The sequence below is a fragment of the Variovorax sp. V93 genome (assembly GCF_041154485.1).
Lineage (GTDB): Bacteria > Pseudomonadota > Gammaproteobacteria > Burkholderiales > Burkholderiaceae_C > Variovorax > Variovorax beijingensis_A.
In genome coordinates, this window is sequence record NZ_AP028669.1 from 1,837,731 (window position 1) to 2,055,048 (window position 217,318).

The following is a 217,318-nucleotide window of genomic DNA, read 5'->3' on the forward strand; positions in this document are numbered from 1 at the left end:
TGAAAGGGGTTTTCCCGGTGTCGACAGGCATCGTGGTGTCTGCCCTGGCCCGTCCGGAATGGCTGGTGGAAATCGATGCCACTGCCATGATTCCCGACTGAGCCCCATGACGTTCTCCATCATCGCGCGCTGCCCGGCCACCGGGCAGTTCGGTGCCGCGGTTGCCTCGTCCTCCCCCGCGGTCGCTTCGCGTTGCATCCGCGGCCGCACGCACGTGGGCGCCGCCGCCAGCCAGAACATCACCGATCCGGACCTGGGACCGCTCGCCCTGGACCTGCTCGCCAGCGGATTGACGCCGGCGCAAGCCGTGGCCGAGTTGCAAAAGCGTCCCTTCATCGACTACCGCCAGGTGATGGCTATCGATGCGTCGAACCCGCCGGTGGTTTTCACCGGGGCCAAGGCGCTCGGAACCCTGGCCAGCGTGGTCGGCACGCATGCTGCCTGCGCCGGCAACATGCTGCTCACACACGAGGTGCCCCAGGCGATGCTCTTCGCATTCGAGAGCGCAGAAGGCCCACTGGCCGAACGCCTGATGCAGGCCATGCTCGCCGGCCAGGCGGCTGGTGGCGAGGAAGGCCCTGTGCATTCGGCCGGCCTGCTGGTCTACGGGGAGCAGAATTGGCCGATCGTGGATCTGCGGCTGGACTGGGTGGAAATCGATCCGGTGCAGGCCCTCTACGCCACCTGGAAGGTGTACGAACCGCAGCTGCAGGCCTACATCACGCGGGCGCTCGACCCGCGCGCAGCCCCCAGCTTCGGGGTGCCTGGAAACCTCTGAAAGGCCGCCGGTACACTGGACTGTCAACGTCCCGCGCTGTTCCCCAGCCTCTTCTCTACTCGACATGCTCAACCGCGTTTCCTTGCGTCAGATGGAGTACTTTGTCGCCACCGCGACGCACGGCAGCATCGCCGCTGCGTCGGCGCAGATCCACATCTCCTCGCCCTCGATCTCCGCGGCCATTGCGCATCTGGAGTCCGAGCTGAACGTGCAGTTGTTCGTCCGCCATCCTTCCAAGGGACTGGGACTGACCGCCATCGGCACCCTGGTGCTGCGGCAGTGCGAAGATGTGCTCGACCAGTCCTCCCGCCTGTATGAGATCGCCTCGGATTCGAGCGATGTCATGCAAGGCGTTTTGCGGGTGGGCAGCTTCCAGTCGCTCACCGCCATGATTGCACCCGAGGTCATCTTCGGATTTTCCCGGGCGTTCGAGGCGGTGGACGTGGAGATGGTCGAAGGCGACCAGGTGGTCTTGATGAACAAGATACGTGCGCTCGAGATCGATCTGGCGATCACCTACGACCTGCACCTGGGCGACGACATCGAGTTCGAAACCCTGGCGACGCTGCCGCCTTATGTGCTGGTGAGCGAACTGCATCCGTTGGCGCAGGAGAAGGCCGTCACGCTCGAGGAGCTGGCTGCCCAGCCCTACGTGCTGCTCGATCTGCCGATGAGCCGGGAGTATTTCACCTCGCTTTTCGCCAAGGCCGGCGTCACGCCGAACATCGTGGCGCGCTCGCGGTCCGAGGAAGTGGTGCGGTCCATGGTGGCCAACGGCATCGGGTATGCGCTGTTCAACGTGCGGCCCAAATCGAACCAGGCGCTCGATGGCAAACGCATGGTGCGTGTGCGTCTGGCCGGCACCAATCGCCCGATGCAGCTTGGCCTGGCAACGTACAAGCCGATGAAGCAGTCGCGGTTGACCCGCGTCTTCATGGAGCGCTGCCGTGCCTATATCTCCGACCAGTACATCCCCGGCATGAGCGCGGCGAGATTCTTCGACCCCCACATCGCAGCGCCCTGAAGCGCCCAACGCATCGCCATGGATCAAGAAAGTGCCGCAAGCATGTCCAGCATCTCGCTGCTGGAAACCCTGATTGCCTTTCCCTCGGTTTCCCTGAGGCCGAACATCGGGCTCATCCACAAGGTGCAGGAGATCCTGGCGGAAGCCGGCATCGAATCGACCCTTGCACCGGACCCGCAGGACGCCAGCAGGACCAATCTGTTCGCCACGGTGGGCCCGCAAGGCGTTCCGGGTGTCCTGCTCTCCGGGCACACCGACGTGGTGCCCGTGGACGGTCAGCCCTGGACTTCGCCACCCTTCGAGGCGACGCACAAGGACGGCCGCATCTACGGACGCGGCTCGGCCGACATGAAGGGCTTCGTCGCCTGCGCCGTCATCGCTATGGTGGCTGCGGCCCGCAGACCGCTGAAGCGACCCCTGCAACTGGCCCTGTCCTTCGACGAGGAGATCGGCTGCGTCGGCGTGCGCCACCTGCTGCGCCGGCTAGAGAACGGCCTTCCCGCACCTAATCTTTGCATCGTCGGCGAGCCCACCCTGATGCGCATCGGCACGGGTCACAAGGGCAAGTCCGCCTATCGGGCAGTCTGCTGCGGCCAGGCCGGCCATTCGGGCCTGGCGCCCAGATTCATCAACGCCGTCCACATGGCGAGCGACCTCGTCGCGTCGGTGCGCGAGGTGCAGCGTGAACTGTCGGAGACCGGCCCTCGCGAGGAGGGCTATGGCGTGCCTTACTCCACGGTCCATGTCGGCGTGATCCACGGCGGCCGGGCCCTGAACATCGTGCCCAGCGAATGCGAGCTCAGTTTCGAGATCCGCCATGTCTCCGGCGACCAGCCCGAGGAAATCCTGGCCCGCGTGCTGCAACGCCTGGTCGAACGCGTGGCGGCCGATGCGGTGCATCCCGAGGCCCCTTTGCCGGACATCCAGCTGACCAACAGCTACCCCAGCCTGAGCACGCCCGAGGATTCGCCGGCCGTCGGCTTGCTCAGTTCCCTGCTGCCCCCCGGCACCCGCCGCACCAAGGTCGATTTCGGATCTGAAGGCGGCCTGTTCAAGCAGAGCTGGCGCGAAACCCCGGTGCTGATCTGCGGCCCCGGCAGCATCGAAGTGGCGCACAAGGCCGATGAGTACGTGGAACTGTCGCAGATCGAAGCCTGCGACCGGATGATGGCCGCGCTCGTCGACTTCCTTTGCCGGTAGGCCTCAGCGCATGCGCAGGATTTCGCGGTCGATGCCGCGGACATCCGTCTTGCCACAGAAGGCCATGGAGAGATCGAGTTCGTTCTGAATGAGGTGCAGGGCCGTGGCAACGCCTTTCTCTCCCAGGGCGCCCAGGCCGTACATCATGGCGCGGCCGATGTAGGTGCCGCGCGCCCCGAGCGCGATCGCCTTCAGCACGTCCTGCCCCGAGCGGATGCCGCCATCCATGTGCACCTCCACCCGGCGTCCGACGGCCTCCACGATGCGTGGCAGGGTGGAGATCGACGACGAGGCGCCGTCGAGCTGCCGCCCGCCATGGTTGGACACCACGATGGCATCGGCCCCGCTTTCAACCGCCCGCCGTGCATCCTCGGGATCCTGGATGCCCTTGACGATCAGCTTGCCGTTCCAGCGCTTCCTGATCCATTCGATGTCTTGCCACGACAGGCGCGGATCGAACTGTTCCCGGGTCCACTCCACCAGCGAGCCGATGTTGTCCACGCCCTTCGCGTGCCCGACGATGTTGCCGAAATGGCGATGCCGGGTGCCCATCATGTTCCAGCACCAGCGCGGCTTGCTCGCCAGGTTCACGAGGTTGCGCAGGGTAGGGCGAGGGGGCGTGGACAGGCCGTTCTTCTTGTCCTTGTGCCGCTGTCCGAATACCTGCAGGTCCATGGTGACCACGAGTGCGGAACAGTTGGCGTTCCGGGCCCTCTCGATCAGGCCTTCCACGAACGTCCGGTCGCGCAGCACATAGAGCTGGAACCAGAACGGATGGCGGCCAGTCGCTTCGGCCACCGCCTCGATCGGGCAGATGCTCATGGTCGACAAGGTGAACGGTATGCCGAACTTCTGCGCCGCGCGCGCCGCCAGGATCTCGCCATCGGCATGCTGCATGCCGGCGAGACCCGTGGGCGCGATCGCCACCGGCATGCTGACCGCCTGGCCCACCATGGTGCTGGCCGTGCTGCGCTCGGCGATGTCCACCGCCACGCGCTGGCGAAACTCGATCTTGCCGAAATCCTCTTCGTTGGCACGGTAGGTGTATTCGGTCCACGAGCCGCCATCCACGTAGTCGTAGAACATCCGGGGCACGCGTTTCCTCGCCAGCCGGCGCAGGTCTTCGATGCAACTGATCTCGGCCATGCAGGCTCAGGTCTTGCCGTACGACATGTACGCGTCCTGGATCGCGATATGGTCGGCGATGTACTTCGCGTCGTGCCACACGCCGTAGATGAAGGACGAAGCGCGGTTGACCAGGTTCGGCAATCCCAGGAAGTAGATGCCGCTCTCGGCGGAGATGCCCCGCTTGTGAAACGGTGCGCCCTTTTCATCGAAGGCATTGACCTTCAGCCAGCTGTAGTCGAAGGTGAATCCGGTGGCCCAGAGAATCGTCGTGACGCCGGCCTTGGCGAGATCCAGGCTCAGGATCGGCTCCTTGAGGCAGTCCGGGTCCGGCAGCAGCTCCCAGGCTTCGGGCTCCGGCGCAAAGGGCAAGCCGTTCTGCTCGATGTAGGCATCCGCTTCGCGCAGCACGTCGAAGTACGCCCGGTCGCCTTCCGCGACATTCCTGGCCAGGCCTTCTTCGAATTCGATGACGCCATCCTTGTAGGTCCTGGTCAGACCGACCAGCGTCACGCCCATGTGCGCAAGGCGGCGGAAATCGACCGTCCTGCCACCCTCGTAGCCACTGACGGCGAATGCGACGTGCTGCTTCTTGGGTTTGATCTTGACCTCGTCCCACAGGCCCAGGGCACCCAGCCACCAGCAATAGTCGCGGCCGCGGTAGGAACGCGGCGGGCGGTAGTGCTCACCCACCGAGAGATAGACCGTCTTGCCCGCCTTGCGCAACTCCTCGGCAATCTGCGAGCCGGAGGCTCCCGCCCCCACGACCAGCACGGCACCTTCGTGCAACTGGCCCGGGTTCTTGTACGCAGAGGAATGCAGCTGCTGGATGCCGTGGGTCTCGGGAACGATCTTCGGATAGGCCGGAATCTGGAAAGGACCGGTGGCCGCAACGACGTTGGTCGCTTCGATGACCCCCTCGGAGGTCGTGACCGTGAAGCCCGGGCGACCCACGTTGCGCTCCACCTGCTTGACGTCGACGCCGGTGCGCACGGGCGCCTTCAGCATGGCGGCGTAGTCCTCGAAATACTGCGCCATGCGCTCTTTCGGTGGAAATGCCTCCGGCGAAACTCCTTCGAAGTTCAACCCCGGAAAACGGTCATGCCAGGCGGGGCCATTCGCGACCAGGGAATCCCAACGCTCCGAGCGCCAACGTTCCGCGATCCGCTTGCGCTCCAGCACCACATGCGGCACACCCACGAGCGAAAGATGTTCGCTCATGGCGATGCCCGCCTGACCAGCGCCGACCACCACGGTATTGATTTTTTCCACTGACATTTGTGTTTCCTAAAGAAGATCGCCACTGATGCACGTCGCCAGGCAGCCTGGAGACACCAGCCATCGATGCAGGCGAGTCTGAAGAAGCACACCGCATTTGAAAATCACGTTTTTCGGATTCAGGGCTTAGGAAAAAGCAAAGCGCTGCCCGCAAGGTCTTCGCCGGGGCTCGTGCCCAAGGCCATCGAGACCTTTCGTTTTTCCGAGGGGTTGCATCAATTTCGGCAAAGACCCGGACACGGACTCCTGGCTTATCGTTCGCGCATGAAAGTAGTTCACTCCGACCCTGCAGCGCAACCCAGCCTTTCGCATCCGCAGGCCGACACAGCCGTCAGCCTCGAAGGCGTGGTCAAGAAGTACCACGACCAGACCGTGCTGCACGAGGTCTCGCTGAAGATCAAGCGTGGCGAGTTCCTTACCCTGCTGGGTCCGTCGGGCTGCGGCAAGACGACGCTGCTCAACCTGATCGCGGGCTTTGCCGAGGCCGACAGCGGCGAGATCTTCATCGAGGGCCAGCCGGTGACCAGCGATCCGCCGCACAAGCGGCAGATCGGCATCGTCTTCCAGAACTACGCGCTCTTTCCGCACATGACCGTGGAGCGCAACATCGGCTATGGCCTGCGGATGCGGGGCGTACCCAAGGACGAGGTGGCCCAGCGCGTCAAGGAAGCGATGGCCATGGTCAAGCTCACGGGCCTGGGGCACCGCAAGCCGCGCGAACTCTCCGGCGGCCAGCAGCAGCGCGTGGCGCTGGCGCGCGCACTGATCATCCAACCCAAGGTGCTGCTGCTCGACGAGCCCTTCTCGGCCCTGGACAAGAGCTTGCGCGGCTCGATGCAGGTCGAGATTCGCGAGATCCAGCGCCGCCTGGGACTGACGACGGTCTTCGTCACCCACGACCAGGGCGAGGCGCTTGCGATGTCGGACCGCATCGCCGTGATGTCGGCCGGCGTCATCCGCCAGATCGCATCGCCGGCCGACCTGTACCGCAGTCCGCAGGATCCGTTCGTGGCGTCCTTTCTTGGCGACGTGAACATCCTGCCGGCCCACTACCACGGCAAGACCGCCCACGAGATCCAGCTGCGCCTGGGCTCCGGCCATCTCAGCCTTCCGCAGGCTCGGCTGATCGATGCATCGCACGAAGGCGAAAGGCTGGACGTCTACGTCCGGCCGGAACACATCCTGCTGGAGAGCCTGCATGCCGGCTCGGTCCTGAGCGGCACCGTGATCCACCATGTCTTCCAGGGCGACCACATCAACACCTACGTGGATGTGGATGTTCCGAGGACGGCCCGGCAGGTGGTCACCGTGCGCAGTGCAGGCCTGGGCGCCATGCAGCATTGGCCCGTCGGCTCGGTCGTCGGGCTGGCGCTGCTCGATGAGGGCATCAGCGTCTTCACCAGCCCCCGGCAAACCCCATGACCGACATCAGAACCTCCCTTCCAAGTTCAATGCAAGCCATCGTCGCCCGGGAGCCCGGCGATGCCAGCGTGCTGGTGCTGGCCGAGCGCCCCATGCCCGTCCCGGGCGCCGGTGAAGTCCTGCTGCGCGTGCTCGCCGCCGGCATCAACCGGCCCGATGTCATGCAGCGCCAGGGCATCGCCAAGCCCGCGCCCGGCATCACCGACGTCCTCGGACTGGAGGTGTGTGGCGAGGTGGTCGCCTGCGGCCCGGGTGCCGACAGCGCGCTGGTGGGCCAGCGGCTCATGAGCCTGGTGCCCGGCGGGGGCTATGCGCCGTGGTGCACGGCGTCGGTCGATCATTCCTTCGTGGTGCCGGCCCCTCTGTCCGACATCGAGGCGGCGGCCTTGCCCGAAGGACTCTTCACCGTCTGGCACAACCTGTTCGAACTCGGGCGTCTGGCGATGGGCGAGACGGTGCTCGTCCACGGCGCCGCGGGCGGCATCGGCACCCTGGCGATCCAGATGGCCCGTGCGGCCGGCTGCATGGTCATCGTGACCGACAACGATGAAGCGCGGTTCCCCGAACTGAAGGCGCTCGGCGCCGATCTGGCGATCTGCTGGCCCACCACCGACTTCACCCAGGCCTGCCTGGACTACACCGCGGGGCGCGGCGTGGACGTCGTGCTCGACATCGTTGGCGGCGACTATGTGCGCCGCAATCTTCAAGCCATGGCTTTCGGCGGACGGCATGTCAGCCTGTCCTTCATGCAGGGCTCGGCAGTCAGCATCGAACTGCTGACGCTGATGCAGCGCCAGCTGAGCCTGCACTCTTCCACCATGCGTCCGCAAAGTCACGCCGAAAAGGCCCGCATGGCCAAGCGCCTGGCCCACCATGTGGTGCCGCTGCTGAAGCGCCGGCGGATTGCGCCGCGCATCCACGCCACTTTTCCGGTCGGCGAGGCCGCGGCATCGCATGCCATGCTGGAAAGCGGCAAGGTGTTCGGCAAGCTGGTGCTGGTGCCCTGATGATGAAACTCCTCTTCGCTCCGACATCGCCCTTCGTGCGAAAGGTCATGGTGTGTGCGCATCTGACCGGACAGGCCGACAAGATCCAGTGCCTGGACAGCGCCGCTCATCCGGTTCGACGCGACCCGCGCATCGCGGCTCACAACCCGCTCGCCAAGGTGCCGACCCTGATCCTGCAAGACGGCCAGGTCCTCTACGACAGCCGGGTGATCTGCGAGTACCTGGCCAGCCAGGCGGACGCAGAGACGATATTTCCCGCGTCCGGCGCCGATCGATGGACGGCGCTCAGCCGCCAGGCGCTGGGCGATGGCCTGCTCGACGCCGCGCTGCTGGCGCGCTACGAGCTGACGGCGCGTCCCCCCGAATTCCAGTGGCCCACCTGGCGCGAGGCCCTGTTGACCAAAGTTACGGCCTGCCTCGCCTCGATCGAAACCATCGCATCCGAACTGACGCACGACAAACCCACCATCGGCGAGATCACCATCGGCTGCGCATTGGGCTATCTGGACTTCCGATTTCCCGAGCTGAACTGGCGCGCGGAATGCGGCATCGCCGCCCATTGGAACGAAGCTTTCCAGCGCCTGCCCGCGATGCGGGCCACCCAACCTTGCGAAGCTTGAAAAATGATGACCGAAACCTCGAATCCCTCCATCTCCGTCTGGTTCCTGAATGGCCCCAACGCCAACCTCTATGGCCTGGATTCCAATAGGAACTACGGCACGGACAGCTTCCCCGTCCTGCAGTCGCGCTGTGAACAAAAGGCTGCCTCGCTGGAGGTCCGCCTGCGCTTTCTGCAGTCGAACCATGAAGGACAGCTGATCGACTGGATTCAGGAAGCCCGTGGCGTCGCGGACGGCATCGTCATCAATGCGGCCGGTTTGACCTACACGTCCATTCCCATCCTGGATGCCCTGCTGTCTTTTCCCGGGAAGATCATCGAAGCCCATATGAGCAACATCTGGAAGCGCGAGCCCTTCCGCCATCACTCCTACATATCCAAGGCGGCGGATGGTGTCATTGCCGGACTCGGCGCAGACGGCTACGAACTCGCCATCGAGGCCGTTGCACGCCTGGTGCGAAAGAACAAGCAGGTTTCCTGAGGATGACGTTTCCTGAAGCAGCGGCTGTCGGCACTCTGGCCTTCTATAGCGACTTCGACGATTTCCAGACTTGGAAGAAGGCGCTTCAGACCCAGCTTCCGGCACTCCAGGTGATTCACGCAAGCCAGACCGAGCGGCCGGAAGAGATCGACTACGCCATGGTCTGGAAACCCCCGCAGGGCATTTTCGAACGCATGACGAATCTGCGGCTGATCATCAACTTGGGCGCCGGAGTCGACTCGCTGGTGGGGCGCGACGACCTCCCAAGGCACATCCCCATCACCCGGATTACCGATCCGCAGATGTCGCGGATGATGGCCGGGTATGTCCTGTTCGCGGTGCTCCGGCACGCCCGGGATATTCCGGTCTTCGAGCAGGCCCAGCGCTCAGGCCGGTGGGCTTATCGCCACCCGCGTTCGCCGGAGGACATAACCGTTGCGGTGCTGGGCCTGGGGCATCTGGGAGCCAAGGCAGCGCATGAAATTCAGCGCCAGGGGTTCAGAACGCTGGGTTGGTCGCGCAGCCTTGCGCAGATCGATGGCGTGGAGTGTTCAGCCGGCATGGAGACGCTCGATTCCGTGATTGGCCAAGCGGACATCGTCGTCCTGATGCTGCCGCTCACGCCGCAGACAAAGCAGCTCTTCGATCGCGCCCGCCTCGAAAAATTGCAGCCCGGTGCTGCACTCATCAACGTCGCCAGGGGCGCCCTCGTGGATCAGGCCGCGTTGACGGAACTCCTCCAGAGTGGACACATCGGCGCGGCAACGCTGGATGTCTTCGAGCGCGAACCCCTACCGGCCGGAGATGCGCTGTGGAGCATGCCCAACGTGCTCATCACCCCGCACCTCGCGTCAGTGGCCATTCCGTCATCCTCGGCCAAGCAGATCGCAGCCAACATCCTGCGCGTCTCGGCCGGCGGATTGCCGGACAACATCATCGAGCCATCCCGCGGATATTGACGGACTGTGCGGCCTCTGATTCGTGCCGCTCGAAGACGCGGATACCGCAGCCTAGAAATCAGCGACCTTGCCCCATGCCGAGTTGCTGAAGCGCTCCGGCCGGTAGGGCATGGGATCCACGATCGGTTCGGCGCCGCTGGCGAGGTCCGCGATCAGGTGGCCGGCGCCAGGGCCGATGCCGAAGCCGTGTCCGGAAAAGCCCGCGGCCAGGATGAAGCCCGGCATACCGGGCACCTCGCCGATGCCGGGAACACCGTCCGGCGTGCTGTCGATGTAGCCGGCCCAGGCATGCGTGATCCTGGCGTCGCGAAGCTGGGGCAGCAGTTCGACGGCGCGGCGGTGGGTCTCCCTGACCGTGGGCAGATCGGGCTTCGGATCGAGGATGCGCACGCGCTCCATCGGCGTCGGCGCGTCGAGCCGCCAGCGTGCCAGCGTTTCATGGCCACTCCGAATGGCTTCCAGGCCGCCCGGGCGAAGGTTGCGCCAGCGCTTGGCGAACATGGGCACGAATTGCGGCGCGAAGCGCATGAACTGTCCTGTCGGGTCCACGCGCGCACGGCCGCTGATGGCCAGTGCATAGCGTCCGTCGTTGCGGCGCGTGGCGGACACGCCCGCGCTCACCACGGCATCCGGCAGGCGCTGCTCCACCGGGGATACGCTCAGTATGGATTGGCGGATCGAGGCCTGCGGAAAGCGGATGTCCAGCTGCCGGCAGAACGAAGACGCCCAGGCGCCCCCGGCCAGCACGGCCGTCCGGGTCTTGATGACCCCGGCTTCCGTGATCACGCCGCTGACCCGTCCGCCTTCCGTCTCGATGCCACGGGCCGCGCAGTTCTGGTGGACGCTGCCGCCGAGCTTGATGAGCGCAGCAGCCACGGCCGGCGCGGCCTTGCCGGGATCGGCGGTGCCGTCGCTGGGCGAGAAGACGCCGCCCTTCCAGGCGCGGCCGGTCGCATGGCCGCGCTCGGCGGCCTCGCGGGCACTCAGCATGAGGGTCGTCACGCCTGCGGTCTTCGCAAAATCGCGCCAGTTGGCCCAGCGGGAAATCTCGGCCTCGTCATTGCTGAGATACAGCAGCCCGCAGCGATGAAAACCGGTGTCTTCGCCGCTCTCGGCGGCGAATCGTTCCCAGAGATCGAGGCTCTTTGTCGCCAGAGGCAGTTCGCGGGCATCGCGGTTCTGCTGCCGGCACCAGCCCCAGTTGCGGCTCGACTGCTCGGCGCCGATCCGGCCCTTCTCCACCAAGGCGACCGACAGGCCGCGCCTGGCCAGGTAGTAGGCGCTAAAGACACCGATGATGCCGCCGCCGATCACGACGACATCGGCCGAAGCCGGCAGCGTGGGCGAAGTCTGGATGTGTTGCAGCGGGGGTGACATCTCGCTCCCCGATTCAAGCCGGGACGCTTTGGCACACGTAGAACTTCGCCACGCGATCGCTGCTTTCCCAGCCGATCGGTGCGCCCTGGGGCACGAACAGCGCGTCGCCCTTAGCCGTGGAAAGCACGCTGCCGTCAGGCGCTGCGAAGCGCACGCTGCCGGCCAGCAGATGCATGAACTCGTTCATGCGGTGCGGCCGAACGATGCGGTGGTAGGGGGTCGAGTCCCAGGCGCCGGCGCTGTATTGCGCGCCGTCATCGATGAAGACCTTGTCGCTGCGGCACGCCGGCGCGGGGCCCAGCAGCACTTCCGCGGGCAGCGTCGCGGCGGGCTTGAAGTCGGCGGCGGCGTGCAGCGGGAAGACGCCACGCCTCGTCGGTCTTTCGCAAGCGGCCGCGCAGAACACGAATCGCACGCGGGATTCGGCCTGGACATGAAGCGAGGTGCCGCATCCGATGACGGCACCCGCCTGGGGACCGACCACCAGCGGGGCTGCCCCGGCCGCTGTCAGGGTCAGCTCGCCCTCGACCACGACGATGGTTTCGATATGGGGATAGCTCGCGATTTCGAGCTCGCCGATGAAGCTGGTGCGGCCCGCGCTCATCGCGCCGGGTCCTTCCCACGCGATCTCGCGATGCCGCGCAAAGGGGTCGTCGTTGCCGAACGGCGCCCTGCGGAAAGCGGTGGAAAGAGGCGCACCATCGGCGCGGTGCAGTAGGAGGGCCACGGTCATGATTGCTCCAGCGCGATGCGCAATGTCTTCTTTGAAATCTGTCATTCGGTCGCGGGTGCCGAGGCATCCTGGAAGCCGAGAATGGCCTTGGTTTCCAGGTACTCCTCGAGACCTTCGATACCGTATTCGCGGCCGTTTCCGGAGCGCTTGTAGCCACCGAAGGGGGCATGCGGATTCCAGGCTGGATAGTTGATGTGCACCTGCCCGGACCGGATCCGCGCCGCGACGGCACGCGCCGCGGCCAGGTCCTTTCCTTGCACGTGGGCGCCCAGTCCATAGACGGTGTCGTTGGCAATTTCCACGGCCTCGTCCACGCTGTCATAGGGAATCAACACGAGCACCGGCCCGAAGATCTCCTCCTGCGCGATCTGCATCCGGGAATGCACCGCGGTGAAGATGGTCGGTCGGCAATAGAAGCCGCGGCTCAAGCCCTCCGGCCGGCCGAGGCCGCCGCAGACAAGCCGCGCGCCTTCGGCGATGCCGACACCGATCATTTCCTGCACGCGATTGAACTGCGCGCGGTTCGCCACCGGGCCGTGCGTGGTCTGCTGCGAACGCGGGTCGCCCACGACCATGCCGGATGCCGCCTCGAGCGCGATCCGCTCGACCTCCTGCAGGCGCGCACGGGGCACGATCATGCGGGTCGGAGCACTGCAGGACTGGCCGACGTTGCGGAAGCCGGCGGCCACGCCTCCTGGTACGGCGCTCGCCAGGTCCGCATCCGGCAGGATGAGGTTGGGAGATTTTCCGCCGAGTTCCTGGGCCACGCGCTTCACGGTCGGGGCCGCCGCCTGGGCCACCAGGACGCCGGCCCTTGTCGAACCGGTGAACGAGACCATGTCCACCTCCGGATGCTGCGCCAAGGCCGCGCCGACCTCCGGTCCGCTGCCGTTCACGAGGTTGAACACACCGGGCGGGATGCCGGCGTCTTGCACCACTTCGGCAAAGAGCAAGGCGCTCAGGGGCGACAGCTCACTGGGCTTCAGGACGACCGTGCAGCCTGCTGCCAGGGCGGCTCCGACCTTGGCTGTGATCTGGTAGAGCGGCCAGTTCCAGGGTGTGATCAGGCCGCACACGCCGATGGCCTCGCGCAGGATGGCCATGTCCCCGCGATGGGTGACAAACGCATAGCCGCGCGCATTGTCGCGGGCCACGCGGATGTGCTCCGCTGCTGACGGCACCTGTGTGCGGCGCGCGAAGTCGATGGCCGCGCCCATCTCCAGCGAGATCGCCTGGGCGAACAGTTCTGCGCGCTCGAGGATCAGGGCGTGGACGCGATCGAGGAGCAGGGCCCTGCTCTGGGCGGAACGCACGGACCAGGCCGCGAATGCACGCCGGGCCGCGGCCACGGCCGCAGCGACATCTCCTGCGCTGCCCAGCGCGATCTCCGCCACAGGCTCCTCGGTCGACGGGTCGACGACGCTGCTGCGAGCCTGCGTTTCGGGCACGGCCCACTCGCCGTCGACAAACATGCGGTCCAGGCGCCCAGCGCGCCTCAGGTGCTCGACGATCGAGGAGTTCATGGATTGACGGGGCCTTTGCATGTCCAAAATCTTAGGCCGTGCATCCCGCGGGCCGGTGCTTCAATGGGGGTCTTGAACAAAGCAGGCTGCCGTTGTGCGAGCCGCGACAGCAGATCCTGCCGTCGTGCACCTTGGCCACACGGTGCAGGGCGAGCCGGTGGAGATATTTCCCTCTCTCGGCAGCAGTTGCCTGGACGAGCCGCTGCTGCGCCATCCGATGGATGCGGTATTCCCCACGGCCACACGCACCGCGGCACGTCCGAGGAAGAAGCGGAACTGGCTTCATGAAACATCCCGAAACCGCGGCAGACGACAGCATGTAGAACATGTCCTGCATCAGCCATGGCGTCCGGCTGGCATGGCGGCTTCGCCGGGCGGTGAAACTCCCGTCTCCAACCCACCTGGAGACCCCGCGATGCCGGACGACATGGAGATCCGCGTCCCACAGGACGACGAGCGAATCGACATCACCGACCTGAAAGAGGTCGACTACTGGACGAAGTGTTTTGGCGTCAGCGAGGCCCGCCTGCGCATGGCGGTCGCGTCAGCGGGGACCATGAAGGACGACCTGCGGATCTACCTCGGCCTTCCCTGAAGGCCGGGCTGAACGCAAGGGCCGAGCGGCGCACCGCCGTCCGAATCCCTATGGCCGCCGAATCGAAGCTTGCGATCTACGGCGCCATCGCGGCCAATGTGGCCATTGCCGCCACCAAGTTCACGGTCGCCGGCATCACCGGCAGTTCGGCCATGCTGTCCGAAGGCATCCATTCGGCGGTCGACACCTTCAACGGCGTCCTGCTGCTGGTGGGCATCCGGTTGAGCCAGCGGCCCGCGACCACCGAGCATCCCTTCGGCCACGGCAAGGAGCTGTACTTCTGGAGCCTGATCGTCGCGGTGCTGATCTTCGGGCTCGGCGGCGGCGTGTCGTTCTACGAGGGCATCCAGCACATCCGCAAACCGGAGCCGATGCGCGATCCGGGCTGGAACTACCTGGTGCTGGGCCTGGCCGCATTGTTCGAAGGCGCGAGCTTCCTGGTTGCGCTGCGGCAGTTCCGTGTCCAGTCGCACGGCGCTCCGTTCTGGCGCGCGCTCGGGCAGAGCAAGGACCCCACCACCTACACCGTGCTGGCCGAGGATTCGGCGGCGTTGGCCGGGCTGGCGGTGGCGGCGCTGGGCATCTACTTCAGCCACCGGCTCGGCATGCCGGCGCTGGACGGCGCGGCCTCGGTGGTGATCGGGCTGCTGCTGGCCGGCGTGGCGGTGCTGCTGATCAGCCAGGCCCGCGGGCTGCTGATCGGCGAGGGCATCCGCCCCGAGACCGCGCGCGCCATCCGCAGCCTGGCCATGGAGCAGCCGAGCGTGCAGGACGTCGGCCACGTGCTGTCGATGTACATCGGCCCCGACGAGGTGCTGGCGGTGGTCGACCTGAATTTCAGGGAGGGCACGGCGACCGGCGAAGCCGCCGATGCCATCGCCGCGATCGAGCAGCAGGTGCGCGGGCGTTTCCCGATGATCCGGCGGCTCTTCATCGAGGCGAGCGAGGCGCCCGTGGAAGACGCGGCTTCCGCGCGGGCCGGCGGGATCGTCGGCGTTGGCTGACGGCCGCTGGCGCCATTGCCTGAGCGCTGCCGTGCCGCAGGCACGCCACCGTCGGGGCTCATTCAGGAGGTCCAGCGATGAACAAGCCACCGCCCGAGCGCCGCGAGCGTTCCCCCGACGAACCGGAAATCACCCAGGAGGAATCCGTGCCCACGGATGGAAAGGACACCGAGGGTGAGAAGCAGATGAAGAAGGTCGAAAACAAGAAACTCCAGGACCCCGGCGATGCCGAGCGCAAGACGCCGGACAAGTCCTGAGGCCGTCCGCGGCCGGCACGCAGCGGCCGCGGCGCAGTGGCGTTGTCTTGTCCCGAAGAAGGGTGATGCCCTACAACCCAGGGGCCGCAGCTCCTGATAAAAATCCTTGCGCCAGCAGATCGCAAGCAGAACAGGGCAGAAAGGACTGTCTGTCCGACGATGGAGGAAGAAAAATGAAACTCGACGGCACGGCCTTGCCGTCCGCCCAGGACGGCCTGATGAAAGTCGGTGTTCCCGGCCTCGACGATGTTCTTGGCGGCGGACTCACGTCCAACCGCCTCTACCTGATCGAGGGCACGCCCGGTGCCGGCAAGACCACCATCGCGCTCCAATTCCTGATCGAGGGCGCCGGGCGCGGCGAATCGGTGCTGTACGTCACGCTGTCGGAAACAGCGCGCGAGCTCAGGGGCGTGGCGAAATCCCATGGCTGGGACCTGAGCGGCATCGAGGTGCGCGAGATGCTTCCATCGGAGGCCGCGCTCGAGCCCGACGAGCAGTACACGATGTTCCACCCGTCCGAGGTCGAGCTCAGCGAGACGACCTTGAAGATCCTCTCGGATGTCGACGTGCTCAAGCCGTCGCGCGTGGTGTTCGATTCGCTCTCGGAACTGCGCCTTCTGGCCGGCAGTTCGCTGCGCTACAGGCGGCAGATACTGGCCCTCAAGCAGTTCTTTGCAGGCCGCCAATGCACGGTGCTGCTGCTGGACGACATGACCGCCATGAAGCACGACCTGCAGGTGCAGAGCATTGCCCATGCGGTGATCCGGCTCGAGCAGATCAGTTCCGACTACGGCGCCGCGCGGCGCCGGCTGGTGGTCAGCAAATACCGGGGCCAGCAGTTCCGCGGCGGCTACCACGACTACCGCATCGAGCGCGGCGGCCTGCGCGTCTTTCCGCGCCTGGTCGCCTCCGAGCATCCCTCGGCGCCGGCTGTCGTGCAGGCGCGCATTCCCAGCGGTCTGGAGGCGCTCGACGCGCTGCTGGGCGGCGGCCTGGAACGCGGCACGAGCACGCTGTTCGTCGGCGCGCCGGGCACGGGAAAATCGACGGTGGCCGTGCAGTTCGCGCTGGCGGCGGCGCGGCGCGGCGAATGCGCGGCCCTCTTCATCTTCGACGAGAGCATCCACACGCTGCGCACGCGCTGCGAAAGCATGGGCATGGACCTGGGGCCGTTCATCGAATCCGGCCGCATCAAGGTGCGGCAGGTCGACCCCGCCGAGCTGTCGCCGGGCGAGTTCGTGCACCTGATCCGGGTGGCGGTGGTGGAATCCGGTGCGGCGGTGGTGGTGATCGACAGCCTCAACGGCTACCTCAACGCCATGCCCGACGAGCGATTCCTGATCGTGCAGCTGCACGAGCTGCTTTCCTACCTGGGGCAGGCCGGCGTCGCCACGCTGCTGGTGGGCGCGCAGCATGGCCTCATCGGCATGCAGATGAAGACGCCGGTGGATGCGAGCTACCTGGCGGACGCGGTGGTGCTGCTTCGCTATTTCGAGCTCGAGGGCGAAGTGCGCCAGGCGATCTCGGTGCTCAAGAAGCGCGGCGGCGCGCATGAGCGCAGCATCCGCGATTTCTCGATGACTGCCACAGGCCTCAAGGTCGGCGAGCCGCTGCGTCATTTCAGGGGCATCCTGACGGGCATCCCTGTTCCCATCGACGGTGTGCAGCATCCATCGTGAGCCCGCCCGCCGCATCCGCCGAGCAGCGCATCCTGTTGCGGACCGCAACCTCCAGGGACGCCTTCATGGCAAGCGCCGTACTGGCCCGCGCACAGATTGCGGCCCACACCTGCGACAGCCTGTGCGAGCTCGTGCGGGGTATCAAGGAAGGCGCCGGCGCCATCATGCTGGCGGAAGAGGTGCTGGCCGATCCGGCCGCGGCCGCGCTGGCCGACGCGCTGGGCTCGCAGCCGCCGTGGTCCGATCTGCCGGTGCTCGTTCTTGCCCGCCAGGGCGCGGATTCGCCCGTCATCGCCAAGGCCATGGACCGGCTCGCGAACGTCACCGTGATCGAGCGGCCGATGCGCGTGGCCTCGCTGATCAGCACGGTGCGCGCGGCGCTGCGGGCGCGTAACCGGCAATACCAGTTGCGCGGCCTGCTCGACGGCCTGCGCGAGTCCGACCAGCGCAAGACAGAGTTCCTTGCAACGCTGGCGCACGAGCTGCGCAACCCGCTCGCGCCGATGAGCACTGCGCTCACGCTCCTGATGCGCAAGCCGCACGAGCCCGCGGAGGCCCGGCGCTACTACGAGCTCATGGGGCGGCAGATCGACCACATGGTGCGGCTCGTGAACGACCTGATGGAGGTCTCGCGCATCACGCGCGGCAAGATCGAGCTGCGCATGGAGGCGGTCTCGCTTGAAGCGGTGATCGAGGACGCCATCGAGCTGAGCCGGCCGCTGCTCGAAGGCGCCAGGCACACGCTGAGCACGCGGCTGTGCAGCGAGCCGGTCGTGGTGCGGGGCGACGGCGTCCGCCTCACGCAGGTGTTCTCCAACCTGCTCAACAACGCCGCCAAGTACACCGCGCCCGGCGGAAAGATCCGCATCGTGCTGCGCCGGGAAGGGCGCGACGCCGTGGTCGAGGTCTGGGACAACGGCACCGGCATTGCGCCGGACATGCTGAAGTCGATCTTCGAGATGTTCGTGCAGGTGAGCGGCACTTCCAAGGCGGCGCAGGGCGGCCTGGGCATCGGCCTCACGCTGGTGAAGAGCCTGGTCGAGCTTCATGGCGGCAGCGTCGAGGCAACCAGCGCGGGCCTGGGCCAGGGCGCGATGTTCTGTGTGCGCTTGCCGCTTGCCCGCGTCGAGGCCGGCGTGCCCGCGTCGTCGGCACCGGCCGTTCGCGGCTGGCCGGCCTCGTTGCCGGGCACGGTGCTGATCGTCGACGACAACCGGGACGCGGCCGATGCACTGGGCGAACTGCTGCGCTCGATGGGCGCCACCACGCGCGTGGCCTACAGCGCAGATGCCGCGCTGCGCATGGTGGCCGAGGGTCTGGCGCCCGGGCTCGCGATCCTCGACATCGGCATGCCGGGCATGGACGGCTGCGAGCTCGCAACCAGGCTGCGCGCCAACCCCGCGCTGGCCGGATTGATCCTCGTCGCACTGACCGGCTGGGGCCAGCACGGCGACAAGGAGCGCATTGCGGTGGCCGGGTTCGACCACCATCTGCTCAAGCCGCTCGACCTGCCGGCGCTGATCTCGACCCTGGGGGCCGCGCCATGAACCATGACGCGACCATGCTTTCGGCGGCGGACCATCCGGCCGGCAGGCCCTCGCTCTGGCGCCGCTGCCGCCGATGGCTGCTGCCGCTGCTGGGGCTCGCGGTGCTGGGCCTGCTGCTGTCGCATGCGCACAAGGTCGACTGGGCAGGCGCATGGGAGGCGCTGCAGCGCTATCCGGCGATGCTGCTGCTGGGGGTCTGGGCCATCGCAACCGCGAGCCACGCGCTCTACGGATGCTTCGACCTCATCGGCCGGCGGCACACGCGCCACCGGGTGCCGCGCTGGCGCTCCTGGGCCATTGCGGTGACGAGCTATGCCTTCAATCTCAACCTGGGCTCGCTGGTCGGCGGCATTGCGATGCGTGCCCGGCTCTATGCGCGCGCGGGCCTCGATGAAGCCGTGGTGGCGCAGATCGTCGGCGTGAGCCTGGCCACCAACTGGCTCGGCTACGGGCTGCTGGCCGGCGGCCTGTTCGCCGCTGGCGTCATCACGCCGCCGCGCCAGGCGAGCATCGGGGCGGACGCGTTGCGCGCGCTCGGCGTGCTGATGATTCTTCTCGCGGCAGCGTATGTGGTGGCCTGCGCCTTTTCGCGCGGGCGGCAGTGGCAGCTGCGGGGGCGGCGGGTGAGGCTCCCTTCGGCGCAGCTTGCGGTCGTCCAGCTCACGCTCTCCGCCGCCAACTGGGCATTGATGGGCTGCGCGATGTACCTGCTCCTGGGCCGGCAGGTGCCGTACGCCACCACGCTGAGCGTGCTGCTGGCCGCGTCCATCGTCGGCGTGATCACGCCGATCCCGGCCGGGCTCGGCGTGCTCGAGGCCGTTTACCTGGCGCTGCTCTCGGGCACCGTGCGCCAGGGCGAGCTGATGGGGGCCGTGCTGGCCTACCGCGCGCTCTACTACCTGCTGCCGCTGGCCGGCGGCCTGGTGCTCTACCTGCTGCTCGAACGCTACGCGGCGGGCCATCCGCTGGACGTGGAGGCCGACACACCATGGCGCGCGCAAACCCCCTGAAGCGCTACAAGGAAAAGCGCAACTTCGGCGCCACGCCCGAGCCCGAGGAGGGCGGCGCATCGGCGCCCGGCATGCTGCAGTTCGTGGTGCAGAAGCACTGGGCGACCCGGCTGCATTACGACTTCCGCATCGAGCTCGATGGCGCCATGAAGAGCTGGGCGGTGCCCAAGGGCCCGAGCTACGACACGCACGACAAGCGCATGGCCGTGCATGTGGAAGACCATCCCATCGCCTACAACCAGTTCGAGGGCGAGATACCGCCCCGGCAGTACGGCGCGGGCAAGGTGATCATCTGGGACAAGGGCAGCTGGACGCCCATCGGCGATCCGCGCAAGGGCTATAAGGCGGGGCACCTCAAGTTCGAGCTGCATGGCTACAAGCTGCGCGGCAAGTGGGCCCTGGTGCGCATGCACGGCAAGGCCGATGACAAGCAGGACGCGTGGCTGCTGATCAAGGAGCACGACGAGTACGCCCGCCCGGCCGCGGAGTTCAGCGTGGTCGACCAGTTCCCGGACAGCGTGGCGCAGATGCCGATGCCCGCCGCGGCGGTCTCGGCGACGGCCGAGGCGCCGCCCGCACCGGCAAGAAAGCGCGGCAAGGCATCGGCCGGCGGCATGCCCGCCGATGCGGTGAAGGCCGCCATGCCCGCCAAGCTCTCGCCGCTGCTCGCCACGCTGGTCGACGGCCCGCCGCCCGATCCGCAGAACTGGATCTACGAGATCAAGTTCGACGGCTACCGCCTGCTCGCGCGCATCGATGCGAAAGGCGGCGTGCAGCTGCTCACGCGCAATGGCCATGACTGGAGCGGCCGCATGCCGCACCTGCTGCGCGCGATCGAGCGCATGAAGCTCGCGCCCGGCTGGCTCGATGGCGAGATCGTGGTGCTCAACGAGTCCGGCGGCACGGACTTCCAGGCCTTGCAGAACGCCTTCGACAGCGAGAACATGCGCAACATCGTCTACTTCCTGTTCGACCTGCCCTACTACGGCGGCTTCGATCTCACCGGCGTGCCGCTGGTGGAGCGCCGCGGCCTGCTGCAGGCGCTGCTTGCCAAGGCGCCGCCCGAAATCCGCTTCAGCGAGATCTTCGATGCGCCGCCCGAGGACATCGTGGCCTCGGCCTGCAAGATCGGGCTCGAGGGTGTGATCGGAAAGCGCAAGAACAGCACCTATGCCTCGCGCCGCTCGCCCGACTGGATCAAGCTCAAGTGCTCGCAGCGGCAGGAGTTCGTCATCGGCGGCTACACCGATCCGAAGGGCTCGCGCGTGGGCATCGGCGCCTTGCTGATCGGCGTGCACGACGACAAGGGCGAGCTGGTCTACGCTGGCGCGGTGGGCGCGGGCTTCAATGGCCGAACGCTCGCCGACATGCTCGAAAGATTGAAGCCGCTCGGCATCGACCAGCGGCCGTTCAAGAACCCGACCGAGAACGACCGGCGTGCGCACTGGGTCAAGCCGGTGCTGCTGGCCGAAGTCACGTTTTCCGAATGGACCAAGGACGGCCATGTGCGGCATCCGGTGTTCCACAGCGTGCGCTCGGACAAGCCCGCCAGGGCCATCGTCCGCGAGAAGCCGGTGCACCAGGCGGGCGCCGGCCGTGAACCCAGGCCCGAGCCCGAACCCGCCGCCACCATGCCCGCCAACTTCAAGGTCTCGCACGCCGACCGCGTGGTCGACCCGTCGACCGGCATCACCAAGGTGGAAGTGGTGCGCTTCTACGGCCTGGTCGCACCGCTGATGATGCCGCACCTCAAGGGCCGGCCCGTGTCGTTCGTGCGCGCGCCGCAGGGCATCAACGGCCAGCTGTTCTTCCAGAAGCACCTGGAGCTCGGCCAGATGGGCGGCGTGCGGCAGCTCGACGCGGCACTGTGGCCGAAGCACCCCGAGCTGATCGAGATCGCGGGCCCGCTCGGGCTGCTGAGCGCGGCGCAGATGAACGTCATCGAGTTCCATACCTGGAACGGCCTGAAGACGCTCATCGGCAAGCCCGACCGCATGACCTTCGACCTCGACCCGGGCGAGGGCGTCGGCTGGCCCATGGTGCTGCAGGCGGCGGAGCTGATGCGCGTGGTGCTGGACGAACTGGGTCTCGCGCCGTTCTGCAAGACCAGCGGCGGCAAGGGGCTGCACGTGGTGGTGCCGCTCAAGCGGCAGTACGACTGGGACACCATCAAGGATTTTTCCCAGGCCATCGTGCGCCACATGGCGCGCACCCTGCCGCAGATGTTCGTCGCCAAGAGCGGGCCGGACAACCGTGTCGGCCGCATCTTCATCGACTACCTGCGCAACGGCTTCGGCGCGACCACCGTCTGCGCCTGGTCGGTGCGGGCGCGTCCCGGCATGGGCGTGTCGGTGCCGGTGGAATGGCAGGAGGTTCCCACGCTCGCGAGCGGCGCGCAGTGGACCCTGCGGAACATTCATGCCCGGCTCGACCGCGGCAACGATCCATGGGCCGCGTATGCAAAGGCTGCAAAGAGTCCGGGAGCCGCAATGAAGCTGCTGGGGTTCGAGGCCGACGTGCGCAAGCGCTAGCCGGATCCCGCGCGGAACGCGGGGCCCGCGAGCGCGGCGATGACGTTCAGAGTTCGATGAAGGCCGAGGTGGCCTTGTTCAGCGCCAGCTTGCCCTTGGCGGTGATCGATTCCACCTGGGCGAGCTGGCGTATCGCGCGATCGTCCGGCGCGTGGCTGGACGGCGGAATGAAAGCGGTCACCAGCTCGGCCGCACGCAGTACGCGCAGCCTGTCGATGTCGGCTGGCGTGTGGACGACGTATGGCAATTTCTGCTCGGCGATGACCCGAAGAAACTCCATGGACATGAGCCGTCTCCTTGTCTGGGTGGTGGAGAGAACATTCTGCGGAAAAAATCACAGTTTTGCCTAATCCCTGTGAGGCACATGACTTTCCGATGTGTACCTAAGTGTTCTTTTGTCGCCGGTGCTGGAAACCAAGGTGCCGAAGGTGTTTCGGCGGCGGGCGCTCACCTTGCCCGCTGGATTGGTGCCGGGGCCCGTTCGGGGGAAAGAATCTGCCAGAGGCCGGGGGCCACGCCTTCGAAGGCAGCCGCGTAGCGCTCGGCGCGGCTGTCCTCGCCGGTCACGTCGCGTATGGCGATGCTGTCGATGCGGCCGGGATGGGTGCGAACGACCTGCCCGTAGATCTCGGGATCGCTCTCGCCCGAATCGCCCACCAGCATGAACCGGCGCTGCGGAAAGTCGGCCAGCAGGCGCTCGATCACGCCGAGCTTGTGCGTGCGCGAATCCTGCTCGCCGGGAATGAGCGTGCGCCAGGTCGTGCTTTCGCGCAGGTGCATGCTGCCCATGGGAAAGTCCGCATCGCGAAGAAAATCGGCGAGCGCAGGGTACAGCTGCATCGGGCTGGCCGAGAGATAGTGGAAGCGCGTGTCCGGTGCCTTGGCCAGCGTGCGGTAGTACGCCGCCATGCCCGGTGCCGCTTCGAAGCGCCGTGCAAACGTGTTCAGCAGCATCTCGCGCCGGTCGCGCACCTGGGTGCGCTTGATGGTGTCGTCGATGTCCGAAATGATCGACAGGCCTTGCGCGGGAACGATCAATGCTTCGCCCCTGAAGCGGTGCAGCAGTTCGCCGGGCCCGGTCACGGCATGGAACTTCAGCCACTCGCTCGAAGGCGGCATGCGGGGCGGGTCGATGACGATGCGCATGTTCATGCGGCCGTCGGCGCCCGAAGGCGGCGTGGGCACGCGCGCGGCACTGCCTTCGAAGTCGAGCTCGAACACCTTGCCTTCTTCCGATTCGGCGTGGAACAGCGCGGTGCGCTGGTTGAAGCGCAGCCGTGCCGCCGGCGAGAGCTTCTTGAGGTTCAGGCCCAGGTAGCGCGCGAACGCGGCATTCAGGCCCCAGCGGCGCTCGGGTTCGTAGACCCAGGCATGGATGTCGACCTCGAGCCGGCCATCGCCGGTGGGGCGCGCGGTGCCGGGGATGAAGAGCGCTTCTTCGTCGGGATCGAGCCGCTCGGCCGCGCGCAGCGCCTGCATGGGCGCCAGGCCGCAAAGCAATGCGGCGCCGACCACCAGGGAGCGGCGCCGCAGCGGCGCAGGTGCGATGGCGCGCGGCTCGCCTGCGTTCATGCCTTCGGCGCGGCGATGCGTTCGTAGGTCACGAAGCTGTAGTGCAGGCCTTCCTTGGCCGAGACGTGCGATTCGCGCCTGGTTTCGCGCCATTCGGAAGGAGCCAGTTCCGGCGCATGCGCATCGCCTTCGTAGTCGCGCGCGATCTCGGTGACGACGGCCTGCTGCGCCAGCGGCTGCGCCTCGGCATAGATCTGCGCGCCGCCGATGATCCAGACATCGGGCACTTGCGAATCCTCGCACAGCGAGAGCGCCTCCTGCAGGCTGCCCGCGCGCTGCGCGCCTTCGGCCTTCCAATCGTCCTGCCGCGTCACGACGATGTTCCAGCGGCCGGGCAGCGGCCGGAAACGCGGCGGCAGCGAATCCCAGGTCTTGCGGCCCATGACGACCGGCGCGCCGCCGGTCTGCTGCTTGAAGTGCGCCAGGTCTTCAGGCAGGTGCCAGGGCATGAAGCCGTTGGCACCGATCACGCCGTTGGCGGCGCGCGCGAAGATCAGGTGGATGCGCGGTGTCGTCACAAGGCCGGACATGGGCTCACACCGCCACCGGTGCCTTGATGGGATCGTGGTGCCGGTAGTCGAGCACTTCGAAGTCTTCGTACTGGTAGTCGAAGATCGAGGCCGGCTTGCGCTTGATGTGAAGCGTGGGATACGGGTAGGGCGTGCGGCTCAGCTGCAGCGCCACCTGCTCGGCGTGGTTGCTGTAGATGTGGCAGTCGCCGCCGGTCCAGATGAAGTCGCCCACGTCGAGCTCGCACTGCTGCGCCACCATGTGGGTGAGCAGCGCGTAGCTCGCGATGTTGAAGGGCACGCCCAGGAAGATGTCGGCGCTGCGCTGGTAGAGCTGGCAGCTCAGCCTGCCGCGCTCGCCCGGCGCCTGCGGCGGCGCCACGTAGAACTGGAAGAAGGCATGGCAGGGCATGAGCGCCATCTTGGAGAGCTCGGCCACGTTCCATGCGCTCACGATGATGCGGCGCGAATCGGGGTTGGTCTTCAGGGTCTTGATGACTTCGGAGATCTGGTCGATGTGGCCGCCGTCCGGCGTGGGCCAGCTGCGCCACTGCACCCCGTACACCGGACCCAGGTCGCCGTCCTCGCGCGCCCACTCGTCCCAGATGGTGACGCCGCGCTTCTTGAGCCAGTTGTTGTTGCTGGAGCCGGTCAGGAACCACAGCAGTTCCTGGATGATGGACCGCAGGTGCACCTTCTTGGTGGTCACCAGCGGAAAGCCTTCGTTCAGGTCGAAGCGCATCTGGTGGCCGAACACGCTCTTGGTGCCGGTGCCGGTGCGGTCGCTCTTGTAGACGCCATGGGTGTCGACATGGCGCATGAAGTCTTCGTACTGGGAGCGGACGGGGCGGCTGGGCGAGGTCATGTTGGGAATTTTACGGGGCGGCGCTAGCATTGGCCGATGACCGGCCATGACCACGTCCACGGACACAGCGAACTCGGTGAGATGGACCTGCGCGTGCGGGCACTCGAAAGCGTGCTCACCCAGAAGGGCTACATCGATCCGGCCGCGCTCGACGTGCTGATCGATACCTACCAGACCCGCATCGGCCCGCGCAACGGCGCGCGCGTGGTGGCCAGGGCCTGGGTCGACCGGGAGTTCCACGACTGGCTGCTGCAGGATGCCACGACGGCCATCGCCTCGCTGGGCTACACAGGCCGGCAGGGCGAGCACATGGTGGCGGTGGAAAACACCGCCGAGCAGCACCACATGGTGGTGTGCACGCTGTGCAGCTGCTATCCCTGGCCGGTGCTCGGCCTGCCGCCCACCTGGTACAAGAGCGCGCCGTACCGCTCGCGGGCCGTGAAGGATCCGCGCGGCGTGCTGGCCGATTTCGGCACGGTGCTGCCCGAGTCGACGCGCATCCGCGTCTGGGATTCGACCGCCGAGGTGCGCTACCTCGTCATACCGCAGCGCCCGGAAGGCACCGAAGGCCTGAGCGAAGAAGCGCTTGCCGCGCTGGTCACGCGCGATTCGATGATCGGCACGCGGCGGGTGGAAGCACCCGCAACGCCGGGGAGTGCCGCATGAGCTATCTCACGCATGCCGACCTCGGCGGCCAGCCCGGTTTCGGCGCGGTCACGCCCGAGCCCGAAGGCGAGCTGTTCCATGCCGCGTGGGAGCCGCGCGCGCTGGCGCTCACGCTCGCCATGGGCGCGACCGGCTCCTGGAACATCGATGCGAGCCGCGCCGTGCGCGAGACGCTGCCGGACTACGCCAACCTGAGCTACTACCAGATATGGCTCGGCGCGCTGGAGCAGCTGATGCTGCAGCGCGGCCAGGTCTTTGCGGACGAACTCGCATCGGGCGAAATGCGCCATCCCGCTGCACCGGTCGCCCGCGTGCTGCAGGCCGCCGACGTTCCGGCCGTGCTGGCCAAGGGCTCGCCCACCCGGCGCCCCGAAGCCGGCCCGGCGCGCTTCGCCGTCGGCCAGCGCGTACGCATGCACCGCGGCAAGGCCGGCCACCACACGCGGCTGCCGGGCTACGTGCAGGGCAAGCGCGGCGTGATCGCGCATGTGCATGGCGCGCATGTGTTCGCCGATTCGAATGCGCAGGGCCGGGGCGAGCAGCCGCAGTGGCTCTACACCGTGGTCTTCGACGAGGCCGAGCTCTGGGGCGAGGACGCGCCGCGCCAGAACCTCGCGGTGTCGGTCGATGCCTGGGAAAGCTACCTGGAGCCTGCCGCATGAACAGCGGCGGCATGCCACCGCTCGCGCTGGCGCCCGGCATGCCGCGCGATGCCGACGGGCCGGTGTTCAAGGAGCCCTGGGAAGCGCAGGCTTTTGCGATGACGCTGGCGCTGCATGAGCGCGGCCTCTTCACCTGGGTTGAATGGGCCGAGGCGCTCGCCGCGCAGATCGCCGCCGCGCAGGCCGCGGGCGACCCCGACACCGGCAACACTTATTACCGCCACTGGCTCGCCGCGCTCGAAAGCCTGGTCGCGCGCAAGGGTGCCAGCTCCGACGATGAGCTCGCGCGCTACCGCCACGCCTGGGACCACGCCGCGGACCGCACGCCGCACGGGCAGCCGATTGAGCTGCGCGGCGAGGATTTTCCGGGTTGAGTTCTTGTCTTGCTCGAGGGCCGCGTGCCCCCACCCCGGCCCTCCCCCGGGAGGGGAGGGAGAAATACATATGCCTAGAGGCGAATCACGCGGCCGGGGTTCAGGATGTTCTTCGGATCGAGCCCGCGCTTGATCGCACGCATCATCTCCAGCGCCACCGGCGACTTGTGCTTCTCGAGCTTGTCGACCTTGAGCGAGCCCACGCCATGCTCGGCCGAGAACGAGCCGCCGAACTTCTCGACCGCGTCGTACACCAGCGTGTTGATGCGCTCTTCCTCGTTCTTCAGGAAAGCCTTGGTGTCGATGTTCTCGGGCGCCTGCACGTTGTAGTGCAGGTTGCCGTCGCCCAGGTGGCCGAAGTTCACCAGCCGCACGCCGGCGATCTCGCGCGCCAGCAGCGCATCGGTTTCCGCCACGAAGGCCGGAATGCGCGACACGGGAATCGAGATGTCGTGCTTGATGTTCAGGCCTTCCTCGGCCTGTGCGAGCGGAATGCTCTCGCGGATGTGCCAGAGCTGGTGCGCCTGCGCGAGATTCTCGGCCACCACCGCATCGGTCACGCAGCCGTCCTCGAAAGCCGTTTCGAGCAGTGCCTCGAAGCGCGAACGCGCGTGGTCTTCGGATTCGCTGTCGGAGTTCTCGAGCAGCACGCAGTACGGCACGGCCTCATCGCCGATGAACGGCACGCGCAACTGCGGCATGTGCTTGTCGACCAGGCTCAATGCAAACCGGCCCATCACCTCGAAGCCCGTGAGGCCCGAGCCCAGCTGCCTGTGCGCCAGGCCCAGCAGCGTGACCGCGTGGTCGAGCGAGGGCACCGCGGCCCAGGCCGTGAGCTGCGCGGCGGGCAGCGGGTAGAGCTTCATCGTCGCCGCGGTGATGATGCCCAGCGTGCCTTCGCTGCCGATCATCAGGTCGCGCAGGTCGTAGCCGGTGTTGTCCTTGCGCAGCCCGCTGGTGCCTTCCCAGATCTCGCCCTGCGGCGTGACCACTTCGAGGCCCAGGCACAGCTCGCGCGTGTTGCCGTAGCGCACCACCTGCGTGCCGCCGGCATTGGTCGCAAGGTTGCCGCCGATGGTGCAGCTGCCCTCGGCCGCAAGGCTCAGCGGGAACAGGAAGCCCTGCTTCTCGGCCGCCTCCTGCAGCGTCTGCAGGATGCAGCCGGCCTCCACCGTCATCGTGAGGTTGGCGGCGTCGATGGTGCGGATGGCGTTCAGCCGCTGCAGGCTCAGCACCACCTGCGTGCCGCTGTCGTCGGGAATGGAGCCCACGGCCAGGCCGGTGTTGCCGCCCTGCGGCACGATGGCCGTGCCGGCGGCGGCGCAGGCCTTGACCACCTCGGCCACCTGCTGCGCATTGGCCGGCCGCACCACGGCCAGCGACTTGCCGCGCGCGCGCTTGCGCCAGTCCTGTTCGTAGGCGCTAAGGTCGCCCTCGTTCAGCACGTGCTGCGCACCGACGATGGCACGCAGCTGATCGATCAGGGGAACGGAAGAGGAAGTCGTCATGGGTTGGAAGTCTCCAGTTGGCGGGCCGCCTTGGCGTTGCGCAGGCGCAGCCTGACGTGCAATGCGCAGGCGGTGAAGAGCGCGAGGCACAGCAGCACCTCGATGAGCGCGAGCACCTGGCCCACGCCGTTGGTGTCGCTCCAGGCGCGCACCACGCCCTCGGTGAAATAGAGCCAGATCATCAGGCTGACCCAGCGGTAGGTGTACATGCGGTTCTTGTAGAGCCCCGCGAGCGGAATGACCAGCGGCAGCACCTTGAGCGCCAGCAGCGAGCCGCCGGGCCGCAGCGGCGCGAGCCACAGCTCCCAGGCCAGGCCCAGCACGATCAGGCCGGCGAGGCTGCCCACGGCGAGCCAGCGGGTGGCGCTGACGGAAGAAGAGGTTTGCGGCGTGATGGTTGTCATGGGCGGAACACCGCGGAACCTGCGGCACGAAGTGCGCAAAGACGGGGGGAGGGATCGGGTTCTTATGATACCGGCCATGAATCGTCGTCAGCTCTGGAGGGATCTTTCGCGCTTTCCGTGGGGCAACACCGCGGCGGTGCTGGGCGAGCGTTTCCGCGAAGACCGGCTCGGCCTCACGGCCAGCAGCCTCACCTTCACCACCACCATCGCGATGGTGCCGTTCTTCACCGTGGCGCTGGCGCTCTTCACCGTGTTCCCGATGTTCGCCAAGCTGCAGGGGCGGCTGCAGCGCTGGCTCATCGAGAGCCTGATTCCCGACAACATCGCGCGCCAGGTGCTGGGCTACCTGAACCAGTTCTCCAGCAAGGCCGGCGGGCTCGGCATCGCGGGCCTGGTGGTGCTGCTGATCACCGCCATTGCGCTGATCCTCACCATCGACAAGACGCTCAACAACATCTGGCGCGTGCGCTCGCCCCGGCCCTTTGCGCAGCGCGTGCTGATCTACTGGGCCGCCATCACGCTCGGGCCGCTGATCCTGGCGGTGAGCCTCTCGACCACCTCGTACGTGTTCGCGGCATCGCGCGACGTGGTGGGCGGAAGCATCCTCAAGCTGTTCTTCGATACCTTCGAATTCGTGCTGCTCGCCGCGGGCATGGCCTCGCTCTACCACTACGTGCCCAACACCAACGTGCGCTGGTCGCATGCCTGGGCCGGCGGCATCTTCGTGGCGGCCGCCATCGAGATCGCCAAGCGCGTACTGGGCTACTACCTGAGCCTGGTGCCGACCTATTCGGTGCTCTACGGCGCCTTTGCCACCGTGCCGATCCTGCTGGTGTGGATCTACGTGGCCTGGGTCATCGTGCTGCTGGGCGCGGTCATCGCGGCCTACCTGCCGAGTCTGTTGACCGGCGTTGCGCGCCGGGGCGGGCGGGCCGGATGGCCGCTGCAGCTGGCCATGGAGGTGCTGCAGCACCTGGCGCGGGCGCGCGCCACGCCGGCCAAGGGCATGGGTGCCACCGAACTCGTCACGCGCATGCGGGTCGATGCGCTGCAGGTGGTGCCGGTGCTCGAAACGCTGGTGGCGCTGGACTGGATCGCGCCGCTCGCCGAGGAAACCGCCCATGAAGACCCGCGCTACGTGCTGCTGGCCGATCCGTCCACGCCGATCGAGCCGCTGCTCAGGGAGTTGCTGATGCCGCGCGCCGAACCGCTCGAAGACCTCTGGCGCAAAGGCCCGCTGCACTCGCTGCGCCTGGGCGACGTGCTCCTGATTTGATAGTGGCCCCTCAGATCTTGACCTTGCCCAGCCAGATGTCGCGGTACATCGCCCAGTCGCCCATGAAGCTGTAGAGCGGGCGCTTGAACGAGGCGGGCTTGTTCTTCTCGAAGCCGAAATGCCCGACCCAGGCAAAGCCGTAGCCCGCAACCAGCCCGGCCAGCAGCCAGAGCGGGTTGAGCGTGACGACCAGCGCCACCAGGCACAGCAGCGAGATCGTCGAGCCCGCGAAGTGCAGGCGCCGACAGGTGCGGTTGGCGTGCTCGCTCAGGTAGAAGGGGTAGAACTCCGCGAAACTCTTGAAACGTCGCGGATCGACAGCAGATTCCGGGGCAGTCGTGGTGTTCATCGTGCGGGTCTCCTGAACGCCGGAGGCGCTTTGTCCATAATAGCCACGACCTCCCGGCCGCACCACTGCGGCTTCGTATTCACACCTTCGCCGCATCAGCCTTGAGCGCTCTTCCTGCCGCCCCCGTTTCCGCCGAGCCCGCCAGCGATGCGCCGTGGGTCGTGTGCCTGTGCGCCGAATGGTGCGGCACCTGCCGCGACTACCGGCCGCTGCTCGAGCAGGTGGCGCGGGCGCATCCGCAGTTCCGCTTCGCCTGGGTCGACATCGAGGACCACGCCGAGATTGCCGATGCCTTCGACGTCGAGACCTTTCCGACGCTGCTGATCGCCGGTGCCGACGGCACCCGCTTCCTGGGCCCGCTGCTGCCGCATGCGGAGACGCTCTCGCGCATGCTCGGCGCGCTGCAGGCGCCGCAGCCTTCCAGCCTCGACGTCGACCTGTTGCTCGCGGTGCTCGAGAAGCGTCCCGCCGAATTCGCGGTCTGACCGCGTCCCATCCCATGAACATCCTGATCTTCGGCGCCACCGGCATGGTGGGGCAGGGCGTGCTGCGCGAATGCCTGCTCGCGCCCGAGGTGGCGCGCGTGCTCGCGGTCGGCCGCAGGGCCACCGGGCAGCAGCACCCGAAGCTGCAGGACCTGGTCATTCCGGACATGTTCGACTACAGCGGCTTCGAGCCGCAGTTGCAGGGCTTCGACGCCTGCTTCTTTTGCCTCGGTGTGTCGTCGGTCGGCATGAAGGAGGCCGACTACAAGCGCATCACCTACGACCTCACGATGGCCGCCGCCACCGTGCTTGCGCGGCTCAACCCGGGCATGACCTTCACCTACGTGACGGGTGCGGGCACCGACAGCAGCGAGCGCGGCAGCCGCATGTGGGCGCGCGTGAAGGGCGCCACCGAGAACGCCTTGCTCAGGCTGCCGTTCAAGGCCGCCTACATGTTCCGTCCCGGCATGATCCAGCCGCTGCACGGCGTGCGCTCGAAGACGCCCCTCTACCAGGCCGCGATCATGGTGCTCAAGCCTGTGCTGGGGCTGGCCTACCGGCTCTGGCCCGGCAAGGTGACGACCACCGAGAAGGTGGGCCGCGCCATGCTGGCCGTGGCGCGGCACGGCGCGCCGAAGGTGCTGCTCGATCCGGCCGACATCAACGCGCTGGGCCGCTGAGGCTCAGACGCTCGAACGCGCACGCCCCAGCTTGCGCCGGCCTGCGCTGGCAATGGCATGCACCAGGTGCCGCACGAATTCCTGCGCCAGCGGCGTGAGCGTGCGGCCTTCGAGCGCCAGCACCTGAAGCTGCCGCTGCTGCAGCGGTGCCTCGGCGAAAGGGCGCGCCACCACCGTGCCCGCATCGATCAGGTGCGTGACCGTGAGGTGCCCCGACAGCATCACGTCCGGTGTGCGCAGCAGCGGCAGCAGCACCGACGAGAAGTTGCTGACGAAGATCGCGCGGTACTGCAGGCCCTGCAGGCTGCACGCCTGGTCGAACAGCTGCCGCGCGGTCACGCCCTTGTCGCCCACGGCCAGCGGGTAGCGCACCGCGTCCGCCACCGACACCACGCGCTGCCGCGCCAGCGGATGGTCGGGGCGCAGCACCGCGAACACCGGCGCATTGGCCGAGTGCTCGATCTTCAGGCCGGGCTCCGGCGCCACCACGTACTTGAGTGCGATGTCCGCCTCGCCGCGCGCGAGCAGCGCGCTCACGCCATCGGGCGAGCCCACATGGAGTTCGAGCTGCGTGCCCGGATGCGCCGACTCGAAGCTGCGCATGACCTGCGGCATGAAGTGCGCGGCAAAGCCTTCGGTGCAAGCCATGCGGATGCGGTGCGCGCTGCGGCCGCCGAGGTCGCGCACCTGCTCGATGACCTGCTCGATGTCGAGCTGCGCATTGCGCAGGTGCGCCGCGAGCCGCTCGCCGGCCGCGGTGAGCGCCATGCCCCTGGCGTGGCGCTCGAACAAGGGCGTGCCCAGGCTGTCCTCGAGCTTGGCGATCTGCCGGCTGACCGCCGACGAGGCCACGAACAGCCGCGCCGCGGCCTGGCTGACCGAGCCGCTGCGCGCCACCTCGAGGAAATGGCGCATCGGAATGCTGAGAAGCGGTGGTGCCATGGCGATTGAAGCGTTGCCTTGAAGGCAATGGTAGCTTGCGAAATCGGTGCTGGAAGCATTGCCCTCCAGGCCTTGTACTTGCTGCATCCCACGCAAACAGGAAATCCCTCCATGCAACGTACCGACAGCCTTGCCGCTGCCGCCGCCTATTTCGACGATGGCGGCTTCTTTGCCGACCTGCAGCGGCGCATCGCCTTCCGCACCGAGAGCGACACCGGCGCCGCCACGCCCGCGCTCGGCGCCTACCTGCAAGACGAACTGGTGCCGCCGCTGGCCGCGCTGGGCTTCGCGTGCGAAATCGTCGAGAACCCCGTGGCCGGCGGCGGGCCCTTCCTGATTGCGCGCCGCATCGAAGACCCTGCCCTGCCCACCGTGCTGAGCTACGGCCACGGCGACGTGGTGAGCGGGCAGGACGCACAGTGGGACGAAGGCCTCGGGCCCTGGGTGCTCACCGTGCGCGGCGACCGCTGGTACGGGCGCGGCACGGCCGACAACAAGGGCCAGCACAGCATCGCGCTCGGCGGGCTGGCCGCCGCGCTGCGCGCGCGGGGCGGGCGCCTGGGCTACAACATCACCTGGCTCATCGAGACCGGCGAAGAGGCCGCGTCGCCGGGCCTGCACGCGGTGTGCGAGCAGCAGCGCGACCGGCTGCGCGCCGACCTGTTCATCGCCAGCGACGGGCCGCGCGTGAGCGCCGAGAGGCCCACGCTGTTCCTGGGCTCGCGGGGTGCGGTCAACTTCAGCCTGCGGCTGCGCGCCCGGCCTCGCGGCTACCACTCGGGCAACTGGGGCGGCGTGCTCGTCAATCCGGGCACGGTGATCAGCCACGCAGTGGCCTCGCTGGTGGATGCGCGCGGGCGCATCCTGGTCGAGGCCTTGCGGCCGCCTGGAATTCCGCAGGGCGTGCGCAAGGCGCTGGCCGGCATCGCCATCGGCGGCGGCGCCGACGACCCCGCGCTCGACGAAGGCTGGGGCGAGCCCGGCCTGAGCCCGGCCGAGCGGCTGGTGGCGTGGAACACCATCGAGGTGCTCGCGCTCGGCGCCGGTTCGCCGCAGCGGCCCGTCAATGCGATTCCGTCCGAGGCGGTGGCGCATTGCCAGCTGCGCTTCGTGGTCGGCACGCCGTGGCGCGAACTGGCGAGCATCGTGCGCGCCCACCTCGATGCGCATGGCTTCGGTGATGTGGAAGTGCAGGTCACGCTGGAAGGCGCGGCTACGCGGCTCGACGTGGAGAACCCCTGGGTCGACTGGGCCCTGCGCTCCATCGAAGAGAGCAGCGGCCAGCGTGTCGACCTGCTGCCCAACCTCGCGGGCTCGCTGCCCAACGACGTCTTTGCCGATCTGCTCGGGCTGCCGACGCTGTGGGTGCCGCATTCGTACCCGGCCTGCGCGCAGCATGCGCCCAACGAGCACCTGCTGGCGCCGCTGGCGCGCGAGGGCCTGCAGATCATGGCCGGCCTCTACTGGGACCTGGGCGAGCCGGGGCTCGCGCCGTGGGCCGCCGGTAAGACGCTGCACGCCGCTGCCGCCTGATTTCTGTTGCTGGACGAACCCATGAAAACTGCTCTCTTCCGTCGGCTCCGTGGCCTGCTGGTCTGCACTTCGGCGCTCGTCGCCTTCCATGCCCCCGCGCTCGCGCAAGAAAAATGGCCCGACAGGCCCGTGAAGCTGGTCGTGCCCTTTCCGCCGGGCGGCGGCACCGACATCGTCGCGCGTGCGATGGGGCAGGGCCTGTCGGAGCGGCTCGGCCAGCCCGTGGTCATCGACAACAAGCCAGGCGCCGCCACCATCATCGGTACCGACGCGGTCGCCAAGGCTGCGCCCGACGGCTACACGCTGCTGCTCTCGGGTTCCACCAGCTACAGCGTGAACCCCGCGCTGCGCGCCAGACTGCCCTACGACCCGGTGCGCGACCTGGCGCCCATTGCCATCGTTGCGCGCACGCCGCTGGTGCTGGTGGTGGGTGCCGGCACGCCATGGCGCTCGCTGCCCGAGCTCATCGCCGCCGCCAAGGCCAAGCCGAAGAGCATCCGCTACGCCACCTTCGGTTCCGGCTCGGGCCCGCACCTCGCGGGCGAGCTGCTCGCGCTGGCCGCGGGCATCCAGCTGCAGGACATTCCGTACAAGGGCAGCAGCCAGGGTTCGATGGCGGTGATCGGCGGCGAGATCGAGGTCGGCATCGACACCGTGGCGGCCGTCGCGCCGCATGTGCGCTCGGGCAAGCTGCGCGCCTTAGGCATCGTGGGCGCGGCGCGCTCGAGCATGCTGCCCGAGGTGCGCACGCTGGCCGAGCAGGGGCTGCCTGACGCCACCTTCGACGCCTGGTATGGCTTTGCCGCGCCGGCGCGCACGCCGGCCCCGGTGCTCGACAAGCTGGCGCGCGTGGTCGCGGCCACGATGGGCAGCGCGGCCCTGCAGGCGCAGCTGCGCGCGCAGGGCATGGAGCCCGTCGCCATCGGCGCAGCGGCGTTCCGAACCCAGATGGAAGGCGAGATTTCCCGCTACCGCGCGCTAGCGCACCGCGCAGGCATCGCGGCGGAATAAAAGCGGCGCTTCAGGCGGGCGCGCCGACGAAGTCGCGCAGCGCGAACAGCACTTCGTCGGGCGCCTCGCTCATCAGTGCGTGGCCCGCATGCACCGTGACCACCTTGCCCTGCCTGGCCTTGCCCACCAGCGCCTTGGTGGCGCGCGGCGGCGTCATCTGGTCGGCATCGCCGAGCAGGAACAGCACGGGGCACTGCACGGCCTCGATCGCCTTTTCGCCATTTGCATAGTCGTTGCAGGCCTTGAAGCCGATGTGGAACACATTGGCGTCGCGGTTGCTCGCGAGCACGCGCCGCATGAGCGCGCGCGAGCTGCCGTAGAGCCAGGTGCCGGGGCCGAGCGAGGAGGGCGGGGGCGCCAGCAGCGAGTGCGAGAAGGTGTTGACCATCGCGATGGCGCGCTGCGGGTCGTTGAGCGCGCCGTCGAGCAGTGCGGGTGACACGGCCATCGGGTAGGCGGTGCCCACCAGCGCCAGATGACTCACCCGTTCAGGCGCGCGTGAAGCGGCTTCGAGCGCGATCAGCGATCCGAAGCTATGGCCCACGAGCGCGGCCTTCTGCACGCCGGCCGCATCGAGCAGCCCGATGACGAACTGCGCCGCGTCTTCCACACTGGCGGGCGGCGGGCCTTCGCTCCTGCAGTGGCCGGGCAGGTCGACCGCGAGTACGTTCCAGCCGTGGTTGGCGAACCAGCGGCTTTGCAGGATCCACACGCTGTGGTCGTTGAGCACGCCGTGGATGAACACCACGGTCGGCTTGTTTGCATCGAAAGCCTTGCCGCCGGTGTAGCAGTAGGTGGCGTGGCCGTTGACGGTGTAGTTCATGTCAGTTGCTCCGCCTTGTGTTTGGCTTGCTTGTGTTCGAGTGCTCTTGTCCAGGGCGCGTGCACAAGCCACCGGGTACTCTCCTCCGCGAATGTCCCCCGCCTTCGGCTCCGCCTTTATTTCGCTGCGGGGAGCACCCGATGTCCTGTGCACCAGGGCACGCCGCTGGTGAACCGCCGATCAACAACTGCTCTGAATAACGCTCACGTCGATGGGGTGCCTTGCGCAGCGAAATAAAGGAGGAGCCCGAAGGGCGGGGGACATTCGCGGAGCAAGGTACCCCGTCGGCGGGAGCGCGCCCTGAATGACCCAAACCGCGACGAACAGAAAAGCAGCGTGTCATTCCTAACCCCCCGCCTTTTCCGCAGCCTTGAGCGCACGCTTCAGGTCGTCGATCAGATCGGCCGGGTCCTCGAGCCCGATCGAGAGACGGATCGTCCCTTGGGAAATTCCGGCCCCCGCCAGCGCCTCGTCGGTCATTCGGAAGTGCGTGGTGCTCGCCGGATGGATCACCAGGCTGCGGCAATCGCCCACGTTCGCCAGGTGGCTGAAGAGCTTGAGCGCCTCGATGAACGCCTTGCCCTGCGCGCGGCTGCCCTTGATGTCGAAGCTGAACACCGCGCCGGCGCCGCGCGCGCCATGGCGAAGCAGCTTCTGCGCCAGCGCATGGCTCGGGTGCGATTCGATCAGCGGATGTCCCACGCGCGACACGAAGGGGTGCGTGGACAGGAACTCGACCACCTTCTGCGTGTTGTCGATGTGCCGCTCCATGCGCAGCGGCAGCGTCTCGATGCCTTGCAGGATCAGCCACGCCGTGTGCGGGCTCATCGAGGCGCCGAAGTCGCGCAGGCCTTCGCGCCGGGCGCGCAGCAGGAACGCGCCGACCGTGCTTTCCTCGCTGAAGACCATGTTGTGAAAGCCGTCATAGGCCTGCGTGAGTTCGGCGAATTTGCCCGACTTCTCCCAGTCGAAGCTGCCGCCGTCGACCACCACGCCGCCGATCACGGTGCCATGGCCCGAGAGGAACTTGGTGGCCGAGTGGTAGACCAGGTCGGCCCCCCAGTCGAAGGGCTTGATCAGGTAGGGCGAGGTGAGCGTGGAATCGACCAGCAGCGGCACGCCGGCTGCGTGGGCGATGTCGCTCACCGCTGGGATGTCGAGCACGTCCAGGCCGGGGTTGCCCACGGTTTCGCCGAACAGGAGCTTGGTTTCGGGCCGGATTGCGGCGCGCCAGCCGTCCAGGTCGCCGGGCTTCACGAACGTGGTCTCGATGCCGAAGCGCCGCATCGTGTAGTGCAGCAGGTTCTGCGAGCCGCCGTAGAGCGCGGTGCTCGCCACGATGTGGGAGCCGGCGCCCATGAGCGTGGCCACCGACAGGTGCAGCGCGGCCTGGCCGCTGGCGGTGGCAATGGCGCCGATGCCGCCTTCGAGCGCCGAGACGCGCTGTTCGAGCACCGCGTTGGTCGGATTGCTGATGCGCGAGTAGACGTGGCCCGCGCGCTCGAGGTTGAAGAGCGCCGCCGCATGGTCGCTCGACTCGAAGACAAAAGAGGTGGTCAGATGGATCGGCACCGCCCGCGCGCCGGTGGCGGGGTCGGGCGCGGCGCCGGCATGCAGCGCCAGGGTGTCGAAGCCGGGGTCGGAATAGCCGGGCATGGGAGCCTTTCTGGGTTCGTTCGCAATGCCCCGTTACGTCTGCTAATCATGCGCGCGCAACATGGGCGTGGGAGTCGGCGCCGATTGTGGGCTATATTCAAATCGGCACCGCCGCCGAGAACGATTTCCGAGAGGAGCACACGATGAAAGTCAGCGACATCCTTCGCGTCAAGGGCAATACGCTCTTCACCATCACGCCCGACGACCTGCTGGCCGAAGCCGTCAAAACCATGGCGGAAAAGGACATTGGCTCCCTGGTGGTCATGGAACACGGCGACCTGGTCGGCATGCTCACCTTCAGGGAAGTGATCCTGGCCATCGTCGACAACGGCGGCCAGGTGGGCGGCACGCTGGTGCGCAAGGCCATGGACGACGCGCCCGTGACCTGCACGCTCGAAACCGACCTCGATGAAATCCGCCGCATCATGCTGGAGCGCCATGCGCGCTACATGCCGGTGATGGACAAGCGCATGCTGATGGGCGTGATCAGCTTCTACGACGTGGCCAAGGCGGTGGTGGACAGCCAGAACTTCGAGAACAAGATGCTCAAGGCCTACATCCGCGACTGGCCCGAAGAACAATAGGCTCGCCCCCAGTCTTCGCGCACTTCGTGTCGCTACGCCAACCCCCTACCGGGGGCAACACCAGAGGCCCGGCAAAGCCGGTTCCTCGGTGTTCCACGAAGGGGCTTGGCTATGCCGGCCGAGTTGGCATTTATTCCTTGATATTGGCCGACTGCACGATCTTCTGATTGCGGGCGTATTCGGCCTGGACGAACTGGCCGAACTGCTCCGGCGTGCCGCTGCCGGGCAGGGCGCCCTGCTCATTGAGCTTGGCACGCACCTGCTCCTCGGCCAGCACGGCGTTCAATTCCTGGTTGAGGCGCGCCACGACGGCGGGCGGAGTCCGGGCGGGGGCGAAGATGCCGGTCCAGCTCACCATGTCGTAGCCCTTGAGCCCGGGCATCTCGTTGAAGGTGGGCACCTCGGGCAGCGCGGCGAGGCGCTGGCTGCCGGTGATGCCGAGCGCCTTCAGGCGGTTGCCGTTCACGTGCGGAATGGCGCTGGTGCTGACCAGCATGGCCAGGTCGACCTGGTTGCCGATCACGTCGGTGGCAATCTGGGCGCCGCCGCGGTAGGGCACATGGGTCACGAAGATGCCGCTCTTCTGCTTGAGCAGCTCCATCGCCAGCTGCAGCACCGTGCCCACGCCCGAGGTGGCGTAGTTGTAGGCGCCGGGCTTGGCCTTGGCGAGCTTCACGAAGTCGGCATAAGTCCGGGCCTCGAGGCCGGGCCGCGCCACCAGCACCATCGGCGCGGTGTTGAGCATGCCGACCGGCGCCAGCTCCTTGAGCGGATCGAACTTGAACGCCGAGGGGTTGACCAGCCGCCCGATGGCGATCGCGCTGTCGGGCCCGACCACCAGCGTGTAACCGTCGGGTGCTGCGTTGACGGCCTTGGCCACGCCGATGGCGCCGCCTGCGCCGCTCACGTTCTCGATGACGACCGACTGCTTCAGCCGCTCGCCCAGCCGCGTGGCGACGAGGCGCGCGTTGACGTCCACGCTGCCGCCCGCTGTGTAGGGAACGATCAGCGTGATGGGCTTGGCGGTGGGCCATGCGCCCTGCGCAAGTGCCGCAATCGGCAGCATCGAGCAGAGGGTGGCGGCAAGAAGAAGGCGGCGAGGGTTGTTCATGGCGTGGGTCATTGCGGGTGGGCGGGATGCGGCGCTTGCGCAAGGCCGGCGCGCAGCGTGTCGAACTCGCGACTCCATTGCGTGCGCCAGGCGCGGCGCTGCGTATCGTCGATCCATGCGCCGTCGAGCCCGTTGTGCATGAAGCCGCGCAGCTCGTCCAGCCCGAAGCCGAAGTCGCGCGCCATCATCAGCCAGGCCTCGGTGGGCGTGACCTTGTGCAGCGTCGGGTCGTCGGTGTTGGGATGGATGCGCAGGCCCAGGCCGGGCATGCGGCGGATGGGATGGTCGAGCGCCCAGCGCTCCGGCGGCAAGGTGCGCAGGTAGTAGGAGTTGGTGGGCACCACGGTGAAGATGACGCCGCGCTCGGCGCACTGGCGCGCGAAGTCGGGCTGGTCGACCACCGTGTAGCCGTGGTCGATGCGGTCCACCTGCAGCACCTCGAGCGCGGTGCGCACGTTGGTCCACGGCATGCCGAACTCGCCCGCATGCGCGGTGGCCTTGAGTCCGGCGCGCCGCGCCTCGGCGTAGGCCTGGGCGAAGAGTTCGGGCGGCCGGTCGACTTCGCGGTAGTCGATGCCGATGCCGATCACCTCGTCGCAGCGGTGCGCCCTGACCCACGCCACCATTTCCACGGCGGCCTCGGGGCTGGCCTCGCGATCGATGGCGGCGATGAGCCGGCCGGTGATGCCGAACTCCTGCTGCGCGTCATGGATCGCGCGCACGATCGCGCCCTGCGCCATCGGGTAGGCGATGCCGGAGCCGTGCACCGTGCCGGTCGGGTTCCAGAAGAATTCGGCGTAGCGCACGTTGTGGGCCGCCGCGTCCTCGAGGTATTCGCGCGTCAGCTGGTAGAGGTCGCCGGGGCTGCGCACCAGCTGCGCGTCGAGCGCGCGCAGCACGCGCAGCACGCCGACCGGCTTTTCTCCGCGCGTGTAGAAGCCTTCGATCTCCTCGGCCGCGAGCGGCGAGCCGGCGCGGTGGTTGAGCTGCTTGAAAGTCTCATGGCGCACCGTGCCGAACAGGTGGCAGTGCAGCTCCACCTTGGGAATCGCATGCAGCATGGATTCCAGCGTGAGCGGCGGCGAGGCAGGGCTGGTCATGCCGGCCAGTCTAGGGAAGGTCACATCATAAATAAAATTTTGAATTTCTATAATTTGATTCATTCAATCAATAACCAGGACGCGATGGCCTCCTTGCCGCTCCGCGCGCTCACCCTGCGCCAGCTCCAGTTCTTCTCGGTGCTGGTGGAAGAAGGCCACTTCGGCCGCGCGGCGCACCGGCTGGCCATCACCCAGCCGGCGCTGAGCAATGCGATCAAGCAGATGGAGAAACTGCTCGGCGCCGAGTTGCTGACCCGCTCCACCCACCGCCTCGAGCTCACGCCGGTGGGTGCCGAGGTGCTGGCGCGCACCGATTTCCTGGTCAACACCTTCGAGGTAGCGCTGCGAGACATCGAAAGCACGGTGCAGCGCGGGCGGGCCTTCGTGCGCGTGGGCGTGATCCCCTCGGCCAGCGCGCGCGTGACGGCCACGGCCAGCGAGTTTCTGCAAGCCGGGCAGCGCGAGGTCGAGATCGCCTGGCGCGATGCGCCTTCGACCACCTTGCTGGCCGAGCTGCGCAGCGGCCAGCTCGACATGGCGGTGGCCGCCATCACCGAGCCGCCGGGCGGGCTGGCCTGCGTCGACCTGTTCCGCGACCCGCTGGTGCTGGTGGTGCGCCGCGACCATGCGTTGGCCACGGCCGCGGACGCGAGCTGGGAGGCCATCGGCCGCGAGCGGCTGGTGCTGTTCGAGAGTGGCAGCATGCCGGCGCTCGGCAACCCGGCGCGCGCGCAGTTCGAGCAAGGCCCCGAGCCCTTGCGCGTGAGCTATTCCGAAACGCTCTATGCGCTGGTGCGCAGCGGCCAGGCGCTGGGCTTGATGCCGCGGCTCTACACCGCGCTGCTGCGCGACCCCGAACTGGTGGTGCTGCCGCTCTCGAAGCCGCGCGTCGAGCGCCGCGTGGTGCTGGCCTACCTGCCGGGGCCGATCCGCAACGTGGCGGCGCAGGAACTGATCGCGTTCCTGCGCGAGCGGCTGCCGCAGGCCGGCGAGGCCACGGTGCGGCGGGTGGCGGCGAAGGGGAAGCGCAGCCGGCGCTGAAGGCGGGCATTCGCCCCGAAGGCTCAGTGCAGCTCGGCCGCGGCGTGGATGGTTTCGCGCACGCGCGGATAGATCTGCGCGTTCCACTTGCTGCCGCTGAAAACGCCATAGTGGCCCACGCCGGCCTGCAGGTGATGCACCTTGAGGTACGGCCGGATGCCGGTGCAGAGGTCTTGCGCCGCCACCGTCTGGCCGACCGAGCAGATGTCGTCGCGCTCGCCTTCCACCGTGAGCAGCGCGGTGCGGCGGATGGCCGCCGGGTTCACCGTGCGCTCGCCCACGGTGAGCACGCCGCGCGGCAGGTCGTAGGTCTGGAACACGCGTTCCACGGTTTCCAGGTAGAACTCGGCCGGCAGGTCGTTCACCGCCAGGTACTCGTCGTAGAAGCTGCCGATGGTGCGGGCCTTCTCGACCTCGCCCTCGACCAGGTGGCGGACCATGTCCTGGAACTGCTTCTTGTGGCGCTCGGGGTTCATGCTCATGAAGGCCGAGAGCTGCAGAAAGCCCGGGTACACGCGCCGCATCATGCCGGCATGCGGCCAGGGCACGTGGCTGATGAGGTTGCGGCGGAACCACTCGATCGGCTTGCTGGTGGCAAGCGCATTCACGCCGGTCGGGTTGACCCGGCAATCGACCGGGCCGGCCATCAGCGTGAGGCTGCGTGGCGTGGCGGGGTTGTCGTCCTCGGCCATCAGCGCGGTGGCGGCCAGTGCGGACACGCAGGGCTGGCAGACCGCGACCATGTGCACGCCCGGGCCCACGGCTTCCAGGAAGCGCATGAGCTGCAGCGTGTAGTCGTCCAGGCCGAAGCCGCCATGCCACAGCGGCACGTCGCGCGCGTTGTGCCAGTCGGTCAGGTACACGTCGTGGTCGCGCAGCAGGGTGCGCACGGTTTCGCGCAGCAGCGTCGCGAAATGGCCCGACAGTGGTGCGACCAGCAGCACGGGCGGGTGCACGGCCTGCGTGTCCTTGCGGAAATGCAGCAGCGTGCCGAAGGGCGAGACCAGCGTTTTCTCTTCGTGCACCGCGGTTTCCGCGCCATCGACCGGCACGCTGGCAATGCCGTAGTCGGGGCGCGAATGGGTCAGCCGCATGCGCGAAAACACTTCGAACTGCGCGGCCATGCGCCGCAACATGGTGCGTTCAGTGCCGTCCTTCCAGAGGGCCCGGGCGAGGTACTGGGCTGCGAGCCGGGAGGGCGAAAGCAGATCGGCTTGGTTCTGGTAGGCCCGGTACAACATGAAAGTAGTACAGGCAAGTTGCGGGCCAAGCGGTGGCACAGGCCTTGCACGCCCCATGGAGCCAACCGGCAGCAGGCAGCCCGTCAAGGAGATCCACGATGGCCAAACCCGTTCTCACGATCAGCAGCAAGAACTACGGCGCCTGGGCGCTGCGGGGCTGGCTGATGTGCAGGCTGGCAGGGCTCGACTTCAGCGAGAAGATCATTCCGCCCGACGACCCGGCCATGAAGGCCGAGATGCTGCTGCTCTCTTCGTCGATGCTGGTGCCCTCGCTGCAGCACGGCGGCGTCAAGGTGTGGGACACGCTGGCCATCGGCGAATACCTGAACGAGATCAAGCCCAAGAGCGGGCTGCTGCCGGCCGACATCCAGGCCCGCGCGCACTGCCGCGCCATTTGTGGCGAGATGCACTCGGGCTTCGCTTCGATGCGCGGCGCACTGCCGATGAACATCAAGGCCCGGTTCCGCGGATTCAAGATCTGGTCGCGGGCGCAGGCCGACATCGACCGCATCGTCGCCATCTGGCGCGAGTGCCTGAAGACCTACGGCGGTCCTTTCCTGTTCGGCAAGCAGCCGGGCATGGCCGATGCGATGTATGCGCCGGTGGTCACGCGCTTCCTGAGCTACGACGTGCCGCTCGACAGCGTCTGCGCCGCCTACTGCAAGCGCGTGATGGACCTGCCCGCCATGCAGGAGTGGGTGGCCGCCGCGAAGGAGGAGCCCGAGGAAATCGACGAGCTCGACGCCGAGTTCTAGGCCGATTTTCTGCGCCGGTTCTTCAGGCCGGGGGGTGGCCCGAAGCCCACCTGCCGCAGCTTGCGCTCGATGCCCTGCGCCGCCTGTTGCAGGTCGGCCAGGTGCGCCGAGACGATCTCGCGCTCGGTCTTCACGGCCGGCAGCCACGCGCAGCTCAGGCAGCCCACCACGCGTTCGTCCAGGCGCACCGGCACCGAGAGCGCGCCGAAGCGGTCGGGCGAATCCATGCTGGTCGACGTCGGGTCGCGCACCACGTAGCCCTGGTCTCTGGCATGGGCCACCATGCGCCGGATGTTCTCGGGGCGGCGCGCGGCGCGGTCGGTGTCGTTCGGCGAACGGGCCAGCGCCGCGAGAATCTCGCGCCGCTCGTCCTCGGGACAGAACGACAGATAGCAGCGGCCGAGCGACGACAGCAGCATGGGCGGCCTGAAGCCCAGTACGCGGTAGTTCACAGCCAGGCCGTTGCGCGGCCGGTCGGTGTCCAGGATGAGCATGGCCGCGCCGTCGCGCACGCCCAGGTCGGTGGGCCACGGCACCAGGCGCTGCAGCGTGGCGCGGGGCTGCGCTGCGAGCGCTGACAGGCGAGCGCGCCATTGCACCGCGGGCCCTGATTCGCCGCTGGCCGGGGCCGGCACGTAGCGCTTGTCGAGCTCGCTGCGCTCGGCCCATCCGGCCTGTTGCAGTGTCTTCAGGATGCGCAGCAGCGTGGCCTTCGAGAGGCCGGTCTGGCGATGCAGCTCCGACAGCGTGGCGGCCGACGAGCGCTGGATGGCCAGCATCACGTCGAGCCCGCGGCGCAGCGCATCGATCGATTTCACGCCTCGGACTCCGGCGGTGTCTGCCATGCAGGGCTCCAGAAAAAAGTTCACCTGGTGAAACTATATCTTCTGGCTTCGGCAGCGCGTTCCTACAGTGCATCGACCCCACCCGTCGTCCCACTGAAAAGGAAACCGAGCATGAAGTTCACCCGTCGCAAAGCGGTCCGTACCGCTGCCGCCATTGCCGCATCGAGCCTTGCGCTGCTGGCCGCCGGCAGCGCCATGGCGCAGGCCTGGCCGGCCAGGCCGATCACCGTCGTCGTTTCCTATCCCGCGGGCGGCGACACCGATGCGGTCGCGCGCATCTATGCCGAGAAGCTCTCGCTGCGCCTCGGGCAGCCTGTGCTCGTCGACAACCGGCCCGGCGCCAGCGGCATGATCGGCAACGCCTGGGTTGCCAGGGCCGCGCCGGATGGCTACACGCTGCTGTTCACTCCCAGTACCTTTGCGATCGCGCAGCACGTGCTGAAGGCCGGCCCCGGCGTGGCGCACGACGTGGTCAAGGATTTCACGCCCATCGTGAAGACCGGGAACATACCGCTGCTGCTGGTGACCGCCCCATCGACCGGCATCAAGAACGTGGCGCAGCTGGTGGCCGACGCCAGGGCCGGCAAGGCGCTGAGCTACGGCACGCCGGGCGCGGGCTCGCCGATGCACATCGCGGGCGAACTCTTCAACAAGGACGCCGGAACGCAGATTGCCCATGCGCCGTATCGCGGCGTGGCGCCGGTGGTGAACGACGCGCTCGGCGGCCACGTGGGCGTGGGCTGGATCACGCCAGGCGCGGTGGCGGGCCACATCGCCAGCGGCAAGCTGGTCCCGCTGGCCGTGGCCGAACGCCAGCGCACGAAGCTGATGCCCGGCGTGCCCACCCTGGTCGAGCTTGGCTACAAGGACGTGGACGTCAGCGCCTGGATGGGCCTGCTCGGCCCCAGGGGCATGCCGGCGGAGCTGGTGCAGGCGCTGAACCGCCAATTCAACGAAGTGCTGAGGATGCCCGACGTGCAGGCCCGCATGGCCGCGCTCGGCATCGAACCCGTCGGCGGCGCGCCGTCGGTGCTGGCGCAGCAGATCGCGGACGACGACCAGCGCTTCGGCAGGCTGGTGAAGGAATTCGGCATTCGCGCCGAATGAACCGGAACAAGGAGACAAGCACATGCTGAGCGAAGAGAAGAACCGCCTGCTGACCGAGGTCGGTCCCGGCAAGCCGATGGGCGACTACCTGCGCCGCTACTGGCATCCGATTGCCGGAGCGAGCGAGTTCGACGACCAGGCCGTCAAGCCGCTGCGCATCCTGGGCGAGGACCTGGTGCTCTACAAGGACCTGGGCGGCAACTACGGCTTGGTGGACCGCCGCTGCTCGCACCGCAATGCCGACATGTCCTACGGCTTCGTCGAGCAGTGCGGCCTGCGTTGCAGCTATCACGGCTGGCAGTACGACCAGAGCGGCCAGTGCGTGCACCAGCCCTTCGAGGAAACGATGGACCCGGGCGCGCGCATGCGCAGGAACACGAAGATCAAGGCCTACCCCGTGCAGGAGAAGGCCGGGCTGCTCTGGGCCTACATGGGGCCGCAGCCCGCACCGCTGCTGCCCGACTGGGAGCTGTTCAATTTCAGCAACGGTTTCGCGCAGGCCGTGTTCGCCGAGATACCGTGCAACTGGTTCCAGTGCCAGGAAAACTCCATCGACCCCGTGCATTTCGAGTGGACGCACAACAACTGGACCACCCGCCTGCAGGGCGACGAGGGCCCCTATGTGCCCACCCACCTGAAGCTCGCGTTCGAGGAGTTCGAGCACGGCTTCGTCTACAGGCGGTTGCGCGGCGGCGAGAGCGAGGACAACGTCATGTGGACGGCGGGCCGCGTCACGCTGTGGCCCAACGGATTTTTTCTCGGCCATCACTTCGAATGGCGCGTGCCCATCGACGACCACAACACCCTGAGCGTGCTGTGGGTCCTGAGCCGCGTGCCGACCGAGCAGGAGCCCTACGTGCAGGAGCGCATCCCGTCCTGGTACGGCCCGATCAAGGACCCGGCCACCGGCCGCTGGATCACGAGCCACGTGGCCAACCAGGACTTCGTCGTCTGGGTGGGGCAGGGCACGGTCACCGACCGCACCCGCGAAAAGCTCGGCCAGAGCGACAAGGGCATTGTGATGATGCGCCGCCGCTTCTTCGAGGAGATCGAGGCGATGCAGGCCGATCCGGCGCACGAGCCCAAGGGCCTGATCCGCGATGCCGCGATGAACCGCGACCTGCGGCTGCCTTCGGCCTGCCGCGACGAGATGCTCCACGGCCTGCCGCGCGCGCAGCTTGCCGCCCATCCGCTGCTGGGCCCCTACCTGAAGGATTTCTTCGGCCAGGCCGGACAGCCCGAGCATGTGCGCGCGGCCTACGAACGCGCGATCGGCCAGAAGGTGGAAGGCGCGAAATTCTTCAAGGTGCACGGCAGCGCCGCGGAGCAGTCGAGTTAGCGCCGGAACATCCGCAGGTCGAGTGGGCTTTCCTCGCCGAGCCACATGGCATGCGCCGTGTGGTCGGCGAAGTCGTCGCCCGTGACGCCGTGCACGAAGATGTCGAGGCCGTTGCGGTGCGTCTCGAGCCATTCGATCACCTGGTCGAACTCGGCCGCGTCGAAGGCCAACTGGCAGCTCCAGTGCGTGTGGGGGCCCACCAGCCGCTCGTGCACCCGGCCGACCACCACCATCAGTTCGCGGCCCGCCTCTTCGCACAGCTGCCTGGCCTGCGCCACCGTGGCGGGGCCGAAGTAGACGTGGGCGTGGTATTGCGGATAGAGGTTTTCGGGGCGGCGCGGCATGGTCCGGTCATTGTGGACCCAACCGGAAGCGCCCGCTGTAGCGGAACACGTCGCCGAACCAGCGGTGGCGCAGCACCATCCTCATGGTGAAGCGGTCGGCATCGTGCGGGTCGGGCCGTTCCTCGACATAGGCGGTGCCCAGCAGCAGGCCGAGCGGCAGCGGCAGGTGCAGCCTGCCAAGGCGCCAGATGTAACCGAGGTCGCGGAACACCAGCGCGCCTTCTTCCGCGCTCACGGCCAGGCGCATGCCGACGCCGAAGCGCACGTACTCGATCACCTCGCCGCCGCCCTTGGCCGCCTGCGCCATGTGCGAGCGGAAGTGGAACGGCGCGCGGCCCTCGAAGCTGAAGATGCGGTCCCAGTACAGCCGCGCGTCGCCGGGCCGGCAGCGGTAGTGCACCTCGATCGGCACGCCGGTGCCGGTGTAGGGAACGAGGGCGCCGAACAGGCGGCCGAAGGGCATCAGCAGGCGCGCCCACGGCGCATGGTGCACTTCGTCCATCGTGCCGCGCACGCACACGTGGGCGTTCGAGAACGGTGCCATCGTGTAGTGCCGGCGGATCACGTCGCCGAGCTGCTCCCAGCCAGGGCCGAGCACCTGCTGGAAGACGGGGCGCGTGTCCTTCATGCGGCCGCCGCGGTGGTTTCGCTGCGCGCCCTGTAGAAGCGCAGGATGTGCTCGGAGAAGTCGCCCAGCAGGAACTGCGCCACGCGGTCGGCATACCAGTTGAAGCGCGTGCTCACGCGCCAGGAAACATCGATGCGAAGCTCCGTGCCGCCTTCGCGCGGCGTGAGCGTGTAGGCCGAATCGCGCAGGTCGAAATAGTGGCCGCCGATCACCACGTGGTCGTCCAGCGCGCCGGCGGGAAAGGAGTCGGGCGAGAAGCGGTAGCGCCACTTCACGCGCTGCAGCGGCTGCCACTCGGTGATGATTTCGTCGAAGTGCACGTCCTTTTGCCATTGCACCTTGCGCACGCGGCCCTCGGGCGTGTCCTGGGTCACGCCCGCCACCGGCATCGGCACGCCGATGCGGTAGGCCCAGGCATCGCCGACTTCGTTCGGGCGGATGTCCTGCGCATCGTTGAGCTCATGCCACACGCGCTCGGCGGGTGCGGCAATGAAGAGGGTGCGCGAAGTGCTCGAGATCCGTTCGGGGTTGGGCCATTGTGGCTCGATGGCGCCGAACAACAGCGGCAGCAGGGCGAAGCTGTAGAGCGCCGGCCTGGGCCAGTTCGTGATGCGGCAGACAATGCCCATCGCAAGCCCGCCGAGGCTGCCCATGACGCCGAAGAGGGGAACGATCACCACCGCGCAGACTATCCCTTCGATGAAGACCAGCAGCGTGCCCACGACGAACAGCGCGGTCGAGACCCACGGTGCCCAGATGTAGTAGCCCCAGCTGCGCCGCTCGATGCGCTCGGCCATGTAGACCGTGACCGCGCCGCACACGGCGGGGGCGAGGTAGATGAACGAACCCAGCATGGCCGAGAAGCGCTGGCCCGGCAGGCCGCTGAAGGCAATGCGCAGCACCAGCGCGGCGGCCGCGCCGACCAGCAGTGGCCAGAACCACGCGAAGGGAATGGGGTGCCTGGGCATGTCGCGCACCTGCACGTCGGTGGGCGGAGGCTCGGGGGGCGTGGTTTGGCCGGGTTCGGTGCTCATGAAAATTGCTTCTCCTCGCTGCGCCTGGCCGTCACCATGCAGTAGTCGAAATCGCGCCAGAAAAGGCCCAGCACCAGCGCGCAGTAGCTGGCCACGATGTGCTTGCGGCGCCAGGGGCTGAGCCGCCCGCGCGCCTTCCAGAGTTCGGCCAGCGCGAAGCGCGTGGCAAGCACCGGGATGTGCAGCGCGCTGGGCGCCACGCGCCAGCGCAGCGACTGCACCTCGATGTCTTCGAAGCCGTGGTCGCGCAGGGCGGCGACGAAATCGTCCCGCACGGCCAGCGTGGGCACGGCCCAGCTGTCGGCCCACAGGCGGTGCAGCCAGCCGGCGCTGCGGCCGGGCTTGTCGCGCAGCAGGAAGCCGTCGATCACCGCGAGCCGCGCGCCGGGCTTCAGCAGGCGGGCCGCCTCGCGCACGAAATCGGCCTTGGCCGTGCCAGTCGCGTAGCAGGCGCTTTCCACGGCCCAGGCGCCGTCGGCCTGTGCGGCGGGCAGGCCGGTGCGGGTGTAGTCGGCTTCGATGTGCGCCACGCGGTCGGCCACGCCAGCGCCGGCATCGAGCCGCAGGGCGATGCTGTTCTGCACCGCCACGTTGGTGACCGTGACGGCAAACAGCGCCGGATCGTCGCCCACCAGCGTGCGCGCGGTGGCGCCGGCGCCGCAGCCAAGGTCCACCACGCAGCGGCGCTGCGCGCCTTCCTGCGCTGGCGGCCGGGGCTCGTCGAGCTTCAGCGCGCGGCCGACGGCGCGGTTCATTTCCACCAGCATGCCTTCGCGCCGCAGCGGATTCAGCCCGAGCCGCCAGAAGCCGAAGTGCATGTTGTAGCTGGGGCTCCATGCACGGTAGTCGTCGGCCACCTCGGTGAAATAGTCCTGCGTGTCGGCCTTGGTGATGGAGGCTTCGGGCGCCGCGGAGGTTCGAGGCGCGGTCCGGGCGCCGGAGGGAGGGAAATCGGGCTGGAAGACGTTGGTCACGAGAGCTCCTTTTCTTTTTTTCAGATCCGGCAATTGCCGCCGGCGCAGGTGCGGGACGACCGCGCGGCCTTGCCCGCGAGCAGGGCCACCAGCCAGCGCGGCAGCCGGTAGCGGTTGCGCGCAAGCACCGCATAGGCGCGGTCGGCCAGCGGCGCGAGCAGCGGCAGGTCGAGCAGGAAGCTGCCGCTCGGCAGCCCGACGGCGTCGCGGCAGGCGCGGATGGCGGAAACGCCCACGAACACCTGCCCCGCTGCGTCGACCGCGTGGATGGCGGCCATCAGCGCTGCGCGTGGGGCCGGGCCGGCGCCGAAGCCGGCGGGCGAGCAGTCCACGAGGTTCAGGCGGGCCATGGTGTCGCGCGCCTTCATTGCGTTCATTTCTGCCGTGCACAAAGCACAGGTGGCATCGAAATAGACGGTCAGCGGATAGGTGGCAACGGCGGGCATAAGGTTTGTTTTCGTTGTTTCTGTCAAAACAGAAATTAAGAAGCAAAAAAAGAGCGGCTCAGATCATCGGCAGGCTGGCATGGTGGGCATCGGAATCGTCGTCCTTGCCGGGGGCCGCGGTAGTTGCCGCCGGCGCCGCATCGCCGCGAACGAACTTCTGCACGCTGGCCCCGAGCGTCAGCACCTTGTCGAGCGTGCCGGGCGAGAGCCGCAGCATTTCGTCGGCCCAGGTGGCGAGTTTGCTCATCAGGTCCATGGTGGAGCGGATGCGGTCCTGCGCATCGGCGGGCTCCTTCTGGAAGTCGGGGCTCGCGACGATCTCGCGCAGCACGCGGATGGTCGGGTCGAACTCGCGCTCCTTGCGCTCGCGTACCACGGTGCGGAACAGCTCCCAGACGTCGACGCTGGTTTCGAAATAGTCGCGCCGGTCGCCCAGGATGTGCGTCACGCGCACCAGGTTCCACGCCTGCAGTTCCTTCAGGCTGTTGCTCACGTTGGAGCGGGCCACGCCCAGCGTGTCGGAGAGCTCTTCCGCATGCATGGGCCTGCCGCGCGCGAACAGCAGCGCATGGATCTGCGAGACCGTGCGGTTGACGCCCCACATGGAGCCCATTTCTCCCCAGTGGAGAACGAACTTGCGTTGGATGTCGGTGAGTTCCATGCGTTGGAGTCTAGGATTTTATAAATTTCTGTCAAGAGAGAAACTCAAAATCAGCTTGATCCCGGAAAAGCTTTAGAATACTGTGTAAACATACAGTATTCGAGAGAAAGGACCTGCATGCCCGCCGCCCGGATCCCCATCCACGCCATCAAGGGCCGCGGCGCGGCCACGCGCCTGGCGCACCGCTTTTCGCGCGACGAGCGCAATGCCTTCGACGATGGCTGGGGCACGCTCGAAGAAGGCGCGGCCGAAGCCGAGGAACTGCTGCCGCTCGCCACCGAAGTGCGCTTCGAGGACGTGAAATCGGTGCTCAACGAAAACGACTCGCCCGATATTTCCTTCGACCGCTCGCTCAACCCGTACCGCGGCTGCGAGCACGGCTGCATCTACTGCTTTGCGCGGCCCACGCACAGCTACCTCAATCTCTCGCCGGGGCTCGACTTCGAAACCAAACTCATCGCCAAGCGCAACATCGTCGAGGTGCTGCGTGCCGAACTCGGCCGCAGGAGCTACCGCCCCAGCCACATTGCGATCGGCACCGCCACCGACTGCTACCAGCCCATCGAACGCGAACTGCGGCTCACCCGCTCGGTGATCGAGCTGCTGAAGGAAACGCACCATCCGTTCGCGCTGGTCACGAAATCGAGCGCGGTGGAGCGCGACCTCGACCTCATCGCGCCCATGGCCGCCGAGCACCTGGCCGCGGTGTACATCACCGTGACCACGCTCGACGGCGAGCTGGCCCGCAAGCTGGAGCCGCGCGCTGCCGCGCCGCACCGGCGGCTGCGCACCATCCGCACGCTGGCCGAGGCGGGCGTGCCGGTGGGCGTGAGCGTGGCGCCGCAGATTCCCTTCGTCAACGAAGACATGGAACAGGTGCTCGAAGCCGCCTGGGACGCCGGTGCGCGCAACGCCTTCTACACGGTGATCCGGCTGCCCTGGGAAGTGGCACCGCTCTTCAAGCAATGGCTCGAACTGCACTACCCGCAGCGCGCGGACCGCATCATGGCGCGCATCCACGAGATGCGCGGCGGCAAGGACTACGACGCCGACTTTGCCACCCGCATGAAGGGCTCCGGCCTCTGGGCCGACCTGATCCGCCAGCGCTTCGAAAAGGCGGCGAACCGCATCGGCTTCAACCGCGAGCGCATTGCGCTCGATCTCGGCGCGTTCCGGCCGCCTGGCGCAGCGGGGCAGGGCAGCCTGTTCTAAGGGCGGCCGCGGCGGTGGTCCTGTTCCGGCGAAAAAGCGCTGCATCATGAGGAAGTGGATTCAAGTTCCACTGAAGCGCGGAGAATATCTCCGCGGTCTCACCAGGAAGGGTATGTATGAACGGGCCATGGCTGGTCGTGATGGGTGTTTCGGGCTGCGGCAAATCGAGCCTCGGGGCCGCGCTGGCGGTGGGCTTCGGGCTGCCGCTGATCGAGGGCGACGACTACCACCCGCCGGCCAACGTCGAGAAGATGAGCCGAGGCATCGCGCTGACCGATGCGGACCGCGCCGGCTGGCTCGCGACGCTGGGGCAGAAGCTGGCGGCTGCGCCGCAGGGGGCGGTGCTGACCTGCTCCGCGCTCAAACGCAGCTACCGGGAGCAGTTGCGCGCGGCCGTGCCGGGCCTGCGCTTCGTGTTCATGGAGATCGAGCGCGCCGAAGCCGAGCGCCGCGTGGCCGCACGGGCGGGTGCAGGCGAGCACACGTTTCCCGCAAGCCTGGTGGCCAACCAGTTCGCGACGCTGGAGTCGCCGGTCGGCGAGCCGGGCGTGCTCGCGGTGGACGCAACCGAGCCGCTGGGGGGGCTGGTCGGGCAGGTGAAGGCCTGGTTGCCCGCGGGCTGATTTGCAGGGATCAGCCGATGACTTCCGGCCAGTTGGTATGGAAGAACTCGCCGGCCGGCTTGTCCACGCGCTCGTAGGTGTGGGCCCCGAAGAAGTCGCGCTGCGCCTGCAGCAGGTTCGCGGGCAGCCGCTCGGTGCGGTAGCTGTCGTAGTAGGCGAGCGAGGCGCTGAACGCCGGCACCGGAATGCCGTTGCCCACCGCCAGCGCCACCACCTCCCGCCAGTTCTGTTGCGTGCGGTTGAGCAGGTCCTTGAAGAAGGGGTCGAGCATCAGGTTGCCCAGTGACGGATCGCTGCGGTAGGCGTCGGTGATGCGGTTCAGAAAGCGCGCGCGGATGATGCAGCCGCCGCGCCAGATCGCTGCGATGCGGCCCAGGTCGAGCTTCCACGCCTTCTTCTCGCCCATGGTCTGGATCAGGTCGAAGCCCTGCGTGTAGCTGACCACCTTCGAGGCATAAAGCGCGTCGTGCACCTTGGCCACCAGCGCCTTCTTGTCGAGCGACAGTGCGATCTTCGGCCCCTGCAGCAGCTTGCTGGCCACCACGCGCGCCTTCTTTTGCGACGACAGCACGCGCGCCTCGACCGCGGCATTGATGGTGCTGATGACCACCGCGTTCTCGGCCGCGTTGACCAGCGTCCACTGGCCCGTACCCTTCTGGCCGGCCTTGTCGAGAATGAGCTCGACGATCGGCTGGCCGGTCTCCGGGTCCTTCTGTTCGAGGGCCTTGGCGGTGATCTGGATCAGGTAGCTCTGCAGCTCGCCCTCGTTCCATTCGCTGAAGACCGCCGCCATCTCGTCGGTGCTGAAGCCGGCCGCCTTGAACAGGCTGTAGGCCTCGCAGATCAGCTGCATGTCGCCGTACTCGATGCCGTTGTGCACCATCTTCACGTAGTGGCCCGCGCCGCCGGGGCCGATGTGGATCACGCAGGGCTCGCCGTCCACCTTGGCTGCGATGCTCTCGAAGATCGGCTTCATCACTTCCCAGGTGGAGAGCGGCCCGCCCGGCATGATCGACGGGCCCTTGCGCGCGCCTTCCTCGCCGCCCGACACGCCCGCGCCGATGAAGCGCAGGCCCTTGGTCTGGAGATACGCGTCGCGGCGTTCGGTGTCGGTGTAGAGGCTGTTGCCGCCGTCGATCACGATGTCGTCCTTGTCGAGCAGCGGGATCAGCTGCTCGATGACCTGGTCGACCGGCGCGCCGGCCTTCACCATGATCTGGATCTTGCGCGGCCTGGCGAGGCTCTGCACGAACTCCTCGAGCGTCTTCGCGCCGACCAGCTTCTTGCCGGGGTTGGCGGCCACGAAGGCCTCGGTGGTGGCTTCGGTGCGGTTGTACACGCTGACCTGGAAGCCGCGGCTTTCCACGTTCAGCACCAGGTTCTGGCCCATCACGGCCAAGCCGATCAATCCGAAATCGCTTTTGTTGCTGCTCATGGCCCTTCTTTCGTCTGCGGTGAATGTGACGGGCATTGTGCCGGGGGCGCCGCGCAGCCGCAGCCACAGGGCCTATGGCCGGGCGGGACGCAGGGGCGCCGGCGGTTCAGCCGCCGAACAGCGCATCGAACACGCGAATGGACGCGTAGGCGTCATTGGCCGCGTAGCGCATCTGCGCTTCGGTCAGCTGCCTGTTGGCCCAGTTCGAGGTGGTCGCCTTGCGCGATTTCACGAAGCGCCGGTTGAACACCAGCGCCACGGCCGCCTTCACGCCCACCGACTTGCGGTAACCGCGGCGGCGGAACTCGCTGTCGATGTCGAACACCGCCTTCGGCTCGATGTTGAGGCGGTTGCGGATCAGCGTGAGATCGGTCGAAAGGCCGAAGCCGACCTTCCGGAGTTCGGTGGAAGCAATCAGCGTTGCGACCACCGGGTTGCATTCGGTGCGGTGCAGCTGGAACAGCCAGGCGGTTTCGCGCGTTGCGAACTGCACCACGTGCGGGCCGCCCGAAACCTCGTTCTTCGCGAAGGTGGGCTTGGATTCGGTGTCGAAGCCCGCAACGCCGGCGGCCAGCAATTCGGCGGCGGCATGCTCGGCGTCCTGCAGCGTGGAAACGACCACGATGTCTTTGAGGCCCAGGCCTTCGAAGGGTTCGAGCAGCGCGATCTGCTCGCGTTCGGGAAGGGGCGGCAGCGCGGGAGGGGTGTCGCTCACGACGAGGCTGCTTTCTTTTTTTTCTTCACTGGGGCTTTCCTGGCGGTTTTCTTCTTCGGCGGCTGGCCTGAACGCAGGGCCGCCTCGTAGGCGCGGCGGCCCCAGAGCGCGGCTTCCTCGCGGTCTTCGAAAAGATCGGCTGGCGCGAGCCGGTACGACATCGGCATGGCCTTGCCTTCGCGCACGTAGGTGAAGGGCGGCAGGTCCAGCCTGTCGAAATGCTCGGCGCTGCCGGCATCGGACTTGAGGTAGAGCGTGTCCTTGGCAACGAGCGCGATCATGCGGCCCTCGTGCCACACGCCGTGGCCGCCGAACATGCGGCGCGTTTCGATGCGGCCGAGGCGCTCGAAGACTTCGTGCAGGCTTTGGACGAATGCGCTCATCGGGCAGGCTTTGTGCGGCTCATGCAGTGATCTCGATGCGGTTGCCGTCGGGGTCGAGCACCACGCTCTCGTAGTAGCCGTCGCCGGTGCGGCGCGGACCGTCGAGCAGCGGGTAGCCGTCCGACTTGAGCCGCTGCGTCAGTTCGTCGACGGCAGCCTCCGAACCCACGCTGATGGCCAGGTGCGTCCAGCCCATGCGTTGGGCACCGGGTTCGGCGGGCACCGGCGAGAGCGTGCGGGTGGTCATGGCCTCGATGCGCGCGCCGTCGCCCAGGCTCAGGAAGCAGGACGCAAAGCCCTTGGCCGGATTGGCATAGCCCGCCCCGGCCGTGGCGCCGAAGTAGTCGACGTAGAAGCGCTTGCAGCGTTCGAGATCGGTGGTCCAGAGGGCGATGTGATCGATGCGCATGGAGAAAGGGCAGGGAGGGAAGGCGCTCAGCCGGTGCGCCGCGGCTGCCGCGGCGGGCTTGCCGGATACCAATGGTAGGCGACCCGTTCGCGTCCGCTGGCCGGGTGCCGGTCGACCGCGCCGCGCACCAGGCCGTAGCGTTCGTAGAAGCGCTGCGCCGCGGTGTTGCTGGTGGCTACGTGAAGTTTCCAGCCGAGCGGCATGCGCACGCTGGCTTCGTCGAGCAGCGCCTGCCCCAGGCCCTGGTTGCGAAGATGAGGTTCGACGAACAGCTGCGCCACGTATTCGCGCCGCACCAGCAGCACCATGAAGGCGAGCACCTGGCCTTCGCGTTCGGCCAGCACCACGTCGGCGGGTGGCACGAATTCGGTTTGCACACGCCGCAGCCAATGCGTGATCGGCTCGATGACGGCGGCATTCCGGTTGGCCGCAATCCAGGCGCGGCGCCAGATGCCGGCCAGCGCCAGGCTCTCTTCGGCGGCGCCGTCGCGGGACCGCAACTGGAAGGCGGGAATCTGTGCTGCGGACATGCGTCCCATGATAAGCCGCCCGTGGGCCGCGGTCGATCAGCCGCGCAGCGTCTGCGCGTGGTGCGCGATGTGGTCCGCCATGAAGGTCTGGATGAAGTAGTAGCCGTGGTCGTAGCCCGCGTGGCGGCGCAGCGTGAGCGGCTGGCCGGCGGCAAAGCAGGCGGCCTCGAAGGCTTCCGGGTGCAGCTGGTCGGCCAGGAATTTGTCGGCCAGTCCCTGGTCGATCAACAGGCCTTGCGGATAGGGTGCGGCGGTCTGCGACTTCATGAGCGCGCTGGCATCGTGTGCGAGCCATTGCGCGCGGTCGCCGCCAGGCTCGCCCAGGTAGCCGCCGAGCGCCTTCTGGCCCCATGGGCATTGCGTGGGCGCGCAGATGGGCGCGAAGGCCGACAAGGACTTGAAGCGCCCCGGATGCCGCAGCGCCAGCGTGAGCGCGCCGTGGCCGCCCATCGAATGGCCGAAGATACCCAGGTGCTGGTCGTCGATGGCGAAGTGCCGTCCCACCAGGGGCAGCAGCTCATGCACGATCCAGCTTTCCATGCGCCAGTGGGTGGACCAGGGCGATTCGGTGGCGTCGAGGTAGAAGCCCGCGCCAATGCCGAAGTCCCAGTGGGCGGTGGCGCCGGGCAGGTTTTCGGCGATGCTGCCGCGCGGGCTGGTGTCGGGCGCGATCAGCGCCAGGCCCAGGCTGGCGGCCATGCGCTGCGCGCCGGCCTTCACTGCAAAGGTTTCCTCATTGCAGGTCAGCCCCGCAAGATAGAGCAGGGCCGGCACGCGCTCGTGCGCGGCCTGCGGCGGCAGGTAGACCGAAAAGCGCATCGGCAGGCCGATCTCGTGCGAGGCATGCTCATGGAAGCTCTGCACGCCGCCGAAGGCATGGTGCTCGGAAAGGGTCTTGAGGGAGTCGGTCATCGGGAGGTGTTGTGGTGCCGCAATGCGGGCACGAGTTCGAGCACGGCGTCGGCAAAGATGCGCGGCGCCTCCTGCGGGAGGTTGTGGCCCGCGCCGGGCACCAGGCGGTGCGAGCGCGGGCCGCTGAAGCGGTGCGCATGGGCCGAGGCATCGGCAGGCGGGCGCACGCCGTCGTCGATGCCGTCGAAGGTGATGGCGGGCACGCTGATCGCGGGCTGCGCGGCCAGCCGGCGCTCGATGTCCGCGTAGGCCGGGGCGCCCGCAACCAGGCCGAAGCGATGCCGGTACGAGTGGATCACCACCTCGACGAAATCAGGATGGTCGAAGGCCGCGGCGCTGCGTTCGAAGGTGGGCTCGTCGAACGTCCAGGTCGGCGACCAGAGCCGCCACAGCAGCCGCGTGAGCGCCCTGCGGTCCTTCGCGAGCCCGGCGCGGCCGCGCTCGCTGTGGAAGTAGTACTGGTACCAGAGGCTGTGCTCGTTTTCTGGCGTATCCGGCTCCATCGCCTTGGCGATGTTCTGGATGTTGTAGCTGTTGAGCGAAACCAGGCCCGCGCAGCGCTCGGGCCACAGCCCCGCCACCACGCAGGCGGCGCGGCCGCCCCAGTCATAGCCGGCGAGCACCGCGCGTTCGATCTTCAGCGCGTCGAGCAGCGCGAGCAGGTCGGCGCCGAACGCCGCCTGTTCGCCCGAGCGCGGCGTGGCATCGCTCAGGAAGCGCGTGGCGCCGTAGCCGCGCATGTACGGAACGATCACGCGGCAGCCCTGCTCGGCGAGCATCGGCGCGACTTCCGCGTAGGTGTGGATGTCGTACGGAAAGCCGTGCATCAGCAGCACGGGCGGGCCGCTGGACGGGCCTGTCTCGTAGTAGGCGACTTCGAGGACGCCCGCTTCGATCTTGCGCAGGGGTTCCATGCGGCTCATGGCGGACGTTCTCCTCGAAGGCTAGTAAAGCACCACGCCGCGAATGGATTCGCCGCGCTTCATGAGGTCGAAGCCCTTGTTGATGTCTTCCAGCGGCATGGTGTGCGTGATCAGGTCGTCGATGTTGATCTTGCCTTCCATGTACCAGTCGACGATCTTCGGAACGTCGGTGCGCCCGCGCGCGCCGCCGAAGGCCGAGCCTTCCCACTTGCGGCCCGTGACGAGCTGGAACGGCCGCGTGCTGATCTCCGCACCCGCCTCGGCCACGCCGATGATGATGCTGCGGCCCCAGCCCTTGTGCGTGCATTCGAGCGCCTGGCGCATCACCTTGGTGTTGCCGATGCACTCGAAGCTGTAGTCGGCGCCGCCGTCGGTCAGCTGCACGATCGCATCGACGATGTTCTCGTGCTCCTTCGGGTTGAGGAAGTGCGTCATGCCGAACTTGCGCGCCATCGCTTCGCGCTCGGGGTTCAGGTCGACGCCGATGATCTTGTCGGCACCCACCATCTTCGCGCCCTGGATCACGTTCAGGCCGATGCCTCCGAGGCCGAACACCACCACGTTGGCGCCGGCTTCCACCTTGGCCGTGAAGATCACCGCGCCGATGCCCGTGGTCACGCCGCAGCCGATGTAGCAGACCTTGTCGAAGGGCGCGTCCTCGCGGATCTTGGCCAGCGAGATCTCGGGCGCGACGGTGTAGTTGCTGAAGGTGCTGGTGCCCATGTAGTGGAAGATGGGCTTGCCGTCCAGGCTGAAGCGCGAGGTGGCATCGGGCATCAGGCCCTTGCCCTGCGTGCCGCGGATCAGCTGGCAGAGGTTGGTCTTGCGCGACAGGCAGAACTTGCACTGGCGGCATTCGGGCGTGTAGAGCGGAATGACGTGGTCGCCCTTCTTCAGCGTGGTGACGCCGGGGCCCACGTCGACCACGATGCCCGCGCCCTCATGGCCGAGGATGGCCGGGAAGATGCCTTCGGGGTCGGCACCCGAGAGCGTGTAGTAGTCGGTGTGGCAGATGCCGGTGGCCTTGATCTCGACCAGCACCTCGCCGAATTTCGGCCCTTCGAGGTCCACGGTTTCGATGGTGAGCGGGGCTCCGGATTTCCAGGCGACGGCAGCTTTGGTTTTCATGGCGCTTCAGGGCAAAGGGTCAAGGATAGCGAGGCCGGCGTTCAGGCCGCCCCGGCGGCAAAGATACCCGACATTCCGATGAAGCCGGGCAGGTGGCGGAAGCTCCAGATCCAGTGCCGCAGGGCGGGATACTCGTCCAGCGAAATGCCGCCTTCGCCGGCCAGGGCGGCATAGGGAAAGCAGGCCAGGTCGGCCACCGTTGGATGCGGGCCGGCCAGCCACTGCCGGCCCTCGCTGGCGCGCTCGGCCAGGTGGTCGTCCAGCAGGCGGAAGGCTGCGTGTGCGCCGCGCCGGCAGGCTTCGACGTCGATGTTCTCGTGGCCGAAGGCGTCGTGCAGCCGCGCGGCCGAGGCGGTGCGGGTGAGCTCGTCGGCGGTGGCGAACCACATCGCAATCTGGCCGCGCAGCTGCGGATCATCCGGATACCAGCGGCCCTGCGTGTCGTGCCTGCTTGCGAGATAGACGAGGATGGCCTGCGCGTCGCGCAGCAGGAAGCCGCCGTCGTCGATCACCGGAAGCTGGCCCAGCGGGTTGACGTGCGCCAGGAACGCGGCCGACTTGTGCTCGCGGCCCGGATGGAAGTCGACCGGCACGCGCTGGTGGTCGAGGCCGAGCCAGGCGAGCATCTGCCGCACCTTGAAGCAGTTGCCCGACAGGGCGTAGTCGTAGAGCCGGATCATGCGGCTTCCCTCACGCCGAAGCGCATGCCGCGCTCGCGCAGCCAGCGCCGGTAGGTCACTGAAGAGGTATCGCCCCGCGTCGGGATTTCGGCGCGGCCTTCGAGGGGCATGCGCTTGAACGCGTGGTTCTCCAGGATCGGCTTGTCCTGCCCGAAGATCGTCTGCTGGAACGCGATGAGTTCGGCGTCGGTGGACGTTTCGTCATAGCAGGCCAGGAGCGTGTGGGCGATCACGTGCTCGTCGTCCAGCGGCTGAAGGAACAGGCCGATGGCATCGAGCTCGCCACTGCGGGAGCTCGACTTGTAGAGCATGGCGGAGAGCGGCTGCATCACCCTGTATTTGTAGAGCACTTCGCTGCCGCTGTCGTGGGCGGCCGAGGCGCGCGGCTGCCAGAAGCGGCAATCGGTGGCCCAGATCTCGTCTGTGGCGGGATCGACCTGCACCTGGTACTTCGCCACTTCGGTGTGCGGCACCTGGCCCAGGAAGCCGGCGTGCACGAACGGGAAGTGCGCCATGTCGAGGAAGTTCTCGATCACGCGCAGCCCCGACACCGCCACGCCGATGCCGCCGCAATCGACGATGCGGCGCCCGGCCTCGCTGTATTCCGGGAAGTCGAACAGCGGCCGCGTCGGCTTGCCGCTGGGGCAGACCCAGAGAAAGCCATGGCGTGGCTGGATGGCCAGCGCCTGCGTGCTGAGCCGGCATTGCGGCGTGCCGGCAGCATCGGTCCACAGCTGCAGCGTTTCTCCGAGCAGGCGAACTGCGCGGGGCCGGGCTTCGGAGGTGCCGGCGAGCGCGGCCGCGGGGCCGGCGACCAGCCAGTCGTCAAGCATGTTGGGGTCATCGGTGGCGAAGGGCATGGTGTTCTTCCGGTCAGGCCGCCTGCTGCCGCGCTTCGATTTCGCCGCGCAGTGCGCGCGCGGCGATGTGCAGGTTCTTCATCGCGTCGCTGCCGGGTGCGGCAGGCGTCCAGAGGTGAATGAAGGTCAGGCTCGGCTGGGCGTCGAGCACCAGCGCGGTGGCGTCGACGTGGTCGAGCGCGCCGCGCATGGCGAGCGCCGGCGCCTCTGCCGCGAACCCGCGCGCCGCGAGCGCATCGCGCACGCGGGCCGCGCCAGCGCGCACGCAGAGCGTGCGGCAGAACGACCAGCCGGGCGGCACGGCGTCGCCCGGCGGCGGAGAAGGCGGCGCCTCGGCCCCGAGGCTCACCCACAGCATGCCGGCCGCTTCGGTTGCGTGGAACACCTTCGCGCACACGTTGCGCGGCGCCGGCATGCCCGGATGGGCGGGAATGCTCGCGCACTGGCCGCTATCGGCGTCGTACTGCCAGCCGTGGTACGCGCAGGCGAGGCGGTCCTGCACCACCTGCCCCAGCGTGAAGCGCACGCTGCGGTGCGGGCAGCGGTTTTCCCAGGCCTGCGCGGTGCCGCCGGCCGAACGCCAGAGGGCCAGTTCCTGGCCTTCGGCAAGGCCCGCGACGATGTTGGCGCCGGGGCGCAGATCGGCCGAGCGGGCCACGGGGTGCCAGGTTGGAATGCTGTCTGTGCTCATGATGCGCGCCACCTTAGCGCAACCATAATGGCGGCATCGCACCTTGGCATTCATCATGAAGAAAATACTCGTCCTCAACGGCCCCAATCTCAACCTTCTCGGCACCCGCGAACCCGAGCAATACGGACGCGACACGCTGGCCGACGTGGAACGCCTGTGCCAGGAGGCCGGCGCGAAGCACGGCGTGGAGATCGAATGCCGCCAGTCGAACCACGAGGGCGTGCTGATCGACTGGATCCACGAGGCCGGCCGCGAGGTGGCCGCCGGCCACATGCTCGGCGTGGTGATGAACCCGGGCGCCTACACCCACACCTCGATCGCGCTGCACGACGCCATCAAGGGCGCGAGCGTGCCGCTCGTCGAACTCCACATCTCGAACGTGCATGCGCGCGAGGAGTTTCGCCACCGCTCGTACATCTCGCCCGCAGCGCGCGGCATCATCGTGGGTCTTGGCGTGAAGGGCTACGCGCTGGCCATCGCGGCCCTGGTGCCCTGAGCCCGGTGCGGCGGCCGGTCAGTCGGTCTGCCGCGGCGCGACGGCCTTCCAGCTGCGGCTGATGTGGCCTTGGGCGTCGACGCTTTCCAGGTGCACATCGAAGCCCCACAGCCGTGCGACGTGCTTGAGCACCTCTTCGGCATCATCGTGCAGCGGCAGGTTGTTGCGCTGCGTGTGGCGCAGCGTCAGGGCGCGGTCGCCGCGCATGTTGACGTTCCACACCTGGATGTCGGGCTCCCTGCTGCCGATGTCGTACTGGCGTGACAGCGATTCGCGCAGCGCGTGGTAGCCGCTGTCGTCGTGGATGGCGGACACCTCCAGTTCGGGTTCGCTCTGGTGGTCGCGGATCGCGAACAGCCTGAAATCGCGCATGGTCTTGGGGCTCAGGAACTGGCCGACAAAGCTCTCGTCCTTGAAGTTGCGCATCGCGTAGTCGAGCGTCTTGACCCAGTCGGTGCCCGCAAAGTCAGGGAACCAGCGGCGGTCTTCCTCGGTAGGCTTCTCGCAGATGCGCCGCAGCTCGGTGAACATCGAGAAGCCCAGCGCATAGGGATTGATGCCGCTGTAGGCGCGATGCCCGACGGGCGGCTGGAAGATCACGCCGGTGTGCGAGCTGAGCCATTCCATCATGAAGCCGTCGGCGAGCTGGCCGCGGTCGTACATGGTGTTCAGCAGGGTGTAGTGCCAGAACGTGGCCCAGCCCTCGTTCATGACCTGGGTCTGGCGCTGCGGATAGAAATACTGCGCGATCTTGCGCACGATGCGCACCACCTCGCGCTGCCAGGGCTCGAGCAGCGCGGCATTCTTCTCGATGAAGTAGAGCAGGTTTTCCTGCGGTTCCGAGGGGAAGCGGCGCGACGAGTCGGATTCGGCCGTGTGTTCGCTCTTGCGCGGCAGGGTGCGCCAGAGGTCGTTGACCTGCTGCTGCATGTGGCGCTCGCGTTCGGCGCGCTGCGTACTCTCCTGCGCCAGCGAACGCTTCTGCGGACGGCGATAGCGGTCGACGCCGTAGTTCATCAGCGCGTGGCAGGAGTCGAGCAGCTGCTCCACTGCGTCGAGTCCGTGGCGTTCCTCGCATTCGGCGATGTAGTGCCGCGCATAGACGAGGTAGTCGATGATTGAGGACGCATCGGTCCACATCCGGAACAGGTAGTTGCCCTTGAAGAAGCTGTTGTGGCCATAGGCCGCATGCGCGATCACCAGGGCCTGCATGGCCATGGTGTTCTCTTCCATCAGGTAGGCAATGCAGGGGTCCGAGTTGATGACGATCTCGTAGGCCAGCCCCATGTGGCCGCGGCGGTAGTTCTTCTCGGTGGCGATGAACTGCTTGCCGTAGGACCAGTGGCGGTAGATCATGGGCATGCCGACGCTGGCATAGGCATCCATCATTTGCTCGGCGGTGATCACCTCGAGCTGGTTCGGGTACACGTCCAGGCCGAAGCTCCTGGCCGTCTTCGCGATCTCGGCGTGGTAGGTCTCGATGAGATCGAAGGTCCAGTCCGACGGACTGGGCAGGCGCTCCAGGCGCTCGGTGCCGCGCTCGAGGGGAGGGTGGTCGGAGGTCATGCGGGCACTCCCTCCTTCTTGAAGAGGTCGCGGAAGACGGGATAGATGTCCCGTGCGTCCGATACCTTGCGCATCGCAAAATTGGGCTCGATGCCTTCGAGCTGCGCGTATTCCTGCCACAGGTTCTGCTCGGTCTCGGCCACCTGCACATAGGCGTAGTAGCGCACCACCGGCAGGATGTGGTCGACCAGCAGCTCGCGGCAGCGCCCGCTGTCCTGGTGCCAGTTGTCGCCGTCGCTCGCCTGCGCGCCGTAGACGTTCCATTCGCCGCTCGGGTAGCGCGCCTTGATGATCTCGTCCATCAGCACCAGCGCGCTCGACACCACGGTGCCGCCGGTTTCGGTGGCATGGAAGAACTCTTCCTCGGTGACTTCCTGCGCCTGCGTGTGGTGGCGCAGGAACACGAGGTCGATGGTTTCGTAATGGCGCGTGAGGAACATGTACAGCAGCATGAAGAAGCGCTTGGCCATGTCCTTGCGCGCCTCGTCCATCGAGCCCGACACGTCCATCAGGCAGAACATCACGGCCTTGGCGCTGGGAACGGGCGTCTTCACGCGGTTGCGGTAGCGCAGGTCGATCGGATCGATGTAAGGCACGTGGCGCGACGTGCGGCGCAGCTCGGCGATCCGCTCCTCGGTCTCCAGGATTTCCTTCTGGATGAAAGGCTGCTCGGCCTGCGGGTGCTCGCGCAGGTGCAGCAGGTGCGCCTCCAGGCGGCGCAGCTCCTTGCGCGGCTCGCCGCCCAGCGCGATGCGCCGCGCCAGGGCGCCGCGCATCGAACGCACCACGTGCAGGTTGTTGGGCGAGCCGTCGCTCGTGAAACCGGCCCGGTGGCTCTTCCATTCGGGCACCTCGGCGATCTGGGTGCGAATGAGGTGCGGCAGTGCCAGGTCGTCGAAGAACACGCGCATGAACTCTTCGCGCGTGAGGCGGAACACGAAGTCGTCCTCGCCCTCACCGCTATCTCCGGCCTCGCCGCTTCCCGAGCCGCCGCCGGCCTGTCCCTCCGGACGCGCAATGCGGTCGCCCTTCAGGTATTCCTGGTTGCCCGGGTGCACGTATTCGCGGTCGCCGCCGCGCGCATGGCCGAAGACGGGTTCGGACACATCGTGGCGCGGCAGGGTGACATCTTCGCCTTGCTCCAGTTCGCGGATGTTGCGCCCGCTGACCGCGCGCCGCACGGCCTCCTGGATCTGCCCTCGGTAGCGCCTGAGGAAGCGCTCGCGGTTGCCAATGGACTTGTTCTTGCCCGAAAGCCGGCGGTCGATGATCTGCTGCAGGATGGCCACGATGTTGTCAAAGCTCCTTGCAAAAAGGGGGCGAAGCCTTTTGGGCCCCGCCGCTGTGAACTGCCCGCTATGAACTCTTGCGCACGCGCAGGTACCACTCGCAGAGCAGGCGGACCTGCTTGGCCGTATAGCCTTTCTCGACCATGCGGGTCACGAAGTCCTCGTGCTTCTTCTGTTCGTCGGCGCTGCTCTTGGTGTTGAAGCTGATCACCGGCAGGAGTTCCTCGGTGTTGGAGAACATCTTCTTCTCGATCACCGCGCGCAGCTTCTCGTAGCTGGTCCACGCCGGGTTGCGGCCGGCGTTGCCGGCACGCGCGCGCAGCACGAAGTTGACGATCTCATTGCGGAAGTCCTTCGGGTTGCCGATGCCCGCGGGCCGCTCGATCTTCTCGAGTTCGGCGTTGAGCGAGGCGCGGTCGAACACTTCGCCGGTGTCCACGTCGCGGAACTCCTGGTCCTGGATCCAGTAGTCGGCATAGGTGACGTAGCGGTCGAAGATGTTCTGGCCGTACTCGCTGTAGCTCTCCAGGTAGGCGGTCTGGATTTCCTTGCCGATGAACTCGGCATAGCGCGGCGCCAGCAGCTCCTTGATGTAGCTGATGTACTTCTGCTCGGTTTCCGGCGGAAACTGCTCGCGCTCGATCTGCTGCTCGAGCACGTACATCAGGTGCACCGGGTTGGCCGCCACCTCGGAGCTGTCGAAGTTGAACACCTTCGAGATGATCTTGAACGCGAAGCGGGTCGAGACGCCGCTCATGCCTTCGTCGACGCCGGCATAGTCGCGGTATTCCTGGATCGACTTGGCCTTGGGGTCGGTGTCCTTGAGGTTCTCGCCGTCGTAGACCTGCATCTTGCTGTAGATGCTGGAGTTCTCGGGCTCCTTCAGCCGAGTGAGCACCGAGAACTGGGCCATCATGCGAAGCGTTCCGGGGGCGCACGGCGCCTTGGCGAGCGACGAGTTGCGCACCAGCTTCTCGTAGATCTTGATCTCCTCGGAGGCGCGCAGGCAGTAGGGCACCTTGACGATGTAAATGCGGTCGAGGAAAGCCTCGTTGTTCTTGTTGTTGCGGAAGGCCTTCCATTCGCTCTCGTTGCTGTGCGCCAGCACGATGCCGTCGAATGGAATGGCGCCGAAGCCCTCGGTGCCCTTGAAGTTGCTTTCCTGGGTGGCCGTGAGCAGCGGATGCAGCACCTTGATGGGCGCCTTGAACATTTCCACGAACTCCAGCAGGCCCTGGTTGGCCAGGCACAGGCCCCCCGAATAGGCGTAGGCGTCGGGGTCGTCCTGGGCGTAGGTCTCGAGCTTGCGGATGTCGATCTTGCCGACCAGCGAGGAGATGTCCTGGTTGTTCTCGTCGCCGGGCTCGGTCTTGGCCACGGCGATCTGGCGCAGCACCGACGGGTAGCGCTTGACCACCTTGAACTGGCGGATGTCGCCGCCGTACTCCTCGAGCCGCTTCACGGCCCAGGGCGAGAGGATGCGGTTCAGGTAGCGCCGCGGGATGCCGTATTCCTTCTCGAGGATCTCGCCGTCTTCGGCAGCGTCGAAGAGGCCCAGCGGCGTTTCGTTGACCGGCGAACCCTGGATGGCATAGAAGGGTACATGCTCCATGAGCTGCTTCAGGCGCTCGGCGATCGAGCTCTTGCCGCCACCGACGGGGCCGAGCAGATAGAGGATCTGCTTCTTTTCCTCCAGGCCCTGGGCGGCATGCCTGAAGTACGACACCACCTGCTCGATGGCGTCCTCCATGCCGTAGAACTCCTTGAACGCCGGGTAGATCTTGATGACCTTGTTCGCGAAGATCCGCGAAAGCCGGGAATCGTTGCGCGTGTCGACCAGCTCGGGTTCGCCGATGGCCTTGAGCATCCGCTCGGACGCGGTGGCATACGCGGTGGGATCGCGTTTGCAGATATCCAGGAAGTCCTGCAGCGAGAGGACTTCCTCGCGGGTGCGCTCGTAACGGGCGGCAAAGTTGCTGATCACATCCATGGTCACGCCTCCATCAGGTCTGCGGGTTTATTGACCCGAAGCCGGCAGCCGCAACGCGTAGCAACTTTTTAAAGGTGTACCGCCCATGGCTGCAAGCCATCGAAACTCCCTTAATCTCCATCTGCACAAACAGCATAAAGCAAAGAGTGCACCCGGAAAATTCTTTGTTAAATCAGAACCACAGTGCCGAGTAAAGTTCCTGAGAAAAACCCGCAGCATTTGGCAATTCCAGCTAAATTTCAGGGTTCGGGCTATCGAACTCAGCGCCACCCTGCCGCCCAGTGAAAATACCTATGGCGATCGGCATATGCAGTCATTGCATCTTTTCCGGCGAAAGCACCTCCTAATGAGCTCCCGGTGGCTCAAAGCGGTTACAGACCAATAACGCGCCGGGTCGCGTTTAGGTTTATTGCTCAATCGAAAAATATATAAAAGCAATCCCCGCGCCATCTTTTGATGGGCATGTCGCGCATGTGGGCGTGGGAAAGCGCGCCAAGGCGTGGTCGGCGAGGTTCCGAGGCGGCGTCGTCATGGTGCGCGGCACCGAACGAGGTCGGCAGGCACCGTTCGCGTGCGCGAAGCGGCGCGGCATCGGAGCGAGTCCGTGCCGCGCTTTCCAACTACTTGAAAAGACAGGGGAATCGGCAGCGCCGGGCCCCAGGATGGCGCCGGCCGGAGGTCGAGGCAGGGCGCAGCGAAGTGCGCCTTGCTGCAGGCAGGCGCCTCTTCTTCAGCTGAAGAATTCCTTGGCCTTGTCGAACCAGCCCTTGTCGGTCGGGCTGTGCTTGTCGCCGCCCTTCTTGAGCGATTCGTCGAGCTCCTTCAGCAGCTTGCGCTGGTGCTCGGTGAGCTTGACCGGGGTTTCGACGCGCACGTGGCAGTACAGGTCGCCCGGATAGCTGGAGCGCACGCCCTTGATGCCCTTGCCGCGCAGGCGGAACTGCTTGCCGCTCTGGGTGCCGTCGGGAATGTCGATGGCGGCAGCGCCCTTGAGCGTGGGCACGCTGATCTCGCCGCCCAGTGCCGCGGTGGTCATGCTGACGGGCACCACGCAGTGCAGGTCGTCGCCGTCGCGCTCGAACAGTTCGTGCTTCTTGAGGCGGATCTCGATGTAGAGATCGCCGGGCGGCCCGCCGTTGGTGCCCGGCTCGCCGTTGCCGGTGCTGCGGATGCGCATGCCGTCGTCGATGCCGGCCGGGATCTTGACCTCGAGCGTCTTGTTGTTCTTGATCTTGCCCTGGCCATGGCACACGGTGCAGGGCTCGGGAATGATCTTGCCGCTGCCGTGGCAGGTGGGGCAGGTCTGCTGCACGCTGAAGAAGCCCTGGCGCATCTGCACGGCGCCGGCGCCGTGGCAGGTGGTGCAGGTGATGGGCTTGGTGCCGGGCTTGGCGCCGGTGCCCTTGCAGGTGCCGCAGTCGTCCCAACTGGGGATGCGGATCTGCGCTTCCTTGCCCTCGGCCGCTTCTTCCAGCGTGACTTCCATCGCATAGCTCAGGTCGCTGCCGCGGAACACCTGGCGCCCGCCGCTGGTGCGCCCGCGCGCGCCGCCGAACACGTCGCCGAAGATGTCGCCAAAGGCCTCCGCAAAGCCGCCGAAGCCTTCGGCACCCGGGCCGCCGCGCATGTTGGGGTCGACGCCGGCGTGGCCGTACTGGTCGTAGGCCGCGCGTTTCTGCGCGTCCGACAGCATTTCGTAGGCTTCCTTGACCTCCTTGAACTTGGACTCGGCGTCCTTGGTGGTGTCGCCGTGGTTGCGGTCCGGGTGGTGCTTCATCGCAAGCTTGCGATAAGCCTTCTTGATTTCCTCCTCGCTCGCGTTCTTGGGAACGCCGAGGGTCTCGTAATAGTCGCGTTTTGTGGCCATGGCTGGTTCGGTCGGGGCTGGCGGGAAGCCGTAACTTGAAGCGAGAAAGGCTGGAACACCCGGTCAGGTGGTCCAGCCTCGTTCGAAGGACTGAGGATCAGCCCTTCTTGACTTCCTTGACCTCGGCGTCGACCACGTTGTCGTCGGCCGGTGCGCTTGCAGCTTCCGGGCCAGCAGCAGCGGCACCCGGGCCGCCGGCGGCGCCGGCCGCGGCCTGCGCATCGGCGTACATCTTCTCGCCGAGCTTCTGGCTCGCGGTCATCAGCGTGTTGGTCTTTTCCTCGATCGAGGCCTTGTCCTCGCCCTTGAGGGTTTCTTCCAGGTCCTTGATCGCGGCTTCGATCTTTTCCTTCTCGCCGGCGTCCAGGCTCGCGCCGTGCTCGCCGAGCGACTTCTTCACGCTGTGCACCATGGCTTCGCCCTGGTTGCGGGCCTGCGCGAGCTCGACCTTCTTCTTGTCCTCGGCCGCGTTGAGCTCGGCGTCCTTCACCATCTTCTGGATCTCGTCTTCCGACAGGCCCGAGTTCGCCTTGATGGTGATCTTGTTTTCCTTGCCGGTGCCCTTGTCCTTGGCGCCCACGTGCAGGATGCCGTTGGCGTCGATGTCGAAGCTCACCTCGATCTGCGGCGTGCCGCGCGCTGCCGGCGGAATGCCTTCGAGGTTGAATTCGCCCAGCAGCTTGTTGCCCGAGGCGATCTCGCGCTCGCCCTGGAACACCTTGATGGTCACGGCCGGCTGGTTGTCCTCGGCGGTGGAGAAGGTCTGCGCGAACTTCGTCGGGATCGTGGTGTTCTTCGTGATCATCTTGGTCATCACGCCGCCCATGGTCTCGATGCCCAGCGACAGCGGGGTCACGTCCAGCAGCAGCACGTCCTTGCGGTCGCCCGAGAGCACCTGGCCCTGGATGGCGGCGCCGACGGCCACGGCTTCATCGGGGTTCACGTCCTTGCGCGGCTCCTTGCCGAAGAAGGCCTTCACCTTTTCCTGCACCTTGGGCATGCGGGTCATGCCGCCGACCAGGATCACGTCGTTGATGTCCGACACGCTGATGCCGGCGTCCTTGATGGCCAGGCGGCAGGGCGCGATGGTGCGCTCGACCAGCTCGTCGACCAGGCTTTCGAGCTTGGCGCGCGTGAGCTTGATGTTCAGGTGCTTCGGACCCGAGGCGTCGGCCGTGATGTAGGGCAGGTTGATGTCGGTCTGCGCGCTGTTCGACAGCTCGATCTTGGCCTTTTCGGCCGCTTCCTTCAGGCGCTGCAGCGCGAGCACGTCCTTGCCCAGGTCCACGCCTTGCTCTTTCTTGAACTCGGCAATGATGTAGTCGATGATGCGCTGGTCGAAGTCTTCGCCGCCCAGGAAGGTGTCGCCGTTGGTCGACAGCACTTCGAACTGCTTCTCGCCGTCGACGTCCGCGATCTCGATGATCGAGATGTCGAAGGTGCCGCCGCCGAGGTCATACACGGCGATCTTGCGGTCGGCCTTGTCCTGCTTGTCGAGGCCGAAGGCCAGGGCAGCAGCGGTAGGTTCGTTGATGATGCGCTTGACGTCCAGGCCCGCGATGCGGCCGGCGTCCTTGGTGGCCTGGCGCTGCGCGTCGTTGAAGTAGGCCGGCACCGTGATCACGGCTTCGGTCACGGGCTCGCCGAGATAGTCTTCGGCGGTCTTTTTCATCTTGCGCAGGATGTCGGCGCTGACCTGCTGGGGCGCGATCTTCTTGCCGCGCACTTCCACCCACGCGTCGCCGTTGTCGGCCTTCGCGATGGTGTAGGGCATCAGGTCGATGTCCTTCTGGACTTCCTTCTCCTCGAACTTGCGGCCGATCAGGCGCTTGATCGCGTACAGCGTGTTCTTGGGATTGGTCACGGCCTGGCGCTTGGCCGAGGCACCGACCAGCACTTCGCCGTCTTCCTGGTAGGCCACGATCGACGGCGTGGTGCGCGCACCTTCCGAGTTCTCGATCACACGCGTGGTGTTGCCTTCCATGATCGACACGCACGAGTTGGTGGTGCCGAGGTCGATGCCGATGATCTTTGCCATGTTCTTACTCCTGAAAGCCTGAAAAATATGTTGTTATGAACTTGTGGATAACCCGGCGCGATTCAAGGTATGAAGCGGGGATTTCCTGTGGGAATTGTGTGTGCCGCGCCGCTTACTTGGGGGCGCTGACCGTGACCAGCGCCGGGCGCAGCACGCGGTCGTTGATGGTGTAGCCCTTCTGGAGCACGGTCACCACGGTGTTGGGCTCCTGCTCGGGAGCGGGCACCACCGAGATGGCCTGGTGCTGGTGCGGGTCGAACCTGGCGCCGGGAGCGGGGGCCACCTCGATCACCTTGTTGCGTTCGAGCGCGCTCTTCAGCTGGCGCAGCGTGGCTTCGGCGCCTTCGCGGATCTGTTCGGGCGTGGCGTCCTTGATGGCCAGGCCGGCTTCGAGGCTGTCGGTCACCGGCAGCAGGCTCTCGGCAAAGGCTTCGACCGCGAACTTGCGCGCCTTGGTGATTTCGTCGTCGGCGCGGCGGCGGGCGTTCTGGACGTCGGCCTGGGCGCGCAGGTACTGGTCGGACAGTTCGGCGTTCCTGGCCTGCAGGGCAGCGAGTTCGCCCTGGGCCGCGGCCAGCGCGTCCTGCGCCTCCGCTTCGTTGGCAGCCTGTGCGGCTTCCAGTTCTTCGGGGCTTGGCTCGCCTTGCAGCATTTGCGAATTCTGTGCGGATTGTTGCGGGTCAGACATTTTTCAAAGAACCGGCGGGGGGCCGGGAAACAAACGATAGCCAGCCACTTGGGGCTGGTCAGGGGCTTTTCAAGCGAAAAAATGCGGCCGGGAGGCCGCAACGGGAACAAAGGCGCCGACGCAAGGGTGCCGCGGCACGCCGTGCGCGCGGCCCCCGGGGGGGCGATCTCAGTGCGCGTCGAGCAGTTCGACGTCGAACTTCAGCGTGGCGTTCGGCGGGATCACGCCGCCCGCGCCGCGCGCGCCGTAGCCCAGCGAAGCCGGAATGATCAGCGTGCGCTTGCCGCCGATCTTCATGCCGGCAACGCCTTCGTCCCAGCCCTTGATGACCTGGCCGGCGCCCAGCGAGAACGCGAACGGGTCGTTGCGGTCGCGGCTCGAGTCGAACTTGGCGCCTTGCACGCCGTCGTTGTAGAGCCAGCCGGTGTAGTGCACATGCACGTGCTGGCCGGCCTTGGCTTCTGCGCCGTCGCCCACGGTGGTGTCTTCGTATTGCAGGCCGGAGGGAGTGGTAGGCATGTTGAACGCTCCTTGCGTCAATGGGAGGATGGAAGGTGGATGGATAAACGAACCGAAGGCGCGGAGTTTACCGACGCCCGGCAGCGGCCCCGCCGGCCTGCTCAATTGCCGGTGTCAAGAGGCGGGACGGAGGAAGGCGGGGACGGCGCCGCAGGCGGGGCAGAGGGCGGTGCGCCCGGGGAGGAGGAAGAAGAAGGCGCCGAAGGCGAAGACGACGAAGGTGCCGCGGGCGTGGGCGCCGCCGGTGCCGCGGCCTTCTTGACCTGGCCCAGCTGCCACTTGCCCGCGAAGGCCTGCAGGTCCGAGAGCCGCTTCAGGAGATCCTGTCCGCTCACCGTGAGGCTGTAGCCGTCGCCGCCGTGGCTCACGAGGCCGGCCTCGCGCAGTTCCTTGATGCGGGTGTTGAGCGTGTTGGGGGTGATGCTGCCGACGCTGTCCTGCAGCAGCCGGAAGGTCTGGGCATGGCCGTCGCGCAGCGCCCAGAGCACGCGAAGTGCGTAGCGGGCCTCGAGAAGCGCAAGCAGCTGGCTGACGGCTGCGTTTTCCTTGGTACTCATCGACATCATCTCCTCGGGGCTGGGCGGGCCATCGGTCCTGGGCAGGGCCGGTGCCTCGCGTTCTTGTTGGCTCGCTACAGGACCGCGCGTTGGCGGGCGACTATAGCGCAAGGATCACGATGCTACTAGTTTTATAGCTACGGGTGCATGCTGCATGCGGGCCCTGAGACAAAGCTTCACAAATTCGCGAAATTGGCCATGGCTTCGCCCAGCCGGACCGGCCGGGTGGGCGCCCAGTCGGGGTTGAAGGCCAGCGGGGGGGGCGGGAACAGCATGACGACAGTGGAGCCGAGCAGGAAGCGGCCCATCTCCTCGCCCTGCCCGAGCACGATCTGCTGGTCGGCGTAGTGCCATTCGCGCAGCTCGCCGCCGCGCGGCGGATTGACCACGCCGTGCCACACGGTGGCCATGCTGCCGACGATGGTGGCGCCCACCAGCACCAGCACGAAGGGGCCATGCGCCGATTCGAAGACGCACACCACGCGCTCGTTGCGCGCGAACAGCCCGGGCACGCCGCGCGCGGTGACCGGGTTGACCGAGAACAGGTCGCCGGGCACGTGGATCATGCGCACCAGGCGCCCCTCGCACGGCATGTGGATGCGGTGGTAGTCCTTCGGGCTCAGGTACAGCGTGGCGAAGCTGCCGTGCGCGAAGCGCGCCGCGAGCACCGCGTCGCCGCCGACCAGCGCGGTGGTGCTGTAGTTGTGGCCCTTGGCCTGGAAGATCTGGTCGCCCTCGATGGCGCCGAACTGGCTGATCGCGCCGTCCACCGGGCACACGAGGTCGGCCTGCGCGAGCGGCCGCACGCCGGGCTTGAGCGCGCGCGTGAAGAACTGGTTGAAGCTCTTGTAGTGGTTGATGTCGGATTCGAGCGCCTCGTCCATGTCGACGCCGTACTTGGCAACGAAGCGCCGGATGATCCAGGTGGTGACGGCGCCGCGTTCCTTGCCCGCGACCCAGCCGGCGAAGTTCGTCAGGGCCTGCTTGGGGAACAGGTATTGGGGCAGTACGGCAGAGCGGTCGGACACGTGTGGGAGGCCTGGAATGCCTGGAGTGCGGATTGGAGGGGCATTCTATAAAGGGCTCCGGGGCCCGGAAGTAGGAGGCTTCCCTTGTATCCGGCACCTCGTCTCGTACCCGGGGCGCGCCTTGCGGACGCCCCGACCGAAGTCAGTCCGCCTTGATGCCTGCCGCCTTGATCACCTGCGCCCACTTCTCGACCTCGGCCTTCTGGAAGGCCGCGATCTTTGCCGTGCCGAGGTCGGCGGGCTCCATGCCGAAGCCCTTGAGCTTTTCCTGCATCTCGGGCGTGGCGAGGATCTTACGGATCTCGGTGTGCAGCCGCTCGACGATGGGCGCCGGCGTGCCCGCGGGCACGAAGATCGCCTGCCACGACAGCACCTCGAAGTCCTGCAGGCCCGCGATGCCGGACTCCGCAACCGTCGGCACGTCGGGCATCGAGGCTAGGCGCTTGGCCGAGGTCACGGCAATGGCGCGCAGCTTGCCGCTCTGGATGTGCGGACCCGCCACCACCGTGGTGTCGAACATCATGTCGACCTGGCCGCCGATTACGTCCTGGATCGCCGGGCCGCTGCCCTTGTACGGAATGTGCGTGAACTTCACGCCCGACTTGAACGCCAGCAGTTCGAGCGACAGGTGCTGCGAGGTCCCGGTGCCGGCCGAGGCCGACGAGAGCCCGCCCGACTTGGTCTTGCTGGCTTCCAGCACGTCCTTCAGCGTCTTGTAGGGGCTGGCCTGGTTGACCACCAGCACCAGCGGGTTGGTGCCGATCAGCGTCACCGGGGCAAACGACTTCTGCGGGTCGTAGCCGAGCTTCGGATACAGGCTCACGTTGATGGCGTGCGAACTGATCGTGCCGCCCACCATCGTGAAGCCGTCGGGTGCTGCGCGCGAGCCGATTTCCGAGCCCACGCTGCCGCCGGCGCCGCCCTTGTTGTCGATGATCACGCTCGTGCCCAGCACCGGACCGAGCTTCTGGCCGATCAGGCGGGCCAGCACGTCGGTCGTGCCGCCCGCGGGAAAGGGCACGAGGTAGGTGATGGCCTTGCCCGTGGGCCAGTTGCCGGGGCCCTGCGCGAACGCGGGCAGGCCCGCGGCGAGCGAAGAGGCGAGGGCGGTGCGGATCAATGTGCGGCGTTGCATGGCGATATCTCCTTTGATGATGTTGATGGCCGTCGTCGCGTCACGGTGCGTCGACGATTTCGATCCAGTTCGGGTTCTTGCCCGCGGCGATGCGCGAAGGCTTGCCCAGCGCACCGGTCGCGGAATCGATGGGGTACAGCGAAACGCCGTGCGACTCCTGCCCGGCGGCAATCAGGTAGCGGCCGCTGGAATCGATCGCGAAGCCGCGCGGCCCTTTCTCGGTCGGCGTCTGGCCCAGCGGCTGCAGCTGGCCGCTCGCCGCGTCCACCCTGAACGCCGAGAGCGTGCTCGAGGTGCGCTCCGAGGCGTACAGGAAGCGCCCGTCGGGCGACAGGTGCAGGTCGGCCGCCCAGGGCTTGCCCGTGAAGCCCGGCGGCAGCGTGGTGGTGCTCTGCTCCAGCTTGAGCGTGCCGCGCGCCGCGTCCCATGCGTACACCTGCAGGGACGCGTCGAGCTCGTTCAGCAGGTAGACGTGCCGCTGCGCCTTGTCCCAGACGAAGTGGCGCGGCCCCGACTTGGCGGTGCCCATGGTCAGCGGCGGATCGTTGGCCGACAGCAGTCCTTTGTCCGCATCGAAGCGCCAGCTCGACACGTGGTCGCCGCCCAGGCTGGTGGCGAGCACGAAGCGGTTGCCCGCATCGGCGTGCACCGCATGCGCGTTCGGCCCGGTCTGGACCAGCTGCTGGATCGGGCCCACCGCGCCGTCCTTGCCGATGGCGTTGACCGAAATCTTGCCGCCCTGGTAGGAAGCCGCGAAGAGCCACTTGCCGCTCGCGTCGAGGTCGATGTTGGCCATGCTGTCGGCCAGCGGCGCCTCGCCGAGCTTCTGCAGCTTGCCGGTGGCCGCGTCGATCGACATGCTGACCACGCGGAACGGCTGCGAGCGCAGTGCGGCGTAGAGCACGCGCTTGTCGTGGCTCACGGCCATCGGCATCACCGTGCCGCCGACGTTGAGCGTCTGCACCGGCTTGAGCACGCCTTCCGCGCGATCCAGCTCGAGCACCGAGATCTCCTGGCTGTCGGCGTTGGACACGTAGACCCAGGTGGCGGCCCAGGCGTGGCCCATGGCGGCAACGGACAGCAGCGCAGCCGCGCCCTGAAGCGCGCGAAGGATGGGAGTGCGGCGGTTCATGGCTTGATGTTGAGTTTGGCGATCAGCGCCTTGAAGTAGGCGTTGTCCTTGGCCAGGGTTTCCTTGAACACTGCGCCGTCCGTGTAGACGTAGCCGAGGTTCTGCCGGTCCATCACTTCATGCATGAGCGGCTCGGCGGCCGTCCTGGCCGTGATCTCGCGCAGCTTGGCCATCACTTCGGGCGGCGTGTTCTTGGGGGCGCCGAGGCCGCGCCAGGTGCCGATCGACAGGTCGATGCCGCGCTCCTTGGCGGTAGGCACCTTGTCGAAGCCCTTCACGCGCTTGTCGGCCATGACCATCAGCACCTTGAGCTTGCCGGACTGCACATGCGTCGTGACTTCGGCCGGGCTTACCGCCACGGCCTCGATGTGTCCGCCCAGCAGCGCCAGCACCGCGGGCGCCGCACCCTGGAACGGGATATGGCCGAACCTGGTGCCGGTCTTGTCTTCGAGCGCTGCGGCCGCCAGGTGCCAGATCGAGCCGTTGCCCGAGTTGCCGACGCGCACGCCCTCGGGCGACTTCCTTGCCGCCGCCAGGAATTCCTCGATCGTGTTCCACGGCGCATCGGCCTTGACGGTGATGGCGGCCGGGTCGGCGTTGAGCTGCGCGATGGGCTGGAAGTCGTCGTAGTTGAACTTGGCCAGGCCCAGGTGCGGCAGCGTCAGCAGTTCCACCGTGAGCACCGCGAGCTTGTAGCCGTCGGGCTTGGCGTTGATCACCTCGGTCCAGCCGATGGCGCCGCCCGCGCCCGGGCGGTTGACGATCACGATGCTCTGCGAGATGTGCTTGCGGCTGGCCTCGGAGAAGGCGCGCGCCAGGCCGTCGGTGCCGCCGCCCGGCTGGTAGGGCACCAGCAGCTCGATCGTGCGGTTCGGAAAGTCGCCCGCCTGCGCCGCGGCAGGCGCGGCGAACCCGAGCGAAAGGGCGCACGCGGCCGAAAGGGTGGCGAGGCCGCCAAGGAATCTGCTTCTCTTCATCAGTTGTTGTCTCCGTTATTGATCTGATTCCCGTGTCTCGAAAAAGCGCGCTCTGCCGCGTCAGGGCATGTACTGCCCGCCATTCACTTCGATCACCTGGCCGGTCACGTAGCCCGAAAGCTGTTCCGAAGCCAGGTAGAGGAAGGCGCCCACGCATTCGTCGGGCGTGCCGATGCGGCCCATGGGAATGGCAGTGCGGAACGATTCGAGCATTGCGGGCGTCGAGAAGCGGTCCTGGAACGGCGTCTGGATCACGCCGGGCGCCACCGCGTTGACGCGGATGCTGTCGCCGACGAGCTCCCTCGCGAGTCCGTGCGTGGCCGTGCTCACGAAGCCCTTGGAGCCCGCGTACAGGTAGGCGCCCGGCCCGCCGCCGGTGCGCGCCGCGACCGAGGTCACGTTGATGATGTTGCCGCCGCCCTGGGTGCGCATCAGCGGCACCACCTCGCGCGCAAACGCGAGCACCGAGCGTGCGTTGATGTGCATCACCTCGTCGAACAGCGCATCGTCGAACTCGGCGATGGGCACGCGCTTGACCAGGCTGCCGGCGTTGTTCACCAGCACGTCGATGCGGCCGAAGCGCGCCGCCGCCTGCTTGACGCATTCGCGGATCGCGGCGGTGTCGCGCACGTCGGCCTGCAGTGCAAAGGCGTCGCCGCCGGCCTTGCGGATGGTCTCGACGACCTGGTTGGCGGCATCGGCCGAGCTGTTGTAGTGCACCGCCACGCGCATGCCGCGCGCCGCGAACGCAATGGCCACGGCGGCGCCGATGCCGGTGCTGGCGCCGGTAACCAGCGCTGTCTTGCCCTTGAGGTCTTCCATGGATGTTCCTTTCGAGGTCGGTGGGTTCAGGTCACGGGTGCCGGGTTGAACAGCACCAGCGCGTTGTGCAGCTTCCACTGTTCGGCCCAGGTCTTCCTGCGGCCGCTGGCCACGTCGAGCATCAGGCGGAACAGCTCCCAGCCGATGTCCTCGATGGTGGCGTCGCCGTCGGCGATGCGGCCCGCGTTCACGTCCATCAGGTCGTGCCAGCGGCGCGCCAGGTCGCTGCGCGTGGCCACCTTGATCACCGGCACCTCGGCCAGGCCGTAGGGCGTGCCGCGGCCGGTGGTGAACACGTGCAGGTTCATGCCGGCGGCCAGCTGCAGCGTGCCGCAGATGAAGTCGCTGGCAGGCGTGGCGGCATAGAGCAGGCCCTTCTGCCTGGCCTTCTCGCCCGGCGAGACCACGCCGGAGATCGGCGCGCTGCCGCTCTTGACGATCGAGCCCATGGCCTTCTCCACGATGTTCGAGAGCCCGCCCTTCTTGTTGCCCGGCGTGGTGTTGGCGCTGCGGTCGACGCGGCCGCGGTCCAAGTAGGCGTCGTACCAGGCCATCTCGCGGATCATGGCCTCGGCCACCTCGGGGGTGGTGGCGCGCGAGGTGAGCTGGTCGATGCCGTCGCGCACCTCGGTCACTTCCGAGAACATCACGGTGGCGCCGGCGCGCACCAGCAGGTCGGTGCAGAAGCCCACGGCCGGATTGGCCGTGACGCCCGAAAACGCGTCGCTGCCGCCGCACTGCACGCCCACCACCAGCTCGCTGGCCGGCACGGTTTCGCGCCGGCGGGCGTTGAGCCGCTCCAGATGCTCCTCGGCCTGCCGCATGATCGAGTCGATCATCGACATGAAGCCGACGTGCGCGTCGTCCTGCAGGCACACCACGTCGAGCTTGGCATTGGCCGTCTCGCCCACGTCGGCCACATTGCGCTCGTCCACCAGCGCGATGCTGCCCGGCGGCAGCAGGCGCTCGGGCTGCAGCTTCTCGCAGCCCAGGCTGATGACCATCACCTCGCCGCCGAAGTTCGGGTTGAGGCTGATGTTGCGCAGCGTGCGGATCGGAATGACGGCATCGGGCGCATCGATGGCCACGCCGCAGCCGTAGCTGTGCGACAGGCCCACCACGTCGTCGACGTGGGGGTACTTGGGCAGCAGCTCGGCCTTGATGCGCTGCACCGCGAAATCGACCACGCCCGCCACGCACTGCACGGTCTGCGTGATGGCGAGGATGTTGCGCGTGCCCACCGACCCGTCGAGGTTGCGGTAGCCCTCGAAGGTATAGCCCTCGAGCGGCGGCTGCGCGGGCGGCCGCACGGTGGCGATCGGCAGGCCTTCGAGCTCGCGCGCGGCGGGCATCTGCAGCAGGCGCTCGTGCACCCAGCTGCCAGCCGGGATCGGCTTCAGGGCATAGCCGATCGGCACGTTGTAGCGCCGCACCACGCCGCCTTCGGGAATGTCTTCCAGCGCCACCTTGTGTGCCTGCGGCACCTTGTCGACCAGCACGAGGCCGGACGCGAGCACGGTGCCGGCGGGCAGGCCGCCGTCGTTGGCCACGATGGCGACGTTGTCCGCTGCGTGCATGCGGATGAAGAGCGGTGCTCGGGTGTTCGGATCGGTCATCGCGGAACCTCTGTCTTGGCTGCTGTTACTTCACCACCATGAACATGCTCGGCAGCCAGGTCGAGAACGCCGGCACGAAGGTGACCACCGCCAGCGCGAAGATCAGCGCGCCGTAGAACGGCCAGATGGTCTTCATCACCGTGCCCACCGACACGCCGCCGATCGCACAGCCCACGAACTGCGTGGTGCCCACCGGCGGCGTGTTCAGGCCGAGCGCACAGTTGATCAGCATCACGATGCCGAACTGCACCGAGCTCATGCCGTAGTGCTGTGCGATCGGCAGGAAGATCGGCGTGCACAGCAGGATCGTTGCCGCCATGTCGAGGAAGGTGCCCAGCACGAACAGGATGATGTTGATGAGCAGGAAGATCACCCACGGCGTGCTCGTGATCTGCGACAGCATCTGGCCCGTGAGCTCGGCCACGCCATACAGGCTGATCAGGTAGCCGAAGGTGCTCGAGATGCCGATCAGCAGCAGGATCACGCCGGTGGTGCGCACTGCTTTCGAGGCCGCCTTCACGAAGTGCTCCCACTTCAGCGTGCGATAGACGAAGATGGTGAGCGCCAGCGCATAGAGCACCGCCACGGCCGCCGACTCCGTTGCCGTGAAGATGCCCGACAGGATGCCGCCGAGGATCAGCACCACGATGAACAGGCCCGGCAGCGCCGCCGCGAACGAGCGCGCCACGATGGCCCAGCCCGGGAAGCTGCCGGCCGGATAGCCGCGCTTCACCGCCACCAGGTAGGCGGCCGCGAGGTTGCTGAGGGTGAGCACCGCCGCCGGCAGCAGCGCCGCCAGGATCAGTGCCGCGATCGACACCTTGCCGCCCGCCGCGAGCGAATAGATGATCAGGTTGTGGCTGGTCGGCATCAGCGCGCCGACGAGGGCCGCATGGGTCGTCACGTTGACGGCGTAGTCGGCGTGGTAGCCCTCCTTCTTCATCATCGGGATCATCACGGCGCCCATGGCCGAGACGTCCGCCACGGGCGAGCCCGAGACGCCGCCGAACAGCGTGCAGGCCACCACGTTCGACATGCCGAGCCCGCCGCGCACGTGGCCCACGAGGTTGCGCGCGAAGTTGACGATGCGGTCCGCGATGCCGCCGTAGAGCATCAGCTCGCCGGCAAAGATGAAGAACGGAATCGCAAGGAACGAGAAGATGCCCATGCCCGAGGTCATCTGCTGGAAGCCGACCTCCAGCGGCAGGCCTTCATACAGCAGCGTGGACAGGGCCGAGAGGCCGATGGAGAAAGCGACCGGCACGCCCAGCAGCAGGAAGAGCGTGAACGAGAGGCAGAGAATCAACAGAGGAATGGTCATGATCTGGCCGCCTCGCCGGTGGTGGGGGCGCAATGGACTGTTCGGGGAATGCCGCGGAACCGGCTTTGCCGGGCCGCAGGCATTGCCCCCTGCAAGGGGGGTGGAGAAGCGACACGAAGTGCGCGAAGCCTGGGGGTGTGCATTGGTTATCCCCAGGCGGGTTCGACTTCGCGGCCTTGGGCGAGCGCGATGATGTGTTCGATGGAGAACATCACGATGAGGACGCCGGCCGCCGAGGCGGGCACGTATTTCCAGCCCTCGGAGATCCAGAGCGTGGGCAGCCGGTAGTCCCACACCGATTCGGCAAGGGAGGCGCAATTCCAGGCCATGGCCAGGCCGAACAGCAGGATCAGCGCGTGGATCAGGTATTCCATCTTCAGCCGCAGCCAGTCGGGCGCGAGCACGAGAAAGGATTCGAGGCCGATGTGGCCCGCGTCGCGCACGCCGACGGCGACGCCGAACATCGTGACGTAGAGCACCAGCAGCAGCGCCAGGCTTTCAGCCCAGGTGGGGGTGTTGTTGAGCACATAGCGGCCGAACACCTGCCAGCTCACGGCGCAGATCACCGCGACGAGCCCGAGGATGCCCAACCACATGCAGGCACGGGCGAGGGTGCGGCAAAGTTTGGTGTACATGAAAGTTCTTCTCTGTCTTACTCCCTCCCCTTCCGGGGGAGGGCAGGGGTGGAGGCAAGCAGCGTCTCTATGCCAGCGCCGTCGTGCCCCCATCCCAACCTTCCCCCGGAAGGGGAAGGAGCCAATCAGCAGATGGATTTGCTTACTTCGTGTCCTGCACGCGCTTGACCAGGTCCTTGAGCTTCGCGTCCGTGATGAACTTGTCGTACACCGGCTTCATCGCGGCCTGGAACGGCGCCTTGTCGACCTCGATGATCTCGGCGCCGCCGGCCTTCACCGTGGCGAGCGACTTGATCTCGCGCTCTTCCCACTGCTTGCGCATGTAGGGCACCGACTCCTTGGCGGCCTGGCGGATCCAGCCCTGCTCCTCGGCCGAGAGCTTGTCCCACACGCGCTTGGAGAACAGCAGCATCTCGGGCGCCATCGAGTGCTCGGTCTTGCTGTAGTACTTGGCCACTTCGAAGGCGCGGGCGCTTTCATAGGTCGGGTAGTTGTTTTCGGCGGCGTCGATCAGGCCGGTCTTCAGGCCCGTGTAGACCTCGCCCATGGGCATCGGCGTGGCGTTGGCACCCATGGCTTCGAGCATCGACACCCACAGGTCGGACTGCTGCACGCGCACCTTCAGGCCCTTCATGTCGGCAAAGCTGCGCACCGGCTTCTTGGCCGTGAACATCGAGCGCGCGCCGCTGTCGTAGTAGGCGAGGCCGACGAAGCCCTGCTTCTCGCACGACTTCAGGATCTCCTCGCCGATCGGGCCGTCGAGCACCTTGTGCAGGTGGTCGACCGAGCGGAACAGGAAGGGCATGGTGGGCACCTGCGTCTCGGCGCAGATGTTGTTCATCGGGGCGATGTTCACGCGCACCATCTGCAGCGCGCCGATCTTGGTCTGCTCGATGGTGTCCTTTTCGCTGCCGAGCGAGCTGTTGTTGAACACCTTGATGCTGTGCTTGCCGCCCGAGAGCGCCTTGAGCCGCTCGCTCATGAACTTGACCGCGGTCACGGTCGGGTAGTCGTCGGGATGAATGTCGGCCGAGCGGAACTCGGTGGCGCTGGCAGCCAGTGTGGTGAGCGCGGCTGCGGCGCCCACGGCAAGTGCGATCAGGGTCTTGTGGAGTTTCATTGTCTCGTCCTCTGCTTGGTGGTTGTCGTAAAAAGGAAAGAAGAAAAAAGTCAGCCGCCGAACGCCGGCTCGGGAACGCCCGCCACGCCGGGGCGCAGCGCGAACACGCCGCCGGCCAGGGGCTGGTCCGACAGGTCGATGCCGCCGGGCCGGATCGAGGTGACGAAGAGCGTGTCGAGCGCCGGGCCTCCGAAGGCGCACATCGCGGGCTTCTTCACCGGCACCTCGAGCGAGCGGTCGAGCCTGCCATCGGGCGTGAAGCGGTGCACCAGGCCGGCGTCGTTGCCGCAGATCCAGTAGCAGCCGCCGGCGTCGATTGCCGCGCCGTCGGGGCGGCCGGGCAGCGGCTTCATGTCGGCGAACAGGCGGCGGTTGTGCGGCGTGCCGGCGTCGGTGTCGTAGTCGAAGGCCCAGATGGCCTGCACCGCGGGATGCGAATCCGAGAGGTACATCGTGCGGCCGTCGGGGCTGAAGGCAAGCCCGTTGGGCACGATGAAATCGTCCAGGCGCATGGCGGCTGCGGCGCTGCCCCTGGCGTAGCTGTAGAGCCGGCCGACGCGCGCGCCGGCGGTCATGTCCTGCAGCATCGTGCCGGCCCAGAAGCGGCCTTGGCGGTCGCAGCGGCCATCGTTGAAGCGCATCGCGGGCATGGCGTGCGCCACGGGGGCGAGCGCGGTGGCGGCCAGCGTGCCGCCGGCCTGCGGCGCGAGCGAGAAGAGGCCGCTTTCCATGCCGGCGATCCAGGCGCCGGGCGCATCGGCGCGCGGCGCGATGCAGGCAATCATTTCATCCGCATGCCAACGGGCATGGCCTTCGCTCGCATGCCAGCGGTTCAGCGCGCGCGCCGGAATGTCGACCCAGTAGAGCGCCTGTTCCGCGGCATGCCACACCGGGCTTTCGCCGGTGCCGTTGCGCGCATCGAGGACGAGCTCAGCCTGCATCGCCGAAGGGTCCCTGCGCCGTGAACGCGCCGCCCTGGTAGATGGCGTTGGGATCGGTCGGCGCCACGAGTGGCTGCGCCTCGACCTTGTCGCGGAACACCTCGGAGCTGTCCTGCGGCACGAAGCCCAGGTGGGCGGCCGCGCTGTTGTCCCACCAGACGTCGCGGTTGTTGGACATGCCGTAGACCACCGTGTGCTTCACGTCGGGCGTGAAGAGCGATTTCTCGATCAGCGTGGTCAGGTCGCGGTAGCTGAGCCAGGTGCTCATCATGCGGCGGTTGAGCGGCTCGGGGAAGGACGAGCCGATGCGGATGCTCACCGTCTCGATGCCCCAGCGGTCGAAATAGAACTGCGCCATGTCCTCGCCGAAGGACTTCGACAGGCCGTAGTAGCCGTCGGGCCGGCGCGGGGCATGGGCGTCGATGTGCTCGGTCTGCTTGTAGAAGCCGATCACATGGTTGGAGCTGGCGAACACCACGCGCTTCACGCCGTGGCGGCGCGCGGCTTCGTAGACGTTGAAGACGCCCTTGATGTTGGCCTCGAGAATTTCCTCGAACGGGCGCTCGACCGAAACGCCGCCCAGGTGCACGATGGCGCTGCAGCCCTCGACCAGCGCGTGGACCGCGGCCTTGTCCGAAAGATCGCAGGGGACGACTTCTTCGTGCGCACCCTCGGAAGGGGAGAGGGCGGCAATGTCGGACAGGCGCAAGATCCGGGCATAGGGACGCAGGCGTTCGCGCAGGACCTTGCCCAGTCCGCCGGCGGCGCCGGTCAGCAGAATCCGGTGGAGCGGGGGGTGGGGGGCTTGATGGGACGTCGACATTTTTGCTGGCCTGATAAGTTATCTGTTGTCGTACAACTAATGCGGGATTATTATCGTGACCATGGTCCAGACGACTGCGGGTAATCCCTCAATTTCCGACGCGGCGACAGAAGTTGCCGCCGGCACGCCCTTCGTGGGGCGCCCGCGGCCGCGAGGGCTCGCCCACGGGCTGGTGGAAGACCTGGGCGAGAAGATCCGCAGCCAGCAACTGCGCCCGGGCGACAAGCTGCCGACCGAGTCGGCCATCATGCAATCCTTCGGCGTCAGCCGCACCGTGGTGCGCGAGGCGCTGTCCAAGCTGCAGGCCGCCGGGCTGGTGGAAACGCACCATGGCGTCGGCACCTTCGTGCTGCAGCCGCGCGCGGCCGGCATGTTCCGGCTCGATTCCGCCGACATCGCCACTTCGGTGGACGTGCTGGCGGTGCTCGAGCTGCGCATCAGCCTCGAAACCGAATCCGCCGGGCTGGCCGCCACGCGCCGCACCGAGGAGCAGCTGCTCGCGATGCGCCAGGCGCTCGACGATTTCGAGCGCAACGTGGCGGTGGCGGGGGACACCGTGGCGCCGGATTTCCGCTTCCACCTGCAGATCGCCCAGGCCACCGGCAACCCGTACTTCGCGGACATCATGAGCCACCTGGGCACCACGATCATTCCGCGCACGCGCATCACCGCCATCCGCAACTACGACCGGCGCGGCGAGTACCTGAGCCGCGTCAACCGCGAGCACGAAGAAATCTACGCGGCCATCGCCCGCCGCGATCCCGAGTCGGCCCGGGCGGCCATGCGCATCCACCTGACCAACAGCCGCGAACGGCTGCGCGTGGCGCAGGAAGCGGCCCAGCAGGCCGCGGCCAAGACGCCGCCAGCGGCTTCCTGAGAAGAAATTTCGGGCAGATGCTGGACAAGTGTCGTTCCTAGTTGTACGATGACTGACAACACAACTCAGCAGGAGACTTGGAATGAGCTTGAAACGACGTGATCTGATGCTTGGCGCCCTCGGCGGCGGCGTGCTTGCGGCCGGTGGCGTGCATGCTGCCGACAACTGGCCGTCCAAGCCCGTGCGCATCGTGGTGCCGTACCCGCCGGGCGGTTCGTCCGACATCATTGCCCGCTCCATCAGCCAGCAGTTGTCGGAGGCGCTCGGCCAGCCGGTCATCGTCGAGAACAAGCCGGGCGCCAACGGCAACCTCGGCGCCGATTTCGTCGCCAAGTCCAAGCCCGACGGCTACACGCTGCTGCTGTGCGACGTCGGCGCGCTCGCCATCAGCCCCTCGGTCTACACGCGGCTGCCTTTCGATCCTTCCAAGGACCTGCGCGGCGTGACCATGCTGGCCTATTCTCCGCATCTGCTGGTGGTGCACCCGTCGGTCCAGGCCAACAACCTGAAGGAACTGGTCGCGCTGTCGAAGAAGTCGGAAATCAATTTTGCCGTGACCGCCACCGGCAGCGCGCCGCACCTGGCCGGCGTGGCGCTCGAGCGCGCGAGCGGGGCGCGCTGGCAGTACGTGCCCTACAAGGGCGGCGTGCAGGCGGTGCAGGACACGGTGGCGGGCCAGACGCAGATCCTGATGAACGGCATGCTCGCCACCCTGCCTCATGTGCAGAGCGGCAAGCTCAAGGTGCTCGGCGTCTCGAAAGCGACGCGCATGCCGCTGATCGGCGAAGTGCCCACCATCGCGGAGCAGGGCGTGGCCGGCTTCGAGTCGGGCACCTGGCAAGGCGTGCGGGTGGCCAAGGGCACGCCCGACGCCATCGTGCAGCGCCTCAACAAGGAACTGATCACCGTCATCCGCTCAGCCGACATCCGCTCGCGCCTCGCAGGCCAGGGCGCCGAGGTCGTGACCATGGCGCCGGCCGAGGAAGAGCAGTTCTTCGGCAAGGAACGCGCGCGCTGGGCCAAGGTGGTGGCCGACGCGGGCATCAAACTCGACTAAGCGCCCCAGGATCCATTTTCAACTCACTCTCATTGGTGTCTCGATGAACCCTCAAGAACTCAAATCCATCATGGGCTCCGGCCTGCTCTCGTTCCCGTTGACCGACTTCGACGCGAACGGCGACTTCAACAAGAAGGGCTACGAGCAGCGTCTCGAATGGCTCGCTCCCTACGGCGCGAGCGCGCTGTTCGCGGCCGGCGGCACCGGCGAGTTCTTCTCGCTGACCGGCGACGAGTACCCCGGCATCATCCAGACCGCGGTCGACACCTGCCGCGGCGTGGTGCCCATCATTGCGGGCGCCGGCGGCCCCACGCGCTTTGCGATCCAGTGCGCGCAGGCGGCCGAGAAGGCCGGCGCGCACGGCATCCTGCTGCTGCCGCACTACCTGACCGAAGCCGGCCAGGAAGGCCTGGCCGCGCACGTGGAAGCCGTGTGCAAGAGCGTGAAGTTCGGCGTGATCGTCTACAACCGCGCCACCAGCCGCCTCAAGCCCGAGACGCTGGCCGCGCTGGCCGAGCGCAACCCGAACCTCGTGGGCTTCAAGGACGGCGTGGGCGACATCGAGGCCATGGTGGCCATCTACCAGAAGATGGGCGATCGCTTCGCCTACCTGGGCGGGCTGCCCACGGCCGAGGTCTATGCCGCGGCCTACAAGGCGCTGGGCACGCCGGTGTATTCGTCGGCCGTCTTCAACTTCATCCCGAAGACCGCGATGGATTTCTACCAGGCCGTTGCCGCCGACGACCTGCCCACGCAGCACCGCCTGCTGAAGAACTTCTTCATGCCCTACCTGGAACTGCGCAACCGCGTGCCGGGCTATGCGGTGAGCATCGTCAAGGCCGGCGCGAAGATCGTCGGCCACGACGCCGGCCCGGTGCGCGCACCGCTGACGGACCTCAAGCCCGCCGAGATGGAACAGCTCAAGGTGCTGATCGACGCGCTCGGCCCGCAGTAAGCGGCCGAGCCGGGAACGACGACAACAAACAACAACGGAGACAACGCATGTCCATCAAGAAGTTCTTCCTCATGGCCGCATCGGCCCTTCTGTTCTCGGGCTGTGCGATGGCGCCCGCGGGCGGCGGCGCTTCGGCCGAGCCGGCCGTGGCCGCGGCCGCCGAGCGGCTGCGCCTTGCGATGATCGACCCCACGCCCGCCGCCCTGGGCGCGCTGGTGGCCGACGACCTGAGCTACGGCCATTCGAGCGGCAAGGTCGACACCAAGGCCAGCTTCATCGGCGACCTGGTGGCCGGCAAGTCGGACTTCGTGAGCATCGCGATCACCGACCAGACCATCAAGGTGGCGGGCGACGTTGCGATCGTGCGCCACACGCTCGCGGCCGACACCAACGATTCGGGCAAGCCCGGCAAGGTGGCGCTCAAGATCCTCGGTATCTGGCAAAAGCAGGGCGGCGAGTGGAAGATGCTGGCCCGCCAGGCCGTGCGGATCTAGCCGCACTTTTTCTTCCAGGGTCCGCGCAAACAATGACACTTCCAGACTCCGCTTCTCCCATCTCCGGCGCGCCCGTCGTCACCGCCATGCGCGTGGTGCCCGTCGCAGGCCACGACAGCATGCTCATGAACCTGAGCGGCGCGCACGGCCCGTTCTTCACGCGCAACCTGCTGATCCTGACCGACAGCGCGGGCCACACCGGCGTCGGCGAAGTGCCCGGCGGCGAGAAGATCCGCCAGACCCTCGAGGATGCGCGCGGCCTCATCGTGGGCCAGCCCCTCGGCCGCCACAACGCCGTGCTCAACGCCATGCGCAGCGCTTTCGCCAACCGCGACAGCGCAGGCCGCGGCCAGCAGACCTTCGACCTGCGCGTGACCATCCATGCGGTCACGGCGGTGGAGGCGGCCTTGCTCGACCTGCTGGGCCAGCACCTCGAAGTGCCGGTGGCCGCACTGCTCGGCGAAGGCCAGCAGCGCGACGCCGTGCAGATGCTCGGCTACCTGTTCTACGTGGGCGACCGCACCAGGACCGACCTGCCCTACGAGAGCGACCCCGGCGCCGCCGACGACTGGTTCCGCCTGCGCCACGAAGAAGCCATGACGCCCGAAGCCATCGTGCGCCTGGCCGAGGCCACGCATGCGCGCTACGGCTTCACCGACTTCAAGCTCAAGGGCGGCGTGCTGCGCGGCGAGGAAGAAGTCGAAGCCATCCGCGCGCTGCACGAGCGCTTTCCCAAGGCGCGCGTCACGCTCGACCCGAACGGCGGCTGGCTGCTGGCCGATGCGATCCGTTTGTGCCGCGACCTGCACGGCGTCATGGCCTATGCCGAAGACCCGTGCGGCGCCGAAGGCGTGTTCTCCGGCCGCGAGGTGATGGCCGAGTTCCGCCGCGCCACGGGCCTGCCGACCGCCACCAACATGGTCGCCACCGACTGGCGCGAGATGGTGCACAGCCTCTCGCTGCAGTCGGTCGACATCCCGCTGGCCGACCCGCACTTCTGGACGATGCAGGGCTCGGTGCGCGTGGCCCAGCTGTGCCAGGCCTGGGGCCTGACCTGGGGCTCGCATTCGAACAACCACTTCGATGTGTCCTTGGCCATGTTCACGCACGTGGCGGCGGCCGCGCCGGGCAAGGTCACGGCCATCGACACGCACTGGATCTGGCAGGACGGCCAGCGCCTGACCAAGGCGCCGCTGCAGATCGAGGGCGGGTTCGTGAAGGTGCCCACGCGCGGCGGGCTGGGCGTGGAGCTCGACATGGACGAGGTCGAGAAGGCGCACCAGCTGTACCTGAAGCACGGCCTGGGCGCGCGCAACGATGCGCAGGCGATGCAATACCTGATCCCGGGCTGGACTTTCGACAATAAAAAACCCTGCATGGTCCGTTGAGGTTTAGTCTCCCGTTTCCATTTCCGCAGCCGGACGACACGCAGTGCTCCGGCTTCTTTCTTTCCATCGAGCAGCACAAGGAATCCTCATGCAAAACTTCGACAACCTGATCGGCGGCGAATGGCGTGCCGGCGCGAGCTACAGCCCCAACCTCAACCCCAGCAACCTGTCCGACGTGCTGGGCCAGTACGCGCAGGGCACGGCCGCCGATGTCGAGGCCGCCGTGGCCGCCGCCACCGCCGCCTTCCCGGCCTGGGCCACCGGCAGTATCCAGGCGCGCTCCGACGCGCTCGACAAGATCGGCACCGAGATCCTCGCGCGCAAGGAAGAGCTCGGCACCCTGCTCGCCCGCGAGGAAGGCAAGACGAAGGCCGAAGGCATCGGCGAGGCCACCCGCGCCGGCCAGATCTTCAAGTTCTTCGCCGGCGAATGCCTGCGCCTCGCGGGCGAGCTGCTGCCTTCGGTGCGCCCGAACATCGGCGTGGAAATCACGCGCGAGCCGGTCGGCGTGGTCGGCCTCATCACGCCCTGGAACTTCCCCATCGCCATTCCGGCCTGGAAGATCGCGCCGGCGCTGGCCTTTGGCAACTGCGTGGTGCTCAAGCCCGCTGACCTCGTCCCGGGCTGCGCCTGGGCGCTGGCCGAAATCATCAGCCGCTCGGGCATCCCGGCGGGCGTGTTCAACCTCGTGATGGGCCGCGGCAGCGTGATCGGCAACGCCCTGGTCGGCCATCCCGGCATCCATGCGATCAGCTTCACCGGCTCGGTCGGCGTGGGCCGCAACATCGCCGTGCAGTGCGTCACCAACCACAAGAAGGTGCAGCTCGAGATGGGCGGCAAGAACCCGCAGGTGGTGCTGGACGACGCCGACCTGGCCCAGGCCGTGGAGCTCAGCGTGCAGAGCGCCTTCTACTCCACCGGCCAGCGCTGCACGGCGTCGAGCCGGCTGATCGTGACCGAAGGCATCTACCCGAAGTTCATCGAGGCGATGAAGGCGCGCATGGCGAAGATCAAGGTGGGCGATGCGCTGGCGCAGGGCACCGACATCGGCCCGGTGTCGTCGAAGTCGCAGCTCGACCAGGACATGGAATACATCGCCATCGGCAAGGGCGAGGGCGCCACGCTGGCCGCGGGCGGCGAGCTCTTGAAGCTGGAGACCGACGGCTACTACATGTCGCCGGCGCTCTTCAGCGAATCGGCTGCTGCGATGCGCATCAACAAGGAAGAGATCTTCGGCCCGGTGGCGAGCGTGATCCGCGTGAAGAACTACGAAGAGGCGCTGGCCACGGCCAACGACACGGAGTTCGGCCTGTCGGCGGGCATTGCGACCACGAGCCTGAAGTACGCCACGCACTTCAAGCGCCACAGCCAGGCCGGCATGGTGATGGTGAACCTGCCCACGGCGGGGGTGGACTACCACGTGCCGTTCGGCGGGCGCAAGGGTTCGAGCTACGGGCCGCGCGAGCAGGGCAAGTACGCGCAGGAGTTCTTCACCACGGTGAAGACGGCGTACACGCTGGCTTGAGGCCCCAGGGCCGGGCGCCGCGCGCGCCCGGCCCCGGCCGTCTGCTTCACAGCCGATGGCCGCCGCGCGCCATCGAGCGCCGCAGGCCCAGTGCGAGCAGCACGCCGATCGCGCCCGCCAAGGCCACGATGGCGGCGGCCGCCGGCCAGCCCAGCGAATCCACGGCACCGCCCACGATCACGGGGCCGATCATCTGGCCAAGATTGCTGCCCAGCATGAGCAAGCCCATCGACATCGGGACCAGCCGCGTGCTCGGTGCCACGAGGGGGGAGGTGCCGATCAGCGTTGCGGGAAGCAGGCCGCCCGCGCCCGAGAAGACCAGGCACAGCACAAAGGCCGGCAGCGCGCCGAGCACCGGCAGGAAGATGCCGACGGCCGAGATGCCCATCAACGCGCTGGCCAGTGCCGCGAGCAGCCAGCGCGCGATGCCGCGCTTCAGCAGCATGCCGGCCGCAAGATTGCCCGCCACATTGACACAGCAGGCCACGGCGCTCAGCTGTCCGGCCGTGGCCGTGCCCACCCCCATGCGCTCGATCAGCAGCACCGGCAGAAAGCTGAATAGCGCGAAGAACTGCAGGCTGTAGATCACGAACGAAGCGGCGATCAGCGCCGGCGCACCGGCCTTTGCCGTGGTGGCCGCATCGCGGGCCATGCTGCGCCACGAGACCGGCGCCTCGCGGGCGCTTCCACTCGCACCGCGCGAAACGCCCGCCAGCACCAGCACCGCAACCAAGGCCGCAAGCGCGGCATTGCCCAGCCACAAGCCGCGCCAGCCGCCCGGCAGCGAGCCGCTGAAAAGCGCGATGGCAATCCCGGCGGGCATGAAGCAGCTCCAGATCGCGAAGGCAAGGTCCTTGCCGCCGGGCGCGACCATGCGCTGCAGCACCGAAGGGCCGGCGATGGTGATCAGCACGAAGCCCAAGCCTTCGACGACGCGGCCGATCAGCAGCATTGCGATGCCGTGTGCCCATGCGCCCGCCGCGCTGCCGATGGCAATGGCCAGCAGGCCGGCCACCAGCAGGCCCCTGTCGCCGGCGCGCGCGACCCATGCGCCGACCGGAACCGAGCCAGCCACGCCCAGCAGCGAGAACGTGGCCATGAGCCAGCCGACCATCGAGAGGTCGAGCCCGAAGTCTGCGCGCAGCTGCGGCACCGCAATGGCGACCTTGCCGACCTGAAGAGACGCCATGACACCGGCAGCCACGACCAGCGCCACGCCGCGCCAGTGCGTTGAAGAAGGTGAGAGCGGCGCGGCGGCGGGTGGCGAAGTGGCGCCGCGCATTTGGATTCGGTTCTGCATGCCGCAACTTTGCAGCGGGCGAACGATCAATGAAAGCGAATAATATCGGCCAATTCAATCGATTGGATAGATCATGCTGGACATCCTCACCCTGAGCCAGATGCAGATGTTCGTTGCCGTGGCGGATGCCGGCAGCTTCCGTGCCGGCGCGGTCCGGCTGCACCGGGTGCAGTCGGCCGTGAGCCATGCCATTGCCAATCTCGAAGAACAGCTTCAGGTGCGGCTCTTCGACCGCTCCGGCCACAAGCCGGTGCTTACGCCCACGGGCAAGGCACTGCTCGGCGACGTGCGGGTCATCCTGTCGAAGGTCGAGGCGCTGCGCTCGCGCGCGCAGGGGCTCGAACAGGGCATCGAGTTCGGCCTGGCGATGGCGGTGGACACGCTCTTTCCGCCGGACCTCCTGGCCAGCGCGCTGCGCGGCATGCATGCGGTCTATCCGAGCATTGCCATCCGCGTGGAATACAGCTCGATGGGCGGCACCGTCGATGCATTGAATTCGGGTCGATGCGATCTCGCCATTGCGGCCTTCGGCCATGCCGACGAAAAAATCAGCCGCGAATTCCTCATGCAGCTTCATACCGTGGCCGTCGCCGCGCCGTCGCATGCGCTGGCGGTCCATGCGGGCCAGCGCGGTGCCAGGGGCCTGGATGCCGCCGCGGCCGAGCACGTGCAGATCGTGGTGGAAGATCCGAGCACGCTCAGCCAGGGCTACGACATCGACGTGCTCTCGCCTTCGACCTGGCGCGTGACCGACATGCACATCAAGCTCGCGCTGCTGCGCGCGGGCCTAGGGTGGGGAAAGATGCCTGCGTGGCTGGTGGCCGGCGACCTGGCCGCCGGAACGCTGGTGCAATTGCCGGTGAGCCGCATCGGCCCCGGCGGTGGAACGAGCCAGCAGTGCCATTTCTGCCACCGCGCCGACAAGGCACTGGGAGCGGGCGCCGCGCTGCTGCGCGAATGCCTCATGGCGGAAGCGAAGGCGGCGGCGCCCGGCGGCGGCGGCGCATCAGCATCTCCACGAGCTCGAAGATCCCCTCGCTCAGCAGCGCCAGCGCCGCGGCCGGCAGCGCGCCGGCCAGCAGCAGCTCGCGGTCGTTGAGCGCCAGCCCCGTGACGATGCGCTCGCCGAATCCGCCCGCGCCGATGAAGGCCGCGATGGTGGCGGTGCCAATGGCGATCGCGGTGGCTGTCCGCACGCCCGCCAGCAGCGTGGGCAGCGCCAGCGGCAGCAGCACCAGCCGCAGGCTTTGCGGCGGCGTCATGCCCAGCGCGGTGCCGGCCAGGCGCAGGCCGTTCGGCACTTCGGCCAGGCCCGTCACGGTGTTGCGCATGATCGGCAGCAGCGAATAGAGCGTGAGCGCGATCAGCGCGGGCAGCGCGCCGATCGCCCCGAGCATCGAGATCAGCACGGCCAGCAGCGCGAGCGAAGGCACGGTCTGCAGCAGGCTCGCGAAGCCGAGCACCAGCGCACGCAGCCGCACATGCGGAAACACCAGGATCGCGAGCGGCACGCCGATCAGGATCGCGACGCCGACGGATACCGCCACCAGCACCAGGTGCTGGCGCGCAAGCTGCCAGAGGTCGGGGCCGAACAGCTTGGCGGTGAAGCCGCGCCGGGGCTCCTGGGTCTTTGCGCCCTGGCCGGTGCCGGCCAGGAAGTCGCGCGCAATGGTGTCGAAGGGCACGCTCTGCAACTCGGCGCGCGCGTTCATCGCGATCATCGCGTGCTCGTCGATGCGGCCTTCGAGCGTCTGCAGCGCGGCCCATGCCTTGGGCAGCCGTGCCGGCAGGTCGAGCCTGTAGAGCACCACGGCGTCGTAGCGCGGAAAGTACTTCCTGTCGTCTTCGAGCACGCGCAGGCCGAGGTGCTCGATCTTGGCGTCGGTGGTGTAGATGTCGATGGCGTCGATCTGCTTTGCGGCCACGGCTTCGTAGGCCAGGCCATGGTCGAGGCCGGTGGGCACCTGCTTGAAGCCGTAGCGCGCGGCCAGGCCCTTCCAGCCGTCGGCGCGGCCGATGAATTCGTTCGACAGGCCGAGCCTGAGTTCGGGGTGCTTCGCAAGGTCGCTCAGCGTGCGCAGCCCGAGCCGTTCGGCATCGGCCGCCCGCACCGCCAGCGCATAGCCGTCGTTGAAGCCCAGCGGGATCGCCACGCCCAGGCCCATCGGCGCCAGCGCCGCATTCATGGCCTCGCGCGTTTCGGCCGGCGAGCCCTTGAGGATCTCGAGCGCGATGGTGCCGGTGTATTCGGCGTAGAGATCGATGGCGCCCGAACGCAGCGCCTCGTAAACGATGGCCGTGTTGCCCAGCCCCTGGCGCACCACCGGCGGCGATGCGGTGTGCGGCGCCGCGGTCTGCGCCAGCAGCTCGGCCAGGATGTACGACTCGGTGAAGCGCTTGGAACCCACGCGCAGCGCACCGTCGCCGGACTGCGCCGATGCAACGGCACCGAGCCAGGCCATGGCAAGGAACAACAAGGCGGCGCGCAGCATGCGGTGGCGGGGCAGTGGCATCGCAGGCCAGTGTATAGACATAGGGCCTGTTGACGCTATTTCTGGGGATCGCGTTGCCCGGCCAAAGGGCTGGCTGCAAGGCGCCCGTGCGCCGCAAGGCGTGCGCCTTGCAAGCGCGGGCAACGCCGCAGACGGCCCCTTGGCCGGGCAACCCGCAGGGAAGGCCAGCCGCAGCGGGCCACTCGGCGTTGCACTCCTTATGTGCGCATGCACATGCAGCGTCGCGCGCCTTGATTGGCCCGCTGCGGCTGGCCTTCGCGACCCCAGAAATAGCGTTAACAGGCCCTGGCCGGCGTACCCGCCAATCTCCTACAAACCCTGGTGCGGGCTACCGATGCGTCGTCGACGCCATCGCACCCATAGTGGCTGCCATGAAGAAGAGACCTCCACTGCTGCCCGGCCCCGACGTCCACGGCCTGCGCGAGCTGCCGGGCCTGCGGGTCGAGGGCTACAGCCTGCAGCTGCGCGACAAGGACGGCTTCGTCGGCGACCAGGCCAGCCAGACGGCCTTCAGGGAACTGCTCGAACGCTGGCGGAAGCGCCGCCGCAAGGCCGGCACCGATCCATTGGGCAAGGCACACTCGCGCGACCTCAGCAAGAAGCAGCTCGACCGCGTGCTGCTGAAGACCTCGGCGGCCGGCGACCTGATGCATGGCGCCATCGAGGAATTTGCCGAGGAACTGGCCTTCGTGATCCAGCGCTTCACGCGCCAGCCCTCATGGAAGAAGGTGGAGCGCATCGTGGTGGGCGGCGGCTTCACCGAAAGCGACGTGGGCGAGCGCGCCATCCTGCAGACCGCCGCCATCCTCGAGGAGCTGGGCGTGCACGTCCAGCTCGGGCGCCTGTCGCACGAGGTCGACGACGGCGGCCTGATCGGCTGGGTGCACCTGGCGCCGCCGGCCATGCTGAAGAAGCACGACGCCATCCTGGCGGTGGACATCGGCGGCACCAACGTGCGCTGCGGCATCGTGAAGACGCGGCGGCGCAAGGCGCGCGACCTGTCGCTGGCCAAGGTGGTGCGGCGCGAAAAATGGCGGCATGCGGACGACGATCCGAACCGCACCGACATGGTCGAGCGCATCGCGGCCATGCTCGAGGACATGGTGCGCTACTGCGAGCGCAAGCACATCCGCCTGGCACCCTTCATCGGCATTGCCTGCCCCGGGCTGATCCGCAAGGACGGCTCGATCGAGCGCGGCACGCAGAACCTGCCGGGCGATTGGGAAAGCCGCGCGTTCCACCTGCCGAGCGCGCTGTGGCGCCGCATGCCGATGATCGGCTCGGGCCCCACGCTGATCCTGATGCACAACGACGCGGTGGTGCAGGGGCTGAGCGAACTGCCCTTCATGCACGACGTCTGCCACTGGGGCGTGCTGACCATCGGCACCGGCCTTGGCAACGCAAGCTTCACCAATACCTTCTAGCCCGGTGCATTCGGTGCTGGCGGCATGCCGCCGCCGAGCGCCTTGTAGACCGCCACCATGCCCACCGCCATGCGGCTCGTGCTCTGCACCTGGTCGCGCCGCGCCTGCAGCAGGGCGCGGCGCGCATCGAGTTCGACGCCGAAATCCGTGAGCCCGTTGGCATAGCGCGCATGCGCGAGCGTGAGCGCGTCGCGGCTGCTGCGTTCGCGCTCGGCCAGCTCGGCATGGCGCTGGCGTTCGGCGGCGTAGGCGCTCAGCGCCGAATCGATCTCGTGCCAGGCCTTGAGCACGGCCTGCTGGAAGGCCACCGCGGCTTCCTGCTGCTGCAGCTCGCGCAGGTTCACCGTGCTGCGGCGCCGGCCGTTGTCGAAGATCGGCAGGCTGATGGACGGGCCGACATGCCATTGGCGGCTGCCCCATTCGCCGAAGCGCTCGCTGCCGGCCGACTCGTAGCCGAAGCCCGCGCCGAGCGTGACGCGCGGATAGAGGTCGGCCACCGCCACGCCGATGCGCGCGGTGGCAGCATGCAGCTGGGCTTCGGCTACGGCGATGTCGGGGCGCCGGCGCGCCACGTCGCCGGGAAGCCCCAGTGCCAGCTCGGGCAGAGGCGGCGCCTGCAGCGCTTCGAGCGCATTGCCCGCGCCCTCGGAAGGCAGCGCGAGTTCGGCGTTCAGCGTGCCGGGCGATGCACCGGCCAGCAGCGTGATCTGGTTCATGGCCTGGGCCTCCTGCTGCAGCAGCACCGGAATGCGCGCGCGCAGCTCGGCCAGCTGCGTGCGCTGGCGCGTCGGGTCCAGGTCGGTGACCAGGCCGCCGTCGGCGCGTGCCTGCACCAGTTCGAGCGATTCGGCCGCGGCCGCGATGTCGGCGCGCGCCACGCGCAATTCGCGCTGCGCGCCGCGCAGTTCGAAGTAGCTGCGCGCCACCTCGGCCTGCACGCTGAGCTGCGCCTGCCGCAGCAGCGCGGCCGATGCGCCGGCATCCGCATCGGCAGCCTCGACGCTGCGCCGCACGCGGCCCCAGAGATCGATTTCCCAGGAGGCATCGAAACCGGCCTGGTAGAGGTTGTAGGGCTCGCTGAGCGTGCGGATCAGCTGGTCGCGGTTGGCGACCGACGAGCCCAGCGCATCGATCATCCGCGTGGCGGCGCCGCTCTCGCTCTGGCGCTGCCGGTTGATGCTGCCGCTGGCATTGAGCTGCGGTGCCTGCTGCGCCGCCGCCGCGGTGCGTTGCACGCGGCTTTGCGCAAAGCGCAGCGCGGCGGTCTGCAGGTCATGGTTGGCGGCCAGCGCGCGCGCCTGCAGGCGGTCGAGCAGCGGATCGCCGAAGGCCTTCCAGTCGCCGGATGCAATGCCTGCCGGCACGGCCGTGCGCTCGGCGCCGAGCAGCGCCGCCGAGCCGCCGTGCCATGCGGACCAGTCGGCGGGTGCCTGCACCTGCGCGGGCCGGTGGTCGGGCCCCACGGCGCAACCGCCCAGAAGAAGCACAAGCGTGGAATATGCAAAGAGGATGCGCGATGCGGGCATGGGGTGCTCCCTAGACCAGACGATGGCGAAACAGCCAGGCCGCCAGCGGCAGCGTGACGATGGCGATGATCGACAGCGGAATCAGGTTGTGCCACACCGCGGCCAGGCCCACGCCCTCGAGGTAGACGCGCTGCGCCAGGTCGATCGCGAAGCGCAGCGGGTTGGCCATGGTGATCAGCTGCAGCACCTGCGGCATGTTGCGCACCGGCGTGGTCAGGCCGGAGAGCAGCATCATCGGCATCAGCAGCACGAAGGTGTAGAGCATGGCCTGCTGCATGTTGGCCGACACCGCCGAGATCGACAGGCCGATGCCCACGCTGGCCACCGTGAAGAAGGCCAGCCCGGTGTAGAGCGTGATGAGCGAGCCCGCCATCGGAATGCCGAACCAGAACAGCGCCACCAGCAGGATCAGCGTCGACTGCGCAAGGCCCACCAGCACCGGCGGCAGCGCCTTGCCGATCATGATCTCGAGCGGCGACATCGGCGTGACCAGCAGCTGGTCGAAGGTGCCTTGCTCGCGCTCCCGCGCCACCGACAGCGCGGTGAGCAGCAGCGTCTGCAGCATGCTGAGCGCGGCGATCAGGCCGGGCAGCAGGTTCCACCGGGTTTCGAGGTTGGGGTTGAACCAGGCGCGCGATTCGATGGTGAGCGGAACCGGCGGCGCGCCGGCGCGCGTGCGCAGCTCGGCGTTGTAGCGTTCGACCACCGCGCCCACGTAGCCGGCCGCAGAGCCCGCGCTGTTGGAGTTGCGCGCATCCAGGATCAGCTGGATGGCCGCAGGCTGGCCCCCGCTGAGCCGCTGCTCGAAGTTCGGCGCGATCTGGATCACGAGCAGCGCCTTCTCGGTATCGATCACCTCGCGGATGTCGGCCTGCGTGCGCAGCGTGGCCACGCGATGGAAGACGCCGGTGCTGTCGAGGTGCGCGATGAGCTCGGTCGATGCACCGGTGCGGCTCTGGTCGAGCAGCGCATAGGGCACGTTCGAGAGGTCGTAGGTGGCGGCGTAGCCGAAGATGAGGCTCTGCATGATGGCCGGAACGAACAGGATCACGCGGCTTGCCGGATCCTTGAAGATGGCGAGCAGCTCCTTCTGGCAGAGGTTGGCGATGCGCAGCAGAAAGTCGATCATGGAAGGCGCCCCTTCAATCCAGGCTCTTGCGCGTGACCACGCGGGCAAGCAGCAGCAGGCCCACCGCATAGGCCGCGAGGACAGCGCAGTTGCGCCAGATCAGCGGCCAGACGTCGCCCGCGAGGAACAGCGTCTTGATCAGGTCCATGAAGTAGGTGGCCGGCAGCACATGCCCGATCACGCGCACGGCGGTGGGCACGTTGCGCAGGTCGAACAAAAAGCCCGACAACATCATCGAAGGCATGAAGGTGGCGATCAGCGCCACCTGGCTCGCGAGAAACTGGTTGCGCGTGACCGACGAGATCACCAGCCCCAGGCTCACGGCCACGACCAGGTAGAGCATGGAGCTGAGCACCACCGCGAACAGCGAGCCGACCATCGGCACCGCGAACAGGAAGCGCGCGGCCAGGAGGCACAGCGCGAGGCCCAGCATGCCGACCGCAAAGTACGGAATGATCTTGGCCAGCAGTATTTCCACCGGCCGCACCGGCGTGACGAACAGCGCCTCGAGCGTGCCGCGCTCCCATTCGCGGGCCATCACCAGTGCGGTGAGGAACGCGCCGATCAGCGTCATGATGAGCACGATGAGTCCCGGCACCAGGTACCAGGTGCTGGTGTTCGCGGCGTTGAACCACATGCGCTGCTCGACGGTCACGAGGCCGGCGAAAGGCGCTGCCGCACCGCGGTCGGCCTGGCGCAGGGCCGATTGCGCGAGCGCGCTGCTCACGTAGGCCTGGATGATGGTCGCGCGCCCGGCGTCGGCGCCATGCACGATGAGCTGCACGCGCGCATTGCCCGCGGCCAGCGCGCGCGAGAAGTCGGCGGGCACGCGCACGATGCCGTCGACCTTGCGCTCGCGCATCAGCGCCTCGGCATCGTGCATCGAGCCCAGCAGCACGGGCGCGATGGTGGGCGAGAGCTGCAGGCCGGCAATGGCCTCGTGCGCGGTGGGCGAAGAATCTTCGAGCACCACGGCCACCGGCGCGTTCTTCACGTCGAGCGACATGCCGTAGCCGAAGATCAGGATCAGCACCATCGGCAGCAGGATGCCGATGGCCAGGTTGCTGCGGTCGCGCAGCAACTGGCGGAACTCCTTGCGCGTGAGGGAGACGAGCCGGGTGCCGAAGCCGCTCATGGCTGCCTCCTTTCTTGCTGCCGCGCCTTCTCGACGATGCCGATGAAGGCCTGCTCCATGTCGATGCGCCTGTCGCGGTCTTCACCGTCGAGTGCCTGTGTGCGCACCTCGCGCGGCGTGCCGATGGCCAGCACCTTGCCGGCGTCCTGGATCACGATGCGGTCGCAGTACTCGGCTTCTTCCATGAAGTGGGTGGTGATGACGACGGTGGTGCCGCCTTCGGCCAGCGCCGTGATGCGGCGCCAGAACTCGCGGCGCGCGAGCGGATCGGCGCCGCTGGTGGGCTCGTCGAGGAACAGGATCTCGGGCTCGTGCAGCAGGCCCGTGGCCATGGCCAGGCGCTGCCTGTAGCCGCCGGGCAGCTGCCCGCTGGGCGCGTCGAGTTCGCGCTCGAGGCCGAACTGCCGCAGCACCGTGTCCATGCGCACCTGCAGCTTCTGCCCGCGCAGGCCGTAGGCGCCGCCGAAGAACGAGAGGTTCTCGCGCACCGTGAGGTTGCCGTAGAGCGCGAACTTCTGCGAGACGTAGCCGATGCGCTGGCGGGCCTGCGCGCGCGCATGGCGCAGGTCGACACCCGCCACGCGCAGCTGCCCGCCGCTCGCGGGCAGGAGGCCGCAGAGCATGCGGAAGGTGGTGGTCTTGCCGGCGCCATTGGGTCCGAGCAGGCCGAAGATCTCGCCGCGCCGCACCGAGAAGCTGGTGCTGGCCACGGCCACGAAGTCGTCGAAGCGGCGCACCAGGTCCTTCACCTCGATGACTACTTCGCCGGGCTCGCCTTCGGCCGGTGCAAGCCCTTCGCTTGCCGCCGATGAGGCGATGTTCGTGTCGGCCGCCTGCCGGGTGCGCAGCAGCGTCATGAAGCCGTCTTCGAGCCGCGGCGGCACGGGCTCGGCGCGTGCGCCGGCCAGCAGCTTTTCGAGTGCCGCGTCGTCCGCGTCCGGGCGGCGGATGAAGTGCACCTCGCCGCCCTGCGGCACGGCATCGACGATCTGCTGCCGCGCATCGAGCAGGCGCGCCTGCATCAGGCGCGGTGCCTCGCCCTCCGGCGGCGCCACGACGAAGCAGGTGCCCTCGGCATGGCCGCGGATCTCATCCGGTGTGCCTTGCGCAATCAGCCGGCCCTCCTGCAGCACGAACACATGGCGGCAGCGCTCGGCCTCGTCGAGGTACGCGGTGCTCACGATCACCGAGAGCTTTTCCTCGTCGACCAGCTGCTGCACGATCTGCCAGAGCTCGCGCCGCGAGAGCGGATCGACGCCCACGGTGGGCTCGTCGAGCAGCAGCAGGTCGGGCGAGCGCACCAGCGTGCAGGCGAGGCCCAGCTTCTGCTTCATGCCGCCCGAGAGCTTGCCCGCGGGGCGGTCGGTGAAGCGGCCAAGGTCGGTCATCTCCATCAGGCGCGCATAGCGTTCGCGGCGTTGGCCGGCCAGGACGCCATGCAGGTCGGCATAGAGGTCGAGGTTCTCCTGCACGCTCAGGTCGTCGTAGAGGCCGAAGCGCTGGGGCATGTAGCTGATGCGGTCCTGCACCGCCTGCGGATCGGCCGACACGTCGATGCCGAGCACGCGCAGTTCGCCTTCATCGGCGCGCATCAGGCCGGCCATGAGCCGCAGCAGCGTGGTCTTGCCGGCGCCGTCGGGTCCGACCAGCGCCGTGAGCGAGCCGGTGGGCACTTCGAGCGACACGTCGTCGAGCGCGCGCACCACCTGCTTCGAGCCCTTGGCCACGAAGCGCTTGTGCAGGGAGCGTGCGGCCACGGCGGGCCCGGCGTCGTGCATCAGGGTTTGCCGCTGGCGGTGGAAGAGGAGGAGGAAGCGAGCTGCAGCCGCACGGTCGCCGGCATGCCGAGCCGCAGCCGGTCTTCCTTGTCGTCGACCATCACGCGGATCTCGTAGACCAGGCTGCTGCGCAGCTCCTCGGTCTGCACCGTCTTGGGCGTGAACTCGGCCACCGACGAGATGTAGCCCACCTTGCCCGCGATCGGCTGGCCGGGCTGGCTGTCGGTCGTCACGCTGGCCGGCTGGCCGGGCCGCACGCGGCCGAGGTCGGGTTCGGCCACATAGGCGCGCACCCACTTGGGATCGGTGATGGCCAGCGTGAAGGCCGGGCGCTGCGGCGAAGCCATGTCGCCGGGCTCGAGCAGGCGGGCGCGCACCACGGCGTCGATGGGCGACTTGAGTTCGGCTTCGGCCAGCTGGTGGTTCATGAGCGCGAGGTCGGCGCGCGCGGATTCGAGCTGGGCCTGCGCCTGCGCGATGTCTTCCTTGCGCGGGCCGGCCACCGCGAGTTGCTGCGCCTTGCGCGCGTTGTCCAGCTGCGCGAGCGCCACCTTGCGGCGGGCCTGGGCGCTGTCCAGGTCCTGCTGGCTCACGGCGCGTCCGGCGGTGGTCTGGCCGATGGACTGCAGGCGTGCGAGCTGCTGCTGCGCCAGGTCGGCATCGGCCCGTGCCGCGGCCACCTGGGCGCCGGCCTGCGCCAGTTCCTCGGGGCGGCTGCCGGTCTTCAGGCGCAGCAGCGCCTGCTCCTGCACGCCGATGCGCGCCTGCGACTGCGCCACGCGCAGCACGAGCGAGCGCGTGTCGAGCCGGCCCAATACCTGGCCGGCGCGCACATGGTCGCCTTCGCGCACGGTGAGTTCGGCCACGCGCTCGCTGGCGTTGAAGGCGAGCGAGACCTGGCGCACGTCGACATTGCCGTACAGCACGAGCTGGTCGGACGGCGCGGCCGAGCGGCTGAAGTACCACCAGCCGCCGGCCGCGGCGGCCAGCGCCACGGCGGCCGCGGCAATGAGGGGTTTCTTGTTCATGGGCGGGTTCCTGCCGGCCTCCATACGGGTGTTCGCCGGATGTTATCAAATTGAAATTTGAATTTGAAGTATTTTTTCGATTCGATTAACCTTGGCGCATGGCGACACGCTCTTCCACCACCCGACCCCCCGCTGCGCGCGAGGGCGCGGCGCGCGTCCAGCGCACCGACGGCAGCACCACGCGCCTGCATATCCTCGAAACCGCGGGCCAGCTGTTCGCCGAGCGCGGCTTCGCCGAGAGCACCAGCAAGGAGATCTGCACGCGCGCCGGCACCAACATGGCGGCCGTCAACTACCACTTCGGCAGCCGCGACGGGCTCTACGAGGCCGTGCTGATCGAGGCGCACCGCCAGCTCGTGAGCATGGACGAGTTGGTCAGCCTGGCCAGCGAGGCCGGCGATCCGCGGCAGAAGCTGCGCGCGTTTCTCACGCACCTGGTCGAGATGGGCAGCCAGCCCAAGGCGCCCTGGGGGTTCCGCGTGGTGCTGCGCGAGGCGCTGTCGCCTTCTCCGGCGCTGCCCGCGCTGATCCGCCAGGCGGTGCTGCCCAAGGCCCGGCTGATCCGCGGCCTGATCGGCGGCATCATGGGCCTGCCCGAGGACCATCCCTCGGTGCAGCGCGGCCTGCTGTTCGCGGTGCTGCCCTGCATCGTGATGACGGTGGCCCCCAAGGACCTGGCCAGCAAGGTGCTGCCGGCGCTGAAGGATGCCGAGGGCCTGGCGGACGACCTGATGCGCTACGTGTTCGCCGGCCTCGATGCCATCGCGAAGGAGGCGGGCACGGCTGCGGCCGCGGCGCCCGCTAGAGCTGGAAGGCGACGGTGAGCAGCAGGCCTTCGGCCACGTCGCGCGCGAGGCCCGGCCGCCGCGCGCGGTAGGGTTCGCCGGCGGAGGCGATGGCCTCGATCCATTCGGCCAGCCAGTCGATCTCGCGCGGGCCGTAGAACACCACGGCCGCCTCGTGGTTGAGCAGCAGGCTGCGCAGGTCGAGGTTGATCGAGCCGCACATGGCCAGCTCGTCGTCGACCACCACGGCCTTGGCGTGGGCCATGAAGGGCAGCATGCGAAAGCTCACGCCCGCGCGCGCCAGATCGCGCATGGCGCGTGCGCGCACGAAGTCGGCCAGGCGGTGGTTCGACTGCGCGGGCATCGCGATGGTCACCTGCACGCCGCGCCGGGCGGCCAGCCGCAGCGCATCGCGCAGCCCGTCGCCGGGCACGAAGTAGGGCGTGACGGCGAGCACGCGGTGCTCGGCGCGAAAGCAGGCGTCGATCAAGAGCGCATGGGCGGTGTCCTCGGTCTGGTCGGGGCCGCTCGGCAGGAACTGCGCCATGGCGCTGCCCGGGCTTTCCGCCACGTCGTCGGCCGTGATGGCGCGTGCCTTGCGTCCGCGCACCGAACTCCAGTCGTGGTCGAACTGGCGCGCCGCCGCGGCGGCCACGCTGCCGCGCAGGTCGAACGAAAGATCGTGCCAGGCGTCGGGGTGCGCGTCGCTGCCGGTGAAGTATTCGCCCGCGAGGTTGCGCCCGCCCGACCACAGCCAGCGGTCGTCGGCAATGGTGAACTTGCGGTGGTTGCGCAGGTTGCGCGGCCCGATGCGGCGCAGGCTGAAGAAAGGGCGGAACACGGCGATCTCGCCGCCGGCCGCGCGCAGCAGCCGGATGTGGCGGCGCGGCAGGGTCAGCGCGCCGAAGCCGTCGAGCAGCACGCGCACCTTGATGCCTTCGCGCGCGCGCAGCGCCAGCCGTTCGATCACGGCATGGCCCAGCGCGTCGTCGCCGATGATGAAGGTGCACACGTCGATGCGCTCGCGCGCGCCGTCGATCACCTGCCACAGCGCCTCGCGCGCGGCGTCGCCGTCGGCATGCAGCCGGATCTCGCAGCGCCCGGGCGGCGCCAGGCCGAAGCTCTCGATGAGGTCGGCGGCCCAGTGCCCGCGCGCGGCCGTGCGCACCGGCCGCGGCGAGCCGGCCGGGCGCAGCTTGCGCTGGCCGAACAGCAGGTACATCGGCAGGATGAGGTAGGGCATCAGCGCCAGCCCCATGACCCAGGCAATGGCCGTGGTGGGTGCGCGCTGCTCGCGGCGCGCGCGCGTGGTCAGCACATAGACCAGCAGCGCAAAGGTGACGACGAGGAAATGCTGGGACGGGGAGGGGAGCCAGTCGAATGCGGAATTCGGCATGTGGCGATGATGCCCGAGGACGGGTCCGCGCCGCTCAGCGCTGCAGGAAGGCGGGCACGCCGCGCCCCTCGGAGGCCAGGAAGCGCATCATGGGATCGACCACCGCGCGCACCGCGGGCCGCTCGCCCACGCGGCCGCGCCAGGCCACGAGCCGCGGCGTGGCACCGGTCATGCCGGCGCCCTTGCGGTCGGCGAAGACATGCGCCATGTAGAAGGCAATGTCGGCGAAGGAGTAGGGCCCCGCCAGGTACTCGCGCGAGGCCAGCAGGCCTTCCATTTCCCCGTAGTAGCGCGCGCAGGCGGCGCAGGCCGCCACGGCGGGCGCGCTCTGCATGTCGTGCTGCAGGCCGAAGAGCCGGATCACGTTCGGGAAGAAGACTTCATCCGACTTCTGCTCGAGCTGCCGCGCGCGGGCCCGTTCGGCGATGCCCCGGGGCCACAGCGCAGGGGTCGGATACCGGTCTTCGAGGTACTCGAAGATCTGCGTCGAGTCGAACAGCTCGACTTCGCCGTCGATCAGGATCGGCACCTGCTGCTTCACGGGGTTGACGCGCAGCACCTCGGGGTGCTTGGGCTCGTAGGTGTCGTCCTTGGTGAACGGCACCATCACCAGTTCGAAATCGAGGCCTTTTTCGAGCGCGGCAATCTGCACCTTGGCGCCGAACATGCTGAGGGGGGCGGAATAGATCTGGGTCTTCATGCCCCCGACTTCACCATGAAAGGCGCCTCAGGTCGAGCCCCAGACCTCCTGCGCGGTTTCGATCACCAGGCGCAGCTTGGCGCGCTGCGCTTCCACCGCGATGTTGTTGCCGTGCACCGTGCTCGAGAAGCCGCACTGCGGCGACAGCGCGAGCTGCTCGAGCGGCGCGTACTTGGCGGCATCCTCGATGCGGCGCTTGAGCTCGTCCTTGTCTTCCATCTCGCCGAACTTGGTGGTCACGAGGCCCAGCACCACGGTCTTGCCCTTGGGCAGGTAGCGCAGCGGCTTGAAGTCGCCCGAGCGGGCGTCGTCGTATTCCATGAAGTAGGCGTCGAGGTCCATCTCCTTGAGCAGCGCCTCGGCCACCGGCTCGTAGTTGCCGGCCGCGGCGTGGGTGCTCTTGAAGTTGCCGCGGCACAGGTGCATGGCCAGCAGCATGCCCGGCGGCTTCTGCGCCACCACCTTGTTGATGAAGGCGGCATAGCGGTGCGGCAGTTCGTTCGGGTCGTCGCCGCGCTTGCGGGCGGCTTCGCGCATGTGCTCGTCGCAGAGGTAGGCCAGGTTGGTGTCGTCCATCTGCACGTAGGTGCAGCCGGCGGCCGCGAGCGAGCGCAGTTCGTCGCCATAGGCCTTGGCCACATCGTCGTAGAACACCGGGTCGAGCTCGGGGTAGGCCTCCTTGCTGATGCCGGCGCGGCCGCCGCGGAAGTGCAGCATGGTCGGCGACGGAATCGTGACCTTGGGCGTGCGGCCGGCCGAGACCTGGCTCTTCAGGTACTGGAAGTCGGCAAGCTGGATGTCTTTCACGTGCCGCACTTTGTCGATCACGCGCATCGCAGGCGGCGCGAGTTCCTCGGTGCCGTCGGGCCGGCGGATGGTGACCGGAATGTCGGTCTTCACGCCGCCGAGCTGGTCGAGGAAGTCGATGTGGAAGTAGGTGCGGCGGAATTCGCCGTCGGTGATGCTCTTGAGGCCGATGTCTTCCTGGAACCGGACGATCTCGGTGATGGCCTTGTCTTCGACCTTGCGCAGCTGCTCGGGCGTGATCTCGCCCTTGGCCTTCTGCTCGCGCGCTTCGAGCAAATATTTGGGGCGCAGGAAACTGCCTACGTGGTCGTAGCGGGCGGGCAGGGCGGCGTGCTGGGACATGGTGATCTCCGTCGTGGCTGAAAAACGATGGACATCGTATCGCCTCATGAACGGACGGCGGTGTGTACAGTGGGATCGGTATTTACCCTTGATTTGGCGCTTCATCGACAGCGGAAGCATGAAGTTTGTATACATTCAGTATTCATGAAAACGCCCACCACCGCATGAAAGCCGCAACTGCATCAACCGTCGAGCCTGCGGACGGCGGCGGCTCGCAGGCCGTGAAGGCACAGCTGCGGCTGCGCGAAATGATCCTGGCCGGCGAACTGCCCGGCGGCGCGCGCATTGCCGAGGTGGCCATCGCCGAGCAGCTCGGCGTCTCGCGCACACCGGTGCGCAGCGCGCTCATGCGGCTCGAGCAGGAAGGCCTGCTCGAGGCCCTGCCCAACGGCGGCTACGCGGTGCGCACTTTTTCCGAGCGCGACGTGGCCGATGCCATCGAGCTGCGCGGCACGCTCGAAGGCCTGGTGGCGCGGCTTGCGGCCGAGCGCGGTGCGGCGCCGGTGGTGCTGCGCGAGGCGCGCGCCTGCCTGGCGCGCATCGACGAACTGCTGCGCGAGCCCGCGCTGGACGACGCGGCTTTCTCGCGCTACGTCACGCACAACGAGAAGTTCCACTCGCTGCTGTGCGAAATGGCGGCCAGCCCGGTCATTGCGCAGCAGCTCGAGCGCGTGGTCAACCTGCCGTTCGCGTCGCCCTCGGGCTTCGTCATCGTGCAGGCCAATTCGCCTGCGGCGCGCGACATGCTCGTGATCGCGCAGGACCAGCACCTGCAGGTGCTCGATGCCATCGAGGCCGGCGAAGGCTCGCGCGCCGAGGCGCTGATGCGCGAGCACAGCCGCATCGCGCGGCGCAACCTGCGCGAGGCGCTGCACGGCGCGCCCACTGCCGAACAGCGCCCGCTGCCCGGCGTGCAGCTGATCCGCCGGCGCGGCTGAGCGCTCCCTCGATGAAAAGCGATCGCCAATGGATGCACGCGCCCAGTTGCCGCGCTGCGCGATCATCGCGCAGTTCATTTGTTCATCGCGCAACAAAGGCGAGCGCCACCGCCGGAGTAGGTGATTGCCTGCTCTGCCGCATCTTGCAAAGTATTGAAAAATAGCCCCGGTTCGCATTCCGTCCCTCCAAGGAAAACCTCATGCAAAGACGCCATCTCATCCAGACCGCATGCCTCACGGCGCTTGCGCTTTCCATGTCGCTTGCCACTGCGCAGGACAGCAACAAGTTCAAGATCGGCCTGATCCTGCCGATGACGGGGCAGCAGGCTTCCACCGGCCGGCAGATCGAAGCGGCGGCCCGGCTGTACATGGCACAGAACGGCGACACCGTCGCGGGCAAGAAGATCGAGCTGATCGTCAAGGACGACGTGGCCACGCCCGACGTCACCAAGCGCCTCGCGCAGGAACTGATCGTCAACGACAAGGTGAACGTGATCGCGGGCTTCGGCGTCACGCCGGCCGCACTGGCCGCCGCGCCGCTGGCCACGCAATCGAAGACGCCGCAGGTGGTGATGGCTGCGGCCACCTCGAGCATCACCGAGGCCTCGCCCTACATCGTGCGTTCGAGCTTCACGCTGCCGCAGGTGTCGGTGGCCATGGGCGACTGGGCCCCCAAGAACGGCGTGAAGACGGTGGTCACGCTGGTGGCCGACTACGGCCCAGGCAACGATGCCGAGAAGTTCTTCAGCGAGCGTTTCCAGCTCAACGGCGGCAAGGTGATCGAGAAGCTGCGCGTGCCGCTGCGCAACCCCGACTTCGCGCCGTTCCTGCAGAAGGTGCGCGACGCCAAGCCCGACGCGCTGTTCGTCTTCGTGCCCTCGGGCGCCGGCGCGGCCGTGATGAAGCAGTTCCTCGAGCGCGGCATGGACAAGGCCGGTATCCGCATGATCGCCACCGGCGACGTGACCGACGACGACCAGCTCAACGACATGGGCGAGGGCGCGCTGGGCGTGGTCACCTCGCACCACTACTCGGCCGCGCATCCGTCGCCGGCCAACAAGAAGTTCGTCGAGGCCTTCCAGAAGGCCAACCCGAAGATGCGCCCCAACTTCATGGCCGTGGGCGGCTATGACGGCATGCGCGTGATCTACGAGGCACTCAAGGCCACCAAGGGGCAGGGCGGCGGCGACGCGCTGCTGGCCGCCATGAAGGGCCAGATCTTCGAGAGCCCGCGCGGCCCGGTCTACATCGACGCGCAGACGCGCGACATCGTGCAGGACGTGTACCTGCGCAAGGTCGAGAAGAAGGACGGCCAGCTCTACAACGTCGAGTTCGACGTGATCAAGGGTGTGAAGGATCCCGGCAAGAAGTAAGGCTCGCCCCCAGTCTGCGCGCACTTCGTGTCGCTACGCCAACCCCCTGCCGGGGGCAACACCAGCGGCCCGGCGAAGCCGGTTCCGCGGTGTTTCCCGAAGAGGCCGCCGTGCGCGGCAAGCGTGTGAGTAGCTTATGTTGACCATTCTTTTCGACGGCATCGCCTACGGCATGCTGCTCTTCGTGCTCGCCGTGGGGCTGGCCGTGACGCTCGGGCTGATGAACTTCATCAACCTGGCGCACGGCGCCTTCGCCATGGCGGGCGGGTATCTCACGGTGTTTGCGATGCAGAAGCTCGGCGTGCCGTTCCTGGCCTGCCTGCCGCTCGCATTCATCGTGGTGGCGCTGGCCGGGGCGCTGCTCGAACGCACGCTCTACCGGCCGATGTACGGCAAGCCGCACCTCGACCAGGTGCTGTTCTCCATCGGCCTCGCCTTCATGGCGGTGGCGGCGGTCGACTACTTCGTCGGCTCGTCGCAGCAGAACGTGCAACTGCCCGAGTGGCTGCGCGGCCGCACCGAGATCGGCGACGGCGCGCTGCTGCTCGGCATGGGCCACTACCGCCTCTTCATCATCGCGGTGTGCGCCGTGCTCACGGTGGTGCTTCAGCTCATCCTGTCGAGGACGCGGTTCGGCAGCCGGCTGCGCGCCGCGGTCGACGATCCGCGCGTGGCGGCGGGACTGGGCATCAACGTCAACATCGTGTTCCTGCTGACCTTTGCAGTCGGCTCCGGGCTCGCGGGGCTCGGTGGTGCATTGGGCGCCGAGATCCTCGGGCTCGACCCGACCTTCCCGCTCAAGTACATGATCTATTTCCTGATCGTGGTGTCGGTCGGCGGCACCTCGTCGATCACCGGGCCGCTCGCGGCCGCGCTGCTGCTCGGCATTGCCGACGTGGCGGGCAAGTACTTCATTCCGAAGATGGGCGCGTTCACCGTCTACCTGCTCATGATCCTGATCCTGATGTGGCGGCCCCAGGGCCTCTTCACGCGCAAGGGAGGCCGCTGAATGAACGAGCCTTCGACGTACCAATCGGCCCTGCTGCACAAGGCGCGCTGGCGCCCGCTCGAGTTCGTGGTGTGGGCCGTGGCGTTCGCGCTGCCGTTCCTCATGCCCTCGCATTCGCTGCTGGTCAACGAGATCGCCATCGTCGCGCTGTTCGCGATGTCGCTCGACCTGATCCTCGGCTACACCGGGATCGTCTCGCTCGGCCATGCGGCCTTCTTCGGCTTCGGCGCCTATGCCGCGGCGCTGTTCGCCAAGCTCGTGATGCCGGACCCGACCGTGGGGCTGGTGGTGGCCACCGCGCTGTCGGCCCTGCTCGGCCTGGTGGCCAGCGTGACGATCCTGCGCGGCAGCGACCTGACGCGGCTGATGGTCACGCTGGGCACCGCGCTGCTGTTGCTCGAACTCGCCAACAAGCTCGACTGGCTCACCGGCGGCGCCGACGGCCTGCAGGGCGTGGTGATGGGGCCGGTGCTCGGCCTGTTCGCGTTCGACCTCTACGGCCGCACCGCGGCCTGGTATTCGCTGACGGTGATGCTGCTGCTGTTCCTGGTGATGCGCCGCATCGTGCATTCGCCCTTCGGCGCCACCCTCAAGGCGATCCGCGACAACCGGCTGCGCGCCATGGCCATCGGCATTCCGGTGGTGTCGCGGGTCGTCGTCATCTACACCGTGGCGGCCGGCATTGCCGGTGCCGCGGGCGCGCTGCTGGCGCAGACCACGGGCTTTGCCTCGCTCGACGTGCTGGCCTTCGACCGCTCGGCCGACGTGCTGCTGATGCTGGTGATCGGCGGCGTGGGCTGGCTCTATGGCGGCGTGGCGGGCGCCATCGTCTTCAAGCTGCTGCAGAACTGGCTCTCGGCCGTGACGCCGCAATACTGGATGTTCTGGATCGGCCTCCTGCTGGTGCTGCTGGTGCTCGTGGGACGCGACCGCGTGCTCAAGCCGTGGACCTGGCTCGGCAAGAAGAAGGGCGGTGCCGCATGACCGAGACCGTGCTTTCGACGCAAGGCCTGGTGATGCGCTTCGGCGGCATCACGGCCACCAACAACGTCACGATGGAACTCAAGCGCGGCGCGCGCCATGCGCTGATCGGCCCCAACGGCGCCGGCAAGACCACGCTCATCAACCTGCTGACAGGCGTGCTCGTGCCCACGGAAGGCCGCATCTCGCTGCTCGGCGAAGACATCACCGCGCTCGCGCCGCACAAGCGCGTGGCGCGCGGCCTGGTGCGCACCTTCCAGATCAACCAGCTGTTCGACTCGATGACGCCGCTGGAAACGCTGGCGCTCGTGGTCTCGCAGCACCAGGGTATCGCGTCGCAATGGTGGCGCCCGCTGGGAGCGAGCAAGGCGGTGACGGAGCGCGCGGCGCAGCTGCTCGAGCAGTTCCACCTTGGCGACGTGGCGCAGCAGCAGACGAAGTTCATGGCCTACGGCAAGCGCCGCCTGCTGGAGATTGCGATTGCACTGGCCTGCGAGCCGCGCGTGCTGCTGCTCGACGAGCCCGTGGCGGGCGTGCCCGCCGGCGAGCGCGAGGAGCTGCTGCAGACCGTGGCCGCATTGCCGGCCGATGTGTCGGTGCTGCTGATCGAGCACGACATGGACCTGGTGTTCAGCTTTGCCGACCGCATGACGGTGCTGGTCAACGGCACCTTGCTGACCGAAGGCGATCCCGAAACCATCGCCAACGATCCGAAGGTGAAAGAGGTCTATCTGGGCCATGGAGAAGCCGTTCATGTCTGAGCTGCTGCGCATCGAGAACCTGAGCGCCGGCTACGGCGAGGCCGTGGTGCTGCACGACGTGGCGTTCGCGCTCGGCGAAGGCCAGACGCTGGCGCTGCTGGGCCGCAACGGCACGGGCAAGACCACGCTGATCAACACGCTGGCGGGTGCGACGCGGCAGCACGGCGGGAGCATCTCGCTCGGCGGCCTGGCGCTGCACAAGCTCGCGCCGCACCAGCGCGCGGCGGCCGGCATCGGCTGGGTGCCGCAGGAGCGCAACATCTTCAAGTCGCTCACGGTGCACGAGAACCTCACGGCGGTGGAGCGGCCAGGAAAATGGAACCCGCAGCGCGTCTACGAGATGTTCCCGCGCCTGGCCGAGCGCAAGACCAACCTCGGCACCCAGCTCTCGGGCGGCGAGCAGCAGATGCTGGCCGTGGGCCGCGCGCTGGTGCTGAACCCGAAGCTGCTGCTGCTCGACGAACCGCTCGAAGGGCTGGCGCCGATCATCGTGGAAGAGCTGCTGCGCGCGATCCGCCGCATCACGCAGGACGAGGGCTTGGCCGCGATCATCGTGGAGCAGCATCCGCAGGCGATCCTCGCGATTTCCGATGAAGCCGTGGTGCTCGACCACGGGACCATCGTGCATACCGACAAGGCGGCCGCGCTGCGCGCGCAGCCCGAGGTGCTGGACCGGCTGCTGGGCGTGGCGCGCTAGCGGCCCGGCGAACAATAAGGAGACAGGCAAATGGCGATCCCGACGACAGTGTTCAACGGGGGCGCCATGCTGGCGGCCGCCGCATTGCTCTCCGCTTGCAGCACCACCGGTCCGAAGAGCCTCGGCCTCGGCGCCGATCCGGCGGCGGCCTGTGCGGCCCTTGGCGCCGTCCCGGTCGCACCCGCGGCCATCGGCCTGCCGAGCGGCGCGGCAACGATCGATTCGGCCACGCTCGTTCCTGCTGCCGCGCTCGCCGTCGCCGAGCGCGGCGGCAGCCCTGCCGCGCGCATCACACCGGCAACGCCCGCGCATTGCCGACTGCTCGGGCGCATCGCGCCGCTTGACGCCGCGGCACCGCCCATCCTGTTCCAGGTCAACCTGCCGCTGGCGTGGAACGGGCGCAGCGTGCAGTACGGCGGCGGTGGCTTCAACGGCACGCTGATCACCGGCCTTGCGCTGGTGCCGGCCGCGCGCTTCGACCAGCCGACGCCACTGGCGCAGGGCTACGTGACCTACGGCACCGACTCCGGCCATCAGAACTTGTAGGGCCAGCCGCCGCAGGCTTTTGCGCTCAACGACGAGGCGCTGGTGAATTTTGCGCACGCCTCGTACAAGAAGGTGCGCGACGTGGCCGTGGCACTGATGCAGCGCGCCTACGGGCAGGCGCCGCAGAAGCTGTACTTCATGGGCAGCTCCGAAGGCGGGCGCGAGGCGCTGACGATGGCGCAGCGCTATCCGCAGGACTTCGACGGCATCTTCAGCCGCGTGCCGGTCATCAACTGGACGGGGCTTCAGCACGCCGGCACGCGCAACGGCATTGCCACCTTCGGCGAAGGGTGGCTGCGGCCCGCGCAGGTGCAGCTGGTGCACAACGCCGTGCTCGCATCGTGCGACGCCGCGGACGGCGCGGCAGACCGCATCGTGTCGAACCCGGTGGCCTGCCTGCAGCGCTTCGATCCGGCGAGCCTGCGCTGCGCGGCGGGCACGAGCGGCGACAACTGCCTGAGCGATGCGCAGGTGCAGGCGGTTCGCACCTTGCGCTCGCCATGGCGCTCGCCCGTGCCGCTGGCCCATGGCGTCACCGAGTACCCGGGCTGGGGCATCGGCGGCGAGGCGACGCCGGCTTTCGCGTCGACGGGCGGATGGAATGCATGGTGGACGGGCACCAGCGCGCCGACCGTGCCGCCGCAGCCGAGCAACGGCATCGCGTGGTTCTACGGCAGCGGCGCGCTGCAGTATTTCTATGCGCGCAATCCTTCGCTCGACGTGCGCAGCTACCGCGCCGAGGACCACGCCGCGCGCATTGCCGCCGTGTCGCAGCTGATGGATTCGACGAACCCCGACCTGAGCACTTTCCACGCGCGCGGCGGCAAGCTGCTGATGCTCGAGCACATGGCCGACTATGCGCAGAGCCCGTTCGCAGGCATCCGCTACTACGAATCGGTTGTCGCCCGCATGGGCCGCGACAACACGGACCGCTTCCTGCGCCTCTACACCGCGCCCGGCGTTGACCATGTGGGCAGCGGTGCGCCAGCCAACGTCGACATGCTCGGCGCGCTGGCCGACTGGGTCGAGCGCGGCCGTGCACCGAGCGGGCTGCAGCTGGTCGAACAGGAAGTGCAGCCGCCATTCAAGGTCGTGCGTGCGCGCCCGCTGTGCGCGTGGCCGCTGTGGCCGCGCTACGCGGGCGGCGATGTGTCGCAGGCCGCCAGTTTCCAGTGCAGCAGGTAGCGCGGCGGGGCTGAACAGCCTCTCAGATTGCGCAGCCGTCGGGCCCGCATGCGGTCGGGCCGGCGCCAGCCGCCGCCGTTGCAGGCAAGGGCGCCACGAGCCTGGCGAGCTGCGCCTTCCATTCTTCGGTACGGCCGAGCCAGGGACCGATCTCGATGCGGCTCGCGCTGCCGTCGGCCTGCGCCAGCACAAAGGTCGGAAAGCCCCGGCCGCCCGCGCGCTGCAGCAGCCGGCGGCTCGCGGCGATGTGCTCAAAGGTCGCTTCGCCGGCAAGGCGCGAGTAGGCCGATGCGAAGGCGCCTGCATCGAAGCCGAGCTCCGCTGCCAACGCCGCAAGCACATCCGCATCGGCAACGCGCCGCCCTTCGACATAGTGGGCGCGCTGCAGCCGATGGATCATGTCGAGGCCGCCGCCTTCGCGCAGCGCCTCGGCGGCGAGCACCGCGGTGGTCGGCGGCTCGGAGTCCATCACCGCGCCGGTGTCGCGCAGCAGGCCCTCGAAGTAGGCCTCGCCGAAGGGCTGGCCCGTGAGCTCGGCGATGCGGCGGTCGTGCGGCATCACGTACTCGCGCCACTGCGGCGTGATCGCGCGCCGGTTGGCGCCGGTCATCATGCCGCCGCCGTGGAAGGCGACCCTGAGACCTGGCACGTCGCGCGCCGCCTCGACCAGCGGCGCGGCTGCATAGCACCAGCCGCACATCGGATCGAAGATGTAGTGCAGCGTCGTGGTGCTGCCGTCGTTCACTGCGGCCATTTCATTTCTCCCTTGATGACCTTGGCGCCCAGTTCGAGCGACGAGGTGCCTTCGAGCTTCGGGTAGCGCTTCCTCATCGCGGAGATCAGCGCGGCCGAGTCCTTGGCCTTCTTCGCCTCGGTCTCGAAGGCCTGCAGGTAGGCGCGCGTGAACTTCACCGCGGCGAGCGCATAGGGTGCGCTGCCGTCCGGATTCGGAAGGTAGTGGCCCGGCACCACGGTCTTCGGGTGCAGCGCCTCGATGCGGCCGAGCGTCTTGATCCAGTCGCGGCGCGAGGCGGGCGTTTGCGTGTCGGCCACCCACACATGGATGTTGGCCGAGACCGGGATGCCGCCGACCACCGCCTTGAGCGAGGGAATCCACGCGAAGCTGCGTTCGGGCGTGGGGCCGTCGAGGCCGACGACCTGGATCTTGCGGCCTTCGAGCGCGATGCTGTCGCCGGCCAGCGGCTCGGGCACGACCAGCGCCTTGGGCGCGTTGTCCTTCAGGATCGGGCCCCAGTGCGCGAGCTTGCCGTCCTTGGAGGCCTGGATGGCGGCCACGGTCTGCGGCGTGGCGACGATCTTCGCGTCGGGAAATGCGACCTGGATCACGTCGAGGCCGAAGTAGTAGTCGGGGTCGCTGTGGCTGATGTAGACCGTGGTCAGCTTCTTGCCGCTGGCCTTGATCTTCTGCACCAGCGCCTCGGCGTCGTTGCGCTGGAACTGCGCGTCGACCAGCACGGCCTCGCTCTGGCCCATGACCAGTTCGGAGGACACCGGGAACATCGACTTGGCGCCGGGGTTGTACACCTCGAGCTTGAGCGGCTCGGCGGCATGGGCCGTCAGGACGGCGAAGGACAGGGCGGTGGAGAGCAGGGTTCTGCGGAACATTCGGGTCTTTCGGTGGCACGGGGTTGCCGGGATGGCGACCTGCACAGTCCGAATGCTAGGTTTCGCGAATGGAAACAAAAACCCCGCATTTGCCAATGAATAGTTTCTCATTTCGATCGAATCAGACGGCGGCCGCGCGGCCGGTGGCGCACCGTTCGAGATGCGCCACCAGCAATTGCGCCGACGGCGAGAGCGTCGCTTCGTCGCGGAAGCAGATGGCGAAGCGGCGGCGAGCCCAGGCGTCGGCGAGTGGCATCAGCCGAAGGCCGTAGGTGTCGGTAAAGGGCTGGGCCACTTCGGCCGGCACCACGCTGATCGCAAGCCCGGCCCGCACCACGCGCAGGGCGGCATCGAAGTTGGACACCAGCACGCGGTACACCAGCGGCTTGCCAGCCACCGCCGCCTCGCGCGCGAGCATCAGCTGCACGGCGCTCAGCGCGGGCATACCGACGAACTCATGGTCGAGCACGTCCTCGAAGCGCACCTGGCCGTCGCGCGCCGCGGGATGCGAAGGGTGCGCCACGATGGCCAGATGGTCGGTGCGGTAGTCGCGCCGCTGCAGCCCATCGAGGTCGGCGGCGTCCCAGCACAGGCCGATCGAGGCGCTGCCTTCGCGGATGCCGCGCACGATCTCGGGGCTGACGCGCTCTTCCATGTCGACGCGGATGTTGCGGTGCGCCGGGTTCTGCAGGAAGTTCGCCACGTCCTCGGCCAGCGATTCGGCCAGCGCCGAGGCCGAAGCCAGGATGCGCACATGCCCGCGCGCGCCGCCCGCATAGGCCGCCATGTCGCGCTCGATGCGGTGGGCGCTGCCGAGCATCGCGCGCGCATGCTCGAGCAGCGTTTCGCCGGCGGGCGTGGGCACCACGCCGCGGCGCTTGCGCAGCAGCAGCGGCGTGCCGACGGCGTCCTCGAGCTGGGCCAGGCGCTTGCTGATGGCCGAGCCGACGATGCTGGCCTGCTCGCCCGCGCGCGCGATGCTGCGGGTCTCGCAGACGGCGACGAAGAGGCGGAGGGTGGTGAGGTCGAAGTCTCGCATGGTGTTCCGTTCTGGAATCGAATGGCTTCCCAAATATACCTTCTGGATCGAATCGGAACTTCTAAGATCGACGCCGACCCTCACGACGGAGACAAGTTTTGATTCACGCCTTCCTGCCGCCCAGCGCGGTCGTTCGCGAAGTGGGGCTGCGCGACGGCCTGCAGAGCATTGCCAGAACCCTGCCCACCGCCCAGAAGCTCGAATGGATCCGCGCTGCGCACGCCGCCGGCCAGCGCGAGATCGAAGTCGGCTCCTTCGTGCCCGCGCGCCTGCTGCCGCAGCTGGCCGACACGGCCGAGCTGCTGGCCTTTGCAAAGACGCTGCCCGGGCTCGTCGCCTCGGTGCTGGTGCCCAACCTGCGCGGCGCGGAACTCGCCATTGCCGGCGAGGCCGATCTCATGATGGTGCCGCTGTCGGCCAGCCATGCCCACAGCCTCGCCAACCTGCGCAAGACGCCCGACGAAGTGGTGGCCGAGGTCGCCCGCATCCGCGCCGCGCGCGACGCCGCGGGTTCGAAGACCTTGATCGAGGGCGGCGTGGGCACTGCGTTCGGCTGCACGATCCAGGGCCACGTGGCGCCGGATGAAGTGCTGCGCTTGATGCAGGCGCTGCTCGACGCGGGCGCCGACCGCGTGGGCCTGGCGGACACCGTCGGCTATGCCGATCCCGCGATGGTCCGCAGCCTGTTCGAGCGCGCGCAGCGCATCGCGGGCGAGCGCCTGTGGTGCGGCCATTTCCACGACACGCGCGGCCTCGGGCTCGCGAACGTGTATGCCGCGCTGGAAGTCGGCATCGCGCGCTTCGACGCCTGCCTGGCCGGCATCGGCGGCTGCCCGCACGCGCCCGGCGCCAGTGGCAACGTCGACACCGAGGACCTCGTCTTCATGCTCGAAAGCATGGGCGTCGCGACCGGCGTCCAGCTGCCGAAGCTGCTCGACCTGCGCCAGCGCGTGGCTGGCTGGCTCGAAGGCGAAACGCTGCAGGGCACGGTGTGGCGCGCGGGCTTTCCTAAAACTTTCGCGGCGACTGCCGGAGTGGCTGCATGAGCACGGCGGCCGAAGAAAAACGCCTGCCGCTCACCGGCATCCGCGTGGTCGAGTTCACGCACATGGTCATGGGGCCGACCTGCGGCATGGTGCTGGCCGACCTGGGCGCCGAGGTCATCAAGGTCGAGCCGATCGATGGCGACCGCACGCGGCACCTGCTGGGCGCGGGCGCCGGCTTCTTCCCGATGTTCAACCGCAACAAGAAGAGCATCGCGCTCGACCTGCGCCATCCTCAGGGGCTCGAAGCGGCGCTGCGCCTGTGCGCCACCGCCGACGTGGTGGCGCAGAACTTCAGGCCCGGCACCATGGACAAGTACGGCCTCGGCTACGCCGCGCTCGGCAAGCTCAACCCGCGGCTGGTGTACGTGAACCACACGGGCTTCCTGCCCGGCCCCTACGACCACCGCACCGCGCTCGACGAGGTGGTGCAGATGATGGGCGGCCTGGCCTACATGACGGGCCGTCCCGGCGACCCGCTGCGCGCGGGCACCAGCGTGAACGACATCATGGGCGGCATGTTCGGCGCCATCGGCGCCATGGCCGCGCTGATGCAGCGCGCGCAGACCGGCAAGGGCCAGGAAGTGCAGTCCGCGCTGTTCGAGAACAACGTGTTCCTGGTCGGCCAGCACATGCTGCAATACGCCATCACCGGCCAGGCCGCGGCGCCGATGCCCGAGCGCATCTCGGCCTGGGCGCTGTACGACGTGTTCACGGTGAAGGATGGCGAGCAGATCTTCCTTGCCGCGGTGAGCGACGCGCAATGGACCGTGTTCTGCGACGCGCTGGGCTTCGACGACCTGAAGGCCGACCCGGCCCTGCGCAGCAACAACGACAGGGTCCGCCTGCGGCCCACGCTGCTGGCGGACCTGCGCCAGCGCCTGGCCGACCGTTCGGCCGCCGAACTGTCGGCGATCTTCGAGGCGCGCGGCCTGCCGTTCGCGCCCATCGTGCGGCCCGAAGATCTCTACCAGGATCCGCACCTGAAGGCGACCGGCGGCCTCGCCGAGATCCGCCTGCCCGACGGCGAGCGCGCCGGCCAGACCGCGCAGACGACGCTGTTCCCGATCACGCTGGGTGGCGAGCGGCTGGGCGTGCGCCTCGATCCGCCGACGCTCGGCGAGCACACGCGCGAACTGCTGGCGGAGCTCGGCTACGCGGATGCGCAGATGGCCGCGATGCAGGCCGAATCGGCCGTCGCCTGAGCGCCTTTCCAAAACCACAAAGAGAGACAAGCCATGCACACGATCCTTCCTCCGATGACCCGCCGCGCCGTCCTGGGCTTTGGCGCCTGCGCCGCCGCAGTGGCGGCATGCCCCGCGTTCGCTCAGGGCTCCGACAAGCCCATCCGCTTCATCCTGCCGATCAGCGCCGGCTCGGGCGTGGATGCCATCGTGCGTGCGGCTTCGGTCGCGCTCGGCAAGGCCTTCGGCCAGCCGGTGGTGATCGAGAACCTGCCGGGCGCGGGCGGCATCACCGGCACCTCGGTGCTCGTCAAGGCCGCCCCCGACGGGCTCACGCTCGGCATGGTGTCGAACAACCACGTCATCAATCCGGCGGTGCACAAGAAGATGCCCTTCGACGCCATCAACGATGTGACGCCGATCAGCGTGGTGGGCGCGACGCCGCTGGTGCTGGTGGTCAATCCGAAGCTTCCGGCCAAGAACGTGAAGGAACTGGCGGCGCTGCTGCGCGCCAGGCCCGAGGGCTACAACTACGCCTCTTCGGGCAACGGCACCATCATTCATCTGGCCGGCGAAATGTTCATGGACGAGGCCGGCGTGAAGGCGCGGCACATTCCCTACAAGGGCACGGGCCCGATGGTCACCGACATGATCGCGGGCCAGGTCGAGATGGGCGTGGTGGCGCTGCCCGCGGTGCTGCCGCACCTCAAGAGCGGTGCGCTGCGCGCCATCGGCCTGTGCGGCCCCGCGCGCTCGCCGGCCGCGCCCGACATTCCCACCATCGCCGAGCAGGGCCTGCCCAACTACGCCGTGGAAGGCTGGTTCGCGGTGATCGGGCCGCCGAAGATGCAGGCCGCCGACGTCCAGCGCGTGCACGATGCGGTGGCCGCGGCCTTCACGAGCGCCGAGGTGCGCGACGCCATGGACAAGCAGGGCAACATCATCAAGCCCACCTCGCCCGAGCAGGCCGCGAGCTACTTCCGCAGCGAGGCGGCGCGCTATGCGGCGCTCGTGAAGAAGGCGAACGTGGTGCTCGAATAGCCTGCGCAGCCAGCCCGCGGCTCGAGAACAAGCACGGCCAAGGCCAGGAACACCGCGGAACCGGCTGGGCTCAATTCGTCAACTTGAGCCCGAGGATGCCCGCGACGATCAGGCCCACGCAGATCAGCCGCGCGGCGTTGGCGGGCTCCTGGAACAGCAAGATCCCCAGAATCACCGTGCCCACGGCGCCGATGCCGGTCCACACCGCATAGGCCGTGCCCACGGGCAGCGAGCGCATTGCCCAGCCCAGCAGCACCACGCTGAGCACCATCGAGATCGCAGTGCCGACGGAAGGCCAGAACCTCGTGAATCCTTCGGTGTACTTGAGCCCGATGGCCCAGCCCATTTCGAGCAGGCCCGCCACCAGCAAAACCACCCACGCCATGCGCGCTCCTTGAAAGGTTTCAGTTCTCCGGCCGCACGGCACGGTAGAGAGCGCGCACGAAATCCGACTGCGTGATCATGCCTGTGAGCCGCTTTTCATGGTCGATGATGGGGATATGGTGGTGGCCGCCCTCGGAGAACAGCGGCACCAGGTCGACCACCGGTCGGTCCGCGCTGGCCACGCGCACCTGGCGCGTCATGATCTGGCCCACCACCTCCGGTTTGTTCGACACCACGGTGCGCGTGGCGCGGATCAGGTCGCGCAGCCGGCCGGCAATGCCTTCGTGGTGCTCCAGGTCGAGCTGGCGAAAGAAGTCGGCCTGCGTGACGATGCCGACCACGCGGCGCGTGCGGTCGGTGACGGGCAGTGCCTTGATGCGGCGCTGGTTCATCAGCATCCAGGCTTCCTGCAGCGGCGTGCCGAACTCCACCGACACGGGGTCGCGCGACATGATGTCGGCGCAGTGCAGGGTGCCGAGCCGCCGCTTGTACGACTCGAGCTCGGTCTGCTGGATCAGCGATTCGAGATCGTCGCGGCTGATGTCCAGCACTTGGTTGTAGCGCGCCAGCACCGCATCGATGTCGGCCTGGCTGAAGCGGGCGTCCGCCGAGGGCGGCCGCACCACCTGCACATGCGGATAGCGCCTGCCCGTGAGCGAGTTGTAGGCCACGCCCGCCAGCACCAGCAGCAGCGAATTGGTGAGGAACGGAAAGAGGGCGGACGAGAAATGCGTGGTGTGCGTGAGCACCGCGAGCAGCGCCGCCGCGCCGCCCGGCGGGTGCAGGCAGCGCGCGAAGAACATCACGCCGATGGCGGCGGCCACCGCCACCGCGGCGGCAAGGGCCGGGTCGGGAATGAAGCTCACACTGGCAATGCCGACCACCGCCGACAGCGTGTTGCCGCCGATCACCGACCAGGGCTGCGCCAGCGGACTCGCGGGCACCGCGAACACCAGCACGGCGCTGGCTCCCAGCGGCGCGATCAGCCAGACGCTGCTGCCCAGCGGCTCGGCCAGCCAGCGGCACAGCACGGCCGTGACGAGCAGGCCGATGCCGGCACCGCAGACCGCGCGCAGCCTCTCGCGCATGTCGACGGTGGTGCGGCCCGGCAACCAGGCGCGCGCGTAGGTCAGGAACGGGGAGGGCCGCATTCGGGTATCGCTCTTTCAGGTTTCGTTGGCGAGAGTTCGTCCGATCTCGGGCCAGCGGCCGTGCAGCCAGACCCAGGCGACCAGGCCGATGCCGAGCATCAGCATGGAGGTGACGGCGAGCGCCAGCGTGGAATGCATCACCAGCGGCGCGATCGCGCCGGCCACCACGCCATTGGCGGTCGAGCCGATCACGGCCTGCAGCGACGAGGCCATGCCGCGGCGCTCGGGGTGCAGGTCGAGCACCAGCAGCGTGACCACCGGCACCATCAGCGCCCAGCCGAAGGCGAACACCGCCAGCGGCCACAGCGCCCATGCCACGTGCGCATCGAAGAGCGAGTTGGCCGCCACGTTGATCACCGAGGTGATCAGCATGATCAGGAAGCCGTCGCGGATCTGCCGCTTGGGCGTCACCTTGCCCGCCATGCGGCCGCTGGCGCGCGCGCCCAGCATGATGCCGCCGATGGTCAGCAGGAAGAACCAGAAGAACTGCTGCGGCTGCAGCGCGAGGTGGTCGCCCAGGAAGGCGGGCGCGGCCAGCACGTAGAGGAACATGCCGTTGAACGGCACGCCGCTCGCGAGCGCGAGCAGCAGGAAACGCGGATCGGAACACAGGTCCCAATAGCCGCGCAGCAGGTGCCGCACATGGAAGGACTGGCGGTGCGAGGGATGCAGCGTCTCCGGCAGCAGCTTGTAGTTGGCCGCGAACAGCACCACGCCGACCGCCACCAGGAACCAGAACACCGCGTGCCAGCCCGCATGCACGAACAGGAAGCCGCCGATGATCGGCGCGATCGCCGGCGCCACGCCGAAGTAGATCGTCACCTGGCTCATCACGCGCTGCGCTTCGGCCGGCGGAAACATGTCGCGGATCACGGCGCGCGACACCACGATGCCCGCGCCGGTCGACAGGCCCTGCAGCCCGCGGAACAGCACCAGCTGCGCGATGTTCTGCGACAGCGCGCAGCCCAGCGAGGCGATGGTGAACACCGCGAGCCCCCACAGCACCACGGGCCGGCGGCCGAAGCTGTCCGACAGCGCGCCATGGAACAGGTTCATGAAGGCAAAGCCGAACAGGTAGGCCGAGAGCGTCTGCTGCATCTCGGCCGGCGTGGCGCCGATGGAGCGCGCAATGCCCGAGAAGGCCGGAATGTAGGTGTCGATGGAGAACGGACCCAGCATGCCCAGCACCGCGAGCAGCACGGCCAGTGCCCAGCGCGGGGCCTGCCAGAGTTTGTCTGCATCGGGATTCATGGCAATTGCTCCATTCTTCTTGTTTGCGTTGCACAAAAGAGAGCGCCCGCCGCCCGTATGACGGGGCGCTGCGGGCGCTTGTAGCTTCAGGGAACCCGGATTACAGAGTATCGATGAAGCTGCGCAGTTTGTCCGAACGCGACGGATGCTTGAGCTTGCGCAGCGCCTTCGCCTCGATCTGGCGGATGCGCTCGCGCGTCACGTCGAACTGCTTGCCGACTTCTTCCAGCGTGTGGTCCGTCGACATCTCGATGCCGAAGCGCATGCGCAGCACCTTGGCTTCGCGCGGCGTGAGGCTGTCGAGGATGTCCTTGACCACGTCGCGCAGGCCCGCCTGCATCGCGGCCTCGATGGGGGCCGTGTTGCTGCTGTCCTCGATGAAGTCGCCCAGGTGCGAATCGTCGTCGTCGCCGATGGGGGTTTCCATCGAGATCGGCTCCTTGGCGATCTTCATGATCTTGCGGATCTTGTCTTCCGGGATCTCCATCTTGGCGGCCAGGATGCCGGCGTCGGGCTCGAAGCCGAACTCCTGCAGATGCTGGCGCGAGATGCGGTTCATCTTGTTGATCGTCTCGATCATGTGCACCGGAATGCGGATGGTGCGCGCCTGGTCGGCGATCGAGCGCGTGATGGCCTGGCGGATCCACCACGTGGCGTAGGTCGAGAACTTGTAGCCGCGGCGGTATTCGAACTTGTCGACTGCCTTCATCAGGCCGATGTTGCCCTCCTGGATCAGGTCCAGGAACTGCAGGCCGCGGTTGGTGTACTTCTTGGCGATGGAGATCACGAGGCGCAGGTTGGCCTCGATCATTTCCTTCTTGGCATCGCGCGAGGACGACTCGCCCTCGTTCATGCGCTTGTTGATTTCCTTGAGCTGGGTCAGCGGCACCACCACGCGCGACTGGATGTCGGCGAGCTTCTGCTGCAGTTCCTGCACCGGCGGAATGTTGCGTGCGAGCACGGCGCTCCAGGGCTTGCCGGCAGCGGCCTGCTTCTCGACCCACTTCTGGTTCAGCAGGTTCGAGGGCACGCGGTTGCCGTTCTTGTCGTAGCCCGAGAAATCGCGGATGAATTCGTCCTGCGGGAAGCCGCACTTGTCCACGATGATGCGGCGCAGCTCGCGCTCCTTCTTGCGCACGTCGTCCACCTGCGTGCGAACCAGGTCGCACAGCTTCTCGATGGTCTTGGCCGTGAAGCGGATGGTCATGAGCTCGTCCGACAGGGCCTGCTGGGCCTTCTCGTAGGCGGGCGTGCCGTAGCCTTCCTTGTCGTAGATCTTGTGGACCTTCTCGAACATCGAGGCAATGCGGTCGAAGCGCTCGAGCGCATCGCGCTTGAGTTCCTCGAGCTTCTTGGTGAGGGCCTTGGAGCCGCCCTTGCCGTCGTCGTCGTCTTCCTCGTCGAACTCGTCGAAGTCTTCCTCGGCCACGTAGTCGTCGGCCTCGTTGGGGTTCGAGAAGCCGTCCACCACGGTGGAGATGACGACCTTGCCTTCACGGATGTCGGCGGCCAGGCGCAGGATCTCGGCGATGGTGGCGGGGGAGGCCGAGATGGCTTCCATCATGGCCATCAGGCCGCCTTCGATGCGCTTGGCGATTTCGATTTCGCCTTCGCGCGTGAGCAGCTCGACCGTGCCCATTTCGCGCATGTACATGCGCACCGGATCGGTCGTGCGGCCGAATTCGCTGTCCACCGTGGACAGGGCCGCTTCGGCTTCTTCCTCGGCTTCTTCCACCGTGGTGGCGGTGGGGGCGGTGTTGTTCAGCAGCAGGGTCTCGGCGTCGGGCGTCTGCTCGTACACCGCCACACCCATGTCGTTGAGCATGGTGACCACGACTTCCATGGTCTCCGCGTCGACCAGCTTGTCGGGCAGGTGGTCGGAGATCTCGCCGTGCGTGAGGTAGCCGCGGGTCTTGCCCAGGGTAATCAGCGTCTTCAGGCGCGAGCGGCGCTTGGCCAGGTCTTCCTCGGAGAGCACGGTCTCGTCGAGGCCGAACTCCTTCATCAAGGCGCGTTCCTTCGCCTTGCTGATCTTCATGCGCAGCGGCTTGACCTTTTCCTCGGTCGTGGCGGTTGCCGGTTCGTCGCCGGCCAGGTCTTCCTCGATGTCCGACAGATCGACGTCGCTTTCGGGCGCTTCGTTGCCGGCCTTGGGCTTGCGGCCGCGCTTGGCGCCGGTGGCGGGCGCGGCGGCGCCGGCGGCCTTGGGCGGGCGGCCTACCTTCTTGGCGGCAGGGGCGGCGGCAACCGCCTTGGCGGCTGCTTTTTTCGGATCGTCGATGGAGGTCGATTTCGTGGGCACGGTTTTCACTTTCGTTGCGGCTGCCGATTTGGAAGCGGCGGCACCCGACTTAGTTGCCGGCATAACGCCAGCTTTCAACGGTTTTTCTGCGACAGACTTCGCGGCGACGCTTTTGGCGAGTGAAGGAGCAGGCTTCTTTGAACTGGGCATACGACCTCGTTACAGCAAGATGGACCAAGCGGAATCACAGGCGCACCGCCACACGGCAGCGCCACCACGGTCCGGGCACAGGCACGGACGGAACAATTGGGAAAGAGGAAGAAATTCCTCGTCAGGCAAGATGTCGGGCGAACATTTGGTGTGCAGTCCTTGCGGTTATTGACCCTTTCCGACGGATTCTTTCCGTGGGAGTGCGTTGCGCTAGGGGTCGGCCCGGAGGTGCTGCTGTCGCTCTTGCCTAATTTCGCCAGTTGCGAAGCCTTACATTATAGCCTACTGCGCAAATTTCAAGCAGTTTCTGCACCGCGCGGATTCAGCCGGTTGCGCAGTTCGAGCCGCCTGGCCTCCAGCGCCTTGTAGCGTTCGAGTGCCTTGGGATCCTTTCCGACGGCGGCAATGGCCTCGCTTTGCTGGGCCTTCAGCCGATCGTCGAGCATGAAATCGAGCACGCTCGCGAGCTCCTTGGCGGCATCGGCCAGGTGCTGCTCTTCCTCGCCCTCGGGGATCGGGGCGCTTTCGGAAACGTTCATGAGGCGTTCGGCCAGCGTCTCGAAATCGAGGCCCCGCATGCCTTCGCGAAGCGCCGCCCACGGCTGCACGCCGTGCTCGTGCAGCTGGCTGTCGAGCCAGGTGAAAAGCGCCCCGTGCGGTCCCGGCAGGTCGCACAGCATCACGTGAAGCTCGTGCGACAGCGCGTCCCACTGCGCCATGTTCGACAGCAGCAGCCGCGCCGCCACGTCCGGCCGGCTCGGCGGCTTGCCCCGGCCGCGCAGCGGCTCGATCGGCGCCTCGAATTTGCCGCCCCAGCGCTTGCCCTTGATGAACTTGCGCGGCTTGCTATCGCTTTCATAGCGCGGCGGCTCATATTCGGCCGGCGGCGGCATGTCGGGGTATTCGTTTTCATGAGCCGGATCGCCCTGGCGATGGCCCGGCGCCGCGGCCGGCCTGCGCGGGCCCGGCGTGGAGGCCCAGAGTTCGGAGAGCGCCGCCGCGTCGAGCTGCACCAGCGCGGCGATCTCGCTCAGCAGCTGGCGCTTGAGCGCGCCATCGGGCATGGCGCTCCAGAGCGGACGCACATTGCTCGTCATGTGGGCGCGGCCTTCCGCGGTGGTCAGGTCGCAGCCCTCGCGCGCGGCCTCGAGCATGAAGCGCGACAGCGGCGTGGCTTCCTGGATGAAGCGCGCAAACGCATCGGCACCGAATTCGCGGATGAAGCTGTCGGGGTCGTGCTCGGCCGGCAGGAACAGGAACTTGATGCTGCGCACGTCGGTGGCGTAGGGCAGGGCGCCGTCGAGCGCCTTGCGCGCGGCGCGGCGGCCGGCGGCATCGCCGTCGAAGCTGAACACCACCGATTCGGTGAAGCGGAAGAGCTTCTGCACGTGCTCCGTGGTGCAGGCCGTGCCGAGCGTGGCCACGGCATTCGGAAAGCCGAGCTGCGCCAGGGCGACCACGTCCATGTAGCCCTCGGTCACCAGGGCGAAGCCGCGCTCGCGGAAGGCGGCGCGGGCTTCGTACAGGCCGTAGAGCTCGCGCCCCTTGCTGAACACGGGCGTCTCGGGCGAATTGAGGTACTTGGGCTTTTCGTCGCCGAGCACCCGGCCGCCGAAGCCGATGCATTCGCCCTTGACGTTGCGGATGGGGAACATCACGCGGTCGCGGAAGCGGTCGTAGCGCTTGGCGTCTTCGGCGCCGTCTTCGGTGTTGACAATCACCAGGCCGCTTTCGGCCAGCAGGGGGTCGTCGTAGTCGGGAAAGACGCTGGCAAGCGTGCGCCAGCCCGCGGGCGCGTAGCCGATGCCGAACTGCCTGGCCACTTCGCCCGAGACGCCGCGGCCCTTCAAGTATTCGATCGCGCCCGGCGCCTGCCGCAGCGCCTTGCGGTAGGCCTCGCCGGCCTTTTCGAGCACGTCGGTCAGCGTGGCTTGCTTCTGGCGCTGGCTGGCGGCGCGAGCGCGCTCGGCGGGGGAGGCGTCGTCCTCGGGCACCTGCAGGCCGTACTGGCCGGCGAGGTCGTGCACCGCCTCGACAAAACCCATGCCCGCGTGTTCCATGAGGAAGCCGATGGCGTTGCCGTGGACCCCGCAGCCGAAGCAGTGATAGAACTGCTTGGTGGGGCTGACCGAGAAGGAGGGCGACTTTTCGCCGTGAAACGGGCACAGGCCCATGAAATTGGCGCCGGCCTTCTTGAGCTGCACGTAGCGCCCGACGATTTCCACCACGTCGGCGCGCGCGATGAGTTCCTGGATGAAAGAAGCGGGGATGGTCATGTAGGCGAAGAGCGGCAAATCATACGCAAGCCTTCGAACGCCCGCGCGCGGACGCCATACTGGCTGCAGTTGGAACCCACGGATGAAGACGCTCCACCCATTGCACCACGTCGCGCCGCTGCTGCGCCATCCCCTGCGCTTCGTCTGGGATGCGCTCAAGGCTTTCCGCGCCAACCAGGGGCTGCTGCTCGCGGGCGCCGTGGCCTACTACGCGCTGCTTTCGATCGTGCCGCTGCTGATCGTGAGCGTGATCGCGATGTCCCACCTGATCGAGCAGGCCGAGCTGCTGCGCACCATCGGCCGGTACCTCGAATGGCTGCTGCCGGGGCAGTCGAAGGCGATCGTGACGGAGCTGTCGAACTTTCTCCAGCACCGCGACGTGATGGGGCCGGTGCTGTTCGTGACCATGATCTTCTTCAGCTCGCTGGCCTTCAGCGTGCTCGAGAGCGCCATGGCGGTGATCTTCCATCACCGCAAGGCCGACCACCGGCGCCATTTCCTGGTTTCGGCGGTCATGCCCTATCTCTACATCCTCTTCCTGTGCGTGGGCCTGCTGCTGGTCACGCTGGTGTCGGGCGCGCTGCAGCTGGTGGGCCAGGAGAGCGTCGACCTGTTCGGGCGCAATTGGTCGCTGTCGGGCGTCTCGGGCCTGCTGCTCTACCTGCTGGGGCTGGGCGGCGAGATCTTCATGCTGACCTCGCTCTACCTCGTGATGCCGGCCGGCCGCATGTCGCTGCGCCACGCGCTGCTGGGCGGCGTGACGGCCGCGCTGCTGTGGGAGGCCACGCGGCGCGTGCTGATCTGGTACTTTTCGACGCTGTCGCAGGTCAACGTGGTCTACGGCTCGCTCACCACGGCCATCGTGGTGCTGTTGAGCCTCGAGATCGCCGCCACGCTCGTGCTGCTGGGCGCCCAGGTCATCGCCCAGTACGAGCGGCTGGACCGCACCGGCAGCACGGCGGTGCCGCCGCTCACCGGGGCGGAAGCCGAATCGCTCCGTCGAGACGAATCACCTCCCCGTTGAGCATGTCGTTCTCGATGATGTGCCTGGCGAGCCTGGCGTAGTCCTCGGGCGTGCCCAGGCGGGAGGGGAAGGGCACGCTGGCGGCCAGTGCGTCCTGCACTTCCTGCGGCATGCCGAAGAGCATGGGCGTGCCGAAGATGCCGGGGGCGATGGTCATGTTGCGGATGCCGTTGCGCGCCAGGTCGCGCGCGATGGGCAGGGTCATGCCGACCACGCCGCCCTTCGAGGCGCTGTAGGCGGCCTGGCCGATCTGGCCGTCGTAGGCCGCGACCGAGGCGGTGGAAATCAGCACGCCGCGCTCGCCCGTGGCTTCGGGCTCGTTCTTGCTCATGGCGTCGGCCGCGAGGCGGATCATGTTGAAGCTGCCGATCAGGTTGACCGTGACGGTCTTGCTGAACACCGCCAGCGCGTGCGGGCCGTTCTTGCCCACGGTCTTTTCGGCCGGTGCGATGCCCGCGCAGTTGACCAGGCCCACCAGCTTGCCGAGCTTCTGCGCCGCGGCAACCGCGGCCTGGCCGTCGGCCTCCTGGCTCACGTCGCACTTGACGAACACGCCGCCGATGTCCTTGGCGACGGCTTCACCCTTGTCGGCCTGCATGTCGGCGATCACCACCTTGCCGCCGTTCGCCGCCAGCATGCGCGCCGTGCCTTCGCCGAGGCCCGAAGCGCCACCGGTCACGATAAAAACCTTGCCGTCGATCTGCATGGAGAGTCTCCTGAAATGAGGCCTGCATTATCGAAGACGGGCGGGGGCAAAAAAAAAGGCCTCATCCGGAGATGAGGCCCTGAATTGGATCCGTGAGGACCCAAGGAGACAACTGGTGGTGGTCGGAGGCTCAGCGCTTGCGCGAGGTGGTCGCGGTCTTGGCGGCGGCAACGGCTTGCGTCGACACGGCGTTGAAGTTGGCTTCGGCAACGTCCGACGCTTGCTTGACGGCCTTCTGGACCGATTCGAAAGCGTTGTTGGCGGCAGCCACGGCGCTCTTCAGCACGGCAACGGCGGTTTCCGAGCCGGCGGGTGCGTTCTTGGAAGCGCTGTCGACCAGGCCGACGAAGGTTTGCTGGGCTTCAGCGGCCTTGGCTTCGAAAGCCTTGGTGAACTCGGCGCCGGTGCCCTGGGCGATGTCATAAAGGTGACGGCTGTAGGCAGCGGTCTTCTCGGCCAGGGGCTGGAACAGGCTGGCTTGCAGCGTCAGCAGTTCCTGGGCGTCCTTGACGTTCAGGGCGGCTTGGGCGGTGCTTTGCGCTTCGGTCAGGGCAGCCTTGGAAGCGGTCACGTTCAGTTCGACGAGCTTCTCGACGCCTTCGAAGGCCTTGGTGGTCAGGCCGAACAGGGTTTCGAGGTTTGCTTTTTGGGCGGCGAGGATTTGGTCAGCGGTCAGGGCCATTTGAGAATCTCCGGTAAGGATGAAGGGTGGTCGGTTCACGTTGCGCTGCCTCGTCGTCCATGTTTTATGTTGCGGTGCAGCATGGCCTCAAGTATAGGCAGCACAGCTTTGCGATCAAGGGGGTTTTGCTGCTTTGCAGCAATTTAGAACACACTTTCTAAATTCGCTTCGCATCCAGAATGCAGGCCATGCGCGCGTTCTATTCCGGCCAGTTCGTCCTGCCCCTGCCTCCGGGCCACCGCTTCCCGATGTCCCGCTATGCCTTGCTGCGCGACCGCCTGCTCGAACACCTGCCGGAGGTGGACATGGACCAGGCCCCGCGTGCCACCGACGGCGAACTGGCGCTGGCCCACACCCCGCAGTGGATTGCCGCCGTCAGCGACGGCAGCGTGAGCCCGCAGGCCATGCGCGAGATCGGTTTTCCCTGGAGCGAGGCGATGGTCGAGCGCTCGCGCCGGTCCACCGGGGCGACCATCGCGGCCTGCCGGGCGGCGTTCGCCGGGGGCGTGGCGGCCAACATGGCGGGCGGCACGCACCATGCGTACGCCGACAAGGGCGGCGGATTCTGCGTCTTCAACGACGCCGCGGTGGCCGCGCGGCTGATGCAGGCGGAGCACGGCCGCGGCGGCCGGCAGCTCAGGGTCGCGGTGATCGACCTCGACGTGCACCAGGGCAACGGCACGGCCAGCATCTTCCGCAGCGATCCGAGCGTCTTCACGCTGTCGCTGCACGGGCAGAAGAACTTTCCGTTCCGCAAGGAGGCGAGCGACCTCGACGTCGAGCTGCCCGACGGCTGCGGCGATGCCGACTACCTCACCGCGCTCGAGCACGCGCTCGACGAGCTGGAGCGGCGCTTCTCGCCGGGCCTGGTGATCTACCTGGCGGGCGCGGACCCGTTCGAGCGCGACCGGCTCGGCCGGCTCAAGCTGAGCTTCGACGGCCTGGAAGCACGCGACCGGCGGGTGTTCGACTGGGCCTGGCGGCGGCGCATTCCGCTGGCCTTCGCGATGGCCGGCGGCTACGCCAGCGACATTGCAGAGACGGTGCAGGTGCAGCTGGGCACCTTCAAGGTGGCCTTCGACTACTGGCGCCGCTGGCAAAATGCCGCGCGATGAGCTCCGCCCCCAAACCCACGCCGCATTCCCGAAGCAGCTACCGCGCGTTCCGCAGCATTCCCACGCGCTGGGCCGACAACGACATGTACGGCCACGTCAACAACGTCGTCTACTACAGCTGGTTCGACACGGCGGTGAATGCGCTGCTGATCGAACGCGGCGCGCTCGACATCCACCACGGGCAGACCATCGGCTTCGTGGTCGAGACGCAATGCAATTATTTCGCCCCCATCGCCTTTCCCCAGACCGTGGAGGCCGGCATCCGGGTGGCCCGGGCCGGGCGCTCGAGCGTGCGCTACGAGATCGCGCTTTTTGCGCAGGGCGCGGAAACCGCGGCGGCGCAGGGCCACTTCGTGCATGTGTACGTGGACCGGACCACGCAGCGGCCGGTGCCATTGCCCGAGGCGCTGCAGCGCGTGGTCGATTCGCTGAAAGCCTGACCGCCCCCCCCCAAAAAAAAACGGCGCCCGAAGGCGCCGTTTTTGTCTTTTGCCGCACGGCCCCGCGGGCCGCGCCGGCCTTGCTTACATGGCCTTGGTCTTCTTCATGGCCTTGATGTCGGCCTTGCCCTGGGCTTCGTCGGCCTTGGCCTGCTTCACGCAGGCGGCCTTGGCATCGCCGGTCTGGTCGTCGCACTTTTCCTTGGCGACTTCGTACGTCGCCTTGACCTTCTCTTCGGCCACCTTGCGGGCGTGGGCGTCGCTCGGCTTGTACTGCTGTTCGAGTTCGGCCTTTGCCACGTCTTCCTTGCCCTTGGCTTCCTTCTGGCAGACGTCCTTCGCGTTGTCCTTCATCGAATCGCACTGGGCCTTGGCGACCTTGTAGTCGGCTTCGATCTTTTCCTTTGCGACCTTGTATTCGTCCTTGGTCATCGCGCCGGCCTGGGTGGCCATGAAGCAGGTGGAGGCCAGGGCGAGCATGAGCAGGTGTTTTTTCATGGTGTTCTTCCTTTGCTGTTCAGAGTGGAATCGGGAGATCAGTACTTTTCGTACCAGAGGGCGTCGGGCGTGCGCCCGTCGCGGGTTTCCCAGTCCCGCACCTGCTTTTCGGCCTCGTCGCGGCTGATGCCGTGGCGTTCCTGGATGCGGCCGAGCAACTGGTCGCGCTTGCCGGCAATCACGTCGAAGTCATCGTCGGTCAACTTGCCCCATTGCTCCTTGACCTTGCCCTTGAGCTGTTTCCAGTTGCCTTCGATGGTGTCCTTGTTCATGCGAATCTCCTTGAAAAGATGGATTCGGCGAGCTCCCCGGCTGCCGTGCACGAACTGTCGCGGTGCCTATTCACCCTGGTGGTAGGACGCCCAGTGCTGGCACCGTAGGCACAAGCCGACGGCGGCCGTGATAATCGGACGCACGCCGAAAAGCTTGGGACAACGCGCGCCGCACCATGATCATTCACAGCCTGCTCGACACCGACCTCTACAAGTTCACCATGATGCAGGTCGTGCTGCACCACTTTCCCGGAGCCCAGGTCGAGTACCGGTTCAAGTGCCGCAACCCCGGCATCGACCTGGCGCAGTTCGCGGGGCAGATCCGCGAAGAGGTGCGAAGCCTCTGCTCGCTGCAGTTCCGGGACGCCGAGCTGGCGTACCTGCGCTCGATGCGCTTCATCAAGAGCGACTTCGTCGATTTCCTGGGCCTGTTCCGGCTCAACGAGAAGTACATCAGCATCACGCCGCAGGCCTCGGGCGAGCTCGAGATCCGCATCAAGGGACCGTGGCTGCACACCATCCTGTTCGAGATTCCGGTGCTGGCCATCGTGAACGAGGTCTACTTCCGCAACACCCAGAAGAAGCCCGACTTCGAGGAAGGCCGCCGGCGCCTGGAGACCAAGATCGGGCAGCTGCAGGATGCCGGCCTGTCCGACCTCAAGATCGCCGACTATGGCACCCGCCGCCGCTTCTCCAAGGATTGGCACGAGGAGGTGCTGCGCACGCTGAATGCCAGGCTCGGTGCCGTCACCTCGCCGCCGGTGCAAGCCGAGCCCGGCGCGCGGCTGCCCCAGCTCGCGGGCACCAGCAACGTGCTCTATGCCATGAAGCTCGGCCTGATCCCGCTCGGCACCATGGCGCACGAATACCTGCAGGCCTGCCAGGGGCTCGGCCCGCGGCTGCGCGACAGCCAGATCTTCGGCTTCGAGAGCTGGGCCCGCGAATACCGCGGCGACCTCGGCATTGCGCTGTCCGACGTCTACGGCATGAGCGCCTTCCTGCGCGACTTCGACCTCTACTTCTGCAAGCTGTTCGACGGCGCGCGCCATGACAGCGGCGATCCGTTCCAGTGGGGCGAACGCATGCTGGCGCACTACGTCGCCAACCGGGTCGATCCACGCACCAAGACGCTGATCTTCAGCGACAGCCTCACGGTGCCGCGCACCATCGAGCTCTACCAGCAGTTCCGCGGCCGCTGCCAGCTGGCGTTCGGCATCGGCACCAACCTCACCAACGACCTCGGCTACGAACCGCTGCAGATCGTCATCAAGATGATCACCTGCAATGGCCAGCCGGTCGCCAAATTGTCGGACACCCCATCCAAGAACATGTGCGAGGACGAAAAATACCTGGCCTACCTGCGCCAGGTGTTCGAGATCGAGCAGCCGCCGGCCTGACGCCCGTCTGGTACGGTACGGCCCCATGAAAAAAACAGTCCGACTGGCGGCAGCCGCAGCGCTGCCGATGATGTTCCCCGCGCTGGCCATGGCGGCCGAGCTCGACGGCAGCAAGCTGTCGGCGCTCTGGGGTGTTCCGTTCGCGGGCATCCTGCTGTCGATTGCGCTGATGCCGCTGCTGGCCCCGTCGGTCTGGCACCACCACTACGGCAAGATCTCCGCCGCCTGGGCGCTTGCGTTCCTGCTTCCCTTTGCCGCGATCCACGGCGCGCCGCTGGCCGGCTCCCAGTTCGTGCACGCGCTGGTGGAGGAATACATTCCCTTCATCATCCTGCTCACGGCGCTGTTCACGGTGGCGGGCGGCATCCACATCCGCGGCAACCTGCACGGCGCGCCCGGCCTCAACACGGCCATCCTTGCCATCGGCGCGGTCCTTGCGAGCCTCATGGGCACCACGGGCGCCTCGATGCTGCTGATCCGCCCGCTGATCCGCGCCAACGACAACCGCGTGAGCAAGGCGCACGTGGTGGTGTTCTTCATCTTCATCGTCTCGAATGCCGGGGGCTCGCTCACGCCGCTCGGCGACCCGCCGCTGTTCCTGGGCTTCCTGAAGGGTGTCGATTTCTTCTGGACGGCGCGCAACATCCTGCCCAACACGCTGTTCCTCGTCGGCATGCTGCTGGCGCTGTTCTACGTCATCGACCGCCATCTCTACCGCAAGGAAGGCGTGCTGCCGTTCGACCCGACGCCGGACACCCGGCGCGTCGGCTTCGACGGCGCAGTGAACTTCTGGCTGCTGGGCGGCGTGGTGTTCCTGGTGCTGCTCTCCGGCGTGTGGAAATCGCCGGCCGGCTTCGAGGTGTTCGGCACGCACGTCGGGCTGCCGGGGCTGGTGCGCGACATCGGGCTCGTTGCCATCACGCTGCTCTCGTTCAAGACCACCGCGGCCAAGGTGCATGCCGACAACCAGTTCGAATGGGGTCCGATGGCCGAGGTGGCCAAGCTGTTCGCGGGTATCTTCCTGACCATCATCCCGGTGATCGCCATGCTCAAGGCCGGCGCGCACGGGCCGTTCGCGTCCGTGATCGCGGCTGTGACGAGGCCCGACGGCCAGCCCGATCCGGCCATGTATTTCTGGGCCTCCGGCATCCTGAGCTCGTTCCTCGACAACGCGCCGACCTACCTGGTGTTCTTCAACACCGCAGGCGGCGACCCGGCCGCGCTCATGACCACCTATGCCACCACGCTGGCCGCGATTTCGGCCGGATCCGTGTTCATGGGCGCCAACAGCTACATCGGCAACGCGCCCAACCTCATGGTCAAGGCCATTGCCGAAAGCCGCGGCGTGCGCATGCCGAGCTTCTTCGGGTACATGGGCTGGTCCGTGGCCGTCCTGATTCCGCTGTTCGTTCTTTCCACCTTCATCTTCTTCCGTTGAGAGCAGACATCATGAGCAAGCCCAAGATCCTGGTCGCCCGCGCGATCTTCCCCGAAACCATCGAGCGCCTCTCGCAGCATTTCGAGGTCGAGTCGAACCAGGCCGACGAGAGCTGGAGCAAGGAGCAGCTGATCGCCAAACTGCAAGGCAAGCAGGGCGCTTTCACCACCGGCAGCGAGCGCATCGACGCCGCGCTGCTCGACGCCTGCCCCGACCTGAAGATCTGCGCCAACATGGCCGTGGGCTACAACAACTTCGACGTCGATGCGATGGCCGCGCACGGCGTGCTCGGCACCAACGCACCCGACGTGCTCACCGAGACCACGGCCGACTTCGGCTTTGCGCTGCTGATGGCCACGGCCCGCCGCATCACCGAGAGCGAACACTTCCTGCGCGCGGGCAAGTGGCAGAAGTGGAGCTACGACATGTTCGCGGGCTCCGACATCCACGGCTCCACGCTCGGCATCATCGGCATGGGCCGCATCGGGCAGGGCATCGCCAGGCGCGGCGCGCACGGCTTCGGCATGAAGGTGGTCTATCACAACCGTTCGCGGCTCGATGCGGCGCTGGAGGCCGAATGCAAGGCCAGCTACCTGGGCAAGGAAGAGCTGCTCAAGACCGCAGACCACGTCGTGCTGGTGGTGCCGTATTCGCCGGCTTCGCACCACACCATCGGCGCGGCCGAGATCGCGCTGATGAAGTCGACCGCCACGCTGGTGAACATTGCGCGCGGCGGCATCGTCGACGACGCGGCGCTGGCCGTGGCGCTGCGCGAGAAGCGCATCGCCGCGGCGGGACTCGACGTGTTCGAGGGCGAGCCTAAGGTCCACCCCGACCTGCTGACCGTGCCCAACGTGGTGCTGACCCCGCACATCGCGAGCGCCACCGTGCCCACGCGCCGCGCCATGGCCGATCTCGCGGCCGACAACCTCATTGCCTGGTTCGGCGGCAAGGGGCCGCTGACGCCCGTCACGCCCGTTCCGCCCGCCGCCAGCTAATCGACAGACAAACACGGACCGTCATCGCCACCTTGGACACTTCCCTGATTCTTCTTCTGCTGGCCGCCTTTGCGGTGGTCCAGCTGGTGCTCGCGGTCTGGCTGCTGGCACGCCGCCAGCCTGCGCCCGACCACAGCGAGCTGCTTGCCGTGCTGTCCGCCATGGGCGCGGCCAACGAACGCACCGAGCGCGAGCTGCGCCACGAAATCGGCGAGAGCTCGCGCGGCGCGCGGCAGGAAACCGCGCAGGCCTTCGCCACCTTCCAGCAGGCGCTGGTGCAGCAGGGCGCCGAAGCCACCCGCACGCAGAACGCCCAACTCGATGCCTTCTCGCTGCAGCTCGCCTCGCTGCAGAAGACCCTGGCCGACACGCTCAACACCCAGCTGCAGGGTCTGAGCGAATCCAATGCGCGCCGCCTGTCGGAAGTGCGCGCGACCATGGAAGCGCAGCTCGCGCAGCTGCAGCAGAGCAACACCGCCAAGCTCGACGAGATGCGCAAGACCGTCGACGAGAAGCTGCAGAGCACGCTCGAAGCGCGCCTTGGCGAGAGCTTCAAGCAGGTGGCCGACCGGCTCGAGCAGGTGCACAAGGGCCTGGGCGAGATGCAGACGCTGGCCGTCGGCGTCGGCAGCCTGCAGCGCGTGCTGACCAACGTGAAGACGCGCGGCGTGTTCGGCGAGGTGCAGCTCGAGGCGTTGCTCGAGCAGGTGCTCACGTCCGAGCAATACGCCAAGCAGGTCGAGACCAAGCCGCGCAGCGGCCAGCGTGTGGACTTCGCGATCCGCTTCCCGGGCCGCGGCGACGACGGCGCCCCGGTGTGGCTGCCGATCGACGCCAAGTTTCCGCGCGACGACTACGAGCGCCTGATCGATGCGCATGAGCGTGCCGATGCACCCGGCGCCGAACTGGCGGCCAAGGCGCTCGAGGCGCGCATCCGCGTCGAGGCCCGTTCGATCGCCGAGAACTACCTGGCGGCGCCGCACACCACCGACTTCGCCATCCTTTTCCTGCCGGTCGAGAGCCTCTATGCCGAGGTGCTGCGCCGGCCGGGCCTGATGGACGCCATCCAGCGCCAGCACCGGGTGACGCTGGCCGGCCCGACCACCTTGCTTGCCATGCTCAACAGCCTGCACATGGGCTTTCGCACGCTGGCGCTGGAGCAGCAGGCCTCCGAGGTCTGGAAGGTGCTGGGGGCGGTCAAGACCGAGTTCGAGCGCTACGGCGAATGGGTCTCGCGCATCAAGGAGCAGGTGGCCAAGGCCTCCGACACGCTCGACAAGGCCGACACGCGCGCCAAGCAGATGCGCCTGGCGCTGCGCAAGGTCGAGGCGCTGCCAGAAGCGCAGTCGCAGGTGCTGCTGCCTTCCACCGCCGACAGCGAGGGCGACGACACCCCGTGAAAGGCTCCGAACTGCTGCGCGTGATCGGCGCCCAGGTCTGCCTGCACGCCACCATGGCCGGCATGCGGCTCGCAACCCCGCTGCTGGCGCTGCAACTGGGCTACAGCGCGGCGGCCGTCGGCGTGCTGATTGCGCTGTTCGCGCTCACGCAGGTGTTCCTGGCGCTGCCGGCCGGGCGCTTTGCCGACCGGCATGGGTTCAAGCGGCCGCTGTGGCTCTCGGTCATTGCGGCTTCGGCCGGCGCCGGACTCGTGCTCGTTTTTCCGACCTTCGCGATGATGTGCATCGCGGCGCTGCTGACCGGCGGCGCCACCGGCGCGACCGTCATTGCACTGCAGCGCCATGTGGGCCGCTCCGCGACCAACGCCACCCAGCTCAAGCGCGTGTTCAGCTGGCTGGCGATAGCGCCCGCGGTCGCCAATTTCGTCGGCCCGTTCGTCGCCGGCATGCTCATCGACCATGCGGGACGCGCACCCGCGGACATGCTGGCGTTCCGGGTCTGCTTCGCGGTGATGGCGGCTTTTCCCATCGTCTGCTGGCTGCTTGCGCGCGGCGCGCACGAGCCGCCGCCTGCCGCACCCGCCGCCGGCGCCATGCCCACGCGCGCCTGGGACCTGTTGCGCGAGCCGATGTTCCGCCGCCTGCTGTTCGTGAACTGGCTGCAGTCGTCGAGCTGGGATGTGCATGCCTTCGTGCTGCCGGTGCTGGGGCATGACCGCGGCATCAGCGCTTCGGTGATCGGCTCCATCCTCGGCGCCTTCGCCATTGCGGCGGCGGCCATCCGGGTGGTGCTGCCGCTGGTGGCCTCGCGCGCTTCGGAGCGCAGCGTGATCCTGAGCTCCACCTCCGTCACGGCGCTGGTGTTCGCGGTCTATCCGCTGCTCGGCTCGGCCTGGACCATGGGCCTGTGTTCCGTGATCCTCGGCTTCTCGCTCGGCGCGGTGCAGCCGATGGTGATGAGCATGCTGCACCAGATCACGCCGCATGCGCGGCACGGCGAGGCGCTGGGCCTGCGGCTCATGACCATCAACGCGTCGAGCGTGGCCATGCCGATGCTGTTCGGCTCGATCGGCGCGCTGATCGGCATCGCGGGCGTCTTCTGGGTGGTGGGCGGCGTGGTTGCGCTGGGGGCGCGGGCGACCTGGGGCCTGAAGGTCTAGCCGCCCCGCGAAGGCAGTGCGATGCCGCCGGAGCCCGGAACCGGGCTACAGCTTGTAGAAGCGCTTGATCGCGTCCCAGGCGTCTTCGGGCGCGTCGACGTATTCGAAGAGCTTCACGTCGGCCGGCGAGATCACGCCTTCCTCGACCAGGAAGTCGAAGTCGACGAGCTTCTTCCAGTAGGCCGAGCCGAACAGCACGATCGGCACCGGCTTCGACTTGCGGGTCTGCACCAGCGTGATCACCTCGAACAGTTCGTCCAGCGTGCCGAAGCCGCCCGGGAACGCCACCAGCGCCTTGGCACGCATCATGAAGTGCATCTTGCGGATCGCGAAGTAGTGGAACTTGAAGCTCAGCGCCGGCGTGACGTAGGGATTGGCTTCTTCTTCCATCGGCAGCGCGATGGCCAGGCCGACCGAGAGGCCGCCGCCTTCGTGCGCGCCGCGGTTGGCCGCCTGCATGATGCCGGGGCCGCCGCCGGTGCAGACAAAGAGCTTGTCCTCGGGTTCCTTGCCATTGCTGTACTCCGCCACCAGCTTGCCGAAGGCGCGTGCCTTCTCGTAGTAGTGCGAACTGCGTGCCAGGCGGCGCCAGCGCTCGGCCGCCACCGCGTCGCCGCCGGCTTCGGCCTGCGCGACCAGCGCGGCGGCTTCTTCCTCGCTGCGGAAGCGGGCGCTGCCGAAAACCACCACGGTGTTTTCGATGCCGTGGGCGCGCTGCTCCAGGTCGGGCTTCATCAGCTCGAGCTGCATGCGGATGCCACGGGTTTCGCGGCGCAGCAGGAACTCCGGATCGGCAAAGGCGAGGCGCGAAGGATCGGGGTCGAGCGGAAGGCCTTTCTCGGAGTGGGACTTGAGGGTGGCCCAGGCGTCCGCGAGGCGCTTGTCGTGAAGGTCGTGCGTGTTGTTCATGGAGAAATCGGACAGGAAGACTTGCAGCATTGTGCAGCGTCGGGGATGCGGTGTTCCGCGGCTCAGAAGGTGCCGTGGCGCCCCTCGCCGCGAACGAAGCGCTCGGCACCGGCCGCGCCCTCGGCCGCGACGATCGGCACGCCAAGCCGGCCTTCCTGCCGCAGTGCACCGGCCAGCGGCAGGTTCCATTGGGCGTAGGCGGAATCGCGGTCCGCGAGCATGCATTGCTGCGGGAACGACGCGATCTCGCGCGCGAGCGCTTCGGCCTCGGGGCGTGCGCGGCCTGGCGGCACCACGCGGTTGACCAGGCCCATCGCCTGCGCCTCCCGGGCGCTCACGGGCCGGCCGGTCAGGATCAGATCGAGTGCGCGGCCCATGCCGACGATGCGCGGCAGCCGCACCGTGCCGCCGTCGATCAGCGGCACGCCCCAGCGCCGGCAGAACACGCCGAGCACGGCGTCTTCCTCGGCCACGCGCAGGTCGGCCAGCAGCGCGAGCTCCAGGCCGCCGGCCACCGCATGGCCGCTGATGGCGGCGACCAGGGGTTTCGCAAGCGCCATGCGCGTTGGGCCCATCGGACCCGTGCCGCCGCCCTCGGGGTCGAGTTCATTGCGGCGCGCGGGGTCGCCGACCGCGCCCAGGTCGGCGCCGGCGCAGAAGGTGCCGTGCTCGCCCCAGAGCACCGCGACGCGCTGGCTCTCGTCGGCCTCGAAGCGCTCGAAGGCGGCGCGCAGCGCCTCGGCCATGGGCCGGTCGACAGCGTTGCGCTGCTTCGGGCGATTCATGACGATGGTGCTGACCGGCCCATCGATCTCGGTGCGGACGCTGGCGGACGTGTTCATGGGCAGAAGGGTAAGCCCATCAACGGAAAAAGGCTCCTTGCGGAGCCTTCGTCGTCTGGCTGCTGGCCAGCCAGCAGGTGCAGAACTTAGACGCGCTTGCGGTATTCGCCGGTGCGCGTGTCGATTTCGATCTTGTCGCCTTGCGAGACGAACAGCGGCACCGGCACTTCGAAGCCGGTGGCGATCTTGGCGGGCTTGAGCACCTTGCCCGAGGTGTCGCCCTTGACGGCCGGCTCGGTCCAGGTGATTTCGCGCTCGACGCTGGTCGGCAGTTCGACCGAGATGGCCTTGCCGTCGTAGAACACCACTTCGACCGGCATGCCGTCCTCGAGGTAGTTGAGGGCGTCGCCCATGTTCTCGGCTTCGACTTCGTACTGGTTGTACTCGGTGTCCATGCAGACGTACATCGGGTCGGCGAAGTAGGAGTAGGTGCACTCCTTCTTGTCGAGCACGATCTGGTCGATCTTGTCGTCGGCCTTGAAGACCACTTCGGTGTTGAAGTTGGCGATCAGGCTCTTGAGTTTCATGCGCACGGTGGCGGAGTTGCGGCCGCCGCGGCTGTATTCGGTCTTGAGGACGACCATCGGGTCCTTGCCGTGCATGATGACGTTGCCGGCGCGGATTTCTTGAGCGATTTTCATATCAGGTTCTCTGGATGTTGGCCGCTCGGTGCGCGGAGCCGTCGGCGGCATTCTTGCCGGCATCATTGGCCCCGCGGTACATGTCCCGCGGCAGGTTTGGCGGAGAGCATCTCGGATCTGTGTAAATCCGGGCCGAAATCCGCAAAGCCCGCTATTTTAGCTTTTTCCGGCGACCAGATGCCGCAATTGCGTGACCAAGTCCTCCTGGGCGCCCAGCCTTTCGCGGGCGGCCCGCACGGTTTCGTGCCATGGGCCCTGTGTTTCAAGAGGGGGCAGGGGGCTGCTGTCGAACCCGTTCCAGGCATTGTGGAACTGCCGTAGCGACGGCGGGGCGCCCAGCCAGTCGAGCCAGGCGCCGAGCTTGACGTGATGGGCGTCGTCGTCCTGCGGGTAGATCTGCCAGACCAGCGGCGCGCCGGCCCACAGGCCCCGCACGAGCGAGTCTTCGCCGCGCACGAAATTCAGGTCGCAGGCCCACAGGAGGTGATCGAAATCGGCCTGCGTGAGGTAGGGCAGGTATGAAATTGATAGCGCGCCCAGTCCCGAGAGCCCTTGGTCCGGCTGTTTCCTGCCGGCAAAGAACGCCCGGACCGCATGCGCCGCGCGGCCCGAGGTGACCAGGAGCCGCGTGGGCTGCGAACCTGCCGCCAGCTGCTCGAGCAGGGTGGCCAGCGCCGGCGGCTCGTAGCAGAACAGCGACACCAGGCGTTCGCCATCGCGCCAGGGAATCTGCTGCGCCGCCAGCCACTGCGCGCGGTCGAAGCGTGCTCTTCGCTCCAGCAGGCCGGGCTCCCGCAGCAGGCCTCCCGTGGCGGGCGTGAAGCCCGGATAGAAAAAGCGCTTCGTCAACCCCATGCCGGGGCCCTTGAACACGGGCGAGGGCAGGCCGTGCAGGCGTTCGACGTATGGCTCGGCCGACAGGTATTCGAGATTGATCCACGCCCGGCCCGGCTCGCCCGGGGCCTGCGGCTCGGCAAAACGCGCGATCAGTTCGGGCGCCGGTTCGCAGCCGAAGGCCTCGATCAGCACGTCCGGCGGCGGGGCGGCCACGGCTTGCCGGACGGCGGCGGGCTCGAGCCAGTCGATCACGCTCACGCCCTCGCAGCCGGTGGGCGCCATCCAGCGCAGCGCGGTGGCGTCGTCGATCCACAGGCGCACGCGCTCGCCGAGGGCAGCCAGCTGGCTCGACAGCCGCCAGCACACGCCGAGGTCGCCGTGGTTGTCGATGACCCTGCAGAAAATGTCCCATTGCATGGTCGCCAGTGTGCCCGTCTTCGGCCTCGGCGAGACCCGCCGCTTGCTTGGTATGCTGGCCGGCACCCAACATCCGGAGAGAGAAACCATGCGCTTGCCGATCCGCCGCCGTTCGCCACTTTCCCTTGGTTTCTTTGGTCCACCCGGTGTGGCGAAAACAGTGCTCGCGCTTTCCCTGGCCCTGGGCGGCCTGGCCGGCGCCTCGGCGCAGACGACGCCGTCGCTGACACCGCAGCAGCAGCGCTTCCACGACATCTACAAGGAACTGATCGAGATCAACACCAGCCATTCGGTGGGCGACAACACGCTCGCAGCGCGCGCGATGGAAAAGCGCCTGGTCGAATCAGGCTTTGCGCCTGGCGACATCCAGATCTTCGAGCCCTTCCCCAAGAAGGGCAACCTGGTGCTGCGCTTCAAGGGCAACGGCAGCAAGAAGCCGCTGCTGCTGCTGGCCCACATCGACGTGGTCGAGGCCCGGCGCGAGGACTGGAAGACCGATCCGTTCAAGCTGCAGGAAACCGGCGGCTACTTCACGGCGCGCGGGTCCATCGACGACAAGGCCATGGCCTCGGCGCTGGTGTCGGTGCTGGGACAGCTCAAGCAGGAAGGCTTCAAGCCCAGCCGCGACATCATCCTGGCGCTGACGGCCGACGAAGAGCGCGGCGACGCGCTCAGCAACGGCGCCTTCTGGCTCATCAACAACAAGCCCGAACTGCTGCAGGCGGAATTCGGCATCAACGAAGGCGGCGGCGGCGAGCTGCGCGGCGGCAAGCCCAACCTGCACCGCATGCAGGTGGCCGAGAAGATGTACACCACCTACATGCTCGAGGCGCGCGACGTCGGCGGCCACAGCTCGGTGCCGACCAGGAACAACCCGATCTACGCGCTGTCCGCGGGGCTGGAGCGACTGGGCAGCTATGCGTTCCCGGTCAAGCTGGGCGAGGTCACCAAGACCTATTTCGCACGCAGCGCGCCGTTTGCCACAGGGCAGCTGGCCGACGACATGCGCGCCGTCGGCGGCGGCAACTCCGAGCCCGCGGTGATCGAGCGGCTCTCGGCCAACCCGGCCTACAACGCGCAGCTGCGCACCACCTGCGTGGCGACCATGGTGCAGGCGGGCCACGCAGAGAACGCGCTGCCGCAGTCGGCCAAGGCCACGGTCAACTGCCGCATCCTGCCGCACGACGACCCGGACGAAGTCGAGCGCCTGCTGACTCAGGCCGTCGGCAACGACAAGATCGTGGTGCGCAACCTCGGCAAGCCCTTGCGCAGCCCGGCCTCGCCGCTGAACGGCGACCTGGTGAAGACCGTGGAATCGGTGACGCAGGCCATGTGGCCCGGCGTGCCGGTGGTTCCCGCGATGAGCACCGGCGCCACCGACAGCCGCTTCATGCGCAACGCCGGCATTCCGATGTACGGCGTGACGGGCATGTTCCTCGACCCGGCGGATGCGCGCGCCCACGGGCTGGACGAGCGCATCGAGATCCAGCGGCTCTACGACGGCCGCGAGTTCCTGTACCGGCTGGTGAGCGAGCTCGCCAGATAGGTGCCGCCCTCTCGCGGAGAGGGCGGGTGTTTTCGGTCAGGGTGTGAAGGTATCTCCCAGCACGATGCCTTCGCGCCGCGGATCGGCGCCGCCGGTGAGCACGGGTTTGCCGCCCACGTTCGTGCGGATGATGGTGCTGATGCCGCTGGACTGCGCCCCGAAGCCCACCGTGTGGCCGAGCGCGCGCAGCCCCGCGATCAGCGGGTCGTTGTTGCCCGAGTCCGAAGTGTCGATGGCCGGATGCTCGCCGCCCACGTTGGTGGTCTTGCTGTTGGAGGCGCCGAAGTCCACCAGCGAGGTGGCCTGCTGCGCATCGAGGCCCCAGTCGAGCGCGCCGACCAGCGTCTTCACCACGTACTGGATGATCGTGCCGCCGCCCGGCGATCCGGTTCCCATCACGAACTCCCCCATGCTGCCGTCGCTGTTCTTCCTGAACACCATCGTGGGCGCCATCGTGCTGCGCGGTCGCTTGCCGGGAGCGACGCGGTTGGCCACCTTCACGCTCGGGGTGACGCTGGTGTCGTCGGGGTTGGAGGCGAAGTCGGTCAGCTGGTTGTTCAGCATGAAGCCCTGGGTCATGTGGAACGAACCGAGCGTGCTCTCGACGGTGGTGGTCATCGTGACGACGTTGCCCTGCTTGTCGACGATGGTGAAGTGCGTCGTGCCGTGCTCCTCGGTCTTGTCGATGCCCAGGGGCACGCTCCCGAGGTCGCCCGGCAGCGCCGTTCCCATGCTCGCCGACAGGCTGATCAGGCTGGCCCGCTTCTGCAGGTAGGGCTTGTTGATCATGGTGTCGACCGAGCCGCCGGGCAGCGGCACGAAGTCGGTGTCGGCCACGTACTTGTCGCGGTCGGCATAGGCCAAGCGCTCGGCCTCGCTCACCAGGTGCACACCCATCACGGCCGGCTTGCCGCCTTCGAGGTCGATGGCGGTGGGTTTGTACAGGCCCAGGTTGAAGGTTTCGAGGATGCCCAGCGACTGCACCACCGCAATGCCGCCGGACGACGGCGGCGACATGCTGCACACGTAGTAGTCGCGGTAGGTACCGCAGACCGGTTCGCGGCGCTTGGCCACATAGCCGGCCATGTCGGCCATGGTCGTCTTGCCGGGCGTGATGGTCGAACCGTCGACGGCCGCCGTGATCCCGATCTTGTCGACGATGCCTTGTGCAACGGCGCCGGTGTAGAACGCGTCTGCGCCCTGCGTGGCGATGGTGCCGAGGGTCCTCGCGTAGGCCGGGTTCCTGAGCCTGGTGCCCAGCGCCTTCGGCGTGCCGTCGTCGTTGAAGAAGTAGGCCGTGGCCTCGGCGTCGCGCTTGAGGCTGGCGGCCGAGCCGGAGATGGCGGCGGCCATGCGTCCGCCGATCGGGAAGCCATCGGCGGCGAGCGTGATGCCGTAGCTGAAGAGGTCCTTCCAGGGCAGCTTGCCGTGGTCCCTGTAGGCGATGTCGAGCATGCGCACCGCGCCGGGTGTGCCGATGGAACGGCCGCTCGCGCGGGCGCTGGGCTTGGGCGGGTTCTGGTCCGCCACGTCGTCGATCCAGCGCAAGTAGTTCTCGGTTGCCGCAGCCGGCGCCATTTCGCGCCCGTCGTAGGCCTGCAGCTTCCTGGTCGCCGCGTCGTAGTGGAGCATGAACGCGCCGCCGCCCAGGCCGCTGGATTGCGGCTCGACCAGGCCCAGCACGGCCTGCACCGCCACCGCCGCGTCGACCGCGCTGCCGCCGGCCTTGAGGATGTCGCAGCCCGCGCGCGTGGCGAGCGGATGGTTGGCCACCACCATGTAGTTCTTCGCGTAGACCAGCTTGTGGCCGACGACGTAGCCCGAGGCGGGCTCGGGTGCCGCCGGGTCGCCCGGGTCGCCGGAACCCACCACGACCGGCGTGCCGCCGTCGCCGATCAGGCAGCCCTTGTCGGCTTCTGGCGGCGGCGGGACGGGCCGGTTGGCGTTGGCCGCATTGATGGCGGCGATCGTCGCGACCAGGGCGGCGTTGTCCTGTGCGCCACTGCCGCCGCCCCCGCAACCGGCCACGGTCAATGCCAGCGCGATCGGAGACAGTGCCAGCCAGGCGCCCGTCCGGATGTTTTTCTTCATGGAGAGTTTCCCCGAGTAGTCTTGATGAAATGACACAGGCGCTCCTCGCGCCCGCCATCATCAGCACAATTCATTCCAGGCTGATCGGGGTTTCCTCGCAGGCTGGCCATGCGGGCCTGGCGTGCGCGCCACAATAGCCGCCATGTCAGACGTGCATTCCGATCAATTGCTCAGCGAAGTCGCGGCCCTGCCGCAGCTGCCGGGCGTCTACCGCTATTTCGATGCGGCCGGCGCGGTGCTCTACGTGGGCAAGGCGCGCAACCTCAAGAAGCGGGTTGCCAACTATTTCCAGAAGAGCCATGGCGGCACGCGCATCGGCCACATGATCAGCAAGATCGCGCGCATGGAGACCACCGTGGTGCGCTCCGAGGCCGAGGCGCTGCTGCTCGAGAACAATCTCATCAAGACGCTCAAGCCGCGCTACAACATCCTGTTCCGCGACGACAAGAGCTATCCCTACCTGAAGATCGCCTCGCACGAGTTTCCGCGCCTGGCCTACTACCGCGGCGCGGTCGACAAGAAGCACCGCTACTTCGGGCCCTACCCGAGCGCCTGGGCGGTGAAGGAATCGATCCAGCTGCTGCAGAAGGTGTTCAGGCTGCGCACCTGCGAGGACACGGTGTACGCCAACCGCACGCGGCCCTGCCTGCTGTACCAGATCAAGCGCTGCACCGGCCCCTGCGTGGGCTACATCACGCCCGAGGCCTATGCGCAGGACGTGGCCAGCGCCGAAGCCTTCCTGATGGGCGACACCCAGCTCGTGCTCTCGAAGCTCGAGGCGCGCATGACCGAGCACGCCGAGAAGCTCGAGTTCGAGCAGGCGGCCGAGCTGCGCAACCAGATGTCGGCGATCTCGCGCGTGCTGCACCAGCAGTCGATCGAGATCGCTTCCGACAAGGACGTCGACATCCTCGCCGTCAAGGTGCAGGGCGGCAAGGCCTGCGTCAACCTGGCGATGGTGCGCGGCGGCCGGCACCTGGGCGATCGCGCCTATTTTCCGGTGCACGTGGAAGACGCCGCGCAGATCCATCATGGCGAGCTCGATGCGGAAGAGGGCGCAGTGCCCGCCGTGGCCGATCCGATCGAAGTGCAGGTGCTCGAGGCCTTCATTGCCCAGCACTACATCGACGTGCCCGTGCCCGCCACGCTGGTGCTGAGCCACCTGGTGAGCCGCGAGCTGATCGAGGCGATCTCGCAGCAGGCCGGCGCGCGCGTGACGGCGGTGTTCCAGCCGCGCGAGCAGCGCCGGCACTGGCTGGAGATGGCCGAGACCAACGCCGGCCTGCAACTGGCCCGGCTGCTGGCAGAAGAAGGTTCGCAGCAGGCGCGCACCCGCGCGCTGGCCGATGCGCTCGAGCTCGCGCCGGACGACCTCGACAACTTCCGCATCGAATGCTTCGACATCTCGCACACCGCGGGCGAGGCCACGCAGGCTTCGTGCGTGGTGTTCGAGCACCACACGATGCAGAACCGCGAATACCGCCGCTACAACATCGAGGGCATCACGCCCGGCGACGACTACGCCGCGATGCGCCAGGTGCTGCACCGCCGCTACGGCAAGCTGGCCGAGGCAATGGCGGCCGAGACCGAGGCGCTGCCGCCGGGCGACGCCGAGAGCGATGGCAGCGGCGCATCGCCCAAGACCCGGACCGCGCGCATGCCGGAACTGGTGCTGGTCGACGGCGGCAAGGGGCAGGTGTCGATGGCGCGCGAAGTGTTCAGCGAACTGGGCCTGCCGCTGTCGCTGATCGTCGGCGTCGAGAAGGGCGAGGGCCGCAAGGTCGGCCTCGAGGAACTGGTGTTCGCCGATGGCCGCGAGAAGGTCTACCTGGGCAAGGACTCGGCGGCGCTGATGCTGGTGGCGCAGATCCGCGACGAGGCGCACCGCTTTGCCATCACCGGCATGCGCGCCAAGCGCGCGAAGGTGCGCGTGGGCGGCAGCCAGCTCGAAGACATTCCGGGCATCGGACCGAAGCGCCGCGCGCGCCTGCTGCAGCGCTTCGGTGGAATCCGCGGCGTGGCGGCGGCCAGCGTCGAGGACATCGCGTCGGTCGAAGGCATTGCCACGGACCTGGCCGAGGAAATCTATCGCGCACTGCATTGAGGCCGATTGCCCCCGGCTTTCGGTTCCGCCTCTCGCGCATGACACAATCGCCCGCATGTTCTGGACCCTCCCGACCATCATGACCTGGACGCGCATCGTCGCGATTCCATTGATCGTTGGTGTGTTCTACCTGCCGATGGCCGAGCCGATGCGCAACCTGATCGCCACGGTCATGTTCATCGTCTTCGCGGCCACCGACTGGCTCGACGGCTTCCTGGCGCGAAAGCTCAACCAGACTTCGGCCTTCGGCGCCTTCCTCGATCCGGTGGCCGACAAGTTCCTGGTCTGCGCCTCGCTGCTGGTGCTGGTGCACCTGAACCGGGCCGACGTGTTCGTGGCGCTGATCATCATCGGCCGCGAGATCGCCATCTCGGCCCTGCGCGAATGGATGGCGCAGATCGGCGCCAGCAAGAGCGTGGCGGTCCACATGATCGGCAAGGTCAAGACCACCGTGCAGATGGTCGCGATTCCGTTCCTGCTCTATGACGGACACCTCTTCAAGATCATCGACACCGGCCTCTGGGGGCAGTGGCTGATCTGGATCTCGGCCGTGCTCACGATCTGGTCGATGGTCTATTACCTGCAGAAGGCCATCCCCGAAATCCGGGCCCGCGCGAAATGAGCGTGGCTGCGGCCCGCGGCGCAAGCTGGCTGCGTGCCATGCCGGCCGTCTTCGTGCTCATCTGGAGCACGGGCTTCATCGTTGCGCGCTATGGCATGCCTTATGCGCCGCCGCTCAAGTTCCTGGCCGTGCGCTTTGCGCTTTCTCTTGTGTGCTTCTGCCTCTGGGTCGCGCTTGCGCGGGTCCCCTGGCCGAAGGAGCGCGCGCAGTGGGGACACCTGGCGGTGACCGGCGTCCTGATGCAGGCCGGCTACCTGGGCGGCGTCTGGGCCGCGGTGCATGCGGGCATGGGCGCGGGGCTGGTGGCATTGCTGGTCGGCATCCAGCCGGTGCTGACCGCCATCTGGCTGTCGTTCAACGGCGGGCGCATTTCGCAGCGCCAATGGGCCGGGCTGGTGCTCGGCTTTGCGGGCCTGGTGCTCGTGGTGTCGCGCAAGTTCGGGCAGGGATCGGAGGTCAGTGCGTTGACCATGGCGCTTGCGGTGATGGCGCTCCTTTCGATCACGGCGGGCACGCTGTACCAGAAGCGCTTCGTCGCGCCCTGCGACGTGCGCAGCGCGAGCGCCGTGCAGATGGTGGCCGCATTGATTGTGTGCCTGCCCTTTGCGGCGATGGAATCGCAGGGCATCGAATGGAACGCGCATTCGACCGGCGCCATGGCCTGGTCGGTGCTGGTGCTGTCGCTCGGCGGCAGCTCGCTGCTCTACATGCTGATCCAGCGCGGCACGGCCACCGCCGTCACGAGCCTGCTCTACCTGGTGCCGCCGTGCACCGCGGTGATGGCCTGGCTGCTGTTCGCCGAGCCGATCACTCTGGTGACCTTGCTGGGCATCGGGCTCACCGCAGCCGGCGTGAGCCTGGTGGTGCGCAGCGAGCGCTGAGCCGCCTTTGCTTTTTCTTCAGCGCGGCGCACCGGCCTTGCCGGGTTTCCAGGGCTCGCCGCGAAACTGTTCCGCCAGGTGGTCGAGCAGCAGCCGCACGCGGCGCGGCGTCTTGGGGCGCCAGGGCGCGATCCAGTGGATGTCGGCATCGGGCATGGCGTAGTGGGGCAGCACGCGCACCAGCTCGCCGGAAGCCAGCTGCGGTGCGATGTCCCACAGGCTGCGCAGCATGATGCCGTGGCCGGCCAGGCACCAGTCGCGCACCATCTCGCCCGAATTGCTCGTCAGCGGACCCTGGACGCGCACGCGCGCGGTGCTGCCGTCGCGCGCATGGCGCAGGGTCCACAGCGCGAACTGATGCTGGTTGACCTCGCCGTTCTCGCGCGCGACCAGGCAGTCGTGCACCGCCAGCGCGTCGACCGTGGCCGGCAGGCCGCGCCGTTCTATATATGAAGGAGATGCGGCGAGCACGCGCTGGTTGCGCGCAATGCGGCGCGTGACCCAGTCGGCCGCGCGGCGCTGCTGCACGGCCCAGAGCCAGAGTGCACCGTCATACCCTTCGGCGCCGAGGTCGGGCAGCCGCTCGGTCAGCAGCAATTCGATCTGCAGCCCGGGATGGCGCGCCTGGAAGCTGGCCAGGGCAGGGCCGAGCCAGCGCCGGCCGAAGCCGAAGGTCGCAGCCAGCCGGATGGTGCCGACCAGTTCGTTCTGCCGCTCGCCGAGCTCGCTTTCGAGCGCGGCAAAGCCTTCGAGCAGCGCCCCGGCATGCAGGCAGACCGCTTCTCCCTCGGCCGTCACGCTGAGCCGGCGCGTGGTGCGCTCGAACAGCCGCTGGCCCAGCCGCGCCTCGAGCGCGCCGAGCCGCTTGGTCACGACGGAGGGCACCACGTCGAGCGTGGCGGAGGCGCCCGCCAGGCTTCCCTGGTCGCGGATGGCCAGCACGAGCTCGAGATCGCCGCGGTCCATCGACAGTGGATTCATGCCAAATCGGAAAGTATGAATTGGTTGATTGTTGCTTGATGATCGACGGAGCGCAACGCACAATCGCCGCGTGACTGCTTCCTTCTTCGACTTTCCCGAATTCGACATCGAGCGCAACGGCGTGCGCGTGCATGGCCGCATCGGCGGGCGCGGCGCGCCCCTGCTGCTCCTGCACGGGCATCCGCAGACGCACCTGATCTGGCACCGCGTGGCGCCGGTGCTCGCCGAGCAGTTCACTGTGGTGGCGGTGGACCTGCGCGGCTATGGCGACTCCGGCCGCCCTGCGGACGATGCGGATCACATGGCCTACAGCAAGCGCGAAATGGCGCTCGATGCGCTCGCCGCCATGCGCCATCACGGCTTCGAGCGCTTCGGCGTGCTGGCCCACGACCGAGGCGCGCGGGTCGCGCATCGGCTGGCCGCCGACCATGCGGCGGCCGTCGACCGCATGCTGCTGCTGGACATCGCGCCCACGCTCTCGATGTACGAGAACACCACCGAGGCCTTTGCGCGCGCCTATTGGCACTGGTTCTTCCTGATCCAGCCGCCGCCGCTGCCCGAGACCCTGATCGCCTCCGACCCGGTGCGCTACGTGCGCAGCGTGATGGGCGGGCGCCACGCGGGGCTCGCGCCCTTCGCGCCCGAGGTGCTGGCCGAGTACGAGCGCTGCGCGGCCATTGCGGGCACGGCCGAATCCATCTGCGGCGACTACCGCGCGTCCGCCACCATCGACCTCGTGCACGACCGCGCCGACATCGCCGCCGGCCGCAAGCTTGCGCAACCGCTGCGCGTGCTCTGGGGCGAGCACGGCGCGGTGGGCCGATGCTTCGACGTGCTCTCGCTCTGGCGCGAATGCGCCACCCAGGTTTCGGGCCGCGCCTTGCCGTGCGGCCACTACGTACCGGAGGAAGCCCCGCGCGAACTCCTCGCCGAGGCGCTCCAGTTCTTCACTTCCCCTCTCCAGCAAGAAGGAACCAGACCATGACCACCCACAGAATCGCAGTCATCGCCGGCGACGGCATCGGCAAGGAAACCATGCCCGAAGGCCTGCGCGTGGTCGATGCCGCGGCGCGCAAGTTCGGCATCGACCTGAAGTTCGACCACTTCGACTTCTCGAGCTGGGACTACTGCGAGAAGCACGGCAAGATGCTGCCCGACAACTGGAAGGACCAGATCGGCGGGCATGACGCCATCTACTTCGGCGCGGTCGGCTGGCCCGAGAAGATTGCCGACCACGTGTCGCTCTGGGGCTCGCTGCTCTTGTTCCGCCGCGAATTCGACCAGTACATCAACCTGCGTCCCGCACGCCTGATGCCCGGCATCACGGCCCCCGTGGTGCGGCGCGACGGCACGCCGCGCGAGCCCGGCGAGATCGACATGTACATCGTGCGCGAGAACACCGAAGGCGAATACTCGAGCATCGGCGGTCGCATGTACGAAGGCACGCCGCGCGAGATCGTGGTGCAGGAAACCGTGATGTCGCGCGTGGGCGTCGACCGCGTGCTCAAGTTCGCCTTCGAGCTCGCACAGTCGCGCCCAAAGAAGCACCTGACGAGCGCCACCAAGTCGAACGGCATCTCCATCACCATGCCCTACTGGGACGAGCGCGTGGCCGAAATGGCGAAGAACTATCCGGGCGTGAAGCTCGACAAGTTCCACATCGACATCCTCACGGCCCACTTCGTGCAGCGGCCCGACTTCTTCGACGTGGTCGTGGCCAGCAACCTGTTCGGCGACATCCTGTCCGACCTCGGCCCTGCGTGCACCGGCACCATCGGCATCGCGCCCAGCGCCAACCTCAACCCGGAGCGCACCACGCCCTCGCTGTTCGAGCCGGTGCACGGCTCGGCGCCCGACATCGCGGGCAAGGGCATCGCCAACCCGATCGGACAGATCTGGTGCGGCGCGATGATGCTCGAGTTCCTGGGCCACAAGAACGCGCACGACGCGATCCTTTCCACCATCGAAAAGGTGCTGGCGCCCCAAAGCGGAGCGCCGCGCACGCCCGACATCGGCGGCAAGGCGAGCACCAGCGACCTTGGCAAGGCCATTGCCGAGGCCCTTTGAAATTCGTCTTCAAGAAACGCCCCTAAAATCGCGCGCTCCGCTGTTCTGCACGGCCTCGTGTCGTATTGACACCCTGCAGACCAGTGGTTGTAATCCTCGCTGGCAGCGCGCTGCCGAGGCGTCAGTCCTGCCAGGCTTGTCGAGCCGCGTCATTTCGCGGCCAGCTCGCAGCTGACGAAAGCCGACCAACTTTATTTCTTCTACAAGGGGCCCTTGTGAACAAGACCGAACTGATTGAGCACATCGCAAAGAACGCCGATATTTCCAAGGCAGCCGCTACCCGCGCGCTGGAATCCACCATCGGCGCCATTCGTACCACGCTCAAAAAAGGCGGCTCGGTGTCGCTGGTCGGTTTTGGCACTTTCGCAGTCGGCAAAAGGGCGGCTCGCACCGGCCGCAATCCGCGCACCGGCGACGCGATTAAAATCAAGGCCGCCAAGATTCCGAAGTTCCGTCCGGGCAAGGCGTTGAAAGACGCGCTGAACTAAGACGTAGACTCGGAGAAGTATTCCCGGTGGGGTGCTTAGCTCAGCTGGTAGAGCGGCGCCCTTACAAGGCGTAGGTCGGGGGTTCGAGCCCCTCAGCACCCACCACCACCCGATGCAAAGGCGAACACTGGTTCGCCTTTTTTATTGCCGTCCCGACATCCGTCGCAAAAGAGTGTTCAAGCATGTTTGATTTCTTCCGCAAGTACAACAAGATCGTCATGATTTTCTTGTTCTTGCTGATCATTCCCTCGTTCGTCCTCTTTGGCGTGGAGCGCTATCAGGGCTCCGGCGGCGAAGTGAAGGTCGCGCGGGTCGATGGCCAGAGCATCACCCGGCCCGAGTGGGATGCGCAGCATCGCCTCGAGACTGACCGCATCCGCCAGCAATCGCCCAACGTCGATCCGGCGCTGCTCGAATCCGACGTGATGCGCTATGCCACGCTGGAGCGCATGGTGCGCGACCGCGTGCTGGCCGCGGCGGCGGCCAAGTCGAACGTGACCATCTCCGAAGAGCGGCTGTCGCGCATCTTCGCGCAGGACACGGGCCTTGCGGCGTTCCGCACGCCGGACGGCAAGTTCGACCGCGAGAGCTTCCAGCGCGTCACCGGCCGCACGCCGGAGCAGTACGAGGCGTCGATGCGCGCCGAGCTGGCCACGCAGCAGATGCTGTTGGGCATCACGGGCACGGCCTTCACGCCGCCCGCGCTGGCTGCGGCAACCATCAACGCCTTCTACGACCGTCGCGAGATCCAGGTCGCGCGCTTCAGCCCCGAGAGCTTCGCGTCCAAGGTGACCGTGAGCGATGCCGACGTGGAGGCCTACTACAAGGCCCACACCGCCCAGTTCCAGGCGCCCGAGCAGGCCAGCATCGAATACCTCGTGCTCGACCTGGAAGCCGCCAAGAAGAACATCTCGGTCAACGAGGCCGACCTCAAGACCTACTACGAGCAGAACACGGCGCGCTTCGGTACCAAGGAAGAACGCCGCGCCAGCCACATCCTGATCACCGCACCGGCAAGCGCACCGGCAGCCGACCGCGCCAAGGCCAAGGCCAGGGCAGAGCAATTGCTCGCCGAAGTGAGGAAGGCGCCCGCCACCTTCGCCGACGTTGCGCGCAAGAACTCGCAGGATCCCGGATCGGCGGAGAAGGGCGGCGACCTCGACTTCGTGACCCGCGGCGCGATGGTCAAGCCCTTCGAGGATGCGCTGTTCGCGCTCAAGAAGGGCGACATCAGCGACGTGGTCGAAACCGAGTTCGGCTATCACATCATCCGCCTCGCCGACATCAAGCCGGCCGTGGTGCCGCCGTTCGAGCAGGTGCGCGCCACCATCGAGAACGAAGTCCGTGCGCAGCAGGCGACGCAGGAATTCGCGAAGGCCGCGGAAACCTTCACCGATGCGGTCTACCAGCAGCCCGACAGCCTCAAGCCCGCGGCGGAAAAGCTGAAGCTCACGATCCAGACGGCCGGCAACGTCTCGCGCACGCCGCCGCCGGGCGCCACCGGCGTGCTCGCGAACCGCAATTTCCTGAACGCGCTGTTCGCGGCCGATTCGCTGGATCGCAAGCAGAACACCGAAGCCATCGAAGTCGGCTCCAACCAGCTCGCGGCAGGCCGCGTGACGCAGTACACGCCCGCGCATCCGATGCCCCTGGCCGAAGTCAAGGACAAGATCCGTGCGCAGCTCATCACCGAGCGTGCCGCGGTCATGGCCAAGGCAGAGGGCGAAGCCAAGCTCGCCGCCTGGACTGCCAAGGCCGACGGCGCCACCTTTGGCGCGCCGGTCACGGTTTCGCGACGCGAAGCGCAGGCCCAGCCCATTGCCGTCATCGATGCAGCGCTGCGCGCCGACGCGTCCAAGCTGCCTGCGCTGGTGGGCGTCGACCTGGGTACGCAAGGCTATGCGGTGGTTCGCGTGATGAAGGTGGTTCCGCGCACGCCGTCGGCGCCTGAGCAAACGCAGCAGGAGAACGCGCAGGTCGGCCAGTCGGTGGCTGCGGCGGAAGAAGTTGCTTACTACAACGTGCTGAAGGAACGCTTCAAGGCCGAGATCCTCGTGCCGAAGCCGGCGGAGACGCTGCCCACGGCAGCCCGCTGACCCGTGGGACCGGCGCGCGCTGTCGCGCCTGGGTCAGCGGCCCGCGGCACTCGTCGCACGTGGGACAAGTGCAAGCTGCGCTTGTCGCCAGAATCCCAGGCATGGGAACCCTCTATCTCGTGCGCCACGGCCAGGCCAGTTTCGGCGCTGCCGACTACGACAAGCTGAGCGAGCTCGGGCACAGGCAGTCCGTGCGCCTCGGCGAATACTGGCGGGAGCGCGGCATGCATTTCGATGCCGTGATCACCGGCACCCTGAAGCGCCATCGACAGACCTGGGAAGGCATTGCCGAGGGACTGGCGCTGAAGCGCGACGATGTGCTGGCGTGGCCCGGGCTCAACGAGTACGACAGCGAGGCGGTCATTGCCACCATCCACGAAGGCAAGCTCGAGAAGCCCGACTCGCCCGAGATGTACCGCAACCACTTCCGCCTCTTGCGCGATGGCCTCGGCGCCTGGATGCAGGGCCGGACCCGGCCCGTCGGCATGCCGAGCTATGTCGACTTCCTGGCGGGCGTGACAACGGCGCTCGACCATGTGCGCGCCCGCCACCATGGCGCCAAGGTGCTGGTGGTGTCGAGCGGCGGACCCATCAGCACGGCGGTTGGCCATGTGCTGGGAACGAGCCCGGAAACCACGATCGAACTGAACCTGCGCATCCGGAACACCGCCGTGACGGAGTTCGCCTTCACGCCCAAGCGGCACATGCTCGTCACCTACAACACGCTGCCGCACCTGGACGCTGCGGCCTACGAGAACTGGATCACCTACGCCTGAGACCCCGGTGCAGGGGCACGATCGGCCTCAGGCCTGCCAGACGCCGTAGCCGCTCCTGCGCAGCGCGATGCCGAGCTCGACCTCCATCGATCGTGCATCCTCGTAGCTCATCGGGTTGTAGCGTTCATAGAGCGCAGGCAGCAGCCTGAGGCCGAAGGCCTGGACGAAGCTGTTGGCCTGGATGCCGGCCTTGTGCTTGTCGAAGCGGATGTCGGGGTCCAGCCCGGTCATTCCCACGTAGACGAAGGGCTTGCCGAGCTGGTAGTCGGGATTCGCGCGCCTGAACCGGCCATGGTTCCAGACGCGGTCATCGAGTTCGACCACGTAGACGTGGTGCCTGGCCCGTGGTTTGCGCGGCATCGATCCGCACTGCCGGCCGGGTCAGCTCTTGCGCTTGATCAGGCCGTACAGGATCAGCAGCACGATCGCGCCGAGCACCGAGGCAATGAAGCCCGCACCCTGGCCCGCGGTGTACCAGCCGAGCGCCTGGCCGACATAGGTCACGATCAAGGAACCTGCCACGCCGATCAGCGTGGTCACGATGAAGCCGGCGGAATCGTCGCCCGGCTTGACGGCCCGCGCCACCAGACCCACGATGAACCCGATCAGGATGGTCCAGACGATGCTCATGAAGAAATTCCTTTGGCGGTGAAATGGAAAGTAGCGGTCGCTGCAGAACGCGCGAACCGTCGAAGCAAGCGGCGCTCATGATAGCGGAGCAACGCGATCGCCGAAGCCGGCCGAATCACATCGGCTCGATGTCCGAGAACTTTGGCGCAGACGGCCATGTCCTGGTTGCTGCTGCGTCCTACAGGGTGCTTCGCGGCGCAGCGCTATACCGGGACCATGCTGGAAAAACTGCCTGAAGTCATCGGCCACGCGCTGCAGGGAATGCGCGCGGGCCTGGACAAGATCGTCTTCAATACGCTGGGCATGCGGCAGGGCATGGCGTCGATCGCCTTGAGCAGCGTTGCTTTCGCGGACCACGCGCCCTTGCCGTCGCGCCATACGGCCGATGGAGAAGGCCTGTCGCCGCCGCTGCAATGGGCCGGGCTTCCGGCGGGCACCGAATCGCTGGTGCTGGTGGTCGAGGACGCCGATTCGCCCACGCCGAATCCGCTCGTGCATGCCATCGTCGTCGGGCTGCGGCCGACCGAGGGCAAGCTCGACGAAGCGGCCATCCCGAGCCGGGACAATGCCGGCGCCGCCGGTTTGCACGTGGGTCGCAACTCCGGGCTGCAGGCCGCCTGGCTGCCTCCCGATCCGCCCCCGGGACACGGCGCTCACCGCTACGCCTTCCAGCTGTTCGCGCTCGACGGCATGCCCGCGTTTTCCGCGGCGCCAGGCCGGGACGAGGTGTTCGACGCCCTGCGGAAGCACGCGCTCGCGAGCGGCCTGCTGATCGGCACCTGCGAAAGGCCGGATGGCTCGATCAAGATCAAGAAGACAGCCCCGGCCGGGCCCCTCGCCACGGGTTGAGAAGAATTTCAGGCCCGTTCGGATGCCCCGGTGGCGAAAACCGGGGTTTTTGCCGCTACAATTGAAGGCTCTGCGGTGGCTGTAGCTCAGCTGGTAGAGTCCCAGATTGTGATTCTGGTCGTCGTGGGTTCGAGTCCCATCAGCCACCCCAAAACATCTTTCCCGACTGCTATTGCGCAATAGCGTCCACGGGAACACAACGCCGGGCCAGCCCGGCGTTGTCATTTTCGGCTCTTGCCGCCGGCGCAGCACTCTTCCTTTGGCTTCATAAAAAGCGTCCAAACCGGTGCACGCTGCATTGTGCGTTGCCGCAAACCTGGCGCAGGGCCCTCAATTTTCCCGCAACGGCCCGCTTGTAATAAATTGGAATTGAATTAAAATCCGCCCCGTTTCCAATTTTCAGGAGTCCAACAATGGCTTCGACCCTTGCCGATATCAATTCCCAGATCAAGAAGTACGACGAGCAGATTGCGCAATTGCGCAAGCAGGCCGAAGACCTTCGCAACCAAGAGCGCGCAGGCGTGATTGAAGATGTGCGCCGGAAGATCGCTGAATACGGCCTGACCGCGTCGGACCTGAAACTCAGTGCACGCGGCGGCTCGGTCAAGCGCAGCGCAGGGGTTCCCGCGGTCAAGGCAGCAGCCAAATACCGTGGTCCAACCGGCGAAACCTGGTCTGGCGGCCGCGGCCGCAAGCCGCGTTGGGTGACCGAGGCACTGGCCGCGGGCAAGTCGCTTTCCGAGTTCGAGATCAAGTAAGCGCCGAAGCGGGCCACTGGCCAATAAAAAAGCCCGCGGGTGCGGGCTTTTTTATTGGGTGCGAATCCGGGCAAACCCGCGGCACTCAGTTCACCATCACGAGTTTTCCTTTGACGCCGCGCGATCCCATGTGGGCATAGGCGGCTTTCAATTCTGACATCTGCATCGTGCTGTCGATCACGGGCTTGATCTTTCCCTGCCCGTACCAGTGCGCCAATTCGGCCATCATTTGTGCATTGGCCTTGGGCTCGCGCTTGGCGAAATCGCCCCAGAACACGCCGACCAGGGAAGCGCCTTTCAACAGCGTGAGGTTCAATGGCAGCGAGGGAATCGGCCCGGAGGCAAAGCCGACCACCAAATAGCGTCCGCGCCATGCAATCGAGCGAAATGCAGGCTCGGCGAAATCACCGCCCACCGGGTCGTAAATGACATCGGGGCCTTTGCCGTCGGTCGCGGCCTTGATGGCATCGCGAAAGCCGCCTGGAAGCGCATGCGTGGTGTAGTTGATCGTGGCGTCGGCGCCAATGGAGCGGCAGAGTTCGCATTTCTCGTCGGTAGAAGCCGCCGCAATCACTTTGGCGCCTGCCGCCTTTGCGATTTGAATGGCGGCGGTGCCCACGCCGCCTGCTGCACCGAGCACGAGCACGGTTTCACCGGCCTTGAGTTGTGCGCGGTCCATCAGCGCATGCCACGAAGTGGCATAGATCATGATGAACGCCGCCGCGTCGACATGGCCGAAGCCTTCGGGCAGCGGCATGCACAGCGCCGCCGGCGCCAGCGTGTGGGTTGCGAAGCCGCCCGTGCCCGAGAGGCAAGCCACGTTCTGGCCGACCTTCAGGTGGGTGACGCCTTCGCCCACCGCCTGGACGACGCCAGCGTATTCCGAACCGGGCACGAACGGCAGCGGCGGCTTGATCTGGTATTTGTTCTGCACGATCAGCAGATCGGGGAAGTTGAGGCTGGCGGCCCTGATTTCGATCAGCACCTGGCCCGGACCCGGCGCCGGCGTCGGCAGTTCCTTCCAGGTCAGCGCATCGACGCCGGTGGGGTTTTCGCAAAGCCATGCGTGCATGCTCGGGTCTCCTTTGAATCAGTCGTGTGTGGGCAATGAATGCGAGGCGATGATAGGGGGCGCGGCAGGGCGCCGTTGTCCCTGCTGCGACGCGCGCGGCGCCTACAATCCGGGCACTGAAAAGCACCATGAAGATACTTATTTCCAACGACGATGGTTTTCAGGCGCCGGGCATCGTCGCATTGCACGACGCATTGAAAGACATCGCGGACGTCGAGGTGGTTGCACCCGAGCACAACAACAGCGCCAAGTCGAATGCCCTCACGCTGGCGGCGCCGCTCTACGTGCACAAGGCGCACAACGGTTTTCGCTACGTGACAGGCACGCCGGCCGATTGCGTTCACATCGCGCTCAAGGGGCTGCTCGGCTACCGGCCCGACCTGGTGGTCTCCGGCATCAACAACGGCGCCAACATGGGCGACGACACCATCTACTCCGGCACCGTGGGTGCGGCCATGGAGGCCTATCTGTTCGGCATCCCCGCCATCGCGTTCTCGCAGATCGAGAAGGGCTGGGCGCATGTCGACGCGGCCGCCCAGGTGGCCCGGCGCCTGGTGCAGCAGATCGAGCGCGAGCGCATGCTGGACGGCGGCGCCTTCCTGCTCAACGTGAACGTTCCGAACCGGCCGCTCGACGAGCTCAAGCCGATCCAGGTTTGCCGGCTGGGCCGGCGCCATTCGGCGGAGAAAGTCATCACTCAGGAAAGCCCGCGGGGCGAGACGATGTACTGGATTGCAGGTGCCGGAGGCGCCAAGGACAGCGGCGAGGGCACCGACTTCCATGCCACCGCCGCCGGCCACATTGCGCTGACGCCGCTGCAGATCGACCTGACCGACCATGCCAACCTGGGCCAGTGGCGCGAGACGGTTGCCCGTCTCGGTAATTGAGCATGGCCACGCAACGGCCTGGATTCCCGGTTCGCCTGACACCCACCGCCTCGGCCGCCACGCGCGGGCGCCTGCCCGCTGTGCCTGCCAAGCCGATGGTGCCGGCCACGCCTTCGATGGCTTCCGACGCCGTGCGCGCGCGCATGGTGCAGAAGCTCGCTGCCCAAGGCATTGCCGATGCGCGCGTGCTGCGCGCGCTGAGTGCGGTCGAGCGGCATCTCTTCGTCGACAGCGCGCTCGTCAACCAGGCCTATGAAGACACGAGCCTGCCGATCGGGCTGGGCCAGACCATCTCCAAGCCGAGCGTGGTGGCCCGCATGATCGAGCTCCTGCTGGGGGCGCCCGCATTGGCCGGCAAGCCGCAGGACCGTCTCGGCCGCGTGCTGGAAATCGGCACCGGCTGCGGCTACCAGGCCGCGGTGCTGAACCACGTGGCCACGGAGGTCTACAGCATCGAGCGCCTGCGCGGACTGCACGAACGCGCGCGCGCCAACCTGCGGCACTTCCGGCTGGCCACGGTTCATCTGATGCTGGGCGACGGCATGGTCGGCTATGCCAAGGGTGCGCCTTACGCCGGCATCATCGCCGCGGCAGGCGGCGAGGCGGTGCCGCAGGCCTGGATCGAACAACTCGCCGTCGGCGGACGCATCGTGGCGCCCACGCACTCGGCGGGCGGCGGGCAGGCGCTCGTCGTCATTGACAAAACCGCCCGTGGACTCGAGCGCCGCATTCTTGAGGCGGTTCACTTTGTCCCCCTAAAATCGGGCATCGCTTGAAGGAACAACAAATGCAGGGTTTTGGCAATCGGAGTTGGTGCGCTGGTATCACGTTGGCAGTTGTGCTCGTGATCGCGGGCTGCGCCGCACCGCGAGGGCCGGCACCGGTCGAAGACCGGGGCACGATGACGCGTGCGCCCAATGCGGCACCCGGTGGCCCGCTCATCACCACCGATGCTTCGGGCAAGCCGCTTCCAGGCATCGAGAACTATGGCAAGCCCGGCTATTACGCAGTACGGCCCGGCGACACGATTCGCCGCATCGGAAACGAAACCGGCCAGAGCTGGCAGAACATCGTTCGCTGGAACAATCTTGAAAATCCCGACCTGATCGAAGTCGGACAGGTGCTGCGCGTGGTGCCGCCGGTGGGACCGGCTGCCTCTGTCGCAACCGCGCCTGCGCCTTCTTCCGAGGGCGTGGTCACCAAGCCTGTCACGCCGCCGTCGGCGGTGGTGCCTGCAGCGCCCGCCAGCGCCGCGGTCGGCAAGCCGCCGGTCACGGCGTCGCCGTCGGCGCCCGCCGCAAGCTCGGGCGACGAGGACCTCGGCTGGATCTGGCCTGCGCACGGCACGCTGCTCGCGGGGTTCGACGACGCCAAGAACAAGGGCTTCGACATCGGCGGCAAGGCGGGCGATGCCGTCCTCGCGGCTGCCGACGGCCGCGTGGTCTATGCCGGCGCAGGTTTGCGCGGCTATGGCAACCTGATCATCCTGAAGCACAACAACACCTACCTCACGGCCTACGCGCACAACCAGACGCTGCTCGTGAAGGAAGACCAGTCGGTGCAAAAGGGCCAGAAGATCGCCGAGATGGGCAACAGCGACGCCGACCGCGTCAAGCTGCATTTCGAAATCCGCCGCCAGGGCAAGCCCGTCGATCCGGCGCGCTACTTGCCGAGCCGGTGATGCCATGGCCGCTTCCAGCCCCCGTCGCGCACTGCCCGTGCGTCGGCCGGTGGGCCGGGGCAGGGCTGTAGAGAGCGGCCCGCAGGGCTCGCCTGCGAAGCCTGCTGCACTTGCTGCAGACCTGATTGCCGCAACCGATTCGCCCGGCGGCGAAGGCGCCGATGCCCTGACGATCTACCTGCGCCAGGTGCGGCGTACCGAGCTCTTCACGCCCGAAGAGGAATACCAGGCCGCATGCGCTGCGCGCGCCGGCGACTTTGCAGCGCGGCAATCGATGATCGAGCACAACCTGAGGCTGGTTGTGAACATCGCCAAGGCCTATCTGGGCCGGGGCGTACCGCTTTCCGACCTCATCGAGGAAGGCAATCTCGGCCTGATGCACGCCATCACCAAGTTCGAACCCGAACGGGGCTTTCGTTTTTCCACCTATGCAACCTGGTGGATCCGCCAGTCGGTCGAGCGCGCCGTGTTGACCCAGGCGCGTGCCATCCGCCTGCCGGTGCATGTGGTGCGTGAACTGCAGCAGGTGCTGCGGGCCCGCCGCACGCTCGAAGGCGATGCCGAGTTCCTGGCGCATCGGCCCGACGGCGTGCGCGTGGAGGATGTCGCCGCATTTCTGGGGCTGGACGTGCAGGCGGTCGCGGAACTGCTGGCGCTGGCCGAAGCGCCGCGTTCGCTGGATGCCGGCGATGCGCACGGAGACGAAGGCTTCACCCTGGCCGACACCGTGGCGTCCGAGGACGGGCAGGGCGATCCGACCGACGTCACGCACACCCACGAGGTCGCGCGCTTGCTCGATCAATGGGTCCACGCCCTCGATGCGCGCGAGCGCGAGGTGCTGGAGGGCCGCTACGGCCTGCACGACCGCGAGCCCGAGACGCTCGAGGTGCTGAGCGTGCGCCTCGGGCTGACGCGCGAGCGTGTGAGGCAGATCCAGAACGAGGCACTGGCCAAGATGCGGCGCCAGCTGACCCGTTCCGGCGTGGGGCGCGACGCCTTGTTCTAGCGGGGGTTTGCCGTGGCCGCGGAGGGCCGGGCCGGCGCTGAGACAATCGGGGGATGACGGAATCCATCGAAGAAAAGAAAGTCCCCGCGAAAACCCCGGCAACCGCGGCGGGCGAATGGCTCAAGGTCGAGTCGCTCGACCTCGACGCGCAAGGCGTGGCGCACAACGCCGAAGGCATGGTCGTGTTCATCGAAGGCGCTCTGCCTTTCGAAGAAGTGCAGTTCAACGTTCATCGCCGCAAGAACAACTGGGAGCAGGGCACGGTCACGGCCATCCGGCGCGAATCGTCGCAGCGGGTTCGGCCTGGCTGCCCGCATTTCGGTTTGCATACCGGTGCGTGCGGCGGCTGCAAGATGCAGCATCTGGACGAGGCGGCGCAGGTTGCGGTGAAGCAGCGCGCCCTCGAGGACAACCTGTGGCATCTCGGCAAGGTGCGGCCCGACAACGTGCTGCGGCCGCTCGAAGGGCCCGCCTGGCACTACCGCTACCGTGCGCGGCTTTCAGTGCGCCATGTGGTCAAGAAGGGCACCGTGCTGATCGGCTTCCATGAGCGCAAGAGCCGGTATCTCGCCGACATGCAGGTATGCCCGGTGCTGCCCAAGCAGGTCAGCGACATGCTGATGCCCTTGCGCGCATTGATCGGTTCGCTGGACGCCCGCGAGACCTGCCCGCAGATCGAGCTCGCCTGCGGCGATGCGCCCGGTACCACCTCGCTCGGCACGATCGCCTTGGTGCTGAGGCACCTGGAGCCGCTCTCCAATGCGGACATCGGCCGCCTGAAGGACTTTGCGGCGCAGAACGCCGGCGTCCAGTGGTGGCTGCAGGCCAAGGGGCCGGACACGGTGAAGCTGCTCGAAGAAGGTGGCATGCCGCTGTCCTACGAACTGCCCCAGTTCGGTGTGACGATGCCGTTCAAGCCCACCGATTTCACGCAGGTCAATCCGCACATCAACCGTGCCCTGGTCGGAAAGGCGCTGCGCCTGCTCGACGTGCAGGCCGACGAGCGCGTGATCGACTGGTTCTGCGGCCTGGGCAACTTCACCCTGCCGCTGGCCAGCCGTGCGCGCGAAGTCCTGGGGATCGAGGGCAGCGACACCCTGGTCGCGCGCGCGAGCGACAACTTCAGGAAGAACCAGCCTGCCACCGCCGCCCGGCGGGCGCTGTCGGCGACGCGATTCGTGGCGCGCAACCTCTTCGAAATGACCCCCGCCATGCTGGTGGCCGATGGCCGTGCCGACAAGTGGCTGGTTGACCCGCCGCGAGAGGGCGCCTTCGCGCTGGCCAAGGCCATGGCCGACCTGCACCTGCAGCCCGAACTGCGAACCGATGGCTGGGCGCCGCCCAAGCGCATCGTCTACGTGAGCTGCAACCCCTCCACCCTGGCGCGGGATGCCGGCCTGCTGGTGCACCAGGCCGGCTATCGCTGCACGTTCGCGGGGGTGATCAACATGTTCCCGCACACGGCGCACGTCGAGTCGATTGCGGTGTTCGACCTGGCATGAAAAAAGGGCCCGCCGGGCCCTTTTCTCGTTGGCGCTTGCGGCGCCTCGCTCGTTCGCTCAGTCGCGTTCGCCGCCGGCGATGCCCAGCAGGGCCAGCAGGCTCTGGAACACGTTGAACAGGTCCAGGTAAAGCGCGAGCGTGGCACTGATGTAGTTGGTTTCGCCGCCATCCATGATCTGCTTCAGGTCATAGAGCATGAAGGCCGAGAAGATGCCGATGGCGGCCACCGAAATGGCCATCATGCCGGCGCTCGAGCCCACGAAGACGTTGATGATGGCGCCCACCATCAGCACCATGGCGCCGACGAAGAGCCATTTGCCCATGCCGGACAGGTCGCGCTTGATCACGGTGGCGAGCGATGCCATCACGAAGAAAACGCCGGCAGTGCCGCCGAACGCGGTCATGATGAGCTCGGAACCGTTCTTGAAGCCCAGCACCATCGCGATCAGCCGCGACAGCATCAGGCCCATGAAGAAGGTGAAGGCCAGCAGCACCGGCACGCCGGCGGCCGAGTTCTTGGTTTTCTCGATCGCGAACATGAAGCCGAAGGCGCCGCCGAGGAAAACCATGAGGCCCAACCCGCCCGTGAGCGAGCTGGTGATGCCGGTGGCGACGCCGACCCAGGCGCCCAGCACGGTGGGCAGCATGCTCAGCGCCAGCAGCCAGTAGGTGTTGCGCAGGACGCGTTGGCGCTCAGCCTGCGGCAGCGCCTGGCCGTAGCCGGCGGAAGTGTCGAGGGTGGTAACGCGGTCGTTCATGGCCGTAGCTCCTTGGGTTGCTGCAATCACGCAGTTGGGCGCATTCTAGGGGTCTGCAAGAGGGCGGCGGCACAAAGACCGTATGGACGATGGTCCTAAGCACCAGGGCGCCCAGGGAGCCGTTGGCCGTTATGCTGTCGGGTTTCACGCAACCTGATTCTCAACATGAAGACCAAGTCCTTCCTCGAACTCGCCGATGTCAAGGCCATTGCCGCCGCTGCCGAAGCCGAGGCCCTCAAGAACAACTGGGCCGTGACCATCGCCATCTCCGACGATGCCGGCAACCTGCTGTGGCTCCAGCGCCTCGATGGCGCCGCGGCGCTGTCGTCCCACATCGCGCCCGCCAAGGCGCACACGGCAGCCATGGGGCGCCGCGAGAGCAAGGTCTACGAAGACATCATCAATGGCGGCCGCAGCGCGTTTCTCACGGCGCCCGCCGTACAGGGCCTGCTGGAGGGCGGCGTACCCATCGTGAAGGACGGCCAGGTGATCGGTGCCGTCGGCGTGAGCGGCGTGAAGTCGAACGAGGACGCCCAGATTGCCAAGGCCGGCATCGCAGCCCTCGGTCTTTGAGCGTTCGACGCACCAAAGCAAAACGCCGACTTCGAGTCGGCGTTTTTGTTGGATATCCAGCGTGAAAAAAAAGCTTGGCTAGTCGGCGAACCGTTGGCTAGCAAAAAACGACCCTCGGAGATGAGTCTCCTCAAGTCGCCCCACGATGAAACTTGCGCGAAGGGCGGGCTGACGGCTTACTTGGTCAGGATCAGCTTGCCGAGTTTGGTGGCCTGGAGCCTGTAGAGGGAACCGTTGTGCATGATGCCCACGGTCTTGCTTCCTTTCAGAAGCTCCGTGCTTTCGACCATGGGCGCCGGGCGCGGTGCCTGGATGGACGCATGTCCGCCACCCGATTGGTCGAGCGAAGGATGGCTCAGAACAGAAAAGGCGTTCGGTTTGGCTTGCATCTGAAATTCCCTTATCGAAGCGATGAGTGAATGATAATGATTCGCAATAAAAAGTCAATCGCCGCGATCGACTTTTTTAAGGACGTTCAGTGACTTATTTCGCGTCGGGCTCGGTCACGAAGCCGATCTTGCGCACGCCGGCCTCCCGCGCCTTCGACATCGCCTTGGCCACGCGTTCGTAGCGCACCTCCTTGTCGCCGCGGATGTGCAGTTCGGGCTGCGGATCCTTGGCGGCCTCAGCGGCGAGGCGGACGGGCAGTTCGGCGTCGTTGATCTTCTGCTCGTTCCAGTAGTAGCTGCCGTCGGCCGTGATGCTGAACAGGATGTTCTGCGGCTTGGGTTGCTCAGGTTCGCTGGTGGCGCGGGGCAGGTCGATGTTGACTGCGTGCTTCATCACCGGCACCGTGATGATGAAGATGATCAGCAGCACCAGCATGACGTCGACCAGCGGCGTCATGTTGATCTCGTTCATCACCTCGTCGGGCTCGTCCTGGGTTCCGAAAGCCATGATCTCAGCCCTTCTTGAGCGGAACCACGATGGCGTCGCCGCCGCCGCTTTGCACGCGTGCGCCCGTCACGAAGTAGGCGTGCAGGTCATGGGCAAAGCTGTTGAGCTTGGTGAGAACAAACTTGTTGCCGCGCACCAGTGCGTTGTAGCCCAGCACCGCCGGAATGGCCACCGCGAGGCCCAGCGCCGTCATGATCAGTGCTTCGCCGATCGGGCCCGCCACCTTGTCGATGGTGGCCTGGCCGGCCGAACCGATGCTCATGAGCGCATGGTAGATGCCCCAGACGGTGCCGAAGAGGCCGATGAACGGCGCCGTCGAACCGACCGATGCCAGGATGGCGAGGCCGGTCTGAAGGCGCGCGGTGAAGGCATCGATGCCGTTGCGCAGCGAACGCGTGATCCAGTCGCTCACGTCCAGTGCATCGTGCAGATGGGCCTTCGTGTTGCGATGGTGCGCAGCCGCTTCGCGGCCTTCGAGTGCCAGGGCGCGGAACGGGTTGCTGTCGTCCTTGCCGAGCTTGTTGAGCGCGGTTGCGAAGTCTTCGCTGTGCCAGAAGTCCTGCGAATGCTTGGCAAGGCGCTTGTATTTGATGACGTCGAGTGCCTTGATGATGATCACGATCCACGACGCTAGCGACATACCGATCAACAGCAGCGCGACGGCCTTGGTGACGAAATCGCCCTGGTTCCAGACGTTCATCAAGCCGAATTGGGAATCCATACGAAATTGCTCCAGAGAAAGATTAGTTCAGTTTGAATGAGAAGGGGGCCCGCAGCAGGTAGGTGGTCTGTGCGTTGCCTCCCGTTTGCCTGAAGGGCGTGACCTGGGCGGTGCGGGCGGCGCTGAGCGCCGCTTCGTCGAGGCGCTCGAATCCGCTGGACTTGAAGAGTTCGACGCGCTTGGCGAAGCCTTCGCTGTCGAAATAGATCGAGACGACGGTGGTGCCCGACTCGCCCAGGCGCCGGCTCATGCTGGGATACACGAGCTTGGGTTCCCTGACGTAGCGCGTCTGGCCTTCCGAGATTTCGATCGTCCGTGGTGCGGGCGGGGCCGGTGGCGGGGCCGGCGGCGCGGGCGGCGTGGGAGCGGGAGCCTCCGCAACGGGCGCGGGGGGCGGAGGCTCGGGCACGCCGACCGGCGCGCTGGGCGCGGGTGTCGGCTTCGGCTCGCGGATGGCCACCGGGCGAGGCGGCGGCTTGACGGCTTCGGGCTTGCGCTGCGGAGGCGGCGGGGGAGGCGGCGGCGGTTCGGCCGGCTTGGGCGGCTCGACGAACTGGCTCAGGATTTCGACAGGAATCACCACTTCAGCAGCGCGGCGCAGCAGGCCGCTTTGCAGCGCCCACAGCGCCGCTGCATGAAACAGGATCACGCCCCCGGCAATGAGTGCATTGCGCGAGAGGCCCAGTACGGAGGGGGGAGGGGCAAAGCGGTCAGACACGATCAACCAATTCGAATGCGGGCACCCATGGAGGGTGCCTCGATTGCAGCAAAACCGCTACGACTACTGTTTACTTACGAAAGATCCACCAGACCGAGCCCGCAACGAGTATCAGGCTGCCGCCGAGTGCCGAGAAGAGTTCCATGCCTTGCTTTCCGAGATGGAGGTGGCAAGCTGGATCGCACTCGTTCCCGATTCGCGGTTCAACGCGGCGACCGGGTGAGAGGCGCTGCACTGCGCAACGATATCGCGCGCACAGCCTTCACACTGGCCACATTGGGTGGCTACGCCAAGCTCGAACTGGACTTCGTCGAAAGTCATGCCGGCCCGCACATGACGTGCGATTTCACGGTCGGAGACTCGGCGGCAGACGCAAACGATCATGGTGGTGAAAGCGGCAGTTGGCTGGCTGGTTGGGTTCGAGGCGATTATAAATACGAATCCCTCGCATTTTCAATAACTATCCCGGAAAGCGGTCTTTGGTACTCGGATGGGAAAAGGTAGCATTTTAGCAACAGGAGAATCTAAGTGCGAATGATTCAGACTACGTTCGCACTACACTCCAGCCAAATTTCGGCAAGCCACCACCGGTGAAGCACCGGTCCCAGCCAGCCATTCAAACCAGCCGTTTGGCTTTTCTGGAGGTTCTCTTGTCCAATACTGCCCGCCGGCGCGCTCGTGCGTCGCGTCCCCTGTCCTCCTCGGCTCCTGTGGCGCGTACTGCAGCGCCTGGCGCGCCGCGCGAAGCGGCGATGCTGCCGTTTGGCGCACTCATGCTGGCCGCCTCAGTCAGCAGCTGGGCGCAGACGCCGGCGACCACGGTGCAGGGCGGCACCCTTGGAACCATCACGGTGACGGAGCAGGCCGAAGCGCAAGGCAAGGATCAGGTCCAGACCAAGAAAACCAATATCGGCAAGGGAACGCAGGAGATTCGCGATATTCCGCAGTCGATCAACGTCATCACCGAAAAGCTGATCGATGACGTCAAGCTCGACACGTTGAAGGATGCCTTGCACTATTCGGCGGGCATCACTTTCGCCGCGACCGAGAACGGCACCGACCAGGACATCCGGCTGCGCGGCTTCCCGATCGCCAGCACCGGCGACCTGATGATCGACGGCATGCGCGACCCCTCGCAGTACGACCGCGACACCTTCAACCTCGACCGCATCGAAGTGATGCGCGGCTCGGCCTCAATGCTCTTCGGCCGCGGCTCCACGGGCGGCGTCGTGAACCAGGTGAGCAAGAAGCCTTTGCTGGCCGACCAGACCGACGTCGTGGGCACCCTGGGCAGCGGCGGCTACTTTCGCACCACCGCCGATTTCAACCTACGCACCGGCGAGAACTCGGCGCTGCGCATCAACGCGATGTACAACAAGGCCGACAACGGCGGCGCGAAGATCGACAAGTACGGCATCGCACCCTCGTACAGCTGGGGCCTGGGCACAGCGGACGAATTCACCGTCGGCCTGTTCCACCTCAAGAACAACAACGTGCCGATGTCGGCCGTGCGCTACGTCAACGGCAGCCTGGCGCCGGTCAAGCCCGGAGACTTCTATGGCACCTCGGCGGACTTCGTCGATGGCGAGGCGAATTACGTGCACGGCGCGTGGAAGCACAGGTTCGCCAATGGCGGCGAGCTGCGTACGCAGGTGCGCAGCGGCGTGTTCGAGCGGGCGCAATGGAGCACGGCAGTGGGGGCCTGTGGCGCACTTCCCACGGCGGCAGGAACCTGTCCGGCCGGCACCCGGGCGGTCACCTCGCTTGACCCCTCGACCTTCCTCACGCGCAGCGGTCTCACGCCGCGCAAGGACCGCTACAAGGGAACCTATGCGCAGAGCGACTACAGCCTGGCGTTCGATGCGCTCGGCATGAAGCATGAGCTGCTGGCCGGCATCGATGCCTCGAAGGAAGAGGCCATTCGCTTCCAGAACAATGGCAGCACGCTCGGTATCCGTCCGCCCACGCGCGTCGGCACGCCCGACGATGGGGCTGGCCTGGTCGGCACCGGCCTGTCGCCGCAATGGCGCAATTCGAGCAACTACGATGCGAAAGCGTATGGCCTTTATGTACAGGACCTGATCCAGGTTGCGCCGCACTGGAAGGTGCTTGGCGGCATTCGCTACGACAGCTTCAAGGGCGACTTCGAGCAGTTGAACTATCGCGCCGGGGCAGTGAGCAGCACGCCGCTGAGCGTCACCAGCACGCATCTGTCGAACTCGCCGTGGAGCTATCGCGGCGGCGTGATGTACCAGCCCTCCGATTCCCAGTCGTACTATGTGTCGTACGGCACCTCGTTCAACACCTCGGCCGACACCTACCAGTACGTCACGCCGCAGAACGCCAACACGCCGCCCGAGAAGAGCCGCAACCTCGAGGTGGGTGCCAAGCTCGACTGGCTGAACGGCGCGCTCTCCACGCGCGGCGCGATTTTCCGCACCGAGAAGTACAACGAGCGCACCACCGATGCCGATTTTGCCGGCTCGGCCTACACGCTCTCGGGCAAGCGGCACACCGCGGGTGTCGAACTCGACGTCGTCGGCCGCCTGGGCCGGCAGTGGGAGATCTACGCTTCGTATACCTGGATGCCGGTCGCCAAGATCGACCAGGCCGGCAGCGCAGCTGCAGCGCAGGCCTCGGTCGGCCAGCGCGTGGGTCTCACACCCAAGCAGTCGGGTGCGGTCTGGGTCAGCTACCAGGCAACGCCGAAGCTGCGCGTCGCACTGGGCGCACATGGCGCGACCGAGAACCGGCCGTTGACAGGCACCACCGGTGCCGCCTCGGCGACCGCCCGCGTCCCGGGCTACGTGGTGGCCGATGCAATGCTCGAATACAAGTTCACGCCGGACGTGTACGCGCAGATCAACATCAACAACCTCAGCAACAAGGCCTACGGCGATCAGCTGTATCCGGGCTTTGCCATCCTGGGCGCCAAGCGGCAGGTGCTCGGCACGGTCGGCGTGCGCTTCTGATCGGACTGTCCTCGGGGCCATGCTGCTGCACATCAAACAGGTGCTCACTTCCGAGGAGCTGCGCGAGGCCCGCGGGATCCTCGCCGATGCACCCTGGGGCGACGGCCGGATCACCGCCGGCAGCCAGTCGGCGCAGGCGAAGAACAACGAGCAATTGAGGGAAGACTGCGAAGAAACCCGCGCGCTGCAGCAACTGCTGCTGCGCGGCCTGGAGCGGCACCAGCTTTTCTTCTCGGCCGCGCTGCCCAAGCAGATTTCGCCGCCGCTGTTCAACCGCTACGGCGGTGCGTCCAACAGCTTCGGCAACCATGTGGACAGTGCCGTCCGCTTCCTGCGCGACGGCTCGGGCCGGGTGCGCACCGACATCTCGTGCACCCTGTTCCTGGCCGAGCCCGACGAATACGACGGCGGCGAACTCGTGATCGAGGACACCTTCGGTGTGCAGCGCGTCAAGCTGCCGGCCGGCGATATGGTGCTCTATCCGGGCACGAGCGTCCACCGGGTGCTGCCGGTGACGCGTGGCTACCGGACCGCGAGCTATTTCTGGATCCAGAGCATGGTGCGCAGCGACGAGCAGCGCCGGCTGCTGTTCGAGATGGACAACCATTTGCGCCATCTCCGCAGCCAATATGGCGAGACCGATTCCGGAGTGATCGGCCTCACAAGCACTTACCACAACCTGCTGCGCATGTGGCTCGACGTCTGAGCCGTTGCGTGGCGCCTGCACCGCCGGGAGACCATTCATGAACAAGTCGCTTCTTTTCAGTGCTGCCGCCGCAACCGCCGTCCTTTGGTCTGCGTCGGTCTCCGCCCAGTTCGTCGAGCACGACGCGGTCAAGTGCGCGCCGGTTCCCAAGGCAGAGATGCGCCCGCAGATGGAGCTGCAGCGCAAGCTGACCGGCGAAGGCTGGAAGGTACGCCAGATCAAGGACTTCAATGGCTGCTACGAGGTCTACGGCTTCGACGAGAAGGGCCAGCGCACCGAGGCGTTCTTCGATCCCAAGACCTTCGAGAAAGTCGGACAGGTGAAGCAGCCGTCCTGAGGATCCGCGCGGTGCGTGCGGCTCCCGGGCGTCCGCCGGTGCAGGTCTGGGCACTTTGGCTGCGCGCCACGCACTGGGCGCTGGTCGCGGCCATTGCCGTGGCATGGTTCAGTGGCGAGGCGTTGTTGCGGCAGCACGAACTCGCGGGCTACGCCGCGCTGGCCCTGATTGCCGGGCGCTGCATCGGCGGCTGGTGGGGAGGGCGCTACGCGAGATTCCGGCAGTTCGTCCGGTCTCCCGCGCAGGTGCAGCACTACATGGGCGAGGTGCTTGCCCGGCGCGAAAAGCGCTATCTGGGCCACAACCCGCTGGGCGGCTGGATGGTCGTCGCGCTGCTTGCCACGGTGACGGCGGCGGGCGTCACGGGCTGGATGTACTCGCTCGACATGTTCTGGGGATTGGCGTGGGTGGAATGGCTCCACCGCAGCCTGGCCTGGACACTGGTGGCGCTGATCGCCCTGCACCTGGCCGGTGTCGCCTTCACGAGTTGGCGGCACCGGGAAAACCTGGTTGCCGCCATGCTCAGCGGGAACAAGCGCCCGCAGGAGCCGGGCGATGTCGGCTGAGAACGTCGCTCCGGCCTTGGAGGATCAGCTGACTTCGCCCATCTGCGACTGCAGATAGTTCTGCACGCCGACCTTGTCGATCAGGTCGATCTGGGTTTCGAGGAAGTCGATGTGCTCCTCCGTGTCGTCCAGGATCTCCTGCAGCAGGTCGCGCGAAACGTAGTCGCGCACCGTCTCGCAGTAGGCGATGCCGTCCTTGATGGTGGCTTGCGCGCCGGTTTCGGCGCCGAGGTCGCAACTCAGCAGTTCGGGCACGTCCTCGCCGATGTTCAGCTTGCCCAGGTCCTGCAGGTTCGGCAGGCCGTCGAGCATGAAGATGCGGTCCATCAGCTTGTCGGCGTGCTTCATTTCGCCGATCGATTCCTCGTATTCCTTCTTGGCCAGCTTGTCCAGACCCCAGTGCTTGAGCATGCGGTAGTGCAGGAAGTACTGGTTGATGGCGGTGAGCTCGTTCTTGAGCTGCGCCTGCAGATGTTCGATGACCTTGGGGTCGCCCTTCATGTTCTTTTTCCTTGTTCTGAAAGCACCGATTGTGAGAGGGGTGGGCGAGCCCTTGCAAGCAATCCCATGCTGCGCCGGTCTGCATGCGTTTGATGGTGATACACGTTCGTATTCGATCGTGGCAGCGGCCATCGCAAACATAGCAAGCTGCAATACTTTTAATAGCTGATAACTATTGAAATCATGAGATTGGTAGCTATACTCATGTCTCGTTCTTTTCATTAGCCACCACCAAGGAAACAGCAATGTCCCTGATCAACACCGAAATCATTCCCTTCAAGGCCACCGCGTACCACAACGGCAAGTTCGTGCCGGTCAGCAACGACAACTTCAAGGGCAAATGGTCGGTCGTGGTGTTCTACCCGGCTGACTTTACGTTCGTGTGTCCCACCGAACTCGGCGACCTCGCCGACCACTACGCCGAATTCCAGAAACTCGGCGTCGAGGTGTATGGCGTGTCGACTGACACCCACTTCACCCACAAGGCATGGCACGACACCTCGGACACCATCGGCAAGGTCAAGTACCCGCTGATCGGCGACCCGAGCCAGCAACTGGCCCGCGCCTTCCAGGTGCTGATCGAAGAAGGCGAAGACGCCGGCCTCGCCTACCGCGGCACCTTCGTGATCGATCCCGAAGGCAAGATCAAGACCATCGAAGTGCACGACAACGGCATCGGCCGCGACGCCGCCGAACTGCTGCGCCGCGTGAAGGCTGCCCAGTACGTGGCTGCCCACCCCGGTGAAGTCTGCCCCGCCAAGTGGACCGAAGGCGCTGAAACGCTGAAGCCCTCATTCGACCTCGTCGGCAAGATCTGAGCGTCCCGCGCGAAAGCCCGGGCGCTCACGAGGCCCCGGGCTTTTTTGTCCCCAGTTGATAGTTTTCAGTTATCGAAAGAGAGTCCGTCATGCTCGACGCCAGCACCAAAGCCCAATTGAAGAGTTACCTCGAGCGCGCCACGCAGCCGATCGAGATCGTCGCCTCGCTCGACGACAGCAAGGCCTCGGGCGAAATGCTGTCGCTGCTGAAGGACGTCGCCGAAGCGTCGCCGCTGGTCAAGCTGACCGAAAGCCGCGACGACAACCATCGCAAGCCTTCTTTCTCGGTCAATCGTCCGAGCGAGAACCACGGCCCGCGTTTTGCCGGCCTGCCGATGGGCCATGAATTCACGTCGCTGATCCTTGCGCTGCTGCAGATCGGCGGCTATCCCCCGAAGGTCGAGCAGGCGGTGCTCGACCAGATCCGCGCACTCGACGGCGACTTCGAGTTCGAGATCTATGTCTCGCTCACCTGCCACAACTGCCCCGACGTGGTCCAGGCGCTGAACCTGATGGCCATCCAGAACCCGCGCATCCGCACCACGATGATTGAGGGCGGCACCTTCCAGGAAGAGGTCAAGGAACGCCAGGTGATGGCGGTGCCCACCGTGTTCCTGAACGGCACCGAGTTCGGCCAGGGCCGCATGAGCCTCGAAGAAATCCTCGCGAAGATCGACACCAGCGGCGTCGAGCGCGAGGCCAGGAAGATCGCCGCCAAGGACCCGTTCGACGTGCTGATCGTCGGCGGCGGCCCGGCCGGCGCGGCGGCGGCCGTGTATGCGGCGCGCAAGGGCATCCGCACCGGCGTGGCTTCGGAGCGCTTCGGCGGCCAAGTGCTCGACACGCTGGGCATCGAGAACTTCATCTCGATCAAGGAAACCGAAGGACCGAAGTTCGCCCACGCCCTCGAAGAGCATGTGCGCGACTACGACGTCGACATCATGAACCTGCAGCGCGCCAAGGCGCTGGTTCCGGGCAAGGACCTGATCGAGGTGCAGCTCGAAAGCGGCGCCTCGCTCAAGAGCAAGTCGATCATCATCTCGACAGGCGCGCGCTGGCGCAACATCAACGTGCCCGGCGAGCACGAGTTCAAGAACAAGGGCGTGGCCTATTGCCCGCACTGCGACGGCCCGCTGTTCAAGGGCAAGCGCGTGGCGGTGATCGGCGGCGGCAATTCGGGCGTCGAGGCGGCCATCGACCTGGCCGGCATCGTCGGCCATGTCACGCTGATCGAATTCGACACGGCCCTGCGCGCCGACGCCGTGCTGCAGCGCAAGCTCAAGAGTCTGAAGAACGTCGACGTGTTCACCAACGCACAGACCACCGAGATCACCGGCGACCAGAAGGTCAACGGCCTGATCTACAAGGACCGCGCGACGGGCGAGCTGAAGAAGGTCGAACTCGAAGGCGTGTTCATCCAGATCGGCCTGGTGCCCAACACCGACTGGCTCAAGGGCGTGGTCGAACTGACCAAGCACGGCGAGATCGTGGTCGACGCCAGGGGGCAGACCTCGGTGCCGGGCGTGTTTGCCGCGGGCGACGTGACGACCGTGCCGTTCAAGCAGATCATCATCGCGGCCGGCGACGGCGCGAAGGCGGCGCTCGGCGCTTTCGACCACCTGATCCGGACCTCGGCCCCGGCCGAGCAGGCGGCTGCCTAAAAACGGCGCCTGCGGCAGCCTGGCCGAGCGGCTGGCTCAGTAAACCAGCCGCTCGGGCTTCAGTTCCTGCAGGATGGTGGTGGCAATTTCCTCGATCGACTTGGTCGTCGTCGAAAGCCACCGGATGCCGGCGCGGCGCATCATGGCCTCGGCTTCGCTCACCTCGTTGCGGCAGTTCTCGAGGCTGGCGTAGCGCGAATCCGGCCGGCGCTCGTTGCGGATCTGGCTCAGGCGCTCGGGCTGGATCGTGAGCCCGAAGATCTTCTTGCGGTGCGGCATCAGGGCCGGCGGCAGCTGGCGGCGCTCGAAATCTTCCGGGATCAGCGGATAGTTGGCCGCCTTCAGGCCGTGCTGCATCGCCAGATAAAGAGAGGTCGGCGTCTTGCCGCTGCGGCTCACGCCCACCAGGATCACGTCGGCGCCTTCGAGGTCCCGGTTGCTCTGGCCGTCGTCGTGGGCCAGGCTGAAGTCGATGGCCGCGATGCGGGCGTCGTATTCCTTGCTCTTGCTGACGTCGCTGAAGCGGCCGATGCGGTGGTTCGACTTCACCGCCAGCTCGATCTCCAGCGGCCGCACGAAGGTGCCGAACATGTCGAGCAGCATGCCCTTGCAGCCGGTTTCGATCACCTCCAGCACCTCCATGTTCGCGAGCGTCGTGAAAACGATGGGGCGCACGCCTTCCAGTTCGGCCGTGTGGTTGATCTGCCGCACCGCCTGGTGCGCCTTGTCGACCGTGTCGGTGAACGGCAGCCGCACATGGCGCGGCTTCATTTCGAACTGGGCCAGCACCGCGTTACCAAATGTTTCGGCGGTGATGCCGGTGCCATCGGAAATGAAGAAGACGGTGCGTGTGGTCATGTGTTGCGGCCTTGTCCTGCGGCGCGTGCAATCTCGCCACGCCTACAATCCGGGCCATTATCGGGAATCTGCTTCCCACTCCCAATTCTTTCCATGCACACCGCGCCAGCACCCCAAGCAACGACAACGATCGTGCTGCGCCGTCTGCATGCAGCACCGGTTTCAACTTCTGGAGCTTTCCCATGTCTGCACTTTTCGACGCGACCGCCCTGGTCGTACCGTTTGAAAACCTGAGGATGACCGACGTCGAGTCGGTCGGCGGCAAGAACGCCAGCCTCGGCGAAATGATCTCGCAATTGCCGCAGGGCGTGCGGGTGCCCACGGGTTTCGCGACCACGGCGCACGCGTTCCGCCAGTTCCTGGCCCACGACGGCCTGGCCGACAAGATCAGCAAGCGGCTCGCCGCACTGGACACCGAAGACGTGCGGGCGCTGGCCGCGGCCGGCGCCGAGATCCGCGCCATGGTCGAGGCCCAGCCCTTTCCGGCCGACCTGCAGAAAGCCATCACCGAGGCGTTCGCGAAGCTGAGCGAAGGCAACCCCGCCGCCTCGTTTGCCGTGCGTTCCTCGGCCACGGCCGAAGACCTGCCCGACGCCTCGTTCGCGGGCCAGCAGGAAACCTTCCTGAACGTGGTCGGCATCGACGACGTGCTGCACAAGATGAAGGAAGTCTTTGCTTCCCTCTACAACGACCGCGCCATCAGCTACCGCGTGCACAAGGGCTTCGCGCACGACGTGGTGGCGCTCTCGGCGGGCGTGCAGCGCATGGTCCGCTCGGACCTCGGCGCGGCCGGCGTGATGTTCACCATCGACACCGAGTCGGGCTTCCAGGACGTGGTGTTCATCACCTCCAGCTACGGCCTCGGCGAAACGGTGGTGCAGGGCGCCGTGAACCCCGACGAGTTCTACGTCCACAAGCCCACGCTGCGTGCCGGCAAGAAGGCCGTGATCCGCCGCAACCTGGGCTCCAAGCTGATCCAGATGGAGTTCGCGTCGCCCGAGGAGAAAAAGGCCTCCGGCAAGCTGGTGAAGACCACCGACGTCAAGGCCGAGCAGCGCAACCGCTATTCGCTGAGCGACGCCGACGTCGAGCAGCTCGCCAGGTACGCGCTCGTCATCGAAGAACACTATGGCCGCCCGATGGACATCGAGTGGGGCAAGGACGGCACCGACGGCCAGCTCTACATCCTGCAGGCACGCCCTGAAACCGTGAAGAGCCAGCAGCAGGGCAAGGCCGAGCAGCGCTACAAGCTGCTGGGCAAGGGGGCCGTGCTCGCCGAAGGCCGTGCCATCGGCCAGAAGATCGGCACCGGTCCCGTGCGGCTCGTGCACAACATCAGCGAAATGGACAAGGTCCAGGCCGGCGACGTGCTCGTCACCGACATGACCGACCCCAACTGGGAACCCGTGATGAAGCGCGCGGCCGCCATCGTCACCAACCGCGGCGGACGCACCTGCCACGCGGCCATCATTGCGCGCGAGCTCGGCATTCCGGCCGTGGTCGGCTGCGGCGACGCCACCGACCTGCTGAAGGACGGCACGCTGGTGACCGTGAGCTGCGCCGAGGGTGACACCGGCTTCATCTACGACGGGCTGCTCGAAACCGAAGTGACCGAGGTGCAGCGCGGCGTGATGCCCGAAATCGACATCCAGCTGATGATGAACGTCGGCAATCCGCAGTTGGCCTTCGACTTCGCGCAGCTGCCGAACCACGGCGTGGGCCTGGCCCGCCTCGAGTTCATCATCAACAACAACATCGGCGTGCATCCGAAGGCGATCCTCGATTATCCGAACGTCGACAACGACCTGAAGAAGGCCGTTGAATCCGTGGCCCGCGGCCATGCCTCGCCGCGCGCCTTCTATGTCGACAAGGTGGCCGAAGGCATCGCGACCATCGCTGCCGCCTTCTGGCCCAAGAAGGTGATCGTTCGCCTCTCGGACTTCAAGTCGAACGAGTACCGCAAGCTGATCGGCGGCAGCCGCTACGAGCCGGAAGAAGAAAACCCGATGCTCGGCTTCCGCGGCGCCGCGCGCTACCTGAGCAAGGATTTCGGCGAGGCCTTTGCCATGGAATGCGAGGCGCTCAAGCGCGTGCGCAACGACATGGGCCTGGTCAACGTGCAGATCATGGTGCCCTTCGTGCGCACGCTGGGCCAGGCCGAACGCGTGACCACGCTGCTCGGCGAACATGGCCTGAAGCGCGGCGAGAACGAGCTCAAGCTGATCATGATGTGCGAGGTGCCGAGCAATGCCGTGCTGCCCGAAGAGTTCCTGAAGTACTTCGACGGCTTCTCGATCGGCTCGAACGACCTGACCCAGCTGACGCTCGGCCTGGACCGCGACTCGGGGCTCGAACTGCTGGCCGCCGATTTCGACGAGCGCGATCCGGCCGTCAAGGCGCTGCTGAGCCGCGTCATCAAGGCCTGCAAGGCCGAGGGCAAGTACGTCGGCATCTGCGGCCAAGGCCCCAGCGACCACCCGGACTTTGCGCTCTGGCTGGCGGAGCAGGGCATCGAATCGATTTCGCTCAATCCGGACAGCGTCATCGACACCTGGCAGCAGCTCGCCAAGCGCTGACAACTGAAGAGAGGCGAGGCACCCTCGCCGCGCGATGGCCCTCGCGGGGAGTCCCTCACCGGGAATTCCCGCTTCGGCGTGCTGCCTAATTGAATCAGAATGTGTTACTTATGTCAGACTTGCGACATTCGCAAGCTGGCGGGTTGCTTGCGGATTGCATGGCGAAGCCGCTCGTCGCCGCACCCGCCGGTTTTTCGCGGAAGAAACCATCATGATTCTTGTCAAGACAGAAGCTGGACAGCAGGTTCTCAAGGATCGCTCGGTGCCGCTTTCGCCGCGCCAGCGCACCGCGTTCATCCTGTTCGACGGCAAGCGCTCGATCGACGAGGTGCTTGCCTCCGGAACGGGCATCGGGCGAGAAGAAATTGACCAGATGGTCGAACTGGGGCTGCTCGGCCCCGCGGCGGGAAGCAAGCCGGCGGCGCCGGCGCCAGCCAGGGCGACCGTGCCCGAGGCGCCTGCGCAGGCTGCTGCAAGCAAGGCGCCGGCGGCACCCAAGCCGGCCGAACCCGCGCCGCCTTCCGGGCGCAGCAGGCAGCAGCGCTACAAGGATGCCTATCCCATCGCCACCCAATTGACTGGCGCGCTGGGCCTGATGGGCTTCAGGCTCAACCTGCAGGTCGAAGGCACGACGAGCTACGAAGACCTGGTCGCCCTGGCGCCCAAGATACGCGCCGCAGTGGGCGCGGAGAAGGCCGCGGCACTGGACAGGGCCCTGAAAGACTGACGCTGGACACGCGTGGCGCAAGCAGTGCTACAATAGCCGGCTTTGCCTTGCCACACTGCGCCCGACGCTGCAGGTGGCTTTTCCTCTTCCACGGAAGAATCCACAAGGAGTGCCATGCGTCACTACGAAATCATTTTGCTGATCCATCCGGATCAGAGCGAACAAGTTCCGGCCATGCTGGAGCGCTACAAGGGCCTCATCACGGCCGGCGGCGGCAAGGTCCACCGCGTTGAAGACTGGGGCCGCCGCCAGCTGGCCTACCAGATCAACAAGCTCAGCAAGGCGCACTACCTGTGCGTCAACATCGAAGCCGAGCAAACCGTGATGGGCGAACTGGAACACGCGTTCAAGTTCAACGATGCCGTGCTGCGCCACCTCACCGTTCAGAAGAAGAAGGCCGAAACCGGTCCTTCGTCGATGATGAAGACGGTCGAGCGCGAAGAAGCCCGCAAGGCTCAGCAGGCCGAATACGCCGCCAACAACAGCTGATGGCGTGACCGCTGCCGCTGCTGCGGCAACCGGTGTCAATCAGCTGGTGCTGACCGCCTCGGTTGCCGAACTCGGAGCCTTGCGATACACGCCCGCCGGCCTTCCCGCCATCGATCTGAAGCTCGAACACGAGTCGACGCTCCAGGAGGCAGGAAAAGCCAGGCAGGTGAAAGCGGCCCTCAGGGCCGTTGCCTTCGGCGCCATCGCCGAACGGCTCGCAATGCAGTCGATGGGAAGTCTCTGGCGTTTTCAGGGCTTCCTCGCGACACCGGGCAATGGCAAGCATCCGGTCCTGCACATCCAGGATTTTCAGCAAGATTAATTTTCGACAAGAGGTCCCCAAATGGCCACGTTCAAGAAATTCAACAAAGACAAGCGCCCGAAGCGCAACACCCAGTCGCTGCTGTTCAAGCGCAAGCGCTTCTGCCGCTTCACCGTCGCGGGCGTCGAGGAAATCGACTACAAGGACATCGACACGCTGCGTGATTTCATCAGCGAAAACGGCAAGATCATCCCCGCACGCCTGACCGGCACGCGCGCGATCTACCAGCGCCAGCTGAACACCGCCATCAAGCGCGCGCGCTTCCTGGCCATGGTGCCGTACAGCGACCAGCACCGCGTCTAAGAAGGAGCACACACCATGCAAATCATTCTTCTGGACAAGGTCCTGAACGTCGGTGGCCTCGGCGACATCGTCAAGGTCAAGGACGGCTATGCACGCAACTTCCTGATCCCGACGGGCCGCGCCCGCCGCGCCACCGCTGCCAACAAGGCCGAATTCGAAGCCAAGCGCGCCGAACTCGAAAAGGCTGCGGCCGCCAAGCTGGCCGAATCGCAAGCCCAGGGCGAGAAGCTCGGCGGCACGACCGTCAAGCTGACCCAGAAGGCCGGCGTCGACGGCCGCCTGTTCGGCTCGGTCACCAACGGCGACATCGCCGAAGAACTGGGCAAGCAAGGCTACAAGGTTGCAAAGTCGCAAGTGCGCCTGCCCAACGGCCCGATCAAGGTCGTCGGCGACAGCACCGTGAGCGTTGCGCTGCACACCGACGTGGTGGTCGACATCACGGTCACGGTCTACGGCGAAACCGCCTGATCGTCCACAGCGCCCGTGCGCTGTCGCAAAAGCCGCCTCCGGGCGGCTTTTGTCTTTCTGCGCACCGGTTTTCCAGCGCGATGCACCGAAAGATCACTGTTTATTCACAACCTTGTCCACACACGCCAGCGCGTGCGCGGCTTAGCATGCAGGGTTGCAAGGGAAGTCCATGTCCGCCGTTTTTTCCTATGCCGACAATGACCCGTCGGCCGATCGCCAAGTTGCCCAGCTTCGCATTCCGCCTCATTCGATCGAGGCCGAGTCGAGCGTGCTTGGCGGCCTGCTGCTCGACAACGGTGCCTGGGACCGCATGGGCGACCTGCTGGTGGATGGCGACTTCTACCGCCACGAGCACAAGCTGATCTATGCCGCGATCGGCGGATTGATCAACGCCAGCAAGCCGGCCGACGTCATCACGGTCTACGAGCAGCTCCAGAGCTTGGGCAAGGCCGATGAAATCGGCGGCCTGGTCTACCTCAATTCGCTCGCGCAGTATGTACCGAGCGCGAGCAACATCCGCCGCTACGCGGAGATCGTGCGCGAACGCTCGATCCTGCGAAAACTCGTCTCCGCAAGCGACGAGATCGCGACCAACGCCTTCAACACGCAGGGCAAGTCGGTCGACAAGATCCTGGACGAGGCCGAGCAGAAGATCTTCAACATCGGCGAAGAAGGCACGCGGATGAAGCAGGGCTTCCAGAGCATGGATGCCCTGGTCGTCGAACTGCTCGACCGCGTGACCGAGATGGCGGAGAACCCGAACGACATCACCGGCGTGCGCACCGGCTTCTACGAGTTCGACAAGATGACCTCGGGCCTGCAGCCGGGCGACATGATCGTGCTGGCCGCGCGTCCCTCCATGGGCAAGACCTCGCTGGCCATCAACATCGCCGAGCACGTGGCGCTCAACGAAGGGCTGCCGGTGGCGGTCTTCTCGATGGAAATGGGTGCGTCGCAGCTGGCGGTGCGTATCGTCGGCTCGATCGGGCGCATCGATCAGGGACACCTGCGCACCGGCAAGCTCAGCGATGAAGAGTGGCCGCGGCTCACGGAGGCGATCGAGAAGCTGCGCAACGTGTCGCTGCACATCGACGAGACCCCTGGCCTGACCACCAGCGAGCTGCGTGCCAACGCGCGCCGCCTGGCGCGCCAGTACGGGCGGCTCGGCCTGATCGTGGTCGACTACCTTCAGCTCATGAGCGTGTCGACCAGCATGAACGACGAGAACCGCGCCACGGCCGTGGGCGAAATCTCGCGTGGCCTGAAGATGCTCGCCAAGGAGCTCAAGTGCCCGGTGATCGCGCTGTCGCAGTTGAGCCGCGGTGTCGAAAGCCGCACCGACAAGCGTCCCATGATGAGCGACCTGCGCGAATCCGGCGCCATCGAGCAGGACGCGGACATCATCATGTTCATCTACCGCGACGACTACTACGACAAGAACAGCAAGGAGCCGGGCGTGGCCGAGGTGATCATCAGCAAGCACCGCAACGGACCCACGGGCACCGTCAAGCTGACCTTCCTCAAGCCGCTCACCAAGTTCGAGAACCTGGCCAGCTACGGCAGCAGCGACGACTACTGACGCCGTCGCGACTTCATTTCTGCTGTTCCAGCAGCTTCGCTTCGGCCGTTCGCGCCTTCACCTGGCGCAGCATGTCGGCCAGCGTCTTGCCTGCTTCGTCGCGAAAGCGTTCGGGCAGCACGTCGACGGCATCCATGCGGTCGATGCGAAAACCGCGGAAGTCGTTGCGCAGTTCGCACCAGGTCGAAAGCGTCCAGACCTTGCCCCAGTAGAAGCAGCCGAGCGGACGCACGGTGCGTTCGCTGGCATCACCCGAAACGTCGCGATAGTGAAGGCGCAGTTTCTGGCGCGCCTGCACGGCTTCGCGCAGGGTCTGCAGCCGCGTGCGCAGGGCATCGCCCAGCCCCAGCGCGGGGGCGTAGAGTGCCAGCGCCTCGGCCGAGACGCGGGCCGCCGGCGGCAGCACCGAAAGGATCTTGCCGAGCCCGGTTTCGATGTCGCGCGCGAGTGCCGGATCGACCCAGCTCTGCGCCAGACGGGCCGCGGCCACGAGCGCCGAAGCCTCGTCCTGCGTGAACATCAGTGGCGGCAACTCGAAGCCCGCACCGAGCCTGTATCCCACGCCGGCCTCGCCCTCGATGGGTACGCCCTGGTGCTGCAGGTCGGCCACGTCGCGGTAGACGGTCCGCTCCGACACCTCGAGGCGCTGCGCCAGGAACGCGGCCGTGGTGAGCCGGCGCCCGCGGATGATCTGCACGAGCTGGAACAGGCGGTCGGCGCGGCGCATCAGCGCGCTCCCTGGGATGTTCGGGCGAAGCCGTCGGACCGGCCCTGGCGTGTGCTCATGAAACTCCGATGTGGATCGCCACCTTGTCCGGCCCCTCGTAGGCTTCGAAATCGCTGCGGTAGCGGCGCACGATTTCCGGGTGTGCCTCGAAATACTGCCAGATGCGCTGCCAGGTGGCGATCAGCATCTGCGGCATCTCGCCCTGGCCCGAAAAGACGAGGTAGTTGCCGGCCTCGAGGGCCACGCCGTCCGCCGCGCCCGAGACGGCCACGCCCACGGTCAGGTCGAAGGCCCCGTGCGCATCGGATTCGTAGCCGGAGTAGACGCCGAACAGGCGGACATCGCCGGTGCGGCCGGGTGTCGTACGGTATGTCTCTTCGCTGAAGAAGCGATCCCACAGAGCGCCGATGCGGGCGGTCGCGGGATCGTTCTCTTCGCGGTTGGTGGTGCGGACCGTGAGGCCCGCGACCTGGAAGGCGTCGTGGTGCCGGCGCACGGGTTCCATCGGGGTTGTCTTCTGCATGGATGATGTAAGGATTGTGGCGCTCAGAGCGCGAGCGCCTTCAGGTCGGCTTCCATGGCACGTGCGATCAGCATCATGTCGGCGTCGGAGACATCGAACAGCCCGAAGCGGAACTTGTAGCCCCACTGCTTCGGGTTCTCGATGAATGCCAGCTGTTCCAGCAGGGGCGCGATCGGCGTTTCGCGGGAGGCCGCGTAGGCCACGTCGAGCCGGCATGGAACAAAGCCGTTGCCCATGTCCGCTTCGTACGGCGCGCCCGGCTGCACGATGCCGATCGAGACGAAGCTCTGCAGCTTGTCGGTGCCGCCGAAGACCGTGGCCGGCGCATAGTAGGCGACGCGGTCGCCCGCTGCAACCCGCTTGAGCGGGCCGAGCTTGCCGTGGCCGACCTGCATGAAGCCGAGCGGTTTGTGGTCCCGCCCGCGCCGGGCGTGCTCGGCGCTGGCCACGGCAATCCAGTTGCGTGGTGCCATGGTGCGGTTCAGTCGAGCGCGTGAAGGCCGACTTCGTTGCCTTCGGTGTCGCGCAGGTGGGCGATGAAGCCCATGCCTGGCGGCAGCGCGGACTTGGGCGCGACGATCTGGCCGCCGGCCTTTTCGATGCGCGCCAGCACGGCGTCGATGCTCGGCATGCAGTCAAGATAGATGCGGATGCCGCTGCCTGCGCGTGCGCTGGCGTTCGCGCCGGCCTGCAGGGCGCCGCCGATGCCAGGTTTGTCGTACGGGAACACGGCCAGCGTCTGCCCGCCGAAGTCTTCGCGGCGCAGCTTGCGGCCGAGCACGGTTTCGTAGAAGGCCTGGGCGCGGTCGATGTCGGTGACCGGAATCTCGAACCAGCTGATGGCGTTTTGCATGAAGGACTCGCTTTCGTTGTGTTGAAGAGGAGCCTTGATGGTGCGGCCCGCCTCCTGACAACGTCTTGTCAGGAGCCTGTCACCGCGGGCGAAAAAAAGCCCGCGCGGCTCGAGAGAGCATGCGCGGGCCTTTGGCCAGCCGTGAGCCGGTGGCTTCTAGAGCACGTCGCTCGCGAAATCGGCCAGCCGCGAGCGCTCGCCGCGCGCCAGCGTGATGTGTCCGCCGTGCGGCCAGCCCTTGAACTTGTCGACCGCGAAGGTGAGGCCCGAGGAACCTTCCGTCAGGTACGGCGTATCGATCTGCGCCAGGTTGCCCATGCAGATGATCTTGGTGCCCGGACCGGCCCGGGTGATCAACGTCTTCATCTGCTTGGGCGTCAGGTTCTGCGCCTCGTCGATGATCACGTACTTGTTCAGGAAGGTGCGGCCGCGCATGAAGTTCATGCTCTTGACCTTGATGCGGCTTCGGATCAGCTCGTTGGTGGCCGCGCGGCCCCATTCGCCGGCGCCGCCGCCGTCGCCCTTGGCGAGGAACTCGAGGTTGTCGTCGAGCGCGCCCATCCACGGGCCCATCTTCTCTTCCTCGGTGCCGGGCAGGAAGCCGATGTCCTCGCCCACGCTCACCGTGGCGCGGGTCATGATGATCTCGGTGTAGCGCCGGTCGTCGAGCACCTGCGTGAGGCCCGAGGCGAGCGCCATCAGCGTCTTGCCGGTGCCTGCGGTGCCGGTGAGCGTGACGAAGTCGACTTCCGGGTCCATGAGCAGGTTCATCGCGAAGTTCTGCTCGCGGTTGCGGGTGTTCACGCCCCAGACCGCATTCTTGCCCGAGCTGTAGTCCTTGAGGGTCTTGAACACCGCGGTCTTGTCGCGGATCTCGGTGACGCGCGCGTACATGCTCGGCTCGCCCGGCGCTTCGAAATAGACGAACTGGTTGATGTAGAGGTTGGGCACCAGCGGACCGCTGACCCGGTAGAAAGTGTTGCTGCCGCTTTGCCAGCTCTCGACCGTCTTGCTCTGGCGCGTCCAGAAGTCGGCTGGCAGCGCGAGCGAGCCCGCATAGAGCAGGTCGCCGTCTTCCAGCGTCTTGTCGTTCTGGTAGTCGTCGGCGGCCAGGCCCAGGGCGCGCGCCTTGACGCGCATGTTGATGTCCTTGGACACCAGCACCACTTCCTGCTTCGGGCGGCCGGGCTGGTCATTGGCGTAGAGGTCGCGCAAGGCCTGCACCACGCCGAGGATCTGGTTGTCGGCCTTGCCCTGGGGCAGGCTGATCGGCAGCGCATAGTCGAGCGGCGCGGTCTGGAAGAACAGCTTGCCGCCGGCCTCGCGATGGCCGGTGGTGTCGAGCTTCAGGCCCTTGGCGATGTCGGCGTCCTGGGCGGCGGCCAGCGCATCGAGCGTGCGGCTGGTCTGGCGGCCGTTGCGGGCCACTTCCGTGGTGCCCTTCTTGTGGCCGTCCAGTTCCTCGAGCACGATCATCGGCAGGAAGATGTCGTGCTCCTCGAAGCGGAACAGGCACATCGGGTCGTGCAGCAGCACATTGGTGTCGAGCACGAAGAGCTTGGCCGGGCCGTTGGATTTGCTGCGCTTGGGCCGTGCCGGGGCCTGCGGCGCTGCAACTTGTTGCTGCTGCGATGCAGGCGCATGCATGGCGGGTGCCGGCGCCTCGGACTCCCGGCGTGCGGCGGGCTGCTGCCGCTGTCCGCGGGAAGGTGCGGGTTTGGCTTTCGCGCGGACCGGCAGCGCCTCGACGCCACCGCCTACCGCATCGGCGGCATGGCGGTCGAACAATTCCAGCGGCTGGGAGGAGCCGCTCGACGATGCCGAATCGGTACGCGATTCGCCCGAGCGGCGCGATCCCCTGTGCGAGGAGCGGGCGGGTGCATCGTGCGCATCCGGCGAGAGCAATGCGGCGCGTTTCGTGGGGGCGGGAGGCAATGGCATGTGTCAGGTCGCTCGCAGGAAGTGGAAACCAGAAAACGAAAAAGCCGCCTGTAGACCAAGGCGGCTTTGTTCGGGGGATGCGGTCGTGGAGCTCAACGGCATGAGGCCATTATGCACACCGGCGGTGACGCGTCTCGCGCTCTTTGCAAAGTCCGTTGGACATTTCCCACGGCGGGATGCAAAAGCGCACAGACGGCGCTTCTTGTAACGCTCAGGCGGCCTTCTTGAGGGCCTTGACGGCCTTGAGCACGTCGTCGACGTGGCCCGGGACCTTGAGGCCGCGCCATTCGGCCTTGAGGATGCCGTCGGCACCGATCAGGAAGGTGCTGCGCTCGATGCCCTTGACCTTCTTGCCGTACATGATCTTGTTCTTGACCACGCCGAACATGTGGCACATTTTTTCTTCGGTATCGGCGATGAGTTCGAACGGGAGTTCGAGCTTGGCCTTGAACTCGTCGTGCGACTTCATGTTGTCGCGGGACACGCCGAACACGGTGGCGCCAGCCTTTTCGAAGTCCTTGTAACGGTCGCGAAACTGCATGGCTTCGGTCGTGCAACCCGGAGTGTTATCTTTCGGGTAAAAATACATGACCAGCACGTGGCCGAGGTGAGAGGTATTCGAGACTTTCAGTCCGCCCGTGGCGTTGGCGTCGAATTCAGGAATGGGTTTGTTGACAACGATCGCCATGAAACTTGTTTTCTCCGTTGGTTTCCATTGACCGGGGCGCTTTTCAGCACACTCGACGAATGGAGGATTGGTCGTTGCTAACTGGAGCAGCAGGCCTGTTCGCAACCCGGTATTTTACCCCGAAAAGCCTTCTCTCACCGCTCGGGCGGTTCCACGAGGAGGGCGGCTATCACGTGGCGGCCTTCGCCGGCCAGGATGTTGTAGGTGCGGCAGGCGGCGGGGGTGTCCATGGTCTCCACGCCGGTGCGCCTGGCCATCAGGGGCTGGAGCCAGGCGGGCTGCGGGAACCGGATGCGTGATCCGCTTCCAAAAATGACCAATTCCGCGCCAAGCGACGCAAGCTGGGCGAAATGCTCGGGCCCGAGCTGGTCGAAACGGGTGCAGTTCCATTCGAAGCGCTCGCCGCGGGAGCCCACCACCACGCTGCCCTCGACCTTTTCATTGTTGATTGCGACCCACCCGGGGCCGTGCGCGGTAAGGGACTGGGCGTCGGATTTGTCGGGCTGGAGCTTCATCGGGGCACTGGGAACTGTGGTCAAATTATAGGTTTTCCCAGTGACACGAGGCCTTCCAGGGCCTTTCGACCTCGAGTAGTAACCCGCGCCCGGGAGGGCCCTTTGAAGCAGTTCAAGAAATCGGCCAAGCTGGCCAACGTGCTCTACGACATCCGCGGCCCCATCATGGACGCCGCGAAGCAGATGGAGGAAGAGGGCCAGAAGATCATCAGGCTCAACATCGGCAACCTGGCCGTGTTCGGCTTCGATGCGCCGGAAGAAGTCCAGCAGGACATGATCCGCAACCTGCCGGGGTCGGCGGGTTATTCGGACAGCAAGGGCATCTTCGCGGCCCGCAAGGCGGTGATGCACGAGACCCAGAAGCAGGGTGTTGCAGGGGTCACGCTCGAGGACATCTACCTGGGCAACGGCGCGAGCGAACTGATCGCCATGGCCACCAACGCGCTGCTGAACGACGGCGACGAAATGCTGCTGCCGGCCCCCGACTATCCGCTGTGGACGGCTGCCTCGAGCCTCTCGGGCGGCAAGCCGGTGCACTACCTCTGCGACGAAGCCAACGGCTGGATGCCCGACCTGGACGACATCCGCGCCAAGATCACGCCCCGGACCAAGGGCATCGTGGTCATCAACCCCAACAATCCGACCGGTGCGCTCTATTCCGACGAACTGCTCAAGAGCATCGTTGCCATTGCGCGCGAGCACCACCTGGTGATCTTCGCCGACGAGGTCTACGACAAGGTGCTGTACGACGGCGTCAGGCACACCGCGATCGCGAGCCTGTCGACCGACGTGCTCACGCTGACCTTCAACTCGCTGTCCAAGAGCTACCGCTCGTGCGGCTACCGCGCGGGCTGGCTGGTGGTTTCGGGCGACAAGGCGCGGGCGCAGGACTACATCGAGGGCCTGAACATGCTCTCGAACATGCGCCTGTGCGCCAACGTGCCCGGACAGTGGGCCATCCAGACCGCGCTCGGCGGCTACCAGAGCATCAACGACCTGGTCGGCGACGGCGGCCGCCTGCGGCGCCAGCGCGACCTGGCCTACGAGCTCATCACGGCCATTCCGGGCGTGAGCTGCGTCAAGCCGAGCGCCGCGCTCTACATGTTCCCCAAGCTCGATCCCAAGGTCTATCCCATCGAGGACGACCGTCAGTTCTTCCTCGAGCTTCTGAGGGAAACCAAGGTGATGCTGGTGCAGGGCACGGGCTTCAACTGGGCCACGCCGGATCACTTTCGCATCGTGTTCCTGCCCCACGAGGACGACCTGCGCGAAGCGATCAACCGCATCGCCAGGTTCCTGGAGCTGTACCGCCTGCGCAGCAAGACGGATTGACGGCGCGGCCGCGCGCCAGGCGGCCGGGGCCCCATTCTTTCTCCATTACGAACCATCCACGCGAATCTCCAATGAAACCCATCCAAGTAGGCCTGCTCGGCGCAGGCACGGTCGGCAGCGGCACCTTCAAGGTGCTGCTGCGCAATCAGGAAGAAATCAAGCGCCGCGCAGGCCGGGGCATCGAGATCACGATGGTGGCCGACCTGGACGCGGCGCGTGCGCGCGAAGTGGCCGGAGAAGGCGCGAAGGTGGTTGCCGACGCACGCGAAGTCATCGCCAACCCGGACATCGACATCGTCATCGAGCTCATCGGCGGCTACGGCGTTGCGAGGCAGCTGGTGCTCGAGGCCATTGCGGCCGGCAAGCACGTGGTCACGGCCAACAAGGCGCTGCTTGCGGTGCATGGCACCGAGATCTTCGCGGCTGCACATGCCAAGGGCGTGATGGTGGCCTTCGAGGCCGCGGTGGCCGGCGGCATCCCGATCATCAAGGCGCTGCGCGAGGGCCTCACGGCCAACAGCATCCAGTGGCTGGCCGGCATCATCAACGGCACCACCAATTTCATCCTGTCCGAGATGCGCGACAAGGGGCTCGACTTCGCCACCGTGCTCAAGGAGGCCCAGCGCCTGGGCTACGCCGAAGCCGACCCCACCTTCGACATCGAGGGCGTCGATGCCGGCCACAAGGTCACGCTGATGAGCGCCATTGCCTTCGGCATTCCGGTGCAGTTCGACAAGGCGCACATCGAGGGCATCACCAAGCTGGCGGCGCAGGACATCAAGTACGCCGAGCAGCTCGGCTACCGCATCAAGCTGCTCGGCATCACCAAGCGCACTGCGCAGGGCATCGAGCTGCGCGTGCACCCCTCGCTCGTGCCGTCGAAGCGGCTGCTTGCGAACGTCGAAGGCGCCATGAACGCCGTCGTGGTGCATGGCGATGCCGTGGGCACCACGCTGTACTACGGCAAGGGCGCGGGCAGCGAGCCGACCGCCAGCGCGGTGATTGCCGACCTCGTCGACATCACGCGCCTGCACACGGCCGACGCTGCGCACCGCGTGCCGCACCTGGCCTTCCACCCTGACGCCATGAGCGACCTGAAGGTGCTGCCGATGGCCGAGGTGGTCACCAGCTACTACCTGCGCCTGCGCGTGGCCGACCAGGCCGGCGTGCTCGCCAAGGTGACGGGCCTCTTGGCCACCGCCGGCATCAGCATCGACGCGGTGCTGCAGCGCGAAGCCGACGAAGTGGGCGGCGAGGGCTCGACCCAGACCGACCTGATCATCCTCACGCACGATGCGCGCGAAGGCACGGTGAACGACGTGCTCGCCGAACTGCAGGCCCTGCCCACCGTGCTGCAGCCGATCGTGCGCATCCGCAAGGAAGAGCTGTCCTGAGGACGGCGCAAGAGACCTACCGTGAACTACCTGAGCACCCGCGGCCACCCCGACCGCAAGCGTTTCTGCGAAATCCTGCTTGAAGGCCTCGCGCCCGATGGTGGCCTGTACCTGCCCGAGCACTATCCGCAGATCGACACCGCCACGCTCGCCAAATGGCGCGAGCTGCCGTATGCGGAACTGGCGTTCGAGATCCTCTCGCTCTACATCGACGACATTCCCCCGGCCGACCTGAAGGCGATCTGCGCCAAGACCTACACGGCCGAAGTGTTCGGCAGCGACGAGATCGTGCCGCTGCGCGAACTGGAAGACGGCGTGTACCTCGAGGCCCTGTCCAACGGCCCCACGCTGGCCTTCAAGGACATGGCGATGCAGCTGCTGGGCAACCTGTTCGAGTACGAACTGGCCCGCCGCGGCGCCGAGCTCAACATCCTGGGCGCCACCAGCGGCGACACCGGCAGCGCGGCCGAGTACGCCATGCGCGGCAAGAAGGGCGTGCGCGTCTTCATGACCTCGCCCGATGGCCGCATGAGCCCTTTCCAGCAGGCGCAGATGTTCAGCCTGCAGGACCAGAACATCCACAACATCGCCATCAGCGGCGTGTTCGACGACTGCCAGGACATCGTCAAGGCGGTGTCCAACGACCTGGGCTTCAAGCGCAAGTACCGCATCGGCACGGTCAACTCGATCAACTGGGCGCGGCTGCTCGCGCAGGTCGTCTACTACTTCGCAGGCTACTTCCAGGCCACGGCGAGCAACGACAAGCCCGTGAGCTTCACCGTGCCCTCGGGCAACTTCGGCAACGTCTGCGCGGGCCACGTGGCACGCATGATGGGCCTGCCGATCCACACGCTGGTGGTCGCCACCAACGAGAACGACGTGCTCGACGAGTTCTTCCGCACCGGCGCCTACCGCGTTCGCGCGGCGGCCGACACGCACGAAACCTCGAGCCCGTCGATGGACATCAGCAAGGCCAGCAACTTCGAGCGCTTCGTGTTCGACCTGGTGGGTCGCGATGCCGGCAAGCTGCGCTCGCTGTTCGTGGACGAACTGGGGCGCCACGGCCGTTTCGACCTGAGCGCCGATCCCGCGTTCCGGCAGGCCGCGGAGCGCTTCGGCTTCAAGAGCAGCCGCAGCACGCACGCCGACCGCCTGGCCACCATCCGCGACACCGACAAGCGCTTTGCCACGCTGGTCGATCCGCACACGGCCGACGGCCTCAAGGCCGCGCGCGAACACCTCGCGCCCGGCGTGCCGATGGTGGTGCTCGAGACCGCGCTGCCGATCAAGTTTGCCGCCACGCTGGTGGAAGCGCTCGGGCACGAGCCCGCACGGCCGGCCAGGTTCGAAGGCATCGAGGCGCTGCCCAAGCGGGTCGTCAAGCTGCCGGCCGATGCCGAGGCCGTGAAGGCCTACATCGCGCAGAACTGTGACTGACGACCCTTGCCGCATGCCGCGCCCTGCAGCGGCTGCCCCGCACATGCATTCGGCGGCCGCATAGACGGGCGCCACAGGAACTCGACATGAAGGTGATCGGCTTTTCCGGGTATTCGGGTTCGGGCAAGACCACGCTGGTCGAGCGCCTGATTCCCGTGCTCAAGCTCCATGGCCAGCGCGTGTCGGTGGTCAAGCACGCGCACCACAAGTTCGACATCGACCATCCGGGCAAGGACACCTACCGCCATCGCGAGGCGGGGGCCTTCGAGGTGGTGGTGGCGTCGGACAAGCGGCTCGCACTGATCCGCGAATTCGAGCAGCCCGCACAGCTGTCGGTGCACGACCTCATCGCCGAGCTTCATGAGGGCGTCGACTGGGTGCTGGTCGAGGGCTTCAAGCACAGCGACCTGCTCAAGATCGAGGTCTGGCGCGCCCCCGAGGATGGCAAGCCGCCCCGGCCCTCGCAGTACATCGAGGACGCCTTCGTGACCGCCATTGCCACCGACGCGCCCGCGAGCCTGCCGGTGCCCACCAGCCTGCCGCTGTTCGACCTCGACGACATCGAGGGCATCGCGCAGTGGTTGATCGACAGCGCAAGCCGCTTCGAATACAACCCCGAACACCATGGCTGATTCCGTGACTCCCTCGCGCCCGCCGCTGATGGCGCTCGACGAAGCCCTTGCGAGCCTGCTCGTCAAGGCGCTGCCGAAGCTGCCCGCCGAAAGCATTGCGACCTTCGATGCGGACGGCCGCGTGCTCGCGCAGGACATCGTCTCCGCGCTCACCGTGCCGCCGCGCGACAACAGTTCGATGGATGGCTATGCGGTGCGCGTGGCCGACTGCGCCGCGCCGGGCGCCGTGCTGCAGGTCGCGCAGCGCATTCCCGCGGGCACCGTGGGCACGCCGCTGGCGGCCGGCACCGCGGCGCGCATCTTCACCGGCGCCCAGATTCCCGAGGGCGCCGACGCCATCGTGATGCAGGAAGACACCCAGGCCGTGCCGCAGGAGGGCACGCTCGGCGCGGTGCGCATCGGCATCGTTCCCGCGGCCGGCCAATGGATTCGCCGGGCCGGAGAAGACGTGGCCGCCGGCGACGTGGTGCTGCGCCAGGGCGAGCGCCTGACGCCCGCCGCGCTCGGGCTCGCCGCCAGCGTGGGTTTCGACCGGCTCCAGGTGGCCCGGCGGCCGCGCGTCGCACTGCTGTCCACCGGCGACGAACTGGTGATGCCCGGCGAGGTTGCGCCCGAAGCCATGAAGCCCGGCGCGATCTACAACTCCAACCGCTTCTTCATGCGCGCCTTGCTGCACCGGCTCGGCTGCGAGGTGAACGACCTGGGCATCGTGCCCGACAGGCGCGAAGCCACCATCGAGGCGCTGCGCGGTGCGGCCGAGACCAGCGACCTGATCATCACCACCGGCGGCGTGTCGGTGGGCGAGGAAGACCACATCAAGGCCGCGGTGCAGGCGCTCGGCGAGCTGCAGCTGTGGTCGCTCTCGATGAAGCCCGGCAAGCCCTTTGCCTACGGGTCGATCCCAAGGTCCGGAGGCGAAGCGCAAGGGCGCTGCCACATCACGGGACTGCCCGGCAACCCCGTGTCCAGCTTTCTGACCTTTCTGTTGCTCGTGCGACCGTTCCTGCTGACGCTGCAGGGTGCCACGCGCGTGGCGCCCGAGCCCGTGCAGATGCGCGCCGATTTCGACTGGCCGCGCGCCGACCGCCGCCGCGAGTTCCTGCGCGCCCGGCGCAACGCCGCCGGCGGGCTCGACCTGTTCGCCAACCAGAGCTCGGGTGTGCTGACCTCGATGGTCTGGGGCGACGGCGTCATCGACAACCCGCCGAGCCAGATCATCCAGGCCGGCGATATGGTGAATTTCATCCCTCTGGCCTCGCTGCTGGCCTGACCGAAGCTGCCCATGAAGGTCCAGATCCGTTACTTCGCCTCCGTGCGCGAGGCACTCGACACCGGCGGCGAAACCGTCGACACCGGTGCCGCCACGCTGGCCGCGCTGCGCGACGAACTCATCGCACGCGGCGGTGCATACGCCACGGCGCTGGCGCGCGGCAAGGCCGTGCGCATGGCGCTCGACCAGGCCATGAGCGACGAGGCGGCCGCGCTGCGCGAAGGCTGCGAGGTCGCCTTCTTCCCCCCCGTTACGGGCGGCTGAGCCGCGCGTCCAGCGCCACCAGGCGCTCGCGCAAGGCATCGGACGCGCGGGTCATCGGCGAGCGCAACTCGTCGCGCATCGATCCATCGTGCGCCAGCAGCGCCTTGAGCGGCCCGGGGTTCGGTTCGGCAAACAGCATTTCGATCAGCGGCTGCAGCGGCTGCCATTCGGCGCGCGCCTCCGCCAGCCGGTTGTCGGCCAACAGGCGCAGCACCCGCACGAAGCGCTGCGTCTGCACATGCCCGCTCGCCGCGATGGCGCCCACGCCGCCCTCGGCCACCGTGCCGAAGATCTGGTGGTCTTCGCCCGAGAGCACCTGGAGCCGGCCGTCGGCAATCACGGCGCGCGTCTTGGTCATGTCGCCGCCGCAGTCCTTGATGCCGCGGATGCGCGGGTGTTCGGCCAGCGCCAGCAGCGTTTCGCGCGTGAGCGTTGCGCCGGTGCGGTAGGGAATGTCGTAGACCAGCACCGGTGCGGCGCTGGCGTCGGCAATGGCGCGGAACCATTCGAGCAAGCCGGCCTGCGAGGGCCGGATGTAGTGCGGCGCGGGCACCAGCAGCCCCGCCAGCGGCCGTTCGGCGAGCCGGCGCACCCAGGCCGTGGTCTTGCCCAGGTGGTAACCGGACAGGCCCATGACGATCGGCCGCCCTTCGGCGGCGGCCTGAACCGTGTCGAGCGCGGCGAGCTGTTCGGTTTCGTCGAGCGCGGCGGCCTCGCCGGTCGAGCCGCAGACCACGAAGCCGGCCACGCCGTCGCCGGCAAGCCGGCGGGTCAGCGCCGAGAGTGCGGCATGGTCGACCGCGCCGCCCCGGAACGGCGTGACAAGGGGAATCCAGAGGCCCGAGAAATCAGGGCTGGAAGAGGAGGGGATGGATGGTTGCGGCACGCAGGCTTCCTTGCGGGAATCGACCGATGGAAAAGAACCATCGTCCGATGCGCGCGCAACCCAGTGGGGGCCAAGGCCTTGGCAGGTTCCGTCGCTCATCCGACGACGGAACCGCAGCTCCGGTCAGACGAGCTTTGGTTTTTTGGCTTTGCTGCCCTGGCGCGCACGGGTGCCTTCGGTGTGCGAGGGCACTGTGAAGAGCATGGCGGGGCGGGGCATTGCCGAAGTCTAGCGCGATGCCACAATCCCGGCATGAGTGGTTCACGCGTTTCGATCCAGACAGCCGATTTCGACCTGGGACAGGAGGTCGCCGCGTTGCGTGCCGGCGACAAGCGCGTGGGCGCGGTCTGCAGCTTCGTCGGCACCGTGAGGGATCGCAACGACGGCAGCACCATCGCCTCGATGGAGCTCGAGCACTACCCCGGCATGACCGAGAAGGCCATCGAGGCCATGATCGACGAGGCGCACAAGCGCTTCGACATCCTGGGTGCGCGCGTGATCCACCGCGTGGGCCTGCTGCAGCCGCTCGACCAGATCATGATGGTGGCGGTGGTCTCTGCCCACCGCGGCCAGAGCTTCGAGGCCTGTGAGTTCCTGATGGACTACCTCAAGACCCAGGCGCCATTCTGGAAAAAGGAACAGACGCCCGAAGGCGCCCGCTGGGTGGATGCGCGCGTCAGCGACGACGCCGCACTGGCGCGCTGGGGCATCACCGCCCCCAACGCCTGATCAGAGGGGCTTGAAGCCGCTCGACCGGATGATGCGTTCCCAGGTCTGCGTATAGCTGCGCACGCGGCCTGCGAACTGGCCCTGCGGCTCGTAGCCGACCGTCAGTCCCATGGTCGTGAGCTTCTGCTTCACGTCGGGCATGGCCAGCACCTTTTGCAGCGCCTCGCCGTACTTGTCGATGATCGGCTGCGGTGTGCCCACGGGCGCGAAGATGCCGTAGTAGGGCAGGTCTTCCAGGTTCGAGAAGCCCAGCTCGGTGAAGGTGGGCACGTTCGGCAGCACGGCCTGGCGCTTGGCGCCGATGGAGGCGACGATGCGCACCTTGCCGGCCTTGTGGTTCTCGATGAAGTCGGGCACCGAGGCGATGCCGGCCGTGATCTGGTTGCCCAGCATGTCCGCCGTCATCGGCGCGCTGCCGCGGTAGGGCGCGGGCTGCACGTCGATCTTGTATTTTTCCGAGATCATCTTCACCAGGAACTCGGGAATCGAGGCGGGCGCTGGAATGCCGATGGTTTCCTTGCCGCCGCGCTGGGTGCGAACCCACTTCACGTATTCGTCGATGCTCTTGGCCGGCGTGCCGCCCGAGACCGCCAGCACGTTGGCAAAGGTGGCGAATCCGGCCACGGGCACGAAGTCGGTCGCGGGGTTGAAGCCCGGGTTCTTCACCACCTGCGGCAGGATGGAGATCGAATGGTCATGGGAGATGAACAGCGTATGGCCGTCGGCCGGGGCCGCCTTGAGCGCCTGCGCCGCGATCTGTCCGCCGGCGCCGGCGCGGTTTTCCACCACCACCGGCACGCCCAGCACGTCCTTGAGTTTTTCGCCCAATGTGCGTGCAATGGCGTCCGTGCCGGCACCGGCCGGAAAACCGACCAGCAGGCGGATGGGCGTGCCTTGCGCCTGCGCAAGACCCGAGAGGCCCATGGCCGCTAAAAAGAGACCGACGCCGAGCGCCCGGCGAACCGGATGGGCGCGCTGCATTGAAAAAACCATGATCGACTCCATTCGAAAAGTGAGCGGGCACGGTGCAATAGCCGTGCCCGAAGCGCCGGACGCCTTGAATCGCGCCCGAACAGTCCTATTTTGAGTGCAGGAATACCACCATGCGACAAGACAAACTCACCACCAAGTTCCAGGAAGCACTGAGCGACGCCCAGACGCTCGCGCTCGGCAACGACAACGCCTACATCGAGCCGGCCCACCTGCTGGCCGCGATGCTGCGCCAGGAGGACGGCCCGCGCGCCCTGCTGGAGCGCGCCGGCGTCAACGTGCCAGGCCTCGCGAAGGCGGCCGAGGCGGCCATCAAGAAGCTGCCGCAGGTACAGGGGCACGACATCGTCCAGGTCGGCCCCGAACTCGGCAAGCTGCTGCAGGCCACGGAAAAAGAAGCCATCAAGCGCAACGACCAGTTCATTGCGGGCGAACTCTTCCTGCTGGCCGTGGCCGACAGCAAGTCGGACATCGGCAGGATCGCCAAGGAAAACGGCCTCGGCCGCAAGTCGCTCGAAGCTGCCATCGACGCCGTGCGCGGCGGTCAGGGCGTGAACAGCGCCGACGCCGAAGGCCAGCGCGAAGCCCTCAAGAAATACTGCATCGACCTCACCGAGCGGGCCCGCCTCGGCAAGCTCGACCCCGTGATCGGCCGCGACGAGGAAATCCGCCGCGCCATCCAGGTGCTGCAGCGCCGCACCAAGAACAACCCTGTGCTCATCGGCGAACCCGGTGTGGGCAAGACCGCCATCGTCGAGGGCTTGGCGCAGCGCATCGTCGCGGGCGAAGTGCCCGACTCGCTCAAGGGCAAGCGGGTGCTGTCGCTCGACATGGCCGCGCTGCTGGCGGGCGCCAAGTACCGCGGCGAGTTCGAAGAGCGCCTGAAGACCGTGCTGAACGAACTGGCCAAGGACGAAGGCCAGACCATCGTCTTCATCGACGAGCTTCACACCATGGTGGGCGCCGGCAAGGCCGAGGGCGCCATGGACGCGGGCAACATGCTCAAGCCCGCGCTCGCGCGCGGCGAGCTGCACTGCGTGGGCGCCACCACGCTCGACGAATACCGCAAGTACATCGAGAAGGACGCCGCGCTGGAGCGCCGCTTCCAGAAGATCCTCGTGGGCGAGCCCAGCGTGGAGGCCACCATCGCCATCCTGCGCGGCCTGCAGGAGAAGTACGAGGTGCACCACGGCGTGCAGATCACCGACCCGGCCATCGTGGCCGCGGCCGAACTGAGCGACCGCTACATCACCGACCGCTTCCTGCCCGACAAGGCCATCGACCTGATCGACGAGGCCGCGGCCAAGATCAAGATCGAGATGGACTCCAAGCCCGAGGTCATGGACCGGCTCGACCGCCGCCTGATCCAGCTGCAGATCGAGCGCGAAGCCGTGCGCCGCGAAAAGGACGAAGCCTCGCAGAAGCGCTTCGGCCTGATCGAGGACGAGATCGGGCGCCTGCAGAAGGAGATCGCCGACTACGACGAGATCTGGCAGGCCGAGAAGGCGCAGGCGCAGGGCAGCGCGAAGATCCGCGAGGACATCGACAAGATCAAGTTCGAGATCGAGGAGTGGAAGCGCAAGGGCGACTTCAACAAGCTCGCCGAGCTGCAGTACGGCCAGCTGCCGGCGCTGGAGAAGCGCCTGCGCGAGGCCGAGGAAAGCGAGGCGAGCAAGGGCAAGTCCAGCGCGCCCACGCTGCTGCGCACGCAAGTGGGCTCCGAGGAAATTGCCGAGGTCGTGGCGCGCGCCACCGGCATTCCGGTCGCCAAGCTGATGCAGGGCGAGCGCGACAAGCTGCTGGTGATGGAAGACAAGCTGCACGAGCGCGTCGTGGGCCAGGACGAGGCCATCGGCGCGGTCGCCAATGCGATCCGTCGCTCGCGCTCGGGCCTGAGTGATCCGAACCGCCCGACCGGCTCGTTCCTGTTCCTCGGCCCGACGGGCGTGGGCAAGACCGAGCTGTGCAAGGCGCTCGCGGGTTTCCTGTTCGACAGCGAAGACCACCTGATCCGCATCGACATGAGCGAGTTCATGGAGAAGCACTCGGTCGCCCGCCTGATCGGCGCGCCGCCGGGCTACGTGGGCTACGAGGAGGGCGGCTACCTGACCGAAGCCGTGCGCCGCAAGCCCTACAGCGTGGTGCTGCTCGACGAGGTCGAGAAGGCCCACCACGACGTGTTCAACGTACTGCTGCAGGTGCTCGACGATGGCCGCCTCACGGATGGCCAGGGCCGCACCGTGGACTTCAAGAACACCGTGATCGTGATGACCAGCAACATCGGCTCGCCGATCATCCAGTCGATGGTGGGCCGGCCCGCCGAGGAGATTAAGGAAGCGGTGTGGGACGAGCTCAAGAACTACTTCCGCCCCGAGTTCCTGAACCGCATCGACGAGACCGTGGTGTTCCATGCGCTCGATGCGAAGAACATCGAATCGATCGCCGCGATCCAGCTCAAGGTGCTGCAGGCGCGGCTCGCGAAGATGGACCTCGGCCTGGAGGTGTCGCCCGCGGCGCTGGCCGAGATTGCCAAGGTCGGCTTCGACCCGGTGTTCGGCGCGCGGCCGCTCAAGCGCGCGATCCAGCAGCGCATCGAGAATCCGCTCTCGAGGCTGCTGCTCGACGGCAGCTTCGGGCCGAAGGACACCATCGAAGTGAATACCGACCCGATCCGGACCCCCGGCCAGTTCTCGTTCACCAAGGCCGGGGAACCATCGGAGGCCGTTGCGGCCTAAAGTCGGATGATGAACTTCATTTTTCGCGTCATTCTTCTGCTCCTGGGGCTGGTCTTCGCGGCCAGCCTGGCGGTCGCCGTCATGTTGCTGGCGGCCGTGTGGGGTGTGCGCTACGCCTGGGGGCGGATCACGGGCAAGCCCGTGACGCCCTGGATGGCCTCGATGGGCGGGCGCTTCAACCCGCGTTCGGGCTTCGAGCGTTTTCGCAATGCGGCACAGCCAGCCGAACCGAGTGCGGCCGACGTGGCCAATGCGCGTGCGCGCGGCGAGTCGGTGCGCAGCCCGCTGTCGCTGCGCCCCGCAGGCGACGTGACCGACGTGCGGGCCCGGCCTGCGCGCGGCGAGTAAAACGCGCTGCGGGTCAGGCGCGGTACAGCGCCTCGATCTCTTCGGCGTAAGCCTTGTAGATGCTGGAGCGCCGCACCTTCATGGTTGCGGTGACTTCGCCGTCGTCGTGGTCCAACTCTTTTGTGAGCAGGTGAAAACGCCGGATCTGCGACACCTGCGCGAGCCTGTCGTTGCCGCGTGAAATTTCCGATTCGATCAGCGCGCGCACCCGCGGCTCTTCCACCAGAGAGCGGAAGTGCGTGAACGGAATGCGCTCGGCCTCAGCCCACTTGCCCACCGTTTCGTAGTCGATCTGCAGCAGCGCGCCGACGAACTTGCGTCCGTCCGCCACCACGATGCATTCCTTGATGAAGGGACTGCCCTTCATGGTGTTCTCGATCTCCGAGGGCGTGAGGTTCTTGCCGCCGGCCGTGATCATGATGTCCTTCAGGCGGTCGATGATGCGCAGCTGGCCATCCTCTTCGCGCACCACGTCGCCGGTGTAGAGCCAGCCTTCGCGGATCGACGCGGCCGTGGCCTCGGGGTTCTTGTAGTACCCCTCGAACACCATCTCGCCGCGCACCAGCAGTTCGCCCGCTTCGCCGATGCGGTACTCGGTGCCCAGCGTCGGCGGGCCGACCGTGCCGATCCTCACGGCATCGCTGCGGTGGCCGGCGATCATGCCGGTCGATTCGGTGAGGCCGTACACCTCCACCAGCGGCACGCCCAGCGTGCGGAAGAAGCGCACCACGTCGGCCGGAATCGGCGCCGCGCCGGTGAGCGCGACGCGCGCGCGCCGCAGGCCGATGAAGTTCTGCAGCGCGCGCAGCACCGTCCAGTAGTACAGGGAGAAACGGCCGCGCTCGGCCAGTGTCCAGGCGCTGCGCGGCTTCTCGGCCAGCGGCGCGCAGGCCGCGAGCGCGCGGCGGAACAGCGCGCGCTGCAGCCGGCCCGCCTCCTGCATCTTGATGCTGATGCCCGCGTGCAGCTTCTCCCAGATGCGCGGCACGCCAAGGAACATGGTGGGCGCCACTTCGCGCAGGTCTTCCTGCACGGTGCGGATCGATTCGCCGAAGCTCACCTGCGAGCCCAGGTAGACCGGCACGAAGGCCGTGAGCATCTGCTCGGCCACGTGGCACAGCGGCAGGTACGAAAGATGCGTGGTGTCGCCGTCGAGCGCCAGCCGCTCGACGATGCCGGGCACCACGCCGCGGATGTTGCGGTACGAGATCATCGCGCCCTTGGGCTTGCCGGTGGAACCCGAGGTGTAGATCATCAGGCCGATGTCGGCGGGCGTCTGGCGTTGCAGGGCGGCTTCGATCAGCGCGTCGCCCTCGCGTGCGTGCACCTCGGCGCCGGCCTGTTCCACTTCGGCAAAGGTCGCGATGAGTCCGCGCACTTCGGGCGGATAGCTCGCCAGGCCCTTGGTCTCGATCACGACGATCTTGCGCAGGCGCGGCAGCTGGCCGATGGCCTCGAGCACCTTGTCGGTCTGCTCCTGGTCTTCGCAGACGATCACCTCGATGTCTGCATGGCCGAGCACGTAGGCCACTTCGTTGCTCGGGCTGGTCGGGTAGACGCCGACGGTCACGGCGCCGATCAGGCCGGCGCCCATCTGCGCGAGCAGCCACTCGACACGATTCTCCGAGATCACGCCGAGGTGCCCGTCGGGCGCCAGGCCCATCGCATGCAGGCCGAGGCCGAAGCGGGAAGCGCGGCGCAGGTAGCCGGCCCAGTCCAGCGGATGCCAGATGCCGAAATCTTTCTGGCGGATGGCAATGCGCTGCGGCTGCCGGCGCGCCTGCTCGCGCAGCATCTGCGGCAATGTCAGCGAGGGAAGCGCAGCATCGGTCATTGGTGCGCCCTTGGCGCTGCGCGCCTTCTCGCCGAGCGGGAGCGAGCTTGCCTGCGGGCGGCCCAGCGCTGCGCTCATGAGAGCCAGCGCTTGCGGCGCTTGTAGTGCTTGAGCGCGCGAAAGCTGCGCGACTCGCCGCTGCCGCCCACGCCCAGGTAGAACTCGCGCACGTCGGGGTCGGCCGCGAGCCGCTCGGCGCTGCCGTCGATCACGACCTTGCCGCTTTCCATGATGTAGCCGGTATGGGCGATGGCCAGTGCCACGCTCGCGTTCTGCTCCACCAGCAGCATCGAGGTCCCGCGCTCGGCGTTGATGCGCGCGATGATCGTGAAGATGTCTTCCACCAGCCTGGGCGAGAGGCCCAGGGAGGGTTCGTCGAGCAGGATGAGCTTGGGCTGCGCGACCAGCGCGCGGCCGATGGCCAGCATCTGCTGCTCGCCGCCCGAGAGATAGCCCGCGAGGCCCTTGCGGCGCTCGTGCAGGCGGGGGAAGTACGCGTAGACGTCGTCGAAATTGCGCGGCGGCGCGGGGCCATCACGCCCGGTGAGCGCATAGGTCGCGGCGACCAGGTTCTCCTCGACCGTCAGGTCCTCGAACACGCGCCGGCCCTCCATCACATGGCTCAGTCCGCGCCGCACGAGCTGCTGCGGCGCCAGCTGCGCGGTCGGCGCGCCATCGAAGACGATGCGGCCTGCCTCGACTTCCCCGTCCTCCAGCGCGAGCAGACCCGACACCGCCTTCAGCGTGGTCGACTTGCCCGCGCCGTTGCTGCCCAGCAGCGCCACGATCTGCCCGCGCGGCACGGCCAGCGACAGGCCGCGCAGCACCTGCACGACCTTGTTGTAGACCACCTCGAGGTTGTTGACCTCGAGCACGAGGTCGGGTGCCGCGCGCGCGTCCATCAGTTCAGCGAGATCCAGTCCGATGCCGGCACCATCTTCTGCGCCTTCATGTCGGCCTTGTAGACGCGGCCCACCGGAATCGAGTTGCCCTTGACCGTGATCGGCATGCCGATGAGCCCGCCCGTGTCGAAGTCCTTGATGGTGTTGAGCGAGGCCTTCAGGTTCTTGCCGTCCAGCGGCTTGCCCGCATCCAGCGTGCGCCTGACTGCTTCGGTGAACAGCATCGCGGTGAGAAAGCCCTGCGTGTAGGCCGTGCTCTGGTACTCGGGACGCAGCGCGCGGATCTTGTCGAGCATCGGCGCCTTGGCCGAGGTGTCGTAGTAGTAGCGGTAGGGCATCACGCCCATGAAGCCGTCGGCGCCTTCGCCCATCTTCATGACGGTGGAGCTGTCCATGGTCCAGAAGGTGCCCATCCACTTGCTGGTCATGCCCATCTGCTTGCCCTGCTGCACGAACTCCGGAATGGGCGCGAGGATGTAGCCGTGGAAGATGGTGTAGTCGGGCGCAGCGCGGCGCAGCTTGATGACTTCGGTCGACACGTCCACGCTGCCCGGCGGCGTCATGAGCTTGACCGGCACGGTGAGGCCCAGCTTCTTGGCGGCGGCTTCGCTGGCTTCGATCGGATCGCGGCCGAATTCGGAATCGGAATACACGAAGGCCACCTTTGCACCCGGCTTTTCCTTGGCGATGTGGCGCAGCAGGATGCCGATCTGCTCGGTGTAGTCGGGACCGACCAGGAACTGGTTCGGGTACTTGGCCGAGTCGTTGAGTTCGGTGGCAAACGAAGCGCCGGCCATGAGGATCTGGCCGTTGCGTTCGAGCTCGGGGTTGATGGTCTTGGAGAAGCCGGTCGAGTCGCCGTAGTAGAGGTTGACCTTGTTCTGGCTCGTGATCTTCTTGAAGGCAGCCACCGACACATCGACCTTGTAGCCCGTGTCTTCCGGCACATAGCGCAGCTTGCGCCCCTTGATGCCGCCCGCGTCGTTGACGATCTTCACGTAGTCGGCGATGCCGGCGTTGATGCCGACGCCTGCGAAGGCAAACACGCCGGTCATCGGGATCGAGCCGCCGATGACGATGTCCTCGTTGCCCTGTGCGTTCGCGAGCGGCACGGCAGTGACCGCAAGGCCGGCCGCGATCAGCAAAGCGCGGCGATGGTGGGAAAGCTTCGGTGTCTTGGGCATGCTTGTCTCCTGGTTCTAGTTGCGAAACGGCCATAGATGGAAGAAGCGGCGGATGCGCCGCCACACTTCTGCGAGCCCGTGCGGCTCGAACACCAGAAATCCGACGATCAGCAGCCCGAACACGACGGTGCGCACGGGCGACAGGAATACGGTCATCTCGACGCCGCCTGGCAGCAGGTCGACCACCAGCTTGAGCAGCTCGGGCACCATGGTCATGAACACCGCGCCGAAGATGCCGCCGAGGATCGTGCCCATGCCGCCGACGATGATCGCGGCCAGGAAGAAGATCGACATCAGGAGCGGAAAGCTCTCCGGCGTGACCACGCGGAAGAAGTAGGCCCAGAGGCCACCCGCCACGCCCGCATAGAACGACGAGAGCCCGAACGACAGCAGCTTGTAGCGCAGCAGCGGAATGCCCAGCACCTCGGCCGAGATGTCGCGGTCGCGGATCGCGATGAAGGCCCGGCCCACGCGCGTTCGGAACAGGTTGGCCGCGCCGAGCACCATCAGCAGCATCACGGGCACGATCACCCAGTAGAGCCGGAACGAGGTATCCAGCGGCAGTCCGAAGAACTGCGCCGGCGGCAGCGAGAGGCCCGAAGTGCCGCCCGTGAGCTTGAGGTTGGCGAACAGGAAGTGCGCGATGAACGACGCGGCGATGGTGGCGATGGCGAGGTACAGGCCCTTCACGCGCAGCGAGGGGATGCCGACGACCAGTCCGCCGAGCATGGCGACGATGCCGCCCGCGGCGATGTTGAGCAGGAAGGGCGTGCCGAGCCGCGTCTGCATGATCGCGACGGTGTATGCGCCCAGTCCCATGAACGCTGCCTGCCCCAGGCTCACCAGACCCGTGTAGCCGGTAAGGATGTTGAGGCCGGTCGCGCTCGCCACGTTGATGGCGACCAGGCACGCCAGGTAGAGCCAATAGTCGCTGGCGATGAATGGGAACAGCACGAGCAGCGCGGCGCCGACCACAAGCCACACCTTCTGGGTGCGCGAGTCGAACAGCGCTGCGTCGGCTGTGTAGCTTTGCTTGAGGGTGCCGATGCGCATGGCTAGAGCCTCTCGATTTCGTGTGTGCCGAAGAGGCCGTAGGGCCGCACCATCAGCACGAGCACCAGCACGATGAAGGTCGCAAGCAGCTTGTACTCGCCGCCGAGATAGGCCCCCGCGAGGGCCTCGACCAGCCCGATGAAGAGGCCGCCGACCAGCGCACCCAGCACGCTGTCGAGCCCGCCGACGATCACCACCACCAGCACCGACAGCCCGAATACCCCCATCGACGACGAGATGCCGCCGATGGCGCCGACGATGACGCCGGCCACCGCCGCGATCATGGCCGAGGCCACCCACGCGAGCGAGAACACGCGCGGCACGTTGATGCCCATCGAATAGGCCGCCGCCTGGTCGGAGGCGGTGGCCCGCAGCGCCACGCCGCCACGCCAGAATCGGAACAGCAGCAGCACCATGCCGATCAGCACGACCGCAATCGACGCGCCGTAGGCGATCTTCGGCGCGAGGAATGCGTCGCCGATCATCACCGGCGCGTTCGGCAGGAATTCGGGCAGCCGGCGCTGGTCTGCGGTCCAGATGATCTCGACCAGCCCGACGAGGATCGATGCAAGGCCGACCGTCACCATGAACACCGAGATCGGCGGCTCGCCCAGCAATGGCCGGATCATCGTGCGCTCGATCACCGCGCCCAGCAGGCCGGTGCCGATCACCGAGCCCAGCGCCGCAAGCCAGATCGGCAGCGAAAAGCTCGCAGCAAAGGTGAAGAACAGGTAGGCGCCGGCCATCAGCATCTCGCCGATGGCGATGTTGACCACGCGCGTGGCCTTGTAGACCAGCACGAAGGCCAGCGCGGCCAATGCATAGATCCCGCCGCCGGCAATGCCGGTGAGCGCAATCTCGAACAGGTAGGCCCAATCCATCAGGCTGCTCCTGCCATGGATTCGCCGCGCAGCCGCCGCCGCAGCTCGCCGACGTCGCCCGCGCCGAGGTAGGCGCGGATCACCTCGGGGTCGGCCTGCACCTGCGCCGGCGTGCCCTGCGCGATCACCTGGCCGAAGTTGAGCACCACGACGTGGTCTGACAGGTCCATCACCATGCCCATGTCGTGTTCCACCATCAGCACCGTGATGCCCCATTCGCGCCGCACGTCGAGAATGAAGCGCGCCATGTCCTCGGTTTCCTCGCGGTTCATGCCGGCCACGGGTTCGTCGAGCATCAGCACCTTGGGCTGCATGGCCAGCGCGCGCGCCATTTCCACGCGCTTCTGCAGGCCGTAGGGCAGGGCGGCCACCGAGGCGTGGCGGATGTGGTCGATCTCGAGGAAATCGATGATGCGTTCTTCCACGTCGCGCCGCAGCTCGGCTTCTTCGCGGCGCGCACGGCCCAGGTAGAACAGCGCATCGAACACATTGGTCTTCAGATGCGTGTGGCGGCCGAGCTTGATGTTGTCGAGCACCGTCATGCCGCGGAACAGCGCGATGTTCTGGAAGCTGCGCGCCAGGCCCAGCGCGGCGCGCTTCGGCGCGGGCAGGCGCGTGATGTCCTCGCCCTCGAACAGCACGCGGCCCTGCGCGGGCTTGTAGAAGCCCGAGATCGTGTTGAACAGTGATGTCTTGCCCGCACCATTGGGACCGATCACCGCGGTGATCGAGCCGGGCGCCACGCCGAAACCCACGTTCGTCAGCGCCTTGACGCCACCGAACGCGAGCGTCAGCGCGTCGACCTGGAGCACGGATGCGGCAGGGGCGCAGAAGTCGTCCCGGTGGGGCTCGTCAGGCATGGCTAAGGAGGAGGCGCTAGCGTCAGGGTTTGTGTCCAGGACCAAAAAAGCTACTGGCCCGTAAAATTCCTACTGGTGGGTAATGTCACGGTTCGCCGCAGGCCGCGGCATCAGGACTTTCCCCGCCCGCACAAACCCCATGGCCCGTCCTGCCCTCGTCGCATCCTCTCCCTCCGCGTCCCCCGCAGCGCTTTCTCCCTGGGCACCCGCCGGCAAGCGCGCGCAGCAGCGCGAGGTCAAGCGCAACGCCGTGCTGCAGACGGCGGCCCAGCTTTTCAACGAGCGCGGCTTCCATGCCACGTCGCTCGACGACATCGCCGAGCGGCTCAACGTCAGCAAGCCCACGCTCTACTACTACGTCGAGAGCAAGGACCAGATCCTGCTGGAGTGCGTGAAGACCGCTCTCGACCTGATGCAGGCCGGCATCGGCGAGGTGCGTGCCGCGGGTGGCAGCGCCATCGACCAGCTCAAGGCCTGCATGCGCATCTATTCGGGCGTGGTCACGCAGGACTTCGGCATGTGCGTGATCCGCATCGGCGAAGACCCGCTGCCCGCTCCGCTCAAGAAGGAACTGCGCCGCCTCAAGGCCGGCATTGACGGGCAGTTTCGCCGGCTCATCGAAGACGGCGTCGCCGAAGGCTCGATCGCGCCCTGCGATCCCAAGATGGCCGCCTTCATGCTGGCCGGCGCGCTGAGCTGGATCGGCCGCTGGTACCGCCCCGATGGCGAGCTCACGCCCGACCAGATTGCCGACCAGGGCATCGATCTGCTGTTGAATGGCGTGCTGCATCGCCCCGCCGCGGCGCGCCGCAAGCCCGCGGCGGCGAAGGCCAGGTGAGCGGCCATCGAATCCATTTTTCAATCCAGGAGAACCACACCATGACAACGCGCGACATCTTCGTGGTCGGCACCGCCCGCACCGCCATCGGCACCTTCGGCGGCGCGCTGAAGGACGTGCCCAACACGCAACTGGCCACCACCGCCGTCAAGGCCGCCATCGAACGCAGCGGCGTGGCCGCCGATGCCATCGGCCACGTGGTCATGGGCAACGTGATTCCCACCGACGTGAAGGACGCGTACCTGAGCCGCGTGGCCGCCATCGACGCGGGCTGCCCGATCGAGACGCCGGCCTTCAACGTCAACCGCCTCTGCGGTTCGGGCCTGCAGGCCATCGTGTCGGCGGCCCAGGCCATTGCGCTGGGCGATTGCGACATCGCCATCGGCGGCGGCTCGGAATCGATGAGCCGCGGCCCGTACTTCGACACCTCGGCGCGCTACGGCGCACGCATGGGCGATGCGGTGCTGGTCGACTACATGCTCGGCATCCTGCACGACCCGTGGGAGAAGATCCACATGGGCATCACCGCCGAGAACGTGGCGGCGCGCTACGGCATCACGCGCGAGCAGATGGACGAACTGGCTGCCACCAGCCAGCAGCGTGCGGCGGCGGCCATCGCTGCCGGGCGCTTCAAGGAACAGATCGTTCCGGTCGAGGTGAAGACGCGCAAGGGCGTCGTGCTGTTCGACACCGACGAGCATGTGCGTGCCGACACCACCGCGGAGACGCTCTCGAAGATGAAACCCGCGTTCAAGAAGGACGGCCTCGTGACCGCCGGCAATGCCTCGGGCATCAACGACGGCGCGGCCGCCGTGGTGCTGGCCGAGGGCGGGCGCGCCAAGGCGCTGGGCCTGAAGCCGCTGGCGCGCCTGGTCGGCTACGCGCATGCCGGCGTGGAGCCCGCGTACATGGGCATCGGCCCGGTGCCGGCCACGCGCAAGGTGCTGGAGCGCACGGGCCTGAAGGTCGCCGACTTCGACGTGATCGAATCGAACGAAGCCTTCGCGGCGCAGGCCTGCGCGGTGATCAAGGAGCTGGGCTTCGATCCGGCCAAGGTGAACCCGAACGGTTCGGGCATTTCGCTCGGCCATCCGGTAGGCGCGACCGGCGCGATCATCACGACGAAGGCGATCGCAGAGCTGCACCGCACCGGCGGGCGCTATGCGCTGGTCACGATGTGCATCGGTGGCGGGCAGGGCATTGCGGCCGTGTTCGAACGCGTTTGAAGGCACACTTGCGGACATGCTCCGCCCACCCGTCCTGATCGACCCCGACGAGGTCGAGTTCAGCGCCATCCGCGCGCAGGGCGCGGGTGGCCAGAATGTCAACAAGGTGTCGAGCGCGGTGCACCTGCGCTACGACATCCACGCGAGCTCGCTGCCTGCCGACGTGAAGGAGCGGATGCTCGCCCTGCGCGACAGCCGCATCACGCAGGAGGGCGTTTTCGTTCTCAAGGCACAGCAGCACCGCACGCAGGAAATGAACCGCGCCGACGCGCTCGTGCGCCTGCAGGAGGTGGTCGACAGGGTTGCCACGCCGCCGCGCGTGCGGCGCGCCACCAAGCCTACCTACGGTTCGAAGCAGCGCCGGCTCGAAGGCAAGAGCCAGCGCTCGCAGATCAAGAACCTGCGCGGACCGGTGCGGGACTGACCGGCTTGCCGCCGCGCAGCCGCTTGATCTGCAGCGTCACGCCGACCAGGTACAGCACGCCGAGCCCCGCGGTGATCGCCTTGAGTTCGGGCGCATCGGCATTGGGCAGCAGCGGCGCGCCCAGCGGCAGGCGGGTCAGGGTTTCGGTGAAGGCCGGAATCCAGTGGAACAGGAAGCTGGCCGAGAAGGCCGCGGCTTCGACGTAGCGCGAGGCCTGGCCGAAGAGGGCGCCGCGGCCGGCGGCTGCACCCACGGCCAGTGCCGCGAGCGTCAGGATGCCCAGCGCATGCGGCTTGCCGAAGCCGCCGTGCTGGAAGATGCCGAAGCCGGTCAGGCAGGTCAGCACGGTGGTCCACACGAAGACCCGGCCCCAGCCGGTGCGCAGCGTGATTTCCCTGTAGCGGAACAGGGCGACCAGCCCCGCGATCACGGCGATCAGGCTGATCGCGGTGTGAACAATGCCAAGGGACGTGAGTCCCAGCCATCCTGTTGCAGCCATGCGGATCTCCTCGGAGTCGTGGTGGCGCGATTCTGGCCGGGCGCGGGCAATTTGTCCTCACCGTTAAGCCCCCGCTAAGCTGGCGGACACGAGCCGCAAGCACAATAGGCGCCATGAGAGCCTTCTTCCGCCGCACTTTGCCGGCCTTCCTGCTGGCGCTGGGCGCCGCTGCCCTGGCGGGCTGCGGGCCGGCCGCCGGCACCGGCGCGGTGCCGGCGGCTGCCGCGCAGGAACTCAAATGGGAAGAGCTCGTTCCCAAGAACTGGGACCCGACCAAGCGCTACCGCAACCTGAGCCTGGAGTCGCTGCGCGACAACGACCCGCGCGCGATCCAGATGCTCGACGAGATGCGCGCCGTCTGGGACAACGCGCCGGTCAACGTGGCGCTCGACGGCACGGCGGCGCGGCTGTCGGGCTTCGTCGTCCCGCTGGACAACACGCAGGCCGGCATCCGCGAGTTCCTGCTGGTGCCGTACTTCGGTGCCTGCATCCACACGCCGCCGCCGCCGGCCAACCAGATCGTGCACGTGGTCGCGGCCGACACCGTGAAGGGCCTGCATGCCATGGACACGGTGCGCGTGAGCGGCCTGCTGAAGGCGGCGCGCTATTCCTCCGTGGACATGGGCGTGAGCGGCTACGAGATCAAGTCGGCCTCGGTGGAGCCTTTCGTCGCGGCGCGCTGACCTGGTCTTCATGGCGCGGCCGCCGGGCCCTTCGTTCAGCGGCCGTCGTCGTCCTCCGGCACCGGCAGCGGCGGAACGTCGGCCCGCTGCTGGGTCAGCGCCGCCAGCGCCTCGCCGTCGGTGCGGTAGCTGAACAGCATCGGCCCCGGCGCGAGCAGGCCGGCGCGCTCCAGCACCTGCATGGCCGGCAGCTTCAGGCCGCTCAGGTGCAGGCGCACGCCCTTGGCCTCCATCATCCGGCGGATCGAACCGAACACTTCGGCGCCGGTGATGTCGATGCGGTTGATGGGTTGCGCAAAGAGGCACACGTCGGTGAGTTCGGGGCGCTCGGCCAGCGCGGTCGTGAGTGCGCGCTCGAGCGTGGAGGCCGAGGCGAAGTCGAGCTCGGCATCCATGCGCAGCGCATAGAGCTGCGGCGCCAGCGGCGGCAGTTTCCAGAGCTTGCGGTCGCGCAGGCTGCCGTCGGGATGCAGGCCCACCTCGATGATGCGCGGATGCAGGTGGCGGTACATGTAGTGCGCCAGGCTCGCGAGCAGGCCGCCCAGCACGCCCCAGTAGATGCTCGGCGCCGTGGCGATGGTCAGCACGAAGGTGCCGAACGAAATGCCCGCCTCGATGCGCGACACGCGCCAGAGCGCGACGAAGCTCGCCGGCTTGACCAGCCCCAGGATGGCCGTGACCACCACCGCCGCCAGCACCGCCTGCGGTACGTGATAGAGCAGCGGCATCAGCCACAGCAGCGCACCGGCCACCACCACCACGCTGAACAGCGTGGCCCAGCCGGTCTGGGCGCCCGCATACAGCGTGATGGCCGAGCGCGAGAACGACGAACTGGTGGGAAAGGCGCCCGTGAAGCCCGAGGCCAGCTTGGCCAGGCCCTGGCCGATCAGATCCTGGTTCTCGTTCCAGAGCCTGCCGGCGCGCGCGTTGTCGACCTTGGCGCTCGACGCGGTTTCGAGAAAGCTCACGAGCGTGATCATCAACGCGGGCAGCACCAGCGCGCTGAGCGTGTTCAGCGGCAGCAGGCCCGGCCAGTAGAAGGAAGGCAGGCCCGAAGGCAGGCTGCCCACCACGGCGCCGCCCCGCAGTGCGTAGCCGATGCTCCAGCTGATGGCCGCGGCGCCCGCCACCAGCGCCATGGTGGTCGGGAAGCGCGGCGCAAGCCGCTTGCCGAGCCACAGCACGGCGATGCTGCCGAGCCCGAAGGCAATGGCGACCAGGTCGGGCGGCGGCCCGCCCTGCAGCACCTGGGGAAGGGTGCGCCCGGTGAATCCGAGCAGCGCCGGCAGCTGCGAAATGGCGATCAGCACCGCCGCGCCCTGCGTGAAGCCGATCAGCACCGGCGAGTTGACCAGCCGCAGCAGCCAGCCGAAGCGCCCGATACCCAGCACGATCTGGATCGCGCCCGACATCAGCGTGAGCCACACCGCCATTTCCACCCATTCGGCGCTGCCGGGTACCGCCAGCGGCGCGAGCGATGCGCCCACCAGCAGGCTGGTGAGCGCCGTGGGCCCGACCGACAGCCGCTGCGACGAACTGAAGATCACCGCGATGAGCGCCGGGAACAGCGCCGCATACACGCCGGTGACCAGCGGCATGCCCGCCAGCGCGGCATAGGCCACGCCCTGGGGAAGCACCATCAGCGCCACCGTGATGCCCGCCATGGCCTCGTTGCGCAGCAGCGCCGCGGAAGGACGGGGCCAGGCCAGGCAGGGAACCCAGCGCGCGATGCGCTGGCGCAGGGAGGAAGAAGCGGAGGAGGGGGTGGCTGCCGGATTCATGGATGGTGGGTGGCTTGCTGGCGATTGTCCTGCGCCACCGCAGGCGGAAACTGGGGCGGCCGCTCGGGCCGCGCGCGTGGGAGAGTGGCTAGACCAGCGAGCTCGCGTTCTTGAGCACGTAGTCGCAGGCTTTTTCCTTCACCTTCGACGAGAGCATCTTGAAGTTCAGCGTCTTGCCGTCGCCGCCCTTGAGCAGCCCCTTGGCGCCGCTCGCGAAGCCGGTTTCCTGCTGCTTCTGGCCGGTGATCCTTGCCAGCAGCTTGTCCTTCACCGAGGCCGCATCGCCGCCCAGGTAGTTGTTCTTGACGCAGTACTGCAGCACGCCGGCCGCATTGCCCATGGTGCTGGAGCCGATCGCGGGCATCTTGAAGCCGAGGTTCTCGCCGAGGGCAGCGCCGCCGCCCGAGGAGCCCATCTGGTCCTTGAGCCTGCCGAGCAGGTCCGACTGGGCCGAGGCCGAAACACTGGCCGCAACCAGCGCGATGGAAATCATTGCGGTGCGAAAACGCATGATGACGAACTCCCGTTTGTCGAGGTGATCGATTGATTGAAGATTCCATCGTCAGCATACCCCCGACGGAACCCCGGTTTCACGGGCGGCGGAAGAGCAGCACGGAATTCGTGCCGCCGAATGCGAAGGAGTTGCTCATGGCCGCCTCGATGTTGGGCGCGCTGGTGTCGTGCGGCGTGACGAGGTTCAGGCTGCAGGCCGGATCGACCTCGCTGCAGTTCGCATTCGGCGGCAACTGGCGGCGGTGCAGCGCCAGCACCGTGATGAGCGCCTCGATGGCGCCCGCGGCGCCGAGCATGTGGCCGTGCAGCGCCTTGGTGGAGCTGACTCGCAGGCTGCCCAGGTCATCGCCCCACACATCGGCCAGCGCGTTGCGCTCGACCACGTCGCCGATGCGCGTGGCCGTGCCGTGCGCGTTGCAGTAGCCCACGTCGCGCGGCTGGAGGCCGGCCTGGCGCAGCGCCTGGCGCAGCGCGCGCGCCTGGCCGGGCGCGTCGGGCTTGGTGAGATGGGTGGCGTCGCTGCCGAGGCCCCAGCCGGCCAGCGTGGCATAGCTGCGGGCGCCGCGGCCGCGCGCGCGTTCGGCCGATTCGAGCACCAGGAAGGCCGCGCCTTCGCCCAGTGCGAAGCCGCTGCGGTCGCTCGCGAAAGGCCGTACCGCGCCGGCCGCTTCGCCGGGCTGGAAGCTGGCCAAGGTCTGCATCGCCTGCCAGGCCAGCACCACGCCCGGCACGATCAGCGCTTCGCTGCCGCCGGCAATGGCCATGTCGACTTCGCCGCGTTCGATGGCCTTGGCCGCTTCGGCAATCGCCACCGACGACGAGGCGCAGGCGACCGAATAGGTCAGCACCGGTCCCTGCACGCCCTGGCGCATGGCCACGTGGGCCGCGGGCGCGTTGGGCATGAAGGCCGGAATGGTGAGCGGAGACACCCGCCCGTTGCCGCGGTAGGCGGCCTCGAGTGCCGCGGCGCCGCCCATGCCGCAGCCGGCATAGATGCCGACGCGTTCGGGATCGGCGTCGTTGTTCGGTGCAAGGCCGGCATCGCGTAGCGCGAGGTCGGCGGCGGCCACCGCGAGCTGGCTTACGCGGTCGACCCCGGCGAGCTGCAGCTTGGTGAACCAGCGTGTTTCGTCGAAGGCCACCGTGGCCGCGGCGGCGGGCTTGGGCAGTTCGGGGAAGATCGGCTGGATGGCCGACTGGCCGTCGAGCAGGGCCTGGAACAGTGCGCCGGGCTCGTCGCCGTGCGGCGCCACGACGCCCAGTCCGGTGACGCAGACCTCGTGCTTCACGCTGTCTTCGCGGCCCTGACCTTGTCGACCAGCACCGCGAGTTCGTTCAGGGTGTCGATGTTGGCGTCTTCATCGGGCATGGTGATGCCGAAGTGGTCCTCGATGGCAAACAGGAACTCGGCCAATGCCAGCGAGTCGAGCCCGCCGGTTTCGCGCATCGATGCGTTGGGGTCGAGCTTGGACGGTTCGATACCGTACTTCTCGTGGATCAGGTCCTGCAATTCCTTCAGCGAACTCATCGTGCGATGCCTGTTGTCGTGTGCCAGCCGCTGATCGATCGCCGCCCTGGGGGCGCTGCGTGGGATCGACCCCTTCCTCGCTCGGCTTGTGGGTCAGTGATGGCCAATGATATCCGCTCCCACCAGGGTATTGCTTCGGCTTGCGCCCTCCGGCCGCCAGCGCAGCGAAGGAAGTGCGAAGGTCATTCCCAGCAGCGCGCCGGCCAGCGCGTCGAGCACCACGTGCTGCTTGACGGCCAATGTCGAATACGCGATGGCGGCAAACCACAGCCAGTTGGCAAGGCGCAGCAAGACCGGCGTGCGCGCCTCGCGCAGCACGTGGTCCAGCCGGATGGCCGTGAAGATGGCCACCGCCACGTGCATCGAGGGGCAGGCGTTGCCCGCGGCATCCACACCCTGCAGCATTGCGAAGCCGGGATAGCCTGACACGTCGATGGCCAGCGGCGGTATCTGCGTCGGCCAGAAGTAGAAGAGGCCCAGGCCCGTCAGGCACAGCGCGCCGATCCACAGGCCGTAGACCACCAGCTCGCGAAAGTTCGGCTGCAGGCCGGGCGCGACGCCCACGTAGACCCACAGCGAGAGGTAGGCGCCCAGCGTGTAGGGCTGGAACGGAATCAGATGGTCCAGCGCCGTGAGCGGCATCACCACGACCGGGTAGGCCGGGTTGCGCAGCATGTGGAAGTAGCCGATGAAGAACAGCCAGGTGAAGACCGTGGTGCCGATCGCCTTGAGCCAGAAGAGGCGGCGAATGCGCGCGCCGATGTCTGCGGTCCAGGTCTGGGGGCTGTGCGTTCGCGGAAGGGGCGCCATGGGCAGGAGGTCGGGTGGTCCGTGGTTTTGTCGGCCGGCCGATCTTGCCAGAGCGCCGTGACGGCATGGCGCCATTCAGGCCAGCGCGGCGGATCGCTTCTTGTGCTGGAAGGACGTGGGCGAACGTCCGGTGGCGGCCTTGAACATGGCGCAGAACGCGCTGTCGGTGGCGTAGCCGCTGGCCGCCGCCACCTGGCTCACGGCCATGCCGCGCGCCAGCAGCGGCAGTGCATGCGCCATCACGGCCTGCTGGCGCCACTGCTGCCAGCTCATGCCGAGCTGGTCTCGGAAGAGCCGCGCCACGGTGCGCTCGCTGGCGCCGATGGCGGCGGCGCGTTCGGCCAGCGTCGCGCGGTCGGCCGGGTTGCGCAGCAGCGTTTCGCACAGCTGGCGCAGCCGCTTGTCCGACGGCAGCGGCACGTCGATGCGGATCTGCGTAGCGCGTTCGAGCTCGTCCACCAGCAGCGGGGCGATCATGCGTTCGCGCTGCGGCGCGTGCGGGTCGGCCGGCGGCAAGCCGTCGGGCGTGGTGTCGAGCGCGAGCATCAGCGCGCGCAGCAGCGGGCTGATCTCGAGCACCTCGCATTTTTCCCACGGCGGGCCGAGCCAGGCATGCAGGTACACGGTGCGCAGCTCGGCGTCCTCGATAAGCATGATGCTGTGCGGCATGTTGGCCGGCACCCAGACCGCGCGCGAGGGCGGCACGATGTAGCTGCCGTCCTGCGTGCTGAGCCGGATCACGCCGCGGGTCGAGAAAGTGAGCTGCGGCCAGGGGTGCTGGTGCAGCTCGACGAAGGTGTCCGCGCTCAGGAAATGTTCCTTGGCGCGCAGCGGCCGGACCGCGTCGGGTGCATAGAGATGCGGCGTGAGCGACGCGACGCTGGTGACCGGGGAAGGGAGTGAAACGGCGCTTGGCATGGTTTCGACAAATGTTGTCGCTGTATCGCCATTCTGCCGCGGCCAGCGGGCATAGCATCGGTGCCTGCGCGGTTTTTTGTAGCAATCCATGTCTTCCTCTCCCTCCCCGACAGCCTCTTCTTCCACCAGCTTGCGCGGCGACGCCCAGCTCATCGGCCTGGTCGGCCTGGCCCATGCCATCAGCCATTTCAGCCAGCTGATTCTGGCGCCACTGTTTCCCTGGCTCAAGGACGCGTTCAACGTGAGCTACACCGAGCTGGGCGCGGTGCTGACGGTGTTCTTCGTGGTCTCGTGCATCGTGCAGGCGGCCTCGGGCTTCATCGTCGACAAGCTGGGGCCGCGGCCGGTGCTGTTCGTCGGGCTGGGCGCGCTGGGCCTGGCGGCCTTCGGCTATGCGCTGGCCCAGAGCTACTGGATGCTGCTGCTGTGCGCCATCGTGGGCGGCATCGGCAATGGCGTGTTCCACCCGGTCGACTACACGCTCTTCAACCGCAAGGTGGCACCGACGCGCCTGGGCCACGCCTACAGCGTGCACGGCATCACCGGCAGCCTGGGCTGGGCGCTGGCGCCGGCCTTCGTGGTGCCGATCGCCATTGCCTTCTCATGGCGCGTGGCGCTGGCCTCGGCCGGTGCGCTGGCCATCGTGGTGCTGCTGGTGCTCTGGGCCTACCGCAGCGTGCTGGCGCTGGACGTGAAGGCGGTGCACAAGGCCGCCGGGCACGGCGAACCGGCGCCCATCGGCGGCGAGTTCGACTTTTTGCGCATTCCGGCCGTGTGGATGTGCTTCGGCTTCTTTTTCTTCTACGCCGTCGTGATCAGTGTGGTGCAGACCTTCGCGCCGGCTGCGGCAGGCCACCTGCATGCGGTGCCGGTGGCGCTGGTGGCGGTGTGCCTCACGGTCTACATGGTGGCGAGCGCGGCCGGCATGGTGGCGGGCGGCTTCCTGGCCTCGGACCCGTCGCGCTGCGAACGCATCGTGGGCATCGGCTTCGGGGTGGCGGCCGCACTGGCGCTGGTGCTGGCCTTTGCGCAGTTTCCGCCGGTGATGGTGCCGGTGCTGTTCGGTGCCATGGGATTCGTGTCGGGTGTCGCGGGGCCCTCGCGCGACCTGCTGGTCAAGCGCTCGACGCCGCCCAACGCCACCGGCCGCGTCTACGGCGTGGTGTATGCAGGCCTCGACATCGGCCAGGCCCTGGCGCCGCTGGTGTTCGGCCGCCTGATGGACCATGGGCAGTACACGAGCGTGATCGCCGGTCTTGCGCTGGTGCAAGGCGTGCTGATTGCCAGCGCCTTCAACGTGACGCGGGTGCGCCGCACGGCGCTGGTGCCGGCCTCGGCCTGACCTCCCCGCGGATTTCGGCTCAAGCCGCGGGCAGGATCTCGCGCACCCGCTCCCAGGGCCGGCACATCAGCGTGCCGCGCGGCGAGACGACGATGGGCCGCTGCAGCAGGATCGGGTTCGCGATGATGAAGTCGAACAGCTGGTCGTCGCTCCACTTCGGATCGGCCAGCCCCAGCGCTTCGTAGGGCGCTTCCTTCGTGCGCAGCAGGTCGCGCGCGCCCAGGCCCATGGCCTTGGCCAGCTCGCGCAGCTTCTTCTTCGAAGGCGGCGTTTCCAGGTACAGGACGATCTCGGGTTCCACGCCGCTCTCGCGGATCAGGCCCAGCACGTTGCGCGAAGTGCTGCAGTTGGGCTTGTGGAAGATGGTCATCGGGTAATCGGTGGTCGGGGTGCGTGCGGCCATGGTGTCGTCGTCAGTCTTTCTGTGTTTCCTGGTCCATCGAGAACGGAAAGCGCGCCGCCCAGAAATCGGCCAGGCGCGGATCGGCATCCACGCGCCGCACCACCTGCGCCATGCGCGGCGCCACGCGGTAGAAGCGCCTGCGCCGCGGCGTCCAGCGCGACAGCACGGTCACGTAGAGGT

The 217,318-nt window shown here is 67.1% G+C and carries 218 protein-coding genes, 2 tRNA genes and 3 pseudogenes (2 of these 223 only partly in view); 105 read left to right on the plus strand and 118 right to left on the minus strand.

Features of this window, described 5'->3' with window-relative positions:
- From ACAM54_RS08660 to argE, 4 genes are all read left to right on the plus strand, one after another.
- Positions 1–101, plus strand: the final stretch of a protein-coding gene (locus tag ACAM54_RS08660; protein WP_369650450.1) for a RidA family protein. Its footprint begins 313 nt before the window's first position; the window shows 101 of its 414 coding nt (coding positions 314–414); its start codon lies off the left edge, out of view; its stop codon occupies positions 99–101.
- Positions 102–106: 5 nt separating this feature from the next.
- Complete coding sequence (locus ACAM54_RS08665) at positions 107–778, plus strand: DUF1028 domain-containing protein (RefSeq protein ID WP_369650451.1); 672 nt, start codon at positions 107–109, stop codon at positions 776–778.
- Between the two features lie 64 nt (positions 779–842).
- Positions 843–1,802 carry a LysR substrate-binding domain-containing protein gene (locus tag ACAM54_RS08670; protein WP_369650452.1) on the plus strand — a complete coding sequence of 320 codons (960 nt, stop codon included), beginning with the start codon at positions 843–845 and terminating at the stop codon, positions 1,800–1,802.
- A gap of 42 nt (positions 1,803–1,844) precedes the next feature.
- Positions 1,845–3,002: an acetylornithine deacetylase gene (argE, locus tag ACAM54_RS08675; protein WP_369650453.1), complete on the plus strand. Its 1,158-nt coding sequence runs from the start codon at positions 1,845–1,847 to the stop codon at positions 3,000–3,002.
- Between the two features lie 3 nt (positions 3,003–3,005).
- On the opposite strand, the gene ACAM54_RS08680 is transcribed toward argE, so the two are convergent.
- A complete protein-coding gene (locus ACAM54_RS08680) occupies positions 3,006–4,148 on the minus strand; it encodes an L-lactate dehydrogenase (protein WP_369650454.1) in 1,143 nt (380 codons plus the stop codon).
- Positions 4,149–4,154: 6 nt separating this feature from the next.
- Complete coding sequence (locus ACAM54_RS08685; RefSeq protein ID WP_369650455.1) at positions 4,155–5,405, minus strand: flavin-containing monooxygenase; 1,251 nt, start codon at positions 5,403–5,405, stop codon at positions 4,155–4,157.
- Between the two features lie 264 nt (positions 5,406–5,669).
- Between ACAM54_RS08685 and ACAM54_RS08690 the strand changes: the two genes are divergently transcribed.
- From ACAM54_RS08690 to ACAM54_RS08710, 5 genes are read left to right on the plus strand one after another with little or no spacing between them, the layout of a single operon-like run.
- Complete coding sequence (locus ACAM54_RS08690; RefSeq protein ID WP_369650456.1) at positions 5,670–6,827, plus strand: ABC transporter ATP-binding protein; 1,158 nt, start codon at positions 5,670–5,672, stop codon at positions 6,825–6,827.
- 29 nt (positions 6,828–6,856) lie between these two features.
- Entirely contained in the window at positions 6,857–7,834 is a 978-nt protein-coding gene (locus ACAM54_RS08695) for an NAD(P)H-quinone oxidoreductase (protein WP_369650457.1), read from the plus strand.
- A gap of 2 nt (positions 7,835–7,836) precedes the next feature.
- On the plus strand, positions 7,837–8,454 hold the full coding sequence (locus ACAM54_RS08700) for a glutathione S-transferase (RefSeq protein WP_369650959.1): 618 nt from the start codon (positions 7,837–7,839) through the stop codon (positions 8,452–8,454).
- Between the two features lie 3 nt (positions 8,455–8,457).
- Positions 8,458–8,934, plus strand: coding sequence for a type II 3-dehydroquinate dehydratase (locus ACAM54_RS08705; RefSeq protein WP_192323127.1), 477 nt, complete (start codon positions 8,458–8,460; stop codon positions 8,932–8,934).
- Between the two features lie 2 nt (positions 8,935–8,936).
- A complete protein-coding gene (locus tag ACAM54_RS08710; protein ID WP_369650458.1) occupies positions 8,937–9,893 on the plus strand; it encodes a 2-hydroxyacid dehydrogenase in 957 nt (318 codons plus the stop codon).
- 51 nt (positions 9,894–9,944) lie between these two features.
- Here ACAM54_RS08710 and ACAM54_RS08715 read toward each other — a convergent pair whose 3' ends face one another.
- The 3 genes from ACAM54_RS08715 to ACAM54_RS08725 are packed head-to-tail and all read right to left on the minus strand — an operon-like array spanning position 9,945 to position 13,526.
- Positions 9,945–11,270 carry an NAD(P)/FAD-dependent oxidoreductase gene (locus tag ACAM54_RS08715; protein WP_369650459.1) on the minus strand — a complete coding sequence of 442 codons (1,326 nt, stop codon included), beginning with the start codon at positions 11,268–11,270 and terminating at the stop codon, positions 9,945–9,947.
- Positions 11,271–11,283: 13 nt separating this feature from the next.
- Complete coding sequence (locus tag ACAM54_RS08720; RefSeq protein ID WP_369650460.1) at positions 11,284–12,003, minus strand: cupin domain-containing protein; 720 nt, start codon at positions 12,001–12,003, stop codon at positions 11,284–11,286.
- 41 nt (positions 12,004–12,044) lie between these two features.
- Positions 12,045–13,526: an aldehyde dehydrogenase family protein gene (locus tag ACAM54_RS08725; protein ID WP_369650461.1), complete on the minus strand. Its 1,482-nt coding sequence runs from the start codon at positions 13,524–13,526 to the stop codon at positions 12,045–12,047.
- A gap of 415 nt (positions 13,527–13,941) precedes the next feature.
- Here ACAM54_RS08725 and ACAM54_RS08730 point away from each other — a divergent pair, with 415 nt between their 5' ends.
- The 7 genes from ACAM54_RS08730 to ligD all read left to right on the plus strand — a co-directional run bounded on the left by ACAM54_RS08730 (position 13,942) and on the right by ligD (position 22,149).
- Positions 13,942–14,121: a DUF3606 domain-containing protein gene (locus tag ACAM54_RS08730; RefSeq protein WP_012746796.1), complete on the plus strand. Its 180-nt coding sequence runs from the start codon at positions 13,942–13,944 to the stop codon at positions 14,119–14,121.
- Positions 14,122–14,171: 50 nt separating this feature from the next.
- Entirely contained in the window at positions 14,172–15,125 is a 954-nt protein-coding gene (locus ACAM54_RS08735) for a cation diffusion facilitator family transporter (RefSeq protein ID WP_145741842.1), read from the plus strand.
- A 77-nt stretch (positions 15,126–15,202) separates the two neighbouring features.
- On the plus strand, positions 15,203–15,382 hold the full coding sequence (locus tag ACAM54_RS08740; protein ID WP_145741844.1) for a hypothetical protein: 180 nt from the start codon (positions 15,203–15,205) through the stop codon (positions 15,380–15,382).
- A gap of 173 nt (positions 15,383–15,555) precedes the next feature.
- Positions 15,556–17,061 (plus strand): ATPase domain-containing protein, encoded by a 1,506-nt coding sequence (locus ACAM54_RS08745; RefSeq protein WP_369650462.1) that lies wholly within the window; start codon positions 15,556–15,558, stop codon positions 17,059–17,061.
- A gap of 65 nt (positions 17,062–17,126) precedes the next feature.
- Positions 17,127–18,608 carry an ATP-binding protein gene (locus ACAM54_RS08750; RefSeq protein ID WP_369650463.1) on the plus strand — a complete coding sequence of 494 codons (1,482 nt, stop codon included), beginning with the start codon at positions 17,127–17,129 and terminating at the stop codon, positions 18,606–18,608.
- Complete coding sequence (locus tag ACAM54_RS08755; protein ID WP_369650464.1) at positions 18,605–19,618, plus strand: lysylphosphatidylglycerol synthase domain-containing protein; 1,014 nt, start codon at positions 18,605–18,607, stop codon at positions 19,616–19,618. Before ACAM54_RS08750 ends, ACAM54_RS08755 begins: the two co-directional genes overlap by 4 nt.
- Positions 19,597–22,149: a DNA ligase D gene (gene ligD, locus ACAM54_RS08760; protein ID WP_369650465.1), complete on the plus strand. Its 2,553-nt coding sequence runs from the start codon at positions 19,597–19,599 to the stop codon at positions 22,147–22,149. Before ACAM54_RS08755 ends, ligD begins: the two co-directional genes overlap by 22 nt.
- A gap of 46 nt (positions 22,150–22,195) precedes the next feature.
- Here the strand turns inward: ligD and ACAM54_RS08765 are convergent, their stop codons facing one another.
- The 4 genes from ACAM54_RS08765 to ACAM54_RS08780 form a co-directional block, all read right to left on the minus strand.
- Positions 22,196–22,435: a hypothetical protein gene (locus ACAM54_RS08765; RefSeq protein WP_145741851.1), complete on the minus strand. Its 240-nt coding sequence runs from the start codon at positions 22,433–22,435 to the stop codon at positions 22,196–22,198.
- Between the two features lie 161 nt (positions 22,436–22,596).
- The gene (locus tag ACAM54_RS08770) at positions 22,597–23,721 is read right to left on the minus strand and encodes an App1 family protein (protein ID WP_369650466.1); all 1,125 of its coding nucleotides are present in this window, start codon (positions 23,719–23,721) and stop codon (positions 22,597–22,599) included.
- Entirely contained in the window at positions 23,718–24,251 is a 534-nt protein-coding gene (locus ACAM54_RS08775; RefSeq protein WP_369650467.1) for a dihydrofolate reductase, read from the minus strand. The genes ACAM54_RS08770 and ACAM54_RS08775 overlap by 4 nt, the downstream gene beginning before the upstream one ends.
- A 4-nt stretch (positions 24,252–24,255) precedes the next feature.
- A complete protein-coding gene (locus ACAM54_RS08780; protein ID WP_369650468.1) occupies positions 24,256–25,095 on the minus strand; it encodes a thymidylate synthase in 840 nt (279 codons plus the stop codon).
- A 36-nt stretch (positions 25,096–25,131) separates the two neighbouring features.
- Between ACAM54_RS08780 and nthA the strand changes: the two genes are divergently transcribed.
- The 3 genes from nthA to ACAM54_RS08795 are packed head-to-tail and all read left to right on the plus strand — an operon-like array spanning position 25,132 to position 26,797.
- Positions 25,132–25,761, plus strand: a complete 630-nt coding sequence (nthA, locus tag ACAM54_RS08785; protein WP_369650469.1) for a nitrile hydratase subunit alpha — start codon at positions 25,132–25,134, stop codon at positions 25,759–25,761.
- Positions 25,758–26,423: a nitrile hydratase subunit beta gene (gene nthB / locus ACAM54_RS08790; protein WP_369650470.1), complete on the plus strand. Its 666-nt coding sequence runs from the start codon at positions 25,758–25,760 to the stop codon at positions 26,421–26,423. The genes nthA and nthB overlap by 4 nt, the downstream gene beginning before the upstream one ends.
- Positions 26,420–26,797, plus strand: coding sequence for a nitrile hydratase accessory protein (locus ACAM54_RS08795; RefSeq protein ID WP_369650471.1), 378 nt, complete (start codon positions 26,420–26,422; stop codon positions 26,795–26,797). Before nthB ends, ACAM54_RS08795 begins: the two co-directional genes overlap by 4 nt.
- Positions 26,798–26,871: 74 nt before the next feature.
- Here the strand turns inward: ACAM54_RS08795 and ACAM54_RS08800 are convergent, their stop codons facing one another.
- Positions 26,872–28,305 carry an FAD-binding oxidoreductase gene (locus ACAM54_RS08800; protein ID WP_369650472.1) on the minus strand — a complete coding sequence of 478 codons (1,434 nt, stop codon included), beginning with the start codon at positions 28,303–28,305 and terminating at the stop codon, positions 26,872–26,874.
- The gene (locus ACAM54_RS08805) at positions 28,302–28,709 is read right to left on the minus strand and encodes a DUF2069 domain-containing protein (RefSeq protein ID WP_192325117.1); all 408 of its coding nucleotides are present in this window, start codon (positions 28,707–28,709) and stop codon (positions 28,302–28,304) included. The genes ACAM54_RS08800 and ACAM54_RS08805 overlap by 4 nt, the downstream gene beginning before the upstream one ends.
- A gap of 64 nt (positions 28,710–28,773) precedes the next feature.
- Here ACAM54_RS08805 and ACAM54_RS08810 point away from each other — a divergent pair, with 64 nt between their 5' ends.
- Positions 28,774–29,985 (plus strand): YihY family inner membrane protein, encoded by a 1,212-nt coding sequence (locus ACAM54_RS08810; RefSeq protein WP_145741869.1) that lies wholly within the window; start codon positions 28,774–28,776, stop codon positions 29,983–29,985.
- A 10-nt stretch (positions 29,986–29,995) separates the two neighbouring features.
- On the opposite strand, the gene ACAM54_RS08815 is transcribed toward ACAM54_RS08810, so the two are convergent.
- Positions 29,996–30,334 carry an Mpo1-like protein gene (locus ACAM54_RS08815; RefSeq protein ID WP_125964428.1) on the minus strand — a complete coding sequence of 113 codons (339 nt, stop codon included), beginning with the start codon at positions 30,332–30,334 and terminating at the stop codon, positions 29,996–29,998.
- Between the two features lie 101 nt (positions 30,335–30,435).
- Between ACAM54_RS08815 and ACAM54_RS08820 the strand changes: the two genes are divergently transcribed.
- Positions 30,436–30,819: a thioredoxin family protein gene (locus ACAM54_RS08820; protein ID WP_319430989.1), complete on the plus strand. Its 384-nt coding sequence runs from the start codon at positions 30,436–30,438 to the stop codon at positions 30,817–30,819.
- A gap of 14 nt (positions 30,820–30,833) precedes the next feature.
- Positions 30,834–31,499, plus strand: a complete 666-nt coding sequence (locus ACAM54_RS08825; RefSeq protein ID WP_369650473.1) for an epimerase — start codon at positions 30,834–30,836, stop codon at positions 31,497–31,499.
- Positions 31,500–31,502: 3 nt separating this feature from the next.
- On the opposite strand, the gene ACAM54_RS08830 is transcribed toward ACAM54_RS08825, so the two are convergent.
- Entirely contained in the window at positions 31,503–32,441 is a 939-nt protein-coding gene (locus ACAM54_RS08830) for a LysR substrate-binding domain-containing protein (protein ID WP_025569615.1), read from the minus strand.
- 111 nt (positions 32,442–32,552) lie between these two features.
- On the opposite strand from ACAM54_RS08830, the gene ACAM54_RS08835 reads away from it, so the two are divergent.
- Together ACAM54_RS08835 and ACAM54_RS08840 are read left to right on the plus strand one after the other, a co-directional pair.
- The gene (locus tag ACAM54_RS08835) at positions 32,553–33,974 is read left to right on the plus strand and encodes a M20 family metallopeptidase (RefSeq protein WP_369650474.1); all 1,422 of its coding nucleotides are present in this window, start codon (positions 32,553–32,555) and stop codon (positions 33,972–33,974) included.
- Positions 33,975–33,995: 21 nt separating this feature from the next.
- On the plus strand, positions 33,996–34,985 hold the full coding sequence (locus ACAM54_RS08840) for a Bug family tripartite tricarboxylate transporter substrate binding protein (protein ID WP_369650475.1): 990 nt from the start codon (positions 33,996–33,998) through the stop codon (positions 34,983–34,985).
- A gap of 10 nt (positions 34,986–34,995) precedes the next feature.
- Here the strand turns inward: ACAM54_RS08840 and ACAM54_RS08845 are convergent, their stop codons facing one another.
- Both ACAM54_RS08845 and ACAM54_RS08850 read right to left on the minus strand, forming a co-directional pair.
- Entirely contained in the window at positions 34,996–35,808 is an 813-nt protein-coding gene (locus tag ACAM54_RS08845) for an alpha/beta fold hydrolase (protein ID WP_025569610.1), read from the minus strand.
- 345 nt (positions 35,809–36,153) lie between these two features.
- Positions 36,154–37,464 (minus strand): O-acetylhomoserine aminocarboxypropyltransferase, encoded by a 1,311-nt coding sequence (locus ACAM54_RS08850; RefSeq protein WP_369650476.1) that lies wholly within the window; start codon positions 37,462–37,464, stop codon positions 36,154–36,156.
- A 143-nt stretch (positions 37,465–37,607) separates the two neighbouring features.
- On the opposite strand from ACAM54_RS08850, the gene ACAM54_RS08855 reads away from it, so the two are divergent.
- On the plus strand, positions 37,608–38,048 hold the full coding sequence (locus tag ACAM54_RS08855; protein WP_012746821.1) for a CBS domain-containing protein: 441 nt from the start codon (positions 37,608–37,610) through the stop codon (positions 38,046–38,048).
- Positions 38,049–38,178: 130 nt separating this feature from the next.
- Here the strand turns inward: ACAM54_RS08855 and ACAM54_RS08860 are convergent, their stop codons facing one another.
- Complete coding sequence (locus ACAM54_RS08860; protein WP_369650477.1) at positions 38,179–39,159, minus strand: Bug family tripartite tricarboxylate transporter substrate binding protein; 981 nt, start codon at positions 39,157–39,159, stop codon at positions 38,179–38,181.
- Between the two features lie 8 nt (positions 39,160–39,167).
- Positions 39,168–40,259: an adenosine deaminase gene (add, locus tag ACAM54_RS08865; protein WP_025569461.1), complete on the minus strand. Its 1,092-nt coding sequence runs from the start codon at positions 40,257–40,259 to the stop codon at positions 39,168–39,170.
- An 84-nt stretch (positions 40,260–40,343) separates the two neighbouring features.
- On the opposite strand from add, the gene ACAM54_RS08870 reads away from it, so the two are divergent.
- Positions 40,344–41,300 carry a LysR substrate-binding domain-containing protein gene (locus ACAM54_RS08870; RefSeq protein WP_025569460.1) on the plus strand — a complete coding sequence of 319 codons (957 nt, stop codon included), beginning with the start codon at positions 40,344–40,346 and terminating at the stop codon, positions 41,298–41,300.
- A gap of 23 nt (positions 41,301–41,323) precedes the next feature.
- Here the strand turns inward: ACAM54_RS08870 and ACAM54_RS08875 are convergent, their stop codons facing one another.
- The gene (locus tag ACAM54_RS08875; protein ID WP_369650478.1) at positions 41,324–42,541 is read right to left on the minus strand and encodes a polyhydroxyalkanoate depolymerase; all 1,218 of its coding nucleotides are present in this window, start codon (positions 42,539–42,541) and stop codon (positions 41,324–41,326) included.
- 98 nt (positions 42,542–42,639) lie between these two features.
- On the opposite strand from ACAM54_RS08875, the gene ACAM54_RS08880 reads away from it, so the two are divergent.
- A complete protein-coding gene (locus tag ACAM54_RS08880) occupies positions 42,640–43,296 on the plus strand; it encodes a glutathione S-transferase (RefSeq protein WP_025569458.1) in 657 nt (218 codons plus the stop codon).
- On the opposite strand, the gene ACAM54_RS08885 is transcribed toward ACAM54_RS08880, so the two are convergent.
- The gene (locus ACAM54_RS08885; RefSeq protein ID WP_369650479.1) at positions 43,293–44,141 is read right to left on the minus strand and encodes a helix-turn-helix domain-containing protein; all 849 of its coding nucleotides are present in this window, start codon (positions 44,139–44,141) and stop codon (positions 43,293–43,295) included. The genes ACAM54_RS08880 and ACAM54_RS08885 overlap by 4 nt on opposite strands.
- 111 nt (positions 44,142–44,252) lie before the next feature.
- Here ACAM54_RS08885 and ACAM54_RS08890 point away from each other — a divergent pair, with 111 nt between their 5' ends.
- Positions 44,253–45,248, plus strand: a complete 996-nt coding sequence (locus ACAM54_RS08890) for a tripartite tricarboxylate transporter substrate binding protein (RefSeq protein WP_192325141.1) — start codon at positions 44,253–44,255, stop codon at positions 45,246–45,248.
- 22 nt (positions 45,249–45,270) lie between these two features.
- Positions 45,271–46,587 carry a Rieske 2Fe-2S domain-containing protein gene (locus ACAM54_RS08895; RefSeq protein WP_369650480.1) on the plus strand — a complete coding sequence of 439 codons (1,317 nt, stop codon included), beginning with the start codon at positions 45,271–45,273 and terminating at the stop codon, positions 46,585–46,587.
- Here ACAM54_RS08895 and ACAM54_RS08900 read toward each other — a convergent pair.
- From ACAM54_RS08900 to ACAM54_RS08925, 6 genes are read right to left on the minus strand one after another with little or no spacing between them, the layout of a single operon-like run.
- Positions 46,584–46,931, minus strand: coding sequence for a DOPA 4,5-dioxygenase family protein (locus tag ACAM54_RS08900; protein WP_025569454.1), 348 nt, complete (start codon positions 46,929–46,931; stop codon positions 46,584–46,586). The two genes, ACAM54_RS08895 and ACAM54_RS08900, sit on opposite strands and share 4 nt — an antisense overlap.
- 7 nt (positions 46,932–46,938) lie before the next feature.
- The gene (locus ACAM54_RS08905; protein ID WP_025569453.1) at positions 46,939–47,559 is read right to left on the minus strand and encodes a DUF4166 domain-containing protein; all 621 of its coding nucleotides are present in this window, start codon (positions 47,557–47,559) and stop codon (positions 46,939–46,941) included.
- Positions 47,556–48,593: an SRPBCC domain-containing protein gene (locus tag ACAM54_RS08910; protein WP_369650481.1), complete on the minus strand. Its 1,038-nt coding sequence runs from the start codon at positions 48,591–48,593 to the stop codon at positions 47,556–47,558. The genes ACAM54_RS08905 and ACAM54_RS08910 overlap by 4 nt, the downstream gene beginning before the upstream one ends.
- Positions 48,590–49,567 (minus strand): methyltransferase domain-containing protein, encoded by a 978-nt coding sequence (locus ACAM54_RS08915; protein WP_025569451.1) that lies wholly within the window; start codon positions 49,565–49,567, stop codon positions 48,590–48,592. The genes ACAM54_RS08910 and ACAM54_RS08915 overlap by 4 nt, the downstream gene beginning before the upstream one ends.
- A 20-nt stretch (positions 49,568–49,587) precedes the next feature.
- Complete coding sequence (locus ACAM54_RS08920) at positions 49,588–50,013, minus strand: thiol-disulfide oxidoreductase DCC family protein (protein ID WP_369650482.1); 426 nt, start codon at positions 50,011–50,013, stop codon at positions 49,588–49,590.
- Between the two features lie 58 nt (positions 50,014–50,071).
- Positions 50,072–50,674, minus strand: coding sequence for a MarR family transcriptional regulator (locus ACAM54_RS08925; protein ID WP_025569806.1), 603 nt, complete (start codon positions 50,672–50,674; stop codon positions 50,072–50,074).
- A 117-nt stretch (positions 50,675–50,791) separates the two neighbouring features.
- Between ACAM54_RS08925 and ACAM54_RS08930 the strand changes: the two genes are divergently transcribed.
- On the plus strand, positions 50,792–51,886 hold the full coding sequence (locus ACAM54_RS08930) for a PA0069 family radical SAM protein (protein WP_025569805.1): 1,095 nt from the start codon (positions 50,792–50,794) through the stop codon (positions 51,884–51,886).
- A 116-nt stretch (positions 51,887–52,002) separates the two neighbouring features.
- Positions 52,003–52,509, plus strand: coding sequence for a gluconokinase (locus ACAM54_RS08935; RefSeq protein WP_261380255.1), 507 nt, complete (start codon positions 52,003–52,005; stop codon positions 52,507–52,509).
- A 10-nt stretch (positions 52,510–52,519) separates the two neighbouring features.
- On the opposite strand, the gene gnd is transcribed toward ACAM54_RS08935, so the two are convergent.
- From gnd to ACAM54_RS08990, 11 genes are all read right to left on the minus strand, one after another.
- Positions 52,520–53,944, minus strand: a complete 1,425-nt coding sequence (gene gnd / locus ACAM54_RS08940; protein WP_025569738.1) for a decarboxylating NADP(+)-dependent phosphogluconate dehydrogenase — start codon at positions 53,942–53,944, stop codon at positions 52,520–52,522.
- 106 nt (positions 53,945–54,050) lie between these two features.
- Positions 54,051–54,659, minus strand: a complete 609-nt coding sequence (locus tag ACAM54_RS08945; RefSeq protein WP_369650483.1) for a 3'-5' exonuclease — start codon at positions 54,657–54,659, stop codon at positions 54,051–54,053.
- Positions 54,656–55,042: a TfoX/Sxy family protein gene (locus ACAM54_RS08950; protein WP_025569734.1), complete on the minus strand. Its 387-nt coding sequence runs from the start codon at positions 55,040–55,042 to the stop codon at positions 54,656–54,658. The genes ACAM54_RS08945 and ACAM54_RS08950 overlap by 4 nt, the downstream gene beginning before the upstream one ends.
- A gap of 19 nt (positions 55,043–55,061) precedes the next feature.
- Positions 55,062–55,451, minus strand: a complete 390-nt coding sequence (locus ACAM54_RS08955; RefSeq protein WP_025569733.1) for a VOC family protein — start codon at positions 55,449–55,451, stop codon at positions 55,062–55,064.
- Positions 55,452–55,477: 26 nt separating this feature from the next.
- Positions 55,478–55,981, minus strand: coding sequence for a GNAT family N-acetyltransferase (locus ACAM54_RS08960; protein WP_223262442.1), 504 nt, complete (start codon positions 55,979–55,981; stop codon positions 55,478–55,480).
- A gap of 36 nt (positions 55,982–56,017) precedes the next feature.
- The gene (gene fghA, locus ACAM54_RS08965) at positions 56,018–56,893 is read right to left on the minus strand and encodes an S-formylglutathione hydrolase (protein ID WP_025569730.1); all 876 of its coding nucleotides are present in this window, start codon (positions 56,891–56,893) and stop codon (positions 56,018–56,020) included.
- The gene (locus ACAM54_RS08970; protein WP_369650484.1) at positions 56,890–57,816 is read right to left on the minus strand and encodes an alpha/beta fold hydrolase; all 927 of its coding nucleotides are present in this window, start codon (positions 57,814–57,816) and stop codon (positions 56,890–56,892) included. Before ACAM54_RS08970 ends, fghA begins: the two co-directional genes overlap by 4 nt.
- A 21-nt stretch (positions 57,817–57,837) precedes the next feature.
- Positions 57,838–58,944, minus strand: coding sequence for an S-(hydroxymethyl)glutathione dehydrogenase/class III alcohol dehydrogenase (locus ACAM54_RS08975; RefSeq protein ID WP_021006426.1), 1,107 nt, complete (start codon positions 58,942–58,944; stop codon positions 57,838–57,840).
- 41 nt (positions 58,945–58,985) lie between these two features.
- Positions 58,986–59,624, minus strand: a complete 639-nt coding sequence (locus ACAM54_RS08980; protein WP_025569595.1) for a glutathione S-transferase N-terminal domain-containing protein — start codon at positions 59,622–59,624, stop codon at positions 58,986–58,988.
- Entirely contained in the window at positions 59,621–60,484 is an 864-nt protein-coding gene (locus tag ACAM54_RS08985; protein WP_025569593.1) for a (2Fe-2S)-binding protein, read from the minus strand. The genes ACAM54_RS08980 and ACAM54_RS08985 overlap by 4 nt, the downstream gene beginning before the upstream one ends.
- A gap of 13 nt (positions 60,485–60,497) precedes the next feature.
- A complete protein-coding gene (locus ACAM54_RS08990) occupies positions 60,498–61,175 on the minus strand; it encodes a Rieske 2Fe-2S domain-containing protein (RefSeq protein ID WP_369650485.1) in 678 nt (225 codons plus the stop codon).
- A gap of 55 nt (positions 61,176–61,230) precedes the next feature.
- On the opposite strand from ACAM54_RS08990, the gene aroQ reads away from it, so the two are divergent.
- A complete protein-coding gene (aroQ, locus tag ACAM54_RS08995; RefSeq protein WP_025569589.1) occupies positions 61,231–61,671 on the plus strand; it encodes a type II 3-dehydroquinate dehydratase in 441 nt (146 codons plus the stop codon).
- Positions 61,672–61,689: 18 nt separating this feature from the next.
- Here the strand turns inward: aroQ and ACAM54_RS09000 are convergent, their stop codons facing one another.
- The 19 genes from ACAM54_RS09000 to ACAM54_RS09090 form a co-directional block, all read right to left on the minus strand.
- Entirely contained in the window at positions 61,690–63,237 is a 1,548-nt protein-coding gene (locus ACAM54_RS09000; RefSeq protein ID WP_025569587.1) for a SpoVR family protein, read from the minus strand.
- A complete protein-coding gene (locus tag ACAM54_RS09005) occupies positions 63,234–64,526 on the minus strand; it encodes a DUF444 family protein (RefSeq protein WP_025569584.1) in 1,293 nt (430 codons plus the stop codon). Before ACAM54_RS09005 ends, ACAM54_RS09000 begins: the two co-directional genes overlap by 4 nt.
- A 67-nt stretch (positions 64,527–64,593) precedes the next feature.
- Positions 64,594–66,516 (minus strand): PrkA family serine protein kinase, encoded by a 1,923-nt coding sequence (locus ACAM54_RS09010; RefSeq protein ID WP_145741932.1) that lies wholly within the window; start codon positions 66,514–66,516, stop codon positions 64,594–64,596.
- A 730-nt stretch (positions 66,517–67,246) separates the two neighbouring features.
- Complete coding sequence (gene dnaJ / locus ACAM54_RS09015; protein ID WP_145741934.1) at positions 67,247–68,383, minus strand: molecular chaperone DnaJ; 1,137 nt, start codon at positions 68,381–68,383, stop codon at positions 67,247–67,249.
- Between the two features lie 97 nt (positions 68,384–68,480).
- The gene (dnaK, locus tag ACAM54_RS09020) at positions 68,481–70,421 is read right to left on the minus strand and encodes a molecular chaperone DnaK (RefSeq protein ID WP_025569777.1); all 1,941 of its coding nucleotides are present in this window, start codon (positions 70,419–70,421) and stop codon (positions 68,481–68,483) included.
- A 112-nt stretch (positions 70,422–70,533) separates the two neighbouring features.
- The gene (gene grpE, locus ACAM54_RS09025; RefSeq protein ID WP_049809364.1) at positions 70,534–71,073 is read right to left on the minus strand and encodes a nucleotide exchange factor GrpE; all 540 of its coding nucleotides are present in this window, start codon (positions 71,071–71,073) and stop codon (positions 70,534–70,536) included.
- Between the two features lie 204 nt (positions 71,074–71,277).
- Positions 71,278–71,628 (minus strand): FKBP-type peptidyl-prolyl cis-trans isomerase, encoded by a 351-nt coding sequence (locus ACAM54_RS09030; RefSeq protein ID WP_012746856.1) that lies wholly within the window; start codon positions 71,626–71,628, stop codon positions 71,278–71,280.
- A 101-nt stretch (positions 71,629–71,729) separates the two neighbouring features.
- A complete protein-coding gene (locus tag ACAM54_RS09035) occupies positions 71,730–72,185 on the minus strand; it encodes a helix-turn-helix domain-containing protein (RefSeq protein ID WP_025569773.1) in 456 nt (151 codons plus the stop codon).
- A gap of 176 nt (positions 72,186–72,361) precedes the next feature.
- Entirely contained in the window at positions 72,362–73,213 is an 852-nt protein-coding gene (asd, locus tag ACAM54_RS09040; RefSeq protein WP_209499662.1) for an archaetidylserine decarboxylase, read from the minus strand.
- Positions 73,214–73,355: 142 nt separating this feature from the next.
- Positions 73,356–74,348: a tripartite tricarboxylate transporter substrate binding protein gene (locus ACAM54_RS09045; protein ID WP_145741940.1), complete on the minus strand. Its 993-nt coding sequence runs from the start codon at positions 74,346–74,348 to the stop codon at positions 73,356–73,358.
- A 40-nt stretch (positions 74,349–74,388) separates the two neighbouring features.
- Positions 74,389–75,480, minus strand: coding sequence for a beta-propeller fold lactonase family protein (locus ACAM54_RS09050; RefSeq protein ID WP_145741942.1), 1,092 nt, complete (start codon positions 75,478–75,480; stop codon positions 74,389–74,391).
- Positions 75,477–76,457 (minus strand): Bug family tripartite tricarboxylate transporter substrate binding protein, encoded by a 981-nt coding sequence (locus ACAM54_RS09055; protein WP_369650486.1) that lies wholly within the window; start codon positions 76,455–76,457, stop codon positions 75,477–75,479. The genes ACAM54_RS09050 and ACAM54_RS09055 overlap by 4 nt, the downstream gene beginning before the upstream one ends.
- A gap of 60 nt (positions 76,458–76,517) precedes the next feature.
- A complete protein-coding gene (locus ACAM54_RS09060; protein WP_145741947.1) occupies positions 76,518–77,279 on the minus strand; it encodes an SDR family NAD(P)-dependent oxidoreductase in 762 nt (253 codons plus the stop codon).
- Positions 77,280–77,305: 26 nt separating this feature from the next.
- The gene (gene garD, locus ACAM54_RS09065; protein WP_145741948.1) at positions 77,306–78,895 is read right to left on the minus strand and encodes a galactarate dehydratase; all 1,590 of its coding nucleotides are present in this window, start codon (positions 78,893–78,895) and stop codon (positions 77,306–77,308) included.
- 25 nt (positions 78,896–78,920) lie between these two features.
- The gene (locus ACAM54_RS09070) at positions 78,921–80,216 is read right to left on the minus strand and encodes a TRAP transporter large permease (RefSeq protein WP_145741950.1); all 1,296 of its coding nucleotides are present in this window, start codon (positions 80,214–80,216) and stop codon (positions 78,921–78,923) included.
- A 146-nt stretch (positions 80,217–80,362) separates the two neighbouring features.
- Positions 80,363–80,851 carry a TRAP transporter small permease gene (locus tag ACAM54_RS09075; protein WP_145741952.1) on the minus strand — a complete coding sequence of 163 codons (489 nt, stop codon included), beginning with the start codon at positions 80,849–80,851 and terminating at the stop codon, positions 80,363–80,365.
- Positions 80,852–80,993: 142 nt separating this feature from the next.
- Positions 80,994–81,971, minus strand: a complete 978-nt coding sequence (locus ACAM54_RS09080) for a TRAP transporter substrate-binding protein (protein ID WP_145741954.1) — start codon at positions 81,969–81,971, stop codon at positions 80,994–80,996.
- Between the two features lie 50 nt (positions 81,972–82,021).
- Positions 82,022–82,912, minus strand: coding sequence for an SMP-30/gluconolactonase/LRE family protein (locus ACAM54_RS09085; RefSeq protein ID WP_369650487.1), 891 nt, complete (start codon positions 82,910–82,912; stop codon positions 82,022–82,024).
- Positions 82,902–83,735, minus strand: a complete 834-nt coding sequence (locus ACAM54_RS09090) for an NAD-dependent epimerase/dehydratase family protein (RefSeq protein WP_369650488.1) — start codon at positions 83,733–83,735, stop codon at positions 82,902–82,904. The genes ACAM54_RS09085 and ACAM54_RS09090 overlap by 11 nt, the downstream gene beginning before the upstream one ends.
- A 61-nt stretch (positions 83,736–83,796) precedes the next feature.
- Between ACAM54_RS09090 and ACAM54_RS09095 the strand changes: the two genes are divergently transcribed.
- From ACAM54_RS09095 to ACAM54_RS09120, 6 genes are all read left to right on the plus strand, one after another.
- Positions 83,797–84,612: a FadR/GntR family transcriptional regulator gene (locus ACAM54_RS09095; RefSeq protein ID WP_369650489.1), complete on the plus strand. Its 816-nt coding sequence runs from the start codon at positions 83,797–83,799 to the stop codon at positions 84,610–84,612.
- 106 nt (positions 84,613–84,718) lie between these two features.
- On the plus strand, positions 84,719–85,669 hold the full coding sequence (locus tag ACAM54_RS09100; protein ID WP_225613052.1) for a tripartite tricarboxylate transporter substrate binding protein: 951 nt from the start codon (positions 84,719–84,721) through the stop codon (positions 85,667–85,669).
- Positions 85,670–85,712: 43 nt separating this feature from the next.
- On the plus strand, positions 85,713–86,624 hold the full coding sequence (gene kdgD / locus ACAM54_RS09105; protein WP_145741964.1) for a 5-dehydro-4-deoxyglucarate dehydratase: 912 nt from the start codon (positions 85,713–85,715) through the stop codon (positions 86,622–86,624).
- Positions 86,625–86,671: 47 nt separating this feature from the next.
- Complete coding sequence (locus ACAM54_RS09110; RefSeq protein ID WP_369650490.1) at positions 86,672–87,118, plus strand: nuclear transport factor 2 family protein; 447 nt, start codon at positions 86,672–86,674, stop codon at positions 87,116–87,118.
- Between the two features lie 32 nt (positions 87,119–87,150).
- Positions 87,151–88,506 carry a glucarate dehydratase gene (gene gudD / locus ACAM54_RS09115; protein ID WP_369650491.1) on the plus strand — a complete coding sequence of 452 codons (1,356 nt, stop codon included), beginning with the start codon at positions 87,151–87,153 and terminating at the stop codon, positions 88,504–88,506.
- Between the two features lie 88 nt (positions 88,507–88,594).
- Positions 88,595–90,031, plus strand: a complete 1,437-nt coding sequence (locus ACAM54_RS09120; protein WP_369650492.1) for an aldehyde dehydrogenase family protein — start codon at positions 88,595–88,597, stop codon at positions 90,029–90,031.
- A gap of 46 nt (positions 90,032–90,077) precedes the next feature.
- Here ACAM54_RS09120 and ACAM54_RS09125 read toward each other — a convergent pair whose 3' ends face one another.
- A complete protein-coding gene (locus tag ACAM54_RS09125; protein ID WP_369650493.1) occupies positions 90,078–91,331 on the minus strand; it encodes an MFS transporter in 1,254 nt (417 codons plus the stop codon).
- A 106-nt stretch (positions 91,332–91,437) separates the two neighbouring features.
- Here ACAM54_RS09125 and ACAM54_RS09130 point away from each other — a divergent pair.
- A pseudogene (locus tag ACAM54_RS09130) lies at positions 91,438–92,244 on the plus strand (LysR family transcriptional regulator); the annotation flags it as partial.
- A 49-nt stretch (positions 92,245–92,293) separates the two neighbouring features.
- On the opposite strand, the gene ACAM54_RS09135 reads toward ACAM54_RS09130, so the two are convergent.
- Positions 92,294–93,844: a glycine betaine ABC transporter substrate-binding protein gene (locus tag ACAM54_RS09135; RefSeq protein ID WP_369650494.1), complete on the minus strand. Its 1,551-nt coding sequence runs from the start codon at positions 93,842–93,844 to the stop codon at positions 92,294–92,296.
- A gap of 371 nt (positions 93,845–94,215) precedes the next feature.
- On the opposite strand from ACAM54_RS09135, the gene ACAM54_RS09140 reads away from it, so the two are divergent.
- Positions 94,216–95,268, plus strand: coding sequence for an ROK family protein (locus ACAM54_RS09140; RefSeq protein WP_369650495.1), 1,053 nt, complete (start codon positions 94,216–94,218; stop codon positions 95,266–95,268).
- Here the strand turns inward: ACAM54_RS09140 and ACAM54_RS09145 are convergent.
- The 5 genes from ACAM54_RS09145 to ACAM54_RS09165 are packed head-to-tail and all read right to left on the minus strand — an operon-like array spanning position 95,265 to position 101,864.
- On the minus strand, positions 95,265–96,794 hold the full coding sequence (locus tag ACAM54_RS09145) for an efflux transporter outer membrane subunit (RefSeq protein WP_369650496.1): 1,530 nt from the start codon (positions 96,792–96,794) through the stop codon (positions 95,265–95,267). The two genes, ACAM54_RS09140 and ACAM54_RS09145, sit on opposite strands and share 4 nt — an antisense overlap.
- A gap of 10 nt (positions 96,795–96,804) precedes the next feature.
- Positions 96,805–97,923 carry an ABC transporter permease gene (locus ACAM54_RS09150; RefSeq protein ID WP_369650497.1) on the minus strand — a complete coding sequence of 373 codons (1,119 nt, stop codon included), beginning with the start codon at positions 97,921–97,923 and terminating at the stop codon, positions 96,805–96,807.
- Positions 97,924–97,936: 13 nt separating this feature from the next.
- Positions 97,937–99,058, minus strand: a complete 1,122-nt coding sequence (locus ACAM54_RS09155) for an ABC transporter permease (RefSeq protein WP_145745973.1) — start codon at positions 99,056–99,058, stop codon at positions 97,937–97,939.
- Positions 99,055–100,836, minus strand: coding sequence for an ATP-binding cassette domain-containing protein (locus tag ACAM54_RS09160; RefSeq protein ID WP_369650498.1), 1,782 nt, complete (start codon positions 100,834–100,836; stop codon positions 99,055–99,057). Before ACAM54_RS09160 ends, ACAM54_RS09155 begins: the two co-directional genes overlap by 4 nt.
- Entirely contained in the window at positions 100,836–101,864 is a 1,029-nt protein-coding gene (locus ACAM54_RS09165; RefSeq protein ID WP_369650499.1) for an HlyD family efflux transporter periplasmic adaptor subunit, read from the minus strand. Before ACAM54_RS09165 ends, ACAM54_RS09160 begins: the two co-directional genes overlap by 1 nt.
- Before the next feature lie 98 nt (positions 101,865–101,962).
- Between ACAM54_RS09165 and ACAM54_RS09170 the strand changes: the two genes are divergently transcribed.
- On the plus strand, positions 101,963–102,688 hold the full coding sequence (locus tag ACAM54_RS09170; protein ID WP_145745970.1) for a TetR/AcrR family transcriptional regulator: 726 nt from the start codon (positions 101,963–101,965) through the stop codon (positions 102,686–102,688).
- On the opposite strand, the gene ACAM54_RS09175 is transcribed toward ACAM54_RS09170, so the two are convergent.
- Genes ACAM54_RS09175 through ACAM54_RS09185 form a run of 3 tightly spaced genes read right to left on the minus strand, consistent with a single transcriptional unit; the run spans position 102,666 to position 105,894 of the window.
- Entirely contained in the window at positions 102,666–104,045 is a 1,380-nt protein-coding gene (locus ACAM54_RS09175; protein ID WP_369650500.1) for a phospholipase D-like domain-containing protein, read from the minus strand. The genes ACAM54_RS09170 and ACAM54_RS09175 overlap by 23 nt on opposite strands.
- A gap of 34 nt (positions 104,046–104,079) precedes the next feature.
- Positions 104,080–104,745, minus strand: a complete 666-nt coding sequence (locus ACAM54_RS09180) for a glutathione S-transferase family protein (RefSeq protein WP_369650501.1) — start codon at positions 104,743–104,745, stop codon at positions 104,080–104,082.
- 27 nt (positions 104,746–104,772) lie between these two features.
- Complete coding sequence (locus ACAM54_RS09185; RefSeq protein ID WP_369650502.1) at positions 104,773–105,894, minus strand: 5-methyltetrahydropteroyltriglutamate--homocysteine S-methyltransferase; 1,122 nt, start codon at positions 105,892–105,894, stop codon at positions 104,773–104,775.
- 164 nt (positions 105,895–106,058) lie between these two features.
- Here ACAM54_RS09185 and ACAM54_RS09190 point away from each other — a divergent pair, with 164 nt between their 5' ends.
- The 7 genes and pseudogenes from ACAM54_RS09190 (at position 106,059) to ACAM54_RS09220 (ending at position 113,384) form a co-directional block, all read left to right on the plus strand.
- On the plus strand, positions 106,059–106,832 hold the full coding sequence (locus ACAM54_RS09190; RefSeq protein ID WP_309934348.1) for a GntR family transcriptional regulator: 774 nt from the start codon (positions 106,059–106,061) through the stop codon (positions 106,830–106,832).
- 200 nt (positions 106,833–107,032) lie between these two features.
- Positions 107,033–108,205, plus strand: coding sequence for an ABC transporter substrate-binding protein (locus ACAM54_RS09195; protein WP_369650503.1), 1,173 nt, complete (start codon positions 107,033–107,035; stop codon positions 108,203–108,205).
- Positions 108,206–108,341: 136 nt separating this feature from the next.
- Positions 108,342–109,214 (plus strand): branched-chain amino acid ABC transporter permease, encoded by an 873-nt coding sequence (locus ACAM54_RS09200; protein WP_369650504.1) that lies wholly within the window; start codon positions 108,342–108,344, stop codon positions 109,212–109,214.
- Entirely contained in the window at positions 109,215–110,198 is a 984-nt protein-coding gene (locus tag ACAM54_RS09205; RefSeq protein WP_369650505.1) for a branched-chain amino acid ABC transporter permease, read from the plus strand. It abuts the gene before it with no gap.
- Positions 110,195–110,956 carry an ABC transporter ATP-binding protein gene (locus ACAM54_RS09210; protein ID WP_369650506.1) on the plus strand — a complete coding sequence of 254 codons (762 nt, stop codon included), beginning with the start codon at positions 110,195–110,197 and terminating at the stop codon, positions 110,954–110,956. Before ACAM54_RS09205 ends, ACAM54_RS09210 begins: the two co-directional genes overlap by 4 nt.
- On the plus strand, positions 110,949–111,653 hold the full coding sequence (locus ACAM54_RS09215; protein ID WP_145745961.1) for an ABC transporter ATP-binding protein: 705 nt from the start codon (positions 110,949–110,951) through the stop codon (positions 111,651–111,653). The genes ACAM54_RS09210 and ACAM54_RS09215 overlap by 8 nt, the downstream gene beginning before the upstream one ends.
- Before the next feature lie 66 nt (positions 111,654–111,719).
- Positions 111,720–113,384, plus strand: a pseudogene (locus ACAM54_RS09220) (tannase/feruloyl esterase family alpha/beta hydrolase).
- Between the two features lie 22 nt (positions 113,385–113,406).
- On the opposite strand, the gene ACAM54_RS09225 reads toward ACAM54_RS09220, so the two are convergent.
- The 3 genes and pseudogenes from ACAM54_RS09225 to ACAM54_RS09235 form a co-directional block, all read right to left on the minus strand.
- Positions 113,407–114,138, minus strand: coding sequence for a DsbA family protein (locus ACAM54_RS09225; RefSeq protein ID WP_369650507.1), 732 nt, complete (start codon positions 114,136–114,138; stop codon positions 113,407–113,409).
- Positions 114,129–115,010, minus strand: a pseudogene (locus ACAM54_RS09230) (MBL fold metallo-hydrolase); the annotation flags it as partial. The pseudogene ACAM54_RS09230 and the gene ACAM54_RS09225, both read right to left, overlap by 10 nt.
- A 121-nt stretch (positions 115,011–115,131) precedes the next feature.
- Positions 115,132–116,049: a LysR family transcriptional regulator gene (locus ACAM54_RS09235; protein WP_369650508.1), complete on the minus strand. Its 918-nt coding sequence runs from the start codon at positions 116,047–116,049 to the stop codon at positions 115,132–115,134.
- Between the two features lie 98 nt (positions 116,050–116,147).
- Between ACAM54_RS09235 and ACAM54_RS09240 the strand changes: the two genes are divergently transcribed.
- Genes ACAM54_RS09240 through ACAM54_RS09250 form a run of 3 tightly spaced genes read left to right on the plus strand, consistent with a single transcriptional unit; the run spans position 116,148 to position 119,317 of the window.
- A complete protein-coding gene (locus tag ACAM54_RS09240) occupies positions 116,148–117,095 on the plus strand; it encodes a hydroxymethylglutaryl-CoA lyase (RefSeq protein WP_369650509.1) in 948 nt (315 codons plus the stop codon).
- Positions 117,092–118,297, plus strand: a complete 1,206-nt coding sequence (locus ACAM54_RS09245; RefSeq protein ID WP_369650510.1) for a CaiB/BaiF CoA transferase family protein — start codon at positions 117,092–117,094, stop codon at positions 118,295–118,297. Before ACAM54_RS09240 ends, ACAM54_RS09245 begins: the two co-directional genes overlap by 4 nt.
- A 54-nt stretch (positions 118,298–118,351) precedes the next feature.
- Positions 118,352–119,317, plus strand: coding sequence for a tripartite tricarboxylate transporter substrate binding protein (locus ACAM54_RS09250; protein WP_369650960.1), 966 nt, complete (start codon positions 118,352–118,354; stop codon positions 119,315–119,317).
- A gap of 70 nt (positions 119,318–119,387) precedes the next feature.
- Here ACAM54_RS09250 and sugE read toward each other — a convergent pair whose 3' ends face one another.
- The 5 genes from sugE to dnaG form a co-directional block, all read right to left on the minus strand.
- Positions 119,388–119,702: a quaternary ammonium compound efflux SMR transporter SugE gene (gene sugE, locus ACAM54_RS09255; RefSeq protein WP_369650511.1), complete on the minus strand. Its 315-nt coding sequence runs from the start codon at positions 119,700–119,702 to the stop codon at positions 119,388–119,390.
- 19 nt (positions 119,703–119,721) lie between these two features.
- Complete coding sequence (locus tag ACAM54_RS09260; RefSeq protein ID WP_369650512.1) at positions 119,722–120,852, minus strand: HPP family protein; 1,131 nt, start codon at positions 120,850–120,852, stop codon at positions 119,722–119,724.
- A gap of 15 nt (positions 120,853–120,867) precedes the next feature.
- The gene (locus ACAM54_RS09265) at positions 120,868–122,103 is read right to left on the minus strand and encodes a multidrug effflux MFS transporter (protein WP_369650513.1); all 1,236 of its coding nucleotides are present in this window, start codon (positions 122,101–122,103) and stop codon (positions 120,868–120,870) included.
- 100 nt (positions 122,104–122,203) lie between these two features.
- Positions 122,204–124,555: an RNA polymerase sigma factor RpoD gene (rpoD, locus tag ACAM54_RS09270; RefSeq protein WP_369650514.1), complete on the minus strand. Its 2,352-nt coding sequence runs from the start codon at positions 124,553–124,555 to the stop codon at positions 122,204–122,206.
- A 296-nt stretch (positions 124,556–124,851) separates the two neighbouring features.
- Positions 124,852–126,831 (minus strand): DNA primase, encoded by a 1,980-nt coding sequence (gene dnaG, locus ACAM54_RS09275; protein WP_369650515.1) that lies wholly within the window; start codon positions 126,829–126,831, stop codon positions 124,852–124,854.
- A gap of 82 nt (positions 126,832–126,913) precedes the next feature.
- Between dnaG and ACAM54_RS09280 the strand changes: the two genes are divergently transcribed.
- Positions 126,914–127,855 (plus strand): YihY/virulence factor BrkB family protein, encoded by a 942-nt coding sequence (locus tag ACAM54_RS09280; RefSeq protein WP_209499644.1) that lies wholly within the window; start codon positions 126,914–126,916, stop codon positions 127,853–127,855.
- Here the strand turns inward: ACAM54_RS09280 and ACAM54_RS09285 are convergent.
- Entirely contained in the window at positions 127,803–128,561 is a 759-nt protein-coding gene (locus ACAM54_RS09285) for a 3-hydroxyacyl-CoA dehydrogenase (RefSeq protein ID WP_369650516.1), read from the minus strand. The genes ACAM54_RS09280 and ACAM54_RS09285 overlap by 53 nt on opposite strands.
- A gap of 130 nt (positions 128,562–128,691) precedes the next feature.
- On the minus strand, positions 128,692–129,243 hold the full coding sequence (locus tag ACAM54_RS09290) for a phasin family protein (RefSeq protein WP_021006486.1): 552 nt from the start codon (positions 129,241–129,243) through the stop codon (positions 128,692–128,694).
- Positions 129,244–129,431: 188 nt separating this feature from the next.
- Between ACAM54_RS09290 and ACAM54_RS09295 the strand changes: the two genes are divergently transcribed.
- Positions 129,432–130,358, plus strand: a complete 927-nt coding sequence (locus tag ACAM54_RS09295) for a histone deacetylase (RefSeq protein ID WP_369650517.1) — start codon at positions 129,432–129,434, stop codon at positions 130,356–130,358.
- The gene (locus ACAM54_RS09300; protein WP_369650518.1) at positions 130,355–130,798 is read left to right on the plus strand and encodes an acyl-CoA thioesterase; all 444 of its coding nucleotides are present in this window, start codon (positions 130,355–130,357) and stop codon (positions 130,796–130,798) included. Before ACAM54_RS09295 ends, ACAM54_RS09300 begins: the two co-directional genes overlap by 4 nt.
- An 84-nt stretch (positions 130,799–130,882) precedes the next feature.
- Here the strand turns inward: ACAM54_RS09300 and ACAM54_RS09305 are convergent, their stop codons facing one another.
- Together ACAM54_RS09305 and ACAM54_RS09310 are read right to left on the minus strand one after the other, a co-directional pair.
- Positions 130,883–131,296 carry a hypothetical protein gene (locus tag ACAM54_RS09305; protein WP_369650519.1) on the minus strand — a complete coding sequence of 138 codons (414 nt, stop codon included), beginning with the start codon at positions 131,294–131,296 and terminating at the stop codon, positions 130,883–130,885.
- Positions 131,297–131,334: 38 nt separating this feature from the next.
- Complete coding sequence (locus tag ACAM54_RS09310; protein WP_093012771.1) at positions 131,335–131,568, minus strand: CsbD family protein; 234 nt, start codon at positions 131,566–131,568, stop codon at positions 131,335–131,337.
- Positions 131,569–131,744: 176 nt separating this feature from the next.
- On the opposite strand from ACAM54_RS09310, the gene pncB reads away from it, so the two are divergent.
- The 5 genes from pncB to ACAM54_RS09335 are packed head-to-tail and all read left to right on the plus strand — an operon-like array spanning position 131,745 to position 137,961.
- Positions 131,745–132,965 (plus strand): nicotinate phosphoribosyltransferase, encoded by a 1,221-nt coding sequence (pncB, locus tag ACAM54_RS09315; RefSeq protein WP_145745943.1) that lies wholly within the window; start codon positions 131,745–131,747, stop codon positions 132,963–132,965.
- A gap of 25 nt (positions 132,966–132,990) precedes the next feature.
- Positions 132,991–134,403 (plus strand): sodium:proton antiporter, encoded by a 1,413-nt coding sequence (locus ACAM54_RS09320; protein ID WP_369650520.1) that lies wholly within the window; start codon positions 132,991–132,993, stop codon positions 134,401–134,403.
- An 11-nt stretch (positions 134,404–134,414) separates the two neighbouring features.
- Positions 134,415–135,401: a 2-hydroxyacid dehydrogenase gene (locus ACAM54_RS09325; protein ID WP_369650521.1), complete on the plus strand. Its 987-nt coding sequence runs from the start codon at positions 134,415–134,417 to the stop codon at positions 135,399–135,401.
- Positions 135,402–135,433: 32 nt separating this feature from the next.
- A complete protein-coding gene (locus tag ACAM54_RS09330; RefSeq protein ID WP_369650522.1) occupies positions 135,434–136,801 on the plus strand; it encodes a DNA recombination protein RmuC in 1,368 nt (455 codons plus the stop codon).
- Positions 136,798–137,961, plus strand: a complete 1,164-nt coding sequence (locus ACAM54_RS09335; protein ID WP_369650523.1) for an MFS transporter — start codon at positions 136,798–136,800, stop codon at positions 137,959–137,961. The genes ACAM54_RS09330 and ACAM54_RS09335 overlap by 4 nt, the downstream gene beginning before the upstream one ends.
- A 45-nt stretch (positions 137,962–138,006) precedes the next feature.
- Here the strand turns inward: ACAM54_RS09335 and ACAM54_RS09340 are convergent, their stop codons facing one another.
- From ACAM54_RS09340 to earP, 4 genes are all read right to left on the minus strand, one after another.
- Positions 138,007–138,870 (minus strand): TIGR00730 family Rossman fold protein, encoded by an 864-nt coding sequence (locus ACAM54_RS09340; protein ID WP_369650961.1) that lies wholly within the window; start codon positions 138,868–138,870, stop codon positions 138,007–138,009.
- 62 nt (positions 138,871–138,932) lie between these two features.
- Positions 138,933–139,712: a crotonase/enoyl-CoA hydratase family protein gene (locus ACAM54_RS09345; RefSeq protein ID WP_369650524.1), complete on the minus strand. Its 780-nt coding sequence runs from the start codon at positions 139,710–139,712 to the stop codon at positions 138,933–138,935.
- Positions 139,713–139,798: 86 nt separating this feature from the next.
- The gene (efp, locus tag ACAM54_RS09350) at positions 139,799–140,353 is read right to left on the minus strand and encodes an elongation factor P (RefSeq protein ID WP_012746921.1); all 555 of its coding nucleotides are present in this window, start codon (positions 140,351–140,353) and stop codon (positions 139,799–139,801) included.
- A 156-nt stretch (positions 140,354–140,509) separates the two neighbouring features.
- Positions 140,510–141,607, minus strand: coding sequence for an elongation factor P maturation arginine rhamnosyltransferase EarP (earP, locus tag ACAM54_RS09355; protein ID WP_369650525.1), 1,098 nt, complete (start codon positions 141,605–141,607; stop codon positions 140,510–140,512).
- 88 nt (positions 141,608–141,695) lie between these two features.
- Between earP and ACAM54_RS09360 the strand changes: the two genes are divergently transcribed.
- Positions 141,696–143,153, plus strand: coding sequence for a M20/M25/M40 family metallo-hydrolase (locus tag ACAM54_RS09360; RefSeq protein WP_369650526.1), 1,458 nt, complete (start codon positions 141,696–141,698; stop codon positions 143,151–143,153).
- A 36-nt stretch (positions 143,154–143,189) separates the two neighbouring features.
- Here ACAM54_RS09360 and ACAM54_RS09365 read toward each other — a convergent pair whose 3' ends face one another.
- Positions 143,190–145,244, minus strand: a complete 2,055-nt coding sequence (locus tag ACAM54_RS09365; RefSeq protein ID WP_369650527.1) for a gamma-glutamyltransferase family protein — start codon at positions 145,242–145,244, stop codon at positions 143,190–143,192.
- 142 nt (positions 145,245–145,386) lie between these two features.
- Here ACAM54_RS09365 and uvrC point away from each other — a divergent pair, with 142 nt between their 5' ends.
- The 3 genes from uvrC to ACAM54_RS09380 are packed head-to-tail and all read left to right on the plus strand — an operon-like array spanning position 145,387 to position 148,851.
- The gene (gene uvrC / locus ACAM54_RS09370) at positions 145,387–147,348 is read left to right on the plus strand and encodes an excinuclease ABC subunit UvrC (protein WP_369650528.1); all 1,962 of its coding nucleotides are present in this window, start codon (positions 145,387–145,389) and stop codon (positions 147,346–147,348) included.
- 55 nt (positions 147,349–147,403) lie between these two features.
- Positions 147,404–147,970: a CDP-diacylglycerol--glycerol-3-phosphate 3-phosphatidyltransferase gene (gene pgsA / locus ACAM54_RS09375; RefSeq protein WP_145745934.1), complete on the plus strand. Its 567-nt coding sequence runs from the start codon at positions 147,404–147,406 to the stop codon at positions 147,968–147,970.
- Positions 147,967–148,851, plus strand: coding sequence for a DMT family transporter (locus ACAM54_RS09380; RefSeq protein WP_369650529.1), 885 nt, complete (start codon positions 147,967–147,969; stop codon positions 148,849–148,851). The genes pgsA and ACAM54_RS09380 overlap by 4 nt, the downstream gene beginning before the upstream one ends.
- Positions 148,852–148,869: 18 nt before the next feature.
- On the opposite strand, the gene ACAM54_RS09385 is transcribed toward ACAM54_RS09380, so the two are convergent.
- Positions 148,870–149,832 carry a LysR substrate-binding domain-containing protein gene (locus tag ACAM54_RS09385; RefSeq protein ID WP_369650530.1) on the minus strand — a complete coding sequence of 321 codons (963 nt, stop codon included), beginning with the start codon at positions 149,830–149,832 and terminating at the stop codon, positions 148,870–148,872.
- A 70-nt stretch (positions 149,833–149,902) separates the two neighbouring features.
- Here ACAM54_RS09385 and ACAM54_RS09390 point away from each other — a divergent pair, with 70 nt between their 5' ends.
- The 6 genes from ACAM54_RS09390 to ACAM54_RS09415 all read left to right on the plus strand — a co-directional run bounded on the left by ACAM54_RS09390 (position 149,903) and on the right by ACAM54_RS09415 (position 155,259).
- Positions 149,903–150,817: an alpha/beta fold hydrolase gene (locus ACAM54_RS09390; protein ID WP_369650531.1), complete on the plus strand. Its 915-nt coding sequence runs from the start codon at positions 149,903–149,905 to the stop codon at positions 150,815–150,817.
- Positions 150,814–151,899, plus strand: coding sequence for a tartrate dehydrogenase (locus ACAM54_RS09395; RefSeq protein ID WP_012746930.1), 1,086 nt, complete (start codon positions 150,814–150,816; stop codon positions 151,897–151,899). Before ACAM54_RS09390 ends, ACAM54_RS09395 begins: the two co-directional genes overlap by 4 nt.
- A 215-nt stretch (positions 151,900–152,114) precedes the next feature.
- On the plus strand, positions 152,115–152,387 hold the full coding sequence (locus ACAM54_RS09400) for an HU family DNA-binding protein (RefSeq protein WP_007830705.1): 273 nt from the start codon (positions 152,115–152,117) through the stop codon (positions 152,385–152,387).
- Positions 152,388–152,416: 29 nt separating this feature from the next.
- Positions 152,417–152,492 (plus strand) — tRNA-Val (locus tag ACAM54_RS09405).
- Positions 152,493–152,569: 77 nt separating this feature from the next.
- Positions 152,570–154,483, plus strand: a complete 1,914-nt coding sequence (locus ACAM54_RS09410) for a SurA N-terminal domain-containing protein (RefSeq protein ID WP_369650532.1) — start codon at positions 152,570–152,572, stop codon at positions 154,481–154,483.
- A gap of 101 nt (positions 154,484–154,584) precedes the next feature.
- The gene (locus ACAM54_RS09415) at positions 154,585–155,259 is read left to right on the plus strand and encodes a histidine phosphatase family protein (protein ID WP_369650533.1); all 675 of its coding nucleotides are present in this window, start codon (positions 154,585–154,587) and stop codon (positions 155,257–155,259) included.
- Between the two features lie 27 nt (positions 155,260–155,286).
- On the opposite strand, the gene ACAM54_RS09420 is transcribed toward ACAM54_RS09415, so the two are convergent.
- Together ACAM54_RS09420 and ACAM54_RS09425 are read right to left on the minus strand one after the other, a co-directional pair.
- Positions 155,287–155,619 (minus strand): hypothetical protein, encoded by a 333-nt coding sequence (locus ACAM54_RS09420; RefSeq protein WP_025569766.1) that lies wholly within the window; start codon positions 155,617–155,619, stop codon positions 155,287–155,289.
- A gap of 21 nt (positions 155,620–155,640) precedes the next feature.
- Complete coding sequence (locus ACAM54_RS09425) at positions 155,641–155,889, minus strand: GlsB/YeaQ/YmgE family stress response membrane protein (protein WP_012746934.1); 249 nt, start codon at positions 155,887–155,889, stop codon at positions 155,641–155,643.
- A 156-nt stretch (positions 155,890–156,045) separates the two neighbouring features.
- Here ACAM54_RS09425 and ACAM54_RS09430 point away from each other — a divergent pair, with 156 nt between their 5' ends.
- From ACAM54_RS09430 to ACAM54_RS09440, 3 genes are all read left to right on the plus strand, one after another.
- Positions 156,046–156,738, plus strand: coding sequence for a YbhB/YbcL family Raf kinase inhibitor-like protein (locus tag ACAM54_RS09430; protein ID WP_369650534.1), 693 nt, complete (start codon positions 156,046–156,048; stop codon positions 156,736–156,738).
- 75 nt (positions 156,739–156,813) lie between these two features.
- Positions 156,814–156,889: transfer RNA gene (locus ACAM54_RS09435), tRNA-His, on the plus strand.
- Between the two features lie 262 nt (positions 156,890–157,151).
- Positions 157,152–157,496: an H-NS family nucleoid-associated regulatory protein gene (locus ACAM54_RS09440; RefSeq protein ID WP_012746936.1), complete on the plus strand. Its 345-nt coding sequence runs from the start codon at positions 157,152–157,154 to the stop codon at positions 157,494–157,496.
- Positions 157,497–157,581: 85 nt separating this feature from the next.
- Here ACAM54_RS09440 and ACAM54_RS09445 read toward each other — a convergent pair whose 3' ends face one another.
- Positions 157,582–158,568 carry a zinc-binding dehydrogenase gene (locus ACAM54_RS09445; RefSeq protein WP_025569768.1) on the minus strand — a complete coding sequence of 329 codons (987 nt, stop codon included), beginning with the start codon at positions 158,566–158,568 and terminating at the stop codon, positions 157,582–157,584.
- 128 nt (positions 158,569–158,696) lie between these two features.
- On the opposite strand from ACAM54_RS09445, the gene surE reads away from it, so the two are divergent.
- Genes surE through rlmD form a run of 5 tightly spaced genes read left to right on the plus strand, consistent with a single transcriptional unit; the run spans position 158,697 to position 163,644 of the window.
- Complete coding sequence (gene surE / locus ACAM54_RS09450; RefSeq protein WP_145745925.1) at positions 158,697–159,455, plus strand: 5'/3'-nucleotidase SurE; 759 nt, start codon at positions 158,697–158,699, stop codon at positions 159,453–159,455.
- Positions 159,456–159,457: 2 nt separating this feature from the next.
- Complete coding sequence (locus ACAM54_RS09455) at positions 159,458–160,231, plus strand: protein-L-isoaspartate(D-aspartate) O-methyltransferase (RefSeq protein WP_192322940.1); 774 nt, start codon at positions 159,458–159,460, stop codon at positions 160,229–160,231.
- An 11-nt stretch (positions 160,232–160,242) separates the two neighbouring features.
- Positions 160,243–161,136 carry a peptidoglycan DD-metalloendopeptidase family protein gene (locus ACAM54_RS09460; RefSeq protein ID WP_025569316.1) on the plus strand — a complete coding sequence of 298 codons (894 nt, stop codon included), beginning with the start codon at positions 160,243–160,245 and terminating at the stop codon, positions 161,134–161,136.
- Positions 161,137–161,140: 4 nt separating this feature from the next.
- Complete coding sequence (locus ACAM54_RS09465; RefSeq protein ID WP_025569317.1) at positions 161,141–162,142, plus strand: sigma-70 family RNA polymerase sigma factor; 1,002 nt, start codon at positions 161,141–161,143, stop codon at positions 162,140–162,142.
- 53 nt (positions 162,143–162,195) lie between these two features.
- The gene (gene rlmD / locus ACAM54_RS09470) at positions 162,196–163,644 is read left to right on the plus strand and encodes a 23S rRNA (uracil(1939)-C(5))-methyltransferase RlmD (RefSeq protein WP_025569318.1); all 1,449 of its coding nucleotides are present in this window, start codon (positions 162,196–162,198) and stop codon (positions 163,642–163,644) included.
- A gap of 57 nt (positions 163,645–163,701) precedes the next feature.
- Here rlmD and ACAM54_RS09475 read toward each other — a convergent pair whose 3' ends face one another.
- Positions 163,702–164,403 (minus strand): Bax inhibitor-1/YccA family protein, encoded by a 702-nt coding sequence (locus ACAM54_RS09475; protein WP_025569319.1) that lies wholly within the window; start codon positions 164,401–164,403, stop codon positions 163,702–163,704.
- Between the two features lie 165 nt (positions 164,404–164,568).
- Here ACAM54_RS09475 and ACAM54_RS09480 point away from each other — a divergent pair, with 165 nt between their 5' ends.
- Positions 164,569–164,976, plus strand: a complete 408-nt coding sequence (locus ACAM54_RS09480; protein ID WP_012746944.1) for a heme-binding protein — start codon at positions 164,569–164,571, stop codon at positions 164,974–164,976.
- A gap of 176 nt (positions 164,977–165,152) precedes the next feature.
- On the opposite strand, the gene hemP is transcribed toward ACAM54_RS09480, so the two are convergent.
- The 5 genes from hemP to ACAM54_RS09505 form a co-directional block, all read right to left on the minus strand.
- Complete coding sequence (hemP, locus tag ACAM54_RS09485; RefSeq protein ID WP_018903010.1) at positions 165,153–165,365, minus strand: hemin uptake protein HemP; 213 nt, start codon at positions 165,363–165,365, stop codon at positions 165,153–165,155.
- A gap of 94 nt (positions 165,366–165,459) precedes the next feature.
- Positions 165,460–165,873: a biopolymer transporter ExbD gene (locus tag ACAM54_RS09490; RefSeq protein WP_025569320.1), complete on the minus strand. Its 414-nt coding sequence runs from the start codon at positions 165,871–165,873 to the stop codon at positions 165,460–165,462.
- 4 nt (positions 165,874–165,877) lie between these two features.
- A complete protein-coding gene (locus ACAM54_RS09495) occupies positions 165,878–166,594 on the minus strand; it encodes a MotA/TolQ/ExbB proton channel family protein (RefSeq protein ID WP_025569321.1) in 717 nt (238 codons plus the stop codon).
- A 22-nt stretch (positions 166,595–166,616) separates the two neighbouring features.
- Positions 166,617–167,312 carry an energy transducer TonB gene (locus ACAM54_RS09500; protein ID WP_155247782.1) on the minus strand — a complete coding sequence of 232 codons (696 nt, stop codon included), beginning with the start codon at positions 167,310–167,312 and terminating at the stop codon, positions 166,617–166,619.
- Positions 167,313–167,423: 111 nt separating this feature from the next.
- Complete coding sequence (locus ACAM54_RS09505) at positions 167,424–167,696, minus strand: bacterioferritin-associated ferredoxin (protein WP_018903007.1); 273 nt, start codon at positions 167,694–167,696, stop codon at positions 167,424–167,426.
- Between the two features lie 389 nt (positions 167,697–168,085).
- Here ACAM54_RS09505 and ACAM54_RS09510 point away from each other — a divergent pair, with 389 nt between their 5' ends.
- From ACAM54_RS09510 to ACAM54_RS09525, 4 genes are read left to right on the plus strand one after another with little or no spacing between them, the layout of a single operon-like run.
- Positions 168,086–170,284, plus strand: coding sequence for a TonB-dependent receptor (locus tag ACAM54_RS09510; RefSeq protein WP_369650535.1), 2,199 nt, complete (start codon positions 168,086–168,088; stop codon positions 170,282–170,284).
- A gap of 19 nt (positions 170,285–170,303) precedes the next feature.
- Complete coding sequence (locus ACAM54_RS09515; protein WP_025569323.1) at positions 170,304–170,990, plus strand: Fe2+-dependent dioxygenase; 687 nt, start codon at positions 170,304–170,306, stop codon at positions 170,988–170,990.
- Positions 170,991–171,027: 37 nt separating this feature from the next.
- Positions 171,028–171,327, plus strand: coding sequence for a PepSY domain-containing protein (locus ACAM54_RS09520; RefSeq protein WP_025569324.1), 300 nt, complete (start codon positions 171,028–171,030; stop codon positions 171,325–171,327).
- An 11-nt stretch (positions 171,328–171,338) separates the two neighbouring features.
- Positions 171,339–171,893 (plus strand): cytochrome b/b6 domain-containing protein, encoded by a 555-nt coding sequence (locus tag ACAM54_RS09525; RefSeq protein WP_025569325.1) that lies wholly within the window; start codon positions 171,339–171,341, stop codon positions 171,891–171,893.
- Positions 171,894–171,917: 24 nt separating this feature from the next.
- Here ACAM54_RS09525 and bfr read toward each other — a convergent pair whose 3' ends face one another.
- Positions 171,918–172,394 carry a bacterioferritin gene (gene bfr / locus ACAM54_RS09530; protein WP_025569326.1) on the minus strand — a complete coding sequence of 159 codons (477 nt, stop codon included), beginning with the start codon at positions 172,392–172,394 and terminating at the stop codon, positions 171,918–171,920.
- A 245-nt stretch (positions 172,395–172,639) separates the two neighbouring features.
- On the opposite strand from bfr, the gene ahpC reads away from it, so the two are divergent.
- The gene (gene ahpC / locus ACAM54_RS09535) at positions 172,640–173,212 is read left to right on the plus strand and encodes an alkyl hydroperoxide reductase subunit C (protein WP_025569327.1); all 573 of its coding nucleotides are present in this window, start codon (positions 172,640–172,642) and stop codon (positions 173,210–173,212) included.
- A gap of 89 nt (positions 173,213–173,301) precedes the next feature.
- Positions 173,302–174,873, plus strand: a complete 1,572-nt coding sequence (gene ahpF, locus ACAM54_RS09540) for an alkyl hydroperoxide reductase subunit F (protein WP_025569328.1) — start codon at positions 173,302–173,304, stop codon at positions 174,871–174,873.
- A 36-nt stretch (positions 174,874–174,909) separates the two neighbouring features.
- Here ahpF and ACAM54_RS09545 read toward each other — a convergent pair whose 3' ends face one another.
- Complete coding sequence (locus ACAM54_RS09545) at positions 174,910–175,731, minus strand: pyruvate, water dikinase regulatory protein (protein ID WP_025569329.1); 822 nt, start codon at positions 175,729–175,731, stop codon at positions 174,910–174,912.
- Positions 175,732–175,913: 182 nt separating this feature from the next.
- Between ACAM54_RS09545 and ppsA the strand changes: the two genes are divergently transcribed.
- The 7 genes from ppsA (at position 175,914) to dnaB (ending at position 182,195) form a co-directional block, all read left to right on the plus strand.
- Positions 175,914–178,307: a phosphoenolpyruvate synthase gene (ppsA, locus tag ACAM54_RS09550; protein WP_025569330.1), complete on the plus strand. Its 2,394-nt coding sequence runs from the start codon at positions 175,914–175,916 to the stop codon at positions 178,305–178,307.
- A gap of 211 nt (positions 178,308–178,518) precedes the next feature.
- On the plus strand, positions 178,519–179,034 hold the full coding sequence (locus ACAM54_RS09555) for a hypothetical protein (protein WP_369650536.1): 516 nt from the start codon (positions 178,519–178,521) through the stop codon (positions 179,032–179,034).
- Positions 179,035–179,148: 114 nt separating this feature from the next.
- Positions 179,149–179,523 (plus strand): 30S ribosomal protein S6, encoded by a 375-nt coding sequence (gene rpsF / locus ACAM54_RS09560; protein ID WP_012746958.1) that lies wholly within the window; start codon positions 179,149–179,151, stop codon positions 179,521–179,523.
- A 4-nt stretch (positions 179,524–179,527) separates the two neighbouring features.
- A complete protein-coding gene (priB, locus tag ACAM54_RS09565; protein ID WP_261380366.1) occupies positions 179,528–179,845 on the plus strand; it encodes a primosomal replication protein N in 318 nt (105 codons plus the stop codon).
- A gap of 21 nt (positions 179,846–179,866) precedes the next feature.
- Complete coding sequence (gene rpsR / locus ACAM54_RS09570) at positions 179,867–180,148, plus strand: 30S ribosomal protein S18 (RefSeq protein ID WP_007830781.1); 282 nt, start codon at positions 179,867–179,869, stop codon at positions 180,146–180,148.
- 15 nt (positions 180,149–180,163) lie between these two features.
- Positions 180,164–180,616, plus strand: a complete 453-nt coding sequence (gene rplI / locus ACAM54_RS09575; RefSeq protein ID WP_145745913.1) for a 50S ribosomal protein L9 — start codon at positions 180,164–180,166, stop codon at positions 180,614–180,616.
- 169 nt (positions 180,617–180,785) lie between these two features.
- On the plus strand, positions 180,786–182,195 hold the full coding sequence (gene dnaB, locus ACAM54_RS09580; RefSeq protein ID WP_025569334.1) for a replicative DNA helicase: 1,410 nt from the start codon (positions 180,786–180,788) through the stop codon (positions 182,193–182,195).
- 13 nt (positions 182,196–182,208) lie between these two features.
- Here the strand turns inward: dnaB and ACAM54_RS09585 are convergent, their stop codons facing one another.
- The 7 genes from ACAM54_RS09585 to ACAM54_RS09615 all read right to left on the minus strand — a co-directional run bounded on the left by ACAM54_RS09585 (position 182,209) and on the right by ACAM54_RS09615 (position 187,442).
- The gene (locus tag ACAM54_RS09585) at positions 182,209–182,922 is read right to left on the minus strand and encodes a YafY family protein (RefSeq protein ID WP_025569335.1); all 714 of its coding nucleotides are present in this window, start codon (positions 182,920–182,922) and stop codon (positions 182,209–182,211) included.
- 55 nt (positions 182,923–182,977) lie between these two features.
- On the minus strand, positions 182,978–183,445 hold the full coding sequence (locus tag ACAM54_RS09590; protein ID WP_049809343.1) for an effector binding domain-containing protein: 468 nt from the start codon (positions 183,443–183,445) through the stop codon (positions 182,978–182,980).
- A 23-nt stretch (positions 183,446–183,468) separates the two neighbouring features.
- A complete protein-coding gene (locus ACAM54_RS09595) occupies positions 183,469–183,918 on the minus strand; it encodes an EVE domain-containing protein (protein ID WP_209499630.1) in 450 nt (149 codons plus the stop codon).
- Positions 183,919–183,926: 8 nt separating this feature from the next.
- Positions 183,927–184,298 (minus strand): VOC family protein, encoded by a 372-nt coding sequence (locus tag ACAM54_RS09600; RefSeq protein WP_025569338.1) that lies wholly within the window; start codon positions 184,296–184,298, stop codon positions 183,927–183,929.
- A gap of 156 nt (positions 184,299–184,454) precedes the next feature.
- Complete coding sequence (locus ACAM54_RS09605; RefSeq protein WP_369650537.1) at positions 184,455–186,239, minus strand: PhoH family protein; 1,785 nt, start codon at positions 186,237–186,239, stop codon at positions 184,455–184,457.
- A 211-nt stretch (positions 186,240–186,450) separates the two neighbouring features.
- A complete protein-coding gene (locus tag ACAM54_RS09610) occupies positions 186,451–186,927 on the minus strand; it encodes a peroxiredoxin (RefSeq protein WP_007830801.1) in 477 nt (158 codons plus the stop codon).
- Between the two features lie 134 nt (positions 186,928–187,061).
- Positions 187,062–187,442: an Mth938-like domain-containing protein gene (locus ACAM54_RS09615; protein ID WP_025569340.1), complete on the minus strand. Its 381-nt coding sequence runs from the start codon at positions 187,440–187,442 to the stop codon at positions 187,062–187,064.
- A 102-nt stretch (positions 187,443–187,544) separates the two neighbouring features.
- Here ACAM54_RS09615 and ACAM54_RS09620 point away from each other — a divergent pair, with 102 nt between their 5' ends.
- From ACAM54_RS09620 to moaD, 6 genes are all read left to right on the plus strand, one after another.
- The gene (locus tag ACAM54_RS09620; RefSeq protein WP_025569341.1) at positions 187,545–188,774 is read left to right on the plus strand and encodes an aminotransferase class I/II-fold pyridoxal phosphate-dependent enzyme; all 1,230 of its coding nucleotides are present in this window, start codon (positions 187,545–187,547) and stop codon (positions 188,772–188,774) included.
- 71 nt (positions 188,775–188,845) lie between these two features.
- Positions 188,846–190,168 (plus strand): homoserine dehydrogenase, encoded by a 1,323-nt coding sequence (locus tag ACAM54_RS09625; RefSeq protein WP_369650538.1) that lies wholly within the window; start codon positions 188,846–188,848, stop codon positions 190,166–190,168.
- 21 nt (positions 190,169–190,189) lie between these two features.
- Entirely contained in the window at positions 190,190–191,605 is a 1,416-nt protein-coding gene (thrC, locus tag ACAM54_RS09630) for a threonine synthase (protein ID WP_025569343.1), read from the plus strand.
- 86 nt (positions 191,606–191,691) lie between these two features.
- On the plus strand, positions 191,692–192,237 hold the full coding sequence (gene mobB, locus ACAM54_RS09635) for a molybdopterin-guanine dinucleotide biosynthesis protein B (protein WP_369650539.1): 546 nt from the start codon (positions 191,692–191,694) through the stop codon (positions 192,235–192,237).
- Entirely contained in the window at positions 192,230–193,507 is a 1,278-nt protein-coding gene (glp, locus tag ACAM54_RS09640; protein WP_369650540.1) for a gephyrin-like molybdotransferase Glp, read from the plus strand. Before mobB ends, glp begins: the two co-directional genes overlap by 8 nt.
- Before the next feature lie 12 nt (positions 193,508–193,519).
- The gene (moaD, locus tag ACAM54_RS09645; protein WP_025569348.1) at positions 193,520–193,771 is read left to right on the plus strand and encodes a molybdopterin converting factor subunit 1; all 252 of its coding nucleotides are present in this window, start codon (positions 193,520–193,522) and stop codon (positions 193,769–193,771) included.
- On the opposite strand, the gene ACAM54_RS09650 is transcribed toward moaD, so the two are convergent.
- Complete coding sequence (locus ACAM54_RS09650; protein ID WP_369650541.1) at positions 193,758–194,756, minus strand: 4-hydroxy-tetrahydrodipicolinate synthase; 999 nt, start codon at positions 194,754–194,756, stop codon at positions 193,758–193,760. The two genes, moaD and ACAM54_RS09650, sit on opposite strands and share 14 nt — an antisense overlap.
- Before the next feature lie 153 nt (positions 194,757–194,909).
- Here ACAM54_RS09650 and ACAM54_RS09655 point away from each other — a divergent pair, with 153 nt between their 5' ends.
- Positions 194,910–195,386 carry a molybdenum cofactor biosynthesis protein MoaE gene (locus ACAM54_RS09655; protein ID WP_145745901.1) on the plus strand — a complete coding sequence of 159 codons (477 nt, stop codon included), beginning with the start codon at positions 194,910–194,912 and terminating at the stop codon, positions 195,384–195,386.
- Here ACAM54_RS09655 and ACAM54_RS09660 read toward each other — a convergent pair whose 3' ends face one another.
- Positions 195,387–196,379, minus strand: a complete 993-nt coding sequence (locus ACAM54_RS09660; RefSeq protein ID WP_025569345.1) for a tripartite tricarboxylate transporter substrate-binding protein — start codon at positions 196,377–196,379, stop codon at positions 195,387–195,389.
- 110 nt (positions 196,380–196,489) lie between these two features.
- Between ACAM54_RS09660 and clpB the strand changes: the two genes are divergently transcribed.
- Together clpB and ACAM54_RS09670 are read left to right on the plus strand one after the other, a co-directional pair.
- Positions 196,490–199,111 carry an ATP-dependent chaperone ClpB gene (clpB, locus tag ACAM54_RS09665; protein ID WP_369650542.1) on the plus strand — a complete coding sequence of 874 codons (2,622 nt, stop codon included), beginning with the start codon at positions 196,490–196,492 and terminating at the stop codon, positions 199,109–199,111.
- Positions 199,112–199,120: 9 nt separating this feature from the next.
- Positions 199,121–199,459 (plus strand): hypothetical protein, encoded by a 339-nt coding sequence (locus ACAM54_RS09670; protein ID WP_240648549.1) that lies wholly within the window; start codon positions 199,121–199,123, stop codon positions 199,457–199,459.
- Between the two features lie 13 nt (positions 199,460–199,472).
- On the opposite strand, the gene ACAM54_RS09675 is transcribed toward ACAM54_RS09670, so the two are convergent.
- The 6 genes from ACAM54_RS09675 to ACAM54_RS09700 form a co-directional block, all read right to left on the minus strand.
- Positions 199,473–201,293 (minus strand): long-chain fatty acid--CoA ligase, encoded by a 1,821-nt coding sequence (locus tag ACAM54_RS09675; protein WP_369650962.1) that lies wholly within the window; start codon positions 201,291–201,293, stop codon positions 199,473–199,475.
- 74 nt (positions 201,294–201,367) lie between these two features.
- Positions 201,368–202,195 (minus strand): ABC transporter ATP-binding protein, encoded by an 828-nt coding sequence (locus tag ACAM54_RS09680; RefSeq protein ID WP_309928621.1) that lies wholly within the window; start codon positions 202,193–202,195, stop codon positions 201,368–201,370.
- Positions 202,195–203,379, minus strand: a complete 1,185-nt coding sequence (locus tag ACAM54_RS09685) for an ABC transporter substrate-binding protein (protein ID WP_192322922.1) — start codon at positions 203,377–203,379, stop codon at positions 202,195–202,197. Before ACAM54_RS09685 ends, ACAM54_RS09680 begins: the two co-directional genes overlap by 1 nt.
- Before the next feature lie 15 nt (positions 203,380–203,394).
- Positions 203,395–204,432: a branched-chain amino acid ABC transporter permease gene (locus tag ACAM54_RS09690; protein ID WP_145745894.1), complete on the minus strand. Its 1,038-nt coding sequence runs from the start codon at positions 204,430–204,432 to the stop codon at positions 203,395–203,397.
- Positions 204,433–204,434: 2 nt separating this feature from the next.
- Complete coding sequence (locus ACAM54_RS09695) at positions 204,435–205,313, minus strand: branched-chain amino acid ABC transporter permease (RefSeq protein WP_145745893.1); 879 nt, start codon at positions 205,311–205,313, stop codon at positions 204,435–204,437.
- Positions 205,313–206,173, minus strand: a complete 861-nt coding sequence (locus tag ACAM54_RS09700) for an ABC transporter ATP-binding protein (protein ID WP_369650543.1) — start codon at positions 206,171–206,173, stop codon at positions 205,313–205,315. The genes ACAM54_RS09695 and ACAM54_RS09700 overlap by 1 nt, the downstream gene beginning before the upstream one ends.
- Positions 206,174–206,312: 139 nt before the next feature.
- On the opposite strand from ACAM54_RS09700, the gene ACAM54_RS09705 reads away from it, so the two are divergent.
- From ACAM54_RS09705 to arfB, 3 genes are read left to right on the plus strand one after another with little or no spacing between them, the layout of a single operon-like run.
- The gene (locus ACAM54_RS09705; RefSeq protein ID WP_309928627.1) at positions 206,313–207,011 is read left to right on the plus strand and encodes a TetR/AcrR family transcriptional regulator; all 699 of its coding nucleotides are present in this window, start codon (positions 206,313–206,315) and stop codon (positions 207,009–207,011) included.
- A 41-nt stretch (positions 207,012–207,052) separates the two neighbouring features.
- A complete protein-coding gene (locus tag ACAM54_RS09710) occupies positions 207,053–208,237 on the plus strand; it encodes an acetyl-CoA C-acyltransferase family protein (protein WP_369650544.1) in 1,185 nt (394 codons plus the stop codon).
- 16 nt (positions 208,238–208,253) lie between these two features.
- The gene (gene arfB, locus ACAM54_RS09715) at positions 208,254–208,661 is read left to right on the plus strand and encodes an alternative ribosome rescue aminoacyl-tRNA hydrolase ArfB (protein WP_369650545.1); all 408 of its coding nucleotides are present in this window, start codon (positions 208,254–208,256) and stop codon (positions 208,659–208,661) included.
- Here the strand turns inward: arfB and ACAM54_RS09720 are convergent.
- Complete coding sequence (locus ACAM54_RS09720) at positions 208,630–209,160, minus strand: hypothetical protein (protein ID WP_192322920.1); 531 nt, start codon at positions 209,158–209,160, stop codon at positions 208,630–208,632. The two genes, arfB and ACAM54_RS09720, sit on opposite strands and share 32 nt — an antisense overlap.
- A gap of 113 nt (positions 209,161–209,273) precedes the next feature.
- Between ACAM54_RS09720 and ACAM54_RS09725 the strand changes: the two genes are divergently transcribed.
- Positions 209,274–209,843 (plus strand): DUF3299 domain-containing protein, encoded by a 570-nt coding sequence (locus tag ACAM54_RS09725; protein WP_186454229.1) that lies wholly within the window; start codon positions 209,274–209,276, stop codon positions 209,841–209,843.
- Positions 209,844–209,878: 35 nt separating this feature from the next.
- On the opposite strand, the gene ACAM54_RS09730 is transcribed toward ACAM54_RS09725, so the two are convergent.
- From ACAM54_RS09730 to ACAM54_RS09755, 6 genes are all read right to left on the minus strand, one after another.
- Complete coding sequence (locus tag ACAM54_RS09730; protein WP_369650546.1) at positions 209,879–211,624, minus strand: SulP family inorganic anion transporter; 1,746 nt, start codon at positions 211,622–211,624, stop codon at positions 209,879–209,881.
- Between the two features lie 88 nt (positions 211,625–211,712).
- Positions 211,713–212,135: a DUF2501 domain-containing protein gene (locus ACAM54_RS09735; protein ID WP_192322918.1), complete on the minus strand. Its 423-nt coding sequence runs from the start codon at positions 212,133–212,135 to the stop codon at positions 211,713–211,715.
- Positions 212,136–212,214: 79 nt separating this feature from the next.
- Positions 212,215–213,426, minus strand: coding sequence for a beta-ketoacyl synthase (locus ACAM54_RS09740; RefSeq protein WP_369650547.1), 1,212 nt, complete (start codon positions 213,424–213,426; stop codon positions 212,215–212,217).
- Entirely contained in the window at positions 213,423–213,665 is a 243-nt protein-coding gene (locus ACAM54_RS09745; RefSeq protein WP_012746984.1) for an acyl carrier protein, read from the minus strand. The genes ACAM54_RS09740 and ACAM54_RS09745 overlap by 4 nt, the downstream gene beginning before the upstream one ends.
- 93 nt (positions 213,666–213,758) lie before the next feature.
- The gene (locus tag ACAM54_RS09750) at positions 213,759–214,475 is read right to left on the minus strand and encodes a phosphatase PAP2 family protein (RefSeq protein ID WP_369650548.1); all 717 of its coding nucleotides are present in this window, start codon (positions 214,473–214,475) and stop codon (positions 213,759–213,761) included.
- Between the two features lie 75 nt (positions 214,476–214,550).
- Positions 214,551–215,393 (minus strand): helix-turn-helix domain-containing protein, encoded by an 843-nt coding sequence (locus tag ACAM54_RS09755; RefSeq protein ID WP_012746986.1) that lies wholly within the window; start codon positions 215,391–215,393, stop codon positions 214,551–214,553.
- Between the two features lie 88 nt (positions 215,394–215,481).
- Between ACAM54_RS09755 and ACAM54_RS09760 the strand changes: the two genes are divergently transcribed.
- Entirely contained in the window at positions 215,482–216,735 is a 1,254-nt protein-coding gene (locus tag ACAM54_RS09760) for an MFS transporter (RefSeq protein WP_369650549.1), read from the plus strand.
- Positions 216,736–216,754: 19 nt separating this feature from the next.
- Here the strand turns inward: ACAM54_RS09760 and arsC are convergent, their stop codons facing one another.
- Positions 216,755–217,138, minus strand: a complete 384-nt coding sequence (gene arsC / locus ACAM54_RS09765) for an arsenate reductase (glutaredoxin) (protein WP_145745881.1) — start codon at positions 217,136–217,138, stop codon at positions 216,755–216,757.
- Between the two features lie 10 nt (positions 217,139–217,148).
- Positions 217,149–217,318, minus strand: the 3' end of a protein-coding gene (locus ACAM54_RS09770) for a glutathione S-transferase family protein (RefSeq protein WP_145745880.1). The gene runs 514 nt beyond the window's last position; only the last 170 of its 684 coding nucleotides appear in the window; the start codon falls outside the window, past its right edge; it ends in the stop codon at positions 217,149–217,151.

What these genes read in the sequence shown, in the direction of transcription:
- ACAM54_RS09755 (WP_012746986.1), bottom strand. Translation starts at nt 215,393, where the DNA reads ATGCCAAGCGCCGTTTCACTCCCTTCCCCGGTCACCAGCGTCGCGTCG.
- ACAM54_RS08665 (WP_369650451.1), top strand. Translation starts at nt 107, where the DNA reads ATGACGTTCTCCATCATCGCGCGCTGCCCGGCCACCGGGCAGTTCGGT.
- ACAM54_RS08755 (WP_369650464.1), top strand. Translation starts at nt 18,605, where the DNA reads ATGAACCATGACGCGACCATGCTTTCGGCGGCGGACCATCCGGCCGGC.
- ACAM54_RS08685 (WP_369650455.1), bottom strand. Translation starts at nt 5,405, where the DNA reads ATGTCAGTGGAAAAAATCAATACCGTGGTGGTCGGCGCTGGTCAGGCG.
- ACAM54_RS09125 (WP_369650493.1), bottom strand. Translation starts at nt 91,331, where the DNA reads ATGCAGAACCGAATCCAAATGCGCGGCGCCACTTCGCCACCCGCCGCC.
- ACAM54_RS09300 (WP_369650518.1), top strand. Translation starts at nt 130,355, where the DNA reads ATGAGCTCCGCCCCCAAACCCACGCCGCATTCCCGAAGCAGCTACCGC.
- ACAM54_RS08960 (WP_223262442.1), bottom strand. Translation starts at nt 55,981, where the DNA reads ATGTCCGCAGCACAGATTCCCGCCTTCCAGTTGCGGTCCCGCGACGGC.
- ACAM54_RS08740 (WP_145741844.1), top strand. Translation starts at nt 15,203, where the DNA reads ATGAACAAGCCACCGCCCGAGCGCCGCGAGCGTTCCCCCGACGAACCG.
- ACAM54_RS09340 (WP_369650961.1), bottom strand. Translation starts at nt 138,870, where the DNA reads ATGAACAACACGCACGACCTTCACGACAAGCGCCTCGCGGACGCCTGG.
- ACAM54_RS09185 (WP_369650502.1), bottom strand. Translation starts at nt 105,894, where the DNA reads ATGTCCCAGCACGCCGCCCTGCCCGCCCGCTACGACCACGTAGGCAGT.
- ACAM54_RS08720 (WP_369650460.1), bottom strand. Translation starts at nt 12,003, where the DNA reads ATGACCGTGGCCCTCCTACTGCACCGCGCCGATGGTGCGCCTCTTTCC.
- ACAM54_RS09155 (WP_145745973.1), bottom strand. Translation starts at nt 99,058, where the DNA reads ATGAGCGGCTTCGGCACCCGGCTCGTCTCCCTCACGCGCAAGGAGTTC.
- ACAM54_RS09245 (WP_369650510.1), top strand. Translation starts at nt 117,092, where the DNA reads ATGAGCACGGCGGCCGAAGAAAAACGCCTGCCGCTCACCGGCATCCGC.
- ACAM54_RS08930 (WP_025569805.1), top strand. Translation starts at nt 50,792, where the DNA reads ATGCCCGCCGCCCGGATCCCCATCCACGCCATCAAGGGCCGCGGCGCG.
- ACAM54_RS09260 (WP_369650512.1), bottom strand. Translation starts at nt 120,852, where the DNA reads ATGCGGCCCTCCCCGTTCCTGACCTACGCGCGCGCCTGGTTGCCGGGC.
- arsC (WP_145745881.1), bottom strand. Translation starts at nt 217,138, where the DNA reads ATGGCCGCACGCACCCCGACCACCGATTACCCGATGACCATCTTCCAC.
- ACAM54_RS08840 (WP_369650475.1), top strand. Translation starts at nt 33,996, where the DNA reads ATGAAAACTGCTCTCTTCCGTCGGCTCCGTGGCCTGCTGGTCTGCACT.
- ACAM54_RS08870 (WP_025569460.1), top strand. Translation starts at nt 40,344, where the DNA reads ATGGCCTCCTTGCCGCTCCGCGCGCTCACCCTGCGCCAGCTCCAGTTC.
- ACAM54_RS08775 (WP_369650467.1), bottom strand. Translation starts at nt 24,251, where the DNA reads ATGTCCGGCCTTGTGACGACACCGCGCATCCACCTGATCTTCGCGCGC.
- ACAM54_RS09320 (WP_369650520.1), top strand. Translation starts at nt 132,991, where the DNA reads ATGAAAAAAACAGTCCGACTGGCGGCAGCCGCAGCGCTGCCGATGATG.
- ACAM54_RS08735 (WP_145741842.1), top strand. Translation starts at nt 14,172, where the DNA reads ATGGCCGCCGAATCGAAGCTTGCGATCTACGGCGCCATCGCGGCCAAT.
- ACAM54_RS09735 (WP_192322918.1), bottom strand. Translation starts at nt 212,135, where the DNA reads ATGCGTTTTCGCACCGCAATGATTTCCATCGCGCTGGTTGCGGCCAGT.
- ACAM54_RS08950 (WP_025569734.1), bottom strand. Translation starts at nt 55,042, where the DNA reads ATGAGCGCATTCGTCCAAAGCCTGCACGAAGTCTTCGAGCGCCTCGGC.
- ACAM54_RS09080 (WP_145741954.1), bottom strand. Translation starts at nt 81,971, where the DNA reads ATGAAACTCCACAAGACCCTGATCGCACTTGCCGTGGGCGCCGCAGCC.
- ACAM54_RS08730 (WP_012746796.1), top strand. Translation starts at nt 13,942, where the DNA reads ATGCCGGACGACATGGAGATCCGCGTCCCACAGGACGACGAGCGAATC.
- ACAM54_RS09730 (WP_369650546.1), bottom strand. Translation starts at nt 211,624, where the DNA reads ATGAATCCGGCAGCCACCCCCTCCTCCGCTTCTTCCTCCCTGCGCCAG.
- gnd (WP_025569738.1), bottom strand. Translation starts at nt 53,944, where the DNA reads ATGAGCAGCAACAAAAGCGATTTCGGATTGATCGGCTTGGCCGTGATG.
- aroQ (WP_025569589.1), top strand. Translation starts at nt 61,231, where the DNA reads ATGAAGAAAATACTCGTCCTCAACGGCCCCAATCTCAACCTTCTCGGC.
- ACAM54_RS08980 (WP_025569595.1), bottom strand. Translation starts at nt 59,624, where the DNA reads ATGATCCGGCTCTACGACTACGCCCTGTCGGGCAACTGCTTCAAGGTG.
- ACAM54_RS08880 (WP_025569458.1), top strand. Translation starts at nt 42,640, where the DNA reads ATGGCCAAACCCGTTCTCACGATCAGCAGCAAGAACTACGGCGCCTGG.
- fghA (WP_025569730.1), bottom strand. Translation starts at nt 56,893, where the DNA reads ATGACCGACTCCCTCAAGACCCTTTCCGAGCACCATGCCTTCGGCGGC.
- ACAM54_RS08920 (WP_369650482.1), bottom strand. Translation starts at nt 50,013, where the DNA reads ATGCCCGCCGTTGCCACCTATCCGCTGACCGTCTATTTCGATGCCACC.
- ACAM54_RS09045 (WP_145741940.1), bottom strand. Translation starts at nt 74,348, where the DNA reads ATGCAACGCCGCACATTGATCCGCACCGCCCTCGCCTCTTCGCTCGCC.
- ACAM54_RS09050 (WP_145741942.1), bottom strand. Translation starts at nt 75,480, where the DNA reads ATGAACCGCCGCACTCCCATCCTTCGCGCGCTTCAGGGCGCGGCTGCG.
- ACAM54_RS09345 (WP_369650524.1), bottom strand. Translation starts at nt 139,712, where the DNA reads ATGAACACGTCCGCCAGCGTCCGCACCGAGATCGATGGGCCGGTCAGC.
- dnaB (WP_025569334.1), top strand. Translation starts at nt 180,786, where the DNA reads ATGTCCGCCGTTTTTTCCTATGCCGACAATGACCCGTCGGCCGATCGC.
- ACAM54_RS09695 (WP_145745893.1), bottom strand. Translation starts at nt 205,313, where the DNA reads ATGGATTGGGCCTACCTGTTCGAGATTGCGCTCACCGGCATTGCCGGC.
- ACAM54_RS09290 (WP_021006486.1), bottom strand. Translation starts at nt 129,243, where the DNA reads ATGGCCCTGACCGCTGACCAAATCCTCGCCGCCCAAAAAGCAAACCTC.
- ACAM54_RS09160 (WP_369650498.1), bottom strand. Translation starts at nt 100,836, where the DNA reads ATGCACGACGCCGGGCCCGCCGTGGCCGCACGCTCCCTGCACAAGCGC.
- nthA (WP_369650469.1), top strand. Translation starts at nt 25,132, where the DNA reads ATGACCGGCCATGACCACGTCCACGGACACAGCGAACTCGGTGAGATG.
- kdgD (WP_145741964.1), top strand. Translation starts at nt 85,713, where the DNA reads ATGAACCCTCAAGAACTCAAATCCATCATGGGCTCCGGCCTGCTCTCG.
- ACAM54_RS09510 (WP_369650535.1), top strand. Translation starts at nt 168,086, where the DNA reads ATGCTGGCCGCCTCAGTCAGCAGCTGGGCGCAGACGCCGGCGACCACG.
- ACAM54_RS08845 (WP_025569610.1), bottom strand. Translation starts at nt 35,808, where the DNA reads ATGAACTACACCGTCAACGGCCACGCCACCTACTGCTACACCGGCGGC.
- ACAM54_RS09055 (WP_369650486.1), bottom strand. Translation starts at nt 76,457, where the DNA reads ATGAAGAGAAGCAGATTCCTTGGCGGCCTCGCCACCCTTTCGGCCGCG.
- ACAM54_RS09625 (WP_369650538.1), top strand. Translation starts at nt 188,846, where the DNA reads ATGAAACCCATCCAAGTAGGCCTGCTCGGCGCAGGCACGGTCGGCAGC.
- ACAM54_RS08745 (WP_369650462.1), top strand. Translation starts at nt 15,556, where the DNA reads ATGAAACTCGACGGCACGGCCTTGCCGTCCGCCCAGGACGGCCTGATG.
- clpB (WP_369650542.1), top strand. Translation starts at nt 196,490, where the DNA reads ATGCGACAAGACAAACTCACCACCAAGTTCCAGGAAGCACTGAGCGAC.
- add (WP_025569461.1), bottom strand. Translation starts at nt 40,259, where the DNA reads ATGACCAGCCCTGCCTCGCCGCCGCTCACGCTGGAATCCATGCTGCAT.
- ACAM54_RS09120 (WP_369650492.1), top strand. Translation starts at nt 88,595, where the DNA reads ATGCAAAACTTCGACAACCTGATCGGCGGCGAATGGCGTGCCGGCGCG.
- ACAM54_RS09455 (WP_192322940.1), top strand. Translation starts at nt 159,458, where the DNA reads ATGGCCACGCAACGGCCTGGATTCCCGGTTCGCCTGACACCCACCGCC.
- ACAM54_RS09745 (WP_012746984.1), bottom strand. Translation starts at nt 213,665, where the DNA reads ATGAGTTCGCTGAAGGAATTGCAGGACCTGATCCACGAGAAGTACGGT.
- ACAM54_RS09190 (WP_309934348.1), top strand. Translation starts at nt 106,059, where the DNA reads ATGAAAGCCGCAACTGCATCAACCGTCGAGCCTGCGGACGGCGGCGGC.
- rplI (WP_145745913.1), top strand. Translation starts at nt 180,164, where the DNA reads ATGCAAATCATTCTTCTGGACAAGGTCCTGAACGTCGGTGGCCTCGGC.
- ACAM54_RS09760 (WP_369650549.1), top strand. Translation starts at nt 215,482, where the DNA reads ATGTCTTCCTCTCCCTCCCCGACAGCCTCTTCTTCCACCAGCTTGCGC.
- pncB (WP_145745943.1), top strand. Translation starts at nt 131,745, where the DNA reads ATGATCATTCACAGCCTGCTCGACACCGACCTCTACAAGTTCACCATG.
- ACAM54_RS09680 (WP_309928621.1), bottom strand. Translation starts at nt 202,195, where the DNA reads ATGGACGCGCGCGCGGCACCCGACCTCGTGCTCGAGGTCAACAACCTC.
- surE (WP_145745925.1), top strand. Translation starts at nt 158,697, where the DNA reads ATGAAGATACTTATTTCCAACGACGATGGTTTTCAGGCGCCGGGCATC.
- ACAM54_RS08875 (WP_369650478.1), bottom strand. Translation starts at nt 42,541, where the DNA reads ATGTTGTACCGGGCCTACCAGAACCAAGCCGATCTGCTTTCGCCCTCC.
- ACAM54_RS09395 (WP_012746930.1), top strand. Translation starts at nt 150,814, where the DNA reads ATGACCACCCACAGAATCGCAGTCATCGCCGGCGACGGCATCGGCAAG.
- gudD (WP_369650491.1), top strand. Translation starts at nt 87,151, where the DNA reads ATGACACTTCCAGACTCCGCTTCTCCCATCTCCGGCGCGCCCGTCGTC.
- ACAM54_RS09085 (WP_369650487.1), bottom strand. Translation starts at nt 82,912, where the DNA reads ATGCAGGCTGAGCTCGTCCTCGATGCGCGCAACGGCACCGGCGAAAGC.
- ACAM54_RS09325 (WP_369650521.1), top strand. Translation starts at nt 134,415, where the DNA reads ATGAGCAAGCCCAAGATCCTGGTCGCCCGCGCGATCTTCCCCGAAACC.
- ACAM54_RS09385 (WP_369650530.1), bottom strand. Translation starts at nt 149,832, where the DNA reads ATGAATCCACTGTCGATGGACCGCGGCGATCTCGAGCTCGTGCTGGCC.
- uvrC (WP_369650528.1), top strand. Translation starts at nt 145,387, where the DNA reads ATGTCAGACGTGCATTCCGATCAATTGCTCAGCGAAGTCGCGGCCCTG.
- ACAM54_RS08805 (WP_192325117.1), bottom strand. Translation starts at nt 28,709, where the DNA reads ATGACAACCATCACGCCGCAAACCTCTTCTTCCGTCAGCGCCACCCGC.
- ACAM54_RS09490 (WP_025569320.1), bottom strand. Translation starts at nt 165,873, where the DNA reads ATGGCTTTCGGAACCCAGGACGAGCCCGACGAGGTGATGAACGAGATC.
- ACAM54_RS09475 (WP_025569319.1), bottom strand. Translation starts at nt 164,403, where the DNA reads ATGAACGACCGCGTTACCACCCTCGACACTTCCGCCGGCTACGGCCAG.
- ACAM54_RS09095 (WP_369650489.1), top strand. Translation starts at nt 83,797, where the DNA reads ATGGTCCAGACGACTGCGGGTAATCCCTCAATTTCCGACGCGGCGACA.
- ACAM54_RS09310 (WP_093012771.1), bottom strand. Translation starts at nt 131,568, where the DNA reads ATGAACAAGGACACCATCGAAGGCAACTGGAAACAGCTCAAGGGCAAG.
- ACAM54_RS08895 (WP_369650480.1), top strand. Translation starts at nt 45,271, where the DNA reads ATGCTGAGCGAAGAGAAGAACCGCCTGCTGACCGAGGTCGGTCCCGGC.
- ACAM54_RS09660 (WP_025569345.1), bottom strand. Translation starts at nt 196,379, where the DNA reads ATGGTTTTTTCAATGCAGCGCGCCCATCCGGTTCGCCGGGCGCTCGGC.
- ACAM54_RS09280 (WP_209499644.1), top strand. Translation starts at nt 126,914, where the DNA reads ATGAAGACGCTCCACCCATTGCACCACGTCGCGCCGCTGCTGCGCCAT.
- ACAM54_RS09425 (WP_012746934.1), bottom strand. Translation starts at nt 155,889, where the DNA reads ATGAGCATCGTCTGGACCATCCTGATCGGGTTCATCGTGGGTCTGGTG.
- ACAM54_RS09075 (WP_145741952.1), bottom strand. Translation starts at nt 80,851, where the DNA reads ATGTACACCAAACTTTGCCGCACCCTCGCCCGTGCCTGCATGTGGTTG.
- ACAM54_RS08975 (WP_021006426.1), bottom strand. Translation starts at nt 58,944, where the DNA reads ATGAAAACCAAAGCTGCCGTCGCCTGGAAATCCGGAGCCCCGCTCACC.
- ahpF (WP_025569328.1), top strand. Translation starts at nt 173,302, where the DNA reads ATGCTCGACGCCAGCACCAAAGCCCAATTGAAGAGTTACCTCGAGCGC.
- ACAM54_RS09070 (WP_145741950.1), bottom strand. Translation starts at nt 80,216, where the DNA reads ATGACCATTCCTCTGTTGATTCTCTGCCTCTCGTTCACGCTCTTCCTG.
- rpsR (WP_007830781.1), top strand. Translation starts at nt 179,867, where the DNA reads ATGGCCACGTTCAAGAAATTCAACAAAGACAAGCGCCCGAAGCGCAAC.
- mobB (WP_369650539.1), top strand. Translation starts at nt 191,692, where the DNA reads ATGAAGGTGATCGGCTTTTCCGGGTATTCGGGTTCGGGCAAGACCACG.
- ACAM54_RS09465 (WP_025569317.1), top strand. Translation starts at nt 161,141, where the DNA reads ATGGCCGCTTCCAGCCCCCGTCGCGCACTGCCCGTGCGTCGGCCGGTG.
- ACAM54_RS09585 (WP_025569335.1), bottom strand. Translation starts at nt 182,922, where the DNA reads ATGCGCCGCGCCGACCGCCTGTTCCAGCTCGTGCAGATCATCCGCGGG.
- ACAM54_RS08855 (WP_012746821.1), top strand. Translation starts at nt 37,608, where the DNA reads ATGAAAGTCAGCGACATCCTTCGCGTCAAGGGCAATACGCTCTTCACC.
- ACAM54_RS08830 (WP_025569615.1), bottom strand. Translation starts at nt 32,441, where the DNA reads ATGGCACCACCGCTTCTCAGCATTCCGATGCGCCATTTCCTCGAGGTG.
- ACAM54_RS08700 (WP_369650959.1), top strand. Translation starts at nt 7,837, where the DNA reads ATGAAACTCCTCTTCGCTCCGACATCGCCCTTCGTGCGAAAGGTCATG.
- ACAM54_RS09060 (WP_145741947.1), bottom strand. Translation starts at nt 77,279, where the DNA reads ATGGAAGACCTCAAGGGCAAGACAGCGCTGGTTACCGGCGCCAGCACC.
- hemP (WP_018903010.1), bottom strand. Translation starts at nt 165,365, where the DNA reads ATGCAAGCCAAACCGAACGCCTTTTCTGTTCTGAGCCATCCTTCGCTC.
- ACAM54_RS09265 (WP_369650513.1), bottom strand. Translation starts at nt 122,103, where the DNA reads ATGAATCCCGATGCAGACAAACTCTGGCAGGCCCCGCGCTGGGCACTG.
- ACAM54_RS09000 (WP_025569587.1), bottom strand. Translation starts at nt 63,237, where the DNA reads ATGACCTCCGACCACCCTCCCCTCGAGCGCGGCACCGAGCGCCTGGAG.
- ACAM54_RS08765 (WP_145741851.1), bottom strand. Translation starts at nt 22,435, where the DNA reads ATGTCCATGGAGTTTCTTCGGGTCATCGCCGAGCAGAAATTGCCATAC.
- dnaK (WP_025569777.1), bottom strand. Translation starts at nt 70,421, where the DNA reads ATGGCAAAGATCATCGGCATCGACCTCGGCACCACCAACTCGTGCGTG.
- ACAM54_RS08910 (WP_369650481.1), bottom strand. Translation starts at nt 48,593, where the DNA reads ATGAGCACCGAACCCGGCCAAACCACGCCCCCCGAGCCTCCGCCCACC.
- ACAM54_RS08970 (WP_369650484.1), bottom strand. Translation starts at nt 57,816, where the DNA reads ATGAGCCGCATGGAACCCCTGCGCAAGATCGAAGCGGGCGTCCTCGAA.
- ACAM54_RS08860 (WP_369650477.1), bottom strand. Translation starts at nt 39,159, where the DNA reads ATGAACAACCCTCGCCGCCTTCTTCTTGCCGCCACCCTCTGCTCGATG.
- ACAM54_RS08815 (WP_125964428.1), bottom strand. Translation starts at nt 30,334, where the DNA reads ATGAACACCACGACTGCCCCGGAATCTGCTGTCGATCCGCGACGTTTC.
- ACAM54_RS09180 (WP_369650501.1), bottom strand. Translation starts at nt 104,745, where the DNA reads ATGAAGACCCAGATCTATTCCGCCCCCCTCAGCATGTTCGGCGCCAAG.
- ACAM54_RS08885 (WP_369650479.1), bottom strand. Translation starts at nt 44,141, where the DNA reads ATGGCAGACACCGCCGGAGTCCGAGGCGTGAAATCGATCGATGCGCTG.
- ACAM54_RS09590 (WP_049809343.1), bottom strand. Translation starts at nt 183,445, where the DNA reads ATGCAGAAGACAACCCCGATGGAACCCGTGCGCCGGCACCACGACGCC.
- ACAM54_RS09495 (WP_025569321.1), bottom strand. Translation starts at nt 166,594, where the DNA reads ATGGATTCCCAATTCGGCTTGATGAACGTCTGGAACCAGGGCGATTTC.
- ACAM54_RS09150 (WP_369650497.1), bottom strand. Translation starts at nt 97,923, where the DNA reads ATGATCGACTTTCTGCTGCGCATCGCCAACCTCTGCCAGAAGGAGCTG.
- ACAM54_RS09035 (WP_025569773.1), bottom strand. Translation starts at nt 72,185, where the DNA reads ATGAGTACCAAGGAAAACGCAGCCGTCAGCCAGCTGCTTGCGCTTCTC.
- ACAM54_RS09235 (WP_369650508.1), bottom strand. Translation starts at nt 116,049, where the DNA reads ATGCGAGACTTCGACCTCACCACCCTCCGCCTCTTCGTCGCCGTCTGC.
- ACAM54_RS09170 (WP_145745970.1), top strand. Translation starts at nt 101,963, where the DNA reads ATGGCGACACGCTCTTCCACCACCCGACCCCCCGCTGCGCGCGAGGGC.
- ACAM54_RS08795 (WP_369650471.1), top strand. Translation starts at nt 26,420, where the DNA reads ATGAACAGCGGCGGCATGCCACCGCTCGCGCTGGCGCCCGGCATGCCG.
- ACAM54_RS09555 (WP_369650536.1), top strand. Translation starts at nt 178,519, where the DNA reads ATGATTCTTGTCAAGACAGAAGCTGGACAGCAGGTTCTCAAGGATCGC.
- ACAM54_RS08705 (WP_192323127.1), top strand. Translation starts at nt 8,458, where the DNA reads ATGATGACCGAAACCTCGAATCCCTCCATCTCCGTCTGGTTCCTGAAT.
- ACAM54_RS09480 (WP_012746944.1), top strand. Translation starts at nt 164,569, where the DNA reads ATGAAGACCAAGTCCTTCCTCGAACTCGCCGATGTCAAGGCCATTGCC.
- ACAM54_RS09195 (WP_369650503.1), top strand. Translation starts at nt 107,033, where the DNA reads ATGCAAAGACGCCATCTCATCCAGACCGCATGCCTCACGGCGCTTGCG.
- ACAM54_RS08900 (WP_025569454.1), bottom strand. Translation starts at nt 46,931, where the DNA reads ATGCCGCGCCGCCCCGAAAACCTCTATCCGCAATACCACGCCCACGTC.
- ACAM54_RS08750 (WP_369650463.1), top strand. Translation starts at nt 17,127, where the DNA reads ATGGCAAGCGCCGTACTGGCCCGCGCACAGATTGCGGCCCACACCTGC.
- ACAM54_RS09250 (WP_369650960.1), top strand. Translation starts at nt 118,352, where the DNA reads ATGACCCGCCGCGCCGTCCTGGGCTTTGGCGCCTGCGCCGCCGCAGTG.
- ACAM54_RS09360 (WP_369650526.1), top strand. Translation starts at nt 141,696, where the DNA reads ATGCGCTTGCCGATCCGCCGCCGTTCGCCACTTTCCCTTGGTTTCTTT.
- ACAM54_RS09215 (WP_145745961.1), top strand. Translation starts at nt 110,949, where the DNA reads ATGTCTGAGCTGCTGCGCATCGAGAACCTGAGCGCCGGCTACGGCGAG.
- ACAM54_RS09410 (WP_369650532.1), top strand. Translation starts at nt 152,570, where the DNA reads ATGTTTGATTTCTTCCGCAAGTACAACAAGATCGTCATGATTTTCTTG.
- ACAM54_RS09140 (WP_369650495.1), top strand. Translation starts at nt 94,216, where the DNA reads ATGAAGAAGAGACCTCCACTGCTGCCCGGCCCCGACGTCCACGGCCTG.
- ACAM54_RS09700 (WP_369650543.1), bottom strand. Translation starts at nt 206,173, where the DNA reads ATGCCTGACGAGCCCCACCGGGACGACTTCTGCGCCCCTGCCGCATCC.
- ACAM54_RS08780 (WP_369650468.1), bottom strand. Translation starts at nt 25,095, where the DNA reads ATGACCTCGCCCAGCCGCCCCGTCCGCTCCCAGTACGAAGACTTCATG.
- earP (WP_369650525.1), bottom strand. Translation starts at nt 141,607, where the DNA reads ATGCAATGGGACATTTTCTGCAGGGTCATCGACAACCACGGCGACCTC.
- ACAM54_RS09440 (WP_012746936.1), top strand. Translation starts at nt 157,152, where the DNA reads ATGGCTTCGACCCTTGCCGATATCAATTCCCAGATCAAGAAGTACGAC.
- ACAM54_RS08825 (WP_369650473.1), top strand. Translation starts at nt 30,834, where the DNA reads ATGAACATCCTGATCTTCGGCGCCACCGGCATGGTGGGGCAGGGCGTG.
- ACAM54_RS09010 (WP_145741932.1), bottom strand. Translation starts at nt 66,516, where the DNA reads ATGGATGTGATCAGCAACTTTGCCGCCCGTTACGAGCGCACCCGCGAG.
- ACAM54_RS08670 (WP_369650452.1), top strand. Translation starts at nt 843, where the DNA reads ATGCTCAACCGCGTTTCCTTGCGTCAGATGGAGTACTTTGTCGCCACC.
- ACAM54_RS09655 (WP_145745901.1), top strand. Translation starts at nt 194,910, where the DNA reads ATGAGTGGTTCACGCGTTTCGATCCAGACAGCCGATTTCGACCTGGGA.
- ppsA (WP_025569330.1), top strand. Translation starts at nt 175,914, where the DNA reads ATGTCTGCACTTTTCGACGCGACCGCCCTGGTCGTACCGTTTGAAAAC.
- ACAM54_RS09225 (WP_369650507.1), bottom strand. Translation starts at nt 114,138, where the DNA reads ATGGCCGCAGTGAACGACGGCAGCACCACGACGCTGCACTACATCTTC.
- argE (WP_369650453.1), top strand. Translation starts at nt 1,845, where the DNA reads ATGTCCAGCATCTCGCTGCTGGAAACCCTGATTGCCTTTCCCTCGGTT.
- ACAM54_RS08850 (WP_369650476.1), bottom strand. Translation starts at nt 37,464, where the DNA reads ATGCCCGGCTATTCCGACCCCGGCTTCGACACCCTGGCGCTGCATGCC.
- dnaG (WP_369650515.1), bottom strand. Translation starts at nt 126,831, where the DNA reads ATGACCATCCCCGCTTCTTTCATCCAGGAACTCATCGCGCGCGCCGAC.
- ACAM54_RS09135 (WP_369650494.1), bottom strand. Translation starts at nt 93,844, where the DNA reads ATGCCACTGCCCCGCCACCGCATGCTGCGCGCCGCCTTGTTGTTCCTT.
- ACAM54_RS08955 (WP_025569733.1), bottom strand. Translation starts at nt 55,451, where the DNA reads ATGCGCATCGATCACATCGCCCTCTGGACCACCGATCTCGAACGCTGC.
- ACAM54_RS09445 (WP_025569768.1), bottom strand. Translation starts at nt 158,568, where the DNA reads ATGCACGCATGGCTTTGCGAAAACCCCACCGGCGTCGATGCGCTGACC.
- nthB (WP_369650470.1), top strand. Translation starts at nt 25,758, where the DNA reads ATGAGCTATCTCACGCATGCCGACCTCGGCGGCCAGCCCGGTTTCGGC.
- ACAM54_RS08710 (WP_369650458.1), top strand. Translation starts at nt 8,937, where the DNA reads ATGACGTTTCCTGAAGCAGCGGCTGTCGGCACTCTGGCCTTCTATAGC.
- ACAM54_RS09615 (WP_025569340.1), bottom strand. Translation starts at nt 187,442, where the DNA reads ATGAAGCTCCAGCCCGACAAATCCGACGCCCAGTCCCTTACCGCGCAC.
- ACAM54_RS09720 (WP_192322920.1), bottom strand. Translation starts at nt 209,160, where the DNA reads ATGGCTGCAACAGGATGGCTGGGACTCACGTCCCTTGGCATTGTTCAC.
- ACAM54_RS09600 (WP_025569338.1), bottom strand. Translation starts at nt 184,298, where the DNA reads ATGCAAAACGCCATCAGCTGGTTCGAGATTCCGGTCACCGACATCGAC.
- ACAM54_RS09710 (WP_369650544.1), top strand. Translation starts at nt 207,053, where the DNA reads ATGACAACGCGCGACATCTTCGTGGTCGGCACCGCCCGCACCGCCATC.
- glp (WP_369650540.1), top strand. Translation starts at nt 192,230, where the DNA reads ATGGCTGATTCCGTGACTCCCTCGCGCCCGCCGCTGATGGCGCTCGAC.
- ACAM54_RS09100 (WP_225613052.1), top strand. Translation starts at nt 84,719, where the DNA reads ATGCTTGGCGCCCTCGGCGGCGGCGTGCTTGCGGCCGGTGGCGTGCAT.
- ACAM54_RS09110 (WP_369650490.1), top strand. Translation starts at nt 86,672, where the DNA reads ATGTCCATCAAGAAGTTCTTCCTCATGGCCGCATCGGCCCTTCTGTTC.
- grpE (WP_049809364.1), bottom strand. Translation starts at nt 71,073, where the DNA reads ATGCTGCAAGGCGAGCCAAGCCCCGAAGAACTGGAAGCCGCACAGGCT.
- ACAM54_RS08715 (WP_369650459.1), bottom strand. Translation starts at nt 11,270, where the DNA reads ATGTCACCCCCGCTGCAACACATCCAGACTTCGCCCACGCTGCCGGCT.
- ACAM54_RS08690 (WP_369650456.1), top strand. Translation starts at nt 5,670, where the DNA reads ATGAAAGTAGTTCACTCCGACCCTGCAGCGCAACCCAGCCTTTCGCAT.
- ACAM54_RS09690 (WP_145745894.1), bottom strand. Translation starts at nt 204,432, where the DNA reads ATGCGCATCGGCACCCTCAAGCAAAGCTACACAGCCGACGCAGCGCTG.
- ACAM54_RS09165 (WP_369650499.1), bottom strand. Translation starts at nt 101,864, where the DNA reads ATGAACAAGAAACCCCTCATTGCCGCGGCCGCCGTGGCGCTGGCCGCC.
- ACAM54_RS08695 (WP_369650457.1), top strand. Translation starts at nt 6,857, where the DNA reads ATGCAAGCCATCGTCGCCCGGGAGCCCGGCGATGCCAGCGTGCTGGTG.
- ACAM54_RS09420 (WP_025569766.1), bottom strand. Translation starts at nt 155,619, where the DNA reads ATGCCGCGCAAACCACGGGCCAGGCACCACGTCTACGTGGTCGAACTC.
- ACAM54_RS09430 (WP_369650534.1), top strand. Translation starts at nt 156,046, where the DNA reads ATGTCCTGGTTGCTGCTGCGTCCTACAGGGTGCTTCGCGGCGCAGCGC.
- ACAM54_RS08835 (WP_369650474.1), top strand. Translation starts at nt 32,553, where the DNA reads ATGCAACGTACCGACAGCCTTGCCGCTGCCGCCGCCTATTTCGACGAT.
- ACAM54_RS09650 (WP_369650541.1), bottom strand. Translation starts at nt 194,756, where the DNA reads ATGAGCGACGGAACCTGCCAAGGCCTTGGCCCCCACTGGGTTGCGCGC.
- ACAM54_RS09750 (WP_369650548.1), bottom strand. Translation starts at nt 214,475, where the DNA reads ATGGCGCCCCTTCCGCGAACGCACAGCCCCCAGACCTGGACCGCAGAC.
- ACAM54_RS09145 (WP_369650496.1), bottom strand. Translation starts at nt 96,794, where the DNA reads ATGCCCGCATCGCGCATCCTCTTTGCATATTCCACGCTTGTGCTTCTT.
- ACAM54_RS09380 (WP_369650529.1), top strand. Translation starts at nt 147,967, where the DNA reads ATGAGCGTGGCTGCGGCCCGCGGCGCAAGCTGGCTGCGTGCCATGCCG.
- ahpC (WP_025569327.1), top strand. Translation starts at nt 172,640, where the DNA reads ATGTCCCTGATCAACACCGAAATCATTCCCTTCAAGGCCACCGCGTAC.
- ACAM54_RS09460 (WP_025569316.1), top strand. Translation starts at nt 160,243, where the DNA reads ATGCAGGGTTTTGGCAATCGGAGTTGGTGCGCTGGTATCACGTTGGCA.
- ACAM54_RS09685 (WP_192322922.1), bottom strand. Translation starts at nt 203,379, where the DNA reads ATGCCCAAGACACCGAAGCTTTCCCACCATCGCCGCGCTTTGCTGATC.
- ACAM54_RS09505 (WP_018903007.1), bottom strand. Translation starts at nt 167,696, where the DNA reads ATGATCGTTTGCGTCTGCCGCCGAGTCTCCGACCGTGAAATCGCACGT.
- rpsF (WP_012746958.1), top strand. Translation starts at nt 179,149, where the DNA reads ATGCGTCACTACGAAATCATTTTGCTGATCCATCCGGATCAGAGCGAA.
- dnaJ (WP_145741934.1), bottom strand. Translation starts at nt 68,383, where the DNA reads ATGGCCACAAAACGCGACTATTACGAGACCCTCGGCGTTCCCAAGAAC.
- ACAM54_RS09210 (WP_369650506.1), top strand. Translation starts at nt 110,195, where the DNA reads ATGACCGAGACCGTGCTTTCGACGCAAGGCCTGGTGATGCGCTTCGGC.
- ACAM54_RS09610 (WP_007830801.1), bottom strand. Translation starts at nt 186,927, where the DNA reads ATGGCGATCGTTGTCAACAAACCCATTCCTGAATTCGACGCCAACGCC.
- ACAM54_RS09200 (WP_369650504.1), top strand. Translation starts at nt 108,342, where the DNA reads ATGTTGACCATTCTTTTCGACGGCATCGCCTACGGCATGCTGCTCTTC.
- arfB (WP_369650545.1), top strand. Translation starts at nt 208,254, where the DNA reads ATGCTCCGCCCACCCGTCCTGATCGACCCCGACGAGGTCGAGTTCAGC.
- ACAM54_RS09675 (WP_369650962.1), bottom strand. Translation starts at nt 201,293, where the DNA reads ATGACCGATGCTGCGCTTCCCTCGCTGACATTGCCGCAGATGCTGCGC.
- ACAM54_RS08935 (WP_261380255.1), top strand. Translation starts at nt 52,003, where the DNA reads ATGAACGGGCCATGGCTGGTCGTGATGGGTGTTTCGGGCTGCGGCAAA.
- ACAM54_RS09365 (WP_369650527.1), bottom strand. Translation starts at nt 145,244, where the DNA reads ATGAAGAAAAACATCCGGACGGGCGCCTGGCTGGCACTGTCTCCGATC.
- ligD (WP_369650465.1), top strand. Translation starts at nt 19,597, where the DNA reads ATGGCGCGCGCAAACCCCCTGAAGCGCTACAAGGAAAAGCGCAACTTC.
- pgsA (WP_145745934.1), top strand. Translation starts at nt 147,404, where the DNA reads ATGTTCTGGACCCTCCCGACCATCATGACCTGGACGCGCATCGTCGCG.
- ACAM54_RS08890 (WP_192325141.1), top strand. Translation starts at nt 44,253, where the DNA reads ATGAAGTTCACCCGTCGCAAAGCGGTCCGTACCGCTGCCGCCATTGCC.
- ACAM54_RS08725 (WP_369650461.1), bottom strand. Translation starts at nt 13,526, where the DNA reads ATGAACTCCTCGATCGTCGAGCACCTGAGGCGCGCTGGGCGCCTGGAC.
- moaD (WP_025569348.1), top strand. Translation starts at nt 193,520, where the DNA reads ATGAAGGTCCAGATCCGTTACTTCGCCTCCGTGCGCGAGGCACTCGAC.
- ACAM54_RS09595 (WP_209499630.1), bottom strand. Translation starts at nt 183,918, where the DNA reads ATGGCACCACGCAACTGGATTGCCGTGGCCAGCGCCGAGCACGCCCGG.
- ACAM54_RS08925 (WP_025569806.1), bottom strand. Translation starts at nt 50,674, where the DNA reads ATGGAACTCACCGACATCCAACGCAAGTTCGTTCTCCACTGGGGAGAA.
- ACAM54_RS09670 (WP_240648549.1), top strand. Translation starts at nt 199,121, where the DNA reads ATGAACTTCATTTTTCGCGTCATTCTTCTGCTCCTGGGGCTGGTCTTC.
- ACAM54_RS09605 (WP_369650537.1), bottom strand. Translation starts at nt 186,239, where the DNA reads ATGCCATTGCCTCCCGCCCCCACGAAACGCGCCGCATTGCTCTCGCCG.
- ACAM54_RS08905 (WP_025569453.1), bottom strand. Translation starts at nt 47,559, where the DNA reads ATGAAGGACACGCGCCCCGTCTTCCAGCAGGTGCTCGGCCCTGGCTGG.
- ACAM54_RS09725 (WP_186454229.1), top strand. Translation starts at nt 209,274, where the DNA reads ATGAGAGCCTTCTTCCGCCGCACTTTGCCGGCCTTCCTGCTGGCGCTG.
- efp (WP_012746921.1), bottom strand. Translation starts at nt 140,353, where the DNA reads ATGAAAATCGCTCAAGAAATCCGCGCCGGCAACGTCATCATGCACGGC.
- ACAM54_RS08990 (WP_369650485.1), bottom strand. Translation starts at nt 61,175, where the DNA reads ATGAGCACAGACAGCATTCCAACCTGGCACCCCGTGGCCCGCTCGGCC.
- ACAM54_RS09205 (WP_369650505.1), top strand. Translation starts at nt 109,215, where the DNA reads ATGAACGAGCCTTCGACGTACCAATCGGCCCTGCTGCACAAGGCGCGC.
- ACAM54_RS09305 (WP_369650519.1), bottom strand. Translation starts at nt 131,296, where the DNA reads ATGAAAAAACACCTGCTCATGCTCGCCCTGGCCTCCACCTGCTTCATG.
- ACAM54_RS08810 (WP_145741869.1), top strand. Translation starts at nt 28,774, where the DNA reads ATGATACCGGCCATGAATCGTCGTCAGCTCTGGAGGGATCTTTCGCGC.
- ACAM54_RS09030 (WP_012746856.1), bottom strand. Translation starts at nt 71,628, where the DNA reads ATGCCTACCACTCCCTCCGGCCTGCAATACGAAGACACCACCGTGGGC.
- garD (WP_145741948.1), bottom strand. Translation starts at nt 78,895, where the DNA reads ATGACCGATCCGAACACCCGAGCACCGCTCTTCATCCGCATGCACGCA.
- rlmD (WP_025569318.1), top strand. Translation starts at nt 162,196, where the DNA reads ATGACGGAATCCATCGAAGAAAAGAAAGTCCCCGCGAAAACCCCGGCA.
- ACAM54_RS08680 (WP_369650454.1), bottom strand. Translation starts at nt 4,148, where the DNA reads ATGGCCGAGATCAGTTGCATCGAAGACCTGCGCCGGCTGGCGAGGAAA.
- ACAM54_RS09175 (WP_369650500.1), bottom strand. Translation starts at nt 104,045, where the DNA reads ATGCCGAATTCCGCATTCGACTGGCTCCCCTCCCCGTCCCAGCATTTC.
- ACAM54_RS09705 (WP_309928627.1), top strand. Translation starts at nt 206,313, where the DNA reads ATGGCCCGTCCTGCCCTCGTCGCATCCTCTCCCTCCGCGTCCCCCGCA.
- ACAM54_RS09515 (WP_025569323.1), top strand. Translation starts at nt 170,304, where the DNA reads ATGCTGCTGCACATCAAACAGGTGCTCACTTCCGAGGAGCTGCGCGAG.
- ACAM54_RS08985 (WP_025569593.1), bottom strand. Translation starts at nt 60,484, where the DNA reads ATGCCCTTCGCCACCGATGACCCCAACATGCTTGACGACTGGCTGGTC.
- ACAM54_RS09545 (WP_025569329.1), bottom strand. Translation starts at nt 175,731, where the DNA reads ATGACCACACGCACCGTCTTCTTCATTTCCGATGGCACCGGCATCACC.
- ACAM54_RS09415 (WP_369650533.1), top strand. Translation starts at nt 154,585, where the DNA reads ATGGGAACCCTCTATCTCGTGCGCCACGGCCAGGCCAGTTTCGGCGCT.
- sugE (WP_369650511.1), bottom strand. Translation starts at nt 119,702, where the DNA reads ATGGCGTGGGTGGTTTTGCTGGTGGCGGGCCTGCTCGAAATGGGCTGG.
- ACAM54_RS09285 (WP_369650516.1), bottom strand. Translation starts at nt 128,561, where the DNA reads ATGCAGATCGACGGCAAGGTTTTTATCGTGACCGGTGGCGCTTCGGGC.
- ACAM54_RS09520 (WP_025569324.1), top strand. Translation starts at nt 171,028, where the DNA reads ATGAACAAGTCGCTTCTTTTCAGTGCTGCCGCCGCAACCGCCGTCCTT.
- ACAM54_RS08770 (WP_369650466.1), bottom strand. Translation starts at nt 23,721, where the DNA reads ATGAACGCAGGCGAGCCGCGCGCCATCGCACCTGCGCCGCTGCGGCGC.
- ACAM54_RS09090 (WP_369650488.1), bottom strand. Translation starts at nt 83,735, where the DNA reads ATGTCGACGTCCCATCAAGCCCCCCACCCCCCGCTCCACCGGATTCTG.
- ACAM54_RS09295 (WP_369650517.1), top strand. Translation starts at nt 129,432, where the DNA reads ATGCGCGCGTTCTATTCCGGCCAGTTCGTCCTGCCCCTGCCTCCGGGC.
- rpoD (WP_369650514.1), bottom strand. Translation starts at nt 124,555, where the DNA reads ATGCCCAGTTCAAAGAAGCCTGCTCCTTCACTCGCCAAAAGCGTCGCC.
- ACAM54_RS08800 (WP_369650472.1), bottom strand. Translation starts at nt 28,305, where the DNA reads ATGACGACTTCCTCTTCCGTTCCCCTGATCGATCAGCTGCGTGCCATC.
- bfr (WP_025569326.1), bottom strand. Translation starts at nt 172,394, where the DNA reads ATGAAGGGCGACCCCAAGGTCATCGAACATCTGCAGGCGCAGCTCAAG.